Origin of the sequence: Niallia laureatilytica (genome assembly GCF_046613985.1) — a bacterium.
Classification (GTDB): Bacteria; Bacillota; Bacilli; order Bacillales; family Cytobacillaceae; genus Niallia.
On record NZ_JBKKHP010000001.1, the window covers coordinates 57,672 to 287,527 of the forward strand.

Consider the following 229,856-nt stretch of genomic DNA (forward strand, 5'->3'; position numbering starts at 1 on the left):
CCCACTGAAATTCACCATTTTCAACAGCATTTGTTGCTTCCTTCAGCAGCCTGTTATTTCCTCCGGCAAGATCCGCCATTTTTTGGGCAAAAGCACGGGAACTTAATTGTTCCAAATTAGAAGCATTGCCGTCAAACCATCCTAAATAACCGCTGTAAATCGCGCGAACGGATTGGGATATGCTGCCATACAGCTCACGCAGTTCTTCGTATGAAGCTAGAGATTCTGGCAAAGAAATTTCCTCCACTAATTCATCAACCGTTTTTCCTGCATTCATCCCGCGTACCGTGCTGTCATGAATATATTGAATTCCATCTCGGTAAATCGTTAATAATTCAGCGATTTTATCTTTGCCATATACAGGTTCAGTATGACCAAGCACTAAGTATTCGGCTTGCAGCGCGCGCATTTTATCGAGAGAGTATACCCATTGCAGTACTGGCCGTGGGCTTGTTCCTCTGATCGTATACAGATTCGGAAAAGCTGGATAGTAGTTATCCGCACCAAGCAATACCTTTTCCTCTGGTAGCCAAATAAAGATTTGGTCTTCTGTTTCACCAGGAGCGGAAACTAGCTGCATAACGGTGGATCCAAACTGCAATTTCACCGCATCTTCAAACACTGTGGTTGGCACCATTATTTTTTTTGTGCCGCTTAGTTTTAAAGCAGGTCCTAAACCACTGTATGGATAATGCTCCGGCTGAAGAAAAACGCCAAATTGTCTTGCCCCCCTTATTTCAAGTATACTATTTAACTGGTTATACTGTGTTTGAATAAAATCGAGCGTAAGCTTGTTGGCATAAATTTCTGTTTTATCATCTGCAAAAACGGAGGCTCCGTTAATATGATCAGGATGACCATGTGTATAAATAACAGCTATGGTTGGCAATGGCGATATTTTATCAAACTCTTTTTTTACTTCAGCCGCCGTTTCTATTCCTTCGGTTGTATCAACGATAATATTTCCTGCATCTGTTACTATTAAAGTCGAATTCGCCAGTCCATATCCAACTGCGCAATAAATATTTTCAGTAACCTTTTCCACTCTTTTCGTAAACCGTTTTGTATGTTCCTGCAAATACATTAATGCTAGTTCTTTCTCATCCTTGCTTACACTATATTTCATCTTATTTCCTCCTATTTTAAATGAATTCCCATATTTTGTTGACCTGGGATTATTTCTTTCTGAGCCGGCCTTGCAAACAATGCAAACAGGACTGCACTAATTATCAGCAGGATTGCCATCGCCTGTATATTTCCGTTAAATCCGGTAAGCGAATCACCAGATGTATCAATCACTTTGCCAAAAATTATTGGCGCAATAATACCTGAGGTTGTCGCTAATCCCATCATAATACCTGACATCAGCCCTTTTCTCTCAGGCATCAAGCTGTTTACAACTTGCGGACCGAGTGTGAAAATAAGCATAATCAGCCCGTTTTCTAAAATTAAAATAAGCGTCATAAGTGCTACAGACTCTGTTATGGTAAAAAAGAAAAATACTATCCCCGCTAACGCTGCACAAATGGATGTAAATAAAACACGGGACAGCCATATATTTTTGCTTCTTTTGAAGATAAAGTCAGAATAAGCGGAGAGTCCGACAGACAAAATTGCTCCTGTCGCACCAGCGGTCGCTTTCATATAGCCCATTACACTTGGTGAGATTCCCTTTACTTCGGTTATGTAAGTTGGACTAAAGACAAGACTGAAGGTAATAACACTATAACCAATAAAGGCAATCATTGTTGTAAATACAAAGGTGGTTGAAAAAATGGTCTTCCTTACATCAGTCCAGACTATTTTGGTTTTTGCAGAAGTTTGTTCTACAGTGTGAGGAGCCTGGAGTCGTCCTAGCCATAACCAGATAAAAACAAACAGCAGGCTCACACCACCTAAAAATAAAAACGTCATTTTCCAGCCTGTTTGAGTGATAAGCCAGATTAAAACCGGAACAGAGACAGCTTTTCCGACTGTATTTCCTAAATTTAGAATCGAAATAGCAAACCCTCTTGATTCTGGGGCAAACCATTTGCTAAGATGGCTGACAGCTGTTGCAAAAAACGGCCCTTCACCAGCACCTAGTAACACACGAGTCATAATTAAAAACGGTAATCCTGCGGCAAACACTGTGACGGACTGGGCTATAGTCCAAATGATTGCCATAATCAGCAGCATCTTTTCTGTCCCAAACCGATCAGACAGAGCCGCTCCGACAATACCAGCGACAGAAAACAGCCAAAAGAATGAACTGCCCACAATGCCCCACTGCTCATAATTGAGCTGCAAATCATTCATGATAGGAACGGCTGATAAGCCAATCACTGTTTTGTCTGCGAAATTAATGACAGCCAGTAAAAACACAGCCCCTAAAATCAACCAACGCATAACTCCTTCCTCCTTTGAAGCATAATCGACAGCAATTTATGGAATCTCCCTTCTACCAATTCCGAGTAAACCATTAAGAAAAGATTGAATAAATTATATAATGTAGTTTATGATTAATAAAATTAAACTTTTTGAAGGTAAGGTAAGGAAAACTTATAGAAGGTGGGAGTCTATGAAGATTGAACAGCTTGAATATGTACTCGAAGTTGCAAAATCAGGAGCAATTTCCAAAGCATCAGAAAACCTGCATGTCACACAATCAGCTGTGAGCCAATCAATCACTGCTCTTGAAAAAGAACTGGGTGTTGTTTTGTTTCACCGTGCCAGAACAGGAACATTGCCTACCATACAAGGCAAAAAAGTAATTCAAAAGGCAGTGGAAATTTTATTAAAAGTAGAGGAATTACGCGAAGAAATAAAAGAGGACTCAAAAGATGTTCAAGGGAAGCTAACATTTGCTTCCATCCCAATCTATATGCCCTATTTACTGGAGCCGCTCGCAGCCTTTAAAGCGGATTATCCAAATGTAGAGATTGAGATTATGGAGCAGGAAACACATGAAATAATCAACGATATTACCCGTTTTGAACTGGACATTGGACTGATAACACTACATGATGGTCTAAAGGATAAAATGGAAAATCTTGATTTTCAGCTTCTAAATAAAGGGGAAATGAAGGTATTCGCACATAAAGATTCGGCCATTTCTGTTAATGATAGCATTGAGCCACAAGCACTCATTAATGAAACGATTGTTATGTATGACGGAGATTATGTAAAATGGTTTGTTCAAAACTTTATTGCTGAATTTGGAAGCTTACAAATATTGTTTACATCGAATAATACGGATGTCATTAAAAAGGCCGTCATTCAAAACATGGCTATCACCTTCTCACCAGAGCTTTACAAGGAAGGAGATACTCTCCTTGTTAATCAAAACGCTATAAAAAAAATGAACATTCTGAATCACCAGCCTGTACATATCGCTTTTGGTTTTGTATATCCTAAGAAGAAGACTCCATCATTGCTTGCTAGAAAATTCATGAAATATATAGAATCAGCAATGTCTCCTAACTAAAAAAACACCACTCCAAAATGGAGTGATGCAGGATTCAATTATTTTGCAAACGTATGGTTACCAATTTTGATAGTCACTTGACGTGAGAAAATCCAATCACTTGTAGATGTTTTTGGGTTATAGAAAAACAGAGAGCCTTGTCCGTAGCCTCTTGAAGCAATTGCTTCTGTTACTGCCTTTTTCGACTCTGCATCTGCAGACTCATTTATTGCTCCATTTTGCACAGGTGTGAAGGCATAATAGCCATTGTCTTTTTGGTAGATTACATCTTTAATAGTATCAGGGAAATCTTTGTTATCCAATCTGTTTAAAATAACCGTTGCCACAGCGACTTTCCCTGCATATGGCTCACCTTTAGCTTCTGCAGATACAAGACGTGCCATTAGATCTTTATCAGCTGCTGAAATAGTAGAATTAGGAATAGTCAGCGATTGACCAGGAATAAGCATGTTGCTTGTAGCATCGTTTGCGCTTTTTATGCTGTTTGCTGAAACACCAAATTTATTTGCAAGAATCCAATAAGTTTCGCCACTTTGGACAACATGATTGGTGGCGGCTTTAGACTGCGTATTAAACCCAAATAAGGAAAGGGCTACTGTTGAAACAATAAGTAGTTTCTTTAAGTTTTTCATAGATTGTTAACCTCCTAGAATCATTCTTTAATACTCTAGTAGGTTAACAGATGTAATATATATATTCATGTGCCAAAATATTACACATAAAAAGAAAAATGCTCAATATCTTGCTGGATAAGTGGTCCGCTCTTTTAAAAAGGCAGGCATTACCAGAAATAATAGCTTCTCTTTCTCTTCTATGCTCTATTATTACACTATTATTTCGAAATTGTTGCATCGTTTATTCGTTATTTGCTTATATAAACAGATTTAAAATGCTCTACCGTTGGAAAAGGATCATAATAATGGTGAAGCAGCTTTTTCCAGTTCTCATACTCTGCTGATTGCCTAAACCCGATTGTGTGATCTTCAAGCGTCTGCCACCTGACCAACAGCAAGTATTTGCCCACATCTTCCATACAGCGCTGCAATTCATGCTCTATATAGCCTTTTTTGCTTGCAATAATGCTCGATGCTTCAGCAAATGCTTGTTCAAACTCCGACTCCATTCCTTCTTTCACGTTAAGCATGGCTGCTTCCAATATCATTCTTACTGCCCCCAAATTTATTTTAAGTAATTCTGTACTATTCTCTGTGCCTTTCAAGAATCCCTGCACTGATGAGGGGGAAAATATTAAAAGGAAGAGACCCTGTTTTGATATGGTTATAAAAAAAGCAGATTTAATAGAAAAAAACACTGAAGTAATATTCAGTGCTTTTAGTGATAATACTGGCTAGTCTGCTCAAGCCATGGATGTAAATGTCTTGGCAATTCTTCCTTCCTTGCTAGCAAGCGTTCAAGTGCTTGTTTACCAGACAGTTTGTTTTTTTCTATATAGAAGCCTGCAATGGCCAGTTCACAGTCAAATCTATAATCATGAACCGTATAATCGACAAACAGCAGATCGTTTGCTGGGAACGGAATTGATTTCCCTTCTGCTGCAAATAAATAGGCAAGCTGATAATTTTTTAATTCTCGATGAATCCGAGCGAGGTGATAAATGGCTTCACCTCTTGATGGTCTATACATCCATGCTTGCTGCAATCGAAATAAAGATAATGCCAGCAATTCTTCCCGCTTAAGATTTACAGAGGAGCGGTTCGCGAGTTGTTCATAAGCAAGACCAATTTTCAGCATGCTGTAATACACTTCCTCCTGCCAGCCGCCTTCTGCTATTCGCTTTTTATACCATTCAATTGCGTTGGAGTAATCCTGCAAATCATAATAAGTTTGTGCTAAATAGAACATATATCTTTGCCAAAGCGGCTTTTGGTTCTCGTCTTGTACAGCCTCTTCGAGCAATCTTTTGTCTCTTTCAAACTTATCTTGTTTGCTTCCGCCATCTTCCTTATCAAGAATGAAAATATTCTCAAGCTTTCCAACAGTTCCTGTGGCAGGAGATTCTTTCAGCTCCCAGTACTCATGTGTCACACCGACGCATTCCCATGAACGTTTTGCATGGATAAGCCGCGTGTTCCAATACTTTAAATCTTGATTCATCTGCATGATTAAATATTGGTCACTTTTTAAGTTATTTACATGAAATGCAAGGGAATTCTGCAGGATCATATCTGCATCCAATAATAAAAGATAATCAGAGTCTGGATAGGCAACTTGTGCCAGATTCACAGACAGTGTTCGGTTATATCCGAAGTTTTGAAATGGAGTATGATGAATCGTACATTCTTTGCCATTATCTTTTGCCCAGTTTTTGATAATTTTAACCGTGTCGTCTGTCGAACCTGTATCACAGATGGAGAGAGAATCAATAATCGCTTCAGCTGAATCTAGGCATCTTGTGATTATTTTAGACTCATTTTTAACAATCATACAAAGTGTAATGCTTTTCGTGAATGCTTCCAATCCCATTTCCTCCTTCAAAGTATCCGCTCCTTTGTCGCTTATATTAAAATATGAACGTTACCTTTTTTCGGAAGTGCTATTATCCTAGCTGTGCTCTAAAGTTGACGGTGAAATCGCTCTCATTTATAATTCAACTTAGGCTCATGGGACATTCTGTAATGTACGTGAACTAACCATAAAGGGGGAAAAATCATGAGAACAATGAAGCTTGGATCAAGCAATTTAGAGGTGCCAGTTGTCTCTGTCGGCTGTATGCGCATCAATTCGCTTGAAGCAAAAGAAGCGGAGCATTTTATTCAAACTGCATTAGAGCAAGGAGCTAATTTTTTTGATCATGCAGATATATATGGCGGCGGAAGCTGTGAGGAGATTTTCGCTGACGCTATACATATGAGTCCTACTGTTCGAGAAAATATTATTTTGCAATCCAAATGCGGAATTCGCAAGGGAATGTTTGATTTTTCCAAAGACCATATCCTCCAATCTGTTGATGGCATCTTACAACGATTAAACACAGAATATCTTGATATTCTTCTTTTACATCGTCCTGATACACTTGTTGAACCAGAAGAAGTAGCAGAAGCTTTTGATATCCTGGAAAGCTCAGGAAAAGTCCGTCATTTTGGTGTATCCAATCAAAATCCAATGCAAATTCAACTATTGCAAAAGTATGTAAAACAACCGATTGTTGCGAATCAACTTCAATTAAGCATCACAAATTCGACCATGATTTCGAGCGGTTTTAACGTCAATATGGAAAACGAATCGGCTATTAACAGAGACGGCGGAATTCTCGATTTTTGCCGTCTTCATGATATTACTATTCAGCCTTGGTCACCATTCCAATATGGATTTTTTGAAGGCGTATTTTTGGACAATGAAAAATTCCCAGAATTAAATCAAAAAATTAATGAAATTGCAAAAAAATACAATGTCAGCAATACTACTATTGCAATTGCATGGCTGTTACGTCATCCAGCGAAAATGCAGCCAGTGATTGGAACAATGAATCAATCAAGATTGCAGGACTGTATAAAAGCGAGCGATATCACTTTAACTCGTGAAGAATGGTATGAAATTTTCCGCGCAGCAGGAAACATACTTCCATAAATAAAAAATGCAGCTTCCAATGGGAAGCTGCATTTTTTAGGAACGTGGTGCAAACAAAATGATACCAGCACCTAGCAGACAGATACAGGCACCAATCCAATCATAAAAATCGGGTGTTTTTTTATCGACACCCCATCCCCAGAGCACAGACAGAATAATAAACACTCCGCCGTAAGCCGCATAAACCTTGCCGAAGGACGGAAATGTTTGAAAGGTGGCAATAACGCCGTAAAGTATAAGTGCTATCGCTCCAATCAAGCCGAAGGAAAGGGGCTTGCCTTCCCTTAACCATAGCCAAATGAGATAGCCGCCGCCAATTTCTGCCAAGCCTGCAATAATAAACATCAGCATGGAATAGAACATAAATGAATAACTCCTAATAAATAATGGTACTTACTCCTTGCCAAATCGTACCATAGCTGCTGCAAAACCTCTATAAAAAACCATAATTTTATGTAATAAGAGACAGATTAATTAACTATCTTATAAACACCATCTTTTTTATATTCCGTGCAAATAAAACAAAAACCACATCCCAGTCGGAATGCAGCAGCAGCGATACAAGTTATTCGGGATTAGAATTCTCCTCTTCGTTGGAGTCTGCGAGAATTTTTTTAATTTCTCCAATATCACCTTTAGCATTGATAATTTCAAAAATTTGATTCAATCCTTCGCTCGTTGTATCCTCGTTTTTACTCATATTCACCCTCCTTTTTACCGATATTGTTCGCTTGCAGCCACCAATTTATGTAATCATAATATTATTTTAATATATTACGTCAAAAAACCTTAAAAGAAACGTTAGTCCCCGTTCTTTTAAGGCAAAAACACAATAGTGATAACAATAGTTCAAGGCATTGTTCTTATGTTATCTATATTTATATCGTCTAAAATGAAGTTTTTTACACTAGGAAAAATTATCCTTATACAATTTTAGTTAGAACGAAAAAAGGCAAGCATATGACTCCAAGCAGTTTTCGCACTATCTATATTGAAACTTTTAGAAAACGGATCACAAAAACCGTGCTTTCCAGTCAACTTAACCTGCTTTACTTCTTTTTTTACTAAAATATCCATCAAGCTAGTAACATCAAACGACTGTTCTTCTTCCGGAAAAACTAGCAAAACAGGACATTTAGGCACAAGTTCTGTATAGTCTCTAATTCTCGATCCATAAAGGCACACCGCTCCATCAATGTCTGCAGTGCTCGAGGAGGCTAACCATGCGGCCGTCGCACCAACACTAAAGCCGACGATAAAAATCTGCTTATATTCCCTTCTATTTTCTGAAGCAAGTTTACATAAACTTGCTCTACTATTTAAAAAGCTGCAGTTAGTATGGAAATGGTGATATGCTTCCTTTTCCTCCGAATAAGAAAAAGCTAGCGGTTCTTTCAACAGATTAGGACATACGACATCAAATCCTGCTTGTGCTACCTGCTCACAAAACGATTTTATATGCTCATTTATTCCATAAATCTCATGTGCAACTATGATTAGATTAGGTTGATTTTGGATGATTTTTATCATTTAGTTCTCCTCGGATTATTCCACTAAACTTTTGAGTCTGCGTTTTTTATAGTCTGTAATACCAATAAGAATGATGGAAGCTAAAAGAATGACCGCTCCTAATATATTTAGTGAAGTTAAAGGAACAGGAAAGAATGGATAAGAAACGATTGCGAGAATAACTGGACTGGCAGCTCTCATGATGTTTGCAATGGAAAAACGGATTCGCTTCAATGCCTCATATAAAAACAAGGTTCCTAAAAACCCTGTCATCAGAGAAGCTGCAGCGGTAAGAGAAACACTTTGAGCAGACACTTGCCAGCTTACAGGAAAAATCAGCAGATAGAGTGCAAGAAGAAAAAATGTCCACAGGCTGTTTGTAAACAGAATCGAGTTAGAATTCCTGCCTTTCTCCATTCGCCATTTTATAAGGACATTGCATAAAGCAAAGAAGAACGTATACAGGAGAGCGCAAATGACTCCTGCAACTGACAGACTTCCGCTGTCTTTAGGTGTAATAAACAGGAAGGTTCCGGCAACAGCAAGGAGAACGAGCATCCATTCTGTTTTTGAGATTTTTTCTCTTAACAAAACAAATGAAAGTAAAACAGCAAATACTGTGTAAAATCGGCCCAGAAAACCGACTTGTACAGGTGAAAGCAAACTTAAGCTCACATACATAAATAAGACACCGAGCACATTGCAGACAGACAACAAGGTCATATCTTTTGAAACATAAAACTTAACTGGTTCTTTACGAAGCATTCCCCAAATAAAACTCGCAATTACAATTGTGCATGCATTAATAAATGCAGCAGCACTAGCTGAAATGGTTTGCAAGCCAAACTTTGCAATTAAAGGCCCAACCCCCATCATTAATATAGAAGCTATATTATAACCATATCCTTTCACACATTTTTTCCTCCTCTGCTAAAAATAGACGAGCTGTTTACGTACAAGTCCTTTAAAAAATAGTATTCAATTAAGAAAAAAACGTTCGAGAAAACGCTATCATTTATACCTATTCTAACGCCTTAAGTCTCAGGAGTGGCAGCGGAAAAATCCAGCTGTCATTTAGACAGCTGGATTTTATGTATCTGTGCTTATCTCATCCCATGTTTGATCCATGTAATGAACAAGCCAGTTTAAGGCATAATGCCTTTCATAAACAACTCCCTCATCAAAGACAGCAGGAATTTCGGTTCCGTTTAGCTGTGCATCACGGACTGCCCAATGAGCACGATAAATAAAATCAATCTCATCCAATATCATACTCTTTGGTTTAAGTTCGGCCTTATGAAGAAGCTCTGTCCGCGAGCTTTCCAGGATCATTTCCAACACCAGATCTACATCACATGTTTGATCAGGCATTCCTAATTCCGGAACGAGATCAATGGACCACATCAAAATCCAAATACATTCAAGCTTCCAAGAAAAATTAATTTTAGCTTGCTCTGGCAAGATCGCTGCCATCATAAACTGACGTTCTTCGTTTGTAAACAAAGCAGCAGCCTGAAATTCTTCCGTTGTTTCCTCCAAAAAATCATCAGGTGCTCCCAGTGCCTTAGCAGCGGCTATAGTCAAAGGAATTATGCGGTCTACAATCTCTTCTTTAGTACGAACTTCTGTATATTGCTCTGCCTCGACATAGGGCAGGTGCTTATTAACAGGCACAGATAATCTTTGCAATTGCTCTTCTGATTTTCTTTTGCGGAGCATATGGCTGGTCATCATCCACCAACTTTCTTTCATCAAAAAATTTATTCTATGTACATTACGTACCCAATAAATAATTCGACAGTAACATACCATTTCCTTTTTTTACTTGAATCAAATATAGATAACTGACTTATGAATAATTAGTGCTGATTAATGAAAATATATTCAAGTAGATAAAAGATTAAGACCTGATTTTTTATAGGTGATGGGAGTTTTCATATGCATCTTCTGCTATCCATTATTCTTATATCAATCTGCTTTTTCAGAAAAGATTGGAAGAAAATCCACCACTATCATCTTACCATCCTGTATGTTATCATCTGTGACTTATTATATAATCTACTTTGCGCAGACAAGCTCCTATGGAAATACAATCCTGATTTCTTTCATGATTATCCTGTTCTTGTTGACATCTTGCACAGTTTTATAAATCTGCCGTCCATAACGCTTTTATTCTTGGCTAATTACCCTAATAAAAGAGGATACTTCAGACAAATTAAATATATTTTACAATGGATTGCTGGTTCATTAGTAATTGAATCACTTTTTCTATATTTTAATCGTATTGAATTAATAAACGGCTATAAGGCGTGGATGGAAATACTTTTTTACACGGTTATGTATGTAATGCTTCGTCTCCATCATCTACGGCCGTTGGTAAGCTATCTTCTCTCAGCTGTTATTATTATCTTTTTGATATTGTTTTTTAAGATTCCTTTAACATCATAAAAACAGTCTTTATAGCTAATATTCTTCCAGAATTTATTATACATGCTTCCTTCAAAAACCGTACATGATATAGTCAAGGAGGTGAATCACAATGGCAAATCGCAGTAATGGTAATAGCAGCAACAATCTTCTTGTACCTGGTGCTGAGTCCGCACTAGAACAAATGAAGTATGAGATTGCACAAGAGTTTGGTGTTCAACTTGGCGCTGAAACAGTAGCTCGTGCCAATGGTTCTGTTGGTGGAGAAATTACAAAACGTCTTGTTGCAACAGCTCAATCACAATTGGCTGGTCAATCTGGCAACGTAATTCGCTAACAACTTCATATAATGGAATAAGGCTATCTTCTAATATGGAAGATAGCCTTTTTTATATTCAACTTTATTAAAGCTCCATTTTAGGAGGTTCTTCCATCCATCCTTTTTCCATCATCAGTTTGGCACCCTCCATCGTATACTCAAATGCATCCTTTGCAAAGATTGCAGACTTGGCAATAACGTCATTTCGCAGGATAAATGCAGAGCTGAAACCTTGCCCGCCAATGCTGAACCCGCCTAATAAATATGTACAATATAGCATCAGTCTTTCAGAAAACGGTGCTTCTGTTGAAGAAGTTAGTAGCCCGCCAGGTAATGTTGGAGAAGGGATATTGTTTTCCACTAATATTTTTTCTGTTCCTTGCAGAATTTCTTCTGATAACTGCTGACCTTTAGTAAAATATTGTTTTGCTTCTCTATCTGTAGAACATTGAGCAAATGCTTTCATCAGCTGCATACCAAACAGATTTGTTTCAACAGAATGATGCAGCAGTCCATACTCCACTGTGTTTAACTGTCTTTTTTGGCCGAGAAGATTCGTTCCTTTCATATAGGACGTATCACTGATGAAATCAACGGAATTTGGCATTTTAATTGTAGTTGGCAGCTGCAAAAACTCCTTGGCCAGCAAGTAATCAGTGAAATGCCGGTAATACATATGCGTTAATTCCGTCAACTCTCTGTAAAAGTTGATTATTTCATCTCGATAGGAAATGGTTGTATGAAGAACATACATCCCCATGCTAATCTCCTTTAATATCCGGCAAAACATTACATCAAAACCATTCGTGAAAAGAGCAGGTGCATGTTCATTGATATCTTCTTTAGTAAAGCCGCTTGGTAGAGCAGCACCGCCGTCTTTAATCATGATTTCCATTTCTTCTACTTTCTTTTCCAGCTTTTCGTATAACCCGGACATCAAGCTTTTCGCCTTATTGTCTTCAGCATGCTGGATAAGATGCTCTAAAATCCGTAAAATCATTGTTTTCTTATGGTAGGTTGTCCATAATGCTCCAAGTTCGACAGAGGTCAATAGATCATTTTTCATCTGTTTTATGCTCCTTCAAAACACTTGAGAAATTTAGTTCGGTAGCATTAGTATTTGCTGGGAAACCAATTCTATACCATAATATTCATATATAACCAGAAAATATTTAATCTAAAAGCAGCTTTTATTTCCATTCGCTTTAAAACCATTTCCAAACTTTTTAACAGCCCACACATGATGGGCATGATGCAGATATTTCTCACAATCTTCGATATCAAGCCATTTAGTAGTATAATCCTGTTCAAGTGGTTTTTTCTTTTGTGCAGTCAGAGCAGCATAATAAAAGTGCCCGTCATTATGGATAGGAGCACCACTTGGAGAAAGAAAATACATATCAGCACGTCCGATGTATTGAGCATTTGCTATTGTAAAGCCAGTTTCCTCCAGCAGCTCTCTTTCTAAACACTGCAGATTCGTTTCACCCTCTCTTGTTCCCCCACCAGGCAGGAAATAATGACCGCGAGGATTTATAACTGTAAGCAAGCTTCCATCTTTAATTATGACTGCATATACAGCTTTACGGTACCGATACTTTAATGTTGAGTTGCGAGCACCAAATATTACTCCCATTTAACATCACTCCTTATATCATTTAACTTTCTATATTGTGATGTCTGCCCATGACAATTGTGCTGTAAAAACGTCCATCAGCTAATCGTTTATCATTCTTTAATATTCCTTCTACTTCAAAGCCGTGCTTCGTATACATGCTGATCGCTTTCTGATTTGTCTCAAGTACAGACAATGATAGCTTTTTTAATGGGATGCTATCAGCCCACTCGATTGTGCTCTTCAATAAAAGTGTGCCAATTCCGCAACCCCAAAATTCCTTTAACACACAGATCCCAAAATCAGCACGATGGGTTGTTCTTTTAAGCGCGCCGCCCTCGCATCTTGAAAAACCGACAAGCCTACCAGCCGTCTCAGCAACCAAAAACAAGCTGTTATTCGCAATAGTATCCTCATTTATCACTTTCTTAAATGCTGCTTCATCCAAAAAGGCCTCTCCCTTTTCTCTATCCATATTTTCCGTTTCTCCGTCAATCTGCAGCCGCAAATTTGATAAGCTTGCTGCATCCTTTTCTTCTGCTGTTCTAATCGAAAAAGCTAGATTATTTCGTTCATATTGCTTTTCAGCTAGTTTCATTTGTACAAACACCCCTCTATAAAAATAGGAACATGAAAAAAAGGCTCCTGAAGTCTGAGCCTACGTTAATAATTTTTAGTTTTTAGTTGAGTTTACTACCCTGTTACCATTTATAATGAGATTGTATTCCAATTTTACCAATCCGAGAAACGCAGTACAATTATATTTTCTAAAAATTGTAAAGTTCAGCATAGAAAAAAGCTCCCGCATTCGGAAGCTTTACTCATTTTTTTCCTTTATTTGTTCACGAATCTGCTCCAATTCCTTCAATGATAGCTTATTGAGGGACTTTTTGATTTCTTCTTCCACGACTTTTCTGTTGCTTTCCTTATATTCATCCCACCACTCTTTTAAGCCTTTTGTATTATCAAGTAAATAAGACACATCGATTTCTTCTACTTCATCATCGGAGATGTAGGTCATCACTGCCGCTAGTAATCGATTAAGCTCCGCTATTTTATCCTTATGCTCCTCTTTATGCAGTGCTACTACTTTCGATTCTGTTTCAGCCGCTGCGTCTTCCTTGTCAGCTTCATGTTTCTTCGGCATCGTAAAGCCCCCTTGAATCATTTTGCCGTTAGTATAGCCAACTTTAAAAAATCTTATTGAACTATCCCTGGTCTTAAATGAATTCTATTTAATGATGAAGAAGAATACATTATAATAACTATATATGAAAACGCTTAACAAACTGATAGAGGTGATACATTTGGCTACTCATAAAATCATTATTGCCGGCTGCGGCAGCATGTCCCATACTTGGTTAGAATATGCTTTGCAGCGCGAGAATGCAGTAATAGCAGGACTTGTTGATTTACATGCAGAAACGGCGTTAACTTTAGCAGAAAAATTCGATTTAGAAGTACCAGTTTTTACGGATATTAATGAGGCAATCAAAAACACTGGAGCAAACCTTGTATTTGATGTTACCATTCCAGCAGCTCACCCCTTTATTGTTTCGGCTGCATTAAAGGCGGGCTGTCATGTATTTGGTGAAAAACCAATGGCAGAAACCGTTGAGGATGCGCAACGGTTAGTTGATTGTGCTATGGAGACTGGAAAGAGCTACAGTGTTATGCAAAACCGTCGTTATAACCGGCAAATCCGCGCCTTTGGCGAGCTCCTTGCTTCTGGTATGATTGGTGACATAGGTTCTTTGCATGCGAACTTTTTCCTTGGACCTCATTTTGGCGGTTTCCGAGAAATCATGGATAGCCCTCTCATTGTGGATATGGCTATCCATACATTCGATCAAGCACGCTTCCTTCTGCAGGCAGACCCTGTTTCTGTGTATTGTCATGAATACAATCCGAAGGGCTCTTGGTATAAAGGAAACGCATCTGCTGTCTGCATTTTTGAAATGAATGACGGCTCTGTATTCACTTATAATGGCTCTTGGTGTGCAGAGGGACTTAACACCTCCTGGGAATCTGACTGGCGGGCTACTGGTAGCAGCGGCAGTGCAGCATGGGACGGAACAACCAGTCTCTATGCAGAAATAAAAAACACCTCAAACGAAGACAGCTTCATTTATCCAGTAGAAAGAAAGAATTATGAAGGCAGCTGGACAGCTCGTGAAGGGCATTGGGGCTGTCTTGATGAAATGTTTGCTTCCATTGAGAACGGCAGAAATGCAGAAACAGATTGCCGAGATAACATAAAAAGCATGAAGATGGTCTTTGGTGCAGTGGAGAGTGCAAAAAAAGGGGTGAAAATACATTTTTAAAGCTGGCGGTTAACGCCAGCTTTTTTGGATTTAGCCGACAGCCTCTTCTTTTTCAAGTTCGATGTAGATTTCCTCTTCCCATAGAGCGGAAAGCTGTTTAATATGACTATCAGTAGAAAAATCCATCGGCATAAGGCCGTTCAGCGGCATTTTTGGTTTAGAAAGACCGAGAACCTCCAGCGTTTCCCCAATCAGCTTGCTGCAAGTATAATCTTTGCTTCTACTATGGATAGAGAAGATTCTTCCTTCGATTACTTCTTCAATCATCTTCCATTCAGATGGGTTCGGTATGCCGTGCACTTCCTTTATGTACGTATATAATTTGTCCATGTTAACAGCACTATGTTTTTTTAGAGAACGAACTGCATAAACCGGTGGTACATAAGGGACTAGATCCGCTCCGTATGTCTTCAGGCGATCAATCAGCTTAACTAGCTTAGGACCGGTTTTATGATCATGCTCAAGAACATCTTCTAAGTTTGTTAATGCAGTAGATTCAAAGAAATACACCTCTCCCTCAGGATCGGGCCTTACAACCATGCCTACATGGGACCACTTGCTATGCTCTAATTCTTCCACTAGCTTGCTGATAGGATATTTGCCATTAAACAAAATGATATCACCTGTTTGGAAGTCTTTTACAAGTTTACTATATAATTTACTTTTCATTTTTTTCCTCCACTGGTAGAGAGTTTAGAAAATCATGGTATAATTATACTACTAATTTACATTAGAGGAGTTATTTTATGAAAGTATTCTTTCAGAGTCGTCTTCTGTTCCTGCTGTTATTTATTGCTGTATGGACGGCATCTGCACACCTTGTATCAGCTGCTGAGATTAAGATAGGGAACAGCCTGAACGAACTAAATGCAACAAACAAGACTAGCATTTATATTGATTATTCCGATAAAATCGCTCCTAATAGTATAGTAGATAAACAGGATGAGTTCCGTCCATTTTCCGAAGCCAACCCTTCCGGTAACATCAGCTCAGCAAGCTACTGGATAAAGCTTCCTCTGACTAATATGTCTTCAAGTGAAAAGGAACTTCTTCTTGAAATTAAAAAACCACATCTCAGCTCTGTTACTTTGTACAGAGAAGTAGCAGGCAAGCTGATAGAAGAAGACACAATTGGCTACAGTCTACCTTTCAATGATCGGAAAATTAAGCATAAAAATTTGTTATTTCCTATCACTTTGGAGAAAGATGGTGAACAAGTTTATTTTCTGAAAATAAAGACAGACACTTTCTTTCAAGCACCGATTGTCTTATGGGACCCTATCTCTTTTTCAACTGATAATTATTTTACCCAAACCGCAAACGGCATTTATTTTGGAGTAATGATCGCAATGATCATTTATAATACTTTTCTATTCTTTTCATTAAAAGAAAAAACGTACTTATATTATATTTTCTTTGTCATTGGCTTTACGGTTATGCAGTTGATTTGGGATGGTTATGCATATCAATTCTTGTGGGGAGATTCCCCATGGTGGGCATTGAGGTCTAATTCCTTTTTTATCATATTCACGTCATTATTTGCCCTGCAATTCACCAAACATTTCCTGCAGGTGAAAACAGCTGCTCTTTGGCTGTATAAGCTGACCAATTGGATTCTTGCTGTTTTCTGTTTGTCACTGCTTGCTCCGCTAATGTTTGCTCCATCGCTATCAACGATGATTAGCACGGTTGTGGCGACGATTTTTGTCTTTTATATTATTGCTGTTGCAATAATCGTGAGGGCTCATTCAAGAGAAGCTAAATATTATTTTGCAGCATGGGGTCTGCTCGTTTTAGGGGTTGTCCTAAACCTGCTGGCTGCCTATAAAATCCTGCCGCTCAATCATTTTACACTTATTGCTCCAAAAATTGGCGCACTAGTAGAGGTGTTTATTCTTTCTCTTGGTCTTGCTGACAAAATCAAAAGAATCAGCCTTGAAAAAGAACAAGAAACAAAAAAATACTATATTCAGTCGATGCTCCACAACTCTTATAAAAATATGGAAGCGATGGAAGAAACACCAGCCCTTATTGAGAGCGGGCTGACCGTATTGCAAGATGTGACAAAATACGAAAATGCTTTATTTTTAGAACGGGAAGAAGAAGGCTGGAGTGTTTATGCACATAAGGGAAATGCCATAAAAACAGACAAATGGACTGTTTCAGAAGAGTTTATGGATAATCCTCAATTTATGACAAATATCCGTAATAACCCTTTTGGCATTCAAAATGATATTCACTCCTTAATCTCGATTCCGATAAAGGCTGCTAAAAAGGAAGGATTGTTTGTTGTATTTAACGAGCAAGAAGGAGAACTTCAGAAATTCGAAGCTAACATCATTACCGAATCGTTCGCCGATCATTTTCAGCATATTCTTACAAAGCTAGAAAACTATCAGAATTTGAAAGTTTCCGCCATGTTTGATCATCTGACTAATCTTTATAATCGGAAGTATTTCTTTGAGCAAATAACAGACCTTTATCAAATAACAGCAAGCCTGAATGACAGCTCTTCCCTGTTCTTAATTGATATTGATCATTTTAAAAATGTTAATGACACATATGGTCATATGACTGGCGATAAAGCAATTATTTTTGTAGCCAACATTATTCATAATATATGTCATAACAGTGGAATTATCGGCCGCTATGGCGGTGAAGAATTCATTGTTTTTCTGCCAAATACGTCCCATAACCAAGCTAAAACGATTGCAGATCAGCTTGTTCTTGCAATGCAAGACCAAGCAATGGAGCTTGAATTTGGCGGCAGTCTTCCGCTGACAATCAGTGTCGGTATCAGCTCCGGTGAAACAAGCAAAACAAGTCTGCACCAGCTAATCTTAAATGCAGATGCCGCATTGTATCAAGCAAAAGCACAAGGAAGAAATCAGGCAGTTGTATTTATGAAAGAAGCGAAAAAACCAGTTTAATCGTATCAAGAGACACCAGTCATTAAATCGGTGTCTTTTTTTTACAAAAATTACCTAAGTATTCGAACAATAATTACATTTTTTATGCGTCATGCTATGATAATGATATATTATTCTTGAAGGGCGGTAACATACTTGGAAAAAACGCAAATTACTGTGAAGCCATTTCAGCGAGAACATATAAGCATCATAAATAAAACAAATGAACCATTCTCCATCATCGGTCGGCTGATTCCCTCATTTAATAATGGTAAATGGACTTATGAAGAAGAGCTGTATGAACATACGTCATATACAAAATTTCCTGATGATAACCTTGAATGGGATGATTATATAAACAAAGAGAATAAAATAATCTTTCTTGCCTTTATAGGTGATGAATATATCGGGCAAATCCGTCTAATTAAAGATTGGAATAAGTTCTGCTATATTGAGAATATTGCAGTGTGCAAAGATTATCGAAAAAATGGGGTTGGTAAAACATTGTTTGCAACAGCAGAACAATGGGCAATACAAATGAGCTTACGGGGAATTTCTCTTGAGGCACAGGATGATAACCTGCTAGCCTGTAAATTTTACATAAAACAAGGAATGGAACTTGGCGGTATTGATACTTTAAAGCATGTCTTTCATCCAAATATTGATAAAACATTGTATTGGTATAAAGTCTTTCCCGAATATAAAGTTCCTGTAATTAATCGTTAAACTGACTTAAGATGCTCCCCTAACAGAGAGTAATTAGCTTTTGTTAGGGAGCTTCTTTTATTAAGGCTCCGAAATTCCATAGGCAAGTGCTAGGAAGAAGGTAACTACTCCTAACCCTAAAAACAGAACAGTGTTCGCTATTAAACTAAAAACCTTAAAAGATTTTTTACTTAATAAACCAAAAATAAACGATACAACAAATCCGACCAATATCAAAAGATATAAAAGGACTACTGTCCCTAACTCAAAAACTCGAGGCAGGATAAATATTACAAAGGCTGCTGCAACTAAGATAGCCGTTAATATAACGGATCTCATGCCCCAAACATCTTTCTCATTCATTTTTGTTCACCTCCATTCACATTAAAAAATTCCCGTTTGTTTATTATTGCATATATGTAATTATTTGTCATTTTTTTGCATTATAGGTTTATTTCATTATAGAATTTTTATAGTAATTTGCTTTATTCTCTGTACTCGCCTATAAAAAAAGAGCCTGTTTGCAAGGCTCTTGACACTCTTTAACTATTTCTGTAAACACCCCATGATATTTGTCTTGCCTGAGGTGCTGTATTCCCACAAGAAGGGCATCTTGGGCTGTTTCCTCTTGATAAGTCAGAGCAATTCCAGCAATACCAATGGCCGCATTTGCTGCAAGTGCCTCCGTTTGCCTTATCATGCCCTGTACAAAAATGACATGCCATTTATTCTCTCCCCTTATGTCGTTTTATCTAATTAATCTCTACACTACTAATATATAAAATTGGCATGTAGTTTGTTCACCTAAATTGGAATTTAAAATCAGTGTGTTTATTAGCTTTTTTATTTTTTTATAAAGACGAATACACGTCGGAAGTTAAAATTTAGGTGTTCAGGGTTAAGTTATTAAAACATACGGTGCCATCTTAGGCAGGATAGCTGTTTTGCTAAAGACACATGGCAGTATCGGTTTAAAAACTGAAGATGGCGCAATTGGTATGCAAGAAATTGTCCAAATCTTTTAGGACTGTCCATTACATAATCAAAACTTCACCATGCAATAAAAAGCACTTGATTCGGATAACGAATCAAGTGCTTTTTTATGCGGTATTTTCCCTTCTCTTCATCCCTTTTCTGGATGAATAAAATCGAAGTCCTGTAAGAATTGCCCCTATGAAGCACAGAATACTTGATCCGATAAACACGACATGCATGCCTGCTAGAAATATGTCAGGCCTGTCAGGAATCAATGCTGTCACTCGGTAGCCTGCATGCAAGCTCATCACAGAAAACAAAGTGCTTGTTGCGACAGAAATACCGACGACCATTCCTAAATTTCTCACGAGTGAATTTATACTGCCAGCAATTCCGAGCTGTTTTCGATCAACTGTAGACATGACTAATGAATTGTTAGGAGATTGAAATAAGCCTGTGCTTGCTCCAAGCAAAACAATTAGTATCGATAATGTGAGAATACTGCTGCCTTCATGAAGAAATGTTAACCCTATCTGGGCGATTATCATTAAAATCAACCCAGCAAAGGTTATTATTTGCCCGCCAATCTTATCAGAAAGAGCTCCGCTAAACGGTGCAACAACTGCCATTGCAATCGGAAACAGCATTAAAATATAGCCTGCATGCAATGGTGATAGTCCTAAAATATCTTGTGTATAAAATGGTGCAAGTATATTGAAGCAAAAATTAGCAACAAACACGAGAAATCCACAAACGATGCTGATCGTAAACAGAGAATTCTTAAATAGGGAAAAGGACAGCATGGGGTTTTCCGTCCTTCTTTCAACGAGAACAAACAGGATAAACAAAATAATCCCTATCAAAACAGATAAAATAATAAAAATATTAGCATAACCATATTGCTGACCTAACAGAAGACTTGAAAACAGAAATAATATCGCAAAGGCAAACAAGAGGCTTCCAGGAACATCGATCTTCACTTTTGTAGTCGTCACGTCCTTTGGCAGGAGCTTCCAGGCAATCATAATCGCAATAATGCCAATCGGCACATTAAGCCAAAAAATATATTCCCAGCCTAAACTAGATAATATAATGCCGCCAAGGCTTGGTCCTGCAATGCTTCCCAATGACACAAAGGTCCCTATTAAGCCTAACGCTTTGCCCCTTTCTCTTGGAGGAAACACTTCTGTGACTATCCCCTGATTATTCGCCATCGTCATCGCAGCGCCAATGGCCTGTACTACACGGGAAAAAATCAAAAATCCTAAAGAATGACTAAATCCACAAAGAAATGACCCGATAATGAAAATAATTGACCCGATTCGAAAGATTTTTATTTTGCCAAATATATCCCCCAGCTTTCCAAAGAACAATATCGCCGTACAAATCATCATTAAATAACTGCTGACAATCCATTGAGATTGCGCAAGGGGCAAGGAAAGCTCTTTTGAAACAGTTGGAAGAGCAATATTTACGATACTGCCATCCAATGTTGCCATAAAGGTAAACAAATTTAAAATAATTAATATCGTCCAGCGTTTTTCATGACCATTTGCTCCAGCTTGAACTGTTGCCAACATCATCACCTCTATTCATTAGTTGCGCACGCAACAATTTTATTGTAAACTAATCAAAAAGCTTAAGCAATTGACTTGATAAAATATAAGCGAGTTGACGAAATTGAAGGAAGCACCTTTAGGAAGATTAATATCTGTCATTCACAGACAAAACCAAAAATATTTGCTCAAAGCATTTAAACAATATCAAATCGGCAATGGCGGACAATATGCGTTCTTGAAATGGATCATTCAAAAACCTGGGATAAACCAAGACGAACTTACATCTAAGCTGAAATTCGATAAAGCGACAACCGCTCGTTCTGTCCACCAATTAGAAAAAGCTGGCTACATTATTAAGGAAACGGCCAGAAAAGACCGGCGTGCAAATGAACTTTACCCCACAAAAAAAGCTATTGATGTATATCCACATATACAATTTGTTTTAGACCAGCTAAATAAGGAATTAACTAAAAACTTAACAGATGAGGAAAGAAATCAGTTAATGTATTTATTAAAAAAAATAGATAACGGCCTGTAATGAACTGCTCCCAGCTTAAGTCTGGGGCTTTTTTATTTACCATGCCTTATTATCATGTCTGTTATACAAAACCCGTTAACGTTTGCCGGAAATTTCATCGGGTAGAATAATATGGATGAAACTCAGCAAGACTAGGACAAGACTATATTTTAATCAGAGGTGTATATCTTGGAACATTTTGAAGAGCTAAACAAAAGTTTTATTGATGGCGTATGGACAGAAGGAAAAACAGGCCGAACATTCGAGGATAAAAACCCATATGATCAATCGCTTATCACTTCGTTTAGTTTGGCAACTGCCGACCAGCTCCATGCTGCATTTACTTCAAGCGTTAAAGCGCAAAAAGACTGGGGCAATAGAACACCTGAAGAAAGACTTGCCGTCCTTAAAAAGGCAAGTGAATTTTTGCGTGATAACAGAGAAGAAATTGTCTCCATTATTTCAAAGGAGACAGGCGGAAGTTCGATTAAAGCAAATGTAGAATTTGACTTGAGTCTTAACTACTTAGAGGCTTCGTTTGATCTTGTAGACAAGATTCATCAAAAACGAGAGATGGCAGAAACAACCGAAGGGAAAAAAAACTATGTGTACAGGCTGCCATTAGGTGTTATTACCTCTATTTCGCCGTTTAACTTTCCGATGAATTTATCGATGCGAACAATCGCACCAGCTTTAGCCCTCGGAAATGCTGTTGTTCATAAGCCAGATGTGCAGACAGGCCTTGCCGGAGGCTCTATCATCGCTCGCGCTTTTGAGATTGCCGGACTGCCAAAAGGCGTACTGCAGGTCATCCAGTCAGACTTAGAAGAGCTGGGCGATGAGATGCTGACAAGTAAAGATTCTGGTTTAATCAGCTTTACGGGATCAACACCTGTCGGCAAACATATTGGTAAAATAGCAGGCAGTATGTTAAAACGAGTTGCTTTAGAGCTTGGCGGAAACAATCCATTTATCGTTTTAGCAGATGCAGATATCGATAGAGCTGTTGATGCAGCTATTTTCGGTAAATTCATTCATCAAGGACAAATATGCATGATTATAAATCGGTTAATCATTCATAAGGATCTTTATGAAGAGTTCGTGCAAAAGTATATAGACCGAGTTAAGCAGATTCCATATGGTGACCCACAAGACCCAAAAACCATCATTGGACCGCTCATCAATGAAAAGCAAGCAGATAAAGCGATGGCTATTATTGAAGAAGCTAAAAACGAAGGCTGCCAATTGGCTCTGGAAGGTGAAAGAATCGGTAATCTTTTAACACCATTTGTGTTTATTGATGTCGATAACAGAAGCAAATTGGCACAATCAGAATTATTTGCCCCGATTTCGACGATTATTAAGGCAGATTCAGATGAACACGCCATTGAACTAGCGAATGACACAGAATACGGACTAAGCTCAGCCATCTTTACAAATGATCTTGAACGTGGCAGAGAACTTGGCTTGGCAATTGAAAGCGGCATGACTCATATAAATGACCAAACCGTAAACGATAGTCCTACTGTGCCATTCGGCGGTACAAAAGCAAGCGGTATGGGACGCTTCGGAAATGAATGGATTGCGGAAGAATTTACGGTGACGAAATGGATCTCTGTGCAGACGAAATTCCGCAAGTATCCATTTTGAACATAAATAATGAATAGGAGGAATTTTCAATGACAGTTAAACTTGCTATTGTTTACTACAGCTCAACAGGTACAAATTATCAGCTTGCACAATGGGCTGCTGAAGGCGGCAAAGAAAGCGGTGCGGAAGTAACGATTTACCGTGTTGAAGAGCTTGCTCCCCAAAGTGTGATCGAAGGAAATCCAGCTTGGAAAGCACATATTGAAGAAACTAAGGATATTCCTGTTGTCACACCTGAGGTAATTGAAAAGTCTGATGCTATTATCTTCAGCACGCCAACACGCTTTGGCAATATGGCAGCACAAATGAAACAGTTTTTAGATACAACAGGAGGAATTTGGTTCCACGGCAAGACGGTAAATAAAGTGGTCAGCGGGATGACTTCAGCCCAAAATCCACATGGTGGACAGGAAGCTACCATTCTTAGTCTGTATACAACTATGTATCATTGGGGTGCAATTGTCGCCACACCAGGATACACAGACCAATCCTTGTATGCAGCAGGCGGCAATCCGTATGGAACAAGCGTTACTGTAGACCAGAACAACCAGATTGTCGGTGACAAAGAAGTGTTTAAAAAAGCGGCAAAAGTACAAGCACAGCGTGTCGTTCATATAGCTGAATTGATTAAGAACGGTAAGCAATAGCAAAACAGAGCATTCTTGACTTCAAGAATGCTCTGTTTCGTTATTTTCCGTATGCTTCAAACTCAAGGCTACTGCCATGAAATACATTCATATCAATAAATTTTTCTTCACCGTTATAGCCAGCCAGTTTTTCTTTATCTGTGTATTGCCAAAAAATCCAATGACGATGATCTGCCAGAGAGGGATTTGTAAAAACATCGCGAATCCAAATATCTGTATCTTTAAAACCATTTTTTATATAAAGATTATATGCTTTTTGAGTCGCATACAGAATGACTCGTTGGCCGTAATGCTCTTCAAGCAATTCAATCATCGTACGCAATTCTTGTTCCACATAACTGCGCTTTGGAGGATTTTTGTGATTATTTCCATAAAACTCCACATCAATCACTGGCGGCAATGCAGCATTTTTTTTTGGGACTGTGTTAATAAAATTTTCTGCCTGTGTTTTGCCACTGCTGTCATAGCTGAAAAAATGGTATGCCCCAACTCGCAGGCTTGTTTTATTTGCTTCTAGCCAATTGTCAGAGAATTTTTCATCCACGAAAGAGCTGCCTTCTGTCGCTTTTATAAACGCAAAATCGATTGCTTGCTCCTCTATTACAGGCCAGTTGATATCCCCTTGGTAAGCCGAAACATCAATTCCCTTTACTGAATAATTATTTGCCTGAAATTCATTTGGGATAAAAATTCCCTGCCGCCATAAAATGGCAAGCATAAGAATGAAGGCAATAATGATAAATAACAACACTAAAATCACTTTATGTTTACTTTTAAGTCCACTCATGTTCTAGAATACTGAAAAGCAATGAATCTCGCCAACCATCACGTATCAGCATATCCTCCCTTAGTCTTCCCTCCTCCGTCATGCCTGATTTCTTTAAAACCTTTGCTGATCCAATATTTCTTGGATCACATGTGGCGTAAATTCGGTGAAGGTTTTTTGTTGAAAAACCAATCTCAATTAGCTTTTTGGCGAGTTCTGTTCCATATCCTTTGCCCCAATAATCAGGATGAATAATATAGGAAATTTCACCAGTTTGATGATAAATATCTCTGATGTTTAATTCTCCGGCACCTATTACTTTGAGGCTATCCGGAAGAAAAACACTGTAAACAAATCTCGTACGCGAATGATGCTGTGCATCTATCAGTACTTGATCAACAAATGCAGCCGATTCTGCTTCTGTATTAGGACCCCAAGGCTGATATTTGCATACGATATGTTGTGATGCATATTCATGAACAGCTTGCCAGTCTTTTCGCTCCATTTCCCGCAAAAGAATTTTCTCTGCTGCCACTTTTTTTCCCTCCTTCACTTGGATGCTCGTTAAAGATGAAATTCTCCATACTGTTTCCATATTGTTTTGATTCGGCACTTATACATGAAACTCCTTTGGAGTTTACATCTATCTTTCTATATGCTAAGTTTTTATTTCAAGCTGCACCTAAAGGAGGATGCAACATCAAATTTGGCCAGAAAGTTATTTATAAAAGCAAAATTCATATTGTCTTCTTTGATTATGGAAACGGGCTCGCCGAAATTCAAAACCCCTACACGAAAGCTATAATTCTAGCAAAATACGAAGATTTAATTGTGAGATTGAAATAAATGCCATCCCATTAGGATGGTTTTTTACTTGTGTTTTAACGTTTATATGCATTGCTGCCTGGCAGTTTCTTAATCGTATTCCATGCCTGAATCGCTTCATCGCGGCTTTTCCCTCTGTTGTTAGGATCTGCAAAAAAATCACGTATAAACCGATTATATTCAAATGGAGGAGCAATTTCTCTCTTATAATTTGGATCCTTTTTCCGTTCCTCCTCCTCATGCCATGCGGCGACAGCATCTCGATATGTTTTCCCTGCATTATTGCGAAAATAGTTTTGCATAAAAGTAGAAAAATGAAATTTTTTCCCTATTGCAGATACGAAAAATGCTCTTACCTGTTGACTGCAGCGATGGTTTTCGGTTATTACAGTATTTAATGATAAACTTTCCCGTTGCGTTTTTGGCGATTTTGTTCTTGCAGGCTTCCTGATTTCTCCTGTTTGTAGAAACACCTCTATTCTTTCTGTCAACTCAAGCTTAGACCCAGCTGCACTCAACCCATTTGTCCGGCAAAACTGCTGCAATTCAGTTTTCAGCCAGTAATACTCTTGGAAAAGAAGCAACCGTAATTTCTGATGACAATTCCGGTCTCATTCCCCTCACCTCCATAGTTAATTATTTCCATTATAGAACATTAGTTCCTTTTTTACCATAAAAAAGAGAGCTGCCAATGCAACTCTCTCTAAAATTTTCCATATTAAAATGCGTAGCTGTATAACCCATAATATAACGGGCCAACAAATATAATAAAAAAAATGATGACAATAATAAACGGTACATCTTCCTCCGGCTCTTCGCCATAATGGTCGTTTAGAAAAACCCCATATAAGATTTCCCATGCCAGCCCTACAAAAAACACAATCTTCCAAATTAATGGTGTCCATATTTGTGTGTCTGTCACAAAGCCAAATAAGCCTATCCATGTTATGACAGAAAGGGCAAAGTCTATTTTTGACAAGGTTGTCTTATATTTTCCCTTTATTAAAAATCCAATTGCTGCTGTTCCCAGCAAGCCTATGTAAATAGTCCAAAATATAGTTGCAAACATGCTGTTCCTCTTTCTCCAAATTAACAAAAAACTAGTGCTTGAATATTGATAATATCATATTTACATAGCAGGAAAAAGAAAGGGCTATTAAAAAAAGTAAAAAAAGATATATTACTGAGCTAATATTTGGATTAGCCCAGTCATTTTGGTCGTCTTCTAGCTAACCCTTGCCAATCATGCCCTCTTGCTTCACTCCATTCTTTTACCCTTCCAGTTGCGACAATGGGGCAGCTGTGCAGGCTGGCAATAGATTTTGCTCCTTGCAGAACTAGAAGTGTCTTTAAGTGCTCTTTCCACTCTTCCAGTTCGTCTATCAATCCTACCACACCTTCATTATGAAGAATCTTTAAAAACGGGCCGGCGATTCCAGCTGCAGCTGCTCCTAAAGAGAAGCATTTGACTGCGTCAAGGGGGTTGCGTATTCCTCCTGAAGCAATTATAGTCAGCTTACCTAATACTGGCTGTGCTTCCAGCAAAGATACAGCAGCCGATTGGCCCCATTCCTTTAAATAAGCAAAATCACGTTTGCTTCTCCGCTCATTTTCAATATGGATAAAGTTTGTGCCACCCCTGCCCCCTATATCGACATACTGAATTCCCGCATCACTCAATTGCAACAATGTATCAGTGCACATGCCAAATCCTGTCTCCTTCACGATTACGGGCACATCCAATTTTGCCGCCATTTTTTCCAACCGCAGAAGTATATTAGTGAAATCCCGTTCTCCTTCTGGCATGACAAGCTCTTGCGGCACATTCACATGAACCTGCAGTGCATCTGCTTCAAGCATGTCTATTGCCTTAAGTGCGTAATCAATGGGAACATCTCCACCAACATTGGCAAACACAATTCCCTTTGGATTTTTCTTTCTCACAATTTTATAGGTATGTGCTAATGCTTCATTTCTGATGCCTGCATGCTGAGAACCAACTGCCATCGCAATCCCTGTTTCCATGCAAGCTTCAGCAAGAGCTCCATTAATCTCGCCTGACTTTTCACTGCCGCCTGTCATCGCATTAATAAAGATTGGATATGGGAGGGATAGTGGACCTATCTTGGTCTGCAGCTTTATATCTTCTATTCCAGTCTCCGGCAAGGAGCGGTGAATCAAGAATAAATCATCAAAATCAGCGTGTGGCAAGTAGTTCTGTTGTAAAGCAAGCTCAATATGTTCTTCTTTTCGTTTTTGTCGTATTGTTTTCTCATCCATAAAAAACAGCCTCAAATCTTTCCAACTTTATCCTTTACTCTCCCCCATTTGACTAACTCGTATTCTAGGCTGATTTTACTTTCATAAAGTTCTTTTTTGTGGTTTAGCTATCACTGTACAATAAGGTGAGAAACTTTAGATAATAATCCCCCTTTCTATATGATTTTTGCGTTATATTAGTAGTAAGGTGGTGGAAAGGATGTTATCTAGTACACATATACATATAAGACGATTTTCCTTAGAGGATGCAGAAAGTCTTTTAACGTATCAGAATGAGAATAAAGCTTTTTTTGAGAGATTTTCAATGGAGCGGGATCAGCACTATTATTCTCTTTTAAGACAGCAGCAATTAATTGCTGATTGGGAACAAAAATGGAAGGCAGACACTCACTATCAATTCGGCATATTTGAAAATGAAAATCAGAGACTCGTTGGAACAATCAGCTTGTTTCAAGTTGTAAGAGGCTCACTGCAAAGTGCATTTATCGGGTATTTTATCGATTACGCTCATAACGGCAAAGGTTATGGAACAGAAGCAGTTAAGCTTGTTGTAGAATATTCCTTTACAAGACTTAAGCTTCATAGAATCGAAGCAGGGGTAATGCCACATAATATCGGCTCAATCCGAGTATTAGAGAAGGCAGGATTTCATAAAGAAGGTATTGCCAGAAAAAATGTAAAAATTAATGGCAACTGGGAGGATCATCAAGTTCTCGCTATCATAAACCCTGCTGATTAGATAAGCAGACATGTATGAACATGTCTGCTTGAAAATTTTATGGAAACACAAGGGGCTGCTGTATCTTCACCATTTGTATTCCGTATTTTTTCTCTATTTCTACTGCATCAATGTCATCAGCATAATGCATACCGTATAAAGATGGAAGCGCAAGCTTGTCAGAATAATAAGCTATCACATCATCTATATAGGAATGGACCGGTGTTTGAATAAAGGAAATATCATGAAATAGTGCTTTCGTGTTTTCATCAAAATGTTTATCAAATAAAGCTTCCTCATGCTTGCCAATATCACTTGTATAAATGATATTAACATTATCATTCTTGTCAGACAGTTTAAAGCCCATTGAGAGCATATCTTTCGCATGTAAATTATCTGTTTTAATAAACTCTATTTCATAGTCATTGCCTAATTGAAAACCATCCTTTTCGTAATGCACGTGGAAATAATCGCTGAGCTGCAAACCGTCTGTAAATAATCCAGCTTTCAGCACATCCTCTATCCCTTCAGCTAGCTCTGCACGAATCCACAAGTTTGGCTTATAACTATACAGCCACATGCAGCGCTGCGCAAACTCCTCCAAGCCCCCGACATGATCTGCATGCAAATGGGTAATCATAATATCTGTTACATCCGTTTCTTTATAGCCAGCCGCAGGCAGACTGAAGCGCAACGTCGTACCGGCATCAACCAAAAGCTTTCTGTCGCCTAGTTCAAATATATAATTATTATGATAATGCTTTGTAAAAGCACCACCTGTTCCTAATGGATACACTTTAATCATGTAGGAGCCTCCTTAAATTGCTATTATGTACTAGTTTAGCTTATGTTTTTCTATATGCAAAGCGGCAAGGGTGAAAGATTCTTTATTTTAAAAAGCCATACAGAGACACTAATTCTTTACAATCTTACACAATTAGCTTTTGAACCCTCCTTATCTTGAACGTCTCCTAAAACTGTGTCCTTTCATTAACATAAAGCAACGGACTAATCTTGACTGCATCCACTTGAAAATGAAAAGACAAAAGCACACCCTTTCATGATAAACCGAATCCAAAAGTTTTTGTCAGCATACTAAAAAGCCCTTCTTGCATAACCAAGAAGGGCTTTTCTTTATTTGCTGTTGTCTTCTTCTAAATCCATGGCTACCCATGCTGACTCGTCTGCAAAGTAGCGGGACCAGCTCGCAATTCCTGCCAAATCATACTCTTCTACAAGCTTTGCACGCTTAGATAAAGACAATTCATCTTCCAGCCAAATTTTATAGGTGGATTTTGTTTTTGAATCATAGTATTCGCCGTAGTTTTGGCCGCTTTCTTCATCATACGTTGGATTTACTTTATACGTATCTAACCATTCCTGCACCTTTTCCATGGAGAGACTCTCAGATGAGATTTCCCCGTTTTCCTTCTCTTCCCATAAACGTGCATATAATGGCACACCTAACACTAGCTTTTTATTCGGCACTTCCTCAAGCAAAGTCTGCAGGTTGTTCTCCACCCATGGAAGACTTGCAACACTGCCGGCTGTTGGTGAGGTTGCCCAATGCTCGTCATATGCCATAACAACTAAATAGTCGACAATCTCAGATAGATGATCTCTTTCAAAGAAAGCAGAGTAATTTCCGCCGGCAATGAATGTGATATCCATCGAGACTGTTAAACCTGCATCATGGAAGTAAGGCGTTGCTTCTCTTACGAACTGCGTCACATATTTGCCGTCCTCTTCATTTACATTCTCAATATCAATATTGATGCCGTCAAGGTTGTACATTTCACTGTATACAAGGAGCTGCCTGATTACTTTTTGTCTCGTCTTGAAGTCTTTAAAGACATCATGAGTCTTTTGAGGGTCAAAATCATTGGAGAATAACCCCCATACTTGATAGCCTTGCTTATGCGCCCATTTTACGTAATCCGCTGAGCCGAGATTGCTGACATTTCCTTTGTTGCCAGACAGCTTAAACCATGTAGGTGACACAACATTAACACCATCCATTTTAGGAATTTTTGAAGTGTCTGGATTCTTAGAATAAACAGCTTCCCATGTAAGGTTGACTGGACCGTCTATTTTTTTCAGCGCAGGCGTTTTTTCCTCTACTTCAGCTTTAACTGTTATCGTATCCTCTGTATTAACAAGGTCTTTTTTAATATAACCTGCAACCCCATTGCTCTTACGCACAAAATAGTAGTCGCCCTCTTCCTTCTCAATCGTTACAGCTTCCTTTTGCTCCAGCTCACCAGTATAAGCAGAAAAAAGAGTCGGTTCTGTACGAAGCCTAGCAAAATCATCACGCACTTGTTCAGTGCTGAAAGTTGCCGCTGTTTTTTCCGTACCATCTTTCTCCAATAAAATGGCATTTGTGTCCTCACTAAGTTGGGTAAACTGGTACGGATAAAACTCGATTAACGGTTCAACTGCTACATAAACTTCCCCATTATCATCCTTTATTGGATGAAACTGCAGATCCACCGTTTCATCATTTACAAAATACGAAACAGATTCAGATGGAAACTGAACCACTTTATCTTTTGTTGTCGCTATTACCGAATTGCTTTCAGAATCATATGTGATGCTCTCATCTATATTTTCTTGCCAGAAGCTCAAAGGCAAGTAAGCAGTCCCATTGTCTATTAATGCATTGCCAGCCTGTTTTCCATCTAAAATAATCGGGTTTTCTCCATTAAAGTATTCAGCCGTTTTAGAGCTTGCAAATGGATAGAATATAAAGAAGATGCTCGTCACTACCAATAGAACAGCAAATGCTAGTCCCAGCAAGAATTTATACTTGTTAGGCCTTTTTGGTGCTTGAAAAGATATTTCTGCCATTACCTTCCTCCTGTGATGCATATCAAATGATGCCATATTTTTTCTATTTTAATAGAAAGATATTTTTATTCTAACATGAAAAAAGAGCAGACAAAAGGAAGAGCCTTTTCCATTTTTCTGTAAGTGTTATTCTGAAGGTTTGACAAGCAGGCTGCCAAACATTAAGTCAGCGTCTGTTTGAATCGGAAAGGATCTTTTTAACGAAAAGTCTTCTAAATCATAGATATTATCATTTCCTTCGATAATATATAGATAATCTTTATAGATTTCCCTTTATTCTTATATAAGCTAATTTTATATATTTGTTAACGTTTTCAAAATGACCAAATTAGTGTACTTTGTGAATATTTAATGAATATTACATCCAAAAAGGAGCCCTCTTTAGGACTCCTCTCCAACCACTATTTAGCTTCTGTATTTCCGGCATGATACCCTGTGCGCCCAGCAGGACGATTGAGCACTAATCGCGGTGCTGCTCCAAGCAGAATAACAACGACAATGGCACATAGTATGGATGCACCGATGAATGGAACTCCATTGTAAAAGAGTGAATAGGCAAAGGCTGACTGACCTTTTGGTGCGTATTGAGCCCAGATTGTTACGCCAGCAAGAAAGTGCCAAAAATAACGGACAAAGCTTCCAAAAAGGATGCCGGCAACCATTAATAGTGACGCGGCGCCTTTTTCACCATTTTTAAATTTATTTTGAATAGCTGGCATGAACAGCCCGGCAAGCCCGATGCAGGCAAAGGCAAGGAAGTACTCAAGAATAACTTGCCAAAAAGCCAGTGCTTGTAAATCTCCTGTGACGATTTGCAGCAGCCCCCATAAAAAGCCGGCTGCAACGCTTGCTTTAAAACCCCAGCGGAAAGCAATGATAAAGATTGGCACCATTGCGATGGAAATAGAGCCGCTTGCGCCAAGATGTATCGATGGCAGCAAATCCAGTACTAGTGCAAAGGCTGCGAAGATGGCGATTTCAATTAAAACAACTAACCCCATTTTTTTCATAAAAAAATCCCCCTTGTTATATATGCATACCAAAGGGGAGATGAAGTAAGATTAATGTGTTTTTTCCGCATAAAAAAGTTAAGAATAAACTTATCTACTTAGCTAATTGTCTTTTAGCCACGATCCCTACGCTAGTATTAACTAACAGGTTCTAAGGGTCTGATCATTTAAGATCACTCTCAGCATACATGCTCCCCCTGTGGTTTGCTTTTTATTCAATTGTATATATTTTAGCATACACTTATTTAAAAAGCAGTTTCTATTTTAAGGAGGATTTAAAAATATCCGTATGATTATCATTACTTCGTAATGCACAAACATATTCATTGCTTCGAGGCATATAGCAGTAATCCTTCTGCCATTCTTCTTTATACATGATTATCTTTTTAAAAGCATGGATAATAGAATAAACTTCCTTATTGGTCATTGTCGGGTGAAGCGAGATTCTTATCCACCCTGGTTTATTTGTGAAGATGCCCTTTTGAATCTCTGCACTTATTTGCTTAGATTGCGCTTTACTCATACCAAGCAAATAGTGACCGTATGGGCCGGCACATGAGCAGCCGCCTCTTACTTGAATGCCGAATCGGTCATTCAAAAGCTTTGCTCCAAGATCAAAATGCAGCCCTTCACAAATTACGGAAATAATACCATGGCGGTTTTTATTTTCACCGTCCAGTATCGTTATTCCTGGTATTTTACTTAATTCTGTCATTGTCAAAGCGACAAGCTCCTGTTCACGCTGCTGCATTTTCTGGACATTCATTTCTTCCTTTAACTGAATAGCGAGAGCAGTCCTAATTGCTTGAAGAAAGCCTGGTGTTCCGCCGTCTTCCCGCTCTTCCAAATCCTTTTTATAAAGAATGTCTCCCCATCCGTTCGTAAAGTCAACTGTTCCTCCACCTGGATGATCAGGAATTTTTGCATGAATGAGCTTTTTATTCATTATAAGAACGCCGCTTGTACCTGGTCCACCTAAGAACTTATGAGGCGAAAAGCAGATGACATCTAGGAATGCTTCCTTATCCTCGGGATGCATATTCATGGTTTCATATGGGGCGGATGCAGAAAAATCAACAAGACAAATCCCGCCATATTGATGCATTAGTTTTGCTAGCTGATGATAATCAGTTTTTCTGCCCGTTACATTGGAGCAAGCAGTAAACGCTCCTATTTTCATATGCCTTTGCTTATGCAATAGAAGCAGCTCCTCTAAGTGACTGTAATCCACATCGCCATTGGCATCTGGCCGGATTGTGATTACTTCTGCTGCAGTTTCAAGCCACGACAGATAATTGGAGTGATGCTCCATATGTGTTACAAAAACAATTGGTCTTTCCTTAATAGTCAGCGTTCGTTTGTCCATATGTTTAATGCCGATTAATCTTTGAAATTTATTGATAACACCTGTCATGCCAAAACCATCAAAGATTAGAATGTCATCATCATTTGCATGCACGTGATTTTTAATGATGCTTTTTGCCTCATGGTAGGCATTTGTTATATAGGTGCCAGTTATGTTGGACTCTGTATGTGTATTTGCTACATAAGGACCAATTATGTCAACAAGGTTATCTTCAATTTTCCGATACAATCTTCCGCTCGCTGTCCAATCAGCATATAATAATTTTTGGGTACCATAAACAGTAGGGTAGGCAAAATCATCTCCGATAATATGTTTCTTGAATGAGCTAAAGTGTGATTCTAGCTCCGTCCCAATCACATATGTCGATTCTCCAATTTTTGCTCTTATCAACCTAAATCCTCCCTCTCTCTCACTTACTAACCTATGTTAAAATAAAGAAAGAAGTTAATCTAAATCCAGAAAAATTTTTAAAAAAAGAAAGGGGCTGAAAGCTTATGGCTATATTACCCGATTTTGCTCATGCTTTCCTAGAGGATTTGCACGAAGCCGGACGCTCTAAATTGACGCTAAAACAATACGAATCAGACTTGAAGAAGTTTTTTTCTTGGCTTGAAGCAGAACAGAAAAAAACGGATATGGATACGTTAAAAGCATTAAGAAAAGACGATATTCAAAAATACTTCGTCTACCTGCATAATAAAAAACTTTCCCATGCGACGATTCGCCGGTTAGCGACAGTGCTGAGCCGTTTCCTGAAATATTATCAATGTATTGCAGCCCATGATATTCATAAATTATCACACACAGCACCGCTCCGTTCCTTAACAAACAATGATTTTATTGAGAGTAAGGAGTTCACTAAACTGATCTATACTATGAAACTTCGATACTCGGAAGCAACAGGAAAAAAAGCAGCACGAAATTTTTTAGTGGAGCGTAATGCTGCCATTGCATCCCTTATCAGAGCATTCGGGTTAACACCGACAGAAGTGTATGCCATAACGATGGAGCAAATGAATCTTTCGCAAGGAGAGCTTTCGATACCTTTTGGAACAACGATGAAAAAGTTTGCTGTTGAAAATCAGATTATGGAAGATATCAGGACATATTTTTATTCTATTCCGAAGCTGTTTCGCCCGAAATATCACTCTAAGGATCCGCTTTTCGTTGCTTTTAATAATGTGTCTCTATCCTTTCAATATGATTATGACAGACAGAAGCCAAAAGCTTTATCCGTTCGTGCCATCCAGGAAATGATAAAGGATGAAGTCAAGCGGGCAGGCTTGCGAAAAATATCAGCAGTGACCTTACGGAATACAGCCATTTTAGAGGAAATTCAGCAAGGCAAATCTGATGAATATATTATGGAACGCTTCTCTCTTACAAGTGAAGCAGCATTGAGAAGATATAAACAATACTTGCTTGCGATGGATGAAGAAGTCTCCTCCAAGTAAATAAGAGCAGATGGATAATTCCATCTGCTCTTTTTAATCAGGCAAAGTGGTCAACTTCTTTTTTATTAAAAATACCTTTTCTAAAAACAGTCTAATCCGCGGGTATTTATCCTTCTTCTCCCACTTGCTTATCATCGTTAATACACTTGTTTTCGTAGACGCATAAGAGCCTATTGCAGAATAACCATAAAACCATCCCATAAACAGACCTGCTGTTAAACTATGTCTATGGCTAAAAAAGACAGAAATTATTAGTCCTAAAATAAGAGCGGTTGTTGGTCTGAATTTTTTAGGAATAGGAAAAAGCCACTTTATAAGCTGTGTAAGTACCATCACAATCGGCACTGCCGCCACGGCATCCCAGAAATTCGTCTGTATTGTCGGAAAGTCCATCATAGCCCCCCTTAAGATAGAAAAGCTCCATGCTCTTATTTTGCTGTTGTTATAAGGAAATATGCGGGTTTAGTAAATATAAAAAAAGCCTCAAGTTCAAAAACTTAAGACTGTAATAACCATTACGAAGAACCGCCAACTGTTATCGTAACCTCAATTTGTTCATTTTCAACTGCTTCATTTGATAGCAGCTTTAATAAATTATTAGCAGCGATACAACCCCATTCATAGCTGGAATAGCTGATGGTGCTTAATCTTGGCACCATATATTGTGCTAATTCAATATTATCAAAACCTACAAGGAACACATCTTTGCCTATTTTATATTCCTTATCCTGAAGATAATTATAAATCCCAACAGCCATTTCATCATTTAAGCAAAATATTGCAATCGGCTCCCTGCAGTCTGCAAAAATTTGTCTTGCTGCCTCTTCGCCAGAATCTTTTAGGAAATTACCTTGTATTTCAATCAGCTCCACATTTGGGAACGAAAGTAATTCCTCCCTGACACCTTCCAGCCGTTTATTGGAATCATAAGAACCAGCAGGACCTGTAACTGCATACAGCTTGTTCACCATATGATGAAGAAGCTTCCTTACAGCTATTCTTGCACCAGCTTTATTATCCAAAAGCACTCCTTTAATATTTTCATGATTAAGCTCCCTGTCGAGCACTACGATTTTATAGCTTTTGTCAGCATAATTAAGCAGCTCTTCGTCAGTAAATGCCTGATCTAAAATAATACCGCCATCTATAACCTTTTCGAGTAAAAGGCGATGAGATTGAACACCAGAGCACGCAATTAATTCATACCCCTTCTCATTTAAAGCCTCACGCATCCCCCGAAGCAGCGGACCATAGAAATATCCTCCATAATCCGCCAAGAAGACACCGATTATCTTTGTTTGCTTTACCTTTAGCATTCTTGCCGCAGCATTAGGAACATATCCTAACCGATCAGCAATTGCCAATATCCGGCTTCGTGTCTCTTCCGTTACTTTTGGGCTCCCATTAAGCGCATACGAAACGGTTGAAATCGATACACCTGCCTCTTTTGCGATATCCTTAATTCCTGCCAATACGAATCCCTCCAATCTTGTAAAAGTTGCTATGTAAAATAAATCAATAATACTATTTTATCAAAATTACTAGGATAGTTCTTGTTGTGTGCAAGTTATTTTTTATGTAAGGAAGGGAGCCAGGAAATCGTCTGGATTTCCTGGCTCCGCTTATAAACGTTTTATTTTCCAAATAATCCACTGCAAAAACTTAGATGCCCATTAAATTAACTTTCTTTTGTTATCAACGCAAATCTCCCAGACAATACATCCTCACTGCTGCTGCCCACATACAATTCAAACAAGCCTGCATCACTAGTAAAGCTCATATCAGAATGGTAGTAGCGCAGCTGTTCTTCTGTAATTTGAAATTGGATGTCCTTTGTTTCCTTTGAGTTTAAGGTTACTCTTTGGAAGTCTTTTAGTTCTTTGACGGGACGGACTACTTCGCCTGACAAATCACGAATATAGAGCTGAACAATTTCTTCTCCGGAGTAATCTCCGGTATTTGTAATGGTTAGTGTGACTTGAACGGGTTTATCTGCGCTCATCTTATCGGAGGACAATCGCAGATTAGTGTATGTGAAGTTTGTATAGCTTAAGCCAAAGCCAAATGGGAGCAGCGGCTTATTTGGAATATCTAAATATTTGGATACATAATGATCACGGCTTACTCCGTCATAGGGACGGCCTGTATTATAAGCATTATAGTAAACTGGAATTTGCCCTGCTGAATAGGGAAAAGACATAGCCAGTTTTCCTGAAGGGTTCACTTTTCCATATAGAATATTAGCTATTGCAGCGGCTCCTTCTGTACCAGGATACCATGCTTCGAGCACAGCATCAGCTTCATCTAGGACACCGTGTAAATCAAGGGGACGGCCGTTGAACAGGATGACAGCTATTGGTTTATTTAATGTTTTCATCTGTTTAATTAGCTGCAGCTGCGCCTCCGGTAAAGTGATATCACCACGGCTGCAGGCTTCACCGCTCATGGAAGCATTTTCGCCGACTGCAAGAATTAGTATATCCGCGGCCGTCGCTGCTTCTATTGCCTCAGCAACTTGTTCTTCTGTTATAGTTTCAACATTACAACCTTGTGCGACGGACAGATTTTCTGTCATTGTTTTTAGTGCTTCATGGAGGTTTACTGTCTTTTCGATTTCTCCTTTCCAAGACCATGCTCCTAAGATGTCCGATGATTGTGCGAAGGGACCAATGAGGGCGATTTTCTGCTGTTTGTCCAAGGGCAACACGTTCTCATTTTTTATAAGAACACATGATTTCTCTGCCAGTTTACGGGCAACTTCTCGATTGCTCTTAGAAAGGATCACTTCTTGTTCCTTTGCAGCATCTGCAGCTCTGTAAGGATTTTGGAATAACCCGAGCTTATCTTTCAGCTTTAGAATGCGCATCACTGCCTCGTCTAATAATGCCTCTTCCACTTTCCCTGTTTCTATCAGACTTTGCAAGCTGCTGATATAGCAAGGGGTCATCATTTCAATATCAACACCAGCAGTGATTGCCATACGGGCTGCTTCTGCTTCGTCATCAGCGACTCCATGGGGAATTAACTCTTTGACTGCGCCCCAATCTGATATCAACACACCATTAAAACCCCATTCCTCGCGAAGAATTTCTCGCATGAGCCACTTGTTGCCGCTAGCTGGAATCCCATCAACGGTGTTAAAGGATGTCATGACCATTTCACAGCCTTCATCTAGTGCTGCTTTATAGGCAGGCAGATAGGATTCTCGCATTTGGCGTTCAGACATGTTGACAGTGTTATAGTCACGGCCTCCTTCTGAGGCACCATAGGCAGCAAAATGCTTCACACATGCAGCCACTTTGCTGTAATCTTCCGCCAGATTACTGCCTTGAAAGCCTCTCACAAATGCTTTAGCAAAAGCACTGTTTAAAAAAGAGTCTTCCCCTGTCGATTCAAGCACTCGGCCCCATCTCGGATCACGGACGAGGTCAACCATTGGTGCAAAGGTGACATGTACACCAGCAACTGCTGCTTCACTAGCCGCGACCGCTGCACTTTTTTCTGCCAGCTCCATATCCCAAGAACAGCCAATCGCTAAAGGAATCGGAAAGATTGTTTTATAGCCATGAACGATGTCTGACATGAATAGGAGTGGAATTCCATGACGATTGTTTTTTAAATGCTCCTCTTGTATTTTCCGCACCGTTTCTGCTCCAGAAACACCTAAAACAGAACCGCTGTTTTTAACAACAAAGCCGCTGATGTTCATCTCTTCAAATGGACCAGTTATTTCACCTGCCAAGCCGTAATAAAAATTTCCGGCGAGCTGGATTAATTGTGCGACCTTTTCTTCTAATGTCATGTTATGAATTATTGACTTCAGATTGAGCTCAACCATCTTTCTGCCTCCCCTTATCCCTTTATCGAAACGTTTCACTAACGATTACAATTTGAATTATAAGCGTTTTCATTTCTGAGGTCAACTTAAAAACCAAGGGGAGGACTTAATACTATAAACTTGCTACTATTGTTTGTAAATTTTGCAAACCGATTTCGACACTCGCTAATGGTGGCTGAGTAAATGCTTCTTGTTCAACGATCAGCCACTCTGTACCATTCTCGTAAGCTTTTTCAACAATACCCTTTATATTTAAACTGCCATTGCCGACTTCTGTACTTTCCCGTTTACTAGCATCCAAGTCCTTCACATGGATTAGCGGAGTTCTATCCTTCCATTTGTCCAAATAGTCAATAGCATTAATCCCTGCGTATTCTAGCCAGTATGTGTCAAGCTCTGCATTTAAATAGCCGGCTGGCACTGCCTTAAACAGCCTATCAAGAATAAATTCATCATCATTGCGGGCAAATTCATGGTTATGATTATGATATAAAAGGGATAATCCTGCAGCTGCAATCTTAACACCTGTTTTCTGCATCTTTTCTGCAAAATCATTCCACTCCTCGATCGTAGGAAAGTTTGCCCAAGGACACACAATATATTTATTTCCAAGCTCTTGCTCAAATTCTATTACCTTGTCTGTGTTTTGCAAAATATCCTCCATGCTGATATGAGAACCGGCAATTTTCAACCCTAGCTCCTTTAATTTTGCTTTTATTTCTTGTGCACTTTTCCCGTAATAACCTGCAAATTCCACACCGTCATAGCCCATGCTTGCTACCTTTTCCAACGTCCCGAAAAAGTCTTGCTCAGCCTCCTCTTTTACACTCCATAACTGCAATGCGATTGGCATTTTCATAGAATCTCTCCTTTTCATGGTTTGTATAAAATACTTAAGTACTTCTTTATATATTCGAACGTACTTTTCCTCCTCTTCTGTCTAAATAATCGATTATTTTTAAAGTGAGTTGCAAAAGTTTAAAAAACATTCATTATTTGTTCATAATTTGACAGTATGATAGGTTATAAGGCTCATTTTTGTAAGGAATAATGAATAAGGGAGAATACATCTTGCTGAAGGAAAGGGATTGCAAAGAGGAAAATCTTAATAAGTTGCTTATTAAAATCAATCATCTTCGCTGTGAGTTGTTGCTAATTGCGTCACAGGAAGGTTTAGAGAGTCTTGCTGTTTTGAATATCAGCCAAGAACTTGATGTGTATATCGTCAAATACCAGCAAGTTCTCAGCAGCATAAAAATAAACAAGTAACAGCCTCCTTTCCAAAATGAAAAGGAGGCTAAGGTAGTTTACTGTTCTGTTGCACCGTTTTCTTCCCAATATATTTCGGAGAAGACGTCGGCAAAAGCTTCGATTGTCCTATTCAGTTCTTCTTGGTTATTGTCGACACCGCCTACTTCAAGAAGGATAGCTTTATCTGAGTAGTTTTGATTGTATATACCATTGCCTGAATCCTGACTTTTTCCAAATACGCCTCTGCTGATACCAGGATACTTAGCAGCAAGTTCTTCATGCATTTTTTTGGCAAAAGCCTGGTTTTTTTCATAGCCTTCATAACCTTCACCGACAACAAAAACTATCTTTGCATATGACTTGCCATTAATAGTAGCAGTTGTTTTATCTTTCCGCAATGAATCTCTGTGTATATCAATTAAATACGTAAGATCTTTGTTTTCTGCCATGGCTGTTTCTACAATTTCACTTGAAGCATTATAAGAAGCAGTATACTTCCACTTCCGGTCTAACAGTCTTTGATTCATATTTGTTTTATCATGCTGAACCCCTATCCCTTCGTTTTGCAGAAGGCTAGTTAATTTAGTACCAAGACTGACTACATTAACCCGTTCATCCGCACTGATTGCATCATCTGGGTCTTTAGCATTCTTCAACAGCGGCAAATAAGATTCTAAATTATGTGTTTGATAGATAAGAACCCGTTTTTCTGAGGAAGTTTGATTTGAATTGTTGTCTTCTGATTTTGGGGTATCTTCGGTAATTTTTTCTTCGTCTGCTTCCTTCGGATTTTTTAGTATTTCATCAGAAGGTGTTGATTCATACGGCAATTGGGCGATGGTTGTCCCTTCTTCAGCAACAATGATTTTTGTATGATAAAAGCTTAGCTGGGGCAGCTCTCGTCCTAATAGTGTTCTTGTATCATCAAGGCTGATATTTGTGGCAACCTGAAAGAATAGGTTTGATAAGGAAATAGCGCTTCCTTCCTTTGGAAAATAGTGATTTTCAAAGTTAAAGAGCTGGGAGTATAAATTGGTGGCATCGACCTTGTCGAGGGCCTCTCTTATATAATCAGAGGAGAATTTTTGTGAAACTAGTGAAGTCGTTGCACCAGAAATTAAGATAAAAACAAGGATGACTCCTAAAACAGTAGTGTAAATGTATTGGAAATAGTATTTTAATTTTGATATATGCATAGGTCGTCTCCTTTCTCTCTAAATTTATATTCAATTGTAAGAGATTTAGAAGAACGAATTTATTTAACTTTTAGTTGCTTTGGTTTATTTTTTTATTTATAAATTGAGTGCGTAAAATTTATTATAAATTTGTTAAAAAAGCGTATGTAGTAGCTCCCTTACATACGCGAAAATCTTATTTAAAGGAAAACAGCAGCTCTGTTTCACAGATTAATTCACCGCGAACGGTTGCGATTCCTTTTGCTTTGGCAATCGTTTTTTTGACCTTTGTGACGAAAACCTCCATACAAAGCTCGTCACCTGGAAAGACTGGTCTTCTTATTTTACAGTCATTTATTTTTGCTAATAACGCCCATTTGCCTTCATGTTTTTTTTCACTGTGAATGGCTACTGCTGTTACTTGAGCAATTGCTTCAATGATTAACACTCCCGGCAAAATAGGGCTTTTTGGGTTTTGACCTGTAGCAAATGTGTCTTCTTTACTGATTTGCTTAACACCTACAGCCATTTTGCCAGCCTTCAATTCCAAGATTTCATCTACGAGGGGCAGCGGATAGCGGTTTAAAATATCTTTTACAATGGCTAAATCAATCATTGCTTTTTCCCTCTTGCATCCAGCTGCAGCTGCAGACTTGCCATAACATCAGTCATTTCTTGCGTCAGCTCCGCAACATCTTTTCTCGAGCCGTCTTCCTTTTGCAGTAAAATCGGATCGCCGAACATTACTCTAATTTTATTTCCTTTTAGCAATCCCTTAAGATCTGTCGGACCGCTGTAAGCTGCTGGCACAATCGGCACTTTAGCAAGATTGGCGATTGTTGCTGCTCCTCTTTTCAGCGGAACATCCTCGGACGTTCTTGTCCCGCTTGGAAAGATGCCGACGATTTTCTTCTCTTTCAACAGTTTAACAGGCGTCTTAATACTGCTAGGCCCAGGATTTTCCCGGTCTACTGGAAAGGCGTTAATGCTGTTAAGAAACTTGGCAGCATTAGGCTTTGTGAACAGCTCTTTTTTTGCCATGAAGTGAATCTGTTTCGGCAATAGTGATGTTCCAAGTGCCACAACATCGATCCAGCCAATATGAGAGCAGGCAACAACATAACCTGTATCCTTTGGCAGTTTATCCTTGTTTATCGCCTCACTGCGCCCAAATATTTTTAAAACAATATTGGCAAAATTACTTGTGAATGTATACATGTTAAATCTCCTTTATGTAAAAATACAACGAATTATTTATGATTAGTATAACATCTGCTCTTAGTACTAGATACTATATTTTTCTATACCTTTAATTATATACTATCCAACTGAAAAAGAGTAGTCTCATCTACACACAAAAGGAGCTCATTCCTAAGCTCCTTAAGTGATTATTCTAAGTCATCCTTGTTAATAAAATTATCCTTGATTACTGTATCCTCTATATTGCCTTTAGTGACTGCTACTGGATCGAGGAGGATTGCTGGAACGTCGATTTTGCCGTTGTTCACTGTTGCTGTTGTTTCGATTTCCTCCTGATTCCCCGCCTTCATCGCGATATTTGCAGCATTTTCTGCAATTGCTTGAATCGGTTTATAAACTGTCATTGTTTGTGTTCCTGCAAGGATGCGTTTAATTCCGTCAACCTCTGCATCTTGGCCGGATACTGGAATCTTTAAGCCGCTTGCCTTTAAGGCATTAATAACACCGCCGGCAGTGCCGTCATTTGCTGCGATAACTGCCTGAATGTCATTTTTATTAGCTTTTAAAGCTTGCTTCATGCTGCTCTCGGCTGTTTCTGGCTTCCATTCAGCTGTATATTGATCATATACAAGCTTAATTTGTCCTTTATCTATATACGGCTTCAGCACTTCCATAGCTCCTTCTCTGAAGAGGATGGCGTTATTGTCTGTCTCAGCACCGCCGATATAAGCAAAATTCCCTTTATTTTGTTTTTTCAAAATTTCTTGTGCCTGCAGCTGGCCGACTTTTTTATTATCATACGAAATATAATAATCAACATCAGCATTTTTAATTAATCGGTCATAAGATATTACTTTAACATCTGCCTTATGAGCTATTTCCACTATCTCGGCAGATACTTCGGCATTATGAGGTACAACGACTAAAACATCAACACCTTCTGCAATCAACAATTCAGCCTGTTTAATCTGCACACTGTCAACCCCGTTGGCAGCAAGTGTTTTCACCTCACCGCCAAGCTCCTTAACAGTCGTTTCAAAAGCATCTTTATCTTTATACCAGCGTTCTTCTGCGAGAGTATCGAGAGAGAAGCCGACATAAACTTTACTATCATCTTGTGAAAGCTTTATTTTAGCTGTTTCCTTAACTGTATCTTGAGAGCAGGCGGACAGAAGGGAAATGCTTAGTACCATTGCTCCTGCTGCTAGTTGTTTATGCAGTTTACGCATGTCCCTTTTCCTCCTTCTCTAGTTCAAATTTTTGAATCATATTGTTCATATCATCTACCATTTGCGTAATTTCTTTAAAGTTTGCCGTAATGCTTGTCATCATATCATTTTGCTGCATCATCGAAGCAGAAACTTCTTCAAAGGACGCAGCTGATTCTTCCGACACAGCTGCAATCTGCTCAACAGATGTACTTATGCCTGTGCTCGTTTTGCTGAATTCTTTAATGATTTCAGAAATGTTCATCGTTTTATCTGTCAGATTAGCAATGCCTGCCAGGATTTCATTAAAGGAGCTTTCCGTTAATTTAATTTGTTCTGCTCCTTTGTTTACTTCCTCATACCCTTTTTCAAGCTGAGTCAGAGATTCAATACTGTTTTCCCGAATGGCTGTTACTAATCCTGTAATATCATTAATAGAATCAGAAGTTTGCACAGCCAACTTACGCACTTCCTCTGCCACTACAGAAAAACCTTTGCCAGCTTCCCCTGCTCTTGCTGCTTCAATCGAGGCATTTAAGGACAGCAAGTTTGTTTGCTCTGCAATTGATTTAATAAATGTGACAAGTTCAGTAATATTAGCTGTATTGCTTTCAAGCTCTTTCATTTTCTTAACGCTGCTTGTTACAACTGTATTAATCGTATGCATCTGTTCTAAGGACAAATGCATCAGTCTGCTTCCCTCTTTGCTTGACGTTGTAACAGCCGCGGATGTTTTTACTAATTCATTTGCATTTTCATCTGCTTCGGCAATTTGATGATTGAAATCTTGCATATTTGCGGCAATCGTTGAGGCTGCATCTGCCTGGACATTGACCCCTTCTACTAGCTCCATTACTGTCGTTGTCATCATATCAATTGTTTCGCTTACCTCAACAGCTGCTTCTGATACTTCCATACTTCTTGAATCAAGATTTGTCGACATCCCAGAAATACCATGTATTGTCTCTTTTAAACTTGAGCCCATTTTATTAATAGATTTGGATAATTGACCAATTTCATCACTGGAATCTTCCGCAAGTGGTGCAATAGCGAGCTTTCCATTTGCGATGGAATCGCTTACCTCAATGACATGTTTTAACTGACTTTGTACTCTTCTTGAGATGATGATTAAAATAGCACTGGAAACTACAATTGTCACAACAGTCAATACGCCGACAAGCAAGCTAGTTCTGCTTACAAGGGCTTTTAACGCAGTTATTGACTGATTATTTTCTGCAGAGACAAGCTTGTTCAACTGCTCCCCTTCATCTGTTACCTTTACTTTTAACTCTGTGATTTCTTTTTCCAATTCTTTATATGCTGTTGTATTAAAGTCCTTCACGTTCGGAACAACAGAGTTGAAAAATATTTCATCAATTTTTTGATTATTTTCAATCAGCTGTAAATATATTTTTTTCGCTTCTTCGCCTTCTATACTACTCTCGACTTTAAGTGCAGTCGCTGTAAACTTTTTACTTAATTCTAAGTATTCATCAAGTTTTTGATCGTTTGCATCAAGAAAATAAAGCGGTATTTGCGTATTTTTCTCTTGAAATAACGCCACTAACTCCATTGTGTTAATACTTAGCTCGTTTTTGCTGCTTACTTCATCGTTGTTTTTGGACATCTTATTTAAGGATACAAAGGTTATTGATATAGAAGTGATAAATAATACAAGTGTCAACAAAAACACAATTCCATATTTATAGCCTATTCTAAGATTTTTGAATTTAAATTTTTCTGTCAAAAAGAGTCCCTCCTATCTCTACCGGTAATATCGACAGCCGCAAACAAATGTTGAACAGGTTATGAAAAAAATTTTTCCTCCCAAAAAACACGATAAAAAAACAGCAATAAAAAAAGGATTCTGTCTGCAGAATCCTTCGCACTACTAAGTTTTCGTTATCCTAATCTCTCAGTTTAGTATGTTTTTAGAGTAAACGAACAAATCACAACATTTGTTTATTAAGCCATTGAACTGTCTTCTCTATCAGTTGTTCATAATGACTGGCACAAGAAAAAGTATGCTCTCCGTTTTCTATGATAAAAGCTTCTGCTGTGCCATTTGCACGTTGTTCGTAATTCCGTTTATATTCTTGGAGGTAATCATGGGGAATATCTGAATCACCATTGCCATGCAAAAGCAGGACATCACCATTAAAGCTGGTGCATTCTTGCAAAGGCTGATACTTTTTCATCGACTGAAAGAAATAGCCTGAAAGTGGATAGCCGTAAAAATCGATTGTCTCGGTTTCTGTTAAAGCGGAAACCTCATCCGCTCCGACTATTTTCGCTAAATCTTCATACGGGTTTCCAACGGCTGCCCACTGGATTAGCTTGCTTACTCTGTCATCTCTGTTCGCTTGAAGCAGTGTTACAGCGCCTCCTAAACTGTGACCAAGAAGAATAATTTCGTCTGTTTCCTCTTGTCGGCATGCATAGTCTATCACTGTTTTCGTTTGAGCAATCAGGTCACTCAAACCAAATTTGCCGTACTCGCCTGTGCTTTCACCGCAGCCTGCATAATCAAATCGATACACAGTATAACCGTTATTTACAAGCTCTGCTGCTGATTTCACAAAGAGACGATCCACTCCAATTCGGCTGCCAATTAAGCCATGGCAAATCAGGATAACATGATTATTTTTATTAGCTCTGTTTCTTGGATAGTCGATGGAAAGGGCAAGTTCTTCTTGCTTCCACATTAGCCTTTGATGAATTGTCATTCGTTTACCTCCCATAATCCCCTTAAATAAACTTTTCTTACAGGTTTACTTGGTTTTAATATACGCTTTTTTCTTATCTTTATATTATAGAGGGAAAACTGTTTTTTTGTCAAAAAGAATTAAATAAACTGACATGTAATTTATACTATGAAATAATAGATAGAGAGTCTTTTCATTTAGGAGGAATTATGCAATATTATACCGATTATCATCATCACTCCAATCATTCCTTTGATTCCAAAGCCGATATGGAGGAAATTTGCCAAAGCGCGATCCATAATGGCGTTCATGAAATCTGTTTTACAGAACATTTTTCTGTCAACCCGAACGCGCCTACCTTTGGGCACATGGAGTGGGAAAAGTATTTAAACGATATTAATAAATGCAAGGAACTGTTTAAAGGAAAACTCACGATAAAGCTCGGGATTGAATTATGTGAACCTCATCAAATGATGGACAGCTATCATCGTGTGCTGTCACCAATACCTTTTGATTTCATATTAGGATCTGTCCATAATTTAGGTGGCACAACCCTTAGAAAGTTTATGAATGCACATCCTGAAAAGGATATATACGAAGACTATTTCCTTGAACTAAAGGAAATGGTTAAAAATGCGGATATTGATGTTATCGCCCATTTTGACTTAATGAAACGCTATGCTTTTTCTACAAGAGGTTTATATGACTTTACTAAGCATAAAGACTTAATCGCTGACATTTTGACAATCGCCATCAACAGGGAAATCGGTCTTGAAATTAATACATCCGGCTTAAGAACAAGCCTTGAGCTCTCTATGCCACATGATGACATCTTAAAGCTGTATAAAGAATTAGGCGGACAGCTTCTGACAATCGGTTCTGATTCCCATCATGCCGCAACAGCAGGCGCAGGTTTTAAAGAAGGAATCGAGCTTGCAAAGGCATGTGGATTTACCCACTTCTACACATATTCTTTGCGTAAGCCGACCGCTGTTAAAATTGGCTGATTGAAAGCTTTCCTTACGAGGTGATTTTGCACCTCGTTTTTGTAAATATAATCAGATTATTGGTAATGACTCCATCTTATAAAAAGCCACTTTTTCTGGTGATTTTCAACAAAAAAAGAGGTGCCCTATGCACCTCTTTTCGACATTATAGATAAGAAACTATCAATTCACTGCTTCCTTCCAGTTCAAAGCTGCCAAAATCGCTAGGCAGTAGGAAGTGATCGCCTTTTTTAAACGGATAAACAGCAGAATCTTTTTTAATGCTGCCTTCCCCTTCAATGACACTGCATAGAAGAAATGGTTTTGTCTGATTGTTTATGCTCGAACCTTGTAGTTCCCATTTCTCAACAGAAAAGTAAGGGCACTCAATAAAGGTGGTTGCTGTTAAGTCACCATTTGTTTTTACCTTCACATCATACTCGTCCGCTTTATGAGGAACTGTTGTAACAGCAACTGACTGTTCAACATGCAGCTCTCTAGTATTGCCGTTTGCATCCTTCCTGTCATAATCATAAACACGGTAGGTTGTATCGGAATTTTGCTGTGTTTCCAGTATAATTATGCCTTCGCCAATTGCGTGAATAGTCCCACTTGGCACGAAGAAGAAATCACCTTTTTTAACTGGCACTTTATTCAGCAGCTCAGTCCATTTATTTTCAGTAATCATGCTGGCTAATTCTTCTTTTGTTTGAGCATGGTGGCCAAAAATAATTTCAGCACCTTCCTTGCAGTCTACAATATACCAGCATTCTGTTTTTCCTAGCTCTCCATTTTCATGAACTTTTGCATATTCATCATTCGGGTGCACTTGGACAGATAAATCTTGATTGGCATCCAAAATTTTTGTCAATAAAGGAAAACGGTCTCCTTCGGCATTTCCAAATAGCTCACGGTTGTTTTCCCATAATTCACCTAGAGTCTTACCAGCAAACTGGCCGTTTTTAACAACGCTCTGTCCATTTGGATGAGCAGAAAAAGCCCAGCATTCACCTGTAGTTTCTGTCGGTATATCGTAGCCGAAGCTGCGAAGCTCCGTTCCTCCCCAAATACGGTCCATAAAGATCGGATTAAAAAATAGCGGTTCAAAATTCATATAGTTTTAGTGCTCCTTTAAATGTTTGTTTTCCAAATTTATTCTACCATATAATGGGGCAATTTCTATCTATTTTCAAAATAAGAAAACAAAAATGGCAGGATTAACATCCTACCATGCTTCCGAGCTTTTTTTCTGCTTTGCTTTCTTTTTTAGTTGAGCTTAACGAGCTAGCTTCACTCTCCTTCATTCGGCGCAGGAGCTTCTCCTTTTGCTCAACTGTTGAATTTTTACAATTGATTGCCGTGCGAACTGCGAGCTTCTGCACATATTTCTCCCATTCTGCTTGAGCCATGCTTGTTTTATCAAGACTGGAAGTTACCGCCTTCTGCACGACAAGCTCCGCTAATTGCTGCTGCTTAATAATACAGAAGACAGAGCGGAAAAGCTTCTGGGCAAGGACTGCAATATATGCTTCGTTTATGTAATTGTCAGTCATTTGCACCTCCGCCTTTCCTGTCATTCACTTATTTTTCCAGACTATTTTTAATACTTTCTGGTAAGTTTTCTTCCGTAATGTAATTTACTTCTAATCCATATTGATCTCTTGTCTTTACATATACGGCATATTTTTCTTTCCCATAAGAATAGGTTGAAATAATCTCTTTTTGTAAGCTTTCTGTATTTACTTCTACTTTATTTGAAAGCTTATCTAGTTCTTCTTCAATATTTTCAGGAACATAATCATAATCACGGTTAATATCAATCCCTAAATCACGAGCTTTAAACACAACAACTTTTTCAACAAATTCCGGTTTGATGGTCAGTTCATTATGATATCCATGCTTTTTTAACCATGCAATCGTTTGTTTATCTTTTAAGGTTATAAAACTATCATAATAATTGTAATTATTTTCATCATTCTCTTTTAGGATAGAAATACTTGCAGAAGAAATATATCTGGTTTTCATATCCTCATATGACTCTTTCTGCTTGTCAGCAGTTAACGCAGACAAAAAGCCTTTAAGTTCTTCGGGATTAGTTATGGTAATAGCTCCGCCTTCATAAGAAAATTCGAGCGTTACCTCTGTAATATTCGTTTGTGACTCAAAATCATACACTTGCTGCTTATATTCCTTTGATTCATAAATCGGCTTAAGCCATTTACTATAATCATCTTGATTAATTGTGTATGTTCTTGTCACTTTCTTATTATTGTTGAGCTTATATTCTATTGTCAGCGGTATTACACTTTCCCCATATATTTCTACTGTGTTTTGTGTTTTAATCAATTCACGTTGCATCTCTATAACTTTTTCCATGTTTTCTGAAGAAGACAGTTTCTTCATTGCCTCATCTGTATACGTCATACTGTCATTTATAGCTACGCTTTTAATGTCATTCACTTCTGGAATGTATTGTTCATATTTGTTAATTAAGAATGGTGAAACTCCTGCCACAATTACTACTGCAATAAAGAAATAAGCATATCCTTTTAGGCGGTTGAATACTCGCCATGATTTTTGGATAAACATTTCACCAATCAAATAGCCAATTAATGAGCCGATTAAAAGACCAAACAGATGAAAACCGATGCCGTTATTCATCACTTGAAAATACAAACCAGCCAAAAGCATAAAGCAAATCGTGACTGTGTACTTAAACAATCCTCTCAAGTTACGGAATGTCAAGGTCTGATATACAGTTTCAGCATTGCGTCTTTTGTAAAGAAGCATTGCAGCCACATAAAAAATGACTGATACGACGATATAAGCTATACAAACCTTTAAGTCTGAATAATTGCTGTAGATGATGGCTGGTGCCAGTATCGGTGACAAATATATTAATTTGTCAGAGATATATTTTTCGAGAGGAAAACCATACACATAGGTGCTGAAGTTATAAAAAAGCATAAAGATAACTCCTGCTGGAAATAGCAGAAAAAGAGCTGTAAACAATCCTTGAGTAATGGATAAACCTGTAAGCATGCCGACAAAGATACAAGCAAAATATATTACCGATGTATAAACAGTAAAAATGCCAATCCAGCTCCAAATACTTTTAATAGAAATAAATATTCCTAGATCAAAAATTGAATAAGCTGCCATTAGAATTAAACCATTTAAAACTACTGGTAAAACTAACACAATAAAGCCGTTCCAAGTGAAAAAATGAAACAGGAACTTTCTGCTGACAGGCAAGCTGTGCATTAAATCGCTAAATGCTTTATTTTGTATATAACGAAACAGAAAAATGCCAAGCAAGATAGGAGTCAACAATAAGACACCCATTTGAATCTCTGGAATGACATCGAAAATCTGTTCAAATACTATGTTATTTCCCCATTCTCTATATTCCTTTTTGTCTAAGAGAACTAGATGCATTGGTATCGCAAAAAACAAGACTAAAAAAGAAAGAATACCAATCCAGCCGACATTGCGGAAGATTAATAGATATAATTGCTTATAATATAAAGGTTTCTTTGATGGCATAATCTAATTCCTCCATTTGATAAATAAAAATCTCTTCTAATGTAAGAGGCAAGATATCCAGCAATAAGGGCGATAATAGCTCAATCTGTTTGACAATTGCTTCTCTATCTCCTTTAACGATAAGCATGCTGACACTTCCACGCTGTTCAAAATGAACAATGTCTAAAGAATCTTTCAATAATTCTTTTGCACCTTGTTCGGAAAAAGCGACTTGGATTTTGTGGAAATCAAGCTTTATATCATCAATATCATTTTCAATCAAACATTTTCCTTTATGAATAATGCTGATATGGTCACATAAATCTTCCACTTCTGAGAGATTATGAGAAGAAATGATAACCGTCATTTCATTTTCTGCGACTTGGTTTACGATTAGTTTCTTTACTTTCGAACGTATAACAGGATCCAAGCCGTCAAAAGGCTCATCTAATATTAAAATTTCCGGCTGTGTGGAGAAAGCAAGCCAAAAAGCGATCTGTCTTTGTACACCTTTGGAAAAATGATGGATTTTTTTATTTTTGTCTATAGCTAGCTGATCTCCCATTTTATTGAATAATTCATCATTCCAATTGGAGAACTGTTCCTTGTAAAAAGAAGCCATTTGTTTTGTTGTATAATGCGGTAAAAAAGAAGGATAGTCTGCAATAAAGAACATCTTCTGTTTCAGGGAAGTATTTTCAAATACCATCTCTCCATCTACTGTTACCGTTCCTTCTTCCTGCTTATAAATTCCCGCTATCATTTTTAAGATTGTTGTTTTTCCTGCCCCGTTGGAGCCAAGCAGTCCATAAATGCTACCTTTTCGTATATTCAAACTCATATGGTCGAGAATGATATCCTTATCAATGCGCTTTACGACTTGTTTTAATTCAATCATCGGCATTATTCCCTCCCCCTTAATTAATCAATTTCCTGATATGCATAAGCAAATCCTCAGGCTGAATGCCTAAGTACAATGCTTCTTTCACCGCTTTTTCCAACCTCTCTAGCGCCTCTTTTATTTTGCTGTCATCTTGAACGAACTCAGAAGCCTTCACAAAGCTGCCCTTTCCTTTAACGGAATAGATGTAGCCTCTTACTTCGAGCTCACGATAAGCCTTTTGGATGGTATTTGGATTAATCGTCAGCTGTGTCGCCATCGTTCGAACAGATGGAAGCTGTTCATCAGCCTTCAGCACTCCTGTTACAATCAGCTCGATCAACTTTTCCACCAGTTGTTCATAGATAGGTGTCCTGCTTCTTATATCCAGTTCAAACATATTCAGCCCCCCATCTGTACTAAGTGTACTATTATGCGTAATACAGTTATTATATTATATAAAAAGCTCTAAAAAAAGAACTAAAATGAATTTTTTTCCTTTATTTCCATTTTTATTTCTTGTCAGTTTGCCATTTCACAGAGCAAATATACCTCTTATTAGCAAGAATACCATGTAATATATTGCTGAGATTTTCCATACAGGAATGGTGCGTTTCACTTTTGACATACATCTTTGTTCATTTTTTGTTTTAACAGCAGATTATTTAAATTAAATTAATATTTTTATTGCTTGTCCCTAGTTTCTGCAAAGATCAATATTCCAATTTAGAAAAGCAGTATTTTTTTCTTCATAAAAAAACAGGATAAATAACTATCCTGCTGCGGTATTTTAAGCTATTTAGTTGCCGTCTTTAAATTTCTTTAATGCCGTTCTTGTTTCATCCATATATCTTTTAAATCGATATGGTTTGCTTAGCGCACGTTTTGGAAATTCTCCAAGAAATTTATTTAAATCATCTCTGTATTCTTGGGTTAGTCTAGTAGGTTTTGTAACAATTCGTTTATATATTTCTTTATATAGCTCTCTTTTCGGATTCAAATGCATATCAAGTTTACGGTGGCAATTTGTACACTCTGTACTAGAGATTTTATGGTTTAAATATTGAACACTGTGCAGAGTTTCATCTTGACAATGTGAACAATATAGGAAGACATCTAATTTTGTGATTTCCATCGTAATCTCTCCTTATCCTTAATGAGGAAAATTGATTCCGTATTATGATGCATCGTAAATACCACTAATTAACATTATTATATTCGATTTTTTCTGGATTAGGTACAAGATATACAGAAAAATTTACTCACGTTATGTTTTTAATAATAGCATTTGCAGTTAATTCATCGGTAATCAATACATCAATAAACTTGCCCTGTAATGCCCCTAATATACTTGCAACTTTATGTTCCCCTTCCACAACTGCAATTACTTTTTTGATTCCTTTAAACTCTTCCAACGTAATGCCGATTACTTTTGTATTTAACGAATCATTGATAGGCTTCCCGTTTTGATCGAAAAAGCGGAAGCCGATATCGCCGATTGCACCTACGTCTCGAAGTTGGGCAAGGTCATTTTCTTGTAAATATCCTAGTCTCAATAATGTTGAATCATCAAAAGGATTGCCGATTCCGATGAGAGCAACATCTACATTCCTGCCTATTTCTAAAACTGTTTGAATATCCTCCATCCCCATCAGCCGCTGTTTTAGTTCTTCTGTTTCGACAATGGCGGGTGCATACAAATAGGCACATGTACTTTGGAGTTTTTTCGCTAATTCGTTTGCCAGTTGGTTTGCATGGATTTGTACTTGTTTAACTCCCATCCCTCCTTCTAATGGAACAACGGTAATATCTTCTTTTCGCTCAAAAGGATACTCCTGTACGAGATTAGCTAACGTTTCTCCCCAAGAGATTCCAATACTTTTAACGTCTTTCATATTGTTAGAAATATAGCTGGCCCCCGCTTGACCTACTTCCCGTTTTGCTCTTTCTGCCGATAGCCCATTATTAGGAACAACCACAGCATCTGCTAGGTCAAAATATTGCTCCAGCTTTCTTTCTAATTCTACAGTGTGCACACTTTCATCCTTTATATATATCTTAACGATTCCTTCATCCTTTGCCCTTTGCAATAACTTTGAAATAACTGGTCTTGAAACACCTAGTTTTTGGGCAATTTGTGCTTGTGTCCAGCCGTCATTATAGTACATGCTGGAAACCTTCACTAATTGTCGTTTTTCTTGCCATTCCACGCTTCATCATCTCCTCTTTCTACAGCCAATCCATAATTACAAATGTTATGTATAAGAACATATTACAGCATATTTTTAGGAAAATCATTACGTCTTATCATAAAAAAACCGAGAATTATGATTCTCGGGGAAACTGTTTATAAGACACTTTTATATGTTCTTCCGCCATCTAACAGCAAGATTTGGCCATGCACATATTTGCCTTCCTCACTGCTTAAATATTTTACCGCCTGACAAACATCAATTGGTGTACCAAGCCGTCCAATTGGAATGGCTTTTTTCAGCTCAGCCTTTGATTGTTCTGTCGGATATAAAATATCGAGCATATCTGATTCAATTACCCTTGGTGCGACAACATTTATATTTATATGGTTATTTCCCAATTCTTGAACAAGGGATCTCATTAACCCAAATGCCCCGCCCTTTGAGGCCGTATATTGGATTCCGCCGCCAGTGCCAGTAATAGCAGATCCTGACCCAATAATAACGATGCTTCCGCCGCTCTCGATCAACGGATATATGAATTTAATGCTGTAAAAAAGACCGTGCAGGTTTACAGCCAATGTTTTTTGCCAAACAGCCCAATCCATTTCAAGTAAGCTGATTGATTTTGTAATACCTGCTGAGTAAACAAGTGTGTGAATGGTGCCAAACCTCTTTTTTATTTGTTCTGCAAGGAGTTCGATACTTTCCCAAGAACTAGCGTCTGCTTCCAATGGAATAAGAGTACTTTGGCCGTTTTCTAGAACTAACTGTTCCAAGGATTGTTTATTAATATCTGCAACAGCAACCTGATGTTTATCTGCTGCATAATGTAACGCAATTTCCTTGCCGATGCCACTTGCTCCGCCTATAATAAGAATATTTTTTTTCATATACAGCACCTCAAATCATAAACTATTCTTCATCCAAATAAGCTGAACATGCTAGTAACGTCTTATTTGCTACTGCTTCGATCATGTGTCTTCTACTCTTTAAAGGGAGTGACTGATTATGTAGCTTAACAGGAACACAAACTTCCTTCACCTTTATGCCCTTTTCTTTAAACTCTCTTGCCAAGCCCTTTGTAAATGAGTTTAATGCACTTTTGGATGCCGCATAATGAGGACCAATATCTCCTGTAAATGCCGCTTGTGAAGTTATATTAATAATGGTTCCGCTGCCATGCTCTATCATGGCTGGGAGAATTTCCTGACAGCATAGAAAAGGTGTATCCAGATTTCTTTGAAAAGCAGCTAACCATGTCTGTGGTGTCAGCTGATCAATTGTAAAGCTATCCTTCTTTTCTGCCAGATTGATGAGAATATCTATTTTTTTATCTTCTGCGATGATTTTATTGACTACCGTTCGAACCTCTTCACGTGAGTCCAATTTACTTATAATAGTGGTTGTATTCACATAATGCTGATTGGAACCTGCTGTATTTTCGCTAAATTGATGACTCCAAACCTTAGCGCCATTCTTTACAAGCTTTTCGCAAATAACGGTACCAAGACTATCATCCGCTCCTGTTACAAGTACTATTTTTTCATTTAACCTTAAATCAACCATTGCTCCCCCTCTTTCTATGGTGTTATTAGCACTTTCAAAACACTTGCAGTAGGATTATGTGCCGTTGCGATTGCTTTATCTAACTCTGCTAACGGAAAGCGGTGGGTAATCATCCTTTCTACATCAAACACTTTATTTTTCAACATATACACAGCTTTTTCATAATTATATGGATTGGAAGAGTAGGAGCCGATTACTTTAATTTCATCCTTAAAAAATTTTGCTGCAGGTATGGCTACCTCTGTGTCTTTAAATGGTGCAAAAACTAATACGGTCCCGCCTCTTGCAACACATTCCAATGCTTCAGGTAAAAGAGAGGAAATGCTGGCGGAAATGATGATGATATCTGCTCCCCTTCCATTTGTCAGCTCTAATACTTTTTCAGCTACATTTTCCTTTTGACTGTTAATAGCCTCATCAGCACCGAACTCTAGTGCTTTATCCAAACGAAAAGGATTAATATCACTGACAATAATGTTGGAAGCATATAAGGCTCTGGCAATTTGTACTTGCAGGAGGCCAATTTGGCCAGCGCCCATAATAAAAATCGTATCTCCTGGGTGTGTATCTATTAATTCAAAGCCATGAAGACAGCAGGCGATTGGTTCGACAAGCGCTCCTTGTTCATAGCTCATTCCGTTTGGAAGTAGCCCCATCGTATGTTTTACATGCAATGCTGGCACACGGATATATTCAGAAAATCCGCCTGGATCTAGATTGGTTTGTTTAAATTGCGCACATAAGCTGAACGAACCTCTCTTGCAATAATGGCAGGTAAAGCATGGAACATGGTGAGCGACAAATACTCTATCACCCACTTTGTAATCCTTTACTTTAGCACCTGTTTTCACTATTTCCCCTGAAACTTCATGGCCAAGAACAGTTTCAGGCGGCACTTTTTCGTCGATTACTTTATGAATATCTGTTCCGCATAGTCCGCAATACTCCATGCGAATTAACACTTCCTCGTCACCGATAGTAGGAATATGCCGGTCTTCATAGTTTATTTGTTCCTTGTTATAGTAAGCAGCAACTTTCATCGGCAGTGCTCTGTCATTTTGACTGTACGGTTTCACCTTCATGCTTTTCACGTCCTTCTGCTTGTGCTTTTATTATGGTTAATAATTCTTGATACCCATCGAGCTTATTAGAAATCCAATAGCGGCCTCCTAACAGACGGAAATTGCCAATTCTGATAAAGGATTTTCCTACATATCCATAATCTTTAACGGTAAATTCTGTGACCTCTTGCCATTTATACTCATGCTTTCGCCAAAACCCAATAAATGCGATTGCCTCAGAAGAGACAGTAATTTGCGAAGGGTTATTTAAACCAATAACAGAGGAAACAAATAATAGAGGCATCACGATTAAAACAAGCAAATAAATACCCTCTGAACCATTATTTATTAGGCTGTTTATAGCCCAAATAAACATGCCAATCATTAAGATCACAGGAAAAATAATAGAAAACCAAAATACTGTTGTACTGTAGCGATAGTGCTTCATCATCTCTCCTCCATTTTAAAAAAGCAAAAGAACACAACATCGTTTTTTTGCTTTTTTATCGCTTATTCTAAATGGCTAATAATCTTTTCCATATCTGCATCAATTCCAACCCCTGTCAAAAAAGAGATTGTTTGTATAACTGGTGTTCCGCCTGTATTACTTACTGGTGTTGTTGTGACAATTAAATCTGCACCTGCCGCTTTAGACGGCACCTCCGATACTTTACATTGCTCCACAATAACATTCAATCCTTTGTTTTTTAATATTTCTTCTATTTTTTTCGCTACGACTGTGGATGTGGCAACTGCTGTACCACAGGAAACCAAGATTTTTTTTGCCATTGTAATTCCTCCTATAATAAATAATTAAGCTTTAAAAGCAGTTTCATCTTCCTCTAGTTGAACAGGCTTTAATGTCTTCGCATCTAATCCCATTTCTTTCGCATATTGTTTTTTAATGTCATTTCTGACCCAATACCAGAGCGAGGCGTACAAAATCGCAGCTATAATCGCACCGATAAAGTATGGATTGCTTGGGTCAAGCAATCGGACGATAATCCATGGAATGACGTGTGATCCTAAATCTATACCAGAAATTTGTGTAGCTCCCTCTGGGAAATCAAAGCCGACTGCTCTTCCCATCGTTGTTGCTAAATCTGCAAGATTAGTAGCAATAAAGAAGACGATCATCAAGGTGACGATACTGTTAATAATGCCGCGGATAATATTGCCGCGTGCTGCTGCGACTGCCCAAACGACTGTAAAGGGAAGTACTGCAAAATCCGCAAAAGGCAGCATACCGTTATATGGTAAAATTACAGCTAATAATAAGGTAATAGGAACCATGATTAGTGCAACCGCCATATTTGATGCTGTTCCGATAACAATCGCTGTATCAAGCCCAATATAAACATTCTTACCAGGGAACTTTTTATTGATTAAGTCGCGGGCTCCTTCTGAAATAGGGATTAGTCCTTCCATTAATAGAGCTACCATTCTTGGCATCAAAATTAATACTGCAGACATCTGAATCCCTAATGTTAGAATTCCTTTAGCATCGTATCCGCCCAGAAAACCAATCAGCAATCCAAGCACTAATCCCATTACGAGGGGCTCTCCAAAAATCCCAAATCTTTTCTTTAATGTTTCAGGATCTGCCTCGATTTTATTAATTCCTGGTATTTTATCCACAATCCGGTTGCTAGCATATGTGATGGGAGCAAAGTTAACTGTTTCCGAGTGAGCCATTGAGACTCCTTTTAACCCAAAGTGGTGTTCGACAGCCGGGGCAGTCCAGTCCGCCAATTTGAGGGTTATCGCAGAAACAATTAAGCCAACAGCAATTGCTAAAATCATGTTATCGTAGGCATAATAAGTGACCGAGGCAGCGAAGATTAAATGCCAGAAGTTCCAAATATCAACATTTAGTGTTTTTGTTAAATTCGTTGACAGCATGATTACATTTAAAACCAGTACTAATGGAATCATTAATGGTGCTACAGGCGTTCCAAAGGAAATAGCAGCACCGATTGGCCATCCCACATCAAGAATATCTAAATTTAATCCTAATTTCTCTACCATCGCTTGGGCAGCTGGTCCGATTGCCCCCGATAAAAGCCCGATAACAAGATTTACACCTATGAAACCAATCCCAATGGTTATACCTGCTGTAAATGACTTTTTAAAGCCTTGCTTTAACAGTAAGCCAAATACTGTCATAATGATCGGCAGCATAATAGATGGACCTAAATCTAATACAAAATCTACAGCTTGCTTAATCATAAAAAGACCCCCTCACAATAGATAGCGCTTACATTTCTGGTGAAAAAAAAAGTGCTAAACACTTATCTGATTTATTTCCCTGTCTAATACAGAAAGCAGCTCTTTAGCAGATGCTGCATTTTTCAACTGGGACATGGCAGCTTCATTTTGAAAGACACCCATTAACCGTTCGAGCATCACAAGCTGTTTAGTAGGTTCAGATATTGCTAACATCAAGACAATCTCCACATTCACTGGTGTATCTGTACTGCCCATTACGATAAATTCTACTGGGTGCTCTAATACTGCCACAGCAATCATCGGGGTGACTACATGTTCTGGATCAGTATGGGGAATTGCCACGCCCATCGAAGCTAGAGGCAAGCCTGTTGGAAAAATGCTTTCCCTTTCTAAAATAGAAGCTAAAAAAGTATCTTTAACATAATTGTATTTCTTTAGCTTTTCATAAAGCCTCGTCATTACCTCCTCCCTATTTGCAGCTTTAACATGCAATTGAATTACCTTTTCATCTAATTGAATTAACTTTTCCATTGTTGTCTCCCTCCTTTCGTTTGTAGTGATTTTTACTTTTGTTCAATAGCGTTACATTTGTAATCATCATAAAATACAGAACCTGTTCAGTCAAGACATTTTAAGAAAATTCTTATTATTTAATTTCGTCTATTCCTCTTATTATTTTAACTGCACAAAAAAGCCTATTATTACTAGGCTTTTTTGTTGCGAATATGATTAGATAGCCGAATGTATTTCTTTATTCGCTTTTGATTTGTAGACTGCATTCAGCGCTGCTTCATAGAAGGTTTCTGAAATTGTCGGATGCGGATGAATCATGGAAGCTGCCTCTTCTATTGTTCCTTCTAGGTACATAAAAGCTGAGGCGTTTGCGATCAATTCTGTTACATTTCCACCTGCCATAACGACACCGATAATCTCGCCAAACCTTGCTTCATAAATGATTTTAGTAAATCCTTCTGGCTGACCGGCACTTATTGCTTTCCCGCTCCCGCCAAAATTAAATGTCTCTATTTTCACGTCCATTCCTTGCGCTTTTGCGGCTGCTTCTGACAAACCGACAGATGCAATCTCTGGAAGAGTGTAAATGCAGCGCGGCATTACTTTATAGTCAATAAGGTCTTTTCTTCCTGAAGCATTATTTACAGCAACTATTCCTTCTGCACTTGCAGCATGTGCTAGCTGCCATCCGCCAATGACGTCTCCGATAGCATACACATTTGTCATGCTTGTTTCCATTTGGCTGTTAACTTGAAGAAAAGGTCCGTTCGTTTCTAATGGAAGCCCTGTAACTGCTGATAGATTCGGCCGGCGCCCAGTACATACGATTAATATATCTGTGTGAAGCTTTTGCTCATTCCCCTTTTCATCCTCACAGACTACTAGTTTCGTCCCTTCAGTTTCCTCTACTCTCTGCACTTTAGCATTTGTATGGATGGTAATCCCTTTTTTCTTGAGACTACTAGTTAAGAACTTGGAAGCTTCGATATCCTCTGTCGGGATAATCTTGTCAGAAGCTTCGATAATGCTTACTTCTGCTTGTAAGGCAGCAAAGATAGTTGCAAATTCTACTCCAATTACGCCACCGCCGATAATGACGACCGATTTAGGTATCTCTTCCAAATCGAAAACTGTATCACTAGTTTCATAGGAAACAGTTTCTAATCCTGAAATCGGCGGCACCGCAGGGACAGAGCCAGTTGCAATAATGATTTTATTGCCCTTAATAGTCTCTTCCTTACTAGCGGATTGAATCATTACTTTTCCATCAGGCAGTACTGTTCCATAGCCGTTATAAGCATCCACCTTTCCTTTTTTTAAAAGGAAAGCAATGCCGTTGCGAAGGCGTTTAACGACGTCATCTTTTCGGTTCTTCATTTTACTTAAAGATAACTGAAGCGGTCCTGAGTCAATTCCCCACTCTTTCCCTTTTTCGATTTGTTCAATAATTTCAGCATGCTTTAAATATGTTTTGGAGGGAATACAGCCTCGATTCAAGCATGTTCCACCGAGAAAGTCTGCCTCAATAAGGGCTGTCTTTTGTCCAAGTTCTGCTGCATGCAGAGCCGCTGTATATCCACCCGGTCCTCCGCCGATAACAACAATATCATAGGTTTTCACCATTATACCTCCTATGCTAATAACTCATATGGGTTTTCCAATATTTGCTTTAATTCTGTTAAAAACGCTGCGGCCGGGGCTCCATCGATTGCTCGATGATCAAAGGAGAGACTTAATGTCATCATTGGCCGAATTTCCAGACTGTTATTTATAGCTACAGGTTTATCCTGAATGCGGCCGACTCCTAATATGGCACTTTCAGGCTGATTAATGATCGGCGTAAAAGCATCAACTGCATACATTCCAAGGTTGGAGATCGTAAAGGTAGAGCCTTTTAGTTGTTCTGGGAGCAGCTTATTTTCACGCGCTCTCTGTCCGATATCTTTTGCCTCCATTGTAACTGCAGTGAGTCCTTTTGAAGAAACGTCTTTTATGACTGGAACCATTAAACCGTCAGGAACCGCTACTGCCAAACCGATGTTAATTTCTCTGTACTGAACAATTTCGTCTCCTACTACAGATGCATTCACATGAGGATGACGACTTAATGCGGTCCCTGCCGCTTTTATGATAATATCTGTAAACGATAAACGAAGGCCTGTTTGTTTTTCGACAACTGGTAAGAGGGATGTTCGCAGTTCTTTTACTTTGGTCATGTCTGCTTCTGTGGTTAATGTAACATGTGGTGCGGTATAAGCGCTTTGTGCCATCCTTTCGGCAATAACTTTTCGAATCCCAGACATTTTCTTCCGTATTTCCATTGATTCTAGCACTGGTTCTGATTCCATTGATTTTGCTGGCAGCGCTGATAATACGTCTGCTTTCACAATCTTGCCCTTTGCTCCGCTTCCAGCAACAGTATTTAAGTCCACTTGTGCTGCTGCAGCTATTTTTTTCGCAAGTGGTGTTGCCTTTGTATTATCTTCTAGTTGCAGCAACACATCTTTTTTATGAATGCGGCCGTTTGGTCCGCTTCCGTTAATGAAAACTAAATCTAGTTTGTTTGTGCGGGCCATTTGCCGAGCAGCTGGGGTTGCCCGAGGTTTTTCTTCCGTTTGTATGTGATTATGGGAGAGTTCTTGTTGAATAGAAACTGATTCTGCTTGTTCTCTCACCTCTGTTTCACCGCCAGCAATGCCTGGCGAATTGGCAGGCACTGCTTCACCCTTTGCACCGATATAGCCAACAATATGGTTAACTGGTACCTCCGTGTCAACATCGACATATTTTTTTAACAACACACCATCATCATAGGCTTCTACTTCAATGTTAATTTTATCTGTCATTATTTCAAACAGCGGTTCACCGATTTCGACAGTCTCTCCTTCTTCTTTAAACCACTGCAGAAGTGTCCCGACTGCCATCGTGCTGCTTAACTTAGGCATAAATATTTCTTTTGCCATATTGGCTTTCCCTCCTTACCTGTTCTTACCTGTTCTTTACTGTTTCTTTCACTGCCTCAACAATATCGGGAACTTGGGGAATGGCGGCTTTTTCTAATTTCGGGTTGTATGGAATCGGGACTTCCTTTCCTCCTAACCGTTTAATTGGGGCATCTAAATAGTCAAATGCTTCGCTCTCTGCAATAACACTGACAATTTCTCCACCAAAACCGCCTCGCTTTACTGCTTCATGAACTACAATTAATCGTCCAGTCTTTTTGACAGATTGTATAATCGTGTCTGTATCTAGTGGAACAAGCGTACGTGGATCAATGACTTCCACACTAATGCCGTCTTTTTCCAGTTCTGCCGCTGCCTCGAGTGCTTTATGAACCATGATAGCGGTTGCAACAATTGTCACATCTGTGCCGCTCCGTTTAATATCTGCCTTACCTAACTCGATTTTGTATGATTCTTCTGGCACGTCTCCTGTTGTTTTATACAAAAGCTTATGCTCGTAAAAAATAACGGGGTTATCATCATCCATTGCCGCTTTTAGCAATCCTTTAACATCATAAGCTGTCGCAGGCTGGACTACCTTTAAGCCGGGGATGTGGGCCATCCATGCTTCTAAGCTTTGTGAATGTTGAGCAGCTGCTCCTGTTCCTGAACCAGCAGGTGTGCGCAGCACCATTGGCACCTTGCCTTTACCTCCAAACATATAGCGTGTTTTCGCCGCTTGATTCACCATTTGGTCCATAGCTATTGTAATAAAATCAGAGAATTGAAGCTCCAATATTGGACGCATTCCTGTTAAAGCTGCACCAATGGCAGCACCTGCAATCGCTGCCTCTGAGATTGGCGTATTACGAACGCGCTCCGGTCCAAACTCCTCAATCATACCCCGAGTAACGCCAAAGGCTCCTCCGTATACACCGATGTCTTCACCGAGGATAAACACATCCTCGTTCTCTCGCATTTCTAAACTCATTGCTTCCCTGACTGCCTCTAAATAGGTTATTTGTCTAGTAGCCATTTTTTAGCTCCTCTCTTTTAGGCATATACATCTTCTAGTAATCTATCAAGGGATGGTTCTGGACTGTTTTCAGCGAATGTTACAGCCTTTTCAATCTCTTCATAGGCTTCTTCCTGAAGCTGTTTAGCTGTTTCTTCTGTTAAGACACCACTATTGATTAACGTGTCTTTAAAGCGTTTAATTCCGTCCTTTTCGCGCCATTCCTTCTCTTCTTCCCGAGTCCGGTATTTTTTTGCATCGCTTTTAGAGTGGCCTTTCCAGCGGTATGTTTTCATTTCAATTAAGGATGGTCCTTTAGAATTGCGTGCATGCTCAACCGCTTCGTGAACGGAATTCATTATCTCAATCATGTCAAGACCGTCCACTACTTTGCCAGGTATGCCGTAACTGCCGGCTCTGTCGGCAATATTTTCAATCCTTGTCATATCTTTGACTGGGCCGGACATCCCATACTGATTATTTTCGCAAATAAAAACTACCGGCAAATCCCAAATCGCTGCTAAGTTCAGCGATTCATGGAAGCTGCCTTCATTTGATGCACCATCTCCAAAGAAGCAAAGCACCACATAATTCTCATTTTTTATTTTGGAGGTAAGAGCTGCTCCGACTGCTAACGGAAGCCCGCCGCCGACAATCCCATTGGCGCCCAGATTGCCTTTTTCTAAATCTGCAATATGCATCGATCCGCCTTTTCCTTTACAGTAGCCTGTTTCTCTGCCAAAGAGCTCTGCCATCATCTTGTTCACATCGCCTTCTTTCGAAATACAGTGGCCGTGCCCGCGATGGGTGCTGATAATCTTATCTTTTCTGCTAATCACTGCAATGGATCCAGCAGCAGATGGCTCTTGGCCAACACATAAATGTGTTGTTCCATGGATCATTCCTTTCGCAAAAAACTGGTCAACTTTTTCATCGAAATACCGAATTAGCCAGAGTTCTTTATACAGCTCTTTTAATTTCTGTTCTGTAATCATTTCAGGAAGCTTTAATGTTTTAATCTTCATTACTGTTCCTCCCTTTACATTTGTTCAATACTGTTACATTTGTAAAAATCATATAATGTATTCCTCTTCTAGTCAAGGGAAAAGCGTGTATTTTCTGATATTTTTTACTAATCAAAAATCAATTTAAAAGAGGATAAAAAAAGGGAAAAAGAGCTCAAGTTTATATACTTGATTCTCCCTTTCCCGCTTGTTTATTTTACTGAAATTACTGTTCCTTCATTAATAGAATTTGGGAAGGAATATGGTGCAGCAAACACAGCTCCAGGCAACACTTCATCTACTGGTTCTTGAAAATAGATAGATATATGCCCTAATTCCTTGAAATTCTTATTTGCATGATCTCCTAACGCTGTAATAGTAAAAGTCTCGTCTCCAAATGCAATCGTGCCGCCATGCTTTAATGGCTCACTATCCAACAGCTCAAATTCATGAATAACTGCCATTTCTCGAAGTTCCTTCGGTGCCTGTGGCCCGAATAATATTAAGATTTTATCTTCTTTAAATGCGGAAACTAATACACCTATTTCTTTTACGACTGATGTTGTCATCCTTAATCCTCCTATTGGTTCATTACTTATAGTGTCACAAGCGGCCGTTGTTCTAAATTAGATGGAAAAAGCTGATCTTGTAATGCTCTTAATTTCCAAACCGTTGTATTTGTATCTAACTCTATATCATCAAAAGTCAGGAACGTTCCTGTTTTTATATCCCGTTTTGCTATTACTTTTCCACTAATTAAACCAATTGGAATATGACCATTTTTCTTCATATCAGAATGCGTTTCCAGAACACCGCGAACACTGTATCCACCAATGCCGTCTAATGTTTCTCCAGCTTTTATATCTCTTTTAGCGACCGTTACTGTTTCAGATATAGGCGCCCCGAGTGGGTGAATGGAAGAGTCATGCTCTAATACTGCTTTTGCAATAGTGATCGGCGTTTCTAAACTAGCCAAATGATAAGGGCGGTAAAATACATAATGAGGGCCATTGCCAACTTTTAAGTAGCGCAGCTCTTCATCAACTGGTTCAAGCTCACTTTTGACAATGACAAAAACCCCTGGTGCTAATCCGTTTACATACTCTACAACCCCAAAGCTGTTTAATACCCCGCCATTTTCCTTTAAGTCCAATTTATCAGCAACATCCTGCACTGTTGCTGATACACCGTGCATGCCGACCTTATCTGGAATTAACCCAATCGCATTACTTAACAGGTTCATTTCTGCCATTGTTTTTGTCCCATCTTGAAAGGCCGCTAGCATATGGGCACTCATGTTTTTACTTTTTGCTTCAGCAGCTGCTGTATCAGGGTTTGATAACGGGTTAAATGGATTGTTTTTCCCTTTGCCGGCAACAAGCACTTCCAATCCCATCGTTTTGGCAAATTCATATAATTCTAGTGTAGCAGCAGGCTCATCACCGGCTGAGCCTGTATAAATTAGTCCGGCATTGCTGAACATTTGATACATGATGGAGCCAATTGTTATATCCACTTCTACATTGAGCAGAACGATATGTTTTTTAGACCTTAACGCTTCTAATGAAACATTTGCGCCTACTTCTGGAACACCAGTGGCATCTACGATTACTTCCACATTGTTTGACTGAATGACTTTGCGATAATCGTTTGTAACTACGATAGAATCCTTGCGGGCAGATTGAGAGGAATAGAAGTCAGCAGCTCTTTGTGCTGCCTGAACATTTACATCACATATACCTGTTACGATCATACCGGGAATTTTGGAGATTTGCGCAATCATTCCAAAACCCATCTGGCCTGCACCGATAACTCCGACTTTAATGGGTGCATTTTCACGTTCTCTTTGTAAAAGCTTTGTGTAAATTGACATTAATAATTCCTCCCTCGTATTTGTAATGCGCTTACAATTTAATATTTTAGAAATACAAATGTTATATAGTCTAACAATATAGTGAACTTTATTACATTTGTTCCAACCCTTATCATTTGTTCCGCATTTTTAGTTTAAGGTGTTAAATAATACCTGTCAATGGTAATTTTCGAATAAATCAGAGTTCATATGCACGACTTCAACTCTTGCTAGCCTTCTACAAGGGCAGTTCCAGTTGCTTCATCTGTAATCAGCACATGAATTAAACTACCCTCCAAGGCAGCTTTTATGGCTTGAACCTTTTCCAGACCGGAAGCTACACCAATAACGAGCGGTATTGCTTTTAATTTTTCCAGTTCCATTGCTATCACTCTGTCATTCCAAGCATTTTGAACAGGCTTGCCAAACTTATTAATAAAGTTATAACAAATATCGCCGACAATTTCTGAGTCATTCGTGATTTGCAGATGATCAGAGCCCATGTACGATTTTACCATCGTCGAATCCTCTGGCCGGCCGCCTATACCTACAATGGCAATATGTGATTGTTCTGCTAAATGAAAAATAGACCGGATAGAAGGCTGGCGTATTAATACTTCTCTCGCTTCCTTTGTGTCTAGCATTACTGGAACATGCAGTAACTCATACTTCGATTGAAGGGCATTGCCGACCTTTGAGACAATACTGTTCGAATGAATGTCTACTCGCTCGTTCCCCATCCCTCCGACTAATGGAACAACGGTTGCTGTTGGATAGTGCTGCACAGAACTGATAGCCTTTGCCACTTCATTTAATGTCGTGCCAGAGGACATGCCAATAATCTGGCCATCTCTGATAACACGATGTAAATACTCACTGGCCGCTTCGCCTAATTGCTTTTTTGACGTCTCCTTGCCAACACTCTCTATGCATACTACTTCCCTTAATGCATAAAGACGCTCTATTTTCCGTTCAATATTTCTAAATTGATGAATATGGTCATCATGAATGATAATTTCGACAATACCATCTTCCCTCGCTTTCGTTAACAGCTTAGAAACGAGGGACCTGCTGATTCCAATTCTGTCGGCAATTTCCGATTGGGTGGCACCTTCCTCATAATACATTTGGGCAATTTTAACGAGCATCCTTCTATCCTGTTTAAACACATCGACCCTATCCTTCCACGTATTTAATACATGCCAAAACTAGCAAAATAAGCAATGACTACAGCAACAACACCTGTGATCAAACGACTGTAAAGAATCGCAGGTACTCCGTAGCGAACTGTTTCTGGCTTAGCTTCGCCAAGAGACAAACCAACAGGAATAAAATCACAGCCAACTTGCCCATTAATGGCAAATAGGGCAGGAAGAGCATATTGGGGCGGAATATTGCCTAACGCTATTTGCGAACCGATTAATACGCCAATAACTTGGGCGATTACGGCGCCAGGTCCTAACACTGGAGATAAGAAGGGCAATGTACAGACAACCGCTATGACAAGCAGCCCCCAAAGGGAACCAGCAAGAGGAGTAAGTGCCTGTGCAATCCAATCGCCCACACCTGTATAATTAATAATTCCCATGAGCATACTTACAAACGCCATAAAAGGCAGAATATTCTTTAGCAAAATATCCATTGTGTCCCGGCCAGCTTGATAAAATGTGCCTGTGACATTACCAATTCCTTTTGAGAAACGCAGCAAGATATTTTCTTTTTGTTTTGCTGCAATGTTTTGTTTTAATTGTTTATAGTTCTCCTGGAATTTGTCTTTATCTTTAGTATCAAATTTAGGACGCTCTGCTGCTTCTTCGGCACTTGCAGATTGATTATAGCTTTCTGAAATCGCCACATCTTTCGTTGTTACACCTGATACAAAAATATCATCGGTAATATATTTGGACAGCGGACCTGATGGAGAGGAAGGAAGAACATCGACTGTCAAAATTCGTTTCATTGGGTAAACGCCAATCCGTGCAGTTCCGCCACAGTCAATAACAACACAGGCCATTTCTTCTTCTGGATAGGAGCCTTTAAAGCCATCTACTGCCTCAGCACCAGTTAACTCTGCTATTTTTGCGGCAACTGGATGAATCCCTCCGCCTGTAATCGAAACAATTTTGTTCTTTTTAGAATCTGGTTCCACATACAGACCAACACCCCAGCCGCCTGAGCCTTTGGATACGAAAACACCGCGATAAGCTGTCATTTACAATCTCCCCCTTTTCTACGCTATATCAGCGCCATCCTTTTTCGCTAAATATTTTGTGATTATTTCAGTTACGATTCCACGAATCAAAATAATAACGACACCAACGATAAAGTAACGGACAGCTAAGTCTGCTATCGGCAGCCCTAATTCTTGGATGCCGTTAGCAATTCCTAAATAGACAAAGAGCTCTCCTGCATTTGCATAAGGAAATAAACCTGTGACTGGATGAACGAATGATACGGCTGAATCGTAGAAGGCGGGCTTTTGCTTTTCTGGTAAAAAACGGCCAAAAGTATATGCCATTGGGTTTGTTAACATAAGAAGTGATAGAATTGGCATGAGTGTATAGCGAAGGATTGTGTATTTAGCAGCAAACTGAATGATTCGTGTAACTCTTTCTTCTCCAACAAATTTCATCATTGCATACGTGAATGTTAATAGAACGACGAGAGTAGGAACAATGCCTGTTACCAGCCCCATAAAGGTTTCCCCGCCTGCCTGAAACATCCCAATAAAATGCTCTCCTAACCATTTGATCCATTCCATTGTTTGACCCCCTTATTTATACTCCTAATGACACCTTTTTCTTAGCGATTGTTAATAATGCATTTTCACTTGCCTGTAACAATGCCTTTCTTGAGGAAGGAAGTTTATTTTTGCCCTTATTAGGAATCTCATCATGGATGTAGCTGACAATTTCCCCAACATGCTTGCCTTTATAGATTTCCATCGCCTTAAATTTAGTTAAGACTGACATCCCTTTTAACAAGTGACATTCATGAATGATATAGTTACTATCAACAATTAAGACAGCAATTGCTCCGTGCTTAAGCTTTCCGCGTGTCATTCCTGAGAACATAAAAAAACCATCCTGACCTTTGTAACCGCTGACAATTTTATCGATATTCTTTTTGTATTGCTTAATCTGAAACAGCGATAAAAGATATTGCACAATAAGTATCAAACAAAGTATAAAAGCTAACTGCATATAAGCCCCCTTCTCCTCCCCTTATTTGCTTGTTATTGAGCCTCCTCACCCTAAATAATAGCGCTTTCATTTTTAAGTTAAAAAAACTGTAACATCTGTCACAGATAAACACTTTAAGGTTCTTCATGTCACATTTGTTACAGCACTTAACATTTGTTATACCCTTAGGATAATAAAAAGTTCACACATTTGTCAATAATCAAAAAAATATTTTTTAATTTTTCTGCAAATGGTTAAAAGCTCTTTGTTTCCATAAAAAATCCTGAGCAAATTAATTTGCTCAGGCATTCAAGATTTATCCAGCTTTCGATACATTGCTCATTAACTTAGCCTGTTTTGCCGCTTTTCCATGTAGGAAATAATAAACGACAAGTGCTAATAAGATATAGAAAGTACTGTAGAAATATAGCGAACCGAAGCCAATCATGTCTCCGACAAAACCTACTATAAAGGACCCGATTCCGATGCCGCTGTCGAATAATGACAGGAAAGTTGCTGTTGCTAAGCCGCGCTTTTCTGGAGCAGCTTTTTGAATGGCGATTGTTTGGAAGCTTGGAAAGAGCGTTCCATAACCTAAGCCAATTAACGCTGCTGCAAACAAGAAGAAAAAGGCTGTGTTTACATTGCTCAATGTCAGCATTCCTATAGCAAATAGCAGAATGCATGGATAAACAATCACATTTGCACCATAACGGTCAAACCAGCGTCCTGCAAATGGTCTGCCGATCAGCATGATTATAGCATATACGACAAAGAAGTAGCCTGACACACTCTGCAAGCCTTTGCCGTCTGCATATACAGACACAAAGGACAAAATAGATGAATAAACGATTCCAAACAGTGCAGCAACAATGCTGATCGGAATAGCAGACGGTTCGAGAATGCCGCCGAATTTAGATGGAGTCTTTTCTGCCGGTGCTTCGCTTGCGGGAACTGTATTTTTCGGCAGTTTAATAAATAAACCTGTTAGGATTGCAAAAACCGCAAATATTACAGCCAGCAAAAATAGTGTATCTGCTCCCCATGAATTAATGGCCATCAAACCAAGGAACGGCCCTGCAACCATCGCAAGGTTCATCGACATTGAATAATAGCCCATTCCTTCGCCTCTTCTGGAGTTGGGAATAATATCTGCAACAATCGTTCCTGTTGCAGTAGTTGCCATCCCGAATCCGATGCCATGAAAGGCACGGACAATCAGTAGGCTTCCGACAGATTCAGGCAAGAAATAGAATAGCGCCACAAGAAAGAAGATCGCCAATGACAGTACAAGCAGTGTCTTCTTCCCGTATTTTTGCATCAGCTTGCCTGCGAACGGTCTGATGACAATGGCTGTCAGCAAGAACATTGTCGTGATCAGACCTGCGCTTGATTGTTTCCCATGCAGTTCATTGATGGCATAAACGGGCAGAGACACCATTAAAAAATAAAATGTTAAAAATAAAAAAAAGTTGCTAACCCAAATATTAATAAAACTTTTCGTCCAAAGTGTTTCCTTACTCAAATTCCTTCCCCCTAGTTGATAAATCCTGATTCCAATCTGAAATCAATGTCAGTAATTGCTGTTGAGATGCGGGAGTTAATGGCTGAATCAGCTCCTCGTTCATTTGCAGGACTGCTTTTTCCCATTCTGGGTACTTCTCCAACGCTTTTTCGGTAAGCTCAATCCTTTTTGTGCGTTTGTCGATTCCCTTTACTTGTCTCACATAATCATTTGCTACTAATTTTTGCACCGTTCTTGTAATCGGCGGTGCCTCAATTGCTAAATAATCGGAAATTTCCTTCTGTGTCATAGAACCCTTTGTTTTAAGCAAAAAGAGAACAGTCCACTGTGAACTGTAAATATCGAACGGCTGAAGTGCATCATTCAATGATTTTGTCATTTGTCTGGCAAGCTGGTTTATCGAGTGAAATAATTCATGAACATCATTCATAGCAGCAGGTGCTCCTAACTTATAAGGTTAAATTAAAATTAGTTACCTAAGTAACTATATCAAGAAGAAAACAATTCATCAATAGGTTAAATGCATTTTTTTAGCTAATTTCTGTACAAATCTTTCATTTTTCTTATATAATGTTCGGAAACTGCTGTGAATTTTTTCATTATAAGGAGCAAGAGTAATGGAATGTAGACGAAAGATTTTCAGAGGAATGTGCTTCTGTTTATTTGCTGTATATATAGTAATTTTATTTTATTTATTGTTTTTTTCAGGGTACAGACAAGCAGTCAAAGGAACTGTTGCTTATAATTTCATTCCATTTAGAAGTATTCTTGCAGACATAGGCGGATTGTCTTCCTTTAATCTGGGGTTATGGACGAATAATTTATTCGGAAACATCCTCGCTTTTATGCCGTTCGGGTTCTTTATTCCCCTTCTTTTTGCTAATGTCCGCAAGCTTTCCTCGGTTATAGGCTGCGCTTTTGCCTTGTCTGTTTCTGTCGAACTGCTTCAGCTTGTAACAAGGATAGGTGCTTGTGATGTGGATGATGTTATCCTTAATACACTTGGGGGATTTTGCGGATATTGGCTGTGGAAAGTAATGAAACGTGCTTTTTAATCAGCAAATGAGGATGCTACAAAACAAAATATAACCTATCTAAACAGGAATATTTGAAAAAATAAAGCTTGGGATTATAAATAGTAGATAACTTTATCATTCGTTCAGTTCATTGCGCCTTCCGCGGGGAGGAAGCTAAAGCCTCCTCGTCTTCGCCTGCGGTGTCTCATCCACCTCTATTTCCCACAGGAGTCGAGTGCCCTCCGCCCCACAAAAAAACCAAACTATTTATTAGTTTGGTTTTTTTGTATACTTACATACTTTTGTACCAGCCTCTTTTTATATTACTTTATAAAATCTCCTTATACATGGCGATTACTTCTTCTTTTGTAGGCTGAAATGGATTCCCTGGGGCACAAGCATCCACAAGCGCAAACTGAGCAAGCTTTTCTAAGTCTGCTTCAAATACGCCTAATTCTGACAGAGTTGCAGGAATACCCACACTAACGCTTAATTGTTCAATTGCATTTATCACTTCCTCTGCACATTGCAAAGCTGATTTGCCTTCTGTTTGAATTCCAATAGCCTTAGCAATTGCCGGAAACTTACTTGGGTCTCGTTTAGCATTTTCCCTCTCAACGATTGGCAGAAGCATCGCATTACACACACCATGAGGCAAATCGTAAACGCCGCCTAACTGGTGGGCCATTGCATGGACAAAACCAAGTCCTGCATTATTAAATGCTACACCAGCAAGGAACATGGCGAATACCATCTGCTCTCTTGCTTTGAGATCCTCCCCATTTTTGACTGCTTTTGGCAAATATTCAAAGATAATTTCAACTGCAGCCAAAGCTTGAGCATCTGTAATCCTGTATGCTCCTTTTGACACAATCGCTTCAATCGCATGTGTTAAAGCATCCATCCCTGTAGCAGCTGTCAATGCTTCAGGTTTTGCCGTCATCAGCTCAGGATCATTAATGGAAATTGCTGCAAGACTGTTTTTATCAACCATCACCATCTTCACTTGCCGTTCTTCATCTGTAATAACATAGTTAATCGTATACTCGCTTGAAGTGCCGGCAGTTGTGTTAACTGCTGCAATCGGGACAGATTTATGCGCTGTTTTTCCTACACCTTCGTATGTTCTTAAATCTCCGCCGTTAGCTGCCATAAGGCCAATAGCCTTTGCTGCATCCTGCGGTGAACCTCCACCGACAGAAACGATACAATCACATTGATTTTCTTGAAATACTTGCAAGCCATTCATTACATTAGCAATTGTCGGATTAGGCTTTACTTCGTCGTAAATAATATAATCGATAGCATTGTTTTTCAGTATATTTATCACTTTTTCTGCAATACCATTGTTTACTAATACTTTATCAGTTACAAGCAGTGCTTTCGTAAACTTCAGCTGATGTAAATATTCGCCTGCTTCATTTAGGCAGCCTCTTCCGATTAAGTTCGTACTTGGTATATATAAAACATGTGAAGACATGATGTTTATCCTCCTTTATATGTTCAATATTTCACAAATAAAACGAAAAAGATTCGGTAATCTATTAAGCAATAATAATGCCAGGACGGGGGGTAACATGAAATGCTTTTGCTAAGTCAGCTAATTCTCTGTCTGTTATGGTTTGTTTTATGCGCGCTGGGTCTCCGATTGCTGTGTAAATTTGCGCTGCTTTTTCAGCAGTTTCAATTAGACCGAATGTCTCATCAATTGTTGTACCTGCACCGAATATACCATGATGGGGCCATATGACGAGGCGATGCTCCTTCATCTTTTGTGCTGTTTGCAGTCCGATTTCTGCCGTACCAGGAATCATCCATGGCACAATGCCAATTCCGTCCGGAAATACAACGATGCATTCTGTGCACATTTGCCAGAGGGTTTTCGTAAACATTGCTTCATCCAGTTCATGAGTAAAAGTCATGGCAATAATATTTGTCGCATGATTATGCATGATAACACGATGTTCGCTGTCCACCTTTAGTCTTTCTGTGTGACTTTTGAAATGGGCAGGAAGCTCACTTGTCGGAAGTGTTCCATCCTCCAATCCCCACAACAGATCAATGCTTTGCCCGCTCTCTCCTACCTTAATAATTCCAAACGTGTTGCAAGGGTCTTCCTTCGCATTTTTAAAGTATTTGCCTGAGCCAGTTACGATAAAAAATTTGCCTTCGAGTTCTTCTACAGACGTCGGAATCGGTATTGTGCGTACCACCTTACTCGCATCTAAGTATTCTTTCACCTCTTCTTCCTTCAGCAAATAACTGATATTGCCGCCATTTCGTTCATCCCATCCAAGCCTCCACATATTAAAAGCAGCATTATACATTTCCTTCAGGAAGGGGGCGTCTTCTAGGTTTTTCTTCTGAACCTTTGTTGGCATTCTCATGCACTCCTTTGTTTTCTCTTAATCTGCTATTTTTGCTTTTTTCGTATGTTCTCTTTTTACATCTTTATCAAAAAGGATAACAAATATAAGTCAACATAAACAAAAACAAACAAAAGAAAAAATAATGCATTTATGAACATTTTATGTCTGTTTTCCCTTATAAAAAAAGAAACCCATGATTGGGTTTCAAATCTTTACAATAGAATAAGGAATTGTTTTTTCCTGCAGCTCCTTCTGATAGTCAGCAGGGATGTTCACATCGGAAATGACATGATGAACATTTTTCAAATCACAAATATGAGCGAAGGTTTTTACTCCGAATTTAGAAGAATCGGCAAGCAAGATAACTTGGGAAGAAATATCGATCATCTTCTTCTTTAATATAGCCTGCCACTCATTGGAGTCACTTAAGCCTGACAAATGCACACCCTTGCATGATAGAAACAGCTTGTTGACATAATAGCTGTCTAAAGATCGTTCTGACAGGGGTCCAACATAGGACAGCGAGTTGGCAAGGAGCATTCCGCCTGTGGAAATAACTTTAATTTGTTCCTTTTTGCTAAGCTCTAGGGCTACCTTAATAGAATTCGTGATAACCGTCAAAGGCATATCAGGCAATTCCTGAGCCATATACCATGCTGTTGTGCTTCCGTCCAATAAGATTTGCTCACTTGGCTCAATCAGCTTCACAGCTTCGGCAGCAATCGCCTTTTTTTCAGCAGAATTGGTAATTTCCCGCACAATAAACGGAATATCGGTTGCTTCTTTTTCAATGCTGACAGCTCCGCCGTGGCTTCTGCTTAACAGCTGCTCTTGTTCTAACTTTTCTAAGTCTCTTCTGATTGTTTCTTCTGTAACAGAAAAGATTTCACTCAGCTCTGATACGCGAATGCTTAATCTTTCGTTTACTAATTCAACAATTTTTCTGCGCCTTTCTGCAACAAGCAACTAATATCTCCCTTTCTTTACAGTCCCTAATTTTTGTTTATTTGGTTTTACGTTTGATTTTGTATTTTTACTATACCATAATTAGCTACTATTTTATATAATACAAGCTACAAAAAAAGGGGCATCAGTATCATAACCTTTGCCCCCATTCGTATTAGCTAAACTTTATACCGTTTTATGAACAGATTTATGCTCAAGCACATCACCGTAACGCTCTTTTTCAATTTGCTGCAATGTTTTTCCTCTTGTGTCAGGTGCAAGAATTATACCGATAATCATATGAATCGCAAGGAAGGCAATCATTACTATACCTGCAACAGTAAACCCTAACGTATCCATCAATAGCGGCAGGATAAACGACCAGACTGCAATACCAGTTCGTACGATAAAATACATAAGTCCTTGTGCACTCGCACGATATTTTGTCGGGAAAAGCTCACTTGTCCATAGAGCATAAAACGCTTGTGCACCAATTCCAGCTGCAGCTCCCCACAGAATAACAAAGGCAATCAGTGTCGGCCATGTCATTGGCATGAATGTCAGGATAATCCAAGCAACAAGTCCCATGCCTGCTCCAATTCCAAACAATGTTTTCCGGCTGACCTTATCTCCAAGCTTCATAAACAGGAAGTATGTTGTCAGCACGGTGAACAGCCACAAAAATGCTTGCAGCATATTAGCCTGCCCTGTGCTTAACCCGCCGACATTTTCATAAATATACGGCATGAAATACCCCATTGCGCCTGCTGTTAAATTCCAGAATAAATAAATTCCGATTAACAAAACCAATGCCTGACGATTAGCTTTTAGTGTAAATAATTCCTTCAATACATTCGTTTTTGCTTTGCCTTGTAATGCTTCTGCTTTTTCTTTCGCTTGTTGTTCTTCCCAAATTTTCGATTCATCCAAGCCTCGTCTTATATACCATGTCACAAACGCGATAACCAGCAAGTGTAGAAAAATAATTCTTGAACCAGCAAGCCCTAGTGGAGCCAAAATAACTGCAAACACAAAGGTTAACGTTGGACCAATTGACCATGCCAACTGGGCGGTTCCGACATGGGCTGCCCGTTTATGCTGCGGAGATTCTTCTGCGATATACGTCCATGAAACAGGAACACCGGCACCAACTGCCAACCCTGTAATAATCGTTCCGATTAGCAGCATCGGGAAATTGACAGAGGCTGCAATCAATGCAACACCAATCATATAGACGAGCAAATCATAGCTAAAAATAAATTTCCGTCCAAATTTATCTGTTAATGGCCCACCAATCAATGCACCTATCGCCGCACCGAAAGCGTTTGCACTCAATGCACTTAACAACCCTACACCCATGCTGTCAATATTCAAGTATGCTTGCCACATTGTTAAACTGCTTGCAGCGGCGATAATAGAGCCTGCTTCAATATAGTTTGCCATTGCTACAGCAATCGTTGCTTTCCAGCCTGTTACGTTTTTTGCCGCAAATTTTTTGTCTTTCGCCATGTTCTCTCTCTCCTTTAGTCATCATGCACACCTTTAAATCGTTAATCCATATGGAAAACTTCTGCTAATGAAATAGTAACAGGACTGTTATCAGCATTGGTTTCCATTAAAGGCTCCATGAATTCCCACCATTTCTGGTTGATGGCAGTGCTTGCCATCTTGCTCCATTTTTCCTCATCTTTTATTTCAACATAGCCAAACAGCTTGCTTGACTCTTTATCAAGAAATATCGTGTAGTTTTTTGCACCATGATCATGAAGTGCTGCTACCATTTCCGGCCATATTTCATTATGGCGTTTTTCATATTCAGCATGCTTATCTGGATAAACATTCATAATAAAGCCTTTGCGTATCATACTCTCCATCCCCTTTTTTGTAAAGGTTTTCATTTTTGTTGTTTTTTTCTCCTCCCTAATATTAGGGAGGAGTTAACAAACTAGCGCTGAGCTAAAACATCCTGTTCATATGCTTTCACATTTTCCAGCCATGTTTCTCTTACAGGCACATTCATTGTTTCACAATAATAATCCCAAACCGCTCCGAAAGGATATGTCTTAAATTCTTCCATTAATGCTAATCTTTCTGTGAAATTGCCACTTTCTTGCAGCTGTTTTAATTTCTCATTCGGCATCAATAGGGCATTAAGCAATGCCTTAATCATATTTCTTGTGCCGATTGTCCATGCTGCCACACGATTGATGCTTGCGTCAAAGAAATCCAAGCCGATAAGCACCTTGTCAATGGCATTATTGCGGACAATCTCAAGACCAATTTCTTTTAGTTCATCATCAAGTATAACGACATGGTCACTATCCCATCTGACAGGTCTTGATACATGAAGTGCTAATTTATCGGAAAACAGCAGCATCGATGAAATCTTATTGGATACTGTTTCAGTCGGGTGATAATGGCCTGTATCCATCAAGCAGAGCTTATTATTTTTTAAGGCATAGCCCATATAAAACTCATGAGAGCCGACAACATATGATTCAGATCCGATGCCAAAGACTTTGCTTTCTACTGCATCTAAATTGTAGCGTTCATCCGTTTTTTCAGCATAGATTTTATCTAATGATTCCTTTAAGCGGATACGAGGTGTGAGTCTGTCACTTGGAATGTCTTTATATCCGTCTGGTATCCAAATATTTGTTAATGCAGGCGTTCCTAATTCCTTGCCAAAGTACTCTGCAATTTGTCTGCTTTTAATACAGTGTCTGATCCAAAACTCACGGATGTCTTCGTCTGGATGAGAAAGTGTCAGTCCGTCTTCTGCTTTTTTATGAGAAAATAAAGTCGGGTTAAAATCAAGGCCTAATCCTTGCTCTTTAGCCCAAGCTACCCAATTTTCGAAATGCTTCGGTTCAATTTCATCCCTTTCGACCGCTTCTCCGTTTGTTTCTGCATAAATGGCATGCAAGTTTACGCGATGTTTGCCGGGAATGAGCGATAAAGCTACTTCTAAATCACTGCGCAGCTGTTCAGGTGTAGTTGCTTTGCCAGGATAATTGCCTGTTACATCAATCCCGCCTGACAATTCACTTGGATTGGCCTCAAATCCGCCAATATCATCACCTTGCCAACAATGTATGGAAATAGGAATCTCTTGTAACTTTTTCAAGGCTGCCTCTACATCCACGCCCCATTGTTCGTATTGTTTTTTTGCTGCTTCAAAGTTTTCTTTTACTGACATCATTGCGCCTCCTCATATTGTTTGTGCTGCTTCATATCCTTTTACATCAAAAGAATGCTTTATTAACTTCCTCGCTTCATGTATATCCTTTATTTCTCCTAAAGCAATTAATTGCGAAACGATATTGCCGATTGCTGTTGCCTCAACAGGCCCTGCAAACACTTGCTTTTTTGTGGCATCAGCTATGAGCTGGTTTAGCAGTTCGTTTTGACAGCCCCCGCCGATAATATTAATCTTTGTAAATTTCTTCTCGAAGATTTCTTCAATTTCACCAATTGCTGCAACATAGCACTCTACTAGAGAGTCATATACACATTTGGCGATCTCACCTGGTGTTGAAGGAATAGCTTGATTTGTTTCTGCACAGTATTTTTGTATTTCTTCTATCATATTTTCTGGATTTAAAAAACGGTCATCGTTAACATTGACAATCGATGTGAAGTGGCTTGCCGCTTTTGCAAGCTCCACAAATTCAGCAAATGAATATTGATTATCATAATTTCTGCGCACTTCTTGAATCATCCATAATCCCATGATGTTCTTCAAAAACCGGAAGCGGTAGTCAATGCCTCCTTCATTTGTGAAGTTGTAATCCAATGCCTTCGTCACACATATCGGGAACCTGTTTTCTACTCCAATTAAAGACCATGTGCCTGAACTGATATAAATAGTCTCCTCATGTTCCGGCACTGCAATTACGGCAGAAGCAGTGTCATGTGTCGCAGGCAGCACAACCTTTAAGCTGAACCCGAATTCCTCTGCCAACTCTTCTTTTATTTCTCCTAATACGGTGCCTGGTGTTTTGATTTCCTGAAAGATTTCTGGTTTGATAGAAATCGCTTCAAGCAATTGTTTATCCCACTTTTTCGTAAAGGCATTAACGAGCTGTGTGGACGTGGCATTAGTATATTCATTAACCGCTTTACCTGTCAGCAAGTAATGGAAGTAATCTGGAATCATTAAAAATGTAGCTGCTTTATCCAAACTTTCTTGATCTGTTTTCTGAAGGGCGCGGAGCTGATACATCGTATTGAATTTTTGAAACTGAATGCCGGTTTCCAAGTAAATCCTTTCCTTGATGAGATGCTCGAAAACCTCCTCCATCATGCCGTCAGTCCGGTCATCCCTGTAAGACACTGCCTCTGTCAGCAGCTCACCGTTATCATCGAGCAGTACAAAGTCGACTGCCCATGTATCAATGCCGATACTTTCCGGCTTTACATTTAAATCACTGCATTTTTTTATTCCTTGTTTTATTTCGACAAAGAGCTGCTCTAAATCCCAGCAATAGTATTGTCCTTTTTTGACAATGCTGTTCGAAAAGCGGTGCACTTCTTCCAAAAACAGTCTCCCCTGTTTTAAAGAACCGAGCATCAGTCGTCCGCTTGAGGCTCCAATATCAACGGCCAAGACAGATTTGTTCATATAATACCTCTCCTTGTTCCCCTTTTGAAAACGTTTCCTAATTAGTATTTTACTGAATGAAAACGCATAATAAAATAACGTTATTTTTCTTATTTGTTGTCCTTAAATTCCTAAATAGTAAAATTAACCACAAAAAAACCGGCAAGTTTCGCTACCTTGCCAGTGCTTTTCTCAGTTCTTTTGGTGTTTTCTTATATTTTTCTTTAAAGATTCGGTAAAAATAACTGATATTATCATAGCCTACTTCTTCCACTACCGTACGGACAGGAAAATCGGTCGTTTCCAGTAGTTCTTTCGCTTTCGTTAAGCGCTTTTCCTGTATTAAATCTTTAAATGTAAAGCCAGTCGCTTTTTTAATATTTTTACTTAAGCTTGAGCTAGATTGCATTAAGTGATTGGCAAGCTCCTGAAGAGTGCCGCTTTTATAGTGCTCTTCAATATATTTTAATGATTCAACAATAAGGAAATGCTGAGAAGAGGATGAAAGGTTTTTCGTGATTTTATCCGTATTTTTCACAAGCTCAATTAAAAGCAGACCCATATACAGCTTCATTTTTGATTCTGCTAGCAGGGAGTTTGCGTTCTCCTCCTTAATGAGATTTTCAACCAGTACTTGAATTTCCGCCACATCTGCTACAGCATAATATAAATATTGTCCATTTTGCGTGTGATTAAATAAGCTGTTAATTAAAAACTCGGTAATGATATTCTCACCGTTTAAGTATTGAAAGATAAATTGAAAAAACAATGGCTGAATAATGAAATTAAGGACAAGATCATCTTCCCCGCATGCCTCAATCTCATGCTCGATATGCTGATTAAGAAAAAGCAGCTCCCCTTTTTTCAAAATAATGGCGTTATTATCTACCTTTTGCCGCAGTTCTCCCTTCACAACATAATTAATTTCAATATAGTTATGTTTGTGCTTTGGAAAATCAATAAATCTAGTATGTTTCCTAACGGTTATCATTTTGTTTTTATCCAGAAATTTTTCACTTTCAATAATGAAATGATTTTGACTTGTATAAAGGTCTTTCCTGACCTTTTTCTCTTGAGATAATATCTCGGCCTCTTCTTCTGTCAGTTCCATTAATTGCTTTAAAAGAAGTGCATCCATATAAATTCCCCCTGACTTCTCTGTTAGAAGCTTCATTACTATATTACTAACAATCTCAAAGTTTAGGCAATCAAAAAATGAAACCGTTTTACTAAAAAAAAAAAAAAACAGGACTGATATAAAACCAGTCCTGTTTTAGCTGCGACTATTTTTGAAATGTTTTTAGTTTCACACTTCCAAGCAGCCCAGTTGGCTGCAAGATTCTGTATTGAGAAAGATAGTCTTTTTGGGCAGTTCCAAGTGTATTCGTCACTTCCACTGTTAACAAATTCCGGCCTTTTTGAACAAAGGGAGAAATATCATAAACGTATGGCTTACTTACCTTTACTCCTGCAGAAGAGCCATTTATAAACACTTCGGCAATTTCATAAGCTTCGCCTAAATCAAGCTGATAATCAGTTGAACAATCATTTATGAATAACTCTTTTTGGTATCGAACACTACCAGAAAATGCTGGATACAAAGAAGGTTTAGCGATGTTTGTTAATTCCTCCAACACAAAGCTTTTATGGAAGCTCGGATACTCAGCTGCTGTTGCTAATGCAACCTCCCACGGGCCAGTTATTTCACATTCTCCCGTTTGCTTGCTGGCAGGAACTTGTTGAGCGTCGAGCTGACAATCGGACACAATCCATATTGCTGCTTCCTGCGGTGCCAAGAATAATGGAATTTCATTTTGAATTGTCTCCACCCAACGAAGGCAATTGTTTTCCCATGGATCATATTTATATAGATAACCTGATTCCTTGAGTGTCACTTTATTGATAATCTCACTATCTGGTGATTCATTAAAAAACATATACACGGTGTTTTCTAAATGACGGTATTGGTAATATCGCAGGTCAGCTGCTGCCTTTTCTAACATAATTTCATAGGCCCCTTCTGCTCTCATCATGCTTGCAAGCTTTTCTAAAGGCACTATCTTGACTTGTTCTGATTCTTCTAGCCATTTTATTTCTTCACTTACTAAATCATCCTCACTTGCTCCAACAGGGAGAGCATTAATAAATATCAGCATTGCTCCGGCACGAATCAGCTGTGCTGCTTTTTCAAAGAATGCTTTCGGCAGCCGTTCTGCATATGGAATGACTAGGTTATGAAACTCCTCCTGATGTAAGAGGATTTTATTATTTTTCACCTCAGCATTCATAAGCAAGTCTAGTGATACTATATCAAAATCGATTTGATTCTGTGTTAATACCTTTGCTGGTTTTTGGAAAAGCATTGCATTCCCTGACCACTCTGCTTCTGCATGATAAAGAATTAGTGATGTGGCGACATGCTGACCGTCACTTAACAGCTCTGACACCCGATTTGTATAATTCATTAATAAATGCAAATAGCGATGCTGCGGATTGATGCCATGTGCATAAAAATGGGGCGGACAGTCTGCATCTGGAAATGGTGCCATGTCAAAAGAATGGGGCACAAAGTGATTGATTCCTCTAACAAGCATATGGTCTGTCATCCATTTCATCAGATTTAATCCTTCAGACCAGCCGTAGGCTCCGTATATTTCACACATTGTTCTGCCTTTTTTCTGGGAATCCAAATGACCAAGCGATGCCCCAAGTTTACCTAAGCCATAATGAAAGAATTCTCCGTCCCATCCTGTTGAAGTGAATGTTTTGAAATAGCCTTCATCCATTCCAGGAAGGAGCTGATGTAAGACTACATCAATGCCTGACATACTTTGGCCGCCAAGTGCGCGGAAGAAATGTCCGGCACCATAGCCTAATCTTCCATGTGCATTATTATCCTCTATTAAATGACCAACATATTCTACCCCATGCTCAGTACACCAGTGAGCTAGTTTATTTGTAAAATTTTCTGCATACATTTTTGAAACGAGATTCATATAAGCATGCCTTATTTGATGCTGTTTTTTTGTACCATCTGTAAGGAGCAGAGGCAATAGTTCCTTGGCTGATTTTCCGAATGTCTCCTCCAACAAAGCAACGATGTTTGCATGCCACGGCAGCACCATTTCCGTTTTTCCGATAATAGCATCCGGGCCTTTTATATTGCCGAATCTAGGTTCATCTGTAAAAAAACCAGCAATCGTTGTCCCGAAATACGATGAGAATTTGTCAAAATGAGGCTGATAAACTGTATCTATTAATACTTGGGTGGCATTTGGATCAATTGGATTTAAATAACCTTCTGTTGATCTTTCTCCACCGCTGAAAGTTTCTACTAAAATAAAAATTCGCCAATTGCCTTCTGGAACATCCCAATAAACAACACCATTTTCTAAATGCTTCGTAATATCAACAAGTGTATCGGTATCGACTGTATTGTAATCTATGATTTTTGCAGCTATTATGCCAATAATCTGGTCAGCTGTGTCCTTTTGTCCGTTTATTTCCGCAGTTCCGTCTGTTCCTACAGACAGAATTGAATTTCGGTCCCCACTTGCATGTCTAACGATAATGCCAGCATCTCTTTGCGGGCCATGAAAATCAAGCTGTGTTATTTTTAAAAATTTCTTTCTTAATTCTGGATGATGCTTTATTATTGCCCCGTTTGCATAGCCTGTTGGAAAATGTGCATCATCAAACAACCATACCTTCATGTTCTTTTCCTTAGCCACTTCTAATACGATCTGTAAATCTTTCCACCATCTTTCACCGACAAAATCAGGATGGGGCCGGGGCTCGACGCAAACCGCTCTTATCCCGCTTTTATAAATTTCGTGCATATATTCCTCAATTACTTCCTCAGACTCTCCATGCATCCATAGAAAAGGAAATATATAATTATTTTCTTGCTGCGTTAATAATTTAGTTAATTTTTCCATTATATCTCCCTGCCCTTATCTTTATTAACCATTAATTTAGCTGTTTGCTTTCCAGTCAGAATATAAGTAATAGCTAATGTTACGAAAAATGCTACAAGCGCTGAAATTATATAAGCTGTAAAGCTAGAATCAATCCCTTTTGGATTGATGAACAGTGGTGCAGCGAAAAGTGCATTGCCGCCAAATCCATACATTTTTGCATTCATAAAGGCTGTTATGCCCCCGGCAATTCCTCCACCTATAAAGGCAGCGACAAATGGCTTTTTGTAGGGAATCGCAATACTGTAAATAATCGGCTCCGTTACTCCAAAGAGCCCTGTCATGCCTGTCGAAAATCCTAGTGAGCGATTCGCTTTATCTTTTTGCTTTAAAGCAAAACCAATGGCTGCTCCTGCCAAGGCAAATACGGTTACATTTAAAATGGCATTGATCGGGTCTTCTCCCATTGTTGTAATATTGTTCATTAGAATCGGGATAAACGCATAATGCAGACCAAAGATAACGACCAATTGCCAAAATGCTCCAAGGATTATTCCTGTTATTACTGGGCTTATCCCATAAACTGCTTGTGTACCAGATGCAAGAATATCACTTAAATAAGTCATCAGCGGTCCAATTAATAAAAAGGTTGTAGGTACTGTAATGATGAGAACAAGGAGCGGAGTCAGGAAGAACTTCACCGCATCCGGCACTTTATCTTTTATTCTTTTTTCTATAAATGCTGCCAAGGCAACTGCTGCAATAATCGGAAACACCGAATTTCCATAACTCGCCAGCACAACCGGTATTTGCAGGAACGTAATATGAGCTCCTTCATTGTAAAGAGCAGTAATATTAGGGTAAACGAGCCCTGCTCCAATCGTTGCTGCCACAAATGGATTGGAGTTCAGTTTCATCGCAGCAGAAACGCCAAGAATAATCGGCATAAAATAGAAGAATCCATCTGAAAAAGCGTACAATATTTGATAGGTGCCACTTTCAGTTGATAGCAGCTGAAAGGAAGTAAAACCTGCAAGTAAGCCCTTTATGATACCGGCGGCTGTCATGACACCCATTACTGGGAAGAGAATGCCAGATATGAGTTTAAAAAAGCGATTAAATGCCCCTTCTTTGACTTGACTAGAACGTTCGGTATTTTGTGCAGACTGCTCATGCTCTATCGATAGCAGTTTTATAACCTGATCATATGCTTTCGACACTCCTGTTCCAACAATTATCTGATATTGTCCGCCAGATACAGCTGTTCCTAATACACCTTGTATTTTTTTTATGGCTTCTGTGTTTGCTTTGCTTTCATCCTTCAGCACGAATCGCAGCCTTGTCATACAATGTGTAATGCTTGAAACATTTTCCTTGCCTCCAATTTCAGAAACAACACTTTCTGCCAACTTTGTATAATCCATTTACGCCACTCCTCTATCGGTATATGACCAACTAATTTACCTGCCTTTGCATTACGTTAATTCAGTAATATCGTTATTGGAACCGCTAACAATTTTTATTGTAATGTAAATATATTTATATTAAAATTGCTGAATATAACTACTTACTTTACCAAACTTAACTTTTTAGAAAGAGGTGGAGCATGCAAAAAACTGAATTAATGGAGCTCTTGTTTACTATGTCTGACAGAGAGCTCTATTATAAAACCAATCCAGATTACTATAATTCCTTGTTTGATAGCTGTGACAGCATAGAGCTTAATAACCAAAAAGTATATGTCTTCAAGTTCAACGATCAAAAAAAGGAGAATGCCTATTCTCCGCCTAACCCAACTCTTGAAATTGTTAAGCATTCCAGGTATTCTACTATTCCTTTCCATATTCATGACTATATAGAAATGAACTATGTATATGCAGGGAGCTGCACGGCAATCGTCCAGGATAAAGTTATCCCGTTACAGTGCGGAGATGTTTGTATCATGGATACAAACGTGCCTCATACAATCTGTGATGCAGAGGAAAAGGATATTATCATCAATATTCTCATGGATAAAAGCTACTTTACTGCTTCCATGCTCGGACAGCTGTCAAGCAATAGCATTATTTCCGACTTTATATTAGAGGCTATATCACATGATCGCCTGCATAACCGCTTTCTTTTATTTCACTGTCAGAACAGTGATAAGCTAGGCTCACACGTCGAGAATCTGTTATGTGAATTCTACGAACCTAGCTTTTGCTCAAAAGATATTATCAACGCTTATATGGTATTAATCTTTGCAGAAATGCTTCGGCATTTTCAAACAGACAATAACAGCAAATCGGCTAATGGGAAACAGAATCCGATATTGGATATCCTTCTATACATGGAGGAAAATTTTCAAAGCTGTACCTTACAAGAGGTAGCACAGCATTTCAGCTTCCATCCCAACTATTTAAGCAGGCTTATTAAAAAAAGTACTGGGAAAAGCTTCAAACAGCTACTTCAGGAACAAAAGCTTAACAAAGCTTCCTATTTGCTAAATCACACATCCATGACAATTGCCGAAATTTTAAATGAAATAGGATATCAAAATCATGGCTTCTTTAATAGAATCTTTAAAGAGAGATATAATGTGACACCTAAAGAGTATCAAAGGAATATTCACCTTGGACAAAAAAGCACGCCCATTTCTTAAATGTGGGCGTGCTTTTTGATTCCATTATTCTGTCACAATGCATTGTTCACAAGAAACTTCTCACAGTCTTCCACATTTAGCGGCAAGCTGAACAAGTAACCTTGCAATTCATCACATTGGACTTCTTCTAGAAATGCTCTTTGATGTTCGTCTTCTACACCTTCCGCAATAACTTTTACGTTTAATGCCTTTGACATCATTACAATCATTCGGACAATCGCTGTATCTTTCTCGCTTTTTTCCAACGAGGTGATGAAAGACCGGTCAATTTTTAATCTGTCAATCTGAAATTTGCTTAAATAATGCAAAGAGGAATAGCCTGTTCCAAAATCATCAATGGCAATATTAAAGCCCATTTCCTTTAGACAAGCAAGCTTGGACATATTTTGTTCAATTGGTCCCATCGCAATACTCTCCGTTATTTCTAGCTCAATGTTTTTTGGATTTGCACCAGTTTCGTTCATAATCGTCTTTACTAGGTTAACGAAATTCTCTTGCTGAAACTGCAGAGATGAAATATTGACAGCAATTCGTAAATCAGGGAATCCCTTTTTACACCATAGCACAGACTGCCTGCAAGCCTGCCATAAAACACTTTCTCCGATTGGCAAAATGAGGCCTGTTTCCTCAGCTATGGGAATAAACTCACCTGGCGGAACAAGACCGATTCCTGGTCGCTCCCAGCGCACCAATGCTTCCACGCCAACAATTTGACGAGTGTGTAAGGATATTTGCGGCTGGTAATGCAAGATGAATTCATTTCGTTCAAGCCCTTTTCTTATCGAGCGCTCTAATTCCATTATAGACTTCATACTCATGGAGCCATTATATACTTTAAAATGATCTTTACCATTTTCTTTCACATTGTACATGGCCGTATCTGCCTTCATCAATAAAGCATCTAGGTCGCTGCCGTGATCAGGATACATAGCAATGCCAATACTTGGTGTAATATTCAATTCAACATTATTTATAAAATAGGACTCTCGCAAGCTCTTAAGTATTAATTGCGCAAGTTCTTCGATTTTACAGATCTCTGCATTTTCAATCAGGAGCGCATACTCATCACCGCCAATTCTGCAGACAACCCCATTTGGGGAAACGTTGGCTGACAATCTTTCCCCCACTTCCTTCAAAAGCAAGTCACCATAGGAATGGCCAAGACTGTCATTTATATGCTTGAATCGGTCTAAATCCAGAAGGATAAAGGCAAGCTTTTTACTTGAGCAGTTATTCTCTAAAGCCTGTGCAAGCCGCTTTTCCATATACCTGCGATTTGGCAGTCCTGTAACAACATCATGAAAGGCAAGGTATTCCATCGAATTGATAATTTCGACGAGCTTGTCTGTCCTTTCTTTTACCTTCTGCTCTAAACCTTCATTTAATTTGTTTAAATCATCGACTAATCTGTCGTTTTCAAGCAATGTAAAGATTTGCCTTATTATCAGCAGGATAATACTGATGGATAATCCAAGAAAAACCGGATGTGTGCCATACAGCAAATACGTAAAATAGAAGGTCAATATCAATACACCAAAATAGGGGATAATATGCTTTATGTAAATATTTTTATTTTCCTGTGTGTTATTGCGCGATAATGCAAAAGCAGGCGCTGGTTGATGATAGATACCTGAGAGCCCAATTAAAAGGGCAGATAATATCCACATTGGTTCATTAATACTGCCGACAGAATAAGCATCGATCACTTTAAGATAAGTAAAAATCGTGTCTGCGACTATTTGTGTAAGTAAACCAGCAACAAGCAGAAAGGTAGTTTTCTTAGCCAAAACTCTTTTCGATGTATTAAAAAGACTAATTACCCCTACTAGGACAATAAGATCTAATATGGGATAAATCAATTCTGTTAACGAAAAGCTAATATTAGCAGATTGACTGAATAAAGGTCTAATTAAAAACAACCAGCTAAAGGTTACTGCTGCCGACATCGCAATTAAGATATCCAGCAAAAATCTAATGGTTAAAAGCGAACTTTTAATCTGGTTAATCAGGACAAGCAAGGACAAAAAATATAAAATGTTCTGTACGATAAAAAATTTCTCTGCTAATTTACCATAGCCGCTATTATTATTTAAAATAAATTGGTTATAGCTCCAAAGCATTGTGCCGACAAGATAGAACAGCACCCCTAATGCAAGCAAAAGCCAAAAGCTTTTAGCTGAAGTTTTATCTTTTAAAAATGTGGATAGGATCCAATAGATAGATGCACTGCAGGCAATCAACTGGAAGCTTACACCGCCCCAGTCCAGCAGCTGTTGATTGCTGCTGAAGATGATATTCCAAAGGACGTTTGCCACAATAAAAAAAACGATAAAGGAATAGGCAAACCGTTTTGTACTTAGACTAGACATCTATATCTCCATTCTTATTTAAATATCGTTTTTCTTTTTATATCTTTTGGCTGAATCAGCCAAGAAAATTTATCTTTATGTTCATATATCTCTTGTGGATATAGGATAGCAGGAATGACATAATCTCCTTTATAGTATATTTTTTCGCCGGCAGTTTCCAGTGGTATTTTGTAAACAGTTTTTAATGCTCGAAAAAAAACTCTTTCCAACAGAACGACACAATGGGTGATTTGGCGGGATTGTGCGTAATCCACATACAAAGTTAACAGCCTTTCTAAATTTTTGCCGCGATGGTTCTTTAAAATTGCTACCTTATCAATCTCCATAATTTGCTCTAGTTTCAACGATTTAATTTTCTCCAGCTCGTGAAAGGGGAAAACACTGTTAATATTATTAGTCGGATGGAGAGAATATGGCTTAAATTCAATAGTTCCTACTTTTTGTTCATTTGGATCAATTATTAAAAAACGGTCTGCATCCATCTCAGACATTTCAAAGCCATATCCCTTTTCAACCCAGCACTCCATCCAGATTTGATTAAACTCATTAAGCAATGCAAACGAATCAACTTTCATATACACATTACTTCCCTCCCATAAATTACAAGCTTTATGCCTTTCTAGTATGTATGCAAGGTTATTATACTTATTTTTTCTTAAGCTAGTAACGAAAAAAGTGAAAAAAATCTAATAAAATGAAAACGTTTTCCAGTAGGTTCCACAACTGTCAAAAAAGCGGATAATTTTATTGCTGATTTAGACATTTCTTACTTTATTTGGATACGTAAAATTTATTTACAAGAGAATAAAAAAGCTAAGCGGGTATCCGCTTAGCAATTAGACTTTAAGTATCCATTCAAAATATATGGCGAGATAAAATGCTACTCCAAAGATAATCATGAAAATAATGGTGCCAATATATTGTTTTGATCCTTTTATGTATTTCCATTCCATGAATGCTTCGTATCCGAATATGACAAGCAAATATGCCGGCCAGATAAAGGAGCTATCGACATCCAATATAAACGGCGAGGTACAAACGATTAATATGGCGATGATTACCCTTCCGAATATGTCTGCCTTCTTTCCCTCTGTTTTAGATACCTTCTTTTTTTGAACACCCAGCAATTTAAATAGGAGTTTTTCAATTAAGTATACACCTGCCCATACTATGGCAAATAAGATGATATATTTCATGCTGCTTATTATTTCCTCTCTATTTTCTATTGTTTAGCTTAGTCAGCTACAGGTGAATCTTGCTTCTCCCAGTCTGTCGGTCCTTTTAGACGGCACAAATTTTTGCCAATACTCACCGGTTTCTTTATTGAATAAAAGAATATTATTATCGTTTACTGGAATTACCTCATAGTTTCCTTCTGATTTTAAAGAGCTGGCAATGCCCCAGCAGCCTGCTGCTACGCAAAGTCCTAGAAAAATTATGGAATAGGCCAAAAGATTTTTATGCACATAACAACTCCTTCCTTATTTATCCATTATAACCTTTACAGTTATTAACAGATAGACTTTTTTCTGAGCATGTTTATGAAAAATAAAAAAAGCTGCCAAGCGGCAGCTTATAAAATCATCCTTTTCATATACAGAAGCACTTATTTAATAGGAAGGAATTGCTGCATTCTTTTAGATTACTTAACCGCCGTAATAACCATCTGCTGCCCTCTTTTTGCCTTTACAGTTAAAGTAGCCTTTTGCCCTTGCTTTTCATAAAGGCTGTTGAGGATTCCATCTGTTTCCGGCTTTGCAGCATAAGTAACGCCGTCATTTGTAATAAAACGCACGGTTCCGTCTGGACTAATTCCGCCAATTGTCGCCTCCACCTTCAGGAGACTGTCAGAAGATGTAATCGCAGGTATGTTAATAACTTGGCCGACTCGAAGTTTAGTTGGATCAACATTCGGATTTGCTTCTTGTAATAGGGAAACAGAGATTCCATAACTTTTGCTGATTTTATAAAAAGTGTCACCCTTTTTAATAGTATATGTTTTTATATCCTTTGCAGTTTCCGTATTTTTGACAGCTTCACTCGCTGATGTCTTATTTGCTAAGTAAGCACTGCTTACATAGGCTTTTTTCCCTTTGTAATCGATTGAGGACCAGCCATTTTTGTCTGCTTTCACTGTAACTTTCGCTCCTTCTTTCAATGAGCCAAGTACAGCATCTTTTGTAGACGGGCCGCTCCTCACCCTTAAAGAGTCTGCTGTCACGTATTTAGTCACTGTCTTGATTGTTGTTTCCGATGTCTTAACAGCCGAATCTGCTAAATAAGCAGCGCTTACATAGGCAAGACGGCCATCAATAAGAATGCCGGCCCAGCCGTTTTTAATAAATGAAACTTTGACCGTATTCCCCTGTTTCAGCTTGCCGATAATGCTGCTGTCTGTTGTTGCCTTTGCACGAATATTAAGCACGGTTGCTGTTACTTTTTTGTCTTGCACCTTTGGCAACAAAATTTTATCCCCTTGGGACACAGTGCCATTCACATTTGTAATCGCTTCTGCCGTTACGCCATGAGTAGCTGCAATCTCTGTAATTGTTTCATTCTTTTTCACTTCATATGTATATTCCTGGATGCATGCAGAAGCAGTACTTGCGCCTAATGAAAAGAGAACCGTAAAAATCCCTGTAACTACAAGCCGTTTTGCCGGACTTGCTTGCACCATTTTCCTAACCTTTGCCACATGCTCCATAAAGCTTTCTTTAATGCTTTCCAGAACGGATTTGATATTCCAAGCGTCTCTTATATCTAAGCTTGGAAGATTTCTCTCTAATTCACGCTTTTCCATTCTAGTAGTATAGACAGGTTTGTCTGTATGTCTGTTTCTCCTTAAGACTTTAAGCTCGCCGTCAGCTCCTACTAAACTTGTCATGAATAAAACGACCCCCAATAACTCTTTGTAATATAATATTAAGACATCTAGGAAAAAGAATATATGCGATAAATGGAGGATTCCAACCTATAACTATTTGCCCAAAGATTACCAACCCGTTGTCAATTTACCCGAGGTTTTGCCGAAAAAAACATTATTCTCCCAATCTCCTTCCATAATTAGTGAAAAAACAGTTAAAATGTAATACTTTTGTCATATTATTATCCTTGATTTTTAATCTTTAATATTTTTTGTCTATGACAAGGTTATTTTCTATATTCGCATAAAATCCCTCTGCTTTTTCCTTATAAAATAGAAAACAGGAGGACAAATTTTGTCCTCCTTCTCTTATTTATCTTGTAAATGCTGCTGGAACTCCACCGTCGACTGTAATCATGCAGCCTGTTGTTTTCTCTGCTTTTGATGATGCAAAATAGCTGATAGCTTCTGCAATATCTTTCGGATAAATGTTAACGAGTAAAGTGGTGCGTTTACGGTAATGCTCATCAAGCTGATCTGGTTCAATTCCGTAGGCTGCCGCTCTTTCTTCACGCCAGCTAGATCCCCAAATAGCAGAACCTTGCAAGACTGCATCAGGCAGTACTGAATTGACGCGGATGCCATATTCTCCTCCTTCGGCAGCGATGCAGCGGGCAAGATGTGTTTCCATTGCCTTGACTGCACTGTATGCAGCTGCGTTTTTGCCTGCATAAACGGAGTTTTTCGAACCGATGAATACCATGCTTCCGCCTAGAGCCTGTTCCTTCATTTGTTTAAATGCTTCTCTTGCAACAAGGAAATACCCTGTGCCAAGCACATTCATATTTAAATTCCACTCTTTTAACGATGTTTCATCAAACGGGCTAGAAGTTGCCAAGCCTGCATTATTAACGATAATATCAACACCGCCAAAAGCAAGAGCTGTCCGCTTGTAGGCAGCTTGTACTGCTTCCTCACTTGTAACATCCATTTTCACTGCAATAGCACGCTCTTCTCCATATGTCTCATTGATTTCTGCGGCTACCTTTTCTGCACCTTCTAAGTTCAAGTCTGCCAGAACAACATGCGCGCCTTGTGATGCGAGCAGCCTGCATGTTTCACTGCCGATTCCGCCAGCTCCGCCTGTGACGAATGCCACTTTACGTGAAAATTCTGCTTCCTTAGGTGCTAGTGATAATTTATACAGCTCTAATGGCCAATATTCCACATTGAAGGATTCATTTTCATTCAAGGACACAAAGTTTCCTAGTGCTGTTGCACCTTTCATAACAGAAATTGCTCTGTGATACAAGGCACCGCTTACTTTAGACATAGCAACGTTTTTGCCTGTGTTAACCATGCCGATTCCTGGTATTAAAATAACGCGGGGTGCTGTTTCAAATATTTGATCTCCTTCATTCTTATTTCTATCAAAATAAGCTGTATAGGATTCTTTAAATGCTGCTATTCCCTCTTTCACTGCTTCCTTCAATGCAGCGATATCCTTTGTTGCTGGGTCCCATTCTACATATAATGGCACCATTTTTGTATGAACTAAATGATCTGGACAAGCTGCTCCGACTTGTGACAATGTTTTTGCATCATGGCTGTTCACAAACTCAAGGACGTCTTCTCCTCTGTCATAAGTTAACAGCATCTTCTTTTCTTCACTAACAGCTCCGCGGATAACTGGCATAACAGCAGCCAAAATCTCTTCAGCATCTTCCACGCTCAGTGAATCATATTTAGCGCCGCCGAATGTTTGTGCTTCGTTTATTTTACTATTAATATAGGATTCTGCTTCATTAATGATAGAAATTGTTTTTTCATAGCTTTCCGAAGCTGTATCTCCCCACACAACTAAACCATGCTTTTCCATTAGTACTAGCTCAGCATTGGGATTGTTTTTTACCCCTTCTGCTATCATTTTAGATAAAGTGAAGCCAGGGCGAATGTATGGAACCCAAACAAAGCGGTTGCCGTAAATTTCTTCAGCAATTTGCTTGCCGTTATCTGCACAGCAAAGGCTAATGATTGCATCAGGGTGCGTATGGTCTACATGCTTGAATGGCAAAAATGCATGCAATAATGTTTCAATAGATGCACGAGGATGTTTGCTGTCGATCATGCAGTGTGACAAATATTCAACCATCTCTTCATCTGGCATTTCTTCTTTTTCAATAAGCGGGGTGATGTCGTCTAGTTTCAAACCTGTAAAATTATGCGCTTTCATTGTTGCTAAGTCAGAGCCGCTTCCTTTTACCCACATCACTTCAACTTCACGGCCTCTGAAATCTGTTACGGTTGTTTTCATGGAAGTATTTCCGCCGCCCCAGTTGCAGACAGCCCGGTCTGTCCCGATTAAATTGGAGCGATAAACTAACTCATCAAGTCCACTAGCTAATTGTGCTGCCTTTTCTTCTTGCCATAAGCTTTTTACCATTTTTGTTCTCCTCCGCTTTATCTTTATTTATGTTTGTTTTATCTGTTTTTATTATAACTCACTTTTGTTTATTTTGTATATACTTTTGTTTTATTTTTATTTATTTTTGTTTATTTGTCTTTTACAAGTATATAGGTAGCTTTTATCGGTCCATGGACGCCAACAATAAGATTAAGCTCAATGTCAGCACTGTTGCTTGGTCCTGTGATAAAGTCAATGCAGCTTGCAATATCCTCGCCATCCGCTACAAGCTTGGCAATCGCTGTTGCTGCCTGTGTCATTCGCGGCACAACCGTGCTTTTTGGCACGATTGCGATAAAGGTTTTGGGCAGAAGGCTGACAGATCTGCCTTTATTACGGTTGGAAAATAACAGTACTGTGCCTGATTCAGCCAATGTCATGTCGCTGATTGTAATACCAACATCCGCTGTTTCAGCAGCGTTTATATTTTCTTGCTTTTTGGTGTTATCCCAAATATAAGTGCTAATTCCGTTTACTTTCCATTCATTCTGTTTGATTTCATTAAGGCCGTACTCATTAAAGCGGGGGTCATCATATGTAATTACTGAACGCAATTGATTAGTTTTTAAGATCTTTTCCATTGTTTCAGCAACCTCATCAGCAGATGCCTCTATATAGTCTGTATGGATGACTTCGCATTGCTTTTTCAGCACTTCAGCCAAGTCATCCTGATTGGCGTTTTGCAGGACATTCAGCTGGGGCTTATAGTTCCAGTCAGGTTTTTTAATAGCTTGCCCTCTCGGCCGGTTCAGCTTTTGGGCGATATGGTCCAAAAATGATTCCTTATTTGTGACATTACCCTCCATTATGCTGATCCTCCTGTTTTCTTTTTTGTTTATACCAATCTCGGAATCTTTGTTTGCTTGGTGCCGGCAAGTCGCGGGTATCTGTCCAAAGCTTAACTGGACCAGGCCCGCTTTTAATGCTGTTATCCTTAGTGAATGGTTTGAGAGCAACTGGAGCTGATTTTGTGCCAGCCTGGTAAATGCTCGGATGTTTAACAGCAAACTCATAGCCTTTCATCGCCAGCTTTTCTGCCAACGGGGCCTTCCCTTCATCCTCCACTATTTTGCGGCGATGCTTAATCAGCAATTCATGAAGGGGTATTTTCACTGGACAAGCATCTGTACAAGCAGCACAAAGGGACGAGGCGTAAGGCAGTTCTTTATATTCTTCATAGCCTCCAAGCAATGGTGTCAAAACAGCTCCAATTGGACCGGGATAAATGGAACCATACGAATGGCCGCCAATATGACGATAAACAGGGCAGACATTAATACATGCAGCACATCTAATACAATGGAGCGCACTTTGGAATTCTGTTCCAAGAATATTGGATCTGCCATTATCAACGATAACTAAGTGAAATTCCTCTGGTCCGTCTACATCGCCTTCTTCCTTCGGCCCAGTTAGACCTGTGATATAGCTTGTTAGTTTTTGGCCGACAGAGCTGCGGCACAGTAAGGAAACAAGGATATCAAGCTCCTCCCATGTCGGGACAATTCTTTCCATTCCCATGACAGTGATTTGTGTTTTTGGAAGTGCAGTCACTAGTCCTGCATTCCCTTCATTAGTGACGAGACAGACTGTGCCAGCATCAGCAACAGCGAAATTACAGCCTGTTATCCCTAAATCTGCTGTCAAAAATTCCTGGCGCAGCTGTTCTCTCGCAAACAATGCCAATTCTTCTGGTATTTCTGTTTTTTGGTAGCCTTTCTTTTCCTTAAACGTATCTCTGATTTGTTCTTTATTTTTATGCAGTGCTGGCACGACAATATGGGATGGCGGATCATGGTCATCCAGCTGGAGGATATATTCTCCCAAATCGGTTTCTATCACTTCACATCCGGCAGCCTCTAGTGTTTCGTTTAAATTGATTTCTTCTGTTACCATCGATTTAGACTTCACGATTTTTTTTGCTTGTTTTTTTTCAACAACGCTTTTAATATAATCGTTTGCTTCTTCCTTTGTTTTAGCAAAAAACACATGGCCGCCTCTTTTAGCTGTATTTTCACTGAGTTTTTCTAAATAGTAGTCCAGATTCTCCAGCGTATGTGTGCGGATTTCCTCTCCAAGCTTGCGCCATTCCTCCCAGTCTCCAAGCTCCTCCACTGCTGCAAGCCGCTTGCCTTGCATTCTCTCTTGTGCGGAAGTAACAGCAGAGCGCATAAAGCTGTCTTCCAAACCATCCTTTACTCTTCCGAAAAATGGCTGATCTCCTATTTTCATCGGCATATTATTTCACCTCACTATTTAGAACTTCTGCTATATGCATCACTTTTATTTGTTTACCTTGTCTGTTGATATAACCGCCAATATTCATTAAACAGCCGCAATCAGCACCAATCAGCACATCTGCATTGGCTGCTTCAACCGATTCAACTTTTTCCTGCACCATTTGTTCGGAAATTGGCCCCATCTTAACAGAGAACGTGCCGCCAAAGCCGCAGCAATTTTCACTGTTTGGAAGAGGATTAACTGTTAAGCCGTCAACCTGTGAAAGCAGCTTGCTTGGTGCATCCTTTACTCCGAGCAGCCTCGTCATATGGCATGATTTATGATAAGTAGCACACGCCGGCAGGCTTGCCTTGACATCCTCAACTTTTAAAACCTCTACAATGAATTGTGTCAGCTCATAGGATTTGGCTGCGAGTTTATCTGCTCTTTCCTTCCATTCTTTTTCGTCTTTTAATAAGTGCGGGTATTCATGAAGCATGGCCACACAGGAGCCAGATGGAGCGACAACATACTCTGAAGCTTCAAATACCTTAATCATATGCTTGGCGACTTCCTTTGTTTCTTTGTGATAACCGCTGTTAAAGGAAACTTGGCCGCAGCATGTCTGCTGCTCAGGAAAATCGACTTCACAACCAAGCTTCTCCAATAATTCCACCGTGCTTTTTCCGACATTGGAATAAAACATGTCTGCTAAACAAGTTATAAATATTGAGACTTTCATCATATCTCCAAACCCTTTCTTGTAAGCCTTTTCTTTTTATTATGTTTCTATTATACTACCAACATCTTGTTTTTTCATCTGTTTTTATTTGTTTTTTTGTATTTTTACAAAATAATATGTTTGTATTGTTGTTTTTAGTTTGTTTTATTTGGATTTCGAACACTATCTCTATATGCACTCGTTAATTATTATGATAGCTGCAGAAAAATCAGCCATAAAAAAACCTGCAAACAGTTTGTTTCCAAACTTGTTTGCAGGTTTGCATATTTCTTATAGTGTTTTTTCCCAATCCGCTACTTCTTTGCGGACAATTGGTGCAACTTCCTTGCCAAGCAGCTCAATTGCTTTCATAACGTCTTCATGTGGCATACTGCCGACAGGTACATGAAGCATAAATCTAGTTACACCGACATGTTTGCGAAGATGGATGATTTTATCTGCAACTGTGCGAGGATCGCCGACATATAGTGCGCCCTCAAAGCTTCTAGCCGCATCAAAGCTTGCCCTGCTGTATGGCCCCCAGCCTCTTTCCTTACCAAGGACATTCATTGCCTGAGCTGTAGACGGGAAGAATTTATCAGCTGCTGTTTCCGTTGTTTCCGCTACGAACCCATGCGAATGGGATGCAACTGGAAGCCGAGCTGGATCATGACCAGCCTGTGCTGCTGCTCGCTTATACAGCTGCACTAATGGTGCAAATTGCACTGGGCTCCCACCAATTATTGCTAAACATAACGGCAGACCCAAAATACCGGCCCTTACAGCGGATTCCGCATTACCGCCGCTTCCTATCCAAATCGGCAGCGGATCTTGAACAGGTCTTGGATATACGCCTCTATTATTAATAGCAGGTCGATACTTGCCGCTCCATGTTACCATTTCAGACGATTGAAGCTTTAACAGTAAATCAAGCTTCTCGTCAAAAAGCTCATCATAATCCTGCAAATCGTTGCCAAACAGCGGGAATGATTCAATGAACGAACCTCTTCCAGCCATTATTTCTGCTCTTCCGTTTGAAATTCCGTCAAGTGTGGCAAAATCCTGATATACTCTCACAGGATCTGCCGAAGACAACACAGTTACCGCACTTGTCAGCCTAATATTATTTGTTTGTGCTGCTGCAGCTGCAAGAATAACAGCTGGTGATGATGCCGCATAGTCTTTTCTGTGATGCTCTCCTACACCAAAAATATCTAATCCTACCTTGTCAGCAAGAACGATTTCTTCCACAACTTCTCTGATCCGCTCTGCATGCGAGATTGTTTTGCCAGTGTTCGTATCTGGTGTTGTTTCTACGAACGTACTTATTCCAATTTCCATGTAATTGCCCCCAAAAATTTCACTTGTTTTTCCTACAAATTCTTTTCTTTCTTATTAAATCAATATACATATGCTTATTCAACTATTTTGACCTATTCATGTGGAGATAAACGTATACAAAATATCTGCTGTATTGGTGAACAATAAACAGAAGCGCATTTTGCAGATTTAGACTATTTTATTTAGTACAGCTATTGATAAGATACATATATAAAACTTTATATGAGGAATGATTTATTCGTGAAAAATATTGATCATCTTTACTTTGATTATGCTAATGAAAGACATTTAACAGAAGCCGAGAATGAAATCCTTCTGTTTTTAATCCGAAAAAAATTAGAGAACGAAACACTGAGCATCCGCGCTGCAGCACTTGAATTATTTGTGTCGACTACAACGATTATCAGGCTTTGTAAAAAACTGGGGTTTAGCGGCTATAGCGAATTTATTTATCATTTGAATTTAAAGGCAGCAAAGCTTGTAGACATTGATGCTGAATACATAGAAGACATTCATCAGCCTTTAACAGAAGCAGTAAATACATTTAAACAGCATTTTGAACAAACGTTTGATTCATTAAATGAAAAGAGCATTGAGCGATTTTTATCTGTCATCAACGAAAATAACATGATTTATTTCTATGGAGCAGGCTTTTCAACATTATTCGCCAATTACTTAGCAAAAAAACTGGAGCTGTTCGGTTATTATGTATCGAATTCATCGACTAGTGACAGCAGGGCGATATTTCTCAACAATATTGAAAAATACAGGCTGCTTATTATCTTTTCCCGCTCTGGAAACACGGCGAAAGTCGTCGAGAAGGTGGAGATTGCTAAAGAAAGAGGATTAACAACGATTCTATTTACTGGGAACAGCAAAAGTGCTACTGCTAATATTGCCGATATCGTTTTTACTGTTCTTGATCCGACGATAGAATCACAGCAGGAATTTGAAGTTACTTCCTATGAGTCGAATATGTTCATGCTCATTGACCTGCTTTTAGCACTTGCTGTTAAAAAAGGCATTATCACTGAATATTAAAATACTTAAGAATGTAACATGTTACATGATTGAAAGACAAAGTACAGATGGCTTGAATACCCTTTCAAAGGATACGGCATGCCGCTATACTTTAATTATAAGTTGATAACGCTTTCGCACATAAGGAGGATCATATATGAAAAGAATGGTGAATGGTCTCCAAGCCTTTGGAAAATCATTATTTGCACCAATATTGTTACTGCCGATTATCGGACTTTTTATCGCTTTTGGCAATGTGTTTGGAAATGGAAATCTTGCACAATACATTCCATTTTTAGAGATACCTATTATTCAAAATACAGGCAAGTTTATTTCTGCTTCTGCTGTTTCTATCCTGCAGAACTTGGCATTAATATTTGCTGTCGGTATTCCGATCGGGCTGGCAAAAAAAGATAAAGGCTATGCTGCCTTAACAGGACTAGTTACTTTCGTCATCTTTATTAATGCCATGCATCAAGTCTTAAATCTCACGGGACGGCTTGTGCCGCTAGAATCCATGCAATCAGCTGGACAAGCAATGGTGCTGAATGTGCAAGTGCTTGAAATGGGTGTTTTCTCCGGCATTATGCTTGGGGCCCTTGTCGGAATATTGCATAACAAATATTGTGACATCGAATTTAAAGGTGTATTTGCTATCTACTCCGGCCACCGCTTTGTTGCAATTCTCGCCATTCCTAGTGCGATGATACTAGGTGCGCTGGCTGCAGAGTTTTGGCCATTCGCACAAAGTGCAATCACAACACTTGCTAGCGGCATCAAAAATCTTGGTGTTTTCGGTCTCCTTGTATATGGTTTTCTGGAAAGAATTCTTATCCCGACAGGACTGCATCACCTTGTTTATACACCGTTTCTTTATACAGAGCTTGGCGGTATTGCCCATATCGGCTCAGAGATCATCTATGGTGCGCGAAACATTTATTTTGCCGAAATGGCTGATCCCACTATTGAAGTATTAAGCAGTACAGTTAACTGGGATGCTCGTGGTCTTAGTAAAATGTTTGGCCTAATGGGTGCAGCCCTTGCGATGTATATGACTGCAGATAAAAAGAAAAAGAAAATGGCAAAAGCGATTCTCTTCCCTGCAGCATTCACATCCTTCTTATTAGGTGTGACAGAGCCGCTTGAATTCGCATTCCTGTTCACAGCACCTATCCTGTTCGTTGTTCATGCAGTATTAACAGGTACAGGCATGATGCTGCTTAGCTTATTCGGTGTCCATGCAATTGGTGCAAACGGATTCATTGACTTCCTGCTGTACAATCTTCCGTTAGGAACTACGAAGTCAAACTGGCCAATGTTCATCTTAACAGGCTTACTGATGGCTGCTTTATATTTCATCATCTTCCGCTTCCTAATCCTGAAATTAAATTTAAAAACACCTGGACGTGAAGAAGAAGAATCTGCTTCAGAAAACATAAAACAAGCAGAAACATTGCAAACACCTGGACAAAACAGCTCCCCTACTGCACTAGGTGCTACTATTATTGGAGCGCTTGGAGGCAGTGAAAATATAGAAAATGTAGATAATTGCTATACGAGGCTGCGCTTGATTTTAAAAGACCCAGATGCAGTCAATGAACAAGTTCTAAAGGAAACAGGCTCAAAAGGAATTATTAAATCTGGCAACAATGTGCAAGTTGTATATGGATTGAATGTGAAGAGTGTACGTGACCAAGTAGACCAACAATTAGGAGGATTATAACATGAAAAAATATATCTTAGCAGTTGCAGGCGGAGGAAGCACTTATACACCAGGCATTATTAGAAGTTTAATGGACAGACTGGAAGATTTGCCTCTATCAGAAATACGCTTCTATGACATTGATGGCCAAAGACAAGCAAAAGTGGTGGTTGCTGCAAAGGCTGTTATTGCAGAGTATACGGACTCTATCGTTGTTACAGAAACGACAGATCCGAAAACAGCATTCGAAAATGCAGACTTTGTTTTTGCTCAAATGAGGGTCGGAAAATATGCGATGCGTGAGCTCGATGAAAAAATCCCACTTTCTCACAATGTAGTCGGTCAAGAAACATGCGGACCTGGAGGTTTAGCATACGGTTTAAGAACCATTTCTCCAATGATTGAGCTTATTGATTATGTAGAGCAGTACGCGAAAGAAACAGCATGGATTGTTAACTATTCGAATCCTGCTTCCATTGTGGCAGAAGGTGTTCGCAAGCTTCGCCCGAAAGCAAGAGTCCTAAATATTTGTGACATGCCAGTTGCTACAATGCGCAATATAGCAGCAATCCTTGGTGTGGAACGGGAAGAGCTTGTTGTCGACTACTTCGGCTTAAACCATTTCGGCTGGTTCACTTCTATTAAAGTGGACGGTGTGGAGCGACTGAATGAAGTGAGAGAGCATGTTTATAAACATGGATTATTAACGGAGGATGTTTCTAAAATTGACTACCGTCATGCAGATTCATCTTGGATTAAAACATTTAAGAATATTAAATTGATAATGGATCATTTCCCTGAATATTTGCCAAACCCATACTTGCAATACTATTTGTTCCCGGATCATATTGTAGAAACATCCAACAAAGACTACACAAGGGCTAATGAAGTAATGGACGGCAGAGAAAAAACATTATTTGAAACAGTTGATAAATTTCAGGAAACTGGCATTTTAGAGGATTCCTTTGCAGTTGGTGTACATGGGACATTCATTGTGGATGTGACCGTATCAATCGCTCAAGATCTTGGTAAACGCTATTTAGTTATGACAGAAAATAATGGCACCATTCCAAACCTGCCACAAGATGCAATGATAGAAGTACCTGCATTCATTACAGCAGACGGACCTAAGCCGGAATTTGTCGGGGACATACCATACTTCTATAAAGCGATGATTGAACAGCAGCTCGCTTCTGAGAAGATTCTTGTAGAAGCAATAATCGAAGGGTCATACGAAAAAGCCCTTCAAGCGTTTACGCTAAATAAAACACTTCCGTCTGCCCAAACAGCTAAAGCAGTACTGGACGATTTAATTGAGGCAAATAAAGACTTTTGGCCAACATTAAAAAAAGAATATAAAGAAGGCTTACTAGTGTAAAATCTTCTTTCCATAAACTCCACTAGAGACCTAGTGGAGTTTATTAGTTTATTCACTTATGGAGCCTCTTCTTTCAAGTCCACATTGATCAATCTTTCTGTTCTTGTGTCAAACGTCAAATTAACCATGACTCCTACTTTCTTATCTTGCTGCTTTACAATTAACTTGAACTTTTCAATTGAAGTGCTTTTTTGCGTATCTTTTCCGATATGTTTATAGTCAATAATCTCACTGTTCGGATACTTTTCCTTTGTCTTTGTCATCGCTATCTGGCCCCATTTCACATAAGATGGGAGCTCTTTTTCTGCTGGGGCTGCCTGCGTATGAAATGAAAATAAACAACTGAGTAATGTTATACCAATAATGCTTTTGATCATTTTTTGCATGGGTATTCTCCTTTCTGCTTTTGTTTATTAGTAGTATGAAACAATCCAGCAAGCTTTATGTATGTTCATCTAATTAAATAGGTTAACTAAAAAATAAAATAGGTTGACATATATACAATCTCCCTTTATAGTAAATTTTAGTCAATATACATAATTTATAAAGGATGATTCTTATGAAAAAATGGAGAGCGATTGATATTACAATGGTAGCTTTGTTTGTGGCATTGATGGCAATTGGTGCAAATGTAACGAGCTTCCTAGTAATCGGAGGCGTACCTATCACCTTGCAAACATTCTTTGCGATTATGGCCGGTTTATTATTAGGCAAAAGACTCGGAGCTGTCGCCATGCTATGCTATATGCTGATTGGTCTTGCCGGATTTCCGATATTTTCCGGGCTTTCAGGCGGCTTAAGAATCCTTATTAGTCCAACATTCGGCTTCATTCTCAGCTATATCTTACTTGCCTTTACAGTTGGCTGGATTCGCGAAAAAAACAGCTCATTAGCTGGATTCATTATTAGCAGCTTTGTCGGGTTAATCCTTAACTATCTTTTCGGCACGAACTGGATGTATTTTTCCTATAAATGGTGGGCGCAAGCGCCTGACAGCTTCTCCTATGCTGTTGCATGGAGCTGGATGCTCATACCGCTAATAAAAGATATTATCTTTACCGCAGTGGCAGGAATCATTGCTTACCGGTTAAACAACGCTTATTTCAAAAGAAGCAGCTTAAAAATCCATTAAATAGAAAAGCCGTGCCTTTCAGTTTACTAAAGGCACGGCTTTTCTTCTTTACAAACATATGTTTCTCTTTCGACAGAAACTCTGCAAAAGCGACTTAACATGAGAATTCTGTCATTTCTTGCGCTTTCCCAAGAAATAATTATTTCTCTAACAAGCTATCTAACATTAAATTCAAACGGAATGTCATAGCTGTCCAAGTTTTTAAACAACAGATGAACGGTCACTTCCCATTTCCCAGGTTTATTGAGCTGAAGATTATTAGATGTGTATTTCCCGTCTTCTGCCTTTTCAAGAGCGAAGGAAGTTTCCTGGTCTCCCTGCTTTAATTCGATTGTAATCTGTTCAGGATCCTCTAACGGATCTCTGTCATTATCAAATAGAGTTACTTCATACTGATTTTGTATTCCTGTTTTCTTTGGGGAGACAGTCAGACTCAAGTTCTCATTATAATCAATTTCTGCTTCTCCATAAAAAGGTTGATCAATCGGCAGTGTCGGTGTTTGCAATTGTGTAAAGACGCTTGTGATAACAAGCAGGAGCACACCAAGGACCATTTCTATTATGATTGTCTTTTTATAAAATTTCTGGCGGGAAAGCAAGGTTCTGCTGACAAGATGATAAGCCCCGAATCCGATCATTAATACAAAAATGCCAATTTTCACTAGCAAGGTGATCCCGTATGTCGTGCTTACTAGTGAATGAAAATCTGGGATGAGCAAGGAGCCGTTAACAGCCCCTGAAATAGCAAGAACTGCTACTGTGAACAAGGCCCACAGAGAATAGGACTGAAGTGTATTCCAGTACACATCATGCTGCTGCCCTTCTTTTGCAAAAATCCCTTCCTTCAAGAGAAAGATGGTGACGATAATCCCACCAAGCCAAATCGAAGCTGCTGTAAGATGGAAAAAGTCCATCAGAATCGCGACAGTTTCATATGGAGAACTCGATGGGTGTCCAATAAAAGCTTTGCAGACAACAATTCCTATAAAACTGATTAACGGCAAAATCCATAGCCTTCTTTTTAATAACTCGCCTTTTTTAAACACATAGATTACAGCAAGCAGCAGCACTATGTACAGAAGCATTTGAATAGCCCAAATAGTTCCTTCTTTTGTGCTTTTCAGTGTCTCAATCAGCAAGGACGGACTCCATGCCCGGAAGAAGGATACACCTGCATTTACTTGTGTCTGAATGATAATAAAGGACAGTAAGCTAATTCCAATCAGAGTCAAACCAGCTGCAGCAACTCGTTTTGATCTGATTCTGACCTTTTGTTCAAGTGCATCAGGTCTGAACCAAACAAGATAAAATAGAACAAGTCCCATAAAGACAGACAATCCAGTGTATAAAAATACTTTATTAATCGAAACACTCACCATACTGCTTGTATCTGCTGTATATTGCTGTTTTGGAAGCTCAACACCTTCAGGCAGCTCACCGATACTGAATGGAACGAGCCCGGAGATGGAATGTCCATCTGCCGATACGACACGCCATTCCATTGTATAGACATCATCTTTTAAATTTTCCTGTAAATCTACAGACAAGGTTTTATTGTTTACTTCCACATTTCCTTTATCGACTTTTTCACCAGCTGAATTCGTAACATTAAACACAGCAAAACCCGACTGTATTTTTTCATTGTATTCAATAGAAGCTTTCTTCGGTGCCTCGTCCAAGCTTTCATTTTCACTTGGATTTGAATTGACGATATAGGCATGTGCAGAAGCATTTGACACATTTATCATAAACAGAAGCATAAATGCTAGAAATACTCCAGAAAAATATTTAATTCTCATATTAGTCCCTACACTCCCTTTTAAATTGAAACGGCCTAACTTGTGCAGTTTTGCACTTAACCCCTATTATTATATAGTTTGCTAAACGTTGCGACAAACAAAAAGCAGCTAAATTTTTAAACAGCCTGTGTCAAACGGTAGTCTAAAATGACATATCATGCGGTTTCCAAGGAAATAAAATAAACTTGCCTTGTTTAAATAAAATAAAAGGGGCAATAATGTAGATAATCTACTGAAGGAGGCAAGTTAATGGAAGTGACAATGAGTCTTGATGAAGTAATCACTGCAATTCAAGGTTTGCGTTCTAACGGAGAGCAATTGAACAAAAAGAAAATAAAAACAAGCCATCCAGATTTAATGAGGCATGCCCTTCATTATTTTCCTGATTGGAATGCTGCAGTAGAAAAAGCGATCTAATGTGCTGTTCCATCCTTTTTGTTTCATGTTCTTGTAGAGAAGCATAATATAACTTCCAAGAATTAACTTACATAATATTACAGTCTGTCGTCTTATTAGGCAGACTTCTTTTTAGTTTACATCCCATAACTAATGGATTGCATTGTATGTAGATTATTGGGAATCATGTATTTATAAAACAACTGCAGCTGTATACTGTTTTGGAACAATCAAGGAGAGGGTTAAAAATGAAAGATTTTATTGGGTTGCTAAGGAACGGAAATAAATCGGCACTTTACGCAACAGTCATTAATACAGTGATTGCTGCTATTAAGGGGACAGCTTTCGGGCTGACAGGAAACGTTGCTATGTTTGCAGAAACCATGCATTCACTCGGAGATGCAGCAAACCAATTTTTTGTGTTTATCGGTTCCGCCTTAAGCAAAAAAGCACCGACCAAACGCTTTCCAGGAGGTTTCGGCAGATTGGTCAACCTCGTGTTGTTATTTGCCGTCCTGATTGTAGGCATCATGAGCTATGAAACCATTCGTGAAGGAATTGATCATCTTTTCCATCCAACAGAATCAACGGGTTTTTATCTCAACATTTCCGTACTTGCTCTAGCTGTTGTACTTGAGTTCTTTGTGTTAATGAAAGCTATGAAAGAAATAGTCGCCGAAGAAGGACTCTCTTCTAGAGGTTTAAGGCTATTTAAAGACAGCTTTCTATATTTAAAAAAAGCAAAACCAGCAACAAAACTCGTGTTTTTAGAAGATTTAGTAGCAACAGGCGGCGGTCTACTTGCGATGGCTGCTGTTATTATCGCACAAATCACTCCATTCTATCAGGCAGAAGGGCTTGCCTCTATCATTATCGGGATTTTCATGTTTTTTGTAGTTGGCCGAGTATTTCTTGATAACGCAGCTGGGGCAATTGGCGAAAGTGATGCTGAAATGGAAGGCAGAATCGGCATTATTGCAATGGCTGATCCAGATGTGCGTGACATTCAAGGTGTTTCTGTTTATAAAGAAGGCGAGAATTTCCATGTGGAGCTAAGCATTGAGCTCGATAGCAAATTAACCGTTGAACAAGCTGATTTAATCCGACACCGGATTGAAGATCAGATTATTAAAGAAAAAGGGGTATCAGACGTCATTATTGAGTACGATAAAGATGATGGCATTCTAAAATGGAAAGAACCTGACAATGAACAAAAAACTACATAAAAAAGAGGAAGGAACTCCTTCCTCTTTTACTTATCCTCTTTTACGGCCTCTTCAAATGGAGCGTAAAAAATCCCTTTCGGAGCTAATATATCCGTTTCTGTTTCCTCTTCTTGACCATTCACAGTATAAGTTCCTGCTGGAAAATAGTCATAAAAGCCAGATTCAATATGAAGCTGCACATAATATTCATCAAGCTCTTTCATTAATGCAATAAACTGGTCATTATCGAGCACCTCACCGAACTCATCAAGCTCGAAGTTCTCTTTAATCGCATCGAGGAGTTCTTCGTGGGAGTCCACTGTCACAAATAGATCAACGTCACAGCATTCCATACACAGCAAGACCTCTTCCCCTTCAATTTCTTTAAAAGAGTCACTAACTATATCTTTTAATATTTGATTAATTTTATCAGCATTTTTTAGAACCATTGTCGTTTTCAAAAAAAAACCTCCATGTATAGCACATGTAAGAAAGATAAATCATATCCGGGTATATAGTCAAGCAATAACCTAAAGACAGCAAATGCTACATGACAATTTCCTTCAATAGTCGGAAGGATTCTAGTCTTTCTTGATGATCAAACACGGCCGTATTGACGATAATTTCGTTTGCTTGTGTTTCATTTAGAAATGCCTTAAGCTTTTGGGCAACCGTTTCTTGAGTCCCTATAATAGAGGATTTTAATTGCTGCTGAACGACATTTCTTTCATAAGGACTCCAAACTTCATCCATGTTATCAACTGGCGGCTTCAGCTGTGTCGGTCTGCCTCTAATTAAGCTTAAAAATTGCTGCTGAGAGGAGGTAGATAAATATTTTGCTCTCTCTTCCGTTTCTGAAATGATCACATTCGCTCCAACCATGACATAAGGTTTTTCTAAGTCTTTCGATGGTCTGAAATGTTGGTGGTATATTTGTAGTGCAGGAATGGTATAATCTGGTGAAAAATGGCTTGCAAAAGCAAAAGGCAAACCTAGTTCCCCTGCCAATTTTGCACTGAATCCGCTTGAGCCGAGGAGCCAAATCGGAATATTCAATCCCTCACCAGGAATCGCCCGTACAGGCAGGCCTGTCTGTTCGTAAGGCTTTAAATAGTTCCTTAAATCCTCTAACATTTCCGGAAAATCACTGCCATCACCTTTCCCGCCTCGACGTAATGCATTTGCTGTTAGCTGGTCACTCCCTGGTGCACGTCCAAGCCCTAAATCAATTCTGTTTGGATATAATGATTCTAATGTCCCAAACTGCTCGGCAATTACTAGTGGTGCATGGTTTGGCAGCATGATGCCTCCGCTTCCAACGCGAATTTTGCTGGTGCCTCCAGCAAGATATCCGATCAAGACAGATGTGGCACTGCTGGCAATACCTGGCATACTGTGATGCTCGGCAACCCAATATCTGTTATATCCCCAATTTTCTGCATGCTGAGCCAAGTCTAAAGAGTTTCGAAAGGCATCGGCTGCTGTATTGCCTTCTGTTATCGGCGATAAATCAAGGACAGAAAATTTAGCATCTTTTAATGTTTTCATCATCGTTTCTGACCTCCTTTTACGTTCTATTTCACTATAGTATGTTTGCCTACCGAGAAGCAATTTTCCTGCTTACAGTATCTTACTTTAAGGTTTTAACATACTCCAATGTTTCTTGATGGTAAGGCTCCATTAAATATTCAATTGGCTGATACGGTGAAACAACGGGTACCTTTTTGCCGTTTATGATGCGAATAATCGGCTTCGCCTGTGATTTCGATGCTGCAATTTTCCAAACGCTGTCCCGTTTTTCCAATGATAAATCAATAATGCCTAAATGATTTCCCCAAAAACCAGCTTGCACCGCTGGCTTTTTATTAATCGTTCCAGCTTGGTGATTAATACCCTCTATATTTTTTTCGCCCTTTTTCGGAAACAGACTGTGAGAATGCCCGTACAACAAAACATCAATTCCTTCTACCTTGCTGACATCCACTACATTATTGCCTCGTTTATCCTTTAAGGCATCATCTGATTGAAGACCTGCATGAACAAGGGCAATGATAATATCAGCTCCCGCTTTTTTCATTATTGGTACAATCTCTGCAGCTGTTTCGCTCATATTCTTAATGATGAGATTATCTTCGAAGTATTCCTTGTCCCATTCGGCTGCAATGGGCGTAAGTAAGCCTATGACACCAACATTGATTGTTTCGACTGTTCCAGCCTCTGTCTTGATGGGATATGGCATGATTGTATAAGGATTAAAAAAATGCAGGTCATCCTCTGCCATTTGATTATGATCGTCAATATAAATATTCGCATTCACTACTGGGAAATCAGCTCCTGAAACAGTCTTTAATAAAAAATCCAGTCCATAGTTAAACTCATGGTTTCCCACTGTTGCTGCGTCATACTGTAATAAATTCATTGTTTTGTAAGCAGGGTGAATGTCTGTAACAGGAAGAAATGGACTTTTGGCGATAAAGTCTGCTAAAGCATTTCCTTTTATCATATCTCCTACATCAAATAACAAGGTATTTTCGTTTTGTGACCTGATTTTTTGAATAAGAGAAGCTGTTCTGCTTAAACCATACTCAATTGTCCTGTTATTATTTTTATAATCATAATCTAGAATATTTGCATGGATGTCGGTTGTTTGTAGTATTTTCAATTTAGCTTTAATTGGATTATGTAGTTCCTCTGCCTCTGAATGGTGAAATGGCAATAGCATGAACACCAGAGTCAAAAGAATAAATCGTCTTCTCACAGGCTGACCACCTCGGATGCTCCCATTTTAAGGGTATTTCCCTTATTCTTCTCCAAAACGCCCAAAACTACCCATACACTTTTAAGAGCAGGTTTGAAGCTTGCTGAAATATGTCTACTATTAAGAGGTTTTGATAGCTTTTGTCTTCTTGCAGGAAATTAGCACTGCACTATGTAATTGGTAAGCATAGCCATTTATAAATTTATCTTTTTTTCTATTCAACCTACCTTAAGGAGTGTATAATATGAACATTTATTCTATTCATGAAGCATCTCAAAAGCTGACGACAAGTCCGAAAACTTTAAAGCAATGGGAAAATAAATTTAAAGAGCTGCTAGTTATTCCTCGTACAAAAAACGGAGCACGTTTTTATACAGACAAAGAGCTTTCCCTACTGCTGGAAGTAAAGAATCTTTATGCTGAAAAGCGAAATACGACAGAAGTTAAAAAAACACTAAGTATGATTCTTCAGCCTAAGGAAGCAAAGCAAGAACAAGACGTGGCGACTAAAGAAATGACACCACCTGTCTTAGAAGAAGCTGCTGCTAATGAGATTCAAATCATTCATAATGATGATTTAATAACGAAAATAGACAGAAATACAGAGGATGATAATCAGCTTCAAGTATTGCTCTCGTCTTTAGAAACATATAAACAGGATTTTCTTCATGAAGTGAAGCAAGAAATACGCAACGGCATTAAACAAGAGGTGCTTGAAACAATCTCAACAGAAATACAAGCAGGCAAAACAGAAACGATTGAAAAACTGTCAAGTGCACTTGCTGACCACAAGGATGCTGCCAAAGAAAGGATGGAGCATATCGCAGAAATCGTACATACAAGCACACAAAAAACAACGGACGACTATGAATCCATTAAAACTAATATTAGAAAGCTGTCGCAAATTTCAAAAGCAGAAAGAAAAACCTATTCAAAGCAATGGACAGCAGCAACTACCTCTACTAAAGAAATTAAAGCAATGATGGATCATCTGTCTAAATCAAACAGTGAAATCAACAAAACGGTAGAGCAGCTTCATAAAAATGATCGGATGCTGATGGAGGCTATCCAAGTAGAGCGTGAGCAAATGTCTAAGGATATTAAAGACAGAGAAAAAAGCTTTCAGGAGCTTGTCCAGTCATTCAGACAAACGGCTGTAGCCGAACCTCCTAAAAAAACATGGTGGAAAATTTGGCATAAATAATGTTCTCTGTAACTTTTAGATCAGGAGCCCTCCTGGTCTTTTTCTATTTCTTGCCTTTATGTTAGAATGTTCTCATATGAGCATTTTCTAAAATTGACAACTGGAGGACATAATGGCAAATTTCCAAGCATTATTTCTAGATATTGATGGCACTATTCTGCAGCCTGATGACACGATGCAAGAGTCAACTAAAACCGCAGTCAAACTGATGAAGGAAAAAGGACTTGAAATATTCTTGGCAACAGGCAGACCGCTACATGAAATAGCAGATATAGGAGAAATATTAAAAATTAATTCTTTCATCGGCTATAATGGCGCTTTAGCTATTTACGACGGGCAAGACATTGTGAAAAGCCCAATGGATCCAAATTTAGTGGACTTATACATAAAAATCGCTGCTGAAAAAAACAATGAGCTTGTGCTTTACACAAGCAGCCATAATCTCCTCTCTAATCCAGACAGTGAAGTAACAAAGCAATTCTGCAAGAAATTCCATTTAAGAAGCAATAAGCAGTACACGGAAGATGAAAAAGCAAATATATTAGGCATTACGGTCATGAACTTGAACGAAGAGGATATTCATCTGTATGAAGGTTTCCCTGAGATTCATTTATCCCAAGTGAATATCGAAGGTTTTCGCCACTCCTATGATGTAATCAGTGACAAAGTAAATAAAGGAATGGCCATTAGTACCGTATTAAAAAGGCTGAATATCGATGCGAAGAACGCGATTGCTTTTGGTGATGGCATGAACGATAAAGAAATGCTGTCAGTTGTTGGCGAAGGCTTTGCCATGGGTAATGCTCATGAAAAGCTGTTTGCTTATGCAAAACATACCACTACCTCTGTAAGTGATTCTGGTATTTATAATGGCTTAAAAACGCTTGGTCTCAAAGAAGAATAAGCAAAAAAGAGCGATACCCGAAATACAAGGTATCGCTCTTTTTTAGTCAACTTGCTCTGTTTCCGTTTCATTTTCAGCCATTACATTCGTTACCTTTTTATCGTAATAGCTTTCATTCATTTTATAGGAAAGTTCAAATGCAGGAGATGCTGCATTTTCTGTTTTAATCCAATAGAATCCTTCATTATGCGCAATTGAATCAAGTTCAAGCATAACGGTAAGTTCAACTGTAATTAAATTTTTTGTTTTCGTGATGGCTACTGATGGATTCGACGTTCTAGAAGGCTTATTCATCATTTTTTTGGCAAATAACACGGAAAAATACAATTCATTTCCGCTCTTGCTCTTCTTGTTCATTTTCAGCAAAAAGGAATCTCCCAAATCTACTAGCTTTTCCTTATCCATATCCGAAACGGACATGTTTAGTTTTATGTATTTGTTCTCTACTGGTGCAATATTAATTTTCGTAGCAGCCATTTGTATCCTCCTCTTTACAATCAACTGACACATTGCCATTTTACACATACTTTTTATTATATTACACTTAGGCAACATTTATGACAAAAAATTATCGTCACGTCATATTTTTATACTATAGTATAGCTGACAGTATTAATTCAAGTGGAAGATATCAAAAATATTGATTATAAAGGACATCTCCCAATGAAGATGTCCCTTTTTTAATTCATTGCACTTATTTTTTTACAAACATTTGAACCCATTCATGACCAGTTTCTTCAAAACCTACACCTATATGACTGAAATCTTTGCTGAGAATATTAGCACGGTGTCCCTCACTGTTCATCCATGCGTTAACGACTTCTTCTGGTGTTCTTTGTCCTTGGGCAATGTTTTCACCAGCTGACTTATACTTGATGCCAAAATCTCTCATCATGTCGAATGGTGATCCATATGTCGGACTTGTATGAGAAAAATAGCCTTTTTCATTCATATCTTGTGCTTTTACATTGGCTACATCATTTAATTCCGGATACGCTGTTAGCGCAGATAGTCCAGCTTTTTGTCTTTCTTTATTTGTTAAGCTAATAACAGCGTCCACGTATTCACTAGAGCCTTTATTTTCACCGGCAATTTCAGCTGCCTTTTTAGCTGACGGTTGTGCTGGTGCAGGCTGGGCAGGCGCTGGCTGTGATTGTTGGATGTTATTTGTAGTCGGATTTTGAGTCTTTTGATTCGCAGTTGCATTATTTGTATTAGCATTTGTGTTTCCATTTGCATTTCCATTCGGCACGGCACCGCGATTCACTATTCTGAACTCATATTTCGCATCCTGAATCTTAATCGGTTGTGTATGTGGATAACGGTTGCTGTTTGTGTCCGTTTTCAGGTTCGAAATCTGGCCTGTTTCGTTAATATTGTTGGTAGTATCCATATCATCAGGGTCTGGACTACAAGCTGCAAGCATACCTACAGCCATACTCATTGTTAAAACTGTTTTTAAAGTATTTTTTAGCATTGGAATTCTCCTTTCTTTTTATTTTTAGTTTCTCAATTTACAGGAGAAATACAGATGGTATTTTTGTGTAAATAATTTCAGTTCTGCAAACAGGAAATATTTAATATTTAGTGTATAATGGCGTTAGTAGCTTTTGTGGCTAGTATAAAATATTGCTAAGAGGTGTATCATGAAACAAATCAGTACAACAGAGGAATTCAACGAGATTATCAATAATGGCGAAACAAATATTGTTAAATTTTTCACGACTTGGTGCCCTGACTGCACAAGAATGGATATGTTCATTGGGGAGATCATCGAGGAAAATGCAGACAAAAAATGGTTCAGCCTCAATAAAGACGAACTGCCTGAACTAGCAGAAAAGTATGATGTTATGGGTATTCCAAGTCTGCTTGTCTTCAAAGACGGTGAAAAAATCGGCCATTTGCACAGCGCTAACGCAAAAACACCAGAGCAAGTGGAAGAGTTTTTAGCTCCATTTAAAAAATAAGTTAAATTAAGAAACAGCAAAGTGCAAACGAGTTTGCTACTAAATAACAGCATAATTGGAGACACACATTCAAACAGTGATTGGTGTCTCCTTTTTGTTGTCTTTTAAACTTTAGCCAATTATAAAAGAAAAGAATTGTTTTTTTTATCTAAAATATAGTTAATAATGATGGAACTGTTTTTCAACGAGGCAACACCGTTTACTTAATAGGATCAAACAGAAAAAAGTGAGGTGAGCTTTTTGTGTTTACGTTACCAAGAGTATGGGGATAAGAACGCTTCATTGATGGTATTTTTGCACGGAGGTGGAGTAAGTAGCTGGATGTGGGATAAACAAACTCCGTATTTCAGTCATTATCATTGCCTGACAATTGACTTGCCAGAACATGGGGAGAACGATTGTGAGTTGAATTTTTCCATTCAAACAAGTGCAGAAAAAATAAATGACTTGATAGAAAAAATCGCGAATGGTAAAAAAATAATCGTGATTGGATTTTCCCTAGGTGCACAGGTAACGATACAAATGTTAAGTATGAAACCTAATTTAATTCATTATGCGGTCATAAACAGTGCATTAGTAAGACCTAATTCTTTTGTTAAAAGGATGATTAAACCTACGATAAAATTAACCTTTCCTTTAGTTAGAAATCAATCTTTTGCAAAGCTTCAAGCGAAAGCACTTTACATTGATAAAGAGTACTTTGCAACCTATTATAAGGAAATTTCTCAAATGAAATCAGATGCTCTTGTTAGAATATTAGAAGAAAATATGTCATTTGAAATCCCTGAAAATTTCAAAAAAGCAAAGAGCAAAATATTAGTTTCTGTTGGTGAAAGAGAAAAGGCAGTAATGAAAAAATCAGCAACAGATATAGTATTAAATAATTCAAATTGTACTGGGATCATTATCCGAGACGTCGGTCACGGAGTATCCCTGTTATATCCTACTTTCTTTAATCAAATGATTGAAAAATGGATACAGGAGGATGCTTTGCCGCAAGACGTAATACCAATAAAGTAACAGCTTTGATATACACAAAAAAACGCTCAGAAAAATCTGAGCGTTTTTATTATATCAGCCTGTATTACGCAAGCCAGCAGCAATTCCATTGATTGTAAGCAGCACTTGATTCAGCAGCTCTGGATCTGGTGTTTCTTGATCACGCAGCTGTTTAATTAGCTCTACTTGGAAGAAATTCAGTGGGTCTACATACGGGTTTCTTCTATAGACAGATTCCTGAATCGTTGGTGTATGATCCAACAGCTCTTCCTCTCCAGAAATTTCAAGCAAAATGGCTTTTGTCTTATTATATTCTTCTTTAATGTTTTCATAAATTCTTGTGCCAATTGACTCATCTTCAACAAGTGATGAATATTCTCTTGCTGTTGTTAAGTCTGCTTTCATTAATGCCATTTGCAAATTATCGATTGTGGAACGGAAGAATGGCCATTTTTGGTACATTTCTTTTAAGATACCGATGTTGCTTGTGTTACTATCTGCGAATTCATGAAGACCAGTTCCCGCTGCATACCATGCCGGCAATAGCTGGCGGCTTTGCGTCCAAGCAAATACCCATGGAATGGCGCGTAAATCTTCAAATGTTTGCTTGCTTTTTCGACTCATCGGTCTTGACCCTATTTTCAAGTTGCCAATCTCATTCAAAGGTGTTGCTTCTTTAAAATATGTCATAAAATCATCATCAAAGAACACTAATGACTGATATTTTTTCAACGAGATCGCAGAAATGTCTTCCATCGCTGTTTCCCATTTGTCTTTTTCCGTTTGGTCTAGCTCATTATTAGAGATATGCGCAAAAGCTTTCAGCAAGGTCGAAATAGCTTGCTCGAGACTGCGGAAGGCAATGTCTTCCAACAAGTAGCGAGAAGATAATACTTCCCCTTGTTCTGTAATTTTCACACCATCTCCAAGTGTCTCAGCCGGCTGGGACAAGATACTCTTGTTCAGCGGACCGCCACCCCTGCCGAGAGAACCACCGCGACCATGGAAGAACTTAAGGCCGATTTTATATCTGCTTGCCATTTCATGAATTTCTCTTTGGGCTTTATACAGCTTCCAGTTGGCAGTCAATGTTCCGCCGTCTTTACTTCCGTCAGAATAACCAAGCATAATTTCCTGCTGGTTCTCATGCTGGATTAAATGATTTTTGTAAACAGGCAGTTCAAACAGTGTTTGCATAATATCAGGACCTGCCACTAAATCATCGATTGTTTCAAGAAGCGGTGCCACATTTAAATGGCTTTCCACTGTACCATCTGCATGAAGACGGTAGATTCCTGCTTCTTTTGCAAGAACGAGCACTTCAAGCAAATCGCTGGCAGATTGAGTCATACTGATAAGATAGACTGTGATTGACCGCTTGCCGAATTTTTTGTGAGCATTGCGAATCATCTGGAAAGTTTTAATCATTTCCTGTGTTTGTGCAGAATAATCCTCATTTAATAACAAAATCGGTCTCGGGTCCTTCAAAACAGACTCAAGGATATTCATTTTGCTCTCTTCATCAAGGCTGCTGTAATCCTCGGCAATTCCTACTTTTTTCAGAATTTCCGAAATAGCTGCTTCATGCTCACCACTGTGATTGCGAATATCTAATGTCGCAAGGTGGAAGCCGAATAAACGCACTTGGCGAATTAATTTCTGTAAGTCTTTTTGTTCATGATCCTTCGGCTGGTGGATCACAAAGCTGTCCTGAATTAAGATTAAATCTTTCAGCAGTTCTTCAGAGTCAGTGTAGCCTTTCTCTGATTTCCCAGTAGCTTTCAGTCGCTCAATAATGACTGCAAACTTTCTGCGATATACTTCTGTTTCAACAGCCCATTTAGTGTCTTCATCTAAGTACAGCTGTTCCTCTTCCACGATTGATTGAATCAGCTTCGAGCTTACTTTGATTCTGTTCGTAGAATGGCTGAATCTTTTCATTAACTCAATGACTGCATCTGTATATTTTTTAAGAACAAGCTTATTTTGCTTATGAAGTGTTTGCCATGTCACTTCTGGAGTTACGTTTGGATTTCCATCTCGGTCTCCGCCGATCCATGAACCGAATGTCAGGAAGTTCGGCACATTCCAGTTGTACGTAGGATAATTCTCATGAAGAGCATCCTGTACTTCTTGATGAATCTCTGGCAATACATCAAACAATGTCTGATCGAAATAATATAAACCATTTCGAACCTCATCCATTACTGTCGGTCTCGTTAAACGGAGCTCATCTGTTTGCCACATAATCGTAATTTCCTCAAACAGCTCCTGATCAATTTGCTTACGCTCTTTTCTTGTAAGCATTGGATTATCAAGCTGTTTCAGAAGGTTTGCGATTCTCTTCTGAATTTCAAGAATAGACCGCTTTGTCGACTCCGTCGGATGCGCTGTAATAATCAGCTCCAATGATAAAGTATCAAGGACATTTTGAATAGCATCCTCAGTAAGGTTTTTACTCTTAAATGCCTGAATGGCACTTTCAATTGATGCAGGCTGAACAAGATTATTTTCCTGCAGCTGATATTCTCTTCTTCTTCTGATACGGTGATTAAGCTCTGCCACGTTCACTAAGTGGAAGTATTTAGAGAATGCACGGATAACCTGCCTTCTCATTGGTCTTTCTAAGTTTTCCATTTCTTTTTTCAGTTCTTGATATGTACCATCATTATAATTGTTGCGCAGTTCCTTCGCTAATTTACGGATTGTTTCGACTTTTTGCAAAAGTTCTTGCCCGCCATGATGCACAAGCACTTCACCAAGTATGATTCCTAGTCGCTTAACATCCCTGCGTAAGGATGAACTGCTTTCGTTAACTTTTAGTCTTGTTGTCATTAGATTACCATCCCTTAATCTAAATAATATTTATCGATTCGATATCTTAATCCTATCACTATTCTTTCAAAAATTCATTAAGAATTCGCAAGTATTAATAGATAGAAAAGATTAGTTTAATAAAATTAATCTAATTTTTGTATAGATCACACGGAAAGTGGGAATAATTTCTTAGTTAACCGTTTTCAAACTTCACCATTTTTTGTATTATACCTTTCATTACATTATTTGCACATCAATTTGTCTTATACCAATAATTCTTGTTCGGGGAGTGTTTTTCCTTCTTTAAAGGAATCTTTTTCATTAGTAAATAAGTTTCTTACAGATGCAATGCTAATAATTACTATCTTGGTCTTATTTTTAGTAAAATTAACTTATGCTCAGCCAATATAATTAGAACAGGAAGTGTTAAATTGAGTAATCTTAAAGTTTGGTTTGATAAAGGAATGTCTTCTCATCAGTACATATCCAGCATGCAGGTGAATAAAGAGAATCTTTTAAAGGTTTATAATGAATTCTCTGTACCAGCACAAGATATGAAAAATCTGCAGGGTCTGCAATCAAAAGGAATGAAGGCTATAATTCTTAGTGCAGATTGGTGCGGGGATGCCATGGTCAATGTGCCTATCTTTTTGCGCTTAGCTAATGAAGCGTTAATCGAGACAAGATTTTTAATCAGAGATGATAATCTGGAATTAATGGATCAATTTTTGACAAATGGAACTGCACGCTCGATTCCAATTATCATCTTCCTCGATGAAAATGATGAGTTAATCGGCAGATGGGGACCTAGAGCAGAAATTATTCAAAAAGAAGTGGATGTCCTGAAAAAAGACGTGCCTGCTAAAGACTCTCCAGACTATGACGCTGCTTTTAAAGCATTCATAAAGGAAATGGTTCAGCAATTTATCAACAATCGTGAGTGGTGGACAATCATTAAAGATGACCTGATTCAAAGCCTATCATCCTTAGATAAGAAATAAAAAAACGGGGTTCCCCCCCGTTTTTTTAATGACTATGCATTTCTTTGTTAGGATTGTAAATAACAAAACCTGGCTCTGGCATATGGAAATATTGAATCCAGATACCGTCTAAGAACTCACTGTCTCGTGTATCTAAAAGGACCGCAACTTCTTTATCTGATTCTACCACTTCATCATTTTCTGTCTGCTTGTCCAGCTTAAGATCATAATGAGCATGGTTTCCATGATGTTCTGTTATGTATACACGCAGCATTTCACCTTCATCCGCTTTGCTCAGCATTTGTTTCATGACTTTCGCTGCATGTCTGTTTACTTTAACTTTCATTGTATTGCCTCCATCTTTCGAATGTATTGTACGCCTCTATTGTAGTCCTCTAAACAGCTGTTTGCAAACAATCGGTACTGACATATAAAAAAACAGCCTGGCATACTGCCAGACCATTTTCTGTCTATTATGATAATGCACCGATTTCGGTCATTTCCTTTATCTTAGCCAAGTCTTTAGCATATAGCTCAAAACTTTCTTTATCCATTTTATCCAATGATTCATTTACCTTAAACTGAAGATAGTTGCGTTTTAATTCCATATCGATAATGGAAACGATTTTTTCTTCGTTAATGAAATCCTCCAGCTCCTGGACAAACATATATACAGTATAATCATTGATCATTACAAGCATCAGCCAACCTAGAGAATCAACATATTTCTTCTCATCTGTAACAGTAATAATATCCCCTTTATGTAAATCAATAAAAAATGTATGGTCAGGTCTAGGACAAGTACATTCTACCATATATTGAAACGGCTTAGTTACCAAGAATTGATTTTGCATATAATTACACCTTCCTAGCTCTTTTTTATTATCTGTTTTTTTGGTTATTCTCATTGTAAATGAAAATGATTATCAGTGTCAATTTATTTAAACAAAAAAATTCTCCTTTTAAAAAGGCGACAAAAAATTAGCAGTGAAGATATAAAAAACCTGAGTCTGATTTATAATCAAACTCAGGAGGTAGTCAAGATAATGGATAGATAACTAAGCTAATCAATCTTTTCGCTGTTTTAATACTACAGGAAGTCTATTTGGGTAAAATTGATTATTAATTTCCCTTAAAATAGAAAGATCACATTTAGGTTTGCGGTTATACGTAAGTATCCCATTTATTTCTTGTTCCACATCTGTTAACTGTGTATAACAGTAACCCCATAACCCTTTCGATTGGTAGATAGCCTCCATAATGCGCCGATAATCCCGGATATATTCTTCTACCGTTTCAACCGAAGTATAGCCCCAGCCTTTTTGATCATCCACTTTAAAGCCTATTCCTCCAAACTCTGTCAGCATAATTGGTTCGCCTTGATGAGAATATCCATTTGCATAAACTTGCCACTTACCGTGTGCATATGATAATAGATTTTCAACAGAAGAGAGTGCTTCTTTAAAATAACGATACTTATCCTTTTCATCATGATTTCCATGATTATAATTGTGAATAGCACATATATCTGTAGTAGTAGCTTCCCAGCCATCATTAGAGATGACAAGCCTCGTACCATCAATAGCATGCAGCATATGATACATTGTTTTGGAGAATTGTTGCTGCTTTTTGTCAGCGTGAATATTAGGAACTCCCCAACTTTCATTTAACGGAACCCAGGTGACAATGGACGGGTGATTATAATCTCGTTCTACAATTTCCACCCATTCCTTCATAAGCCTCGTAGCCGCTTTTTCTGTATACACAGGAGCAGAAGCACACTCACCCCATACTAAGAACCCTAAAGTATCCGCATAATATAAGAACAAGGGATCTTCTGTTTTTTGGTGCTTACGACAACCATTAAATCCTATCTCTTTCGCTAATTCAATATCTCTTTTAAAATCACTTGCTGAAGGTGCTGTCAATAATCCTTCTGGCCAATAACCTTGGTCCAGGACTAACTTTTGATAGTATGGCTTATTATTTAAAAACACCATCCCATTTTCACTATGTACTTTTCTATATCCGAAATAAGATTTTATAGTATCAAGTACGTGACCAGCATCATTAACCAATTCTAGTTTTACATCAAAAAGGTTTGGATTTTCAGGTGTCCACGCAAAACCTGCATCATGGAAATTGGATCGAAATATTTTATTCTGCATGATATCAATTGCTCTTTTCACATTATGACTGTTTAACTTAATCTGATCCTCTGCAATCATGATATCTTTATAACTAATAGTGTAGTTTAAGAATCTATTTTCTTCTATTAAGTTCGTAAAATCACTGATAAGAAGATCTATCGATACCATGCCATGATCAAAATCAGAGGTGAACTTTACACTTTCAATATGTTCTTTATCAAGCTGCTCTATCCAGACTGTTTGCCAAATACCAGTAGAATTGGTGTACCAAATCCCCCTCGATTCCTTTTCCCAAAACTGTTTCCCACGAGGAATGGTTTCATCATCAAATGGATCATGCACAAAAACCGTGATTGTTTGTTTTCCCTTAACTAGCTTATCTGATATGTTAAAATGAAAGGACGTATGTCCCCCTTCGTGCTCTCCAACAAATTGCCCGTTCACATAAACTTTACAATAGTAATCCACTGCACCAAAGTGTAATAACGTTTCCTTATCATGTGGATGATCTAGTTCTATTTCTTTTTTATACCATATATATTCGTGAATTGTGCGGTCATTTATGCCGCTTAACTCCGATTGATAAACAAAAGGAACGTTTATTTCTCTAGTTAGTTTCTCCTGATTAGCATACTTTTCTTTCCAGCCTTCGTTCTTATCATCAAACTCGAATTGCCATTTGCCGTTTAAATTTATCCATTCAGATCGTACAAATTGAGGTCTTGGATACTCTGCTCTACTCATATTGCCTCCTACGGTTTCAGTCTTCTTGTATTTACTTCGCTTACTCTGCTGACAGATACTTTTGGCTTTCGATCAATAGTAAGCAGCCCATTTAGTTCCTGTTGTACATCTGTGAGCTGTGTATAACAATAGCCAACCACATAGTCTAAATCCTGAATAGCATAATGAATTTCTTCAAATCGTTTGAAAAACGCTTCCTCATCCTTCACTTGATTTCCATAACCCCAGCCTTCTTCTGTTTGGAAAGCAATCCCGCCAAATTCAGAAATAATGATCGGCTGACCTTTATAGGCATAATTTTCAGCAAACGGATAGAAATCTTTGTTGAATTGCATCTTATTTGATAAAACATGTTCTTTATTTTCATAGCGTTTCGTAAATGCTTTGCCGAATTCTTCATAATCATGAAGCGTAATAATATCAGAAATGGTATGCTCCCAGCCGTCGTTCGTTATCACAGGGCGCATTTGATCATAAGTTTTCGTCATATAATAAATACTTTCGGTAAATGCTTGTTGTTTCCTATTTACATGAATATCGTGAACTCCCCAAGATTCATTGAAAGGAACCCATGTAATAACACTAGGATGATTGTAGTTTTGCTTCACAATTTCCATCCATTCTTGTGAGAAGTTCTTAACTGCTACATCATTAAATGCATACACAGAGCCCACTTCTACCCATACTAGCAACCCATATTTATCTGCTAAATATAAAAAGCGAGAATCCTCTACCTTTTGATGTTTTCTAACTCCGTTATATCCAAGCTCTAACACTTTTTGTATGTCTTCCTCTAAAGCTTCTGTACTCGGCGGCGTCATATCAGAATCCTGCCAGTAGCCTTGATCTAGAATAAGGCGTTGATATAATTCTCTATTATTAAGCAGTATCTTATTTCCTTCTATTGATATCTTTCTCATGCCAAAATAAGAATGCACTGTATCAAGTAATTCGTTGCCTTTATATAAATGAAGCTGAAGATCATACAAATGAGGGTTCTCTGGACTCCAAGGTTTCATGGTCCAAGGATCTTTTCTTTCCAGCACACTTCCCCGCAGTGAAGCAGAACCATCTATTATATTTGCAGTAAAAGAATTAATAAACCTTCCATCAAAAAGAATCTTTGCTTCTACAGTATATCCATCTGATTCAATCGGAAGATTTTTTGTATCTATTTCAATCTGAATTTCTTGTTCATCAAATAAAGGAGTGATTTTTGCATGCTCTATATAAATAGGAGAAACATATTCAAGCCAAACTGATTTCCATATCCCTGTTGTTTGTACATACCAGCATCCAAAGTTCTCCTCTCGCCACCTCTGCTTTCCTCTTGGCTGAGAACAGTCCTTTGAATCATACACTTTAACACTCAATTTATTTTCACCGATATGAACTTTCCCCTGTAAATTTACTGAAAATGCATGATAACCGCCTTGATGCTGTGCAGCAAGCTTACCATTTACATATATAAACGCCTCATAGTCTACTCCTTCAAAATGAAGAATAGGGTGTTTCTCTAAATCCTTTATATTAAATGTTCTTTCATACCAAACTATTTCATGATGTTCTGTTTGATGAATGCCACTTGCCTTTGTTTCATAAGTGAAAGGCACTTCAATCACCGTTCCCTTAGGAAACTTTTCATACCACTTATTTTTTTCGCCTTCTTTCTTATCGTCAAAGGCGAAATCCCATTTGCCATCTAAGGAAAACCATTCCTCTCTTCTAAACTGAGGATTAGGATGTAATTCATTCATTAGTTTATACCTCCAATATGTTGATTACTTTTCATCATTAACTTCTTGATAGACTTGTTTTTAGCCAACAGTATCATCCCAGCAGACATGTATAAGACAACACTGATGATATCCATAATGATGTAGCTCATAGCTCCACATACTAAAAACCACACTGCCACTTTTACATGAACTTGATCATCTTTAATATATTTTTTTGCACAGACCAAGTTAAACATGCCGACTCCGATAAGAATGGATCCAAATATTGCGATAAATATATAGATACTTCCAACAACTGATTCCAATGCTTTCATATAAGCAAAGCTCGTGTTTTCAATTAGATTTGCACCTTCTACTTTTTTCAAAGTTCCATACACTAAGATCGTAAATAAACCATCAATTATCTGCCAAATCCCAGCTATTCTCACTAAGTTTCTTTCCAATCTTCTGTTCATTAACCTTTCACTCCAGCAGATAGAGACATAGAATCTAAGAAATACTTTTGAGCAAATAAGTAAAGAATGAAGGTTGGAACAATCGCAACAATCGCTCCTGCCATTAATAAAGTAGGCTGCGCCTGATACATCCCTTGAAGCAATTGAAGCCCTGGTGTAATCGGCATTTTTTCCACATCATTAAACACGATTGATGGCCATAAAAAATCATTCCAAGAACCAGTAAAAGAGAATAAGGAAACGACTAACAGCACTGGTTTAATTAAAGGGAGAATTACCCTTGATAATATTTGAAAATCATTCGCACCATCCATTCTTGCTGCTTCATCAAACTCTGTTGGTATATTATTCATAAATTGTCTCACTAGGAAAATATTAAAAACGCCAGCAGCTCCAGGAACGATCATGGCGATTGGAGAATTAACCCACCCTAATAGATCAATAATTTTATAAAGGGGAATTAAATTTACTACTGCCGGAAACATCATCGTTGCCATTAAAAACGCAAACAATCCATGCTTTCCTCTAAAATTTAATCTACTAAAAGCAAAGGCAGAAAGTGTAACAACAAGTAATACTAATAAAGTGTGAGAAATGGAGATAAATAAGGAATTCGTAAACCAGCGCACTAACGGCGTACTTGCATTATCTACTAAAAGAGAGGTGTAATTGGATAGCACCCATTCGATTGGTAGAAATTTAAACCCAACAGATTGTAGTTCAATTTCCGATTTAAAAGAAGTTACGATTCCCCATACTAAAGGTATAACCCAAATAACTGACATCGCGAGCAAAAAGACAAATGCAATGATTTTTGGAAATGGATTAACTCTCTTTCCACTCATTTCAAACCCTCCTTCACTTTAATTCTTCCTTTCTCTTAAGAAAAAGAACTGCAAGGATGCAACAACCATTATGCACACGCCTAGAATAACTGCCATTGCTGATGAAATTCCTGCGATAGATTGGCCTGAACCAAATGCATTTTGCTGAATATCCATTAAGAGAACCCTTGTCGAGTCAGTAGGCCCTCCACCTGTAAGCATTAGCGGCTGTCCATATACATTAAAGTGTGCAATAGTAGTAATTACTACGGTATAAAGAATTTGTCCTCTTATACTAGGAAGTGTGATTTTAATGAATTTCTGAAATGGTGATGCTCCATCAATATCTGCAGCTTCATATAAATCTTTAGCAATGCCATTTAATGCTGCTTGATAAATAATCATATTGCCACCGATAGACCACCAAACAGTTAAAATTACTAATGCAATCCATGCATAGGGTTGTGTTCCTGTCCATACCGTTTCTAAATTCAGGATATTATTTATTGGGCCATATGTGACGTTGAACATTAAAGTCCAAATAATCACGACCGCAGAAATCGCGAATAAAGATGGTAAATAAAAAAGTGATTGAAAGAACTTCCATAAAGCAGGTTTAGTATTTAAAGCTGCTGCAAGGCATAATGGCACAAGGATACAAAACGGTACAACAAAAAGCACGAATAAAAACGTATTCTTCAAGCCTGTATGTAGCTGTTCATAAAAGATAGAATCAGATTGCAGTAATATTTCCTTATAATTATCAAGGCCAATAAACGTAGGGGAACTTATTAAATCCCATTCTGTAAAAGATATATAGATACCAAAGAAAACAGGAATCAAGAAAAAGACAGCAAATATTAGCAAATGAGGTGTTAAGAAAATCCATGGTGTAACAGACACTTTTTTGGACCTCTTATTTTTGACTTGCTTCACTTGTTTTGTAGCAGGAACAGTTTCCATCGCTCCACTCCCCCTTTTTTTCTATGTTTGAATAGAAAAAACATACTAAACTCGCAAAATATCAATGGTTAAAGCTTACCTTCTGCTGTATACAAAAGGTAAGCTTCTACCTTCTATTTTCTCCAAATCATTTATTCGATTTATCTTTTTCAACCTTCGCAGATACTTCTTTTTGCATTTGCGTAAGCGCTTTATCAACATCCAGCTTTCCAAAAACTACATCGCCTGCTTGAGCATCAAGCGCTTCTGAAACATAGCCATTGTACTTATAATCAAAAATTTTCAAAGTTGCTTGTTGCTCTGGTGTAGATAAGAAAAATGCTTGCGGCATCTGTTTATACTCTTCCTCTTCTAACAGTGATAACGTGGCAGGATTTTGCCCGGACTTCGCCCATTCCATTGAATTGTCTCTAACCCAATTTAAGAACTCCATGACACCTTTTGCTTTTTCATCACTGCGTGATTCATCTTTAAACATGACAAATTGATGGGAGGAAGACCAGTTAACTGTTTTTGACAAGTCATCAGATACCTGCGGTGCATTAGTTAGTCCCCAATTTATCTTGCTTTGCTTCACTTGGTTTTGCATCCAAATTCCTTCAGGCAAAAAGACTACTTTTCCTGTTAAAAACATTTGCGTAGGATCTTCACCATCCTTTGTTGTATATCCTGTCTTCACTAATTCCTTCCACAAGTTAAACGTATCTTGAGCTGCTTGATTATCTAACGTCGGTTGTATGCCATCCTCTGTTAGAACCCCACCGTTTTGTGCATACAGGGATAAAAAGTTCGGCTTTAACCAAGAGACACCGATAGATGCAATCTTATCTTTTTTTGAAACTTCGCCTACTTGCTCTATTTCAGCAAATGTCACAATATTGTCGTCTAACGCTGTCGGCAAATACTTATTCACTAGGTCTTTATTGTAATAAAGTCCAAACGTATGTATATCTAGCGGTATACTATATCGTTCAGATTCGATTTCTCCAATATTCCAAGCTTCTTGCACATAATTTTCTGCTTTAATCTCTGGGTAATCTGTTAATAAATCATTATAAGAGGTTAACATATCATTGTCTTTAAACTGCTTAATACGCTCTGCATGAACAATTGTTAAATCAGGTATATTCTTTTCGGAGTTCACAATAGTTGGAATTTTTGTATACATATCTGTTTCTTTAAGAGAGATATTCTTAATCTTATACTCTGGATTTGTCTTGTTGTATTCATCTACCATTGCTTGCATGTTTTTCCCATCAGGCCCTGTAAACGGATTCCAAAAGGTGATTTCATTTTTAGCGCTACTACTTGCACCTGAACTACTACAACCTGCCATAAGTCCAATTGCTAAACCTAACACACCTAAAAGCTTCCACCGTTTTTTTGAAGTACCCATCCGATTTCCTCCCCATTTGATTAATTTATATATTTAACCAAATAGTTAAATACATAAATACATTCGTCTTACATTTTTAATTTAACAACAAAAGAAAGCGTTGTCAACGTTATTTTATCAGGTTTTATAGAGTTTTCTATTGAGGTTAAACATATGTAATGTTACAATAAAAGTACAAGCAACTATTTAATCTTTTGGTTAAGGAGATGAGCATTTATGCAAATTCAGGTTTCTAAAGATTACTTCCATGTTTATCAAGCTCTTGCTAGTGAAACGCGCATCGTGATTATCGAACTATTAGCGGTTAACCAAGCTAATATTTCAGATTTAGCTAAACAATTAAATATAAGTCCAGCTATCGTTACACGCCATGTGCAGAAGCTAGAAGAAGCTGGGATTGTAAAATCAATTAGAACTGCTGGTAAGTCAGGGTTACAAAAAATAGTGGAGCTCGCAGTAGATAATATTGACATACATTTTCCTAAGAAAATATTTAAAGAATATTCCCTGCATTTAACCGATTTAAAGATTGGCCATTATACGGATTTCCAAGCAAAACCAACATGTGGAATTGCATCAGAAACGGAAATAATCGGCAAGCCAGATGACCCTAAATATTTTATGGATACAAAAAGGGTTGATACACAGCTCCTATGGTTGTCAGAAGGATTTGTAGAATATAAAATCCCAAATCTCCTAGGTCCTAACCAAATACCAGAAATGGTAGAAATCAGCATGGAATTAGCTTCCGAATTCCCTTTATCTAACAATGTTTGGCCAAGTGATATTACTTTTTATTTAAACGGTGTAAAACTTGGTACTTATACAGTCCCAGGAAACTTTTCAGATGTGCGAGGTCGATATACCCCAAGTTGGTGGAATGATAAATTCAGTCAGTATGGCCTGCTGAAAACAATTCGCATCAATAAAATCGATACAGGTATTGATGGAGAGGCTTTATCTAGTGTAACTATCGATGACATCCAATTAGATCAATCACCATTTTTAACACTTAAAGTTGCAGTCGAACAAGATTCAGAAAAAGTAGGAGGGCTCACTCTTTTCGGGGAGCACTTCGGAAACCATAAGCAAAATATTCGAGTGGGAATCTATTATTTAGAAAAAGAAGTACAAACTTTAAAAATCCCTTAAGCGTAAATGTGTAGACTGTTTTAATAAGAGGTCTAATCCTTAGTAAGGAGAAAGAATGATTTTTAGAGGCGTGTCACAGTGATGTTACACTTCTAAAACTGCCTTGAAACAAAAAAAAGCACCTTTAGGTAGACTTTTTCAAGAGCCTGCTAAAGGTGCTTTTTCCCTTTATTACATAGTACTTGTTTCCAATATCGGTTCCTTTTTTGATACTTTTACAGTAGTCTTATTATTGCGTTTTGCTATTTGTTCCTTAAAGAAGCTCATCATAGTAGACACAATTAGCACAGATAATATACTGTATAAGCCTCTCACAACCCCAATACTGTACATGCCAATAAGAATAACTACCGTGTCAAAAATAAAGTTTGTTTTTCCCATATTCCAGTTAAACTGCTTCTGCAGTGTAATGGAGAGAATTTGTGCTCCTCCTAGGGATGAGCCATTCATAAATAGAACAACAACACCTGCTCCAATAATGATTCCTCCGACAACTGAACCGATGAGCGGATGAAAAGTTAGAGGCGGGAAATACGCAGAAATCAGGGATGATAATACAGTGACTGTTGTTACTGCCAAAATCGTTGAAAATGTAAATTGTTTGCCCATTTTTTTATAGGACAACACATAAAACGGAATATTTATGACCGTGAACAAAACCGCAAACGAAATGGGCATTAAATAAGAGGCACTTAAGCTTAAGCCTGCCGTTCCGCCCGTCACAAGGGAAGAGCTTTTGAGCACATACAAGCCTAATGATGTAAAGAAACAGCCGGCAATCATGATTAATATTTTTTTCAAACAAAACACTCCTAATATGATAAAATATTGAGTTGGGTATGAGAGAGGATGGCGAAATCGCCAAAATTCACAGGTAAATTTGGTGGTTATGTTACATATTTAATGATAGAATAAGAAGGAGCATTTTTACATATCAAAAAGCATATATTAAACAAAATTAACCTTAAAAATGAAGCGAATAATCTATATATAATTTCAATTTGCAAAGGAGTTAAAAATGGATAAGGTAGACGTGCAATTATTAAAATTATTGCAGGAGGATGGAAGAATAACGGTAAGCGATCTTTCTAAACAGCTTTCTTTAAGCCGGCCAAGCGTATCAGAACGCCTCCTCCGCCTGCAAGAAAGAGGAATTATTCTTGAATTCACAGCAAGAGTCTCTCCTGCAAAGCTTGGCAGGGAAACACTTCTGTTCATTCAAATAAGTGAACTGAAGGAAGATCCCCATAAGTTTGAGGAGTTTATTAAGACAGAAGCGGATATATTGGAATGTCACCGTGTGACTGGACCGATTAGTTATACAATAAAGGCTGCTGTATCCGGAATTGATGGCATGCGGATATTGGTCGACCGGTTAATACCCTTTGGCACCATCAATACTTCGGTTGTACTGGCATCACCTGTTCCATACAGACATCTGCTGCCAAAGGAAGACAAGGAATAAAAAAAGAAGCTCATGTTAGGCAAATGCCTTCATGAGCTTCTTTTTTAGCCAATCTCTTTAAGAAGAGGAATCAGCTCCAGCAAATCTTGAATTTCATATGTTGGATGAACCGTTTCTGGCGTTTTCTCTTCTCTGTTAATCCAAACCGACTTCATTCCAACCCTTGATGCGCCAAGAATATCTGTATTAAGATTATCCCCGACCATAATGCAGTCACTGACATCTAGACCAAGCAAGGAAACGGCATGCTCAAAAATAGCAGGATCTGGTTTACCTTTACCGAAATCACCTGAAATAACAATTTCGTCAAAATATGGTGCAATTTCAGGCGTCATTGTTAATTTCGCGTTTTGCAGCCCTGGCGAACCATTTGTTAAAAGCAGCAGCTTGTACTTTCCTTTAAGCTCATCGAGCACTGCAAATGTTTCTTCGTATACGAAAGGAGATTCTTTGCGAAAAGCAGGAAATTGTTCTGCTAAATATGCTCCGAATTCCTTATCATCAATTCCCATCGCCAAAAGTCCATTCGTCCAAGCGTCTTTACGATACATCGGAACAATAGCCTTCATTTTTTGGAATGATTCATGCTGATCCGCAAACTCTCCCCATAGTCCTTCAAACGGATTGATGCCAATCATCTGTGTAAACGCATATGTTTCATATGCTTGATATAAGCTTTGCGCTTCTTTTCGGACTGCTTCTTCTAGGCTGGAAGCTGCAATTTGGTATTTGTCTTCAGCAAGCTTGCATGTTTTTTCAAATGCTTCTTTAACACTGCGTTTATCCCAAAGGAGTGTATCATCTAAATCAAACAATATTGCTTTCACTTTTTCCAATCCCCATTCCATATGTACTAATAATCAATGCTAAATATTAGATTACTAGGTAAAGACATTTAAGTAAACAGTGATTTGATAAAGAAATTTTGCTTTTGTTAGTCAATAACTATTTTGAAAAACTATTTAAGCTTTTTAATAAACACAACTTTTAAATAATTGCTTTCCTTTAAATGACGAATATTCGCAAAGTCCTCCGGTAAGCCACATTCCTCTAGAATCGTATAACGATCTTTTTGTTTTCCGAAAGCTTCGTGGATAAATTGTTTAAACTTCTTCATATCAAAGGTGCTGCAGTTTGTCGAAGCAACGATAACACCTGATTGTTTCGTAATACTGATTGCCTCTTTCAAAAGATTAGCATAATCCTTCGCTGCACTGAAAGTATGCTTTTTGCTTCGCGCAAAGCTTGGCGGGTCAAGGATGACCATATCAAATGCGAGCTGCTTCTTTACGGCATACTTGAAATAGTGAAAAACATCTTCTACTACAATCTTCTGGTCTGTTAGACTGATATCATTGTATTCAAAGTTCAGTGAGGTTTTGGCTCTGCTTCTATTTGCTAAGTCAACACTTGTTGTGGATTTGCTTCCACCAATGGCTGCTGCCACAGAAAACGCACCTGTATAGGAGAACGTGTTCAGCACATCCTTGCCTTGTGCATACTTGTCGCGAATTGTTTTCCGAACTTCACGCTGGTCAAGAAAAATCCCCGTCATTGCCCCTTCATTTAGGTCTACAGCAAAGTTCATGCCGCTTTCTTTCACCATAATCGGGAACTCTCCTGGTTCTCCGAATGTAAAATCATCGCCTTCAACATATGTACCGTTCGTATCAAACCGTTTCTTCTCATAAATGCCTTTAAACTCAACATGCGTATCGAGTGCTTTAATAATCCACTCCTTATATTCGTAAATCCCTTTGCTGTACCATTGAATCAGCAAGTATTGATCATATTTGTCGACAGTAAAACCGCCGATGCCGTCTCCTTCCCCATTAAACAGGCGAAAAGCAGTCGTTTCATTATCATGATATAATGCTGCTCTTCGATTATTTGCTGCTTTAATTTTCCCTTCAAAAAAAGAATAATCAATCGCTTCCTGAGGATTAGTTGTGAGGATCCAGCCGATCCCTTTATTTTGAATGGCATAATAGCCTCTGCCAATAAATTTTCCTGCATTATTTTTCACATCGATAACTTGGCCCTCATGTAATCCTTTTATTCCACGAAGAGAATCTTTGTACAAGAGCGGGCTGCCATTGCGAATGCTTTTTTCAAATGCTTCTTCTATTGTTACTTGCTTTACTGTCATGATTTTCACCTTTTATCTTCCTGCAAAATAGTCAATCCTTATTATAGCGTATCGTTTGGGAAAAAACGAATCAGGCAATAAGAAAAGCTGCCTGTTGTTCACAGGCAGCTTGTTAGTCAAATTTATTTAGGCAGGATAATCTCATCAATAATCCCATACTCTTTCGCTTCAAGTGCAGACATGAAATAGTCCCGCTCTGTGTCATGAGCTATTTTTTGGACATCTTGCCCTGTTCTGTCTGCCATGATCGTATTTATTTGCTCGCGCAGTTTCAGAATCCTTTTCGCTGTAATTTCAATTTCTGTCGCTTGCCCGCGCGCACCACCCAAAGGCTGATGAATCATAATTTCACTGTTCGGCAATGCATATCTTTTCCCTTTCGTACCTGCAAGCAGCAGCAATGCACCAAACGAAGCAGCCATACCTGTGCAGATGGTGCGCACATCTGGCTTAATATATTGCATCGTATCGAATATAGCAAAGCCTGCTGTAGTGGAACCGCCTGGTGAGTTAATATAGAGGGAAATGTCTTTATCAGGGTCTTCTGCAGCTAAAAACAAGAGCTGTGCGACAATATTATTGGCAACATGGTCATTAATTTCATCTCCGAGCATGATGATGCGGTCCTTCAAAAGTCTTGAATATATGTCATAGGAGCGTTCTCCCCCGCTTGACTGTTCAATCACATATGGAATAGCGTTCATTTTTTTGCCCCTTTCTTCATTTGCTATGCTGCCATTTGCAGAATCGGCCCAGCATTATGCCGTTTTGAACTCGAATGATGAAGCTTTTGAGCTGTCAAAATTTCTTTAATCAAAATATCGGGATTTTGCCGTTTTAGCGCTTCATAATAAAGGCTGCTCGCATCTTTAACGTCATTACCTTCTCCGCTATGCTGCTTGTGCATTTGGTTTCTGGCTCGAAACAAGATCGACTTTATTGCCGTTTCTGTCATTTGCAATACTTCTGCTGCTTCTTTAATACGATAGCCAAAGCCTTCAATCAGCAAAAAAACCGCTGCTTGCTTATTAGTAAGCTTTTCAGCTACATGCTCAGCAAGCATCATCTTTTCAGCAGCAGATTCATTCTGCACTGCTTCCGTTTTCATGGCGTGGTTTTGCTCCAGCTTTCTTTTCCGAAGTGTATCAATCCAGTGATTTTGAACAATTTTCTTTAATAATGCTGGCGTTATATCACGATCACTGTATGATTCAATTGCCTTTATGAAGGCATCATGAATAATATCTTCCTTTTCCCATTTATTCATCGAAAGGTATTGGCAATACTTATTTAAGCTGTCGTAATGCTTTTGCAGATTGCTGTTTTGCCATTTCTTTAAGTGTTGCTTGCTCAAACTTAATCCCCCCTTTTTTCAGGTGTCATACTTTGAACGGTTAAGCAGGCAAAAAAGATACGGGGCAAAAAAATTCTTTTTTGCAAAGCTTATTTCTTCTATATATTATACCGATGTATAACGATTCTTGCTAAAACAGGGTATTTTTAACAGCATGATATATTGTATGATAATAAGAAAACAATCGCTATTATGGAAAGTGAGCAATGGACATGCACCTTAATGACTATCTCCAGGAAAGATTTCATACTCTCGCATTAGTACCTAGTATTTATCATCAATGGGATATTGGCATTCACTTTACCCTTGGAGAAAATATCTATCCATTAAAAGAAAATGGTGACATGAATCTGGAAGGGTTTCAGGTTATCTATCAGCGGATCTTTGATATTTTTAATGACTTATTCGAGCAGGACGATGATTTATTTCTTGTCACAAATATCTATAAACGAACAAAAGAAAAAGCTACAAATAAATTGAAGCTATATCAACCATACGTTAAAGACAAGGATGCTTTATACCGCATCCATGTAAAAACATTTCCATATCCATTTGAACTAGAGGAAGCTGAACAATTTGAGATGCAACAGTTTTCACTATACTGTAAACAGAGCGACTTACATTTAGCTGGATTGCTAAAGGGAGCTTGTAATGAGGATTTTCCGCTGCAGCCTAGATTTGGAGGATACGACACTGGTTATCCAGATGTTTTCTTTGTGAATATCACAAAAGATATTATATTCTTTATCTATGATGATCGTGGCTGTGAAGTAATAGCACTGGATGCCGAACGGCTTCGTCCGCTGTATGAAAAGTATGATGATTGGATTGAAGATGCTGATAGAAGTAAGATGGAGCAAACATTTACATAAAAAAATTCTCCTTTCCTTTATAGGAAAGCAGAATTTTCAAATCGATTTTGTTGTTCCGTAGCGAAATCCTAAAATCGATACTGGATAGAACAGAATCGTGAAAACAATACAAACGTCTGTAAATTCATTTGTCAGCAGCGGGGCAAAAACAGCTGGCGGAATGATGCGCAAGACGACCATCATCATCAGGAATAGATTAGGCATAAGCGCTATGTAAAAGGTTCGTTTAAACAGTTTTTTTCCACCAAGACCAAACTCTTTCCCAACTTCAAACCTTAGTATTAGCCAATAAAATAAATACAAAAATATTATTAAAAACGGAATGCTTGTCAGGAAAAACCACAGCTGTTTCACGGTTGGGCTTGGAATAGAATGATAAAAAACGGTTAAAATTAAGCCTGCTGCAAAAAAGATAAAGTTGCCGAAAAAGAAAATCCACTTTGTTCTGGAAGCAGTTATCGTTCTCTCCTCACTAAACAATGCTGCCATATCTTTTGGCTTGCCGATTCTTGCGATAACTTGCTCCATCGCTTCTGCTTCACTGATTCCAAGACTTGAAATCTCTGCTATTAAGTCTGTTAAATGCTGTTCATATTCAAGCAGGATGTCCTCCACTCGTTCATAATTTTCTAAGCATGCACGGAGGATATCCAAATACTCCTGTTTGGAAGAAATCATACCCCTCTTCTCCCAATTACCTTATCAATTGTCTGCACAAAGCTTTTCCATTCCTTCGTTTTTTGCTCGAGTATTTCTAGGCCTGTCTCTGTTATGCGATAATATTTCCGGGCAGGTCCCTTTTCAGAGTCCTTCCAGAAAGATTCCACATATGCCTGCTTTTCCAGCTTATGAAGCGCTGGATATAATGTACCTTCTTTCACCTGTAAGGAATAATCACTGCGGCTTTCCATTTCCTTCACAAGCTCATAGCCGTACATTTCTTTTTCCGCTAATAACTGCAGCAGAATCAACGACGTACTTCCCTTCACCAGCTCCCGGTTGAACATTTATTTCACCTACCTAGAATAATAATGTACTGTATATTCTATATCTTTCCATAAAAACTTGCAATGAATTTTATGTAAAAAACCCGTAAATTAGCGGTTTTCAAAAGAAATTATTATATAACCAAAACTGGAATATTTTTTCACTTTCTTGGCATTATAAATATGTTACTTCCTTAACTTCGGGAGGGTTCAAGACAAATGGGAAAAACACATAAAAAAGAAGGAAAATTACATTTAATTATCCGGTATATCATGCTAATGATCGGTGCGAGCCTCGCTGCGGCAGCGATTGAATTATTTCTTATCCCAAATACAATTATCGATGGGGGTATTATCGGCATCTCCCTAATCATTAATTATATGACCAATTTCAGCTTCGGAATCTTGGTGCTAATTATCAATATTCCATTCTTGTTCGCCGGCTATAAATATATTGGCAAGAACTTTTGCATCTCCTCGTTGTTCGCTATTATCATGCTAGCTGTAGTCGAATCAGCGTTGCATCATGTTCAGCCATTTACAACAGAGCCCCTTCTTGCCACGGTTTTTGGGGGACTGCTGCTCGGCACAGGAGTTGGACTCGTGATTCGCAATTCCGGCGCCTTAGACGGCACAGAAATACTCGGCATTCTTTTATCCAAAAAGATGCCCTTTTCTGTCGGCGAGTTCGTCATGTTCCTAAACGTGTTTGTGTTCACATGGGCCGGCTTCGTGCTTGAATGGGAACAAGCCATGTTTTCCATCCTTACCTACTATATCGCCAGCAAAGCAATTGATGCCGTTATTCAAGGATTTGACGACACAAAAGCAGCAATGGTCATCACAAACGAATACGAAGAAATAGCCGCAGCATTGTCAGACCGCCTTGGCAGAGGTGTGACAAAACTAAAAGGCAAAGGCGGCTATCTCGATCAAGAAAAAGAAGTGCTCTATGTCGTGTTCACCCGCCTTGAAATTGCCAAATTTAAAAGCATCGTTTTGGAAATTGATTCAAATGCCTTTATTACGATTATGGATACACAGGAGGCGCATGGAGGGAAATTTAAGAACGCGATACATTAAGACAGCCTTGTTGGTGGATTAGGCTGTCTAAAAAAACAAAACCTTGATGGAATAAATATCCAATCAAGGTTTTGTTCATCTATAAAACTACTAAACAATAAACAACACAATCGGCAGTGTGACAATACTAGCTAATGTACTAAACAGCGTTGCTGTTGACACAAAATCCGGTTCTGTTCCATATTGGAGAGCATACATCGTTGTATTGGCGGCTGACGGCATTGCAGCTAATACAATCATCACTTGTTTAAGCATATCATCAACTGGGAGTACTAATGTCATGCCCCATGCAATCAATGGTGATACGATAAGCCTTAAGGTTAAGGCAAAGGATAATGGCTTGACTTGGATTTTTTTGACGGATATTTTTGCTAGTGTCATCCCTAAAACGAGCATGACTGTTGGGATAGCTGCATCTCCTACCATCTTAATGGCATCAAGCATGGTTGCAGATAGTGGGATATTTAGAAAATGAAAAATCACACCGAGCAGTGCGCCATACATAATCGGCACTTTCAGGACTTTCTTCCATGTATCATTTGCGCCTTCATTGTCTGCTGATCCTTTTGCTGCATAATAAACGCCGATTGTTGCCATAATCAGCTGCTGAATTACCATCAGGATAACGGCGTAATGAAGGGCTGGCTCTCCAAATGCGAACAAGACAAGTGGAGTGCCATAGTTTCCATTATTCATGAAGGCAGATGACAGTATCATCCCGCATGTTTTTTTAACGTCATACCCTCTTAGCTTTGCGACAATATAAATGATGCCAATGATGCCGAATACGAGTGCTAATGCGTAAATGGCCATCATGAGATAGTCTAAATTAAAGGTTGTTTCGTAAAAAACACTAAATGATAATAACGGTGTCATTAAGTAGACCGTCATTGTTGTAATCGACTTTGTATTTATATGAAGAATTTTTTCACCGACAAAGCCGACAGCAAAAATAAAAAATATTGGCAACAGGACTGTTACAAACTGCATTGGTATTCGCTTCCTATCTTATGAAATAAACGTATTAGTTTCTGATTTGGCCGTTTCCATATATATAGTATTTCGACGAGGTCAAAGCTTTTAGTCCCATTGGTCCTCTTGCATGGAGCTTTTGTGTGCTAATGCCGATTTCTGCACCATATCCAAATTCAAATCCGTCTGTAAAGCGAGTGCTTGCATTATGATAAACAGCAGCTGCATCTACACTGGATAAGAAAACTTCTGCATTTTCACTGCTTTCAGTAAGAATTGCCTCCGAGTGCCTCGTGCCATACTTATTGATATGTGTGATCGCTTCTGTTACATCATCAACAATTTTCACACTGATTTTCAAGGCGGAATATTCCGTATACCAATCCTCTTCCGTTGCTAAAATGGCATCAGCCCAGTCATTTGTAACCGTACTGTCTCCGTAGATTTCCACACCATGGTCTGCTAATGTTTGCAGCAATTCTTGGCCGTATTGCTTATACCAGTTTTGGTGAATTAAGATTGTTTCCAAAGCATTGCAGACAGATGGACGCTGTGTTTTGCCGTTAAGACTGATGGAAAGTGCCATTTGTTTATCAGCGCTATCGTCGATAAATAAATGACAGTTTCCAGCGCCTGTCTCAATGACAGGTACAGATGCCTCTTTAACTACTGTATCAATCAGGTTTTTCCCGCCTCTTGGAATAAGAACATCCAAGTATTCTGTTAAATGGAACAGTTCTTTTGCTGTTTCTCTGCTAGTATCTTCAATAAGCAGGACTGCATTTTCAGGAAGAGCTGACTTCTTTAACGCATCATGAATAGAACGCACTAAAGCAATATTGGAGCTCGCTGCAGAAGAACTGCCTCTAAGCAGGATGGCATTGCCTGTTTTTATCGACAGTGTTGCTGCATCTACGGTCACATTGGGTCTTGCTTCATAAATCATGCCCATCACACCGATTGGCACTGTTTTTTTGTGGATCAGCAAGCCATTTTCTTTTTGGATTTCTTCCAGTGTTGCCCCAATTGGATCTTCAAGTTCAATGAGCTGTCTTATCGCCAGCGCCATGTCTTCTATCCTTTTTCCATTAAGCATAATTCTGTCCAAAACAGATGCTGACAATCCTGCCTTTTCTCCGTTGATTAAGTCTGTTTTGTTTTGCTCAATAATATAGGCTTGATCTGCCAAAAGCTGATCTGCAATAAGCTCAAGCGCCTCATTTTTATCCTTAGTCGTAAATTTCCACAGCTCCCTGCTTGCTTGCTGTGCTAACTGCCCTTTTGTTTGTACTTCTCCCATTCGTACGACCCCCTTTAGATTTTCACCCAGCTATTGCGGTGGATAACTTCTTGCAGCTGTCCCTCTTGTTTAGGTAGATTTCCTGCCAGTATTTCATGGAGTTCTTGTGAGCCGTAAAGAACTTCCCCTTTACCGATCAATCCTGATGTGCCAATCACTTCGACAACATCACCTTTTTCGAATAATCCTTCAATTTCATAAATGCCTGCCGGAAGCAAGCTGCTTCCCTTTTGCAGCAAAGCTAGTTCTGCCCCTTCATCCACATATACTTTTCCTTCTACTTTGGAATGGAGGGCAATCCATTGTCTATTGCTGGTAATGGCACTTAATCCTTCCGAACCAATATAGGTCCCATCTCCGTTGCCTTCAAGGATGGTTAAAAGCTTATCTTCTCCGCTCCCGCTGCCGATGAACACTTGTACGCCTAGACTAAGAGCTGTCTCTGCAGCAATCAGCTTCGATTTCATCCCGCCAGTTCCTACTTTTGAGCCGCTGCCTTTCGCTCCTTCTAGAAATTCTGGTGTTACTTTTTCAATATAATCAAGACGTTTAGCATTTGGATTGTCTTTCGGATTGCTGTCGTAGAGCCCATTAATATCTGTCAAAATTATCAGCTGTTCTGCGTGGATTAACCCGCTTACAAGTGCTGAGAGCATATCATTGTCACCGAATGTAAGCTCTTCAACTGACACTGTATCATTTTCATTGATAATCGGCAGGATACCTCTTTCCAAAAGCTCTGACAAGGTGGAGTAAGCATTGCGGTAACGCTCCTTCTTGCTGAAATCATTTCTTGTCAGCAATATTTGAGCAGGTACGATACCGTATTCTTTTAAGCTCTCTGTGTAGTGCTGAATCAGCAGACCTTGACCGACTGCAGCAGCAGCTTGTTTTCCTTTTAGCGTCACTGGACGCGACGGGTATCCTAGCTGCTTGAATCCAGCTGCAACTGCACCAGAGGAAACAAGTATTACTTCCTTGCCTACTTTTTTTAACGCTGCAATACTTGCGATATGATCCTTTAGTTTAAGCTGATCAATTTCTCCCTTTGAGTTCGTGAGCGAACTGCTGCCGATTTTCACCACTATTCTTTTTCTGTCCAAAACGATTACCTCCAACATCCCGTATCATTTATCTGTTTGACTGTAATAAAAAAAAGCCCTTTTCATCCTATAAAAAGGACGAAAAGGGCTTTTCCGTGGTACCACCTTAATTGGACAAAAGACAATGCTCTTATCCCACTTTGTCTGATAACGCCAGATAACACGCCTAGTTTTCTAGGACTCGAAAGGCAGGTTCTGCGGCATGTCGTCATGGAGCCTTTCAGCTTATAAGCTCCACTCTCTTTTACGAATGGTTATCGCATACTATTCCTTTCTCTTCGTTCGCTTCTTCTTTTTTATTTATTATAGCAGTTATTTTTTTTGTTTCAACATAATTTCTGCAGTTTATTTTTCTAATACTGGCTCTTGCTCAGCCTGTAATGCCCATTTGCGAATAGCATACGCCACGCCATTTTCGTCATTTGTTTTTGTTGTAGCATTAGCCGTTTCTTTCACGATATCTTGTGCATTGCCCATCGCCACACCAATGCCTGCCTCTTTAATCATGCTGATGTCGTTCAAGCTGTCTCCGACTGCCATCACTTCAGCCATTGTAATGTCAAGTCGTTCACAAACCGTTTTTAGCCCTTTGGCCTTGTTGATGCCTAAAGCGTTCACTTCAATATTAACAAGCGATGAATTGCTTATTTCAAAAATATTTCTTGCCTGCAGTTCTTTCAACACTTCATTTCTAATGGCATCATCGTCAATATGGTAGCCGAACTTCAGCCATTCGATTGCGTCAATATCCTCAGGCATTTCGTTATTCCAAAGCTTGCCGCAGCTGATGGCCCAAGTTTTCGCACCATGTTTTTGCGCAAGCTCCCAAAGCCAGCGCATTTGCTCTGCTTCAACTAAATTCCGTTCAATTAAATTGCCTTGCCAATCCCATATTTCACTGCCGTTTACTGTAACTAAATATGTTTTAAGAAACAGACTTTCCGCATGATCTTTGCATGTTGCGATTGATCTGCCTGTGCTTAAGACAACATGAATGCCGGCATCTTGTGCCTCTTTGATTGCTTTGCGGTTTTCCTCAGGTATTTCGCCGTTGCTGTTCAATAATGTGCCGTCCATATCAAGGGCGATCAGCTTTATTGCTTTGTTTTGTTCATTGGTCATTTTTGTTGGTCCTCCAAATCTAGTTTCTTAGAAGTGATAGCCAAAATCATGACTGTCATTCATTACGATCATTGTTGTTACCATTCCATACAATAGTATACATATACCTGCCTAATAAGTAAAAAAATTTCAATAATTAACAAAACTTTAATAATCAATTGAAATGATGCGCTTCTTTAGCTAATTTTAGTTTTTTAATATTGCGGGAAAATATACTATGCAATACCATGCCAATAATCACAATTCCAATTCCAAGCAGGGAAACTGGACTCGGCAAACCTGCAGAAAGAAACACCATTTCTCCAATTAATGCAAATAGCACTTCAAATGACTGTGTTGCTTCAACAGCACCAAGCTTCTGCATATTATCCTTTGCTAAATCTGTAGCTGCAAAAAAGAGAATCGTCGCAACAACACCTGAAAATAAAGCTACAATTCCGGATTGGTATACTTGCATAACAGACGGTAAACCTGCAGTCATCCATCCATAAACAGACAGAATAAGCCAAAACGGCAGGCTAGCAATCGTCATGCCAAGCACTCGCTGAAAAACATCAAAGCGGCCACCTGCAACCTCCATCATTTTCCGATTGCCAAGGGGGTATGCAAAGGATGCAATGAGTATTGGTATGAGACAAAGCAGTGCTTGGGACAGGGATAAGCTCCTTGCAAACTCAACCTGCATAAATACGATTCCAACAATTATTAAAAGGGAAAAGCCTAAGCTTTTAATGGGGATTTTTCTTCTTGCATGGACAATAGTTCCGTCACTTGCGGCTATTTGCTCCATAAACAACGGTGCAAGCAGTGTTCCTGAAATAATCGTCAGCTGCCATGTTCCTGCAATTAACCAGCCTGGCCCATAGGCGGATGCAAAACAAATAAACGAATAGAAAATCCCAAATCCGACAGAACTCCACAATATCCATTTGAGAGCATTATTACGAAGCTCCAGCAAAATCGGCTTTAAATTCCCTCTAATTAATACAATAATCACTAAAAAGGGAACCATAAAAAAGTAGCGCAGGGATGCACTCCATACCCAGCTTCCCCCATTCATCTCCATCGCTTTATTCAAAACAAACGTAAAAGCAAAAAAGAAGGCAGACGCAATTCCTAACATTATCGGTCGCATAAAACAGGCACCTCCATAAAAAATTACCTATAACCAATATATCGCATATTAAATACTAACTTCAATTGCTATTTTTGCAAAAAAAAGAAGATGCCTTCTAAAAAGGCATCTAAAAAGTTAACGCTGGTATTGAACACGATGAAGATTAGCGAAAATACCGCCTTTTTCAATCAGTTCATCATGTCCTCCTTCCTCTTCAATCCCGTTTTCGGTAACAACAACAATGCGGTCTGCATTGCGGATTGTTGCGAGTCTGTGGGCAATCACTAATGTTGTACGGTTTTTCGCAAGTTCATTTAATGATGCTTGAATAATTTGCTCTGTTTCTGTATCAAGGGCAGAGGTGGCTTCATCGAGAATAAGTATTGGCGGATTTTTCAAGAACATTCTCGCAATCGCCAGCCTTTGCTTTTGTCCTCCCGACAGCTTCAAGCCCCGCTCTCCTATTTGTGTGTCATAGCCGTCTGGAAGCTTGCGGATTAAATCTTCCAAGTGAGCTCTTTTTACTGCTTCATGTATTTCTTCGTCTGTTGCATCCAGTTTTCCGTATGCGATATTTTCTTTTAATGTACCTGTGAACAGGAACACATCCTGCTGAACGATCCCAATTTGAGAACGCAAGGAATGCTTTGTCATATCACGGATATCCATGCCGTCAATTTTAATGGCTCCGCCGTTCACGTCATAAAACCTTGGCACTAATGAACAAATTGTCGTTTTCCCTGCACCGGACGGACCAACAAATGCAACTGTTTCGCCCGCTTTAATGTTCAGACTGATTTGGTCTAAAACAGTTCTGTTATCATAGCCGAATGTCACATTATTAAATTGAATGTCCCCACGCAATGCAGGCACTTCCACTGCATCTTTGCGGTCTTGAATTTCAGGCTCTGAATCAAGCAGATCCAAGAAACGTCTAAATCCAGCCATACCTTTCGGATACAGCTCCAGCAATGCACTGATTTTATCTATTGGCTTTTGCAAAATGTTAACATACAGAATAAATGCAACTAGCTCACCGTTTGTCAGCTGGCCATTAAATGTCAGCCATGCTCCATAAACCAATACTACTAACGTGAAAAAGCGCATTAGCATGTAAACAGAAGATGAAGTTAAAGACATTACTTTGTATGCAACGATTTTCGCTTTTCTGAAACGTTTATTATTAACAGAAAAACGCTCCATTTCATAGTCTTCGTTCGTGAAGGATTGGACAACACGCACACCGGATACACTGTCTTCAACGCGGGCATTAACATCGGCAATATCGCCGTACATATGCCTCCATGCTTTATTCATGCTCTTATTGCAGTATGTGATCAGCCAGACGAGCACAGGCACGATGAAAATGACGATTAACGCAAGCTTCACATTAATGGTCAGCATAATCCAGAAGGCGCCGACAAATGTCATGATTGCTATAAACAAATCTTCAGGACCATGGTGGGCAAGCTCGCCGATATCAAACAAGTCATTTGTAATTCGGCTCATAACATGACCTGTTTTTGTATTGTCAAAGAATTTAAAGCTTTGCTTTTGGACATGATTGAACAGCTGTGCACGCATATCTGTTTCAATATTAATTCCAAGCTTATGTCCCCAGTAGTTAACAATATATTGCAAATAAGTGCTTATTAAATATAATGCCAGCAAGCCGCAGCTTACAGAGACGATGGTACTCCAATTTCCCTCAGGAAGGAGCTTATCGATAAACCAAGTAACAGCCATTGGGAAGGCAAGTTCCAAAATTGCCACAATGACAGCGCTCGAGAAATCAAGAATGAATAATTTCTTATGCGGTAAATAATAAGTGAAAAAACGCTTTATCATCATATGCTCCTTTTATATAATTTTAACAGTTCTATTTGAGAATCATTATTGATTATAGATGTTTACTCCTATTTATTCAAGGAAAATATTTTCATTATCGAAATAGTCACAATTTATTTTCAAAAAGCTGGAATCGGTATAAAAATAGTAAATTTTCAGTATTTTTTGAATTGTTAAAGGATTTATCATTTATTTAAGCGAACTAAGTATATACTAAAAAAATGAAGATGCGAAACGAAGACTTCAAATCTGGCAGAAGGAGAGTGTGAGAGGATTGGATTATCATTTATTGACATTTGTCACAGTTGCTGAAAAGAAGAACTTTACTCGAGCTGCCGAAGAGCTCCATATTACACAATCTGCTGTAACGCTTTCCATAAAAGCTTTGGAAAAGAAGTATGAAGTGAAATTCTTCGATCGTACGAACAAATACGTTCGGCTTACTCGTGCTGGTGAAATATTGTATTATCATGCCAAGCGTATCCTAAAAGAGTATGAACAGGCGGAAGGTCTTATTGATGACATAACGAAGGTTGTGAGCGGTCCTCTCTTAATTGGGTCTAGTTATACATTCGGTGAGTATTTACTGCCCAGATATATTTCTGATTTTATGAAAGTACACCAATTAATTGAACCGAAAGTCTCCATCAGCAATTCTAGCAGCATCATGAAGCAAGTTCTTGATGGCAGTCTTGATATTGGCATAATTGATGGGGAAGTCAAAAGTCACCCTCACCTGCATATCACTCCCTTTGAACAGGATGAACTGGTAATTATCGTAGGCACTGATCATCCTTTAGCAAGCTTTCGCACGATCGATCTGGAAAGCCTGTACGGTGAAACATGGATCTTACGGGAAGAAGGTTCCGGAACGAGAGAGGTTATTGACAAACTGTTTGAAAAGCATGCCTTTTCTCCCCTTATTTTAAGATCGTTTGGCAGCACGCAAATTATTAAAGAGTCTGTTGAAGCAGGGATTGGCATTTCGATTGTTTCTAAGTTTTCGATTCAAAAAGAACTTCATATGAAAACAATCCATTCCATCCGGCTTAAAAATGAACAGATTAACCGAAACTTCTCCTATGTCATCCCAAAAACAGATATCCACACTCGCTCTGTTGAATTGTTTACCCAATTCTTAAAATCCAAAAATGGGTTCTCACTTGAAGCAATTTCTTATAAATAACAAGGGAAAAGAAGGCTTCTGCAGTAGAAGCCTTCTTTTTTAGCTTATTCTGGCAAATCATACTCCATTCTTTTTGCTGTTATGGCTTTTTCATCTGCTCCTACTAATCTTTCCACAAGATGGAATGCCATCGTTATCCCTGCAGAAATGCCGCCTGAAGAGACAATTCTGCCTTCATCAACAAATTTAACGCCTCTAACCACTTCCACTTTGGGGAAGGTTTCTGCGAAATTATCGTAGGAAGCCCAATGTGTCGTCGCCTTTTTCCCATCCAAAAGCCCTGCTTTTGCAAGCAGCAAGGCACCTGTACAAACAGAAGCCACAAGCTCTGCTGTTTTATTTTGCTGTTTTATCCATTCCATCAATTTCTCATTATGTATTTCTGTCAGCCTTGCTCCCGGTCCGCCAGGGATGATGATTATATCAAATGCTGGGGCATTTTCGAAGGAATAGCTAGGCAACACTTGCAATCCGTTCCTCGCAGCAATCAGCTCTCCTGTTTCTGAAACTGTTTCTACCTTAAATGGTTTCCTATCATCACGATCCTTAAAGGAGGCTACTGACAGCACTTCAAAAGGTCCTGCAAAATCAAGCACTTCCACATCATCAAATAACAGTATTCCTACACTTCTTGTTTTCATCCCTGCAACTCCTTTTCTCTCAACTACTCGAAAGATAGAAAATCATATGCTGTTCATCAAAGTATTGTCCATCCACCTTTAATGCGTTCTTTTCCAATCCAAAAACAGTGAAGCCGAATGATTCGTATAAGGCAATTGCACCTGCATTTGTGGAAACGACAGCCAGCAGCAATTGCTCAATATCATACCTTTTTGCTAGAGTAATTACCTCTGTCAAAAGCCGTTTGCCAATCCCCTTGTTCCGAAAATCATCTTCTATAAAAAATGACAGCACACTTGCCTTATGCTTAATTTTTTTATAGGTTTCCTTTTGAAGGGTGATGCTGCCAACAAGGCGTTCATCCATAAATGCACCTATAGTAACCCTTGTTGGGTCCTTTAAGAGAGCTGTAATCCTCTTAATGGGATAGAGGCGTTTTTGTTCTTCTTCCACGGTTAATAAAAAGGCATCTGGATGCTGCTTTAATGTTGTTAACCGCAAATTCCAGTAATCTTTTGCGTCCTTTGGTTTAAGCACCCTTACCTGCAAAACGAATCCCCCCTTTCTTATGTTGTCATATGATTTTTGTTCAGGAAAAAATTTTTGCTAGGTTTCTAACTTAATAATTCCATATTTCTTATATGCTTTCCTTCTATACGATGAATTTTCTGATAAATTTATGGTACGATAGTAAAAAATTAATTTCAGAGGAGTTTTGCTTCATGTTTATTGTTCAGTCAACCTTTCCAGTCCCAGATGAAAAGGCGCTTGAAGTCATTGAAATCTATAAAAACCGTTCCCGATTAGTAGACAAAAACCATGGATTTATCCGCTTCCTTCTGCTCCAAAATGAAAAAAACAAAGGAGAAATTACCGTACATATGGAATGGGAAACGAAGGAGGATTACTTAAAATGGGTCAGGAGCACAGAGTTTAAGGATATTCACGAGCTTGAGAAAAAATACCCAGATAAGGAATTAGCCTCGGTTATTCCTACTGTTAAACAATTTGCAGTCGTTGCTGAATAAACTTCTACATTAGAACACAAAAAACCGGCTGACATAATGGCAGCCGGTTTTTTTAACTAGTTAAGACTAGATTCTTCCTGCGATATACGCTTAATACGATTCCAATTAATAGAGAATTTAAAACGGTTGGTGTTAATCCATAGCTAATAAAGGGCAGTGACATGTAAATAACCGGGACTAATCCTAATATCATGCCAATATTATAGATAAATTGTACAGATAGCAAGGAACATACACCCAAAATTAACAGTTTGCCAAATTTATCTTTTATTTGGGTAGACAGAACAATCATTCTCCACACCAACAGCAATATTATCACAAATACAAGACTAGCAACGATCCAGCCATAATAATAGGTGATATTGGCTAAAACCAAGTCTGTGGACATTTCAACTTGATTAAACTGTGCACTTGAATTTCCAAACCAGCCACCTGATGAACGGATATCTTTTAGCAATAAGTATATATAGCCTTCATTCTCTGCGTAGTTCTCAGGGTGTAAAAATGACAGTATTCGTCTTTTTAGGTCAGCACCAGCGCTAACAAAAAATATAATGACAAAGGTAAGCAGTAGACCTAAAGAAACACCAATGGATGGATATAATGTTTTGTTATTAACTGAACTAGCAACTATTAAAGTAAGCACCAACAAGGAATATAGAAAGATATCTGTTAAGTTAGCCAGTCCTACGAATAATAAAAATGACAGCAAATAAATACTTATTACAACCATTCTCTTCGGTTTATCTTTAGATAGATAGATTGCCCAAAACACTAAGAATACAGGCAAAAGACTTGCACCGCTTATTGTAAAAGACAGGAAGCGGATAACGAAAAGTCCGTTAACCGTCGTACTTGGGAAAAAGTTTAAAGCGAGCAGTAACACGAAACCTGTAATAAGAATCAGCCACCCAAAATTCTTTATCTTGCGGTAATCAAACAGCATTACCGAAAGCGCAATGAAAATTCCTAATATAATAAACATTATTTGATTGCTAACTATTGAAAAATCAGCTTGTATATGTAGTAACGGTAGGATTCCTATTAGAATAATAGTGGTAAATAAACAAAATAGTTTCCAATCAAATAAAGGTCGATAAAGCTTATTAAAGTATGAACCAAGTTCAATCGGGCTGCCCATCTGCTTGATAGCTTGTTGTTCCGCTTCTTTTTCAGTTGCCCCCTTTCCTATTAATTCTGATTGGGACATTTTCAAATGATAACTCAGCTCTTTGCGGACAGCTTCTTTCGCATCTTTTGATTTTATATATTGCATTACTTCTAATAAAAAAGATTCCTTAAGATTAGTCATCTTATTACCACTCCAATATTTCTTTTAAGCAGTAAGCTTTACTACTTTCTTTTTCGAGGTTTTTTAGCAGCTTTAAGCCTTTTGTGTTAAGTTGATAATATTTAACATCAGGTTCATTCCAATAAGTACGCAAGTAGCCTTTATGCTCAAATTTATGTAAAAACATATAGAGATAGCCCTCTTCTGTTTCAAACTTTCCCATTCCTCTTGCACGGAGAAGTCTGCTTAATGCAAAACCAGTTCGTTTTTCTTTTAATAATTGAAATATTGCTAAAATGACCTCTTCTTCTGAATTGGTTGAAAGCTGATTTACTTTTCGTCTAATACTTCCTTTATGCTGTTCTGTAAACTGAATATCTCGTAACACTGTTTTTTTCATCGCATTTCTTAAATTCTTTAATCGATTATCCATTTTCATCCCTCCAAGCTTATCTTTAACAGTTCTTTAGCTCGTTTTAACCTTGTCTTAATCGTATTTTGATTCACATCTATGAGGCCAGAGATTTCTTTAATCGATAATTCCTCAAAATAATATAAATAAATTACTTCCCTATATTTGTCCGGCAAATGAAACACTGCTTTAACTAACTCTTGATCTTCATCTTTCTGGATAACTTGGTTTTCCACCTCTTTCTCAGCGCTTGGAATATGCCGTACTTCTTCTTCTGAAAAAACAATATGCTTATGATGCCAACTCCTTAAATAATCTTTACAATGATTAATAGCAATTCTCCAAATCCATGATTTTAAGGAGGATCTTTTTTGATATTGCTCTAACTTTTGATAACATTTCACAAATATTTCTTGCGTTAAATCTTCTGCAATCTCCCTCCTGCCTACATATGAATAGGCAAGATGCAATAATGACTGGCCATATTCATCCATAATTTGATTCAATAGCTTTTCTCTATTTTGGATACTCAAATCTCCATTGATACTTTCTTCCAATGCACACTGCTCCCTTCCACCCATTAGACGATTCTCACTTAAAGGAAGTTTTTGTTTAGTATAAAAAAATGCGATACTCTAAAAAAACTATGTTACCAATGGTTTGGTCGATTTAATTCATGGTATATGATATATAATGCACATCACTTGCAAAACGTAATGATTTCGATTATCATGAGTATGTAGTAAAAAATATGAGGTGATAATATGAAAGCAAATATACATCCAAATTATGAAAAAGTCGTATTTATGGATACGAACAGCGGCTTCAAATTTCTAACAGGTTCGACGAAAAAATCCAATGAGACTATTAAATGGGAGGATGGCAATACTTATCCTCTTATTAAAGTAGAGACTAGTTCAGATTCACATCCATTTTACACAGGTAAGCAGAAATTTGCAGATAAAGGCGGAAGAGTGGATCGCTTCCTGAAAAAGTACAATATGAAAGAAAACAATTAATGGAAATTGTTAATGGCTCTTTGGTAAATCGTAATAGTTACGATAATTCTTTACTACTGATTAGTATCTGCTTAAATAGCAAAGGTTGCCTATAATGAGAAATGAAAAGTGGATGGAGATACTTGAAAGGAATTTCGTCAACACACTGCCACCGTTTAAGAAAGCAGTTTACCAATATATTGTAGATAAGGAAGAGTCTTTAGCACAGAAAGCTGATTCAAAAACACAGTTTCTATCACTTCTTAAAGAGCAGTTGCCGCATCAAGAGGCAGCCGCTCACTTTAAGATGACATTAACGGAAGTAATCAGCTTAATGCACGAAACGGAAGATGAGATTAGTGAGGTTTTAGAAAGAAAAGCAAAAAAATATCAGTGGATTGACTGTACAGATGAAGTGAACGGCAATGGATTCAAGAAAACGGGCAATAGCCAATATTTTCTTTGTCTCTCTTAGAGCCCTCACTTATATTAGTAAGCTGAAACCAGAAATTTATATTTCTGGTTTTTTTATTCGTTGCTCCATACTAAATCTAGCAAATCATCCACTTCCTTCATTTTATTTACGTTTGGATTTTTTATAAGTTGACCATTTACCATTACCATCGTTATATTTGATAAAGTTTTGATATTTTCTAATGGATTATGGTCCATTACAATTAAATCTGCTCGTTTTCCCATTTCAATCGTTCCAGTTAGATGATCTATGCCGAGAATTTCTGCATTTGTTTTTGTTGCCTTTTCAATTACCTGCAGTGAATCCAGCGACGTTTTTCGCATAAGATGGTCCAGCTCGCGCCACATATCATAGTGTGTCACAAATGGCATTGCTGCATCTGTACCAATCCCCATTTTTATCCCATGTTCTACCGCCTGCCTTACACTTGCTAGCATCGAATCGTAAACAAGCCGAGAGTTTTCTTGCACTGTTTCGCTCACTTTCGTCAGACTCAAATCCAATTTTGCGCTAGGATAACCAGCCTGCAAAGTAGGAATTAACGCTGTGTAACCCTTTAAGGCTCTAGGATTACATTTATACAGACTGATAATTTCCTCATCCATCTCCGCTCCATGTTCTATCGTATCAACCCCTCCCTTTAGTGCAACTCTTACTCCTTCCGTACTTTCCACATGTGCGGCAACACGTATGCCGATTTTATGAGCTTCCTCACATATGGCGGCAACTTCGTCCTCTGTCATTTGTAACCGGCCAGCTTCCCCGACCATTTTTGCATCTGTAACACCGCCGGTGACACAGATTTTAATTAAATCCACCCCATGTTTAACATTTATTCTCACATTTCTTCTCGCCTCCCACGGAGAATCGCCGACTAAGGCTAAATAAGGTGCGCCGTGACCGCCTGTTACACTTAGGAAGTAGCCTGCTGTAAGTAGGTTCGGACCTACGAACTTGTGCGCATGAATCTCCTCCCTCAGCTCCACATCTTTATAAAAGAATTCACCTACGCTGCGCATCGTCGTTACACCAGAATGCAAGGCGGTTATGGCATTTTTTTTCATCCGTTTTTTTAAGATTCTTCTTCCTATCGATGTATCCAAAAGATGGTGAAACGCAAAATTTAAAAGCTTTTCACTTACTGACAATGTAAAAGGCTTTCCGTCTGCAAACAGATGTACATGGGCGTTGATGAGGCCAGGCATTACATAGTTCCCTGTTAAGTCTATGCTCTCATAATGACTTGGAACAACGAGATTGCTTGTCTTTTCGATTTGATGAATTCTCCCTTGTTCGTTTACTAATATGGTCATATTTGTATCTGCAAATTTTTTCCCATCACCATAGATTATATGGCAATTATGTAAGGCATATCCTGTCTTCATGAGTGCTTCCTCCCATTTTTCAAAAATGAATAGTTTATTCATTTTTAGTTTTTAAAATAGTGATTCACCTTAAACTAAGTGAATCACTTTAGTGTACAGTATTATTCATTTAAGCTTTTGAGTCCATGCAGCCTGTATATGCTAAGCACCTCAAATATCTGCTGTCTGCTTTCTATGCTCATCTCTCTCTTTAATAAGTCTAAAATCATGTTGACGAAACTATTAGCGAGAATATTCAATAAAATAAAATTATCCTCACTGTTTATTTCATATCTTTTGTACGTACTCTTAACGTACGGCATTTTAGTTTCCATCATTAAATCAATCAGCTCGTTTTTGGCATTGCTGTATTCCGTTCCTTGATTTTTTTCAAAAATAATCACAATCTGCTGATGATATTGGGTTAATAGATTAATCTGCTTTTGAAAAATATCTGTCCTTTTCTCCGTCCTCGCCTCAGCAAACAATGTCTGGTTATCAAAATGAATGCTTTCAACTAACACCTTTTGCAAATAATCGACTAAGGATGGTGGAACGACCGAATAAAACAAATCGTTTTTATTTTTGAAATACGTATAAATATTTCCGACTGAAATTTGAATTTCTTCAGCGATATTGCTCATTTTTGCATTCAAAAATCCTTTGTTAAAAAACACTTTCAAGGCGGCAGCTTCGATTTGTTTTTTTACTTCCTCTTTTTTTGACTGGATAATAACCACCTCTTAATAATGAATGGTGTATTCACTATTAATTTAGTTTAATTCTTGGTTGCTGTCAAATAATTGTAACTGGGTGTAGAAAATCAAAAAGAGATCTTTTCCTCAAACTCACTTTTCATAACGATTATGGGTTGTGATAATCCAAATCTCATTAAAGAATCTAAAAATGAAGCAAGAGAATCAAGTGAATCGGTCCTTACTTTTAGTAAATAGTTGGCTTCCCCACTGACACGATATAAATCTACTACTTCAGGCGCCACTTCACAGTATGTTATAAAATCAGCGCACTTGCTCGTTTTAAACATGATGAACGTTAAGATATTTTTATTAATTTTAGAAGGTTCAAACTTTGCTTTATAACCAGCTATTACCCCTTGCTCTTCAAGCTTATTAATTCTTTCTTTGACAGCTGGCTGCGTCATGGATATAACTCTGCCGATTTCAGAGACAGGTATCCTTGCGTTTTCAAATAATAAATTCATAATTTTATAATCTGTTTCATCCAGTTTTACTGTATTTTTCATGGTTAGTTCCCCTTCTTTATTTTATAAAGTAATTACGGCAATATGTCTTTAAAATCACAAGCCAAATGAGTTTTCTTTTTATAATTATATATTTAGTTTTCTGATAATTCCAATAAAATATAAGTATGCTTTAAATAATAATTCACATTAATGGGGCGTGATTATATATGAAGAATTTACAAGACAAAATAGCTTTAGTAACAGGTGCCAGCCGTGGAATTGGCCGTGCAATCGCCAAAAGGTTAGCAGATGACGGGGCCATCGTTGCTGTTCATTATGGAAGCAATCAAAAGGCTGCTGATGCTACGGTTAAGGAAATTATCGCTGCAGGCGGTGATGCTTTCTCCATTCCAGCTGATTTACAGTCTTTGCACGGAGTAAAAAAACTGCTGCAGCAATTAGATGAAAAGCTGTTAGAAAAAACTAGCTCCGTCTCATTTGATATATTAGTAAATAATGCAGGTATTGGAACGCAAGGAACCATTGAAAATACAACAGAAGAAATCTTCGATGAAATCATAGATATTAATATTAAAGCACCTTTTTTCCTCATACAGAATGCCATACCAAGACTAAGAGAAAAGGGACGCATCATTAACATTTCATCTGCAGAAGTACGGATTGGTTTAACAGGGTCGATTGCCTATGGTTTGAGTAAAGGAGCGCTTAACACGATGACACTTCCATTAGCAAAACACCTTGGTGAACGTGATATAACAGTTAATACTATTATGCCTGGGTATACAAAGACAGATATCAATTCCAAGCTGCTGGATAATCCGGAGATTAAAAAGTTCGCCACTGAATCCTCCGTATTCCACCGCTTAGGTAAAGTGGAAGATATTGCAGACGTTGTTTCATTTCTTGCTTCCTCTGATAGCCGTTGGATAACTGGCCAAATTATAGATGCTTCTGGAGGATTTAGTCTATAATTCCCCCCTACCTCTAGTTAACTGTTTGTTATATCGGTATATCTATTCCGATTAACTAGTAAAACTTCGACTTTATTTATCGGAATTTTCCTCCTATAATCTATAGAGACACAACTAAATAGATAGATAGGATGAACATAATGATTTTACTGGGAGCAATAGTTAATGGAGTAGGTATCATGATTGGTGCACTACTTGGCAGTGTCCTTCGCCGTATACCTAACAATATGAAGGACGCTGTTATGAATATAATGGGTTTGTCTATTGTCGTATTAGGAATTCAAATGGCACTTAAAACGGCGAATTTTACGATTGTGATTTTGAGCCTTTCGTTAGGTGCAATTATTGGTGAATTATTAGCGATAGAAGATAAAATAAGCAAGCTTGGACAATGGATAGAAGCAAAGGTTGGTTCTGACAAGCAGGGAAGCATCTCACAAGGCTTTGTTACAGGTACGTTAATATTTGCAATTGGAGCAATGGGGATTATTGGAGCTCTCGACAGCGGGATTCGCGGCAATCATGATGTTTTATTTACAAAATCGATTATTGATTCATTTATCGCACTTATATTGACTTCCACTTTAGGAATCGGCGTTCTTTTTTCAGCTGTTCCTGTTATTATTTATGAAGGGCTAATTGCTGTTTTTGCAACCCAGATTGATCGTGTGATTCCGCAGCAATTAATGGATCAATTTATTTTGGAAATGTCAGCTACCGGCGGGGTTATGATTATGACGATTGGCTTAAATTTAATAGGGCTGACCAAATTTAAAGTGGCAAATCTTCTGCCTGGAATTCTCGTAGTTTTATTGCTTGTTTCCATTATGTATGGTTATAATATTTATTTTTAATCGCTTTTGAAATCAAACAGGCAGAAAGTATTTTCTGCCTGTTTTTCATATGGATGAATTTTGCTTCTTAAACAGAAACCCTCTTGCTGGCTGCTATTAAGCTTCTAATTCCTTCTAAATCATTTTTCTCAAATAACTCAATAATTTTGCTGCCGACAATAACGCCGTCACAATATTGCGTCATGTCTTTCACATGCTGTGGGGTGGAGATGCCAAAGCCTGCCAACACTGGAATAGGGCTGACTTCTTTCACTTTAAGCAGATGCTCTCCTAGCTGTTCTTGAAAGACTGTTCTTGCCCCAGTGATTCCTGTTACGGTGACTGCATATAAAAAGCCATTGCCTTTTTTGGCTATCTGTGCAATTCTATCTAATGAACTTGTTAATGTTACAAGTCGGATGATTTCGATGTGATGCTTGTCAGCAGCAGCTTGCACTAGGCCTTCTTCTTCAATTGGCATATCTGGCACGATTATGCCGTTAACGCCTGACTCTTCGCATGATTGAAAGAAATCCTCAATGCCATAGGCAATGATTGGATTTAAATACGTCATAAAAACAATCGGGATGGTTGTCGTTTCCCGGAAGGAAGTTAATGTTTGAAACACTTTCTTCAATGTTGTTCCTGCTTGAAGTGCCCGAATTCCGGCAGCTTGAATGATCGGTCCGTCTGCAACAGGGTCGGAAAACGGAATCCCAAGCTCGATTGCTGTTGCTCCGCTGCTTTCAAGAAATTTAATTTTTTCCTCTAATGTGTCTAGGCCGCCATCGCCTGCCATAATATATGGAACAAAGGCTTTGTCGCCATTCTTTTCAACTTGTGCAAAACGCTCTGCAATTGTCACCATCTTATTGATTCACTCCCATTCTGTCCATTACTGTATTAACATCTTTATCGCCTCTGCCAGATAAGCAAACGACTATCGCTTCCTCTTCGTTCATTTTAGGTGCATGCTTCAAGCAATAAGCAATTGCATGAGAGCTTTCTAATGCAGGAATAATTCCTTCTAGTCTGCACAGCAGCTGCAATGCTTCAAACGCTTCATCATCTGTGACCGATTCATAATTCACTCTGCCGATATCATTTAAATAGCTGTGTTCTGGTCCAACGCCAGGATAATCAAGTCCTGCCGAAATGCTGTGCGCTTCTTGAATTTGTCCATCCTCGTCCTGCAATAAATACATATAAGAACCGTGAAGCACTCCGGGTTTGCCTTTCGTTAAGGATGCAGCGTGTTTATCTGTATCTAGTCCGTGTCCTGATGCTTCTACACCATAAAGAGCAACATCTTCATCCTCAATAAATGGATAGAACATGCCCATCGCATTGCTGCCGCCGCCGATACATGCAATCACTGCTTCTGGGAGTCTTCCTTCCTTTTCCAAAAACTGTGCCTTCGTCTCTGTTCCGATGACGCTTTGGAAATCACGGACCATCATTGGAAATGGATGTGGTCCCATAACAGATCCAAGTATATAGTGGGTGTCCATTACATTAGTAACCCAATATCTTAGTGCCTCATTACATGCATCCTTCAATGTCGCACTTCCAGAGGTAACACTTTCGACCTTTGCTCCAAGAAGCTCCATCCGGAATACATTCAGTTTCTGTCTTCTAATATCCTCTTCGCCCATAAATATCGTACATTCTAAACCGAGCAGCGCACAGGCAGTAGCTGTTGCAACACCATGCTGGCCTGCTCCAGTTTCGGCAACGACCTTTGTTTTACCCATGCGTTTTGCCAAAAGCGCCTGGCCGATAGCATTATTGATTTTATGTGCTCCTGTGTGGTTCAAATCTTCTCTTTTTAAGTAAATTTTCGCTCCGTTTAAATGCTTTGTAAGTCTTTCAGCATAATAAAGGGGTGTTTCTCTGCCAACATAATCCTTCAGCAAATAATTTAATTCCTCTTGGAATGCCGGGTCTTTTTTTGCCTCGATATAAGCATTTTCCAATTCAACAACTGCTGTCATTAATGTTTCTGGAACATATCTTCCTCCATAAATACCGAAATGTCCTGTGCTGTCTGGATATGAATAGTTAACTGTCATGATTGTCGCTCCTCCTATTTGTTTACTGCTTGAAGTGCTTCCTGTAAAAATCCTTCAATCTTCTGCAAATCCTTTTTCCCATCTGTTTCTACACCGCTTGATACATCGAGCATAAAGGGATCGACCATTGTCTTTGCCTGGTTTACATTGTCTTTATGTAAGCCTCCTGCAAGAATGACTTTTTTGCCTTTAAAGTCATAGTTTTTGACGATATTCCAATCAAACGCTTTGCCATTTCCGCCAAAGTACCTCTCCCGCTCACTATCCAACAGGATATAATCAGACTGAAAATCCGCAATTATTTCCAAATCGCTTTCTTCCTTTATGCTGAACGCCTTTATTACTGGCAATTCAAAGGAAGATGCATATTCACTCGATTCATCTCCATGAAGCTGAATGACATTAATGCCTGAAATCCGGACAATTTCATCGATTCTTTCTCTTGTTTCATTGACGAACACCCCAACTTTCCAGATGTCATCAGGAAGCTTATCGATAATCGTTCTGGCTGTTTCCTGCTCGATTTTCCGTTTGCTGTCTGCAAAGACAAATCCGATAGCTTTCGCTCCATTTTGAACGGCGCAAAGTGCTTCTTCTTCTGCTCTTATCCCGCATATTTTGACATTCATACATGGTCACTTCCTTATATTTGGACTTTCATGCTTGCTAATGTTTCTTTTAGATTAGCAGCTTTCATAAAGGTTTCCCCGACTAGTATTGCATTTGCACCTGCAGCAACAACTCTGTCAATATCCTCCTGTGAGGCAATTCCGCTTTCGCTCACTAAGTATCTGCCAGATTCCTTAATAGTTGGCGCTAAACGTTCCGTAACTTCTAAGGAGACGTGGAATGTTTTTAAGTCTCTGTTATTAACACCGATCAGCTGACAGTCCGTTTGAAGGGCACGCTCAAGCTCCTCTTCATTATGAACCTCCATCAGCACCTCCAAGCCGCTTGCAACTGCATACTTGTAAAGGCGGTTCAGCTTCTCATCATCAAGGGCTGCTGCAATTAACAACACAAGACTTGCGCCCTTTGCTTTAGCAAAATCTATTTGAATTTCATCAATGATAAAGTCTTTGCATAAGACAGGGATAGGAACTGCAGAGCTGACACGCTCCAAGTCCTCATAGCTGCCTTTGAAGAACGGACCGTCTGTTAAAACAGACATACAATCAGCACCGTATTGCGCATATTTTAAGCCTTGCTCTTTTGGATCAACACCAATATTGATATCTCCTTTTGAAGGGGAAGCTCTTTTAAACTCAGCAATAATCGCAAGCTGATCCGTGTTTGCCAGTCTTTCCATAAATGATTTTCTCGCCATTGTAGGATTTTTTTGTATTACAGCTTTTTGCTGCTTAAGCTCCTCAACAACTGCTAGCTTTTTGGCGATGATTTTATCTAGAATGGTTTCCATTTTATATCCCTGCTTTCTCATATAATGAACTGTTCGTTACTAACTGTTCGAGTTTTGAAAGAGCTGCCCCACTGTCAATACTGTGTCTGGCAAGCTCAATTCCCTCTTCGATGCTCATTGCCTTTCCTGCAGCGAAAATACCTATTCCTGCGTTTAACAAAACAGTGTCTTTATATGCACCTTTTTCCCCGTTGAGCACTTTAAGCAAGATCTCTGCATTTTCCTTTGCGTCTCCGCCGCGGATTGCTTCATTGTTGTACACAGGCAGATTCACTTCCTCCGGTCGCAGAATTACCTTTCGAATCTTTCCTTCTTCTAAAATAACGAGTTCATTGTCTCCTTGCAGGGATGCTTCATCCATTCCGCCGGCCCCGTTAAGGACAACGGCTCTTTTCCGTCCTAATCTTTTCAAGCTTTCAGCAAAAACCTCTGTGTAATCTCTTCTGTATATGCCAAGCACCTGTGTTTCCAGCTCAATAGGATTCGTTAAAGGACCAATTAAGTTGAAAATTGTCGGAATGCCCAACTCTCTTCTCACTTTCATGATTCTGCCCATTTTCGGCTGTACATGCTGTGCAAATAAGAAGGTAATGCCGATATTTTTTAGCTGCTGTTCATTCTGCTCTGGTGTGACATTTAAATGGATGCCTAAATGCTCCAAAACATCTGCACTGCCAGTCTTGCTTGAAACACTTCTATTGCCATGCTTTGCAACTGGAATGCCTGCTCCTGCTAACACGAAAGCAGATGTGCTGCTGATGTTAAAGCTATGAGAGCCATCGCCACCTGTTCCGCAATTATCGATACAGCCACCTACATTTTCGAATTTTAATGTCTGTTCTCTGACTGCTCTAACTAAACCAACGATTTCGTTAACCGTTTCGCCTTTTAGCTTTAATGCCGTTATAAATGCTGCCAATTGACTGTCTGTAACGCTATCTGTAAAAAAGGTTCTCGAGACGTCAAGCATTTCCGCTTCTGTCAGTGATTCATGATTCATTAATCTTTGTAAATAACTCTTCATCTCAATACTCCCTTTCTTGTTTCTGTAATAAAGTTGGCAAGAAGCTGCTTGCCTGTGTCTGTTCCAACTGATTCTGGATGAAACTGAAATCCGTATACTGGGTAGTGCTTATGTTTAATTGCCATTATTTCTTGATCGTCATGAGATACTGCTAACACTTCAAAGTTTCTTGGCAATGTGTCTTTTTGTATAACAAGTGAATGATAACGCATCACTTCAATCGGGCTAATTAATCCGGCAAACAGCGGGTCATTATTTACATCTGCCAAATAAGAGGTTTTCCCATGCATAATATTTTCTGCTCTTACGACCTTAGCCCCAAAAGCTGAGCCAATCCCTTGATGACCGAGGCAAATTCCTAAAATCGGAAACTGTTGATGTAATTTCTGTATTACTTCAATCATAATGCCGGCATTTTCAGGGCGGCCTGGACCTGGAGAGAGTACAATACTAGCAGGGTTCAGCTTCTGTATATCCTCCACTGTCAGCTCATCATTGCGAACAACCTTCACTTCTTCGCCTAATTCTCCTAGATATTGATACAGGTTATACGTAAATGAATCATAATTATCGATTAATAAAATCATGATAGTCCCTCCAAAAACACCTTTAATTTATGGATTGTCTCTTCGTACTCTTTTTCAGGGACGGAGTCATATACGATGCCAGCACCTGCTTGTATATAGGCTTTATCATCCTTAATAATCATCGTCCTTATAGCCAGTGCAAAATCCATGTTGCCATTTTGGGAGAAATAGCCGACTGCCCCAGAATAAATTCCTCTTTTGACCCCTTCAAGCTCATTGATAATTTGCATTGCTCTAATCTTCGGGGCACCAGAAACTGTCCCTGCAGGCAAGCATGATATGAGTGCATCTACGCTTGACTGGTTATCCTTGATTTGGCCGCTCACCTCTGAAACGATATGCATCACATGCTTGTATTTTTCAACCTTCATATATTTCTCTACTTTAATGCTTCCGAAATGACTGACCTTGCCGACATCATTTCTTGCTAAGTCTACAAGCATTTTATGTTCAGCCAATTCCTTCTCGTCTTGCAGTAAATCTGCTTCAAGCTCTATATCCTCCTCCGGTGTAGCTCCTCTAGGTCTTGTTCCGGCGATTGGATTTGTAATAACTGTTCCATCGCTCGCCTTTATCAAACTTTCAGGTGAGCTGCCGACGATAGCATAATCAACAAAATCGAGATAGTACATATAAGGTGATTGATTTTTCACTCGCAGCTTTCTGTAATAAGAAAAGCTCGAACCTTTAATATCTGCTGACATCCGCTGAGAAGGTACGACTTGAAAGATGTCTCCTTCTGCAATATATTGCTTCGCCTTGTTTACTTTTTCTACAAATTCCTCTTTAGTGACAGTTGCTTTAAAAGCAGACAGCTGAACATCTTCTGTACTTTCTGTATACTGGGACTGAATTTTCTGCTTTCTTGTTTCGAGCCTGTTCTTCAACTGCTCTTCTGTCGTTTCGTCTGTTAAAGGAGATGCAACCAAATAAACTGTTTGTTCTAAATGGTCAAAAATTACGAAATCTTCAAAAAACATTAAATGCACGTCTGGCAGCTTTAGCTCATCCTTCGCCTCCGGACCAATATTTTCGTACTGCCTAATATTGTCGTAGCCGACATAGCCGACCGCTCCAGCATTTATCGGCAGTCCATATGGCAATTGAAGGTCTTGAACTGGAAGGAGTTTTTTGACAAGATCCAAGGCTTTTTCATCCACTGTTTCTACGCTGTCTTTTCGTTTCACTGTTGTAACTGGCCCATTGCCAATAAGTTCAAAAACAGGATCGCTGCCTATAATCGAAAACCGGCCTGATGCTTCATGCTTTAAGGAACTTTCTAACAGGAACTTTTTTTCTCCAGTTAATTTTTGATAAATACTGATTGGTGTGAGCGTATCGCCTTCCAATTTTTCGATAATCACCATTTGGCTGCCTGTCGTTTTCATTTCTTTACCTCCGTCTATGTGTCCTCTAAAAAATCCGATAAAAAAGTCCCCTATTATTACAGACATAAAAGCTGCAATAATAGAGGACGATTAGTTAAACCGCGGTACCACCTCAGTTAGAGTGAAAAACACTCTCTCTTTTCGAATACAAATAATATTCTATCCTGTTAACGGTGGAAACCGGCAAGCCCTACTAATTTGTTCAAACCCGCACTCTTAAGTCCATTCAGCTAACTGTTTGGATCGGTTTTCACCAAACCACCGACTCTCTTTACCAGACATATTAGCTTACTACTCTTAATCATTGATTTTAGTATGAAATTATTTTTTTGAACGCAAAAAGGGTCTCTCTCCTGTAAAAAAAGGACGAGAGACCCGTGGTGCCACCTTCATTAGCTTTGTTAAAAAGCTCACTCTAAGAAATCATGCACTCAAAGATTCTTTGGCGCATATTTCGGTCTCTTGTAACGATGAGACATTTCGCTAAAGCCTACCTCTTGAATATCAAGTTTCGGTTTAGAAGCTCAGAAGTCCATTCACTATTGTGTAACACTGATTCTCACCAACCATCAGCTCTCTTAAGTTCCAGTCAATAGTTACTACTCTTCGTCATCACTTAAATTTATGTTAAACCAATCATAAAATACGCCGATCTTTATGTCAAGGAATTTTACATAATTTTTATTTCTGCAGTGCTTTTTGGAAACGGTTCGTCCAGTCAGCGGCAAGATCTTCAAGCTGCAGCATCCGCTCTACTTCTTTTTTATTATTCCGGTCAAGGAGCATTACTTTCGTTGCATCCCATACAGAAATTTCCTCTTGTTTACGTTCAAGCAATATTAGAGGCGAAGACGATGAAACGGTTCCTTCTTTTAGAACCTTCAGAAAATAGCCTGTGTAGCATGTTTCTACTATCTGACCTAAAAATGTCGGAATGTCATTAAACTTGGATATCGTACTGCACGGAATTCTCCCTTGCGTGACTTGGATAACAGCATCGCCAACTGAAAAAACATCACCAATATATGTATTCTTTTCAAGCAGGCCTGTGCCGCAAATATTTTCCCCGAAAACTGGCGGTTTTAATACAGTGTTAAACTTTTTTTCCCAATTTTGATAATGCTCATATGAATAAAAGCATACAGCCCTGTCTCTGCCACCGTGAAATTCTTCGTTAGCAACACCATCGCCGTCAAAGCCGTCGAATGATAAAAAACATTCTTCTAAAACCGTTTTACCAATGGCAGTTGAGACATCTCTGCCGTTCCAATCATAATTCTTTGGCTTGCCCACACTTAAACAGATTATTTCTCCCTTCATCTTATCCTCCCAAGTGTTTTTTAATTATTATAACGCTAATCCTTTTATGCGAACAGAGCTTTACATAACTTGCATTCACAGTATTTCCTAAAAATCTCAAGTGTAAATAAAATCGTACAAGTACATATTATTAGTAGTCAGCACTATTTAAATCAAGGAGAATTTAAATGGATCACATAAATGAGGAAAAAGGCTTTTTCAGTTTTAGTGATGAACATAAAAAAAAGGATAAAGCAAACAAAGATACAGCTAATAAGGGTAAAGATGTAAAAGTTACAAAAATGTCTGTTTTGTCTATTTCTTCCATACCATTAGTAATGACGCTTGGAAATAGTATGCTGATACCAGTATTGCCAAATATCGAGAGTCAACTTGGCATCTCGTCTTTTCAGGTGAGCATGATTATTACTGTTTATAGTATTTTGGCGATATTGCTCATTCCTGTAGCCGGTTATTTATCCGACCATATCGGCAGAAAGAAAGTCATTATTCCAAGCCTAATCATTGCCGGAATTGGAGGAGCGATTTGCGGCTTTGCAGCATGGAAAATAGAGAACTCTTATTGGATTATTCTTGCAGGCAGGGCATTGCAAGGCATAGGAGCCGCAGGAGCATTCCCGATTGTATTGCCTCTTGTTGGTGACATGTTTAAAAAAGAAGAGGAAATAAGCAGCACATTAGGTGTGATTGAAACAGCCAATACTCTAGGTAAAGTGCTGAGCCCTGTGCTTGGTGCAATCATAGCCGGAATTGTCTGGTTTATGCCATTTTGGGCCATACCTGTATTTTGTCTCATTTCCATCCTTCTCATCATGATTTTTGTTAAAGTGCCTGGAGGTCCAAGTGAACCGCCGCCTTTCAGGGTGTTTATCCAACATACGAGAAAAGTAATGAAAAAAGACAAAAAATGGCTTTATGCTATTTTTTTAATTGGTGTTATCATCATGTTCGTCCTTTTTGCGGAACAGTTTTACCTATCAGACATACTTGAAAAAAAATATCATATAAAAAACATAAAAAAAGGGATGTACTTGGCGATTCCACTTGGAGCACTTTGTCTGACTTCATTCATTACAGGAAAGAAAATTAAAAAAGACCAAAATTTGATGAAGTGGATTACTTTCACAGGCATCGTGTTCATTATTATTGGGACAGTTGCCCTCAGCTTTAATGATAATTTATGGTATATCATCTCCGTACTAACTATTTCAGGAATTGGAATTGGCGCAAGTCTTCCCCCATTAGATGCCCTCATTACAGAAGGGATTGAAAAGGAAGAACGCGGCACCATCACAAGCCTGTACAGCTCGATGCGCTTTATTGGTGTCGCAGCAGGGCCTCCGATTATGGCATTGTTAAGCAAGGAAATGGAAAGTCTTCAATTTTATATTTTAGCAGGCGTTGCCTTAATCGCTGCACTTGCTGTGTTATTCCGAATAAAAGCAAAAGGAAATGCCCATTAAATCGGCACTTCTTTTGCTTTTAATATCGTTTTGCTACAAAAAAGGAACCTGCTAAAACTGCAGGTTCCTCCCTAAATTAATTATTATTTTTTCTCTGCGACTGGCTTCTTCAAAATACCTAGAAGGATTGCTCCTACAACAGCACCGATAATTACTGCCAACAAGTATAGCAGCCAGCTGCCATCCACAAGACCGAATACGAAAATACCGCCGTGTGGTGCTCGTAAACCGATGTTGAACAGCATTGATAATCCACCTGTGATTGCTGCACCGATTGCAACAGATGGGATTACACGCAGCGGATCAGCTGCTGCAAATGGAATTGCACCTTCTGTGATAAAGGAAAGACCCATAATGTAGTTCGTTGTACCAGCATCTTTTTCTTGCTTTGTAAACTTATTTTTGAAAATAGTTGATGCTAATGCAATTGCAAGCGGCGGAACCATTCCACCAGCCATTATTGCTGCCATCGGCTCATAAACACCGTTAGCAATTAGACCTGTTCCGAATACATATGCAGACTTATTGATAGGACCACCCATGTCAATAGCCATCATTGCACCAAGGATAATACCAAGCAGTACAGCGTTAGCTGTGCCTAGTCCTGATAACCAGTTTGTAATAGCCGTGTTTAGATCGCCAACTGGACCGATTACAACATAATGCATGATTAAACCTGTAATTAAAATACCAAGCAGTGGGAATAATAGAATTGTTTTAATACCTTCAAGAGATCTTGGCAATACTTCCAGTGCCTTCTTAATTCCGATAACTACATAACCTGCAAGGAAACCTGCGATCAAGCCGCCTAAGAAGCCTGCACCGCCATTTGCTGCCATAAGACCGGCAACCATACCTGGAGCGAAACCTGGACGGTCTGCGATGCTCATTGCGATAAAGCCTGCAAGAACTGGAACTAGCAAGGAGAATGCATTGTCTCCGCCGATTAGCTTCAAGACTGCTGCAAAAGCATTATAGCTTGGGTCGGTTTCAACTGATGAGTTATAGCCAAACATAAAGCTGATAGCGATTAAGATACCGCCGCCGACTACGAACGGAAGCATGTTAGAAACACCGTTCATTAAGTGTTTATAAATGCCCGCGCCGCCTTTTTTACTGCTTTCTTCTGCATCACTCGCAGCAGAACCGCCTTGATATACAGGAGCTTCTTGTTTTAATGCTTTATTGATAAGCTCTGCCGGTCGTCTGATACCGTCAGCAACTGGTGTTTCGATGACGTGCTTGCCTTTGAAGCGCTCCATTTGCACTTTAGTGTCTGCTGCAACAATTACAGCTGTAGCGTTTTCAATTTCTTCTGCAGTCAGGACATTTTTCGCACCGCCTGAGCCGTTTGTTTCAACCTTAATATCTACACCTAGCTCTGCTGCTTTTGATTTCAAAGAATCAGCTGCCATATACGTATGTGCAATTCCTGTTGGACATGCTGTAACAGCAACGATAAAGTTCTTTTTATCAGCAATGTTTTGCTCCTCTTGTTCCTCTTCCTCATCATAGCTGTCGATGATGTCCACTACATCTTGTTCTGTTGCAGCAGCAAGCAGCTTAGCTCTGACTTCTTCCTTCAATAGAATGGTAGAAAGTCTTGATAATGCTTCGAGATGGGTATTATTTGCACCATCTGGAGCGGCAATCATAAAGAATAAATGTGCCGGCTGACCATCTAAAGATTCATAATCCAGTCCACTTACAGAACGGCCAAATGCAATCGCTGGATTTTTAACAGCACTCGTTTTCGCATGAGGAATCGCGATTCCTTCACCGATACCTGTTGTGCTTTGCTCTTCTCTTTTTAAGATTGCTGCTTTATATTCTTCTTTATTTGCTAACTTTCCTGCTGTGTCTAATTTTGCCACCAATTGATCGATAGCTTCTATTTTTTGTGTTCCTTCTATATTTAAAAGGATAGTATCACGCGTCAGCAATTCTGTTATTCTCATCTGTAACGCTCCTTTTCGCTGATAATGTTAATTGAGCTTACAGCTTATGCATCCATCTGGATACACAAGCTGTAATCATTACTTCAGTATTACTTGCTCAAGCAAGCTTTCGACTTTCTCTTTCGTGCATAAACCGATAGAGAAGGCTGTAGCGCTGCCCGAAGCAATACTGTATCGGAATGATTCTTTTAAATCTTGTGTCTCATTGTATTTAGCAAGGAAACCGGCAACCATGCTGTCTCCTGCTCCGACTGAGCTTTTGACTTCGCCTTTTGGCACAGTGCTAATAATTGTTTCGTGCTGGTTAATCAATACTGCACCATCTCCGGCAAGGGAAACAATAACATTTTGTGCGCCAAGCTCTAGCAGTTTCTTCCCATATGGGATAACATCCTCTGCTGTTGTAATGGTTGTATTAAATAAATCTCCAAGCTCATGATGGTTCGGCTTGATTAAGAATGGATTATACGGAAGCACCTTCTTCAAAAGGTCTCCTTCTGCATCCACTACAAAAGATACATCGTTCTCAGAGCAGATTTTCACGAGCTCTTCATATGTGTTTGCTGGAAGTGTAGACGGTATGCTGCCTGCTAGCACTAACATATCTTCCGATGTCAGCTTGCTGATTTTTTCTTTCAGTTCTGCTAATTTCTCTTCAGAAATTGCCGGGCCTGCTGCATTCAATTCTGTTTCATCTGCAGCCTTCACCTTCACATTAATTCTCGTATCTTCTTCTACTTCCACAAAGTCAGTGTCAATCGCTTCTTGTTTAAGCTGATCTTTTATATAGCTGCCAGTGAATCCGCCGACAAAACCAAGTGCTTTGCTTTGTACACCCATCCTTTGCAGTACTTTGGAAACATTGATGCCTTTTCCTCCTGCAAACTTGCTCGTGCGCTCTGTTCTGTTCAATTCTCCTAAATTCACTTCGCTAAGTTCAATGATATAGTCAACAGATGGGTTCAATGTCAACGTATAAATCATGCTGTCACAACCTTTATACTAGTTTTTTTGCTGTACATCTCTAAAATCTCGCCATCATTACCGTTTGTAATGATAGATGCTTCATGGATGTCGGCAATCTTTGAAAAATACACTTCAGAAAATTTTGTGTCATCTGCTAGGAAAAACGCTTCTCTTGAAAGCTCAATCGCCTTGCTCTTAACCATTGCTTCCTCTTGATCAGGAGTAGTATATCCAAATTCAGGATGAATACCGTTTGTTCCCATGAAGCATTTATCAAAGCGGTACTGGTTTAAGCTTAATAGTGCACCTCTGCCTACAAGTGCGTTTGTTCTTTCCTTTACATATCCTCCGATTAGATAGGTTTGGATTCCTGAGGAAAGAAGTTCCTTCATATGCATCAGACCATTTGTCACCACGACTATTTTCTTTGTTTGCAAAAAAGGAATCATCTCCGTAACAGTGGAACCAGCATCCAAATAGATACTTTCGCCTTCTTCGACAAGATTTGCAGCATATGCTGCAATCATTTTCTTTTCTTGAAGGTTTTTGGCTGATTTTTCATCCATGCTCGGTTCGTTCATTTTTCCTTGCAGTCGTGCTGCGCCACCATGAACTCTTTTTAAAAATCCTTCTTGCTCTAATTGTGTCAAGTCTCTTCTGATTGTGCTTTCAGAAGTTTCCGTCGCGTCTACTAAATCCTGTATTTTAACAATGTTTTGTTGTTTTAATAATTGCAAAATCAGTGAATGTCTTTCTGGTGTTAACAACTGCCCACATCCTTTCTTTTAATGAACTGGGTTTGTTGTCGATAGACTAATAATACTGTAACCGATTTCAGATTTCAAGCATTTTCTTTCAAAAACATTCAAAAAAAATCATATCTTGATAGTTTTTGAACGTTTTATTATTTTTTATAATATTTGCAGATTTCCGATTATACGCTCGAACGGTGTCGAAACTTGTAATCTCATTGCAACATTCTACAGTTTCTCCTATAATTAATAACAAGATTCACCAAATTTCTTAAAGAGGAAAACTATATGAAAAAACTTTCTTATTATTATCTGGAGTTCATTAAAATCTTAGCGACAATCGTTATCCTGTTTGCATTATTTGGAACGATAAATGATGTCATCATTCAACTGATTAGTGGAACGTCTTTTCCTGACACATCCATGTTCCAAGGAAAAAGCTATTTACTGCTACTTTTCATAGCACAGTTTATTGGTTTTGCGATTATTACAGTTGTCCTATATGTAAATATCATTTCATTTGTTGGATTTAACCAACAAAAGGGACGTAGAAAATTTCCGAAAACTTGGGTACAAAAACTGATTATCATTGCACTCCTTTTAATTTTCGCTTTTTATATTGTGCTTCTGTTCCATTAAGAAGTAAATATTTGCGCTAAATTGCTGAATATGATACTATCAAATCAAGATATAGGTAATTCTATTAAAAAATTATCTATATATAGTGATATCCTTCTTAATTATCCAATCTTTCCGCTTCCGATGAAGCGGTCTTTTTTTGTAAAAAAAGGACCGAGTCTTCTTTTACAAAGATTCGGTCCTTTTTCTTTCCTTATATTCTGCTTTCGTTATCGCGTAATAAAGACTCGTAACAGTCATCTCTTCAAAAGCCTTCAGTTGTTCCATTTTTTTATACCTGTAAGTAAAACCGCATTTTTCCTGAACGCGCCCAGACCTGTCATTGAAATCAAACCGGCCGCACCAAATCACATCTGCATCCAACTGATTAAAGCCATGCTCAAGGATTAATTGAACCGCCTCCGGCATAATTCCTAATCCCCAATAATCAGGGTGGAGCGCAAACCCAATTTCCAGCTCTTTCAATCCGGAGCTCTTCTCTCCTTTATATGAATGCAAACCAATACTGCCAATCACCTTGTTTATGTCAGGCAACAAAATCGCATAAACTTCTGCTTTCATTAAAAACAACCGAATAATCTGCTTGCTTTCTTCTTCTGTTCTATGGGGCTTCCAGCCAGCGTTTGGGCCAACTTCTTCTCTTTGCGCATATTCGAAAAGATCGCTTGCATCCGCCAGACTCCAGCTCCGCAACAGCAGTCTGCTGCTTTTTAGCATGTGTTCCCACTCTTTTCTTGTATGTTGTTTAAAAATTTATCTTCTAGCTAGCATTTCATAAATATCCTGCAATGTAACACAGCCTAAGTCCTGCGCTTTTTTTAAATAGCGCGTCCAAAGCTGCGCAGTCAATCTCGCATCCCCAAGAGCATGATGCCGGTTATTTGCCGGGATGCCATTTAAAGAGCACCAATCCTCCAGACTGACAATTGTTTTATTTGGTTCAACAATTTTAAACAAAAAAGCAGTATCAACAACACGGTGTTTAAATGGTGTCTTGAATTGCTTCCAGCACGCAGACTGCATAAAGTTCTTTTCATGTGACGAATGATGAGCGACAAGTGTATCATTTTCAGCAAACGCAAAAAACTTTACGAGCGCCTCTGATAACAAGGGCGCTTCTTTTGTGTCCTCATTTCGTATTCCTGTTAGTAACGAAATTTCTTCAGGAATAGGACCATTCGTATTTACCAATGTGTAAAATTCTTCCTCTGTCACTGTACAGCCCTTTACTTTAACAGCACCAATCGAAATAATCTGGTCGCCCTTATCTGGGAAAAAACCGGTTGTTTCTATATCAAAAACTACTGTCTCAATGTCCTTCAACGCCAACTGGGAAGCAATTTCGATTTTCAATTCCTTTTGAAGCTGTCTCATAAATGCATGCTGCTGGGAATTTAATACCCCTGTTCCTTGATTAAACACATTAGAATTCATCTTGCCATATAAGTCTCTCATATATTGAAAAAAAGATTCCACACCCACATTTTCACCCTTTTTCAATTAGCCTTTTCACTTGCTGATATAGCTTGATTCCTTTTCTCAGCAAATGCTTTACCTCTGTTCTTTCTTCCTTTGTCAATCGGTTAATATTTAAGAAATGGACATCACTGTAGTCCTTATCATCCTGAAATGAAGCTGTGCGATAGGTGAGAATCCGCCGAAAATAGCGCTCATATTCTACCATTAACGGTTCATAGACACCGATCTTCTTCAAATCTGCCATCCTGCCTAATGTAGAGGTAGCGATAACTCCCTCTTTTATCGCAAGCAGCCTAATTGAATTAACATAAGGCAAATACAGCGTATTCTTCATATGCAGTGAGCCGCGATGCACTCCTGTCCGCTCCACAAAAAACTGGCCAAAAATGCCGACTCCTTTTTTAATTCTCATCACATTATTTAAAAATCTGACAAGCAAGGCAGGATGCTGTTCCCTGTACGCATGGATAACGGATCTTAGCTCGTTTACAAACTCTTTGTTGCCGATAAGTTCTCTGCTGTCATAAAAAATCTGCAAATAACGAATTGATTCCCAATTCTCCATTTCCATCCATTTGTTCAGCTGTTCTTGCCATTCTGCAAAGGATTTACACCAAATAGGATTGCTGCTCATAACATTGCCTTCACAATAAGGATAGCCGACCGTGTTTAGTGCATCACTCACCATCTTACCGAGAGCTAAAAAGTATTCTTGCACAAAAGGAGCATCCTTTTGAAAAATCATCCCATGATCTTGATCACTAATGACACCTTGCTCCTTCCTGCCTGCACTTCCTGTTACAAACCAGGCAAAATCACAAGGCGGTTTTCCATGCTCTTTTATAAACTCCTCATAAACAGCACCAAATGTTTCTGTTAAGATTAAATCATGCTGGTTGTTAAGGGTTTCATTCGTTAAACGTTGAAGTTTCTTAAAACCTTCCTTCTCTCTCTTTAACTCTAATAATCTTCCATTATATGAGCACATCCACGCACTTCCTTGCACATATATAGTTAATAATATTTTAGCATATTTTTTAAAAAATGAAGCTTATAAGAAAGGAGAAGCCTCACTTTTAAAAGTGAGGCTTGCTTTATGTCATTTATTAGACGCTTTTTGACTCATCCTTTGGCAAGAACACTTCTGGATAACCGTATGTTCCATGCTCACTGATGTCTAGACCCATAATCTCCTCTTCTTCTGTTACGCGCAGTCCACTGATTTTTTTAATTACAAACAAGATAGCAAAGCTGACAACGAATGCGAATAATGCACATGTTACAACACCTAACGCCTGAACACCTAACTGATGGAAGCCGCCGCCGTAGAATAAACCTGGCTGCCCAACAGTAGCTAACTCTTTCGTTGCGAACAACCCAGTTGACAATGTTCCCCACACCCCTGCAGTACCATGAACAGATAGTGCAAAAATCGGATCATCAATTCTTCTGTTCTCAAAGAATCGAACACTGTAGAAAACAAGAATTCCAGCAATTAAACCAATTACAACCGCGCCCCAAGTATCAACGAACGCACATGATGCAGTGATTGCAACAAGCCCAGCTAATGCTCCATTAAGCGTTGTTGTAATATCTGATTTTCCTAGGACAATCCAAGAGATTAACAATGCAGAAACCGCTCCGGCAGCTGCAGCTAAGTTTGTATTCAAAGCAACAAACCCGAAGAATCCATCTGCAACAGAAACTGTGCTTCCAGCGTTAAACCCGAACCAGCCGACCCAGAGAATAAGTACACTCAATGCCGTATACACTTGGTTATGACCGAAAATCGGATTAGCAGAACCATCAGCATTGTATTTACCGATACGAGGCTTTAAGAGAATAGTAGCAGCAAATGCAGCCATCGCACCTGTTAAATGCACAACCGTTGATCCAGCGAAATCCTGCTTCCCGTGTTCAGCAAGCCAGCCGCCGCCCCAAATCCAGTGCGCAATGACCGGATATACAATGGCAGAGAATAGAACGGAGAAAATCAAGTAAACTGATAATTTAGCACGTTCTGCAAAACCGCCAAGTGCAATTGTTAAGGAGATTCCGGCAAATGCAAGCTGGAATACGAAGAATACTGAAGTCTGCAGCGCAGCATCCGGAATTTGTTCACCAGAGTAGAAGAACTCTGACATTCCAACAAAAAAGTTTGCATTTCCTCCAAAAATAAAGCCATAACCGACAGCCCAGAAAACTAATGAAGAAATTCCGAATGTGAAGATTGTTTTGCCGGCAATATGACCAGCATTTTTCATTCTTGTGGAACCCGCTTCCAATAATATAAATCCGCCAATCATAAAAATAACTAAAATTGCACCAACCATCGTCCACAAGCTGTTCATCAAAAATTCTAAATTATCCATTAAGTCATTTTCCCCCTTTTTGTAATTTAGTTTACATGAAGTGTCATATAATCTAACGCTTGATAAACCTTATTTTACCGATATAAAAAATTCTGTCAATATTTTTTATAAATTTAATTTTCTAAAAACTTAAATTATTTTAACTAAGCTTCTCTTTCCCTATCTCTAATACGCTTTCCAGATATTTATGTATAAAACTTACTGCATAGATGAAGATTCAACAAACTGTTAACAGATGGTATTCCATGCTATCCCAATCACCAACTTACGTAACAAAAGTTGACATAAACAAAAAAAGCCAGCCTTTTCAGGCCAGCTTTAAAAATTATTAGCAAATCAATGTTGCACCAACAATGATTAATAGTATAAACAATACAACGATCAACGCAAAGCCGCCACCATAACCGCCGCAGCCTCCGCCGTAACCATATCCGCCATATCCGTAACCGTACATAGAACATCTCCCTTTCTGATTTCGTATTTGCAGCTTTTTTCGTGTTTCCTTTGCTGCTTGCTACAAAATCATCTTATGCGGTAAATGTCTATTTGGCTGGGTGTTTGCCTTAATTTTCGCTAAAAACCTTGTTTTTTTCAGAGTGATTCGATACTGCTGCCAATACACGCTCTGTTTGGAGCTGTGGATTGTTTGATGCGCTGATTTCGGAAATAAGTGCAACACCGTCGCCGCCTGCTTCCATTACTGGTGTGGCATTAGCCGCGGTTATCCCGCCAATTCCAACAATGGGTATGTCGGTATTTTGTCTCCTTACATCCTTAATTAATATTGTACCACGCACTTCTTTTGCATCTTTTTTTGTATTCGTTGGGTAAATGGGGCCAATCCCTATATAATCAGCACCTGCTAATATTGCTGCCTCTACTTCCGCGAGACTGTGTGCAGACACACCAAGAATTTTATCACCGATTTTTTCTCTGACAGAATGTGCCGTTTCATCATCCTGACCAATATGCACACCGTCTGCATTTAGTTCTACTGCTAAATCTACATCATCGTTAACAATGAATGGAACTTTATAAGATTTACAAAGCTGCTGAAGCTTTTTGGCAAGCTCCTTTTTAGCAGAACCAACGAGGGCATTCTCTCCTTTTTCACGGAACTGGAACATAGTGATGCCCCCTTTCAGCGCTTGTGTAAGCACTTCTTCCGGAGGCAGCTTGCTGTTATTACTGCCCATAATAAAATAAAGCTTCATCAGCTGCTTCATTTCCTGCACTGTGTATTTCTCCATGACCTTTCTCCCTTTCCCTACTGTAATGATGATGCACGCATCTTTGCATAAGCCCAATGATTAGTTGGGCCATGCCCTTGGCCTATGTTCAAATCATGCTTTATTGCTAAATAAACAAATTCCTTGGCCGTCTCAAATGATTGGCGAACAGACAGCCCGTTTGCCAGAGATGCTGCCATTGCTGCTGCAAAGGTGCAGCCTGTTCCGTGCGTGTTCTTCGTATTCAGTCTTTTTGAGTCAAGAGTAAAAAAGACACTGCCATCATAAAGCAAATCAACAAGGTTATCCCCATCACCGTGACCGCCCTTTATTACAACATGCTTAGCACCCATGCTATGCAGCAAAACAGCAGCTTCCTTCCTTTCGTCCATACTGCGAATCGACAAGCCTGTCAGAACTTCGGCCTCAGGGATATTCGGTGTAATGACTGTTGCTAATGGGATAAGATGCTCCTTCAAGGCGGTAACTGCAGCATTTTGCAGCAAGCTCGCTCCCCCCTTTGCAATCATAACAGGATCTACTACAATGTTCTTCCATTCATATTGCCTGATTTTTGCTGCAACAAGCTCGATAATACCACTGTCAAAGAGCATACCCGTCTTAATAGCATCTGTGCCGATATCTGTGGCGACTGCGTCAATCTGTTTTTCAATTGATTCCAAAGACATAGGATAAACAGCAGCTACTCCTAAAGTGTTTTGTGCTGTTACTGCTGTAATGGCTGACATGCCGTACACACCGAGCTCCTGAAATGTCTTTAAATCTGCCTGAATACCTGCACCGCCTCCAGAATCTGAGCCGGCAATTGTCAAGGCTATTCTTTGCTTCATATCACTCACCTGCTTGCATTGTTATTTTTTTATAGTTCCTAACATCCTCTTCAGCAATGCTGTATAACGCATCTAAAAACGCTGTCTGAAAGCTGCCCGGGCCAATTTCCGGCTTATTATCTACAACTTTTTCAGCGGCAATCCCATAAACAGCCAGACCGCTAGCTGCTGCAAGGAGCACGTCTTGTTCCACAGCGATAAACGCAGCCAGAACAGACGATAGCAGGCAGCCTGCGCCAGTCACTTTTGTCATGATAGGATGACCATTGCCAACATAATAAATTTCCTGCCCGTTTGTCACAACATCCTTCTCTCCTGTAATACATACAGGTGCACCGATTTTTTGCGAGGCTTTAACAGCGATTTCTGCATGATCATCTAAGGAAGAAACAGAATCCACTCCTCTTATTTCTGCTGCCATTCCGGCAACATTTGCAACCTCGGCAGCATTCCCCCTCAATAACGTTATATTAACCTCTTGCAAAATACGCTGAATGGAAGTGGTGCGAAAAGCCGTTGCACCAGCTCCAACTGGATCTAGAATTACTGGTGTATTAGCAGCGTTCGCTGCTTTTCCGGCAATAATCATGCTTGTTACATTGTCAGCATTTAATGTACCGATATTTAACACGAGAGCATCTGCTACTGATGCCATATCTGCAACCTCTTCTTTCGCATAAGCCATCACAGGAGAAGCGCCAATTGCCAGCAATCCATTTGCAGTGAAATTGGTGACAACTACATTCGTGATATTATGGATAAGCGGCGTTTTCTCTCTTAATCTGGTAAGAAGCTCTTCTGCTGTTGGGTTGTGTTTTACTGATGTCATTTTTCCTTCCCTGCCTTCTAGTATTATTTCCAAACAAAAAAGCTCATGTTTAAAGTAACTCGAAAAATGTCGTTAGACCTTCGGGAGTTTACAAAAACATAAGCTTAAAAACGAAAAAACACTTTGCCTAAACAAAGTGTCTATTATTATGTACACTCCCTGCGCTGGCATTATCCAACAGGTTCATACGGTCGATGACAGTTAGTCATCCTCTCAGCCTGATTCCACAAGCTCCCGATAAATATTTTATTACTATTATCTTATAAGAACAGTGAAAATTTTGCAAGATTATCAAACTAGAAGAGATATAAATACTCATCCTTTGGCGCCTCAGCAGCTTTGATGCTGTCCACTTTAATGGTCGGCATGGCACCGCCGTCGATTTCTTGTTTTACAACCGTTCCTTTTATTTCATACCAGCCATTTGTTTCTGCGGATTTAAGATTGCCATTAAGCATATAGCCATACACTGACAAATCGACAATACAATGTGTCATGACATATCTTGCAATCACTGCCTCATTTTCTGCAAATCCATCTTCTCTGTAAATAAAACCTTTCATCACAATCTGCGTTCCTTCCACATCATCCAGCTGATTATTTAGCACATCCATTACTTGGAAATAATTCTCATCATCGACCTCAATATACTTCTTGTCATTTAGAACAGCTGCAAGCTCTATTGCTGAATCCGTTCCTTCTGCAAGCTTCGTTGTATTTCCTTCATGAGCTGTAAGCTTGGCCAAGGCATCATCATGCAAGGAATAGTCGCTTAACGAAAAAAACAGTACAAGAGGACTTAAGAAAAAGAGATACGATAAAGTGAGCTTCCACGGCGGAACATTTTCATCACATACATCACAGTCACAATCTGCTCCTTTTAAGTTACTGTTTAACAGGCGAAAAAAGCCGAGCAAAAACAATAGGACCATCGATATAAGCAAAAAGGGAAGCATCTTAGGTGCAACAAAGGCAGTAAGCATATTTTTCACATACAGCTTAAATATAATGAGACTAAACCCGATCATAATAATTCCTTGCATTTCATTTGAAAGCTGCCACATCGGACTCCAACGTAATCTCATTTTTCATTCCTCCTTTATGACAGTTTTTGGACAATGCATCTCACATAAAATGACCTGCGATTATGGACAATGCAAAAACAATAACGGAAACGACTAAAATAAAGACTGCCACAAATTTAAATTTAAAGGATGCAAGCATAACAAGCGTGTTTTTAAAATCAAGGATTGGTCCAAATACAAGGAAGCCAAGAATCGCCTCTGGTTGGAATGTCTTCGTAAAGGAGACCGCCACAAACGCATCTGCTTCCGAGCATAATGACAGAATATAAGCTAAAGCCATCATAACAGCTGTTCCTTTAAAAACATTTTCCCCAGCCAGTCCATATAAAGTCTCTTGCAAGTATACTTGGGCTATGGCAGCAAACAACGCACCAATAATAAAATATTTAGCGACCGCAAAAAACTCAAAGCATGTGTGATGAAGAATTCCCTTCCATCTAGAATCTCCTTTATTCACATTTACAGGTACATTGCCGACTAAATCTTCCTTATGCATTTTTAAAACATTCTTTTTGGAGAAATAGGCATGCATGATAAAACCGACAATAACAGCGGCAACAATACAAACAATAAACCTGCCATAGACAATCGGCATATTTAAACGGAAAGCATAAAAGGTGCTTCCAAATACGATAAAGTTTAAAATCGGCGCACACATCAGTAAAACGACACCTACATGGACCGGGACGCCTTTTTGAATAAGTCTCCGGACTACAGGAATGATGGCACATTCACAAACAGGAGTAATACATGCTGCAAGTACACCTACAAAAATTGCAGCAATTGGATTTTTAGGAATAATTTTGGCTATCATCGCTTCTGTAACATAAATATTGATAACCGAGGAAGCAATAGCACCAAGCAGGAGAAAAGGCAGGGCTTCTAGGAAAATCGCCAGAAAAACGATAAATATAGACTGAACATCATCCGTTAGCAATTGTTGGACAACTGGTAGAGTTGAGACATCTCCGAAGAAAAATAAATACATCAGGAACAGGAATAAGGCAAAGACAATAAAATCTTTTATACTAGTAGGAATGGACATATCTATCTCCTTTAAAAAATTGATATACCTGCTTGTCTATCTTTCTATCATCTACTCTATGCTTATCCTTCTTCTATTATGTCTTTCCTTCCAAAAAGAAATGTCTGCAAGGAACCCTTGCAGACATTTCTTTATATATGAATTTCTTCTTTTTGCAAATCATTGCCTATCAGCACAATTTCTCCTGCAGCTGCAGGCCGCCTTTTGCCAAGATTTTCCCATTCCATTAAACCTGAAGCATATTGGAAATGATACCATTGATTATCTTCCTTGTTTTGCACAATTCCTTTTGCTCTGTAAAGACGCTCTTTATTCTGCTCTAACAGTTCCGCAATTTCTTTTTTGGATGCCTGCTGTTTATACGTCAGTTTGACTGCCTTTATATGATGATGATGGTGATGTCCTCCCAAATCCTCTGCAGGAAGCGGAATGGCTGTATCGCTTCCATCTAAATAGAGAGTAACGCCATCTCCGTATGCTGTATGGATAATTGGTGCATGCTTATTGTATTTCCTGATAATTTTTTCTGCTTTTTCAACTGCTGTTTTTTCATTAACCTGATCCATTTTATTTAAAACTATTAAACTTCCTCTTTCAATCTGTTCCTTCTGCAGCTGTCTTACTTCCTTGGAACTCGAGAAGATGCTTGTATACTCTGCGACATGCATGCTGTCTACAACACAGATGCTTTCCTTTAACTTGAAATCGGCAGCAAACCGCTCCTCTTTAAAGGTGTCGATTATCTCTGACGGATTGGCCACGCCAGTCCCCTCAAGGAGAACGACCTCGATTTGCTGATCACGTGCCATTACGGCAACCTCATCTAAAGTCGTGCGCAAATCATCCTTAACAGAGCAGCATACACAGCCATTTAGCAGTTCAAACAGCGACTCACTTTCAAACAAATGCTTTTCTAAATTGGCATTTCCTAATTCATTAAGGATGATTGCATATTTTTTATTTATATTCTTGAAATGCTGCATACACTTTAAAAGAGTGCTCGTCTTCCCGCTGCCTAAAAAGCCATTAATTAAATAGACATCTGTTTTCATAAATTCCTCCTATAAGCACAAATCTTTTTCAAAATGTATGCAGCAGCAATCATTTTTAGTACTGGAGTTTTTTTACACAAAAAAAGCCCGACAATGGGCTTTCCTCTAGTAATTTTGTATACTAAAGCCTTTACATTTCTTTTAAGCTTTCAATATCTACTTCTGTTCTTTCTTCTATGCCGCCCACTAAGTGTACAATGGCCGTCTGATCTTCCTCTTTAATCTCATCAATCCAGATGGATACTCCGTTATATTGGACTTCGATTTCTGCAGGAGAAGATAAGATCTGTTTCGCTCTATTGATGTCCACTTTTTCCACCTACTTTCTTCATCAGAGATTGCCTGCTTAGCTAATTTTATGAACAAATGGTCCATTTGGTTCCAAAAATGGTCATATGCTCCTTTAACATTATGTGATTATTCGTTTTTTTCTATTCAATAAATTTCAATCACTAATTTCTTTATAAACGGTGCCATCGGTATCTGTAATCAGAATTTCAGATTCTATTTTATCTATGCCAATCACAATAAAAGGATTCTTTTCAAGCGAATTATTATAATTGGTGCGAATTTTTATTTCTGTTCGTCCATTACTGTTTTCCACATCCAATAATTCTATCGTGTTTCCTCTCATTTGCTCACCAAGTGTTAAAAATATCCCTTTGCTTCCTTCAAGGATATTAAACATCTTATAACCTCTTATAGATGGATTTCCCTCGATATTATGCAAATGTGTAAGCAGACCTTGACTCTCCACATTCCCTTTGTCGACAACCCAGTAGTTCACTTTATCAAAATAAGTGTACGCCGAAAATACGACTGCGTATAACAGTACAATTAAACAAAGAGTTTTTTTCCAAAAGGAACTCTTTCCTACAATAAAAAAAATAATCGCCATGGAAATGACCCCTATGCTCACTATTCCAAACGGCATTCCTTCAAATCCACCTATAAGAAGGATAGAAACAAGTAACAAGATAATCCCCCCACATAAAACGGACAAACTTCTTTTGACGTTAGGGATACCTTTTCCATACACATATGTAACCAAATAAATGATAATGCCAATAATAAAACCGATTAGTAATAAAGTTGATAACACATTTTCCCCTCCTAGTATAATAACGAACAGATATTTACATATTACACTTCCACTACGCTAAAATCCATAATTTGGACAAAATGTAATAATTAAGTTTACGCTACTGCGGAGAAAATATTTAGCATAACTTGGAATAAAACATATACTTTTTTCCTAGTTTTTATGATAAAATCTTTTTGGAAAAGAGAGAAAAACTAGGGGGAAGAATATTGAAGAAACTTTTCAAAAAGATTTCATTTCTTATTGTATTAGCATTAGCAGCAAATCTTTTATTCCAGACTGACTTTACAAAAACAGCAAGTGCTGCCTCATCTTACACTTATTACATAAAGTCAACTGCAAATCTATACAGCAGTACAAAAAGCAACGCAAAAAAGCTGAAGTCTATCCCAGTTAACACGAAGCTGACTACAACCAGCGCGAAAAAAGACAAAATGTATAAAGTAAAATTCGACGGTAAAACAGGTTATGTGTATGCATCCAAGCTTTCAACAAAACTTACAAGTGTGACGTTTTACACAAAAGATAACGCCAATTTATATGACAATACATCTAAAAAACAGAAAAAGCTAATATCCATTCCTGTAAACGCTAAACTTGTCACACAATCGGTGATTGGCAGTAAAATGTATAAGGTAACGTATGAAGGAAAAACTGGTTATATTTATTCTTCTAAGCTTGCAGCAAAAAAAGTTAGCAAGGTGCCTTTCGGTAAAACTGTACGTGTTGGCAATTTTACAGTGAAGATAGACAAGCCGATTAACGAATATGGGGAGAGCTATCTATTCGATGGAAATAACAGTTATATCGCATTGCCTGTAACTATTACTAATTATGGAGCAAGGGATTATATTGGCTGGCTTTCTGAAGGTTATGTCAACAACAAATACTATGATGTATTTGATAATTGGTACTTTGCAGTGGATTATGAAGATGAAGAACTAGAAGGTTCCGAGATGCTTTCAAAAGGAAAAAGCTTAAGTGGTTATATCACTTTAAAAATGGCTAAAGGTAAAAATTTAGAGTTTATATATGCAGACAATTATTACGAAAATTTTATTACCTTCTATGGTAAAAACTAATTTTATCCCCCCTTCCTTTATGAGGAGGGTCTTTTTGGATACATTTACCTTTTCACAATATGTTTCACTTTCCTCCATACAGTGTAAATACAAACTAAGAACGAAATACACTAAAAGGAGGAATAGTCATGACAGCATTACAGAAAACAGCATTAGTTCTAACTATTATCGGAGCAATTAACTGGGGATTAATAGGATTCTTCCAATGGGATCTTGTAGCAGCTATTTTCGGCGGACAAGATGCAGCATTATCAAGAATTGTTTATGGACTTGTCGGAATCGCTGGTCTGATTAATATCGGTATGCTTTTCATGTCACCAAAGGAAAAGACATCTGATCAACATGTAAGAACAAACCACTAAAAAATGAGGCTGGCGCTGCCAGCCTTTTTTGTTTATTCCATCTCTTTAGCAATCCATGTTAATTTGTCTGCAGATACAGCCACCTCTTTAAAATCGCTGCCCATTTCATTGATGAGCTGTATGAAAGAAGCAAGTTTTTCATCTATCCTGTTGTTTTGCCCTTTTGTTTCACACATTGCTTCTAAAATATGCTGGAAGTGCTCAGCTGTTTCCTGCATACTTTTATTCCCTTTTGAGATTTCTTCCATGATTTTATCTAAAGAGCTTGTCAGTTTTTCTGTTTGTCCATTTGTATTTTGAATCAAGGTGGCCACATTGGCGACAGATTTCTTCGTATCATCAGAAAGTTTTCTCACTTCTCCAGCAACGACAGAAAAACCTAATCCATGTTCTCCGGCCTTTGCTGCTTCAATAGCTGCATTTAAAGACAAGAGATTGGTTTGTTCCGCAATTCCTTTCACAATATTAATAATTTCAGCCATTTGATTGGTGATAGACAGCAAGACATGCACATCTCCTGTAATTTCATTGACTTTATGGTGAATATTTTCCATTGTGGCTGCTTGCATGTTAATTTGCTGTTTGCCTTGTAATGCTCGCTCCTCTGCCAAATTGGATAAGTCTGCACCTTTTTTTGCGAATATAATCATGTCGTTAGACTGACCAACAAGGTCCTGAAACGATTGATTTGTTTCCTCAGAGATAGCAGCAAGATTTTCTGAAGCCTCTGCTACACTTTGGCGAATAAGCAGCTTTTCCTGTTCCCCTTCCGCTTTAATTCGGTCTGATTCTGCATCATAAGCCTCAAGAACTAATTGCTGTTCCAAGTTTAAAATTTTTGACACAGCCCTAATTAACGGCATATGCTCCTCTTTATTTGGGAAATTATCTTCAATCAACCCAAGCAAGGACAGCAGCAAATCTTGAAATGCACACATATACCATTTCGTCTGCAGTCCAATTTTGACATGAACATGAGCAATTCGTATCCGTTTCTCCAAAAACTCACGATTGATTTCACCGGCAAACATTTCACCTATATGTGTTCGCAGTGTTTTTTTTAAGCGCTCTATAGAGCTGTTATCTTGAATGATTCCAAGCAAAGACGGCTCATTTTCTAAATTTTTATAAAATCTGTCTACAATTCCCCCGATATTATTCAGCACATAGATATGCATCCTTTTAAGCTGGATTAAATCCTCTGCTGTTAAACCTATCATCTGAACTTGTTTGTATACCTCACTGTTTCTAGCAACCTTTAACTCCACATCCCCTAATGTGAATTGTTCAGCTGTTTCTCTTTTCGCTCTTTTTTTCGTTAAAAACAAAGACCCCACCCCTACTTTTTTCCTATATTACACTTAGAATACCATATGATTTCCAGAAGATAAATATCCGGTTATTAACAACTAATAGGTACAAATGTTCATTTTGTTCCTGTTTAAAATTCAAATCTACAAAAATAAACCAGCTTCAAAAAAAGGAAGCTGGTTATATTTTCATACTAAAGCGGATTCTGAATAAAACTGGTATTGACCTCTGCCGTTTTTCTTTGCTTCATATAGTGCTGTATCGGCCATATTCAACAGTGTTTCAATCGTTGACCCGTCATTAGGGTAAAGAGCAACACCCATGGAGGACGATGTTTTTAATACATGGTTCTCATCAATTGCCCAAGGCTCTTTTAAGCTTTCACATAATCTGGAAATGATTTTTTCTGCCTCTTCTTTACTATTCAGCCCTTCAATAGTAATAACAAATTCATCCCCGCCTACTCTAGCAATACTGTCTGTTAACCGCAAATTTTTCTCTATTCTTCTGACATACAGAGCAAGCAGCTTGTCTCCAATTTCATGACCGTATGTGTCATTAATTTGCTTAAAGAAATCAAGGTCAAGAAAGGCAAGGGCAAGCATTTTATTCGTTTGCTCGGACTCTGAAATAAGCCTTGGCAAGTTTTTCATTAAAGAGCGCCTGTTCGGAATTTTGGTGAGGTAGTCCTGATAAGCCATTTCCTCGAGCCTGTGTTCATACTCTTTTCGTTCCGAAATTTCTCTGGAAGCTAAAATGATATAATCAAGTTCCCCGTCGTCTCCTCTTACACAAGAGCCATTTGCTTCAAACCATCTGTATTGACTGGCGGCATCTATTAGTCTAAATTCAAATTTATAATCAACATGTCTCTTTTCCACTACACGATCAAGCCGTTCTTGCATTTGTTTTGCATCAAGTTTGTGGAGAAATGTAAATAAGCTTTCTCCCTTTAAAGGACAGCTGTCAAAGCCGAGAATTCTCTTAAAGGAAGGAGAAACATACTGAATGGAGCCTGCACTATCAACAAGCAAAATAATATCCTTCATCTTTTCCGTAATAACCCGAAATTTCCGTTCACTTGCATGCAGTAATTGCTCTGATTTCTTCCGGTCTGTAATATTGCGAGATACGATAATTAGGTGACTGCGCTGTCCTTCACCATCAAAAACAGGGGTTTTAATGACTTCCCACGTATTTTCCACACCATTTTGATCAACTAATGATTTTTCCATTTTAAGAGAGCTGCCTTTCTCCCAAGCCAATTCATCTGTTGCGTGATTACGAATAAATTTATCTCTCATGTCTGGTATAAGCTCGGCAAGCTCTACATCTGTTTTGCCTTGATAACAGACACCAGCTAGCCGGTATGATTCAATGACCTTCTTATTTGTGAGAATCCATTTGCCGGCACCGTCCTTTACGACAATAAATTCCTCTATTAAATCAATTAACAATCGAAGCTGGGGCTCTTGCAGTTTTAAAAAAGACAGATGCTGTGTGAAGTCCATAAAAATTTCCCCTTCTGTATCTCTACCAAATAGTTCTTTAGTACTAAACATTATATATTTGTCTATTATATGAGCGGAAAAACTGGATAGCAATCTTTATTTCCTTTGTAAATTAATCCAATTTAATACTGCTAGTGTATCCTGTTTCTTCTTATATTTATTATCGTCTAACTGCCTGCTTCTTGAAGCTCATTTACTGTTACGAATATATATCCATCCTTTGATAATGCATCAAGTATCCCTTCTGTTGTATTCCATTCCTCTCCAGTCTTGTCATACATCGTATGAAGAAGAATAATCGATCCTGATGTGATATTTTCCTTCACATATTGTATCTTGTCTTTTGCTGACTGATAAAACTTGTCAGGCTCTAAATTCCAGGTGATCGTTTCCCTGTTATTTTTTTCAAGAAATATAGGTAACCCAATTAGTTTTTTTCCGTATGGAGGGCGAAAATCAATTTCCCCTTCAAAGCCTGTATCTCGAATTAAGCTATCTGTGCTTTCTATTTCTTCCTTTATATAGGAAGGCAACTTAAAAACCATCCTCTTGTGAGAGTATGTATGATTTCCAATTTGATGGCCTGCATCTGCAATCGCTTCTCCTAATTCCATGTTCTGTTCTAGTTCACTTCCTATTAAAAAAAAAGTCGCCTTCGCATCATATTCCTCTAATAGCGGCAGAAGTGCTTCGACATTGTTTGTCGGTCCGTCATCAAATGTCAATGCCACTAGCTTTTCCTCCGTATCGATGTGATTTACGATACTCCCAACCAATTGAACAGTGCGTGAATTCATCAGTTTGTAGGCTCCATACACAACTAACAGAACTATTAGTACTAGAATTAAAACAAACGCAAGCTGATTTTTCCGCAATTCAATCACTCCTAATCGCCTAAATGACAAGCAATACTATACATTACCTATTCTTGACCAGCTCTGATAAATCCTCCAACCGAAAGGTCAAATTTATACACGAAATGTACAGACCTAAGTGGACATATTTCCCTTTTGTTCCCAGTTGAATAGAGTATTAGTACCGATTGTGAGGTGATAATGATTAACATTCTATATAATAAAGACTCCTTGCCGATAAACAGCTTAACTAAATGTCAAGAGAAGGCATTAGAAGCTTTTGAAGCGAAGATGACGGATGTGGATAAACCCTTCCCTTGCATACCTGCGGTTATTGGATTTAGAAAAAATCAATTGCGATACGGATTTATCGGCGATCCACGGGTAGAGAGCAGCAGTGTGGAGCTCGGAGAACTGCTGCTCTCTTATACAGAACAGTCCAGGTCATTCGGAAATTATACCTCTCTGATCATTTTCTTCGAAACACCTGATGAGTTAAAAACCGATTGCGGTGTAGAACAATATGAGGAGCTTTTTTGGCAGCAATTAAGCACGCTTGCTGCACTCGATAAAATGGAATGGCCAGAACATATTCCTAAAGACCCGCATCATTCGTTATGGGAGTTTTGCTTTCATGGCGAGCAGTACTTCATGTATTGCGCCACACCTGCCCACAAAAATCGGCAAAGCAGATATTTTCCAACTATGATGTTTGCGATTACGCCAAGGTGGGTCTTGAAGGAATTCACTAAAAAACCAACTTTCGCTGAGCGAGTGAAAACAAAAATTCGGCAAAGACTTAAAAACTATGATAAAATCGGCATCCACCCTTCCTTAAACACATATGGAGAGACGGATAATCTAGAATGGAAGCAATACTTTCTCCGCGATGATGAAACAGCCCCCATGAAATGTCCCTACCATCGAATTTTAAAAGTATTACGGATAGAAGAAAAAGATAAGTAAAATTTATAACAGGTCTCTTCCTCTATGGAAAGTGACCTATTTCTGGTTAGCTGGATAGATTATTCCTACCTAAAGCCCTGTCCATTTTGCACTGAACTCTCTAACTAATTTTCAAAGCGAAATTATTGAACATTCATTTTCTTTTGTATACTCTGATATATATATAGATAGTCTCTACATAGAAGGTATAAATACGAAAGGTGAAGTTGTCTTACTCTTTAAAACTTAACGTTAACCACTGCGGTGCAAACTTTGTATTTCAATCTACTGACTAGACAGATAATTCGGAAAGGAGATTTTCATCCATGCAAACTATACAAAGGAACCAAGCATCGCTTATTTTATGGATTGTGGTGTTTTTTTGGTTCGCTCAATATGTATATATCCCTTATCAAACTACCTATCTACTGCTAGCCCATATTTCGAGTAATGTAGTAGGTGCTATTATCGGTGCATATGGAATTTCACAACTTGCCCTACGATTGCCAGTAGGTATTCTTGCTGATCTTAGCAGTAATCATAAGCTTTTTATTATTTTGGGAACATTTTTTGCTGGTACTGCTTCCTTTTTTCGAATTTTGTTACCAGATGAAACGGGCTTTTTAATTGCAAATATATTATCAGGGACAGCAAGTGCAACTTGGATTTCCTTTATGGTATTGTATATGAGCTTTTTTAATAAAGAAGCTCAGACTCGCGCAACGAGCAAGATCATTATGGCTAATAACACTGGGATATTACTAGCATTTGTCACTAGCACCTTCTTGTATGATACTGTCGGCATGATGGTGATTTGCGCCTTTAGCTTAGGAGCTGGCCTATTCGCATGTCTGCTTGCCTTTTTCCTTCGTACAACAAAACCGACCAATCAACCTAAAGTTTCTGTAATGGAGTTATTACAGGTATTAAAAGATAAGAACCTTTTACTTTATTCCTGTTTAGCATTAGTACAGCAAGGTGTGCAAATGGCTACAACCATGTCCTTTACAAATCAAGTTATCCAGGAATTGGGCGCCAAAAATATGGAAATTGGTTTTTCCTCTATCATCTATATGATTTCTGCTGTTTTTTTTGCTAAGCTTGCTTCAACGAAATTCCTTGAGCTGCTCACAAAAAAACAGTGGATCTATTCCAGTTTTTTATTACTTGGCATTTACTGTTTGTTAGTGCCGCAATCTAGTTCCGTTTTAATGGTTTGTTTTTTACAATTAATCCCTGGCATGGGTACGGGTATCTTATTTTCGCTGTTAACTTCTGAGGCGCTCCAATCTATTCCTCAGCAAAAACGCTCAACTGCAATGGGCTTCTTCCAGGCTGTCTATGCCGTTGGGATGACAACTTTCCCAATTATCAGCGGCAGTGTTTATGAGCATGTCTCTATGAAAGCAGCGTTTATATTTCTAGCTGGTACTTGTTTTATTGCCTTTATCATCTCCTTGGTTTTCTCTCGTAAGAAAGCTAGAAAATCACATAAGAGAAATGTGTCTTAGAAGGATAAAAGCTGTTGTTATTATGTATGAATACGTTAAGGTTTAGATAGCATAATCAAATAAGAAAGATTGAAAAAAGGAGGAAAAGGATGAATTTATATGATTATTTAGCAAGCATATTTGGCGAGAAATGGGATAAAAACCGACTAGTGGATTATGTTGGTCAAGGACAGCATGAAGAAGTTAAAGATGTCTTAGACAAAGTTAAAACCTTAGAAGAATGGGGTCAATTTGCAGCACATGTTGCCACTGACAGAGGAATAAATATCACTGAAATGGAGTCTTATGATGTTGCTATTATTTTTATAGAGGAATTGCTGCAAGAAGATTAACTAAGTATAATCTATGAAAAATCTCTGCATAACTACTTAAACAGCAATGAATAGGCAGGAAAGAAGCGGTTCATCTTTTTTTGAACCGTTTCTTTGTTCGTATCCAAGATATGTCTTTTCCAACATAAAAATCTTGAATAATCAATGTAACTTGATCATCTGCTAACTAACTGTTTTGTTGCAATAGTTCATATATCTTCCGAGCGGTGTTGACATTTCTAACAGTAACCTGTTTATATAACTTTGAACCAACGATCTTTACCATTCCGCTTTTACTTATATTTTTCTTTTCTGCGGACCATAAAATGGCACCGGGAACATATACCACTCTGTCAATATCTGGTTTGATGACTAGGTTTTTTAGTACAGATTCATCATCGATTTCATCCCATAAAAACAATACATCACTTTTCATGTCTTTGTCATTTCTCCAAGTGTCTGGAATAGAATGAATGATTGCTTTGAAGTCATCAAAGCTGCATATTAATACATTAATTTTCAATCCGAAATCAGAGTGAATCGCTTCCTCCAAAATGCGTGATAAATCCGTTTTTGAAGTACTTATCGATGAAAAAATGATATTTCCTGTATTGATATATGTGACCACATCATTCATCCCTGCTTGTTCAAAAGTCTGTTTAAGCTGCTTCATGTCCATTTTATTTTTCCCACCAACATTTATCCCGCGAAGAAGAGCGATATATATCATAGTCATCTTCCTTTCGAATATTTACTTATTAACTCATTATATCTAAATGACTATACCGGTTAAACTTCTCTTTTGATGTAAAAGCGAAAGTTTCTTTTGTAGAAGAAAGCCGAAATGCTCCTTTTCTATATAATAAAAAATGTCTAATCCCATATGCATCCTAGGTTTAGACATTTTCACAAATATGTTGAATCCGCTTTCAAACAATGGCGCTCTTTAACATTCACAATTTAAATATAATTCTATCGCTTCTTTTCTTCTCTATTCCAACTTACGCCTTATCAGTTTACAGGGAACATAAGAATAGCACCGACACATAGTGCAAAGATACGAATTAGATACATAGGTACTGTAAATAACCAGAACTGTGGAAGCTTATATTTACCCATTCCTAAGATCATCGCAGGCATACCATCGACTGGCATATATCCGCCGTTCCATCCAGATACTACAACTGCAATTGCGGCCGCAGCAGGATTAAGTCCCAAACTAATGCTCGTTGCAATAGCGATAGGTGCAAAGATGTATACAGCACCCATATTTGAACCAGTAAAAGTAGCACAAGTACTAGTTAGAAGTGCGAAAATAAAGATAAGAAGGAATGGATGAATATCTGTACCCAATGAATTCGCCACAAAGTCACCAATCATTGCTGTAAATCCAGAGTTAGCCAAAGCGTCAGCAACGCCGATAACGCCAGCCATCATAAGAATTACAGGTGCACCCATATTATCGCGGACTTCCTTGAAGTCAAGCACGTTAATTATTAGTAAAAATGCTCCTGCAAGGCCAGGAATTACATAGGCGGCATTGCCCAACACGTTCATAAGCATCATACCAATTACACTTAGGATAAATGCTGCGATGGTACTGTATTCTTTCCATGAAGGCATCGTGACAAGTTCTGTCGTAACCGCGACTTCACTATATCCAGAATCTTCTGTAATCGGATGATCTGGTAAAAGACGATAAGCAATCAAACTCCATGCTAAGAAACCAATAGCCAAAATAAAATTCACTACAGCAAATTTTGACATAGAAATCCCGCCAGTATAACCTGCTGTTTCCAGTACGCTTACCGTAACACCATATAAGAGAGCTACATTGAAAGGGAGTAAAGGATGGTTAGTAGCAAATCCTAAAGGCATCATCAGTTTGGACGTAGGCATTTTTTTATTATAAGGGATTGTAGCTATCAACGATAGAATTAGTACATAGTAACCAGTAGAACCGGTACCTGCTAAACTAGCCCCAAGCATAACTACTACTAGTAAAAAAGCATAGCTTTTATAACCGCCCTTATTCACTAATTTGAGCATAGAAGATTGAACCTTACTAATCAAGCTAGTCTTCATTAGTCCTGCCATAACAACCATAAAACCAGCAACCATGATAACGCTTGGATTTACGAAGCCGGCGAAAGCCTCCTGAACAGTAGACAAACCGGTGACTACTAGCAGAAGGGAGGCCAGGATTGGTGGTGCGCCGAAGGCAAATTTATCTGACATGATCATGACAATCATCAGAATCAAAATACCAAGGGCAAGAATCATTTCCATTGTCATTTTTTGTTTCTCCTCTCTTAAATAATGACAGTATGCTTATATTTCAAACTATCAAGGTCTCTAAGTCTGCCTTAAACAGCTGCTTATTTCTGCACACCAAATTCTGCTCGGTAATGCGAACATATTTCTCAAGGTTAAGATAGCTAGGCAGATGAAATGCACCATCAGATGTTTGCATCAAGTAATGCCATTCATACTGGCGGTTATTCTCTGTCTTATCAGCATAAAGAGCTTAAACGTCAACCTCAAATAGTCTGATTAGAGCAGTCTTGACCAAGTACCTTTTCCTATATTGGAAAAACAATAGCATGTAGAAACCTGCTAAGATGTTTAACAATCTTAGTCGGCGTTAAAGTCTTAAGCTCCTGTCAGGGAGTTACAGCGGTATTGATACTAACCTATTATGTTTACGCTTACAAACAAACGGAAAAAACATTCTCCTTTTATATCAGTCCCCTACTCTGTTCACTCATTAGGTAAGGGACTAATTTAAGCCTGTATAGAAAGGAAACTACCAATCTAACTTATTTCTCCCGATGTAGGATTGTAAACTCCTTCATTTTCCCGTTTTTCACCATAGATATCTTGAATTGAAAAACTGTTATATTTGACACATATTCTATTTTTATAAGCGTAGACTAAATGTAAAATCCCTTTTACATCTTGATAAATCGTAGGATATTCAAATTGTGAATTATTCGTTTTATTCTCTGCTCCGATGAAACCTTCTGCGTGTTCAATAATTCGACCGATAGGCCAAGTATTTCCGCCATCTTCAGACACAGACACGACTACTGGGTTTCTTAATCCAGGCCATGCTACTTTGCCTTTTTCAGGGTTTTGAGCTGAGTTTGCATTATAGGCAATTGCGATGGCATTGTTATCAAGTTTGATTGCACTTATACTTGAATTATTATTTGGTAAGATGGTTGGCTCAGGCACTGTCCAAGAATCTCCATAATCTGTTGATTCACTTCTATAAATATAATCAGCAAATCTACTTCTCATAAATGCCACTAAATGGCCATCTGATAATTCTATAACATTAGCATGTACTCGTCCGTTACTGTCAGGCATGCGTACTTCTTTCCATGTTAATCCTTCATCATCTGAAACTTGAAATACTGTAGGATCGTTTGTAAGTCCTAATTCTGAATCCTCACAAACCCATGTGCTGAATATCCATCTACCATTACTTAATACTTGAATAGCTTGTCGAGCAAATGTCCCTTGCTGGCTGAACAATACTTCTGGTTTTGTCCAATTTTCACCATTGTCGTATGTTTTCTGATATTTAATAATGGATGTAAACTGCATATTATCTTTATCTGGTTGGCGACCTTCCTGAGATGTATAGATTAACCATACTGATGAATCAGGTGCTTGGAAGAATGATGGGTTTTGCTCACTGCGAGTATCATCTTGCGAAATAATTTTCGGTTCCTTCCACTCTAGCGTATCATGATTAAATTTCGATAATACTATGGAAATATCAGGACTGCCTTCAAACGAACCTGCAAACCATGCACATAATAAATCTCCATTGTCTATCTTAATAATAGTTGGTGCATGTGCTGTTGAAAAAGGCCCTGATGGAATGAGAGAAAAATCAATATTTGTATAAGCATCATGATATAATTTACCATTTGGAATGGACTCATTTATTACTAATTTATTATTACCCATACTAATCACCTTATCTTTTTAATTAAATTTCTATTTTAATATCCGCTCTTCTAGGATAAACAGTATTTGCTATGCAGGTACCCTTTAAAAGTTCTCTACCAGACTATTATCCACCATAAGTAAGGGGTTACATATTTACATGCACTGTTCTATTGAATTTTGTATCGATACCATATGGGGAACTTAAAATTTCCTAGTTGCTAAAAATTAAAATAAAGCCATTTACTTCAGGAAATTACACTTTAAGTCCCCTTGTACTAATTAATAGGTATCAAATTCTTATTTGCAAACTTCTTTTGGCGACAATTCAGCGGCAGATTGGATGGCTGCGAGCATACTTCTTTCATCAGCTATATTTTTTCCGGCAATATCAAATGCAGTACCATGATCTACAGAGGTACGAATAACTCCGCCATTTAAACCAACCGTTATATTAACACCCTCTTCTAATCCTAATACTTTTATTGGCACATGGCCTTGATCATGATAACAGGCGACGACCAAATCAAAATCACCACGAACTGCACGGAAAAACACGGTATCAGCAGGGTGGGGACCGCCTACATTTATTCCCTCAGCACTTGCTTGCTCAATTCCCGGAACTAGTTTTTCTTCCTCTTCCCCTTCACCAAACAAGCCATTTTCACCTGCATGTGGATTGATACCGCAAACCGCAATTCTTGGATTTGTATAACCTGCACGTGTTAATGTTTCATGAGCAAGCTTTACTACTTTATACGTTCGTTCTGGTGTAATCGACTGAACTGCTTTAATCAGACCAACATGTGTGGTCAAATGAATCACTTTCAATTTAGGTGAAGATAACATCATCGAATAATCCACCGTTTCCGTTAATTCTGCAAGAATTTCGGTATGTCCTGGATATAGATGTCCTCCCTTGTGAAGCGCTTCTTTATTTAATGGTGCGGTACAGATTGATTGTATCTCTTTATTCTTTGCCAATTCAACAGCTGTCTTTAAATATTGAAAGGCTGCATCTCCTGCTTGTGGCGACAATTCTCCAAAAGGCAAGTCAGCAGGTAGTAAATCCAGATCCATACAGTCAATTGTACCGAATTCAAATTTGCTATCAGTGACAGATGCAACTGCTGCTACAGTTAATGGTGCTTGAGTAATACGAATGGCTCTTTCAATCATTTTCGCGTCCCCAATCACAACTGGTCTGCATATTTCGTACACAGCTGGATGGCCTAATGCTTTCACGATAATCTCAGATCCCACTCCTGCGGCGTCGCCCATGGTAATCCCTATAATCGGCTTCATCATAATCCCTCCCATGAAGTTTATAAAGTGCTTTTAACATGACTTCCTTTGAGCCAAAGTTCCCAGCCTTTGTAACTATAAAAAATTCTTTATCAGTGGATACCCGGCCAAGCGGGATACCAGATTCTACTTCATCCAGTAATATAAATTCTTTTGCATTTAATTGTAGGAAAACTTGCTGAGCAGTATCTCCACCAGTTAAAAATAAATATTTTAAGTCATGAATAGAGATGATTTCTGCTGCTAATTCACCTAATCTCATGGAAATAATATTGCTAATTTTAACAGCATCATATCCCAGTTGCTCGCCAATGTTACGGGTTTCATTCACATTATTCGAAGAGTATAAAACTACATTTTTCCCTTGAAATAAAGCCTCTTTAGCCTCAGTCAGAATTCGCATTAATTCCATTGCCTTTAATTCTTCGTCCTGTAAGACTATAGCCGAATTCATTTCCAGTCCAACCGTTTCCGAATTGTTCAAAAGATGCTGCAGCTGGATTCTGCCTGTTTCACTAACACTGCCAACAACTAAGAGAACAGGTTCAGTATGGATAGGCAGAGGAAGCGTTTTTTCGACTTGTTTCATCCCGTAAATCTCCGGTAAATAATTCATTAGACCAGCAGAACCAACCCAAACGACGGAGAAATTAGTCTGGTGAATCAATTCGACAAGTTTTTCCAAATCAGACTCTTGCGCAGAATCAACTGTAATATAAGAGATCTGATTGTTCTTACAGGAAACCAATTTTTCCATGATAGTGTCATGCCCTTGATGAATCTCTTGAAAGGTAATATGCTCTACCTTCCGCTTTGATTGATTTTCTATCAATCTTTTAATCTCTGAATCCCGGACAGGTGTTTTTGGATCCTTTGCCACCTCGGTATTCTCCAATTTAACAGAATTTAGATAATGAATCCCATTGATGACTTTACGCCCATTCACTGGAAAGGCAGGAGCAATGATCACGAAATCCGGGGAAAAAGAATCAAAGATGGCATTGATTTCCTCCCCAATATTCCCTCTCATGGTCGAATCAATCTTTTTATAGATTACGTCTACTGGATCTGATTTTATCGTGTCACATACCTTTTTCACGCTTTCATAAGCCTCATGCCCGGTAACAGAGCGGCTGTCTGTATTGTAAATAACTGCGTCATAGTCACTCATTTTTTCAGAATGTTCCTGCACCATTACGGACACCTTTAAACCGAAACGAATAAGCTGCCCTCCACAATCACTTGCTCCCGTTAAATCATCCGAAATAACTGATATTCTCATAATCTAGCATTATAGCAGCTGGCGATAAATCGCTTCAATATCTGCTACACTTAATTTTTTTGGATTATTATTTAACAAACGGGTGACTTGTGAAGCTGATACAGAAATTTCCGGCAATTCTTCCTCTTTAACACCATAGCTTTTAAGATCTTGAGGGATTTCTAACACATTGGTCCACTCAACGATTTTTTCGACAACTTTTTCTGCCACTTGGCTATTGGAAAGACCTTCAGTACTGATTCCCATAGGTTCAGCAACTAAAGCCAATCGGTCCGTTATTGCATCCATATTGTATTTCATGACATGTGGAAGGAGCATAGAATTTGCCACACCATGAGGAATTTTATATTTTCCGCCTAAAGGATAGGCCAAAGCATGTACGGCTGCTGTTCCTGCACTTGTTAAAGCCATCCCGCCATACATAGACCCTACCAGCATTTTTTCTCTTGCATCTATTGATTCTCCATTTTGATAAGCTTCCACAATGCTGGAAGAGATTAAACGGATTGACTCTAATGCAAACATATCACTGATTGGATTTGCCTTTGTTGAAATAAAGGATTCTAAAGAATGAGTAAAAGCATCCATTCCTGTTGCAGCCGTGATTGGCTTAGGTAATTTTAAAGTGAGCACAGGATCAAGGATAACTAGTGTCGGAAGTAAATACTTACTTACAATACCAACCTTTAATTCTTGGTCAGGTAGGGTAACGATTGCATTTGGTGTAACTTCAGCACCAGTTCCGGAAGTGGTTGGAATTAAAATTGTCGGAACTCCTGGATTCGCCACAAGGTCAGTCCCCAATAGCTGCTCAACGGATGCATCATTTGTTTTTAACACAGAGAGAATTTTTGTTGTATCAAGAACACTTCCCCCGCCAATACCAATTAATACATCATAATTATTACTTGCCGTTGCTTCAAAAACTTGTTCAATATTTTCTAATGTTGGTTCAGGTAAAATATTTGTATTAGTATCAACAGATATTCCTTTCTCTTTTAACGGATTGGCTATTTGTTCAACAAAACCTAAATCCACCATCGGCGGCTGTGTAATAATCAGTGCTGATTTCACCTCTACTCCTAGTAGGTTTAATTTTTCTCCAAGCAACTGAAGTGAGTTTGGACCTGCGACAATATTTTGCGCAGTTTGAAATTGATAAATCGTTTGCATTTCCATCCACCTTTCTAATTTCATTATGATTGTGTTTTACTATTGTTATTTAACAATCGATTCTTTTCGTTGTTTATACCAATCCACCATTTCAGTGACTATTTCTAGCGCATCTCCTGATACTTCAGATACAGGCATTTTTGGTGGACCTACTGGAACACTGTAAAGTTCTACCGCTTTCTTTAATACAGAAGGCAAGGTACCATGTTTAAAGGTGTCACGAAGAGGCTGTAGCTTTTCTTGATTTTCCTTCGCCGCTTCTATATTTCCTTCTAACCATTTGTCGTAAATTGCAACTACTACATCCGGAACCATATTGGCTGTCGCAGCAACTGCTCCTTTTCCACCAGCTTGTAAGGTTTGGAGAATTAAAGAATCTGTACCAGCAAAAACCGAAAAATCTTCATCCTTTGTTGCATTAATGTAATTCTCAATGTTGGCAAAGTTGCCGCTGCTATCTTTGATTCCGACAATATTCGGTACTTTAGCTAGTCGTGAAACAGTTTCTGGCTCAAGATTAACCCCTGTTCTAGCCGGGATATTGTACAGTAGAATCGGCAAGGAAGTACTCTTTGCTACCTTTTCAAAGTGAACAGCCATTTCCGCTTGTGATGGCGATATAAAGAATGGAGTAATCACGGACAAAGCATCAGCGCCCAACTGCTCCATTTTTTGTGATAAATCAATCGTTTCCTCTGTACTATTACCGCCTGTACCAACGATTACAGGTACTCTTCCATTTGCTTCCTCCATGACAATTTTGGCAAATGTTAATTTTTCTTCCTTATTCAGCAGGTGAAATTCCCCGTTTGTCCCAAGAATGAAAAGCCCATGTACACCTGAATCAAGCAAATGGTTTGTTAATTGTCTTGTAACAGAATCGTTGACTTTTTGTTCTATCGTTAATGGAGTCAACATAGCTGGAATAATCCCTTTTAGCTCCATATCCTTCCACCTTCCAATTCAATTGTTTATTTTTTAAACAGTTATAAGAACGCTTACATGTTGAATTATAGATTATATTGTTTATTTTCACAATATTTATCTTAAATAAAATAATAAAAACATCAAAACTGTTTAATTTTGAAACAGTTTTGATGTTTTTATTTACAATTCCTTCAATTTTCGCCATAAAGTTGTTCGGTTAATGCCCAGCCTCTCAGCTGTTTTAGTTTGGTTCATACCTTCTTCCTGCCAAACCTGCCTGATAATTCTCTGTTCTATTTCCTCTAACGTACCTATTAGGTTTAGCTGAGCCATTTCCGTTTCTTTTAACTTTGTATTTAAAATATGACTTATATCTTCTTTTTCAATAAAAGGTCCATTTGCTAACAGCACCGTTTCATTTATCACTTGTTTCAATTGAGTTATGTTTCCTGGCCAGCTATAATTCTCTAATTCCTCAATAGCTTCATTCCGAATCCCTGCAATTTGTTTGCCGTATTTTGTATTCGTTTCATTAATAAAAATACGAGCGAGATGATCAATATCTTCTTTTCGCTTTGATAACGGCGGAAGAGTTAATGTCAGTCGGGCCAGCAAAAAATATAAATCACTTGAGAACGCACCAGTTTCAATCATGGTCAAAATACTCTCTCTTGATGATGCAATAATAGGCGACTTCAGGTTATGCTTTATAAGAAAAGACAATAGATCCTTTTGAATCGATAAAGAAATGGTATCGATATTTTTGAGAAAAATAGTTCCATTCTCATTGGAGGCAAGCAGACCTTCATCCTCCAACAACCATTTCCATTGTTCTTCATTTACAAGAGAACAATTTATTGTCAGCAGGGGTAAAGTATGTTTGGACCGATGGAAATGGATATAATGAGCTAATTTCCCCTTCCCTGTCCCTTTTTCACCGCTGATCCAGATCGATTCCTTTTTATCACTAAATTTTTCAGCTGATTGAATAATCTTTTTCATCTGGTTATTTTTTATAAAAGAAGATTTAATCGGGCTGGAATTCATCACTGAAGAAATAATGGTTATACCATCAGAAAGCTTTTTTTGAGTAGATGTCACTCTTTGTAACCGGAACAAAACTAGCGGAAGTTCAAATCCTTCCAATTCGGTCCCCTTTACCTTCCAAAAGACATTATCACTTTCAATTAGAGAGGAATATTCACCTTTTGAAATAACTTCTGTCACTGCCTCCTCGATTTCGACAGAAGCTTTAAAGGTTTTTTTTAATTGTTCAGTGAAACATGTATTAGAGTAGACACTATTAAACTTTGCATCAAACACAACAAAGCCATCTTCTTCTTGAAGAATTTGTTCGGCAATCGATAATTTTCTTCTTAGTATGGAAAAATAATGGTGTATTTTTTTTGCATTTTGAAAAGCCTTTAAGATGCTTTCTTTTCCAGACGTAATTAATACTCCATTTAATCCAAGATTTTCTGCTTCCTTCACAGTAATGGCATCACCAATAATGACTTCATATCCTTTTTTCAGCAACTGCTTTAACGTTGGCTGTACTTCCTCCTCCTTAGAAATAACAAACGGGGAAATATCCATTTCAAGTAGTTGGCAAACTGTTGCTGCTCCTTCCGATATCGGCGGAAAGCCAACAATTGCAGCCTTACCAGGATAGTCTTTTACAAGGGTTAACACTCGGAGCATGTCATATCCGGAAACTTCAATTTCAATAACAGGAATGGATACTTTCTTTTGGATGAGTTCTGCTGTCCCCCCGCGGCTGATAATAATATCAAACCCTTGTTCAGCTGCGCGGCTGGCAAGCTTAACTCCTTTCTCTAAATCTCCAACCTCTACATGTATCTCAAAATCTTGATTACGTCCTAATTCTATGATTAATTCTTTTAACCCCTCATAGGGGGCAATCGCCAAAACCTTCATTTAACATCACCTTCTGTTGCATTATTAAACAATCTTTATCTTTACTATACCAAAAATCAAGTTGAATTGTTTATTTATTAAATAATTTCTTAGAAATTTGCGTTGATTACTAGAAATTTTGCTCATAAACAAAATAGGCACTTTCTTGAGATATATTTTCTCCAAAGAAAGTGCCTATTGTTAGTATCTAGTTATATTCAAGTTAACAAAGAATTTAAATCTAAGTTTACTTTATCGTGTTTGTATTTAAAAAAAACTTATACCTTTTCTTTTAGATTTCTACTATAAGTTTTCTTACCAACAGTAAAAACAAAGATACAAAACATCACAACTACAATCACTGTAAGCATGAGATAAATATCACTATAAACAGCTGCCTGATTTGCCAAGTTAAACATATTTAAGCTAAGAAAGCTGGTGCCTCTAGTAATAGACGTTCCCATTAAAGTCGTTGCAATGGAGCTTGCGATAAAGTTTGTCAGCATAAACAGTCCCATACCTACTCCAGTTTCCGCTTTTGGCAATACATGTGACACCATATTTGCAAGGGTCATTTGGAAGAATGACTGCGCAATATAGCCAAACACGAGAATTACCATAATGAAATAGGGAGATTTTCCGACAAGCCATATTAAATTAATAAAACAAACAAAATAGGCGGTTACTGCTATATATCCTAAAAAGGCTGCGCCCCTTTTATCGGCAAGCGATCCCCCTCTTTTGGATAACAGTGCTGTTAATGCGGCACCTGGAAACATTATAAGACCACTTGTAAAAGCATTAATATGATAAACATCTGAAAGAAATAGCGGCGTTAAGTACGGTAAAGCAAATCCAATACCAGAGCTTAGTGCAAATAAGACAAGAATTATTGTGTACTTTTTATTTTTAAATAATTCTCCTCTTATAAAAGGGTCCTTTGCTTTCCTAATTCTCCACATTAATAAAATAACGAATAGGATAACAAATAAGAAGTAAAACATTTGGTTTGACGAAATTCCTAGTAAAAGTAAAGTAACCATTCCCCCCAGAAGGATAGCTCCTACCCAATCTAATTTAATATCACTTCCTGATTGATTATCAAGCGTACTCCTAAATAAAGGGATAAAGACGATTGGCAGAATACATAAAGCAAACAGATAATGCCAATGGAAACCAGTTGTTAAAACCCCTGAAATAATCGGGCCAATCGCAACCCCAAAAGATAAACCAGCTGATGTCATCCCTAACGCTCTGCCGCGTGTTTCTGGTGAAAAATAACGAGCTGGAATAATCATCGCAGACGCAGGAAACACAGATGCACCCATAGCTTGCATAACTCTTGAAATAATAATCAAGGGAAAGCTACTAGAGAGAAATCCTAATAAAGATCCTAGCGAAAAAAGTAATATCCCTATTGTTATCAAGTTCTTTAACTTATATTTATCAGCTAGTTTTCCGTAAGATACAGAGCCAAGGGCATAAACAATCATATAGCTTGTGACAATCCAACTTGATTGTGAGGAAGTCAGGAAAAGCTCCTTTGTTATTGCTGGCAAGGCAACATTAAACATAGTGGCACTCATGGATGAAAACACGAGCGAACATGCTAAAATAATCAGCAATTTCTTCTTTGCTTCTTCTGAAATTAATTGATAGGTATCCATTATCCACTCCTACTTTTCGATTCCTATCCTATTGCTCTTTTTTTAAGAAAACAACAGGATAGGAATGATGATTAATTATTTATACACAGGATTAAATTTTCTTGCTAAGTCTATATTTGAGGACATCTCAAAGATTGGGTAATCGTGTAAACGCATCTCTTCTTCGTAGTGAGATATCGCATTTTTCCATTCTTTATTCTGTTTTTCCATTTCTGCTATTTGCTCTGCTAGTATACTGGCATCTCTTAAAGCTAGGTTACAACCAGCTCCAAAGCTTGGCGGCATAGCGTGAATAGCATCACCGAGTAAAGTGACGCGGCTTGTTGGCCAAGGGTCTATCGGATTAATAGACCTAACAGATAAGAGGGAAACTGTCTCTGGTTGTATTCGTTCAACTAAGCCTTTTAAAACGGGATGCCAATTCTTCGTAAAATTCAGCATGATTTCATGATAAACCTTAGAATTAGACTGTCGAAGCTCTTCGTCCGTTAAGCTCAAGTGCCTTGCTGAAACATTTAAAGTTATCATTATGTAATCATCTACAGGTTCAAAGATTGAATGAGGTGCCAGTTCTTTGGCAGCCTCTATTACTGGTCGTCTGGCTTCATATGGACCAATTGCCATAAATATTCCCTTATCATCCATTACACTTGTAAAACCATCAAATAAAACCTCTGGCAGAATCTCCCTTAGCTCACTAGTTAAAGGTGACTTCGAGTAAAATGCTCTTGCACCAGTATCCACCGGTGAAACTCCAGGCAGCAATTGAGTTCGGACAGCTGAATTTATGCCATCAGCAGCAACAAGGATGTCTCCCCGCACCACTGTCCCATCTTCTAAATAGGCCCGCACTTCCTCTTCATCTTGATCAAACCCTACTATTCTCTTGTTAAAATAAACATCTTCTTCCAGACCACTAAGTAATATTTGACATAAAGTTTTTCTATTTACAGCAGTGTGCGGAAAATCTTTATCATTGGGAGCGCCAATATGAGGGCGAACTCCTACTTCATTTAACTGCTCATCAATCAAGACAGCCATTTCACGACGAGGATTTTTTCTAGATGTTTGTATATATAGTTGGTATAGATTTTCTGGCAAGCATTTTTTTAATGCTTCACCACCATCCATATTCATATGCAAGCGGTAACCAGATTTTGCTACATCATCTTCTCGTTCAAATACTGAAAATCGTATTCCAGCCTTCTTTAGCGCTTGGGCTAAACATAATCCCCCGATACCCCCACCAGCAATTAAAACATGTAATTTACTCAATCCATTTCCCTCCTTGTTTAAACACCTATCCAACACACTGTATGTTATAATTCAATGTGTATATTAATTTTACAAACTACTTCATCCAAATAAAACCATTAAAATGGGTAAAAATGTATTTTAAGCAACATATTTTTGCATACCGTTTTATAAATAGGGAAAATAATTCGAAAGTAGGAGTACGAATGGAAAAGGTAGATAGAAGAATTACAAAAACGAAGAAAGCTATTATTTGTGCATATCTTACCCTATTGCAAACAAAGGGAGCTGACTCTATTTCTGTAAGTGATATCACAAAAAAGGCGGATATTAATCGCGCCACATTTTATGCTCATTATAAAGATAAATTCGATTTACTAGAACAAAGTATAAAAGAGGTACTGGATGATCTAGAAAAGGCAATTGAAATACATAATGAAGCTAAAGAATCATTTAGTCTCAAAACATTAGAAGAGATATTCAAAGGAATCTTAACAAATATTTATAAACATAAAGATTTTTATACTGTTATGCTTGGAAAAAATGGTCCATTGATTTTTTCCGAAAAACTCCAAGAAATATTCTATGAAAAAACAGTAAAAGGTTTAACAACCGTTCATCCCGAGGGAGACATTGACTTATTAGTACCTCAACAAATCTATCTTAGTTATGTTACTTCTGCACAATTTGGTGTGACTAAGTATTGGATAAAAAATGATTATATGGAGACTCCTGTTTTTATGGCCCAACAACTTCTGTTGTTATATAAACTCGGCGGCGCTAGGATAGCAGAATATTCGGAGTAAATGGTAATATCATTGGCTGGGCAGAACATGCAATACTAAAAGCTTGATTACAAGACAGCAAACGTCTAATCAAAAATAGCGAAGGATTAGACGTTTATTACTAAAAAAACGCAAAAAAAGACCACTTCCTCTATGGAAAGTGATCTCTTCTTGATGATCCGAGAGGGATTCGAACCCCCGACCCCATCCCTGTCAAGGATGTATTCTCCCGCTGAACTATCGGATCTTAATATGTATGAATCTACTAATTTATCAGCTCTACTTGCTTGATGTATTTATAATAATGGAAGTTTGTCCGAACGTCAAGATAAACTTTATTTTATTGTAAAGTTTCCGTAAAAATTAGAAAAGGCAGCGATCCGCTGCCTTTTCTCCTTCTTTTACTTAGCTGCTTTTTTACGGAATTGATAAATGACAATCAATAGAATAAACCATACTGGTGTCACAAATAATGCGATTCTAGTATCCTCTGCAAAACCTAGGACAACTAAAATAAATGCCAAAAATGCTAGAATAACATAGTTAGCTGCTGGGTAAAGGGGCATTTTAAATGGGTTCCCTTTCGCCAATTCCGGCTTTCTTTTTCGATACAACATATGGCAAATGACGATGATTGCCCATATGAATAGGAAGCAAACAGTTGAAATACTCGTAATCAATGTAAATACATCTTCAGGCATAACATAGTTTAAGACAACAGCCACTAATATAACGACTAATGAAAAGTATAGTGCATTTGCTGGCACACGTCTTTTTGTCAGCTTAGTCATTGGTGCAGGTGCGTTTTCATTTTTTGCTAATGAGAATACCATTCTGCTTGTACTAAAGATGGCACTGTTACATGCTGAAGCTGCAGATGTAAGGACAACAAAGTTGACTACTCCGGCTGCTGCTGCAATTCCAACTGTCAAGAACACTTGAACAAACGGGCTTTCTGCTGGATTAATGGCATTCCAAGGATAAATCCCCATGATAACAAGCAATGCCCCAACATAGAATATCAAGATCCTGATTGGAATACTGTTGATTGCTTTCGGTAGAACTTCTTCTGGCTTTTCCGTTTCTCCAGCAGTCAATCCGACAAGCTCAATTCCAACAAAGGCAAATACAACCATTTGGAAGGATAGAATAAATCCATTCATACCGTTCGGGAACATGCCGCCATGACTCCATAAGTTAGAGAAACCTGATGGGCCGGCATCTGTTGTGATTCCTTTAAAGATCATAAATAAACCGACAACAATTAATGCGAGTATGGCAATTACCTTAACTAGCGCAAACCAAAACTCCATTTCTCCGAAAAGCTTAACTGTTGCTAAGTTCATACATAGAAGAATTACAAGCAATATTAAACCTGGCACCCATTGCGGTACAGTGGGAAACCAGTATTGTGTGTACAATCCGACTGCTGTTAAGTCTGCCATCGCGATTGTAATCCAGCAAAACCAATAGGTCCAGCCCGTTATAAATGCAGCCATGCTGCCAAGATAATCTTGTACAAAATCAACAAACGAATGATACTCCAAATTAGAAAGAAGCAATTCTCCTAAAGCTCTCATAATTAAAAAACAGATGATGCCTGTAATGATGTAGGCAAATAAAATAGATGGTCCTGCTAGGTGGATAGACTTCCCTGAACCAAGAAATAATCCTGTTCCGATTGCACCACCGATGGCAATCAGCTGAACATGTCTGTTCTTTAATCCTCTCGCTAATTTTTGTTCCTCCATGATTATTCTTCACACTCTCTTTCTCTGATGTTAGCAAACAACCACTTCTATATTACATGATTGTTTATACAAAACCATGTCCTATATATTCTATATGAACAGGAAAAAAACATTCTTTTTTGAAAATTTTTTTATGTATTATGCATAAAAGAAAAAGTATAGCATATAAATTTTAGGTTGCCTATTTCTTTTTCGGTAATTTTTTGCATGAAAAAGCATTGCCATATCGTGACAATGCTTTTTCATTTTGTTGGCAGCCTGGTAAAAAGAACTCAACCCTTTTGACTGCTCTTTTTATAGAGTAAAAGACTAATAACGAGTACATTTCCTGCTGCAATGGCCAAACTATAAATAAACAGGATAATCCCCTTGCCGATTAAATCTGGTACAATTTGATGCCAAATTGCCCCGCAAATGGTTAAAATAATGGTGCTTGCCAAGATTGATGCGGTGATTGCAGCTATAATCCCCTTCTTTTTAAGCATATTCTTGCCAATTCTCCAGGAGAAAAAAAATGCTGCAAAGATGAGCCCGTAAAATAGAAAATGTGAAATCAAATAACTGTCCAATGTATCACCTTCTTATCTCCTTTAATGTATCTTATTAGAGTTTAAAGCTTGCTATTCCTAAAAAAATCCAATAACCTGCTAATTACTTTCTAATATCATCACTGTGAGTAATTTGCTACAATAATCTTAAATATTAGCTCTTAGGATGTGTAGGAATGAATTGGAAGTTTCTATTGAAATGGATATATGACCGCCCGTTAGAGAAAGGTGCTTTTCTTGGCGATACTTATAAAATTGATAAATGTGTTGGTATGGGTGGATATGGAATCATTTACAAATGCACAAATATAAAAACTGGCCAACAATATGTAGCAAAACAATTGCGTCCAAGTAAAGCTTTGAAGTTAAAGGAGCGGCAGCGCTTCCTCTCTGAGATAGATTTACTAGCTAGTCTTTACCATAAGCAAATTCCCCGTTTGGTTGATACCATTCACTCAGACAAGGAAGCTTTTTATATAATGGAGTATGTAGAAGGCTTAAATATAGAAGATTTGCTTTTTTATCAAAAGCAGGCCTTTTCCGAATTAGAAGCATTGAAGCTTATTGACAAGCTGTTAACAGCTGTTGATTATTTGCATAAGGAACATATATTTCATGATGATATCCGTCCACCTAATATTCTATTAAAAGGAGATAATCTGTATTTAATAGACTTTGGGCTTGCAAAAAAAGTCAGCGATTCAAAAGCAGCGCTTGAGCGAAAACAGGATGACTTTTACGATATTGGAGAATGCCTTCTTTTTTTACTGTACTCTACCTATACGGGTAAGCGGAAAAGAAAGGGAAGCTGGCTTGATGAGCTTGTCCTAAATGATGCCACTGTAGAGCTTTTAAAAAAGCTGCTTGGCATAGATGAGGGCTATCCGGATGTACCAAGTATACGGGAGGATCTTGACCGGACAATAAAGAAACTCTTGCTCCTTTAATAGAGCAAGAGTTTTTAGTTAGCTGCTGCTATAGCTTTTACGCTTGTAACGGTGGCTGCCGCCGTATCTGTCGTATTTTCTTCTGCCAGAACTGCTGCTGCTGCGATTGTATCTGCGGCGACTGCTGCTGTATCTTCTGTGTCTGTGACGATCACTGTGGCTTCCCGAAAATTCTTGGATTTTACGAATAAACTTTTTAAACAAAAGCTCACCCCTTTCTACACTTTAGTAACACCATCATATTGTATTTACATCATAAATACATGATATTAACAATATCTTTACATTACCTTAACTTTTAATTATTATTTCACTTTGATATCACCAATTTTTACAAGTTCTGCTTCAATTTCCTTAAAAGAATCAAACGGGATAAAGTTTATTCCTCTTTCTGTAAGCAGGTCCTTCAGCACATCCCTTGCGAAAGTAATATCAGCAAATGCAGCCGGATGGGAATCTGGCTCACTGTCTCCAGCAAAGTAAACTTTGTCATATTGTCTTTTAAGCTTTTGAATAACAATGGACTTGTCAATTCCGTACCGTTCGGAATACTTCCAATCCTCTTTATTAATATTCAAGTGTATATTTCTATCCTTAAACACACCTTCATTAGAAAGAATAATCACCTGCTCTAATCTATACTTCTCCACAATATGCTTTATGTAATAATCTGTTCCCGCACTCAATATATAAAAGTCCCCTCCGCTTTGCTGGACGGCTTTCACAAATGCTGGCACATGCTCATCAATCGGGATACCGTGAACATCGCGAATGATTTGGTCCTCATCCTGGTGAATAGCGGAAAAAACAGTGCTTAAGAAATCAATATCCTTGATAGCCCCGTTTTTCCATTCCTTATAAAGTTCCTTACCCTCAGGAAAATACTGATCAATAACAATCCAATAAAAATCCTTTTTTGATATAGTTCCATCGAAATCAGATACAAAAGCCCATTTTTTTGTCATATTATATCCTACCCCTCTTATATCAGTGTGTTTGTCTCGATATATCCCAAAACCAATATGTATTGGAATGTAATTTATTGAACTCCATGACTATCATTCTCCCATTTGTTTCAGCTCTTCTAAGTAAAAAACTGTTGCGGCTTTTTTCGGCACCTGACTGTTTCCTTTTTAAATCCGGCAACTTTGCATATGCTTCTCTTCCTTAATCATAAAATTTCATATGCTGTTTATGCTCTTTATAATAATTTAATCTCTCCTGTAATGTACCTGTATGAAATTCAAACTTATGACCATCTGGATCAATAAAATAGATGGAGTTTTTATCTTTTTCATCCCGCGGTCGACCAGACAGAATTGTTACATTTAACTCTGTTAGCTTTTTATACATCGTGTCCAATTCATCTTCTTCGATAGAAAAAGCGATATGGGTATAAGATGCTTCGATTTCTGTTCGGGGAATATCTTTTTCTACATTTAAAGCAATCCACATACCATTCAAGTCAAAATAGGCTGTCGTTCTGCCTTTGACGAGCAGTTTTGCATCAAACACATCTTGGTAAAAAGCAATTGACTTCTCTAAATCAGAGACAGAAAACAATAGATGATTAAGACTTTTTATAGCCATTTGTTAAATATATACCTCTTTCTTATGCCAATTATTTTGTCCAAGTCATTTTATTACGTGTTCTGCAGGTAAAACCCACTTAACATGTATTCTTTATCACTGTATCGAATACCTTTTTTTACGAATTCTATACAAAACAAAAAAGACATTTTTCAAAGCACAGATTGAAAAATGTCTTTTTTTTTGTTATCTTGCTAACCAGCCGCCATCAACTGCTAAAATATGGCCGTTCATATAGTCGGAAGCTTTGCTTGCCAAGAAAACGATAACGCCCATCAAATCTGCTGGATCTGCCCAGCGATTAGCAGGTATGCGCGATAAGATTTCCGCATTTCGCTTTTCATCAGCCCGAATTGGTGCTGTATTGGCTGTTTTGATATAGCCTGGAGCGATAGCATTAATCTGGATATTATATTCAGCCAGTTCATTAGCAAATGCTTTTGTAATACCAGCGACTCCATGCTTGCTTGCTGTGTAAGGCGGAACGAACTTTCCTCCTTGGAATGACAGCATGGACGCAACATTGATAATTTTTCCGCCGCCTTGCTCCTTCATGATTTTTGCTGCAGCCTGACTCAAGAAGTAGACAGCGTTCAAGTTAATGTCCATAACTGCATCCCAATCTTCTTCAGAATACTCAAGCAGCGGGGCACGTCTTATTGTTCCTGCATTATTGACTAAGATATCAATTTTACCAAACGCTTCTTGACATGCTTCAATGGATGCCTTTGCTTGTGCTCTGTCAGTCAAGTCAGCTTTATGAAAAACTGCCTTTCTGCCTTCCTTCTCAAGCAGTTCCTTTGTTTCGTCCCAGTCATCGTTATGGGTAACAATGAATACATCAGCTCCTGCTTTTGCAAGAGCAACTGCATAGCCCTGTCCTAAACCTGTATTTCCGCCTGTTACAATAGCCACTTTTCCGTCCAGCTTAAAATAATCTAAAGAAAATTGATCAAATTGCGTCGTCATTATCATTTCCTCCTATTTTTCGCATCGTTTTGGTTTTATCAGCGCAAATCTTCCATTTTTACATGGTCCATATCCGTATACGTGATGTTTTCCCCGCACATTCCCCAAATAAATGTATAATTGTTTGTTGCTGTTCCAGTATGGATGGACCAGCTTGGCGAAATAGCTGCTTGCTCATTACTCATAACCAAATGTCTAGTTTCTGAAGGCTGCCCCATAAAATGGAACACACGAGTTTGCGGCTCCATATCGAAATACAGGTATACTTCCATTCTTCTTTCATGTGTATGGCATGGCATCGTGTTCCAGACACTTCCAGGTGACAACATCGTCAAGCCCATTTGCAGCTGGCAGCTTTCGCAAACATTAGGATGCACATATTGATAGATTCGACGTTCGTTAAGTGTTCCAGGCTCTCCCGCTTGCAGAGGCTCAATTTTATTAATATCAATTTTAACAGTTGGATATTGATGATGAGCAGGTGTTGAATTGATATAAAATTTTGCTGGATTTTCCGGATCATCTGAACGGAAAATTACTTCTCTAGTTCCTTTTCCGACATACAGACCATCTCTTTTTTGCATGTCATATACTTCTCCATCTAACGTGACAGAACCATTACCGCCAATATTTATGATACCAAGCTCACGGCGCTCTAAGAAATATTCGACTCCTAGTTCTTTATCGAGGGTTATAGTCAATTCTGATTGCGCTGGAGTTACCCCGCCAAAAATCATGCGGTCATTATGAGTATACGTTAGGCAAACTTGACCTGGTGTGAAGATAGTTTCAACGAGAAAATGGTTTCTCAAATCTTCCGTCGTATATTTTTTCATGTCCTCAGGGTGGATAGCATAACGAGTATCTAATTCTGTCATTTTCAATCGCTCCTTAAAATGTTTTTATGAATCAATACAAAAAAATGATATTAGCGGGAAATTCTTCCTGAGCCTGATTCTATGAATCTCTGAACTTCCTCTTTCGTAAATTGGCTGCAGTCGCCATGAACTGTGTGTTTTAAGGCAGATGCCGCAGCTGCGAATGTTACTGTCTTTTCATAATCCATTTTCTCTAGCAGTCCGTTTATAATCCCTGCTGCAAATGCATCCCCGCCACCAACCCTGTCCACTATCGGCTGAATATCATGGACTTTCGACTGATATAGCGTCCCATTTGCATAAAGATTTCCTTGCAGTTCATTACTAGAGGCTGAAATATTGTTTCGGAAAGTGGACACCATTACCTCCAAATTCGGAAAAATTTCATTGATTTTCCGGTAATAATACACAAGTCTTTCCTCTTTTGACAGAGTATGATCAGCTTCCTTGATGCCGAGAAGAAAAACTGCGTCTAATTCTCCGCATGAACAAATATCCACATAAGGCAAGATTGGCAGAATGGCTGTTGCGGCCTCTTCTTGACTCCATAGTGTTGCTCTGTAATTAAAATCGAAGCTGGTTTTAATTCCTTTCCTTTTGGCCGTTTTTAAAGCTTCCAAAGTTAATTCTCTTAAATCTTGTGACAGCGCCAATGTTATGCCAGAAACATGGAATAATGATGCACCGTCAAGGATTTCCTCGAAGTTTAACTCACTAGCAGAAAGATTGGCAAAACTAGAATGCTTCCTGTCATAAGTTACCCGCGGACTTCGTTCGCCAATGCCTGCTTCCAAATAATATGTGCCTAACCGTTCACCGCCTTGCAGCAAATATGCTGTTGACACACCATTTGCCAAAAGATGCCGCTGAACTCCTCGTCCTAATGCATTATCTGGAACTTTGCTGACGAAATATGTATCATGCCCGTAGCCTGAGAGAGCAATAGCGACATTCGCTTCCCCGCCTCCATAATGCATCTGAAGTGTATCTGCAGAAGTTAAAAGTTCACCTGGACTTGTGGAAAGCCGCAGCATGATTTCTCCTAACGTGACAACCTTCGTCATTGTGCTTTTCCTCTTGCTTCTTTAACCTTTTCGACATACTGCCTTGCATAGGCGGTAACTTGCTCGAAATTGCCCTCTTTAGCTGGTGCTACCAAGTTGCCGCCTACACCAACAGCAGCACAGCCGTTTTCAATCCACTCATGAATATTTTCCAAGCTTACACCGCCTGTCGGCATAATATTCACATGCGGAAGGGGAGCTTTTACTGCCTTTACATAATCCGGTCCAAAAGCGCTGCCTGGAAACAGCTTGATGATGTCAGCACCATATTCAAGGGCCTGCTTCATTTCTGTTACTGTCATGCAGCCTGGCATATAAGGGATTTGATACAAGTTGCATAGTTTAGCAGTTTCCTTGTCAAAGCAAGGACTGACTATAAATTGCGCGCCAGCCATTATCGCTAATCTTGCCGTATGGCCATCCAAAACTGTTCCTGCACCAATCACTACGTCCTGGTTATTTCGGTAGCTTTCCACAAGCTCTCTAATCGCTTTTTCCGCATCCTTGACAGTAAATGTCACTTCTATTCCAGTAATTCCGCCGTCCACACATGCAATGGATGTCTGCACCGCTTCTTCAGGGGTATCAGCTCGGATAACAGCGACAACCCCACAATCTGTCAAAACACTTAAAGTATTCGCTTTATTCATCTTGCACCTCCGTCAATAATCTTGTATAATTTCTTATAAGGAAATCCGATTTATTATTTGGAAACACAAGTTCATTATAGCTGTATTTGAAAACGAATTCAAGAAAAAAGAAAACTTTGCCTGTTGAAATCTATTTATCCAATTGAGGGAGGAAAAGGAAAATGATGAATTTAGGTATTAGGGCTCATGATTTGAGCAGCCATTCATTAGAAGGGCTTGCAAAGGAAGCTTCAGCAAAAGGATTTTCTGCTGTGCAATTAGCATTAGCAAAATCATTTCCAGATTTACATATACAAAGAGGCAGCCTCTCATCTGGTCTTGGATCTCATATTAGCCGTGCTTTCTCACAATCTGGCATCCAAATTGCTGTTCTCGGATGCTATATTAATATGATTCATCCACTCCATGAAATTAGACACCAGGAATTAACAAGATTTAAAGAGCATCTCCGTTATGCAAGAGACTTTGGCTGCAGCATCGTCGGCACGGAAACAGGTAATGTTAACGAAGTGATAGAATACACAGAGGAAAACTTCACAGAAGAAGCGTTCCAAAAGGTTGCTGTCAGCGTTAAGGAACTTGTTGCTGAAGCCGAAAAATTTGGCGTAATTGTCGGCATAGAAGGTGGTATCAACCATCCCATTCATACCCCAAACTGCATGAGAAGATTGCTTGATATTATTTATTCCAATAATTTGCAGGTTATTTATGATCCAGTCAACTTCATCACTTTGGATAACTACAAAACCCAAGAAAAATTGTTCCAGGAATCAATAGAGCTATTCGGAGACCAAATTGCCATTGTCCACCTTAAGGATTTTATGATAGAAGACGGAAAAATAACCACCGTTCCTGTTGGAAAAGGGATGCTGGATTACGAAAAGCTGTTTTCGGTACTGAAGAAAAACAAGCCATATATGTATTATTTAATGGAGTCTACAGCTGATCCTCATATCGAGGAAAGTGCGAAATTCATCCGAAACGTGTACAATAGTATCAACTAATGCTTGGATAAGGGAAAAAACAGTCTTGTCTTTTTCCCTTCCAGCTTTGAAAAAGGAAGGAATACAATGGAAAAACAACTTTATGGAACGGTTTTGCTGAAAGCAGACAAAATTTTGTCCTACTTAGCCGGCTGCCAAGAAGCACAAGCTTTATACACAATTGCAAAAGAAACAGAACTGACTAACTCGACTGCCTTAAAAATACTCGAAACACTTAATTATATTGGCTATGTATATAAAGACAGCGAAACGAAGAAATTCTCTCTTGGCCCAACTATTATAAAGTATGCAAACAAGGCAATTGAGCAGCTGGACATAAAAGAAATTGCCCAGCACCATTTAGAAGTCTTGCAGGAGGAGACGACTGAAACAGTCCATCTAGGCATACAGGATAAAGCCAATATCGTATATATTGCTAAAATTGAAAGTAAAAATCCAATCTGCCTCTATTCCAAAGTAGGTAAAAGCATTCCAATGTATTGTTCTGCAATGGGCAAAGCAGTGCTTGCCGATAAAGGCGATGATGTGGTGGACTCATATCTCGAAGACAACGAGCTTGTCAAAATGACAGAAAACACGATTACTACGAAGGAAGGCTTTCACAACGAAATTGCTAAAATAAGGGATATTGGCTATGCCTTTGATAACTGCGAACATGAAGAGGAAGTATTTTGTGTCGGTGCATCTGTCACAATTGACGGAAAAAACTATGGAGCAATCAGTGTGAGCACACCTAAATACAGGGTTACCGAGCAATTTGAACAGCAAGTTATTGAAGCTGTGCAAAAATGCCAAGCAAATATCATTAAGGATATAAAAGCCTCCTTATAAAAGGAAGTTATATTAAAATAAAGGCTCTTGCTGCCCTAAACAGCAAGAGCCTTTATTTATGGTCTTCTTTCTACTCTATCCCTTAGGCTGAAAAAATTAACGGCATTATTATAAGAAATATCCTGAACAATTTTACCGAGTAGCTTCCTATCATTAGGCGCTTCTCCTAGTTCTACCCAATTGCCGATAAGATTGCATAATATACGCCTGAAATAATCATGGCGTGGATAGGACATAAAAGAGCGGGAATCTGTCAGCATGCCGATAAAGGTACTTAACAGACCAAAATTAGATAAAGAGGAAAGCTGCTTTTCCATCCCATCTTTTTGATCATTAAACCACCAAGCAGTTCCAAACTGAATCTTCCCTTTTATGCCGCCCTCCTGAAAAGAGCCGGCCAATGTTGCCAGTACATCATTATGTACAGCATTCAAATTGTACAAAATGGTTTTCGGCAAAGCATCCTCTGACTCTAGTTCATTTAACAGCCTAGAAAGCTTCTCTCCATAATTCCAATCACCGATAAAATCAAAGCCGGAATCCGAGCCAAGTCTTCTTACCATTTTCGTATTAGGGTCCCTTGCCGCACCAATATGCAGCTGCATTGTCCATCCAAGCTCCGCATATTTTCTTCCTAATATAAGCATAAGCTCTGTTTCATATTGCTCCACTTCAAAATCTGACAGCTGTCCGCCATTCAGTCTTTTCGCAAATATAGCCTCCATTTCACTTTCCGTTGCTTTGGCAAACGGAATGGTTGTAAAGGCGTGATCTGAAATAAAGCAGCCATTTTCATTAAAATGCATAATCCGAGCCATGATTGCATCGACAAACTGGTGAAAGCTATTTATGGATAAGCAGGCGGACTTTTCCAAAGTTTGCACATATTCATGAAAGTCCTCTCTGCCAATTCTCAATAGTCTGTCAGGTCTGAATGTCGGGGTAACGTTTGTACTAAAAGCACTGTTTGATAATGCCTGATGATGCTCCAAAGTATCAGCAGGATCATCTGTCGTACAAATCCACTCCACATTAGATCCTGTAATAAGACTTTGTGCGGAGAATGCCTCACTGCTTATTTGTCTGTTGCAAGCATCATAAATTTCTTGCCAATTCTCTCCTGACAGCTGCTCTTCTATCTGAAAGTATTTTATCATTTCCATCGCAGACCAATGGAGCAGAGGATTGCCGATTGTATAGGGAAGTGTTTCTGCCCACGCCTTAAATTTTTCACTGTCTGAACGGCTTCCTGTGATTAACTCTTCATTAATCCCAAATGTGCGCATCGCCCGCCATTTATAATGGTCGCCGCCAAGCCATATTTCCGTTATATTCTTGAAGCGTTTGTTCTCTGCGATTGCTTTCGGGTCTAAATGGCAATGATAATCAATGATAGGCAGATCCTTCGCATAGTCATGGTACAGCACTTTAGCACACTTGTTATTAAGCAAAAAAGTCTCCTCATCCATAAATCGCTTCATAATATCCCCCTATTTCCGTTTTTGATTAAGCCATTCCATCTCAGCACTTGCTAAAATAAATGGTCCGACTCCTTTATGGTCATTTGTAACAATCGGTTCACTGATATAATAAGCGAAAGACCCATCCCTCTTATCAGCACCGCCAAGCCCGCCGACATAACAGATTTTATTAACATTAATATAGCCTTCTTTTGTTTCTGTAATAAATTCGTCGAGAATGCCTTCATAAACTTTTTCTGCAACTGCAAACCATTCGTCACCGAGATAGCCTTGGCGCACACCTTTGGCGATAGAATAGAGAAACATGCAGCTGCAAGAGGATTCTAAATAATTACCTTTTCTAGTGCCTTGATCCATAATCTGATACCAAAGCGAAGTTTCTTTATCTTGCACCTTCATAACAGCTGCAAGAACTTCCTCAAGCATTTCTATTAATCTCTGCTTTTGCGGATGGCTGCTTGGCAAAAAGTCCAGAACATCCACAAGCGCCATCGCAAACCAGCCGATTGAACGGCCCCAGTAATGCTTTGACAGTCCTGTTTGTTTATCTGCCCATGGCTGTGCTCTCATTTCATCATAGGCATGATGCAGTAATCCTGATTTTTCATCCTTCGTGTTCTTTTCACACAGCAGAAATTGATTGATGACATCCTCCCAATCTTCTTCTTTCCCGAAGAAATGGACATGTTTACCGTAAAATACAGATCCCATATATAAACCGTCAAGCCACACTTGGTAAGGATATATTTGTTTATGCCAGAAAGATCCTTCCTTCGTACGGGGATGGCGGCGCAGCTGTTCTCTTAACAGGTCAGCGGCCTTTTTGTATCTTTCATCCCTTGTTTCTTTATACAAATCTAGAAGAATTTTTCCGTTATTAACATGATCAATATTGAATTCCTTTAAGCTGTATTTTGGAATATTGCCGACCCCGTCGACAAACAAATCAAGATTTCGTTGAATATAGTCTAAATATTCTCTGTCACCCGTCTGCTTCCATAGCAGGTACATTCCTTCCAGAACGACGCCGTCTTCGTATTCCCACTTCATCTTCGGGTTAATTTCCGGCTTTCTTTTCATCACGCTTTTCGCAGCTTTTGCTCCCCAGCAGTTATAAGTTTTCTTCTTTTCAAACGTTTTCTCCACCTTTACTCACCTCTTGTTCATTTTATGTTCACGTTAACATTTATATTTATAGTGTAAGAGTTTTCAAGAATTTTTTCAACAATAAACTTTTCTGCCTGTCGTTATTTCTAAACCGTTTTCCTGCTTTGATAGCCGAGCGAATTGTTTCCAAAGCACTGTTCATACTTAAAGCCTGTTAAATATTCCACTATTTCCTTCGTTTCCTTGTCTACTTCCTGTTTGGAACCGCCATTGTTGATTCTTTCTATTTCTTTTATAATCATCGCATGTGTTTTGCTGTCCAGTTTCATCTTGTATGTGACTAAAATAGCGATTATGGCAAGCGTGATGACTCCAACGGCAAACACCCATACAATGGCATTGACAGCAGATTCAGGCTGTGCCGCATTGCCGGAAACAAAGCCGAATTTCTCCAAAATCCATCCTAACAAAAAGACGATAACAGCGCGAACAAGCTTTCCTGCAAATGTCATTGTGCCCGCATATATTCCTTCCCTTCGTCTTCCAGTCACGAGCTCATCAACGTCAGCTAAGAATGTGTATACTGTCCATGGAATATAGTAAACACCGCCAGTACCAAATCCGAAAATAGCTGTAATAACAATGATCAAAATGACAAGATTAGAAGATCCAGTTAAAAAAAGCGCCGTATAGCCTATTACACTAAGAACAACAATCGTTAACGCCATTCTATACGGCTTGGCAAAGCCCATCTTCAAACATATCCCGATAAAGATTGCTGTTGAAATCAATTGCAGAATAGAGTTCATGCTGTTTAGATTGGATACAACCTCCGAGCTTTGTCCTAATCCAAAAATAATAAAATAAGTAAACGCAGAAGCGAACAGCCACTCTGCACCAAAACCAAACAAATACATTCCTAAATGATGCCTGAAGGTTCTGATTTTGAAAGTAGACAGCATATCAACCACAAGCTTTTTCAAAGATTCAAAGAGATTGCCGGCGCTGTCCTCATTCTTAATACTCTCAAGCGGTCTCTCCCACGAGAATAGATATAGCGCAAGCATGGCTAGCATCATAATGACTCCATACACGATGCCTGTGTAAAAAAATGGCTTCGCCACATCTTGTCCATATTCTGCGATAAAACGTCCTGGTATGAATGCTGCTAAAAAGCCCGCGATTTTACCGAAGATAGCCTTATAGCCTGTCAGCTTTGTCCGCATAGAGAAGCTGTCTGTCATCTCTGTAGCAATCGTTTCATAAGGAACCATGATTCCTGTATAGATCAATTCAAACAGTATATATGCAGATAAATAATACCAGTATCCGAACCCTTCCATCCAAATCATTGGATACACTAGCATAAGGGGGATTCCGAGTAAAATAAAGAATCGCCGTCTGCCAAATTTGCGGCCGAGCTTTGTCTTATGGAAATTATCTGTTATAAATCCCATGATTGGATTGCTGATCGCATCCACTATACTTGCGATTGAAAAGATGGAGGCTGCCTGAACTGCAGACAAACCGCAAAAAGTAGTTAAAAAATACATCAGCCACGCTCCGCTGATAGCGAGTGCTCCACTTCCCAATAAGTTACCGCTTCCATAAGCAAGCTGATGTGTCAGACCTATCTTTCTAGCCATATTGCCTTCTCTCCCTACATGTATTAATAATTCTTGTTCAAAAAATGTTAACGTTAACATTTTTTATTATAGTAGATTGTTCACCGTTGAGCAATCGATGTCATCTTATTGTCACAAAATATTTTGGAAGGTGTGAAAATTTCCACACCTTCCATCCTATAACGTTACACCATCTTTAAAAATAGCAATTTCTCTAAAGTTATTTTTCTCGTGATTTACCTGCATCCCGCTGGCAACATCAATAATATAGTTAATAAACTCCTCAAGGACGGCCTCTTCCTCTACATCCTCAAGCAGGCTGCCCGCATTAAAATCAATCCAGTGTGATTTTTCTTGATAAAGAGGTGTATTTGTCGACACTTTAATCGTTGGTACAAAGCTGCCAAATGGCGTTCCTCTCCCTGTTGTAAATAAAACAAGCTGGCAGCCAGATGCACCTAACGCAGATGTTGCCACAAGATCATTCCCTGGAGCACTTAGCAGATTTAGACCGTGTTTAGCGAGCTTCTCTCCATATTTCAGCACATCTACGACTTTCGCTGACCCTGCCTTTTGGGTGCATCCAAGTGATTTGTCTTCAAGTGTTGTAATTCCGCCTGCTTTGTTCCCTGGAGAAGGATTTTCGTAAACAGGCTGGTTGTAACGCATGAAATACTGCTTAAAATCATTGATCAAAGCTACTGTTTTTTCAAACACCTCTTTTGTATCAGCCCGCTCCATTAAAATCTTCTCTGCACCAAACATTTCTGGCACTTCCGTTAACACAGTTGTTCCGCCTTGCGCTATTAAAAAATCAGAAAAGCGTCCAAGCAAAGGATTTGCGGTAATACCAGAAAAGCCATCTGAACCGCCGCATTTCAGCCCAACTTTTAATTCGGATAAAGGAACATCCTCCCGCACGTCGCTTTTTGCATTTGTATAAATCTCTTTTAACAGCAAGACGCCAGCATCTATTTCATTGGACACAGATTGGGAGGACAAAAATTTCACTCTGCTCTCATCGAACTCTCCAAGGGAGTCTTTAAAATCTTCAATAATATTATTCTCACAGCCTAGTCCTAGCACTAATACACCGCCAGCATTCGGATGGGTTGCTGCATTTCCGAGAATTGTCTTAGTATACTCATGGTCATCTCCAAGCTGAGAACAGCCATAATTATGCTTGATTACTTGAATGTTTTCAAAAGGGGAAATATCGCCGACTTCACGGGTGAATTCCTTTACAATTAAGTCAGCTATCCCGTTAACACAGCCGACTGTGGGCACAATAAATAGTTCATTGCGAATACCGACAGTGCCATTTTTTCTCCTGTATCCTTTAAATGTTTTATTTACCTTTGTATACGGGTTATCTCTGATTTGCCGAGAATAGCTATATTCCTCGATGCCAGACAGATTTGTTTTGGTGTTATGTGTGTGCACCCAACTGCCTGCCAGCAAATCTGTTGTTGCATGGCCAATTGGAAAGCCGTATTTGATAATATCACTGTTAGCAGCAACTTTTTCAATAGTGATTTTGTGCCCATATCCAATATCCTCTGTTAATGTCAGTTCCTTGCCGTCTACAACCAGCTTAGTGCCTGCTTTTAAGTTTTTTAGGGCAACTATACAATTGTCCCTTTCGTTGATTTTAATAAAATCCCGCATGTCTACTCCTCCATTTATTTAAGTATTTAGACTACTTTCCAGACAGCTATTTACAGTGATTTTTTATTTTCCATGCATGCTTGAAGGGCATTTCTTATTCCGGAAGTTTCCATCATCATAAGATAGTCTGTAACAGTGTCAGCTAGGCTTTCGATTGCACTTAAGTCCTGCCCCCACAACGCTTTCTCTCCTAAAACGGAGGTGACAAAGCTGTAAAGAGAGGTGCGGGTTTCGTCCACTGTACTCCATTGTTTATCAAAAAATGAGATAATTTCCTTATCGTCACGAAGGATAATTATATCTTGACCCCGTTTGCCTTTGTAAAAGGAGAGGAGAGCGCAGAACGAAAAAACTAACTTCTGTGGAAGCTCGCCCTTTCGTTCTGCATACTCCAATAATGTCGGCAAATCTCTTGTTCTAAACTTTGAAATAGAATTTAAGGAAATATCCATAACATAGTGGGTAATATATGGGTTTAAGAAGCGGTCGATAATGTCGTTCGCATACATGATTAGCTCCTCTTCAGGAAGGTCAATTGTCGGGATAATTTCTTCGAAGATCAGGCTCCTGACAAACCCGCCGATCTGCTCATCAAGCATCGCTTCGCCCACCGTTTCTTGTCCGCATAAATAAGAAACCGGTGTTAGCGCTGTATGTGCTCCATTTAAAATCCGCACCTTTCTCGTTCGGTATGGTGTCATATCATTTACGATGAATCCATTAAGTCCTGCCTCCTCTAAAGGTAATTCTTTCTTCAGCCAATCAGGTCCCTCAATAACCCATAAATGATATTGCTCTCCTACTACGATAAGGCTATCCTCATACCCTAATTCTTCGGTAATTTCCTTAATGGAATCCTTCGGATAGCCTGGAACAATCCTGTCTACTAAACTCGAGCAAAAAATTGTAGGTTCTGTTAACCATTCAACAAAATCACTTTCCAATTTCCATAATTCCGCATATTGAAGGACGATTTTTTTTAATTCTTCTCCATTCCTGTCAATTAATTCACATGGAATAATGACAACTCCCTTATCCTTGCTTCCTTTAAAATGCATGTAACGATGATACAATAATGCTGTCAGCTTCCCTGGAAAGCTGCTTGGAGGTGTATCTGTATACTTGTCTTCAGGATTATAAGCTATGCCTGCTTCTGTCGTATTGGAAATGATAAAGCGCAGCTCTGGATTTTCTGCGAGTTTTAAAAATTCATCGTATTGCTGATACGGATCAATCCCTCTTGAAACTGCTTCAATTACTGTATGCTCTCTGACGGCCTCGCCATCTTTAATGCCTTGAAGAAATAAAGTATAAAGTCCGTCTTGGTCGTTCAGCTTGTAGACTGTTCCGTTTGCACGAGGCTGCACAACTGCTACACTGCTTTTAAAATCTGCTTTTTTATTCATCTTATCTACTTGCCAATCTACAAAGCCCCGCAGAAAATTACCTTCGCCAAATTGAATGATTTTCTCAGGGTATCTCCCAGACTTTTTCGTCCAACAATCTTTTATGCTGTTATTCAACTAAAACGCCTCCTTTTTATGCACACGTTAACATTTTGAGTGAAGCCAAATAAAACGTATACAAAATTAATATACATTCGATTTCCATTTCTATCAACCTTTTACTAATAAAATATGAGCATAATCATCCGATTATGCTCACGTGAACATTTTGATTTATATTATATATTGAGTACAGAATCTCGGACAATCAGTTCTGTTTTAACGAAAACACTTTCACCAGTCTCATTTGGATCATTAATAAGTTCAAGCAGTTTTTTCGCTCCTTTTCTGCTGATCTGCTCAATCGGTCTCTGAACAGTTGTCAGCTTTGGTGTTACATATTGGGAGAATGGGCTGTTGTCAAAGCCTACAATCGAAATATCGTCAGGCACATGCAACCCCTTTGCAAATACTGCATTAATCGCTCCGATAGCCATATCATCATTGGAACAAAAAACAGCGCTTGGTGGATTGTTTAATCCTAAAAGTTTTTCCATTGCTTGATAGCCGCTTTCCATATCATAGCTGCCTTTAACCATATACCGTTTGTTTATGGCCAAGCCGCTTTGCAGCAATGCTTGCATATAGCCATTTTTTCTTTTTACTGCTGTTTTAAAGCTTTCTTTCCCTTCAATAATCCCAATCCGTTCATGCCCCTGCTGTACTAAGTAACTAGTTGCCTCCATTGCACCAGATTCATCATTGGATAGAATATTCGTAATGAAAGGATCATCAATTTCCCGATTTAGAACAACTATCGGTATATTTTGGTTTTGCACATGCTGGATGAATGCATCATCGTCATCGCTTTGGCTCATCAAGACAATACCGTCAAACCTTTGGCTGTTGATTGCCGCTAAATCTTTAAAGTCATCTATTCCTCTGACAAACAAATTATAATTCTCATCTATCTCCCCATTTACTCCTTTTATTACATTGGCAAGAAAGCTTGCCGAAGTCCCATTTGATATGCTCGTAAAGAACAAGCCGATCGTATAGGATTTCTTCAGGACAAGACTTTTGGCACTATAATTAGGCACATACTGAAGCTGTTCTGCCAGCTCCAAGATTTTTTTTCTTGTATCTGGTTTTATTAGAGGGCTTCCATTTAGCGCTCTAGAAACAGTCGTATGTGACACGTTTGCTAATTTAGCAATATCCTTTATCGTTACACCCAATGGTATCACTCACTTTTTCATGGTTTCTCTATTAGTTTACTTGAATATTTCAGCAATGGTCAAGACAAGCAAAAAACAAAATAATGCTTCCGTACGATGACTTTTTACTATATTAATGGGTTAACTTGCTAAAATAGGCTTTTTATCCCTTATCACAAGTCTGCCAACATGATAGCATTATTTTTGTAAGCGTTTCATAAACATAAGAGAGGAGCTGCTAAAACATGAACAAGTACATAAAATCTGCATTATTGTTTACTTTAGGCTTCATCTTAGTTTTCTCTTACAGCACTGGTGCAAGTGCTGCACAAAAAGGGAAGAATAATACTTCTTATCGCACAGTTATCGAAGTGAAGGATTGGGGTCCAGCAGTAACAAAGCTAATTGTAGATATTGGAAAAACTATTCCCCAAAACAGCGTAGATAAAGACACTTTTAAAGTACATGTCACAAGGAGTGACAGCAGGCTTGCCAATCCCCTGTTAGAGGAAGGTTATAATAATGTTACAAATGCCTTTGTTTCCGACAAAAATGGAAACGCTGCCAAAAACGGCAAATATGTAGTTATTGAACTCGAGCACGGCCCAACTGTGACAATAGGTGCGGCGATGAACTATGACTTTGCAACAGGCTTAAACGAATGGGTTGATTTTAGTTATGAAATTCAACAAGCAAAGGATATTAAAACTAAAGGTAAGTCGATTTCCGGCCTTCTTGTCACTTCATACAAGGGGACAGAAAATGGCCTGGTAGGTGAATTTTCTTTAGGAAAACATTCAGCTGATGGCACTACATTGACATATGCTGATTTCGCCCCTGCAAAGGATAAACAGAAAAACCCGTTAATTATCTGGCTGCATGGCGGCGGTGAAGGCGGGACGGATGCCACCATCCCTATTTCTGGAAACAAAGCAGTGAATTTTGCTTCTGACGACATGCAATCCATTTTTGGTGGTGCATACGTATTGGCACCTCAAGCTCCAACTTATTGGATGGATGGGCTGACAGGCAGAGCAGATGGCACTTCCAAATATTCAGAAGCATTGATGTCTCTCATTGAAGAATATGTTAACAAGAATCGTGACATTGACAAAAATCGTATTTATATCGGCGGAGCTTCAAATGGTGGCTATATGACACTGCTTATGACTCGTGATCACCCTGGCTATTTCGCAGCAGCCTTTCCTGTGTGCGAAGGTTTAAATGATAAATATGTAACAGATGAAGATATTACAGCTCTAAAAGAAACACCAACCTGGTTTGTAACAGCCAAAAATGATACAACGTTGCTTCCAGAATTAAACACATTGCCAACATACGAAAGGCTTATTGCCGCAAATGCACAAGATGTCCATTTAAGCTTATATAACGACGTCCATGACACATCCGGATTATACCGCAATGCAGATGGAAGTGCTTATCAATATGATGGTCACTGGTCTTGGATTTATGTTTTTAACAACGACCCTGTAACGGCTATTAACGGTAAAAACATGACGATTATGGAATGGCTTTCTTCCAAAACATTGCAATAAATAAAAGAAAGCGGCTGTTGCCCAGCCGCTTTCGATACCAATTTAAGTATTTAAGAAATCACTTTATATTTTTTATTTATCTTAAATGCTAAAATCCGCAAAAATTCAGATACAGTCATTCCTTCTACATGCCTTGAATACCATGAAAGCTTTACACCCATATCTTCTCCATCATGTCTCACACCGATCGGTTTATAGCCCTTCTTCCCTGATGTGTCTGTATAATCGAACTCTATGATTAGCTCTTTTCCCTCTGGTGTCTCTAATTTCACTTTATATCTCGGATGATTATACTCTGGCTTATACTTTACACCTTTGATTTTTGCTTTTGTATTCATATAGTCTCCTTTATGAAAAATTATTTTTCCATTCCCTTTAGATTCAGGAATGAATGGCCAACCTTCATAAAAATAAACTCTGTAATGAAATGGAATGGCTGGTCTAAACTGCATAATCGTCTCTTAAGCAACAGCAAAAATTTTTAAGAGAATAATAGCGGTGTTACAGAGCCAAAGAAATAAAAGAAAAGGATAAAGACCATAACACCCTTTAAGCCGTACTATTTATATATATGACTCTCCCTTACTTATATGCCTGCTTTTTCCAATCATAACGTTTTACTGTTTCCTCTTATCATCTTCTGTTAAAATGGTATAATCATTATTAGTCTATTTTTTTGGAGGAAACAATGATTAATGCAATTGGTATAGTAGACTTTAACTATAAGCCGACACAAACTTCTAACTATAAACTGCATGTGTCGAAAAAGATTAACGGAGTAAAAAATAAGTTTTCTGATAAATACGAGGTGCTTTCCGTTTCTGAACCCTTTGATTTAGATGGAGATATTCACGTTCGTGTGTCCTGTTCTTTTGAAATATATTTGTCTGAAATAGCTTATTGCCGAACGATAGATGATTATGTCAGCCATATATTTCCTACATTAAAGCAGCGTCTATCTTCTAAATTAATTTCGACAAAAGTGCATACTCTTACAAAAATTCATACTCCTGATGAAAAAAATTATTATTAAAAAACCCTTTTTCAGTTCCTGAAAAAGGGTTTTTTTATTCGGATATAGAAATAAAAGGCAAAAGAAAGGAGTGTTTGCTTGAAACATATATTAACTTTAAAGCAAGAAAATTTTCATGGTTCTTTCAGCAAGGACTACCGCCCTGTACTGACAGTTGAATCAGGAGACAGTATTCAATTACAAACTTTAGATATTGAGTGGGGCTTTTCTGAATCAGAAACTGCTGAATACAAAACATTCATTTCCAGTCAGCAGGAAAAAAAGCCCGGCCATCCAATGATTGGACCAATTGCTGTTAAAAATGCGCAGCCAGGTATGGTGTTGGAAATTAAAATAAATGAGATTGTCCCAGGCTGGTACGGCAGAAATTGGAGCGGCGGTATTAAAAATTGGCAGAATCTCACACTTGGGATTGCAGACGAAGAAAGGATTCAGCTTGACTGGAAGCTTGACTCACAGCAAATGACAGGCAGCACAAATATAAATGGAAAAACATTTACAGTTGCTCTTAAACCATTTATGGGAGTAATGGGAGTGGCGCCAATGGAAGAAGGCGTGCACGCAACACCTCCTCCCCGTTATTGTGGCGGAAATATCGATTGTAAGGAATTGGTGAAAGGCAGCAGCCTGTTTTTGCCTGTTGCTGTTGAGCATGCCCTTTTCTCTATAGGCGACGGACATGCGCTGCAAGGGGACGGAGAAATTTCTGGTACTGCAATTGAGTGTCCGATGGAACTTGTTGACATTACGCTTATTGTTAGGAATGATATGAAGCTGAAAGCACCCATTGCAAAAACACCCTCAGGCTGGATAACACTAGGATTTAATGAAGACTTAAATATCGCAGCAGCAGATGCCTTAAATGAAATGATTTCTTTCATGCAAAATACATACCAAATCAACAGAACAGAAGCTGCTGCCTTAGCAAGTGCCGCTGTTGATCTGCGGATTACGCAAGTTGTCAATGGCGTAAAGGGAGTGCATGCCGTATTGCCTTTCGGCGCAATAAGATCATGACTGGAAAAACATGCTGGAACATACGTATGTAAATCTAATTCAAAACCAAACTATTTATACCTTTATTGATTAATAGTTTGGTTTTTTGTATTTTCGGTTTTAATACATTATTTATTAACTTAGGGGATTGAAGTGAAGGACACTGATTTACATAGGTTATATTTGTTTTGTCTCTTCTTTTCCATATTTTGAAACTTTTTAAAAATCAGCGCGTATTACTTGTATAAATAGTTAATATACAAGTAATACAAATATAACGAAATCACAGGAGGCAGGTTAAAGAAATGAAACTAAAAAAGAAAAAGGAAAAAAAGGATCGTGCTGACGCGGCAGAATTAGCAATGGAATTAGCTGAACCCCTTTATCTTCTCGTGCGGTTTCTGTTTCGGGCTATCGGCAAGTGGCTGAATTGAATTAATATTATTATTCCGCTGCAAAGTATAAATGATGATGTAAGGAACATCTGTCATTATACTTCGCACCACAAACAGTACAAGAGCTCATTTCCTTGTACGAAGCAATGGAATGCTCTGTATTGCACACACCACAAAGAATAGCCTTCTCCGCAAATTTATATTTCGGCCAAACTTGAATTTTGTGATCTGCTGCCTCTTCATGACATTTATAACAAGGATAGTATGTATTACAGCAATAGAATTTAATGGCGATAACATCAATAGCACTGTGATAGTGCTTGCATCTCGTCTCATTATCTATCGTAAATCCGTGAACTTGCATAGTCTTTCCTCCTAAAGCAGAACTGATTATATTATACAATGATTTTTTAGAATACTTCCATTCCAATCTCTTTAAGAAATACCCATTAGTAATTGACACCCTTTTCTTTCTGTTATACATTATATATAACAGATAGATGGAAAGGAGAGGAAAAGTTATGTCTACGATTCTTACAGGAGTCTTGCTACAAATTGTGCTAACTGTCATTATTCCCATCATCCTCTTAATTGTGCTGCGTGTTAAAAACATGTTTACCTGGAAAGCTTTCGGAGCCGGAGTACTCATCTTTATTTTGTTTTCACAAATACTAGAAAAGCTTTTGCATGTAGCTGTCCTTGCCCCATCAGGAATTGCATTGAAATGGACAGACAATCCTTATATTTTCGCAGTATATGGGGCATTTGCGGCGGGAATATTTGAGGAAGTCGGCAGATATTTTGCGTTTCAAGTAATGTTAAAAAACAACCGGTCTTACAGAGACGGACTTTCCTATGGGCTCGGGCATGGCGGAACAGAATCGGTTTTAATCGGAGCTTTTTCTGCTGTAAATACGTTAGTCATTTATTTTCTTATCCAATCTGGAAGTCTTGAGCAAACGCTTGGTGCTTCTCTCCCTGAGGGACAGCTGAATCTCATCAAGGAACAGCTTGCCAACGCAAGCATATGGCTGTTTGCTGCAGGCGGAATGGAAAGAATATGTGCCATCGCCCTTCATATTGCCTTGTCTATCCTCGTTTTACTTTCAATAAGGGAAAAACAATGGAAGTATTTAATGTATGCGATTCTGTTTCATGCTGCTGCTAACTTCCTGCCAGGCTTATACCAAGCGGGAGTCATCAAAAGCCTGCTGGCTGTAGAAGCAATTCTTTTCAGCATTGCAGTAATCTCTGTCATTTTCACTTACCGAATAAAAAACAGATTTCATTAACTAAAAAAAAGAAAATTCTCTTTAGTACGCAGAGAATTTTCCTTTTTTTATGTCAGCTGCGGCCTAATACTACTCATTTCCTTTTCCGCATTCCTTAAGCTTACTAGCCATAGATCAGCAAGTGCCATGCCGTCCATTAGTTCTATATTCAGCCCCTTAGCATAAGTGATTGCCTTAGGCGTAAAGGTGCCAGCTGTTATCACATAACCGCCTGCTGCACGTTTTTTTATGATGTTTGAATGAATCAAGGCAATTTGTTCAACCCCGACTTCATGCTGATTGCTATTAATTTGTCCTAAGTACAGCCCATCTTTTGTTTGGTGCTCCAAGTTTACACCCGTTTCATCTGTATCATTCAGCACCCAAGCTGTGCCACCTCTTGTTCTTTCCAGCAGGTTTGCAGCAAATAACTCTAAGGTTACTTCCTCTTTCACCCAGACCGGACTGCTTGTAATTTGCTTATCAGCTGGAAGAAAACGCAGAAACAAACCCATTGCTAACGTTTTTCTTATTTCCTGACTTGTATGGAGATGCTGTAGTATCAGACTGTCCTTATAATTCTCCTGCTTTTTTGTCCAGAAAAAATGAATGAAAGCAAGGACAATCAGTATACCTGCAATTACTTCGAAAAATAGCAAAACTGTTCCCTCCTTATTCATAAGGATAGACAGAGAGAATATAATTATACAAAAAATCACAAAAGGTTGTAAAAAGCTGCTGCCTGAAGCTTTTATGAATCCAATGGAATGCTCACCGTAAAGGTTGTTCCTACTCCTTTTGCGGAATAAAATCGAATATGTCCGTTATGCTGTTCAATAATGTTATAGCAAACCATTAAACCGAGACCAGTTCCCTTTTCCTTTGTTGTATAAAATGGCTCCCCTAGCCTGTCTTGAATATCTTCAGGAATGCCCACACCATTATCGATTATCTCAAACAAAGCATGTCCATCCGCTTCCTTGGCATAGACCATAATTTTACCGCCATGAGGCACTGCTTCAATCGCATTTTTTATGATATTCATAAATACTTGCTTCACTTGATCTCCATTACATCTGCAAAATAACGGCTTGTCCATTATTTCAAAATGAAGCATCACATTCTCCATATTTGCCTGTGATTGCATAAAGGTACAGATATCATATAAAAGCTTGGACAAATCCATCACTTTAATTTCTGTCGACACTGGCTTTCCTAGCAATAATAATTCACTGGAAATTGTCTCAATCCGATTAATTTCAGCATCTAAGATTGGATACACATCTTTAATGTTTAAGGACCCTTGTTCTGCCAGCTTCATAAACCCTTTAATAGCTGTAAGCGGATTTCTGATTTCATGGGCAATGCTTGCAGCAAGCTGACCTGCAATTTCCAGCTTCTCATTCCTTATCATCAGCTCATGATTTTCTTTACGTTCCTTTATGTTTCTCGCAATATGAATAATCGTTTCCTTATCCTCAAAAACGAAGGGAAACGACAATACTTCTACATCGACTTTTTTGCCAGTCATTGCTATTAATTTAACTTCACATGTAGAAAATCGATCCTTATTAAGAACATTTGCAGCCTTTTGCTTAATCTCTTCATGATAGGCTGGGTCAATGATATCCCATACTACTTTATGTTGAAGATTCTCCGTGTTTGCTTTCATTAACTTTAAAGCCGATTTGTTTGTATATGCTATATTGCCACGTGAAGTGATAAAAACGGCGTCAGGCATTTCTTCTATAATTCTTGCATAATGTGATTGTGCAATTCTCAAGGAAGATATAGCAGTCTCATAAATCATTTCCTTCCGAATGGAAGGATGCAGATTCTCTTTGTCATAAAAGCTTGATACTACAAACTCATTATCAGACATAATGTATTGATTAAATTTCATGATCTCCATTTGTACCGTTGCTGGCAGCTTCATCCCATCAAATGCACAGATGCCAAAGCTGTTGACTTTTTTGATAAACTGTTGGGCACAACCTTCATATTTCGTTAGCTTTTCGAGCAAGTTAACCTGTCCGTCAAGCCAAATCACCTTTCCCCAATGCCTAATTGGTTTTCCAGTTTTTAAAAGGGGACCTATCGTTTCTGAGAATTTCCGAAACATTCTGTCAGGATTAAGCGGCCTACTCGGTTCATAGAAGTCCTCATTATCTACAAAAAGTATAGATTCCAATTGTGATTTAGTAACACCTTGGATTTGGAGTTTAGCAACAACGATGGAGCGGACTTTGTTGCTGTCTATAAAAAGAATCCCTTGATTTAATTCAATTCCGGCAGTTAAAAAAGACAGCGCATTATCTATGTATTTTTCAAACTCTGCAGATACATATAAAATATGGGTACCATTTCTGATTTTTGTATTTTTGCTAAGAGCTGTTTCAGGAGGAATATTATGTCTAAAGCTGTTAATTGCCATCCAAGTCCCCACTTTCTTATGTAGCGTGTTTATAAACGTAAAAATGAATTTTTGATATCGCTTACTTTTCCTTTTCTATCATACATATTTTTTGGTAATTTTCCTAGTACATTCTGCTTGCAGTGAAGAATTTCACCAAAAGGAAAAAGGCGCCTTTTAAGCGCCTTTTTTGTTATTCTTCCTCTATTAAATGCTTAAGCACAGACAGTTTATTGTGCCAGAACTGTTCGTAATAAGAAATCCATTCTTGAACCTCCGCAAGGGGTTCCGGCTGAAGAGAGTAAATTTTTTCTCTGCCTGCCTTTTTTGCTGTGACAAGTCTTGCATCTGCCAGCACTTGCAAATGCTTGACAATTGCTGTCCTGCTTACTGGAAACTGGCTAGAGATTTCAGAGATTGGCATATCCTTTTCAGACAATAGCTTCAGCACATGTCTTCTCGTTGGGTCGGCAATTGCTTGAAAAACATCTTGTTTTACAGCAGAAGCTGTCATTTACGCTTCTGCTTCCTTTTTCAGCTTTTGAACAATGCCGCCCCAGCCTTGGTTCATTCTATCGCGGATTATAGCTGACTTTTCATTTGCCTTGCCAATTAATTCGTCATTAGCCTTCCATCCACCATGCACAATAGTAAATTCTGTTTTTCCATTTACCTCTTGCAGGGAGAATGTGACAAACCATCCTTCCGTATCCCAATCAAATGCAAGCTTATGAGGAGGATTTAATTCTGTCACCTTACAAGGTGACGGTCCGAATGGAGATTGCAGATGAAATTCATGGCCAAGCTTTGCCTCAAAATTATTTGGCATAAACCATGCAGCAATTCCATCTGAAGTGGAAACAAAGTTCCAGACTTTCTGTATGTCCGCATCAATAGTAATAGTTTGGACAATATCCTGCACCTTGTCCTGATTTTGACTAATTGTCATAAAGGCATGCTCCTTTAAGTTTAATTTAAATAACACCTTTTGGTTACACTTTTATCTTATAACACCTTTTGGTTATATGTCAACCTGCCTTCCCCTATTATGACTATTGTTTATTTTTTCTTATTCGTTCATTCCATAATCTCTTTCCACTTTGCAAATACGGACAAAGTAATCTTCATACCAGCTTGATTTACCTAGCTTTTGGGCTGTTTGATGCGCAGAATTCTCCTTCCAGTGTTTAATCGCTTCAAGAGATTCCCAGTAGGACACGGTTATCCCTAAGTTTGCATCCCTTGCACTTTCTATTCCAATAAAGCCAGGCTGTTGTCCAGCAAGTTCTTCCATTCTCTCAGCCATTTTCCCATAGCCATTTTCTCCATCTGTTCTTTTTGATGTAAAAATAACTGCATAATACTCTTTCCGTTCCAAAACATTCTCCCCTATCTGCTTAATCTCTGTTTTTTTATTTCGCGTCTATAAAGATAAACTCCTTTTTTAGCTTATAATAAAAAACACTGGCAAAAGCTTCATTTCGCCAGTGTTCGTCCTTTGCGCTGCAGATAAAATTCCAGTGTTCCCATTTCCTCATTTGCAAGTATTTCCATTTCTTCGAGATCTTTTGTTGTAACATATGGGTCTGATGCATTCCATTTTATAAATTTAATAAAATAATAGTTTTTAATTGGGTATAGTATTACTTTGGAATGAGCAAATTTATCATATTTAAATTCCATGCTGCCTTTTTTTCTGTAAGCGTAGGAAATCACATTCATGTTCCCACCTGCTTTCTCATTAATATCCATTTATTTCACTATTCCCTGTCCTTATGAAGAAAAACCACATGCAGAAACAGAAATTTATCCTATTTTACTTATCTCTATGCTATAATTACAAAAAATTCATACAGAAGTACTATTAAGGAGATATAATCTTATGGAAAAAAAAGGATGTTTTGACATTAAGGTGAATCACTTCTCCAAAACGATTGATATGTTAATAGAAGGTACCTTTGATCCCTCTAAAGTTTTCGAGTTTGTCACTGATTACAAAAATAAAATGATAGGAGTGCCTGTCAAAGAGTACAGATTAATCATCGATTGTAAAAACATGGATGTTCTAACCCAAGAGATGATTCCATACATGGAAAACTCATTTCGTTTATATAAAGAATTCGGCGTAGAAAGAATGATTATTATCATTCAAAAAAGTCCTGTGCTGAGAATGCAGCTGAAACGTATCGCAACGAGAACAGGATTATTATTTCCTGTGATTGTTGAAATATAGTTTACGAGGGGAAATAGAGTCTATTTTATTTATAGCAAGTATAGTTAGAAAAGCAATACTTCACAAACAAATGTAGAAAAATAGACATATTTCCCATTCTCCTCCTAACAACTTACCCACTCCCACATTTTCTACAAT

Annotated in this window: 232 protein-coding genes, 1 tRNA gene, 3 pseudogenes, 2 riboswitches and 3 other annotated features (1 of these 241 only partly in view); of the genes and pseudogenes, 54 read left to right on the forward strand and 182 right to left on the reverse strand. The window is 38.5% G+C overall.

Translation table 11 applies throughout. From position 1 onward, the window contains the following. Both ACLIJJ_RS00285 and ACLIJJ_RS00290 read right to left on the reverse strand, forming a co-directional pair. On the reverse strand, positions 1-1,126 hold the 5' portion of the coding sequence (locus ACLIJJ_RS00285) for an alkyl sulfatase dimerization domain-containing protein (RefSeq protein WP_411410411.1). Its footprint begins 518 nt before the window's first position; the window shows 1,126 of its 1,644 coding nt (coding positions 1-1,126); its start codon is at positions 1,124-1,126; its stop codon lies beyond the left edge, outside the window. A gap of 11 nt (positions 1,127-1,137) precedes the next feature. Continuing rightward, positions 1,138-2,388 (reverse strand): MFS transporter, encoded by a 1,251-nt coding sequence (locus ACLIJJ_RS00290; RefSeq protein ID WP_411410412.1) that lies wholly within the window; start codon positions 2,386-2,388, stop codon positions 1,138-1,140. Between the two features lie 172 nt (positions 2,389-2,560). On the opposite strand from ACLIJJ_RS00290, the gene ACLIJJ_RS00295 reads away from it, so the two are divergent. Then, the gene (locus ACLIJJ_RS00295) at positions 2,561-3,466 is read left to right on the forward strand and encodes a LysR family transcriptional regulator (protein WP_341076907.1); all 906 of its coding nucleotides are present in this window, start codon (positions 2,561-2,563) and stop codon (positions 3,464-3,466) included. Between the two features lie 38 nt (positions 3,467-3,504). Here the strand turns inward: ACLIJJ_RS00295 and ACLIJJ_RS00300 are convergent, their stop codons facing one another. The 3 genes from ACLIJJ_RS00300 to ACLIJJ_RS00310 form a co-directional block, all read right to left on the reverse strand. Beyond that, complete coding sequence (locus ACLIJJ_RS00300; RefSeq protein WP_233313807.1) at positions 3,505-4,098, reverse strand: cell wall hydrolase; 594 nt, start codon at positions 4,096-4,098, stop codon at positions 3,505-3,507. Between the two features lie 230 nt (positions 4,099-4,328). Further along, positions 4,329-4,628 (reverse strand): antibiotic biosynthesis monooxygenase family protein, encoded by a 300-nt coding sequence (locus ACLIJJ_RS00305; protein WP_233313806.1) that lies wholly within the window; start codon positions 4,626-4,628, stop codon positions 4,329-4,331. Positions 4,629-4,798: 170 nt separating this feature from the next. After that, positions 4,799-5,950, reverse strand: a complete 1,152-nt coding sequence (locus ACLIJJ_RS00310; protein WP_341079488.1) for a tetratricopeptide repeat-containing glycosyltransferase — start codon at positions 5,948-5,950, stop codon at positions 4,799-4,801. A 186-nt stretch (positions 5,951-6,136) separates the two neighbouring features. Here ACLIJJ_RS00310 and ACLIJJ_RS00315 point away from each other — a divergent pair, with 186 nt between their 5' ends. Beyond that, positions 6,137-7,054, forward strand: a complete 918-nt coding sequence (locus ACLIJJ_RS00315) for an aldo/keto reductase (protein WP_233313805.1) — start codon at positions 6,137-6,139, stop codon at positions 7,052-7,054. Between the two features lie 36 nt (positions 7,055-7,090). Here the strand turns inward: ACLIJJ_RS00315 and ACLIJJ_RS00320 are convergent, their stop codons facing one another. The 5 genes from ACLIJJ_RS00320 to ACLIJJ_RS00340 form a co-directional block, all read right to left on the reverse strand. Beyond that, positions 7,091-7,417, reverse strand: coding sequence for a YnfA family protein (locus ACLIJJ_RS00320; RefSeq protein ID WP_251646024.1), 327 nt, complete (start codon positions 7,415-7,417; stop codon positions 7,091-7,093). 202 nt (positions 7,418-7,619) lie between these two features. Then, positions 7,620-7,754 (reverse strand): hypothetical protein, encoded by a 135-nt coding sequence (locus ACLIJJ_RS00325; protein ID WP_267913278.1) that lies wholly within the window; start codon positions 7,752-7,754, stop codon positions 7,620-7,622. A gap of 233 nt (positions 7,755-7,987) precedes the next feature. After that, positions 7,988-8,584 (reverse strand): dienelactone hydrolase family protein, encoded by a 597-nt coding sequence (locus ACLIJJ_RS00330; RefSeq protein WP_411410413.1) that lies wholly within the window; start codon positions 8,582-8,584, stop codon positions 7,988-7,990. A 15-nt stretch (positions 8,585-8,599) separates the two neighbouring features. Then, the gene (locus tag ACLIJJ_RS00335; RefSeq protein ID WP_233313802.1) at positions 8,600-9,475 is read right to left on the reverse strand and encodes a DMT family transporter; all 876 of its coding nucleotides are present in this window, start codon (positions 9,473-9,475) and stop codon (positions 8,600-8,602) included. Positions 9,476-9,652: 177 nt separating this feature from the next. After that, complete coding sequence (locus ACLIJJ_RS00340; RefSeq protein WP_411410617.1) at positions 9,653-10,315, reverse strand: DUF4272 domain-containing protein; 663 nt, start codon at positions 10,313-10,315, stop codon at positions 9,653-9,655. 186 nt (positions 10,316-10,501) lie between these two features. Here ACLIJJ_RS00340 and ACLIJJ_RS00345 point away from each other — a divergent pair, with 186 nt between their 5' ends. Next, on the forward strand, positions 10,502-11,011 hold the full coding sequence (locus ACLIJJ_RS00345) for a CBO0543 family protein (RefSeq protein WP_233313800.1): 510 nt from the start codon (positions 10,502-10,504) through the stop codon (positions 11,009-11,011). A gap of 91 nt (positions 11,012-11,102) precedes the next feature. Further along, positions 11,103-11,327: an alpha/beta-type small acid-soluble spore protein gene (locus ACLIJJ_RS00350; protein WP_233313799.1), complete on the forward strand. Its 225-nt coding sequence runs from the start codon at positions 11,103-11,105 to the stop codon at positions 11,325-11,327. A gap of 67 nt (positions 11,328-11,394) precedes the next feature. Here the strand turns inward: ACLIJJ_RS00350 and ACLIJJ_RS00355 are convergent, their stop codons facing one another. From ACLIJJ_RS00355 to ACLIJJ_RS00370, 4 genes are all read right to left on the reverse strand, one after another. Continuing rightward, positions 11,395-12,375, reverse strand: a complete 981-nt coding sequence (locus tag ACLIJJ_RS00355; RefSeq protein WP_233313798.1) for a DUF3231 family protein — start codon at positions 12,373-12,375, stop codon at positions 11,395-11,397. A gap of 111 nt (positions 12,376-12,486) precedes the next feature. Continuing rightward, the gene (locus ACLIJJ_RS00360; RefSeq protein ID WP_233313797.1) at positions 12,487-12,945 is read right to left on the reverse strand and encodes an NUDIX domain-containing protein; all 459 of its coding nucleotides are present in this window, start codon (positions 12,943-12,945) and stop codon (positions 12,487-12,489) included. Positions 12,946-12,967: 22 nt separating this feature from the next. Continuing rightward, positions 12,968-13,522: a GNAT family N-acetyltransferase gene (locus tag ACLIJJ_RS00365; protein WP_411410414.1), complete on the reverse strand. Its 555-nt coding sequence runs from the start codon at positions 13,520-13,522 to the stop codon at positions 12,968-12,970. 219 nt (positions 13,523-13,741) lie between these two features. Then, entirely contained in the window at positions 13,742-14,071 is a 330-nt protein-coding gene (locus tag ACLIJJ_RS00370) for a hypothetical protein (protein ID WP_233313795.1), read from the reverse strand. A gap of 124 nt (positions 14,072-14,195) precedes the next feature. Between ACLIJJ_RS00370 and ACLIJJ_RS00375 the strand changes: the two genes are divergently transcribed. After that, positions 14,196-15,248, forward strand: coding sequence for a Gfo/Idh/MocA family protein (locus ACLIJJ_RS00375; RefSeq protein ID WP_237941450.1), 1,053 nt, complete (start codon positions 14,196-14,198; stop codon positions 15,246-15,248). 30 nt (positions 15,249-15,278) lie between these two features. Here the strand turns inward: ACLIJJ_RS00375 and ACLIJJ_RS00380 are convergent, their stop codons facing one another. Next, positions 15,279-15,917: a C40 family peptidase gene (locus tag ACLIJJ_RS00380; RefSeq protein WP_237941451.1), complete on the reverse strand. Its 639-nt coding sequence runs from the start codon at positions 15,915-15,917 to the stop codon at positions 15,279-15,281. A gap of 77 nt (positions 15,918-15,994) precedes the next feature. Here ACLIJJ_RS00380 and ACLIJJ_RS00385 point away from each other — a divergent pair, with 77 nt between their 5' ends. Continuing rightward, on the forward strand, positions 15,995-18,178 hold the full coding sequence (locus tag ACLIJJ_RS00385; RefSeq protein WP_411410415.1) for a diguanylate cyclase: 2,184 nt from the start codon (positions 15,995-15,997) through the stop codon (positions 18,176-18,178). Between the two features lie 135 nt (positions 18,179-18,313). Next, positions 18,314-18,883, forward strand: a complete 570-nt coding sequence (locus ACLIJJ_RS00390) for a GNAT family N-acetyltransferase (protein WP_411410416.1) — start codon at positions 18,314-18,316, stop codon at positions 18,881-18,883. 60 nt (positions 18,884-18,943) lie between these two features. Here the strand turns inward: ACLIJJ_RS00390 and ACLIJJ_RS00395 are convergent, their stop codons facing one another. The 3 genes from ACLIJJ_RS00395 to ACLIJJ_RS00405 form a co-directional block, all read right to left on the reverse strand. Beyond that, positions 18,944-19,225, reverse strand: a complete 282-nt coding sequence (locus ACLIJJ_RS00395; protein WP_233313790.1) for a hypothetical protein — start codon at positions 19,223-19,225, stop codon at positions 18,944-18,946. Between the two features lie 139 nt (positions 19,226-19,364). Continuing rightward, a complete protein-coding gene (locus ACLIJJ_RS00400) occupies positions 19,365-19,562 on the reverse strand; it encodes a hypothetical protein (RefSeq protein ID WP_341076945.1) in 198 nt (65 codons plus the stop codon). A 400-nt stretch (positions 19,563-19,962) separates the two neighbouring features. Continuing rightward, on the reverse strand, positions 19,963-21,420 hold the full coding sequence (locus tag ACLIJJ_RS00405) for an MFS transporter (RefSeq protein WP_341079491.1): 1,458 nt from the start codon (positions 21,418-21,420) through the stop codon (positions 19,963-19,965). A gap of 88 nt (positions 21,421-21,508) precedes the next feature. Between ACLIJJ_RS00405 and ACLIJJ_RS00410 the strand changes: the two genes are divergently transcribed. From ACLIJJ_RS00410 to wrbA, 3 genes are all read left to right on the forward strand, one after another. Continuing rightward, a complete protein-coding gene (locus tag ACLIJJ_RS00410) occupies positions 21,509-21,934 on the forward strand; it encodes a MarR family winged helix-turn-helix transcriptional regulator (RefSeq protein ID WP_411410417.1) in 426 nt (141 codons plus the stop codon). 168 nt (positions 21,935-22,102) lie between these two features. Next, complete coding sequence (locus ACLIJJ_RS00415) at positions 22,103-23,563, forward strand: aldehyde dehydrogenase family protein (RefSeq protein WP_341076949.1); 1,461 nt, start codon at positions 22,103-22,105, stop codon at positions 23,561-23,563. 29 nt (positions 23,564-23,592) lie between these two features. Beyond that, entirely contained in the window at positions 23,593-24,210 is a 618-nt protein-coding gene (gene wrbA, locus ACLIJJ_RS00420) for an NAD(P)H:quinone oxidoreductase (protein WP_233313785.1), read from the forward strand. A gap of 40 nt (positions 24,211-24,250) precedes the next feature. Here wrbA and ACLIJJ_RS00425 read toward each other — a convergent pair whose 3' ends face one another. The 5 genes and pseudogenes from ACLIJJ_RS00425 to fni all read right to left on the reverse strand — a co-directional run bounded on the left by ACLIJJ_RS00425 (position 24,251) and on the right by fni (position 28,081). After that, positions 24,251-24,928: a glycoside hydrolase family 25 protein gene (locus ACLIJJ_RS00425; RefSeq protein ID WP_411410618.1), complete on the reverse strand. Its 678-nt coding sequence runs from the start codon at positions 24,926-24,928 to the stop codon at positions 24,251-24,253. A 55-nt stretch (positions 24,929-24,983) separates the two neighbouring features. Beyond that, on the reverse strand, positions 24,984-25,589 hold the full coding sequence (locus ACLIJJ_RS00430; RefSeq protein ID WP_341076954.1) for a GNAT family N-acetyltransferase: 606 nt from the start codon (positions 25,587-25,589) through the stop codon (positions 24,984-24,986). A gap of 268 nt (positions 25,590-25,857) precedes the next feature. Beyond that, positions 25,858-26,416 (reverse strand): annotated as a pseudogene (locus ACLIJJ_RS00435) (DUF6434 domain-containing protein). Between the two features lie 103 nt (positions 26,417-26,519). Continuing rightward, positions 26,520-26,870, reverse strand: a complete 351-nt coding sequence (locus ACLIJJ_RS00440; protein WP_233313783.1) for a hypothetical protein — start codon at positions 26,868-26,870, stop codon at positions 26,520-26,522. A 140-nt stretch (positions 26,871-27,010) separates the two neighbouring features. Continuing rightward, complete coding sequence (gene fni, locus ACLIJJ_RS00445) at positions 27,011-28,081, reverse strand: type 2 isopentenyl-diphosphate Delta-isomerase (RefSeq protein WP_341076962.1); 1,071 nt, start codon at positions 28,079-28,081, stop codon at positions 27,011-27,013. A gap of 199 nt (positions 28,082-28,280) precedes the next feature. Here fni and ACLIJJ_RS00450 point away from each other — a divergent pair, with 199 nt between their 5' ends. Continuing rightward, positions 28,281-28,820, forward strand: a complete 540-nt coding sequence (locus ACLIJJ_RS00450; protein ID WP_237941460.1) for a GNAT family N-acetyltransferase — start codon at positions 28,281-28,283, stop codon at positions 28,818-28,820. 37 nt (positions 28,821-28,857) lie between these two features. Here the strand turns inward: ACLIJJ_RS00450 and ACLIJJ_RS00455 are convergent, their stop codons facing one another. The 4 genes from ACLIJJ_RS00455 to ACLIJJ_RS00470 form a co-directional block, all read right to left on the reverse strand. Continuing rightward, positions 28,858-29,604 carry an MBL fold metallo-hydrolase gene (locus ACLIJJ_RS00455; protein WP_411410418.1) on the reverse strand — a complete coding sequence of 249 codons (747 nt, stop codon included), beginning with the start codon at positions 29,602-29,604 and terminating at the stop codon, positions 28,858-28,860. 329 nt (positions 29,605-29,933) lie between these two features. Further along, positions 29,934-31,649: a glycosyl hydrolase family 18 protein gene (locus tag ACLIJJ_RS00460; protein WP_411410419.1), complete on the reverse strand. Its 1,716-nt coding sequence runs from the start codon at positions 31,647-31,649 to the stop codon at positions 29,934-29,936. A 401-nt stretch (positions 31,650-32,050) separates the two neighbouring features. Continuing rightward, positions 32,051-32,659: an energy-coupled thiamine transporter ThiT gene (gene thiT / locus ACLIJJ_RS00465; protein ID WP_411410420.1), complete on the reverse strand. Its 609-nt coding sequence runs from the start codon at positions 32,657-32,659 to the stop codon at positions 32,051-32,053. Positions 32,660-32,764: 105 nt separating this feature from the next. Continuing rightward, positions 32,765-32,867, reverse strand: a riboswitch (TPP riboswitch). A 51-nt stretch (positions 32,868-32,918) separates the two neighbouring features. Next, positions 32,919-34,415: an aminotransferase class V-fold PLP-dependent enzyme gene (locus ACLIJJ_RS00470; protein WP_233313777.1), complete on the reverse strand. Its 1,497-nt coding sequence runs from the start codon at positions 34,413-34,415 to the stop codon at positions 32,919-32,921. 104 nt (positions 34,416-34,519) lie between these two features. Here ACLIJJ_RS00470 and ACLIJJ_RS00475 point away from each other — a divergent pair, with 104 nt between their 5' ends. Then, a complete protein-coding gene (locus ACLIJJ_RS00475; protein ID WP_411410421.1) occupies positions 34,520-35,479 on the forward strand; it encodes a tyrosine-type recombinase/integrase in 960 nt (319 codons plus the stop codon). 135 nt (positions 35,480-35,614) lie between these two features. Here the strand turns inward: ACLIJJ_RS00475 and ACLIJJ_RS00480 are convergent. The 4 genes and pseudogenes from ACLIJJ_RS00480 to ACLIJJ_RS00495 form a co-directional block, all read right to left on the reverse strand. Then, positions 35,615-35,872, reverse strand: a pseudogene (locus ACLIJJ_RS00480) (hypothetical protein); the annotation flags it as partial. 122 nt (positions 35,873-35,994) lie between these two features. Next, positions 35,995-36,951: a LacI family DNA-binding transcriptional regulator gene (locus ACLIJJ_RS00485; RefSeq protein WP_411410422.1), complete on the reverse strand. Its 957-nt coding sequence runs from the start codon at positions 36,949-36,951 to the stop codon at positions 35,995-35,997. A gap of 206 nt (positions 36,952-37,157) precedes the next feature. Next, positions 37,158-39,317 carry a beta-glucosidase BglX gene (gene bglX / locus ACLIJJ_RS00490; RefSeq protein ID WP_411410423.1) on the reverse strand — a complete coding sequence of 720 codons (2,160 nt, stop codon included), beginning with the start codon at positions 39,315-39,317 and terminating at the stop codon, positions 37,158-37,160. Between the two features lie 112 nt (positions 39,318-39,429). Then, positions 39,430-40,176 carry a sugar phosphate isomerase/epimerase family protein gene (locus ACLIJJ_RS00495; protein WP_237941466.1) on the reverse strand — a complete coding sequence of 249 codons (747 nt, stop codon included), beginning with the start codon at positions 40,174-40,176 and terminating at the stop codon, positions 39,430-39,432. Between the two features lie 212 nt (positions 40,177-40,388). On the opposite strand from ACLIJJ_RS00495, the gene ACLIJJ_RS00500 reads away from it, so the two are divergent. After that, positions 40,389-40,586: a Spo0E family sporulation regulatory protein-aspartic acid phosphatase gene (locus ACLIJJ_RS00500; RefSeq protein WP_411410424.1), complete on the forward strand. Its 198-nt coding sequence runs from the start codon at positions 40,389-40,391 to the stop codon at positions 40,584-40,586. Positions 40,587-40,624: 38 nt separating this feature from the next. Here the strand turns inward: ACLIJJ_RS00500 and spoIIP are convergent, their stop codons facing one another. The 6 genes from spoIIP to ACLIJJ_RS00530 form a co-directional block, all read right to left on the reverse strand. Next, a complete protein-coding gene (gene spoIIP / locus ACLIJJ_RS00505; RefSeq protein ID WP_233313771.1) occupies positions 40,625-41,764 on the reverse strand; it encodes a stage II sporulation protein P in 1,140 nt (379 codons plus the stop codon). Between the two features lie 175 nt (positions 41,765-41,939). Next, on the reverse strand, positions 41,940-42,359 hold the full coding sequence (gene fabZ / locus ACLIJJ_RS00510; protein WP_233313770.1) for a 3-hydroxyacyl-ACP dehydratase FabZ: 420 nt from the start codon (positions 42,357-42,359) through the stop codon (positions 41,940-41,942). Next, a complete protein-coding gene (locus tag ACLIJJ_RS00515) occupies positions 42,356-42,961 on the reverse strand; it encodes a lysophospholipid acyltransferase family protein (RefSeq protein ID WP_233313769.1) in 606 nt (201 codons plus the stop codon). Before ACLIJJ_RS00515 ends, fabZ begins: the two co-directional genes overlap by 4 nt. A gap of 170 nt (positions 42,962-43,131) precedes the next feature. Further along, positions 43,132-44,172: a sugar ABC transporter substrate-binding protein gene (locus ACLIJJ_RS00520; RefSeq protein ID WP_233313768.1), complete on the reverse strand. Its 1,041-nt coding sequence runs from the start codon at positions 44,170-44,172 to the stop codon at positions 43,132-43,134. Further along, complete coding sequence (locus tag ACLIJJ_RS00525) at positions 44,165-45,898, reverse strand: methyl-accepting chemotaxis protein (RefSeq protein WP_411410425.1); 1,734 nt, start codon at positions 45,896-45,898, stop codon at positions 44,165-44,167. The genes ACLIJJ_RS00520 and ACLIJJ_RS00525 overlap by 8 nt, the downstream gene beginning before the upstream one ends. Before the next feature lie 202 nt (positions 45,899-46,100). Continuing rightward, positions 46,101-46,877, reverse strand: coding sequence for an alpha/beta hydrolase family protein (locus ACLIJJ_RS00530; RefSeq protein WP_237941470.1), 777 nt, complete (start codon positions 46,875-46,877; stop codon positions 46,101-46,103). A gap of 188 nt (positions 46,878-47,065) precedes the next feature. Here ACLIJJ_RS00530 and ACLIJJ_RS00535 point away from each other — a divergent pair, with 188 nt between their 5' ends. Continuing rightward, the gene (locus tag ACLIJJ_RS00535; RefSeq protein ID WP_233313765.1) at positions 47,066-47,863 is read left to right on the forward strand and encodes a histidinol-phosphatase HisJ family protein; all 798 of its coding nucleotides are present in this window, start codon (positions 47,066-47,068) and stop codon (positions 47,861-47,863) included. Between the two features lie 145 nt (positions 47,864-48,008). Here ACLIJJ_RS00535 and manA read toward each other — a convergent pair whose 3' ends face one another. From manA to ACLIJJ_RS00665, 26 genes are all read right to left on the reverse strand, one after another. Then, positions 48,009-48,956 (reverse strand): mannose-6-phosphate isomerase, class I, encoded by a 948-nt coding sequence (manA, locus tag ACLIJJ_RS00540; protein ID WP_341076992.1) that lies wholly within the window; start codon positions 48,954-48,956, stop codon positions 48,009-48,011. A gap of 103 nt (positions 48,957-49,059) precedes the next feature. Then, positions 49,060-49,395 carry a hypothetical protein gene (locus ACLIJJ_RS00545; RefSeq protein ID WP_233313763.1) on the reverse strand — a complete coding sequence of 112 codons (336 nt, stop codon included), beginning with the start codon at positions 49,393-49,395 and terminating at the stop codon, positions 49,060-49,062. Between the two features lie 28 nt (positions 49,396-49,423). Next, positions 49,424-51,388, reverse strand: coding sequence for a DUF6449 domain-containing protein (locus ACLIJJ_RS00550; RefSeq protein WP_411410426.1), 1,965 nt, complete (start codon positions 51,386-51,388; stop codon positions 49,424-49,426). After that, positions 51,360-52,265, reverse strand: coding sequence for an ABC transporter ATP-binding protein (locus ACLIJJ_RS00555; RefSeq protein WP_233314749.1), 906 nt, complete (start codon positions 52,263-52,265; stop codon positions 51,360-51,362). Before ACLIJJ_RS00555 ends, ACLIJJ_RS00550 begins: the two co-directional genes overlap by 29 nt. Positions 52,266-52,284: 19 nt before the next feature. Then, complete coding sequence (locus ACLIJJ_RS00560) at positions 52,285-52,647, reverse strand: GntR family transcriptional regulator (protein WP_341076995.1); 363 nt, start codon at positions 52,645-52,647, stop codon at positions 52,285-52,287. Positions 52,648-53,046: 399 nt separating this feature from the next. Continuing rightward, the gene (locus ACLIJJ_RS00565; protein ID WP_411410427.1) at positions 53,047-53,382 is read right to left on the reverse strand and encodes a bh protein; all 336 of its coding nucleotides are present in this window, start codon (positions 53,380-53,382) and stop codon (positions 53,047-53,049) included. Positions 53,383-53,509: 127 nt separating this feature from the next. After that, positions 53,510-54,415: a sugar-binding transcriptional regulator gene (locus ACLIJJ_RS00570; protein ID WP_341079497.1), complete on the reverse strand. Its 906-nt coding sequence runs from the start codon at positions 54,413-54,415 to the stop codon at positions 53,510-53,512. A gap of 179 nt (positions 54,416-54,594) precedes the next feature. Further along, a complete protein-coding gene (locus tag ACLIJJ_RS00575; protein ID WP_237941473.1) occupies positions 54,595-55,332 on the reverse strand; it encodes an SDR family NAD(P)-dependent oxidoreductase in 738 nt (245 codons plus the stop codon). 22 nt (positions 55,333-55,354) lie between these two features. Further along, on the reverse strand, positions 55,355-56,008 hold the full coding sequence (locus ACLIJJ_RS00580; RefSeq protein WP_411410428.1) for an SDR family NAD(P)-dependent oxidoreductase: 654 nt from the start codon (positions 56,006-56,008) through the stop codon (positions 55,355-55,357). Between the two features lie 14 nt (positions 56,009-56,022). Beyond that, positions 56,023-57,090: an alcohol dehydrogenase catalytic domain-containing protein gene (locus tag ACLIJJ_RS00585; protein ID WP_411410429.1), complete on the reverse strand. Its 1,068-nt coding sequence runs from the start codon at positions 57,088-57,090 to the stop codon at positions 56,023-56,025. Next, positions 57,062-57,520: a hypothetical protein gene (locus tag ACLIJJ_RS00590; protein ID WP_251645974.1), complete on the reverse strand. Its 459-nt coding sequence runs from the start codon at positions 57,518-57,520 to the stop codon at positions 57,062-57,064. The genes ACLIJJ_RS00585 and ACLIJJ_RS00590 overlap by 29 nt, the downstream gene beginning before the upstream one ends. A 59-nt stretch (positions 57,521-57,579) precedes the next feature. Further along, positions 57,580-57,858: a PTS sugar transporter subunit IIB gene (locus ACLIJJ_RS00595; RefSeq protein WP_233313754.1), complete on the reverse strand. Its 279-nt coding sequence runs from the start codon at positions 57,856-57,858 to the stop codon at positions 57,580-57,582. A gap of 24 nt (positions 57,859-57,882) precedes the next feature. After that, positions 57,883-59,298 carry a PTS galactitol transporter subunit IIC gene (locus ACLIJJ_RS00600; RefSeq protein ID WP_233313753.1) on the reverse strand — a complete coding sequence of 472 codons (1,416 nt, stop codon included), beginning with the start codon at positions 59,296-59,298 and terminating at the stop codon, positions 57,883-57,885. A 54-nt stretch (positions 59,299-59,352) separates the two neighbouring features. After that, positions 59,353-59,829: a PTS sugar transporter subunit IIA gene (locus ACLIJJ_RS00605; protein ID WP_237941476.1), complete on the reverse strand. Its 477-nt coding sequence runs from the start codon at positions 59,827-59,829 to the stop codon at positions 59,353-59,355. A 198-nt stretch (positions 59,830-60,027) separates the two neighbouring features. Further along, a complete protein-coding gene (gene lpdA, locus ACLIJJ_RS00610; protein ID WP_411410430.1) occupies positions 60,028-61,434 on the reverse strand; it encodes a dihydrolipoyl dehydrogenase in 1,407 nt (468 codons plus the stop codon). An 8-nt stretch (positions 61,435-61,442) separates the two neighbouring features. Further along, a complete protein-coding gene (locus ACLIJJ_RS00615; protein WP_411410431.1) occupies positions 61,443-62,774 on the reverse strand; it encodes a dihydrolipoamide acetyltransferase family protein in 1,332 nt (443 codons plus the stop codon). A 25-nt stretch (positions 62,775-62,799) separates the two neighbouring features. After that, entirely contained in the window at positions 62,800-63,789 is a 990-nt protein-coding gene (locus ACLIJJ_RS00620; RefSeq protein WP_233313749.1) for an alpha-ketoacid dehydrogenase subunit beta, read from the reverse strand. Positions 63,790-63,806: 17 nt separating this feature from the next. Next, on the reverse strand, positions 63,807-64,793 hold the full coding sequence (locus ACLIJJ_RS00625; RefSeq protein ID WP_233313748.1) for a thiamine pyrophosphate-dependent dehydrogenase E1 component subunit alpha: 987 nt from the start codon (positions 64,791-64,793) through the stop codon (positions 63,807-63,809). Between the two features lie 191 nt (positions 64,794-64,984). After that, entirely contained in the window at positions 64,985-65,341 is a 357-nt protein-coding gene (locus tag ACLIJJ_RS00630; protein WP_233313747.1) for a PTS glucitol/sorbitol transporter subunit IIA, read from the reverse strand. Positions 65,342-65,367: 26 nt separating this feature from the next. Then, a complete protein-coding gene (locus ACLIJJ_RS00635) occupies positions 65,368-66,645 on the reverse strand; it encodes an NAD(P)H-dependent oxidoreductase (RefSeq protein ID WP_411410432.1) in 1,278 nt (425 codons plus the stop codon). 209 nt (positions 66,646-66,854) lie between these two features. Beyond that, positions 66,855-67,772, reverse strand: coding sequence for a sugar-binding transcriptional regulator (locus ACLIJJ_RS00640; protein WP_411410433.1), 918 nt, complete (start codon positions 67,770-67,772; stop codon positions 66,855-66,857). 44 nt (positions 67,773-67,816) lie between these two features. After that, a complete protein-coding gene (gene srlE / locus ACLIJJ_RS00645) occupies positions 67,817-68,836 on the reverse strand; it encodes a PTS glucitol/sorbitol transporter subunit IIB (protein ID WP_233313744.1) in 1,020 nt (339 codons plus the stop codon). An 18-nt stretch (positions 68,837-68,854) separates the two neighbouring features. After that, positions 68,855-69,385: a PTS glucitol/sorbitol transporter subunit IIC gene (gene srlA, locus ACLIJJ_RS00650; protein ID WP_233313743.1), complete on the reverse strand. Its 531-nt coding sequence runs from the start codon at positions 69,383-69,385 to the stop codon at positions 68,855-68,857. A 16-nt stretch (positions 69,386-69,401) separates the two neighbouring features. After that, positions 69,402-69,827, reverse strand: coding sequence for a transcriptional regulator GutM (locus ACLIJJ_RS00655; protein ID WP_233313742.1), 426 nt, complete (start codon positions 69,825-69,827; stop codon positions 69,402-69,404). A gap of 295 nt (positions 69,828-70,122) precedes the next feature. Then, positions 70,123-71,331, reverse strand: a complete 1,209-nt coding sequence (locus tag ACLIJJ_RS00660) for an MFS transporter (RefSeq protein ID WP_233313741.1) — start codon at positions 71,329-71,331, stop codon at positions 70,123-70,125. After that, positions 71,324-71,761: a MarR family winged helix-turn-helix transcriptional regulator gene (locus ACLIJJ_RS00665; RefSeq protein WP_233313740.1), complete on the reverse strand. Its 438-nt coding sequence runs from the start codon at positions 71,759-71,761 to the stop codon at positions 71,324-71,326. Before ACLIJJ_RS00665 ends, ACLIJJ_RS00660 begins: the two co-directional genes overlap by 8 nt. Before the next feature lie 187 nt (positions 71,762-71,948). On the opposite strand from ACLIJJ_RS00665, the gene ACLIJJ_RS00670 reads away from it, so the two are divergent. Beyond that, positions 71,949-72,386 carry a VanZ family protein gene (locus tag ACLIJJ_RS00670; protein WP_233313739.1) on the forward strand — a complete coding sequence of 146 codons (438 nt, stop codon included), beginning with the start codon at positions 71,949-71,951 and terminating at the stop codon, positions 72,384-72,386. 289 nt (positions 72,387-72,675) lie between these two features. Here ACLIJJ_RS00670 and ACLIJJ_RS00675 read toward each other — a convergent pair whose 3' ends face one another. The 10 genes from ACLIJJ_RS00675 to ACLIJJ_RS00720 all read right to left on the reverse strand — a co-directional run bounded on the left by ACLIJJ_RS00675 (position 72,676) and on the right by ACLIJJ_RS00720 (position 85,605). Further along, positions 72,676-73,827, reverse strand: a complete 1,152-nt coding sequence (locus tag ACLIJJ_RS00675; protein WP_341077028.1) for an iron-containing alcohol dehydrogenase — start codon at positions 73,825-73,827, stop codon at positions 72,676-72,678. Positions 73,828-73,891: 64 nt separating this feature from the next. Continuing rightward, positions 73,892-74,728: a rhamnulose-1-phosphate aldolase gene (gene rhaD, locus ACLIJJ_RS00680; RefSeq protein ID WP_233313737.1), complete on the reverse strand. Its 837-nt coding sequence runs from the start codon at positions 74,726-74,728 to the stop codon at positions 73,892-73,894. A 192-nt stretch (positions 74,729-74,920) separates the two neighbouring features. After that, on the reverse strand, positions 74,921-75,682 hold the full coding sequence (locus tag ACLIJJ_RS00685; protein ID WP_237941486.1) for a DeoR/GlpR family DNA-binding transcription regulator: 762 nt from the start codon (positions 75,680-75,682) through the stop codon (positions 74,921-74,923). A gap of 165 nt (positions 75,683-75,847) precedes the next feature. After that, positions 75,848-77,170, reverse strand: coding sequence for an MFS transporter (locus tag ACLIJJ_RS00690; protein ID WP_233313735.1), 1,323 nt, complete (start codon positions 77,168-77,170; stop codon positions 75,848-75,850). Positions 77,171-77,211: 41 nt separating this feature from the next. Then, the gene (rhaM, locus tag ACLIJJ_RS00695; protein WP_233313734.1) at positions 77,212-77,526 is read right to left on the reverse strand and encodes an L-rhamnose mutarotase; all 315 of its coding nucleotides are present in this window, start codon (positions 77,524-77,526) and stop codon (positions 77,212-77,214) included. 80 nt (positions 77,527-77,606) lie between these two features. Further along, positions 77,607-78,860 (reverse strand): L-rhamnose isomerase, encoded by a 1,254-nt coding sequence (rhaA, locus tag ACLIJJ_RS00700; RefSeq protein WP_233314748.1) that lies wholly within the window; start codon positions 78,858-78,860, stop codon positions 77,607-77,609. Positions 78,861-78,872: 12 nt separating this feature from the next. Next, complete coding sequence (gene rhaB, locus ACLIJJ_RS00705; protein ID WP_411410434.1) at positions 78,873-80,285, reverse strand: rhamnulokinase; 1,413 nt, start codon at positions 80,283-80,285, stop codon at positions 78,873-78,875. 151 nt (positions 80,286-80,436) lie between these two features. Then, positions 80,437-81,402 (reverse strand): AraC family transcriptional regulator, encoded by a 966-nt coding sequence (locus tag ACLIJJ_RS00710; protein ID WP_233313732.1) that lies wholly within the window; start codon positions 81,400-81,402, stop codon positions 80,437-80,439. 145 nt (positions 81,403-81,547) lie between these two features. Continuing rightward, the gene (locus ACLIJJ_RS00715; RefSeq protein ID WP_411410435.1) at positions 81,548-84,202 is read right to left on the reverse strand and encodes a glycosylhydrolase-like jelly roll fold domain-containing protein; all 2,655 of its coding nucleotides are present in this window, start codon (positions 84,200-84,202) and stop codon (positions 81,548-81,550) included. Then, positions 84,202-85,605: a PTS transporter subunit EIIC gene (locus ACLIJJ_RS00720; protein WP_233313730.1), complete on the reverse strand. Its 1,404-nt coding sequence runs from the start codon at positions 85,603-85,605 to the stop codon at positions 84,202-84,204. Before ACLIJJ_RS00720 ends, ACLIJJ_RS00715 begins: the two co-directional genes overlap by 1 nt. 182 nt (positions 85,606-85,787) lie before the next feature. Between ACLIJJ_RS00720 and ACLIJJ_RS00725 the strand changes: the two genes are divergently transcribed. Further along, the gene (locus ACLIJJ_RS00725; RefSeq protein ID WP_411410436.1) at positions 85,788-86,822 is read left to right on the forward strand and encodes an AraC family transcriptional regulator; all 1,035 of its coding nucleotides are present in this window, start codon (positions 85,788-85,790) and stop codon (positions 86,820-86,822) included. A gap of 32 nt (positions 86,823-86,854) precedes the next feature. On the opposite strand, the gene ACLIJJ_RS00730 is transcribed toward ACLIJJ_RS00725, so the two are convergent. The 10 genes from ACLIJJ_RS00730 to ACLIJJ_RS00775 form a co-directional block, all read right to left on the reverse strand. Then, on the reverse strand, positions 86,855-89,191 hold the full coding sequence (locus ACLIJJ_RS00730; protein WP_411410437.1) for a putative bifunctional diguanylate cyclase/phosphodiesterase: 2,337 nt from the start codon (positions 89,189-89,191) through the stop codon (positions 86,855-86,857). Between the two features lie 14 nt (positions 89,192-89,205). Further along, positions 89,206-89,772: a hypothetical protein gene (locus ACLIJJ_RS00735; RefSeq protein WP_233313727.1), complete on the reverse strand. Its 567-nt coding sequence runs from the start codon at positions 89,770-89,772 to the stop codon at positions 89,206-89,208. A gap of 255 nt (positions 89,773-90,027) precedes the next feature. Beyond that, positions 90,028-90,387, reverse strand: a complete 360-nt coding sequence (locus ACLIJJ_RS00740) for a DUF4181 domain-containing protein (protein ID WP_411410438.1) — start codon at positions 90,385-90,387, stop codon at positions 90,028-90,030. 42 nt (positions 90,388-90,429) lie between these two features. Continuing rightward, positions 90,430-90,642, reverse strand: a complete 213-nt coding sequence (locus tag ACLIJJ_RS00745) for a hypothetical protein (RefSeq protein ID WP_411410439.1) — start codon at positions 90,640-90,642, stop codon at positions 90,430-90,432. 191 nt (positions 90,643-90,833) lie between these two features. Beyond that, the gene (locus ACLIJJ_RS00750; RefSeq protein ID WP_411410440.1) at positions 90,834-92,075 is read right to left on the reverse strand and encodes an SH3 domain-containing protein; all 1,242 of its coding nucleotides are present in this window, start codon (positions 92,073-92,075) and stop codon (positions 90,834-90,836) included. 352 nt (positions 92,076-92,427) lie between these two features. Then, on the reverse strand, positions 92,428-94,518 hold the full coding sequence (locus tag ACLIJJ_RS00755; RefSeq protein ID WP_325169554.1) for a bifunctional aldolase/short-chain dehydrogenase: 2,091 nt from the start codon (positions 94,516-94,518) through the stop codon (positions 92,428-92,430). Positions 94,519-94,607: 89 nt separating this feature from the next. Further along, on the reverse strand, positions 94,608-95,327 hold the full coding sequence (locus ACLIJJ_RS00760; RefSeq protein WP_233314747.1) for a LutC/YkgG family protein: 720 nt from the start codon (positions 95,325-95,327) through the stop codon (positions 94,608-94,610). Beyond that, the gene (locus ACLIJJ_RS00765; protein ID WP_233313723.1) at positions 95,314-96,753 is read right to left on the reverse strand and encodes a LutB/LldF family L-lactate oxidation iron-sulfur protein; all 1,440 of its coding nucleotides are present in this window, start codon (positions 96,751-96,753) and stop codon (positions 95,314-95,316) included. Before ACLIJJ_RS00765 ends, ACLIJJ_RS00760 begins: the two co-directional genes overlap by 14 nt. A gap of 1 nt (position 96,754) precedes the next feature. Further along, complete coding sequence (locus ACLIJJ_RS00770; protein WP_233314746.1) at positions 96,755-97,477, reverse strand: (Fe-S)-binding protein; 723 nt, start codon at positions 97,475-97,477, stop codon at positions 96,755-96,757. A gap of 270 nt (positions 97,478-97,747) precedes the next feature. Next, on the reverse strand, positions 97,748-98,797 hold the full coding sequence (locus tag ACLIJJ_RS00775; protein WP_285109662.1) for an LLM class flavin-dependent oxidoreductase: 1,050 nt from the start codon (positions 98,795-98,797) through the stop codon (positions 97,748-97,750). A gap of 240 nt (positions 98,798-99,037) precedes the next feature. Between ACLIJJ_RS00775 and ACLIJJ_RS00780 the strand changes: the two genes are divergently transcribed. The 3 genes from ACLIJJ_RS00780 to ACLIJJ_RS00790 all read left to right on the forward strand — a co-directional run bounded on the left by ACLIJJ_RS00780 (position 99,038) and on the right by ACLIJJ_RS00790 (position 102,897). Then, entirely contained in the window at positions 99,038-99,838 is an 801-nt protein-coding gene (locus tag ACLIJJ_RS00780; protein WP_233313721.1) for a MurR/RpiR family transcriptional regulator, read from the forward strand. A gap of 136 nt (positions 99,839-99,974) precedes the next feature. Beyond that, complete coding sequence (locus ACLIJJ_RS00785) at positions 99,975-101,540, forward strand: PTS transporter subunit EIIC (RefSeq protein ID WP_233313720.1); 1,566 nt, start codon at positions 99,975-99,977, stop codon at positions 101,538-101,540. Between the two features lies 1 nt (position 101,541). Beyond that, positions 101,542-102,897: a 6-phospho-alpha-glucosidase gene (locus ACLIJJ_RS00790; protein ID WP_233313719.1), complete on the forward strand. Its 1,356-nt coding sequence runs from the start codon at positions 101,542-101,544 to the stop codon at positions 102,895-102,897. Positions 102,898-102,953: 56 nt separating this feature from the next. Here the strand turns inward: ACLIJJ_RS00790 and ACLIJJ_RS00795 are convergent, their stop codons facing one another. After that, positions 102,954-103,283, reverse strand: coding sequence for a DUF3889 domain-containing protein (locus ACLIJJ_RS00795; protein WP_233313718.1), 330 nt, complete (start codon positions 103,281-103,283; stop codon positions 102,954-102,956). A 173-nt stretch (positions 103,284-103,456) separates the two neighbouring features. Here ACLIJJ_RS00795 and ACLIJJ_RS00800 point away from each other — a divergent pair, with 173 nt between their 5' ends. Then, positions 103,457-104,029, forward strand: coding sequence for a biotin transporter BioY (locus tag ACLIJJ_RS00800; protein WP_251648075.1), 573 nt, complete (start codon positions 103,457-103,459; stop codon positions 104,027-104,029). Positions 104,030-104,184: 155 nt separating this feature from the next. Here the strand turns inward: ACLIJJ_RS00800 and ACLIJJ_RS00805 are convergent, their stop codons facing one another. Next, on the reverse strand, positions 104,185-105,828 hold the full coding sequence (locus ACLIJJ_RS00805) for a copper resistance protein CopC (RefSeq protein WP_251648076.1): 1,644 nt from the start codon (positions 105,826-105,828) through the stop codon (positions 104,185-104,187). 249 nt (positions 105,829-106,077) lie between these two features. Here ACLIJJ_RS00805 and ACLIJJ_RS00810 point away from each other — a divergent pair, with 249 nt between their 5' ends. Continuing rightward, the gene (locus ACLIJJ_RS00810) at positions 106,078-106,245 is read left to right on the forward strand and encodes a hypothetical protein (protein ID WP_233313715.1); all 168 of its coding nucleotides are present in this window, start codon (positions 106,078-106,080) and stop codon (positions 106,243-106,245) included. 227 nt (positions 106,246-106,472) lie between these two features. Then, on the forward strand, positions 106,473-107,450 hold the full coding sequence (locus tag ACLIJJ_RS00815) for a cation diffusion facilitator family transporter (protein ID WP_233313714.1): 978 nt from the start codon (positions 106,473-106,475) through the stop codon (positions 107,448-107,450). A gap of 26 nt (positions 107,451-107,476) precedes the next feature. Here the strand turns inward: ACLIJJ_RS00815 and ACLIJJ_RS00820 are convergent, their stop codons facing one another. From ACLIJJ_RS00820 to ACLIJJ_RS00830, 3 genes are all read right to left on the reverse strand, one after another. Then, positions 107,477-107,890 (reverse strand): hypothetical protein, encoded by a 414-nt coding sequence (locus tag ACLIJJ_RS00820; protein ID WP_233313713.1) that lies wholly within the window; start codon positions 107,888-107,890, stop codon positions 107,477-107,479. Positions 107,891-107,975: 85 nt separating this feature from the next. Further along, positions 107,976-108,980 carry an LLM class flavin-dependent oxidoreductase gene (locus tag ACLIJJ_RS00825; RefSeq protein ID WP_411410441.1) on the reverse strand — a complete coding sequence of 335 codons (1,005 nt, stop codon included), beginning with the start codon at positions 108,978-108,980 and terminating at the stop codon, positions 107,976-107,978. 79 nt (positions 108,981-109,059) lie between these two features. Continuing rightward, positions 109,060-110,187: a metallophosphoesterase gene (locus ACLIJJ_RS00830; RefSeq protein WP_411410442.1), complete on the reverse strand. Its 1,128-nt coding sequence runs from the start codon at positions 110,185-110,187 to the stop codon at positions 109,060-109,062. Positions 110,188-110,431: 244 nt separating this feature from the next. Between ACLIJJ_RS00830 and ACLIJJ_RS00835 the strand changes: the two genes are divergently transcribed. Together ACLIJJ_RS00835 and ACLIJJ_RS00840 are read left to right on the forward strand one after the other, a co-directional pair. Beyond that, a complete protein-coding gene (locus ACLIJJ_RS00835) occupies positions 110,432-111,391 on the forward strand; it encodes a MerR family transcriptional regulator (protein ID WP_411410443.1) in 960 nt (319 codons plus the stop codon). Between the two features lie 112 nt (positions 111,392-111,503). Next, on the forward strand, positions 111,504-112,295 hold the full coding sequence (locus ACLIJJ_RS00840) for an HAD family hydrolase (RefSeq protein ID WP_411410444.1): 792 nt from the start codon (positions 111,504-111,506) through the stop codon (positions 112,293-112,295). 42 nt (positions 112,296-112,337) lie between these two features. On the opposite strand, the gene ACLIJJ_RS00845 is transcribed toward ACLIJJ_RS00840, so the two are convergent. Both ACLIJJ_RS00845 and ACLIJJ_RS00850 read right to left on the reverse strand, forming a co-directional pair. Next, a complete protein-coding gene (locus tag ACLIJJ_RS00845; protein WP_233313708.1) occupies positions 112,338-112,772 on the reverse strand; it encodes a hypothetical protein in 435 nt (144 codons plus the stop codon). Positions 112,773-112,989: 217 nt separating this feature from the next. Then, entirely contained in the window at positions 112,990-113,772 is a 783-nt protein-coding gene (locus tag ACLIJJ_RS00850) for a CAP domain-containing protein (protein WP_233313707.1), read from the reverse strand. A 169-nt stretch (positions 113,773-113,941) separates the two neighbouring features. Between ACLIJJ_RS00850 and ACLIJJ_RS00855 the strand changes: the two genes are divergently transcribed. Both ACLIJJ_RS00855 and ACLIJJ_RS00860 read left to right on the forward strand, forming a co-directional pair. Beyond that, a complete protein-coding gene (locus ACLIJJ_RS00855; protein WP_233313706.1) occupies positions 113,942-114,262 on the forward strand; it encodes a thioredoxin family protein in 321 nt (106 codons plus the stop codon). 240 nt (positions 114,263-114,502) lie between these two features. Beyond that, positions 114,503-115,282, forward strand: coding sequence for an alpha/beta fold hydrolase (locus tag ACLIJJ_RS00860; protein ID WP_233313705.1), 780 nt, complete (start codon positions 114,503-114,505; stop codon positions 115,280-115,282). A 54-nt stretch (positions 115,283-115,336) separates the two neighbouring features. On the opposite strand, the gene ppc is transcribed toward ACLIJJ_RS00860, so the two are convergent. Beyond that, positions 115,337-118,096 (reverse strand): phosphoenolpyruvate carboxylase, encoded by a 2,760-nt coding sequence (gene ppc / locus ACLIJJ_RS00865; RefSeq protein ID WP_251648078.1) that lies wholly within the window; start codon positions 118,094-118,096, stop codon positions 115,337-115,339. Between the two features lie 413 nt (positions 118,097-118,509). Between ppc and ACLIJJ_RS00870 the strand changes: the two genes are divergently transcribed. Next, positions 118,510-119,079 (forward strand): thioredoxin family protein, encoded by a 570-nt coding sequence (locus tag ACLIJJ_RS00870; RefSeq protein WP_237941504.1) that lies wholly within the window; start codon positions 118,510-118,512, stop codon positions 119,077-119,079. Between the two features lie 25 nt (positions 119,080-119,104). Here the strand turns inward: ACLIJJ_RS00870 and ACLIJJ_RS00875 are convergent, their stop codons facing one another. From ACLIJJ_RS00875 to ACLIJJ_RS00910, 8 genes are all read right to left on the reverse strand, one after another. Further along, complete coding sequence (locus ACLIJJ_RS00875) at positions 119,105-119,404, reverse strand: iron-sulfur cluster assembly accessory protein (RefSeq protein ID WP_233313702.1); 300 nt, start codon at positions 119,402-119,404, stop codon at positions 119,105-119,107. A 127-nt stretch (positions 119,405-119,531) separates the two neighbouring features. After that, positions 119,532-119,912: a hypothetical protein gene (locus tag ACLIJJ_RS00880; RefSeq protein ID WP_233313701.1), complete on the reverse strand. Its 381-nt coding sequence runs from the start codon at positions 119,910-119,912 to the stop codon at positions 119,532-119,534. A 213-nt stretch (positions 119,913-120,125) separates the two neighbouring features. After that, positions 120,126-121,952 (reverse strand): glycoside hydrolase family 2 protein, encoded by a 1,827-nt coding sequence (locus tag ACLIJJ_RS00885; RefSeq protein WP_411410445.1) that lies wholly within the window; start codon positions 121,950-121,952, stop codon positions 120,126-120,128. Positions 121,953-121,960: 8 nt separating this feature from the next. Then, on the reverse strand, positions 121,961-123,709 hold the full coding sequence (locus tag ACLIJJ_RS00890; RefSeq protein ID WP_411410446.1) for a glycoside hydrolase family 2 protein: 1,749 nt from the start codon (positions 123,707-123,709) through the stop codon (positions 121,961-121,963). Then, a complete protein-coding gene (locus tag ACLIJJ_RS00895) occupies positions 123,709-124,146 on the reverse strand; it encodes a hypothetical protein (protein ID WP_233313698.1) in 438 nt (145 codons plus the stop codon). The genes ACLIJJ_RS00890 and ACLIJJ_RS00895 overlap by 1 nt, the downstream gene beginning before the upstream one ends. After that, on the reverse strand, positions 124,146-124,991 hold the full coding sequence (locus ACLIJJ_RS00900; RefSeq protein WP_233313697.1) for a carbohydrate ABC transporter permease: 846 nt from the start codon (positions 124,989-124,991) through the stop codon (positions 124,146-124,148). The genes ACLIJJ_RS00895 and ACLIJJ_RS00900 overlap by 1 nt, the downstream gene beginning before the upstream one ends. A gap of 18 nt (positions 124,992-125,009) precedes the next feature. Then, the gene (locus ACLIJJ_RS00905) at positions 125,010-125,933 is read right to left on the reverse strand and encodes a carbohydrate ABC transporter permease (protein ID WP_233313696.1); all 924 of its coding nucleotides are present in this window, start codon (positions 125,931-125,933) and stop codon (positions 125,010-125,012) included. A 127-nt stretch (positions 125,934-126,060) separates the two neighbouring features. Further along, on the reverse strand, positions 126,061-127,329 hold the full coding sequence (locus ACLIJJ_RS00910) for an extracellular solute-binding protein (RefSeq protein WP_233313695.1): 1,269 nt from the start codon (positions 127,327-127,329) through the stop codon (positions 126,061-126,063). A gap of 216 nt (positions 127,330-127,545) precedes the next feature. Between ACLIJJ_RS00910 and ACLIJJ_RS00915 the strand changes: the two genes are divergently transcribed. Continuing rightward, the gene (locus ACLIJJ_RS00915; protein ID WP_411410447.1) at positions 127,546-128,481 is read left to right on the forward strand and encodes an ArsR/SmtB family transcription factor; all 936 of its coding nucleotides are present in this window, start codon (positions 127,546-127,548) and stop codon (positions 128,479-128,481) included. Between the two features lie 171 nt (positions 128,482-128,652). Here ACLIJJ_RS00915 and ACLIJJ_RS00920 read toward each other — a convergent pair whose 3' ends face one another. Beyond that, complete coding sequence (locus ACLIJJ_RS00920; protein WP_233313693.1) at positions 128,653-129,282, reverse strand: YitT family protein; 630 nt, start codon at positions 129,280-129,282, stop codon at positions 128,653-128,655. A 217-nt stretch (positions 129,283-129,499) separates the two neighbouring features. Here ACLIJJ_RS00920 and ACLIJJ_RS00925 point away from each other — a divergent pair, with 217 nt between their 5' ends. Beyond that, complete coding sequence (locus ACLIJJ_RS00925; RefSeq protein ID WP_251645667.1) at positions 129,500-129,946, forward strand: Lrp/AsnC family transcriptional regulator; 447 nt, start codon at positions 129,500-129,502, stop codon at positions 129,944-129,946. Positions 129,947-129,990: 44 nt separating this feature from the next. Here the strand turns inward: ACLIJJ_RS00925 and ACLIJJ_RS00930 are convergent, their stop codons facing one another. The 4 genes from ACLIJJ_RS00930 to ACLIJJ_RS00945 form a co-directional block, all read right to left on the reverse strand. Beyond that, positions 129,991-130,773 (reverse strand): HAD family hydrolase, encoded by a 783-nt coding sequence (locus tag ACLIJJ_RS00930; RefSeq protein WP_411410448.1) that lies wholly within the window; start codon positions 130,771-130,773, stop codon positions 129,991-129,993. A gap of 131 nt (positions 130,774-130,904) precedes the next feature. Next, positions 130,905-132,098, reverse strand: a complete 1,194-nt coding sequence (locus ACLIJJ_RS00935) for a class I SAM-dependent rRNA methyltransferase (RefSeq protein ID WP_411410619.1) — start codon at positions 132,096-132,098, stop codon at positions 130,905-130,907. Positions 132,099-132,217: 119 nt separating this feature from the next. Further along, on the reverse strand, positions 132,218-132,826 hold the full coding sequence (gene clpP / locus ACLIJJ_RS00940; RefSeq protein ID WP_282581435.1) for an ATP-dependent Clp endopeptidase proteolytic subunit ClpP: 609 nt from the start codon (positions 132,824-132,826) through the stop codon (positions 132,218-132,220). Then, positions 132,823-133,449, reverse strand: a complete 627-nt coding sequence (locus tag ACLIJJ_RS00945) for a sigma-70 family RNA polymerase sigma factor (protein WP_233313688.1) — start codon at positions 133,447-133,449, stop codon at positions 132,823-132,825. Before ACLIJJ_RS00945 ends, clpP begins: the two co-directional genes overlap by 4 nt. Positions 133,450-133,661: 212 nt before the next feature. Here ACLIJJ_RS00945 and ACLIJJ_RS00950 point away from each other — a divergent pair, with 212 nt between their 5' ends. Further along, the gene (locus tag ACLIJJ_RS00950; protein WP_411410620.1) at positions 133,662-134,321 is read left to right on the forward strand and encodes a DUF3885 domain-containing protein; all 660 of its coding nucleotides are present in this window, start codon (positions 133,662-133,664) and stop codon (positions 134,319-134,321) included. A gap of 36 nt (positions 134,322-134,357) precedes the next feature. Here ACLIJJ_RS00950 and ACLIJJ_RS00955 read toward each other — a convergent pair whose 3' ends face one another. Together ACLIJJ_RS00955 and ACLIJJ_RS00960 are read right to left on the reverse strand one after the other, a co-directional pair. After that, entirely contained in the window at positions 134,358-134,999 is a 642-nt protein-coding gene (locus ACLIJJ_RS00955) for an HAAS signaling domain-containing protein (RefSeq protein ID WP_411410449.1), read from the reverse strand. After that, entirely contained in the window at positions 134,996-135,328 is a 333-nt protein-coding gene (locus ACLIJJ_RS00960) for a PadR family transcriptional regulator (RefSeq protein ID WP_233313685.1), read from the reverse strand. Before ACLIJJ_RS00960 ends, ACLIJJ_RS00955 begins: the two co-directional genes overlap by 4 nt. Before the next feature lie 198 nt (positions 135,329-135,526). On the opposite strand from ACLIJJ_RS00960, the gene ACLIJJ_RS00965 reads away from it, so the two are divergent. After that, complete coding sequence (locus ACLIJJ_RS00965) at positions 135,527-136,390, forward strand: YitT family protein (RefSeq protein ID WP_251645654.1); 864 nt, start codon at positions 135,527-135,529, stop codon at positions 136,388-136,390. 90 nt (positions 136,391-136,480) lie between these two features. On the opposite strand, the gene ACLIJJ_RS00970 is transcribed toward ACLIJJ_RS00965, so the two are convergent. The 6 genes from ACLIJJ_RS00970 to ACLIJJ_RS00995 form a co-directional block, all read right to left on the reverse strand. Continuing rightward, the gene (locus ACLIJJ_RS00970) at positions 136,481-137,380 is read right to left on the reverse strand and encodes an AEC family transporter (protein WP_233313683.1); all 900 of its coding nucleotides are present in this window, start codon (positions 137,378-137,380) and stop codon (positions 136,481-136,483) included. Positions 137,381-137,414: 34 nt separating this feature from the next. After that, entirely contained in the window at positions 137,415-138,662 is a 1,248-nt protein-coding gene (locus tag ACLIJJ_RS00975; RefSeq protein ID WP_411410450.1) for a glutamate-5-semialdehyde dehydrogenase, read from the reverse strand. Between the two features lie 14 nt (positions 138,663-138,676). Beyond that, positions 138,677-139,765, reverse strand: a complete 1,089-nt coding sequence (proB, locus tag ACLIJJ_RS00980) for a glutamate 5-kinase (RefSeq protein ID WP_237941516.1) — start codon at positions 139,763-139,765, stop codon at positions 138,677-138,679. Positions 139,766-139,836: 71 nt separating this feature from the next. Continuing rightward, positions 139,837-140,053, reverse strand: a binding site (T-box leader). A 57-nt stretch (positions 140,054-140,110) separates the two neighbouring features. Further along, a complete protein-coding gene (locus tag ACLIJJ_RS00985; RefSeq protein ID WP_411410451.1) occupies positions 140,111-140,887 on the reverse strand; it encodes a Cof-type HAD-IIB family hydrolase in 777 nt (258 codons plus the stop codon). A 154-nt stretch (positions 140,888-141,041) separates the two neighbouring features. Next, positions 141,042-142,022, reverse strand: coding sequence for a DMT family transporter (locus tag ACLIJJ_RS00990; protein ID WP_233313680.1), 981 nt, complete (start codon positions 142,020-142,022; stop codon positions 141,042-141,044). 117 nt (positions 142,023-142,139) lie between these two features. Then, positions 142,140-143,852, reverse strand: a complete 1,713-nt coding sequence (locus ACLIJJ_RS00995) for an ABC transporter ATP-binding protein (RefSeq protein WP_233314744.1) — start codon at positions 143,850-143,852, stop codon at positions 142,140-142,142. Positions 143,853-144,126: 274 nt separating this feature from the next. Between ACLIJJ_RS00995 and ACLIJJ_RS01000 the strand changes: the two genes are divergently transcribed. Next, positions 144,127-145,038, forward strand: a complete 912-nt coding sequence (locus ACLIJJ_RS01000) for a LysR family transcriptional regulator (protein ID WP_233313679.1) — start codon at positions 144,127-144,129, stop codon at positions 145,036-145,038. 44 nt (positions 145,039-145,082) lie between these two features. Here ACLIJJ_RS01000 and ACLIJJ_RS01005 read toward each other — a convergent pair whose 3' ends face one another. Both ACLIJJ_RS01005 and ACLIJJ_RS01010 read right to left on the reverse strand, forming a co-directional pair. After that, the gene (locus ACLIJJ_RS01005) at positions 145,083-145,679 is read right to left on the reverse strand and encodes a DJ-1/PfpI family protein (RefSeq protein WP_237941517.1); all 597 of its coding nucleotides are present in this window, start codon (positions 145,677-145,679) and stop codon (positions 145,083-145,085) included. A gap of 19 nt (positions 145,680-145,698) precedes the next feature. Continuing rightward, positions 145,699-146,208, reverse strand: a complete 510-nt coding sequence (locus ACLIJJ_RS01010) for a GNAT family N-acetyltransferase (protein ID WP_233313677.1) — start codon at positions 146,206-146,208, stop codon at positions 145,699-145,701. 173 nt (positions 146,209-146,381) lie between these two features. Here ACLIJJ_RS01010 and ACLIJJ_RS01015 point away from each other — a divergent pair, with 173 nt between their 5' ends. Then, positions 146,382-146,687 (forward strand): antibiotic biosynthesis monooxygenase family protein, encoded by a 306-nt coding sequence (locus tag ACLIJJ_RS01015; RefSeq protein WP_233313676.1) that lies wholly within the window; start codon positions 146,382-146,384, stop codon positions 146,685-146,687. A gap of 52 nt (positions 146,688-146,739) precedes the next feature. On the opposite strand, the gene ACLIJJ_RS01020 is transcribed toward ACLIJJ_RS01015, so the two are convergent. From ACLIJJ_RS01020 to ACLIJJ_RS01030, 3 genes are read right to left on the reverse strand one after another with little or no spacing between them, the layout of a single operon-like run. After that, positions 146,740-147,999: an FtsW/RodA/SpoVE family cell cycle protein gene (locus ACLIJJ_RS01020; RefSeq protein WP_411410452.1), complete on the reverse strand. Its 1,260-nt coding sequence runs from the start codon at positions 147,997-147,999 to the stop codon at positions 146,740-146,742. Between the two features lie 4 nt (positions 148,000-148,003). After that, positions 148,004-148,411 (reverse strand): PadR family transcriptional regulator, encoded by a 408-nt coding sequence (locus tag ACLIJJ_RS01025; protein ID WP_411410453.1) that lies wholly within the window; start codon positions 148,409-148,411, stop codon positions 148,004-148,006. A gap of 2 nt (positions 148,412-148,413) precedes the next feature. After that, the gene (locus tag ACLIJJ_RS01030) at positions 148,414-148,971 is read right to left on the reverse strand and encodes a sigma-70 family RNA polymerase sigma factor (protein WP_411410454.1); all 558 of its coding nucleotides are present in this window, start codon (positions 148,969-148,971) and stop codon (positions 148,414-148,416) included. Positions 148,972-149,154: 183 nt separating this feature from the next. Between ACLIJJ_RS01030 and ACLIJJ_RS01035 the strand changes: the two genes are divergently transcribed. Together ACLIJJ_RS01035 and ACLIJJ_RS01040 are read left to right on the forward strand one after the other, a co-directional pair. After that, on the forward strand, positions 149,155-149,409 hold the full coding sequence (locus ACLIJJ_RS01035; RefSeq protein ID WP_233313675.1) for a type B 50S ribosomal protein L31: 255 nt from the start codon (positions 149,155-149,157) through the stop codon (positions 149,407-149,409). A gap of 94 nt (positions 149,410-149,503) precedes the next feature. After that, a complete protein-coding gene (locus ACLIJJ_RS01040) occupies positions 149,504-149,863 on the forward strand; it encodes a hypothetical protein (RefSeq protein WP_341077112.1) in 360 nt (119 codons plus the stop codon). A 53-nt stretch (positions 149,864-149,916) separates the two neighbouring features. Here ACLIJJ_RS01040 and ACLIJJ_RS01045 read toward each other — a convergent pair whose 3' ends face one another. From ACLIJJ_RS01045 to ACLIJJ_RS01055, 3 genes are all read right to left on the reverse strand, one after another. Beyond that, positions 149,917-151,248 carry a metal-dependent hydrolase family protein gene (locus ACLIJJ_RS01045; protein ID WP_237941522.1) on the reverse strand — a complete coding sequence of 444 codons (1,332 nt, stop codon included), beginning with the start codon at positions 151,246-151,248 and terminating at the stop codon, positions 149,917-149,919. A 101-nt stretch (positions 151,249-151,349) separates the two neighbouring features. Beyond that, positions 151,350-151,967 carry a TetR/AcrR family transcriptional regulator gene (locus ACLIJJ_RS01050; protein ID WP_411410455.1) on the reverse strand — a complete coding sequence of 206 codons (618 nt, stop codon included), beginning with the start codon at positions 151,965-151,967 and terminating at the stop codon, positions 151,350-151,352. A gap of 83 nt (positions 151,968-152,050) precedes the next feature. Continuing rightward, positions 152,051-152,491, reverse strand: coding sequence for an Lrp/AsnC family transcriptional regulator (locus ACLIJJ_RS01055; protein WP_237941524.1), 441 nt, complete (start codon positions 152,489-152,491; stop codon positions 152,051-152,053). A gap of 167 nt (positions 152,492-152,658) precedes the next feature. On the opposite strand from ACLIJJ_RS01055, the gene ACLIJJ_RS01060 reads away from it, so the two are divergent. Both ACLIJJ_RS01060 and ACLIJJ_RS01065 read left to right on the forward strand, forming a co-directional pair. Beyond that, the gene (locus ACLIJJ_RS01060; protein WP_233313670.1) at positions 152,659-153,423 is read left to right on the forward strand and encodes an SDR family oxidoreductase; all 765 of its coding nucleotides are present in this window, start codon (positions 152,659-152,661) and stop codon (positions 153,421-153,423) included. Positions 153,424-153,563: 140 nt separating this feature from the next. Beyond that, complete coding sequence (locus ACLIJJ_RS01065; protein ID WP_233313669.1) at positions 153,564-154,277, forward strand: DUF554 domain-containing protein; 714 nt, start codon at positions 153,564-153,566, stop codon at positions 154,275-154,277. Positions 154,278-154,344: 67 nt separating this feature from the next. Here ACLIJJ_RS01065 and trpA read toward each other — a convergent pair whose 3' ends face one another. The 8 genes from trpA to ACLIJJ_RS01105 form a co-directional block, all read right to left on the reverse strand. After that, on the reverse strand, positions 154,345-155,124 hold the full coding sequence (trpA, locus tag ACLIJJ_RS01070; protein ID WP_233313668.1) for a tryptophan synthase subunit alpha: 780 nt from the start codon (positions 155,122-155,124) through the stop codon (positions 154,345-154,347). 1 nt (position 155,125) lies between these two features. Beyond that, a complete protein-coding gene (gene trpB / locus ACLIJJ_RS01075; protein ID WP_233313667.1) occupies positions 155,126-156,328 on the reverse strand; it encodes a tryptophan synthase subunit beta in 1,203 nt (400 codons plus the stop codon). Between the two features lie 14 nt (positions 156,329-156,342). Then, entirely contained in the window at positions 156,343-156,957 is a 615-nt protein-coding gene (locus ACLIJJ_RS01080) for a phosphoribosylanthranilate isomerase (RefSeq protein ID WP_233313666.1), read from the reverse strand. A gap of 14 nt (positions 156,958-156,971) precedes the next feature. Further along, the gene (gene trpC / locus ACLIJJ_RS01085) at positions 156,972-157,748 is read right to left on the reverse strand and encodes an indole-3-glycerol phosphate synthase TrpC (protein WP_233313665.1); all 777 of its coding nucleotides are present in this window, start codon (positions 157,746-157,748) and stop codon (positions 156,972-156,974) included. A gap of 1 nt (position 157,749) precedes the next feature. Further along, complete coding sequence (trpD, locus tag ACLIJJ_RS01090) at positions 157,750-158,772, reverse strand: anthranilate phosphoribosyltransferase (protein ID WP_411410456.1); 1,023 nt, start codon at positions 158,770-158,772, stop codon at positions 157,750-157,752. Further along, a complete protein-coding gene (locus tag ACLIJJ_RS01095) occupies positions 158,769-159,359 on the reverse strand; it encodes an anthranilate synthase component II (RefSeq protein ID WP_237941527.1) in 591 nt (196 codons plus the stop codon). Before ACLIJJ_RS01095 ends, trpD begins: the two co-directional genes overlap by 4 nt. After that, a complete protein-coding gene (gene trpE, locus ACLIJJ_RS01100) occupies positions 159,356-160,747 on the reverse strand; it encodes an anthranilate synthase component I (RefSeq protein WP_411410457.1) in 1,392 nt (463 codons plus the stop codon). Before trpE ends, ACLIJJ_RS01095 begins: the two co-directional genes overlap by 4 nt. Positions 160,748-160,826: 79 nt before the next feature. Then, positions 160,827-161,061 (reverse strand) — a binding site (T-box leader). Between the two features lie 45 nt (positions 161,062-161,106). Then, positions 161,107-161,369 (reverse strand) — a binding site (T-box leader). Positions 161,370-161,428: 59 nt separating this feature from the next. Continuing rightward, complete coding sequence (locus tag ACLIJJ_RS01105; protein ID WP_411410458.1) at positions 161,429-162,067, reverse strand: MOSC domain-containing protein; 639 nt, start codon at positions 162,065-162,067, stop codon at positions 161,429-161,431. A 167-nt stretch (positions 162,068-162,234) separates the two neighbouring features. Between ACLIJJ_RS01105 and ACLIJJ_RS01110 the strand changes: the two genes are divergently transcribed. Further along, positions 162,235-163,530 carry an MFS transporter gene (locus ACLIJJ_RS01110; RefSeq protein ID WP_267913275.1) on the forward strand — a complete coding sequence of 432 codons (1,296 nt, stop codon included), beginning with the start codon at positions 162,235-162,237 and terminating at the stop codon, positions 163,528-163,530. A gap of 83 nt (positions 163,531-163,613) precedes the next feature. On the opposite strand, the gene ACLIJJ_RS01115 is transcribed toward ACLIJJ_RS01110, so the two are convergent. The 3 genes from ACLIJJ_RS01115 to ACLIJJ_RS01125 form a co-directional block, all read right to left on the reverse strand. Beyond that, a complete protein-coding gene (locus tag ACLIJJ_RS01115) occupies positions 163,614-165,488 on the reverse strand; it encodes a PTS fructose transporter subunit IIABC (protein ID WP_233313660.1) in 1,875 nt (624 codons plus the stop codon). A 78-nt stretch (positions 165,489-165,566) separates the two neighbouring features. Beyond that, positions 165,567-166,472, reverse strand: a complete 906-nt coding sequence (gene pfkB / locus ACLIJJ_RS01120; protein WP_233313659.1) for a 1-phosphofructokinase — start codon at positions 166,470-166,472, stop codon at positions 165,567-165,569. After that, positions 166,469-167,221, reverse strand: coding sequence for a DeoR/GlpR family DNA-binding transcription regulator (locus tag ACLIJJ_RS01125; RefSeq protein WP_233313658.1), 753 nt, complete (start codon positions 167,219-167,221; stop codon positions 166,469-166,471). The genes pfkB and ACLIJJ_RS01125 overlap by 4 nt, the downstream gene beginning before the upstream one ends. 273 nt (positions 167,222-167,494) lie before the next feature. Here ACLIJJ_RS01125 and ACLIJJ_RS01130 point away from each other — a divergent pair, with 273 nt between their 5' ends. Continuing rightward, positions 167,495-167,845 (forward strand): hypothetical protein, encoded by a 351-nt coding sequence (locus tag ACLIJJ_RS01130; RefSeq protein ID WP_233313657.1) that lies wholly within the window; start codon positions 167,495-167,497, stop codon positions 167,843-167,845. Between the two features lie 165 nt (positions 167,846-168,010). On the opposite strand, the gene ACLIJJ_RS01135 is transcribed toward ACLIJJ_RS01130, so the two are convergent. The 13 genes and pseudogenes from ACLIJJ_RS01135 to ACLIJJ_RS01195 form a co-directional block, all read right to left on the reverse strand. After that, positions 168,011-168,562 (reverse strand): GNAT family N-acetyltransferase, encoded by a 552-nt coding sequence (locus ACLIJJ_RS01135; protein WP_233313656.1) that lies wholly within the window; start codon positions 168,560-168,562, stop codon positions 168,011-168,013. A gap of 36 nt (positions 168,563-168,598) precedes the next feature. Next, complete coding sequence (locus ACLIJJ_RS01140) at positions 168,599-169,327, reverse strand: exonuclease domain-containing protein (RefSeq protein ID WP_411410621.1); 729 nt, start codon at positions 169,325-169,327, stop codon at positions 168,599-168,601. A gap of 4 nt (positions 169,328-169,331) precedes the next feature. Continuing rightward, entirely contained in the window at positions 169,332-170,312 is a 981-nt protein-coding gene (locus ACLIJJ_RS01145) for a DUF294 nucleotidyltransferase-like domain-containing protein (protein ID WP_411410459.1), read from the reverse strand. Positions 170,313-170,430: 118 nt separating this feature from the next. Next, the gene (locus tag ACLIJJ_RS01150) at positions 170,431-171,696 is read right to left on the reverse strand and encodes an ammonium transporter (RefSeq protein WP_233313653.1); all 1,266 of its coding nucleotides are present in this window, start codon (positions 171,694-171,696) and stop codon (positions 170,431-170,433) included. Between the two features lie 328 nt (positions 171,697-172,024). Then, positions 172,025-172,105: pseudogene (locus tag ACLIJJ_RS01155) on the reverse strand (YjcZ family sporulation protein); the annotation flags it as partial. Between the two features lie 154 nt (positions 172,106-172,259). Next, the gene (gene thiE / locus ACLIJJ_RS01160) at positions 172,260-172,946 is read right to left on the reverse strand and encodes a thiamine phosphate synthase (RefSeq protein WP_237941533.1); all 687 of its coding nucleotides are present in this window, start codon (positions 172,944-172,946) and stop codon (positions 172,260-172,262) included. A gap of 17 nt (positions 172,947-172,963) precedes the next feature. Beyond that, positions 172,964-173,776, reverse strand: coding sequence for a bifunctional hydroxymethylpyrimidine kinase/phosphomethylpyrimidine kinase (thiD, locus tag ACLIJJ_RS01165; RefSeq protein ID WP_251645625.1), 813 nt, complete (start codon positions 173,774-173,776; stop codon positions 172,964-172,966). Between the two features lies 1 nt (position 173,777). Continuing rightward, on the reverse strand, positions 173,778-174,605 hold the full coding sequence (gene thiM / locus ACLIJJ_RS01170) for a hydroxyethylthiazole kinase (RefSeq protein WP_411410460.1): 828 nt from the start codon (positions 174,603-174,605) through the stop codon (positions 173,778-173,780). A gap of 138 nt (positions 174,606-174,743) precedes the next feature. Beyond that, positions 174,744-174,853: riboswitch (TPP riboswitch) on the reverse strand. Positions 174,854-174,901: 48 nt separating this feature from the next. After that, a complete protein-coding gene (locus ACLIJJ_RS01175; RefSeq protein ID WP_233313648.1) occupies positions 174,902-175,690 on the reverse strand; it encodes a TIGR03943 family putative permease subunit in 789 nt (262 codons plus the stop codon). A gap of 40 nt (positions 175,691-175,730) precedes the next feature. Beyond that, entirely contained in the window at positions 175,731-176,735 is a 1,005-nt protein-coding gene (locus ACLIJJ_RS01180; protein WP_411410461.1) for a permease, read from the reverse strand. Between the two features lie 131 nt (positions 176,736-176,866). Continuing rightward, entirely contained in the window at positions 176,867-177,787 is a 921-nt protein-coding gene (locus ACLIJJ_RS01185; protein WP_233313646.1) for a CobW family GTP-binding protein, read from the reverse strand. Between the two features lie 130 nt (positions 177,788-177,917). Further along, entirely contained in the window at positions 177,918-178,097 is a 180-nt protein-coding gene (locus ACLIJJ_RS01190; RefSeq protein WP_233313645.1) for an H-type small acid-soluble spore protein, read from the reverse strand. 135 nt (positions 178,098-178,232) lie between these two features. Continuing rightward, positions 178,233-178,889 carry a hypothetical protein gene (locus ACLIJJ_RS01195; protein WP_251645617.1) on the reverse strand — a complete coding sequence of 219 codons (657 nt, stop codon included), beginning with the start codon at positions 178,887-178,889 and terminating at the stop codon, positions 178,233-178,235. Positions 178,890-179,098: 209 nt separating this feature from the next. Here ACLIJJ_RS01195 and ACLIJJ_RS01200 point away from each other — a divergent pair, with 209 nt between their 5' ends. Further along, positions 179,099-179,971 carry an SH3 domain-containing protein gene (locus tag ACLIJJ_RS01200; protein ID WP_411410462.1) on the forward strand — a complete coding sequence of 291 codons (873 nt, stop codon included), beginning with the start codon at positions 179,099-179,101 and terminating at the stop codon, positions 179,969-179,971. A gap of 128 nt (positions 179,972-180,099) precedes the next feature. Further along, a complete protein-coding gene (locus ACLIJJ_RS01205) occupies positions 180,100-180,333 on the forward strand; it encodes a DUF378 domain-containing protein (protein ID WP_233313642.1) in 234 nt (77 codons plus the stop codon). Positions 180,334-180,365: 32 nt separating this feature from the next. Here the strand turns inward: ACLIJJ_RS01205 and ACLIJJ_RS01210 are convergent, their stop codons facing one another. The 3 genes from ACLIJJ_RS01210 to ACLIJJ_RS01220 form a co-directional block, all read right to left on the reverse strand. Next, entirely contained in the window at positions 180,366-181,661 is a 1,296-nt protein-coding gene (locus ACLIJJ_RS01210) for a globin-coupled sensor protein (RefSeq protein ID WP_237941541.1), read from the reverse strand. 171 nt (positions 181,662-181,832) lie between these two features. Continuing rightward, positions 181,833-183,155: a diguanylate cyclase domain-containing protein gene (locus tag ACLIJJ_RS01215; protein WP_411410463.1), complete on the reverse strand. Its 1,323-nt coding sequence runs from the start codon at positions 183,153-183,155 to the stop codon at positions 181,833-181,835. A gap of 167 nt (positions 183,156-183,322) precedes the next feature. After that, positions 183,323-184,000 (reverse strand): polysaccharide deacetylase family protein, encoded by a 678-nt coding sequence (locus ACLIJJ_RS01220; RefSeq protein ID WP_411410622.1) that lies wholly within the window; start codon positions 183,998-184,000, stop codon positions 183,323-183,325. Between the two features lie 213 nt (positions 184,001-184,213). Between ACLIJJ_RS01220 and ACLIJJ_RS01225 the strand changes: the two genes are divergently transcribed. From ACLIJJ_RS01225 to ACLIJJ_RS01235, 3 genes are all read left to right on the forward strand, one after another. Beyond that, positions 184,214-184,975 (forward strand): YqcI/YcgG family protein, encoded by a 762-nt coding sequence (locus tag ACLIJJ_RS01225; protein ID WP_233314742.1) that lies wholly within the window; start codon positions 184,214-184,216, stop codon positions 184,973-184,975. A 305-nt stretch (positions 184,976-185,280) separates the two neighbouring features. After that, entirely contained in the window at positions 185,281-186,465 is a 1,185-nt protein-coding gene (locus ACLIJJ_RS01230; RefSeq protein ID WP_233313638.1) for an MFS transporter, read from the forward strand. An 89-nt stretch (positions 186,466-186,554) separates the two neighbouring features. Then, positions 186,555-186,797, forward strand: coding sequence for a hypothetical protein (locus tag ACLIJJ_RS01235; protein WP_285109647.1), 243 nt, complete (start codon positions 186,555-186,557; stop codon positions 186,795-186,797). Between the two features lie 166 nt (positions 186,798-186,963). On the opposite strand, the gene ACLIJJ_RS01240 is transcribed toward ACLIJJ_RS01235, so the two are convergent. The 11 genes from ACLIJJ_RS01240 to ACLIJJ_RS01290 form a co-directional block, all read right to left on the reverse strand. Continuing rightward, positions 186,964-187,506: a DUF1697 domain-containing protein gene (locus ACLIJJ_RS01240; RefSeq protein WP_237941546.1), complete on the reverse strand. Its 543-nt coding sequence runs from the start codon at positions 187,504-187,506 to the stop codon at positions 186,964-186,966. A 281-nt stretch (positions 187,507-187,787) separates the two neighbouring features. Next, entirely contained in the window at positions 187,788-189,071 is a 1,284-nt protein-coding gene (locus tag ACLIJJ_RS01245; protein WP_411410464.1) for an SLC13 family permease, read from the reverse strand. Between the two features lie 43 nt (positions 189,072-189,114). Further along, the gene (locus ACLIJJ_RS01250; RefSeq protein ID WP_411410465.1) at positions 189,115-189,252 is read right to left on the reverse strand and encodes a hypothetical protein; all 138 of its coding nucleotides are present in this window, start codon (positions 189,250-189,252) and stop codon (positions 189,115-189,117) included. Positions 189,253-189,590: 338 nt separating this feature from the next. Next, positions 189,591-190,757, reverse strand: a complete 1,167-nt coding sequence (locus tag ACLIJJ_RS01255; RefSeq protein ID WP_411410466.1) for a sialidase family protein — start codon at positions 190,755-190,757, stop codon at positions 189,591-189,593. 279 nt (positions 190,758-191,036) lie between these two features. Further along, entirely contained in the window at positions 191,037-192,041 is a 1,005-nt protein-coding gene (gene pdxA, locus ACLIJJ_RS01260; RefSeq protein ID WP_411410623.1) for a 4-hydroxythreonine-4-phosphate dehydrogenase PdxA, read from the reverse strand. Then, entirely contained in the window at positions 191,989-193,323 is a 1,335-nt protein-coding gene (locus ACLIJJ_RS01265; protein WP_411410467.1) for a four-carbon acid sugar kinase family protein, read from the reverse strand. The genes pdxA and ACLIJJ_RS01265 overlap by 53 nt, the downstream gene beginning before the upstream one ends. Positions 193,324-193,332: 9 nt before the next feature. Further along, positions 193,333-194,496 carry an iron-containing alcohol dehydrogenase gene (locus tag ACLIJJ_RS01270; protein WP_237941551.1) on the reverse strand — a complete coding sequence of 388 codons (1,164 nt, stop codon included), beginning with the start codon at positions 194,494-194,496 and terminating at the stop codon, positions 193,333-193,335. Positions 194,497-194,541: 45 nt separating this feature from the next. Further along, positions 194,542-195,441: a 4-hydroxy-tetrahydrodipicolinate synthase gene (gene dapA, locus ACLIJJ_RS01275; protein ID WP_411410468.1), complete on the reverse strand. Its 900-nt coding sequence runs from the start codon at positions 195,439-195,441 to the stop codon at positions 194,542-194,544. Positions 195,442-195,603: 162 nt separating this feature from the next. Next, positions 195,604-197,361: a sigma-54-dependent Fis family transcriptional regulator gene (locus ACLIJJ_RS01280; protein WP_341077184.1), complete on the reverse strand. Its 1,758-nt coding sequence runs from the start codon at positions 197,359-197,361 to the stop codon at positions 195,604-195,606. A 257-nt stretch (positions 197,362-197,618) separates the two neighbouring features. Further along, entirely contained in the window at positions 197,619-199,007 is a 1,389-nt protein-coding gene (locus ACLIJJ_RS01285) for an MFS transporter (protein ID WP_411410469.1), read from the reverse strand. A gap of 75 nt (positions 199,008-199,082) precedes the next feature. Then, the gene (locus ACLIJJ_RS01290) at positions 199,083-200,282 is read right to left on the reverse strand and encodes an FAD-dependent oxidoreductase (RefSeq protein ID WP_233313628.1); all 1,200 of its coding nucleotides are present in this window, start codon (positions 200,280-200,282) and stop codon (positions 199,083-199,085) included. Positions 200,283-200,467: 185 nt separating this feature from the next. Here ACLIJJ_RS01290 and ACLIJJ_RS01295 point away from each other — a divergent pair, with 185 nt between their 5' ends. Next, positions 200,468-201,067 carry a TetR/AcrR family transcriptional regulator gene (locus tag ACLIJJ_RS01295; protein ID WP_233313627.1) on the forward strand — a complete coding sequence of 200 codons (600 nt, stop codon included), beginning with the start codon at positions 200,468-200,470 and terminating at the stop codon, positions 201,065-201,067. 154 nt (positions 201,068-201,221) lie between these two features. Here ACLIJJ_RS01295 and ACLIJJ_RS01300 read toward each other — a convergent pair. The 3 genes from ACLIJJ_RS01300 to ACLIJJ_RS01310 all read right to left on the reverse strand — a co-directional run bounded on the left by ACLIJJ_RS01300 (position 201,222) and on the right by ACLIJJ_RS01310 (position 203,366). Continuing rightward, a tRNA-Val gene (locus ACLIJJ_RS01300) sits at positions 201,222-201,293 on the reverse strand. Positions 201,294-201,447: 154 nt separating this feature from the next. Then, entirely contained in the window at positions 201,448-202,797 is a 1,350-nt protein-coding gene (locus ACLIJJ_RS01305; protein ID WP_233313626.1) for an amino acid permease, read from the reverse strand. A gap of 272 nt (positions 202,798-203,069) precedes the next feature. Then, positions 203,070-203,366 (reverse strand): hypothetical protein, encoded by a 297-nt coding sequence (locus tag ACLIJJ_RS01310; RefSeq protein ID WP_233313625.1) that lies wholly within the window; start codon positions 203,364-203,366, stop codon positions 203,070-203,072. Between the two features lie 155 nt (positions 203,367-203,521). On the opposite strand from ACLIJJ_RS01310, the gene ACLIJJ_RS01315 reads away from it, so the two are divergent. Next, complete coding sequence (locus ACLIJJ_RS01315; protein ID WP_411410470.1) at positions 203,522-204,292, forward strand: serine/threonine protein kinase; 771 nt, start codon at positions 203,522-203,524, stop codon at positions 204,290-204,292. Positions 204,293-204,306: 14 nt separating this feature from the next. On the opposite strand, the gene ACLIJJ_RS01320 is transcribed toward ACLIJJ_RS01315, so the two are convergent. The 7 genes from ACLIJJ_RS01320 to ACLIJJ_RS01350 all read right to left on the reverse strand — a co-directional run bounded on the left by ACLIJJ_RS01320 (position 204,307) and on the right by ACLIJJ_RS01350 (position 209,443). Further along, the gene (locus ACLIJJ_RS01320) at positions 204,307-204,447 is read right to left on the reverse strand and encodes a hypothetical protein (protein ID WP_233313623.1); all 141 of its coding nucleotides are present in this window, start codon (positions 204,445-204,447) and stop codon (positions 204,307-204,309) included. Positions 204,448-204,597: 150 nt separating this feature from the next. Beyond that, entirely contained in the window at positions 204,598-205,257 is a 660-nt protein-coding gene (locus ACLIJJ_RS01325; protein WP_411410471.1) for an MtnX-like HAD-IB family phosphatase, read from the reverse strand. Between the two features lie 202 nt (positions 205,258-205,459). Then, positions 205,460-205,882: a FosM family fosfomycin resistance protein gene (fosM, locus tag ACLIJJ_RS01330; protein ID WP_233313621.1), complete on the reverse strand. Its 423-nt coding sequence runs from the start codon at positions 205,880-205,882 to the stop codon at positions 205,460-205,462. Positions 205,883-206,068: 186 nt separating this feature from the next. After that, positions 206,069-206,851 (reverse strand): 2-dehydro-3-deoxy-D-gluconate 5-dehydrogenase KduD, encoded by a 783-nt coding sequence (gene kduD / locus ACLIJJ_RS01335; protein ID WP_233313620.1) that lies wholly within the window; start codon positions 206,849-206,851, stop codon positions 206,069-206,071. Positions 206,852-206,889: 38 nt separating this feature from the next. Beyond that, positions 206,890-207,729, reverse strand: a complete 840-nt coding sequence (kduI, locus tag ACLIJJ_RS01340) for a 5-dehydro-4-deoxy-D-glucuronate isomerase (protein WP_233313619.1) — start codon at positions 207,727-207,729, stop codon at positions 206,890-206,892. A 50-nt stretch (positions 207,730-207,779) separates the two neighbouring features. Then, positions 207,780-208,793, reverse strand: coding sequence for a sugar kinase (locus ACLIJJ_RS01345; RefSeq protein WP_411410472.1), 1,014 nt, complete (start codon positions 208,791-208,793; stop codon positions 207,780-207,782). Continuing rightward, on the reverse strand, positions 208,790-209,443 hold the full coding sequence (locus ACLIJJ_RS01350; RefSeq protein ID WP_233313617.1) for a bifunctional 4-hydroxy-2-oxoglutarate aldolase/2-dehydro-3-deoxy-phosphogluconate aldolase: 654 nt from the start codon (positions 209,441-209,443) through the stop codon (positions 208,790-208,792). The genes ACLIJJ_RS01345 and ACLIJJ_RS01350 overlap by 4 nt, the downstream gene beginning before the upstream one ends. 161 nt (positions 209,444-209,604) lie before the next feature. On the opposite strand from ACLIJJ_RS01350, the gene ACLIJJ_RS01355 reads away from it, so the two are divergent. Further along, entirely contained in the window at positions 209,605-210,447 is an 843-nt protein-coding gene (locus ACLIJJ_RS01355; RefSeq protein ID WP_311315896.1) for a sugar phosphate isomerase/epimerase family protein, read from the forward strand. Positions 210,448-210,513: 66 nt separating this feature from the next. After that, positions 210,514-211,278, forward strand: coding sequence for an IclR family transcriptional regulator (locus ACLIJJ_RS01360; RefSeq protein WP_341077206.1), 765 nt, complete (start codon positions 210,514-210,516; stop codon positions 211,276-211,278). A 56-nt stretch (positions 211,279-211,334) separates the two neighbouring features. On the opposite strand, the gene uxaC is transcribed toward ACLIJJ_RS01360, so the two are convergent. The 6 genes from uxaC to ACLIJJ_RS01390 all read right to left on the reverse strand — a co-directional run bounded on the left by uxaC (position 211,335) and on the right by ACLIJJ_RS01390 (position 219,842). After that, positions 211,335-212,759, reverse strand: coding sequence for a glucuronate isomerase (gene uxaC, locus ACLIJJ_RS01365; protein ID WP_411410473.1), 1,425 nt, complete (start codon positions 212,757-212,759; stop codon positions 211,335-211,337). Positions 212,760-212,768: 9 nt separating this feature from the next. Beyond that, positions 212,769-213,905, reverse strand: a complete 1,137-nt coding sequence (locus ACLIJJ_RS01370; protein ID WP_411410474.1) for a glycoside hydrolase family 88/105 protein — start codon at positions 213,903-213,905, stop codon at positions 212,769-212,771. A 107-nt stretch (positions 213,906-214,012) separates the two neighbouring features. Next, positions 214,013-215,512, reverse strand: a complete 1,500-nt coding sequence (locus ACLIJJ_RS01375) for an MFS transporter (protein ID WP_233313614.1) — start codon at positions 215,510-215,512, stop codon at positions 214,013-214,015. Between the two features lie 156 nt (positions 215,513-215,668). Continuing rightward, the gene (locus tag ACLIJJ_RS01380; RefSeq protein WP_237941557.1) at positions 215,669-217,159 is read right to left on the reverse strand and encodes a UxaA family hydrolase; all 1,491 of its coding nucleotides are present in this window, start codon (positions 217,157-217,159) and stop codon (positions 215,669-215,671) included. Positions 217,160-217,209: 50 nt separating this feature from the next. After that, the gene (locus ACLIJJ_RS01385; RefSeq protein WP_233313612.1) at positions 217,210-218,682 is read right to left on the reverse strand and encodes a tagaturonate reductase; all 1,473 of its coding nucleotides are present in this window, start codon (positions 218,680-218,682) and stop codon (positions 217,210-217,212) included. 161 nt (positions 218,683-218,843) lie between these two features. Continuing rightward, on the reverse strand, positions 218,844-219,842 hold the full coding sequence (locus ACLIJJ_RS01390) for a LacI family DNA-binding transcriptional regulator (protein WP_233313611.1): 999 nt from the start codon (positions 219,840-219,842) through the stop codon (positions 218,844-218,846). Between the two features lie 224 nt (positions 219,843-220,066). Between ACLIJJ_RS01390 and ACLIJJ_RS01395 the strand changes: the two genes are divergently transcribed. Beyond that, positions 220,067-221,377: a prolyl oligopeptidase family serine peptidase gene (locus tag ACLIJJ_RS01395; RefSeq protein ID WP_233313610.1), complete on the forward strand. Its 1,311-nt coding sequence runs from the start codon at positions 220,067-220,069 to the stop codon at positions 221,375-221,377. A gap of 50 nt (positions 221,378-221,427) precedes the next feature. Here ACLIJJ_RS01395 and ACLIJJ_RS01400 read toward each other — a convergent pair whose 3' ends face one another. Then, on the reverse strand, positions 221,428-221,715 hold the full coding sequence (locus tag ACLIJJ_RS01400; protein ID WP_233313609.1) for a hypothetical protein: 288 nt from the start codon (positions 221,713-221,715) through the stop codon (positions 221,428-221,430). 350 nt (positions 221,716-222,065) lie between these two features. Here ACLIJJ_RS01400 and ACLIJJ_RS01405 point away from each other — a divergent pair, with 350 nt between their 5' ends. The 3 genes from ACLIJJ_RS01405 to ACLIJJ_RS01415 all read left to right on the forward strand — a co-directional run bounded on the left by ACLIJJ_RS01405 (position 222,066) and on the right by ACLIJJ_RS01415 (position 223,840). Beyond that, entirely contained in the window at positions 222,066-222,410 is a 345-nt protein-coding gene (locus tag ACLIJJ_RS01405) for a hypothetical protein (protein WP_233313608.1), read from the forward strand. A 78-nt stretch (positions 222,411-222,488) separates the two neighbouring features. Beyond that, positions 222,489-223,427, forward strand: a complete 939-nt coding sequence (locus tag ACLIJJ_RS01410) for an acetamidase/formamidase family protein (RefSeq protein ID WP_233313607.1) — start codon at positions 222,489-222,491, stop codon at positions 223,425-223,427. Between the two features lie 284 nt (positions 223,428-223,711). Further along, positions 223,712-223,840, forward strand: coding sequence for a hypothetical protein (locus ACLIJJ_RS01415; RefSeq protein WP_267913273.1), 129 nt, complete (start codon positions 223,712-223,714; stop codon positions 223,838-223,840). A gap of 10 nt (positions 223,841-223,850) precedes the next feature. Here ACLIJJ_RS01415 and ACLIJJ_RS01420 read toward each other — a convergent pair whose 3' ends face one another. Then, entirely contained in the window at positions 223,851-224,165 is a 315-nt protein-coding gene (locus ACLIJJ_RS01420) for a CHY zinc finger protein (RefSeq protein ID WP_233313606.1), read from the reverse strand. A 157-nt stretch (positions 224,166-224,322) separates the two neighbouring features. On the opposite strand from ACLIJJ_RS01420, the gene ACLIJJ_RS01425 reads away from it, so the two are divergent. After that, positions 224,323-225,093, forward strand: a complete 771-nt coding sequence (locus ACLIJJ_RS01425) for a YhfC family intramembrane metalloprotease (protein WP_251645552.1) — start codon at positions 224,323-224,325, stop codon at positions 225,091-225,093. 47 nt (positions 225,094-225,140) lie between these two features. Here ACLIJJ_RS01425 and ACLIJJ_RS01430 read toward each other — a convergent pair whose 3' ends face one another. From ACLIJJ_RS01430 to ACLIJJ_RS01455, 6 genes are all read right to left on the reverse strand, one after another. After that, a complete protein-coding gene (locus tag ACLIJJ_RS01430) occupies positions 225,141-225,731 on the reverse strand; it encodes a restriction endonuclease (protein ID WP_233313604.1) in 591 nt (196 codons plus the stop codon). 92 nt (positions 225,732-225,823) lie between these two features. Continuing rightward, the gene (locus ACLIJJ_RS01435) at positions 225,824-227,506 is read right to left on the reverse strand and encodes an ATP-binding protein (RefSeq protein ID WP_411410475.1); all 1,683 of its coding nucleotides are present in this window, start codon (positions 227,504-227,506) and stop codon (positions 225,824-225,826) included. 172 nt (positions 227,507-227,678) lie between these two features. Continuing rightward, the gene (locus tag ACLIJJ_RS01440; RefSeq protein ID WP_233313602.1) at positions 227,679-227,999 is read right to left on the reverse strand and encodes an ArsR/SmtB family transcription factor; all 321 of its coding nucleotides are present in this window, start codon (positions 227,997-227,999) and stop codon (positions 227,679-227,681) included. Beyond that, positions 228,000-228,434 (reverse strand): SRPBCC family protein, encoded by a 435-nt coding sequence (locus tag ACLIJJ_RS01445; RefSeq protein WP_237941562.1) that lies wholly within the window; start codon positions 228,432-228,434, stop codon positions 228,000-228,002. Positions 228,435-228,554: 120 nt separating this feature from the next. Then, complete coding sequence (locus tag ACLIJJ_RS01450; RefSeq protein ID WP_233313600.1) at positions 228,555-228,863, reverse strand: antibiotic biosynthesis monooxygenase family protein; 309 nt, start codon at positions 228,861-228,863, stop codon at positions 228,555-228,557. A gap of 98 nt (positions 228,864-228,961) precedes the next feature. After that, positions 228,962-229,207, reverse strand: a complete 246-nt coding sequence (locus tag ACLIJJ_RS01455; RefSeq protein ID WP_237942303.1) for a hypothetical protein — start codon at positions 229,205-229,207, stop codon at positions 228,962-228,964. Positions 229,208-229,367: 160 nt separating this feature from the next. Between ACLIJJ_RS01455 and ACLIJJ_RS01460 the strand changes: the two genes are divergently transcribed. Then, entirely contained in the window at positions 229,368-229,718 is a 351-nt protein-coding gene (locus ACLIJJ_RS01460; RefSeq protein ID WP_233313598.1) for a hypothetical protein, read from the forward strand. Positions 229,719-229,856 lie beyond the last annotated feature (138 nt).

What these genes read in the sequence shown, in the direction of transcription:
- ACLIJJ_RS00305 (WP_233313806.1), bottom strand. Translation starts at nt 4,628, where the DNA reads ATGATATTGGAAGCAGCCATGCTTAACGTGAAAGAAGGAATGGAGTCG.
- ACLIJJ_RS00440 (WP_233313783.1), bottom strand. Translation starts at nt 26,870, where the DNA reads ATGTTTGCAACTATATTTTGGACTATTTACATAGGCTTGCTGGGAACA.
- thiE (WP_237941533.1), bottom strand. Translation starts at nt 172,946, where the DNA reads ATGGAGAAATACACAGTGCAGGAAATGAAGCAGCTGATGAAGCTTTAT.
- trpD (WP_411410456.1), bottom strand. Translation starts at nt 158,772, where the DNA reads ATGAAGAGTTATTTACAAAGATTAATGAATCATGAATCACTGACAGAA.
- ACLIJJ_RS00565 (WP_411410427.1), bottom strand. Translation starts at nt 53,382, where the DNA reads ATGGAAATCACAAAATTAGATGTCTTCCTATATTGTTCACATTGTCAA.
- rhaB (WP_411410434.1), bottom strand. Translation starts at nt 80,285, where the DNA reads ATGAACAAATCTGTCTTGGCCGTTGATATTGGAGCCTCAAGCGGACGA.
- ACLIJJ_RS01285 (WP_411410469.1), bottom strand. Translation starts at nt 199,007, where the DNA reads ATGGATACCTATCAATTAATTTCAGAAGAAGCAAAGAAGAAATTGCTG.
- pfkB (WP_233313659.1), bottom strand. Translation starts at nt 166,472, where the DNA reads ATGATTTATACGTTGACATTGAACCCATCTGTTGACTATATCATTGAA.
- fabZ (WP_233313770.1), bottom strand. Translation starts at nt 42,359, where the DNA reads ATGATTGATTTAGCCATTGTAAAAGATATTTTAAACCGCTATCCGCTG.
- ACLIJJ_RS00365 (WP_411410414.1), bottom strand. Translation starts at nt 13,522, where the DNA reads ATGAAACTAGCTGAAAAGCAATATGAACGAAATAATCTAGCTTTTTCG.
- ACLIJJ_RS00895 (WP_233313698.1), bottom strand. Translation starts at nt 124,146, where the DNA reads ATGAACAGAAGATTGGAAAGAAACTTAGTGAGAATAGCTGGGATTTGG.
- srlE (WP_233313744.1), bottom strand. Translation starts at nt 68,836, where the DNA reads ATGACAGCTTATCGCGGTGTTTTCGTATCCAAAGGCTCAGGCGGCTGG.
- ACLIJJ_RS00810 (WP_233313715.1), top strand. Translation starts at nt 106,078, where the DNA reads ATGGAAGTGACAATGAGTCTTGATGAAGTAATCACTGCAATTCAAGGT.
- ACLIJJ_RS00805 (WP_251648076.1), bottom strand. Translation starts at nt 105,828, where the DNA reads ATGAGAATTAAATATTTTTCTGGAGTATTTCTAGCATTTATGCTTCTG.
- ACLIJJ_RS00590 (WP_251645974.1), bottom strand. Translation starts at nt 57,520, where the DNA reads ATGATGAAGCACTATCGCTACAGTACAACAGTATTTTGGTTTTCTATT.
- ACLIJJ_RS01245 (WP_411410464.1), bottom strand. Translation starts at nt 189,071, where the DNA reads ATGACAATGGAAATGATTCTTGCCCTTGGTATTTTGATTCTGATGATT.
- ACLIJJ_RS00615 (WP_411410431.1), bottom strand. Translation starts at nt 62,774, where the DNA reads ATGGCAAAAGAAATATTTATGCCTAAGTTAAGCAGCACGATGGCAGTC.
- ACLIJJ_RS01040 (WP_341077112.1), top strand. Translation starts at nt 149,504, where the DNA reads ATGAGAAATGAAAAGTGGATGGAGATACTTGAAAGGAATTTCGTCAAC.
- ACLIJJ_RS00300 (WP_233313807.1), bottom strand. Translation starts at nt 4,098, where the DNA reads ATGAAAAACTTAAAGAAACTACTTATTGTTTCAACAGTAGCCCTTTCC.
- ACLIJJ_RS00620 (WP_233313749.1), bottom strand. Translation starts at nt 63,789, where the DNA reads ATGGCTACTAGACAAATAACCTATTTAGAGGCAGTCAGGGAAGCAATG.
- ACLIJJ_RS01180 (WP_411410461.1), bottom strand. Translation starts at nt 176,735, where the DNA reads ATGTCCATTCCTACTAGTATAAAAGATTTTATTGTCTTTGCCTTATTC.
- ACLIJJ_RS00635 (WP_411410432.1), bottom strand. Translation starts at nt 66,645, where the DNA reads ATGTCAATTTACACAAAGCTTTTACAAAGAGAACGTGAAAATGCACCC.
- trpB (WP_233313667.1), bottom strand. Translation starts at nt 156,328, where the DNA reads ATGACAGTTAACTATTCATATCCAGACAGCACAGGACATTTCGGTATT.
- ACLIJJ_RS01080 (WP_233313666.1), bottom strand. Translation starts at nt 156,957, where the DNA reads ATGAATGTCAAAATATGCGGGATAAGAGCAGAAGAAGAAGCACTTTGC.
- thiM (WP_411410460.1), bottom strand. Translation starts at nt 174,605, where the DNA reads ATGACATCAGTAAAACACAACCCAACAGCAGAAGAGCTTCTTACCAGA.
- ACLIJJ_RS00330 (WP_411410413.1), bottom strand. Translation starts at nt 8,584, where the DNA reads ATGATAAAAATCATCCAAAATCAACCTAATCTAATCATAGTTGCACAT.
- trpE (WP_411410457.1), bottom strand. Translation starts at nt 160,747, where the DNA reads ATGAAAACGACAGGCAGCCAAATGGTGATTATCGAAAAATTGGAAGGC.
- ACLIJJ_RS00910 (WP_233313695.1), bottom strand. Translation starts at nt 127,329, where the DNA reads ATGGGTACTTCAAAAAAACGGTGGAAGCTTTTAGGTGTGTTAGGTTTA.
- ACLIJJ_RS01345 (WP_411410472.1), bottom strand. Translation starts at nt 208,793, where the DNA reads ATGACGAAGGTTGTCACGTTAGGAGAAATCATGCTGCGGCTTTCCACA.
- ACLIJJ_RS00885 (WP_411410445.1), bottom strand. Translation starts at nt 121,952, where the DNA reads ATGAGTAGAGCAGAGTATCCAAGACCTCAATTTGTACGATCTGAATGG.
- uxaC (WP_411410473.1), bottom strand. Translation starts at nt 212,759, where the DNA reads ATGAAGCGATTTATGGATGAGGAGACTTTTTTGCTTAATAACAAGTGT.
- rhaA (WP_233314748.1), bottom strand. Translation starts at nt 78,860, where the DNA reads ATGTCAGTAAAAGAAAACTTTGAAGCAGCAAAAAAACAATACGAACAA.
- srlA (WP_233313743.1), bottom strand. Translation starts at nt 69,385, where the DNA reads ATGGAATGGATCAAATGGTTAGGAGAGCATTTTATTGGGATGTTTCAG.
- ACLIJJ_RS00665 (WP_233313740.1), bottom strand. Translation starts at nt 71,761, where the DNA reads ATGAATGATGTTCATGAATTATTTCACTCGATAAACCAGCTTGCCAGA.
- ACLIJJ_RS00970 (WP_233313683.1), bottom strand. Translation starts at nt 137,380, where the DNA reads ATGCAGTTTGTAACAGTCCTGTTGCCAATATTTTTTATTTTTGCTGTC.
- ACLIJJ_RS00855 (WP_233313706.1), top strand. Translation starts at nt 113,942, where the DNA reads ATGAAACAAATCAGTACAACAGAGGAATTCAACGAGATTATCAATAAT.
- rhaM (WP_233313734.1), bottom strand. Translation starts at nt 77,526, where the DNA reads ATGATACGCAAAGGCTTTATTATGAATGTTTATCCAGATAAGCATGCT.
- ACLIJJ_RS00605 (WP_237941476.1), bottom strand. Translation starts at nt 59,829, where the DNA reads ATGGAAAAGTTAATTCAATTAGATGAAAAGGTAATTCAATTGCATGTT.
- ACLIJJ_RS00640 (WP_411410433.1), bottom strand. Translation starts at nt 67,772, where the DNA reads ATGCTCGTTAAAATTGCCCAAATGTATTATGAGGAAGGTGCCACCCAA.
- ACLIJJ_RS00845 (WP_233313708.1), bottom strand. Translation starts at nt 112,772, where the DNA reads ATGGCTGCTACGAAAATTAATATTGCACCAGTAGAGAACAAATACATA.
- ACLIJJ_RS01095 (WP_237941527.1), bottom strand. Translation starts at nt 159,359, where the DNA reads ATGATTTTATTAATCGATAATTATGATTCATTTACGTATAACCTGTAT.
- ACLIJJ_RS00360 (WP_233313797.1), bottom strand. Translation starts at nt 12,945, where the DNA reads ATGGGAGTAATATTTGGTGCTCGCAACTCAACATTAAAGTATCGGTAC.
- ACLIJJ_RS01045 (WP_237941522.1), bottom strand. Translation starts at nt 151,248, where the DNA reads ATGAAGACAGGATATGCCTTACATAATTGCCATATAATCTATGGTGAT.
- ACLIJJ_RS01400 (WP_233313609.1), bottom strand. Translation starts at nt 221,715, where the DNA reads ATGAATACAAAAGCAAAAATCAAAGGTGTAAAGTATAAGCCAGAGTAT.
- ACLIJJ_RS01035 (WP_233313675.1), top strand. Translation starts at nt 149,155, where the DNA reads ATGAAAGCAAATATACATCCAAATTATGAAAAAGTCGTATTTATGGAT.
- ACLIJJ_RS01315 (WP_411410470.1), top strand. Translation starts at nt 203,522, where the DNA reads ATGAATTGGAAGTTTCTATTGAAATGGATATATGACCGCCCGTTAGAG.
- kduD (WP_233313620.1), bottom strand. Translation starts at nt 206,851, where the DNA reads ATGACGACGCAATTTGATCAATTTTCTTTAGATTATTTTAAGCTGGAC.
- ACLIJJ_RS00890 (WP_411410446.1), bottom strand. Translation starts at nt 123,709, where the DNA reads ATGAATGAATTACATCCTAATCCTCAGTTTAGAAGAGAGGAATGGTTT.
- ACLIJJ_RS01065 (WP_233313669.1), top strand. Translation starts at nt 153,564, where the DNA reads ATGATTTTACTGGGAGCAATAGTTAATGGAGTAGGTATCATGATTGGT.
- ACLIJJ_RS00730 (WP_411410437.1), bottom strand. Translation starts at nt 89,191, where the DNA reads ATGTCTAGTCTAAGTACAAAACGGTTTGCCTATTCCTTTATCGTTTTT.
- ACLIJJ_RS00535 (WP_233313765.1), top strand. Translation starts at nt 47,066, where the DNA reads ATGCAATATTATACCGATTATCATCATCACTCCAATCATTCCTTTGAT.
- ACLIJJ_RS00575 (WP_237941473.1), bottom strand. Translation starts at nt 55,332, where the DNA reads ATGAAAAAAAATATTCTTATTATAGGCGGAGCAAGTGGCATCGGCAAG.
- dapA (WP_411410468.1), bottom strand. Translation starts at nt 195,441, where the DNA reads ATGGAGCTAAAAGGGATTATTCCAGCTATGTTGACTCCATTAACGATA.
- ACLIJJ_RS01280 (WP_341077184.1), bottom strand. Translation starts at nt 197,361, where the DNA reads ATGAAGGTTTTGGCGATTGCCCCCTATGAGGGGTTAAAAGAATTAATC.
- ACLIJJ_RS00425 (WP_411410618.1), bottom strand. Translation starts at nt 24,928, where the DNA reads ATGCTTGCCATTTTATGGCGGCAGGGAATTTTTATCCCAAATGAATTT.
- ACLIJJ_RS01420 (WP_233313606.1), bottom strand. Translation starts at nt 224,165, where the DNA reads ATGCAAGTTCACGGATTTACGATAGATAATGAGACGAGATGCAAGCAC.
- ACLIJJ_RS00585 (WP_411410429.1), bottom strand. Translation starts at nt 57,090, where the DNA reads ATGAAGGTGAAACCGTACAGTCAAAATGACAGAGCACTGCCGATGAAA.
- ACLIJJ_RS01105 (WP_411410458.1), bottom strand. Translation starts at nt 162,067, where the DNA reads ATGAAGGGAGAAATAATCTGTTTAAGTGTGGGCAAGCCAAAGAATTAT.
- ACLIJJ_RS01455 (WP_237942303.1), bottom strand. Translation starts at nt 229,207, where the DNA reads ATGAATGTGATTTCCTACGCTTACAGAAAAAAAGGCAGCATGGAATTT.
- ACLIJJ_RS00720 (WP_233313730.1), bottom strand. Translation starts at nt 85,605, where the DNA reads ATGGATTATACAAAGTTGGCAGAAAGTGTTGTTTCTGAAATTGGAGGC.
- ACLIJJ_RS00355 (WP_233313798.1), bottom strand. Translation starts at nt 12,375, where the DNA reads ATGAAAAATGATCTATTGACCTCTGTCGAACTTGGAGCATTATGGACA.
- ACLIJJ_RS00560 (WP_341076995.1), bottom strand. Translation starts at nt 52,647, where the DNA reads ATGTTTGAACTGGATATAAGAAGCAGGACACCTATCTATGAACAACTG.
- ACLIJJ_RS01355 (WP_311315896.1), top strand. Translation starts at nt 209,605, where the DNA reads ATGATGAATTTAGGTATTAGGGCTCATGATTTGAGCAGCCATTCATTA.
- ACLIJJ_RS00345 (WP_233313800.1), top strand. Translation starts at nt 10,502, where the DNA reads ATGCATCTTCTGCTATCCATTATTCTTATATCAATCTGCTTTTTCAGA.
- trpA (WP_233313668.1), bottom strand. Translation starts at nt 155,124, where the DNA reads ATGGTGACAATTGCAGAGCGTTTTGCACAAGTTGAAAAGAATGGCGAC.
- ACLIJJ_RS01175 (WP_233313648.1), bottom strand. Translation starts at nt 175,690, where the DNA reads ATGAGATTACGTTGGAGTCCGATGTGGCAGCTTTCAAATGAAATGCAA.
- ACLIJJ_RS00950 (WP_411410620.1), top strand. Translation starts at nt 133,662, where the DNA reads ATGCACCTTAATGACTATCTCCAGGAAAGATTTCATACTCTCGCATTA.
- thiD (WP_251645625.1), bottom strand. Translation starts at nt 173,776, where the DNA reads ATGAAGCAAAGAATAGCCTTGACAATTGCCGGCTCAGATTCTGGAGGC.
- ACLIJJ_RS01435 (WP_411410475.1), bottom strand. Translation starts at nt 227,506, where the DNA reads ATGGCAATTAACAGCTTTAGACATAATATTCCTCCTGAAACAGCTCTT.
- ACLIJJ_RS00625 (WP_233313748.1), bottom strand. Translation starts at nt 64,793, where the DNA reads ATGAAGATTAAAACATTAAAGCTTCCTGAAATGATTACAGAACAGAAA.
- ACLIJJ_RS00655 (WP_233313742.1), bottom strand. Translation starts at nt 69,827, where the DNA reads ATGCAGTTAGCTTTTATACTTTGTTTGATACTTATTGTGCAATATCTT.
- ACLIJJ_RS01255 (WP_411410466.1), bottom strand. Translation starts at nt 190,757, where the DNA reads ATGGGTAATAATAAATTAGTAATAAATGAGTCCATTCCAAATGGTAAA.
- ACLIJJ_RS00350 (WP_233313799.1), top strand. Translation starts at nt 11,103, where the DNA reads ATGGCAAATCGCAGTAATGGTAATAGCAGCAACAATCTTCTTGTACCT.
- ACLIJJ_RS01230 (WP_233313638.1), top strand. Translation starts at nt 185,281, where the DNA reads ATGCAAACTATACAAAGGAACCAAGCATCGCTTATTTTATGGATTGTG.
- ACLIJJ_RS00690 (WP_233313735.1), bottom strand. Translation starts at nt 77,170, where the DNA reads ATGGCGAAAGACAAAAAATTTGCGGCAAAAAACGTAACAGGCTGGAAA.
- ACLIJJ_RS01305 (WP_233313626.1), bottom strand. Translation starts at nt 202,797, where the DNA reads ATGGAGGAACAAAAATTAGCGAGAGGATTAAAGAACAGACATGTTCAG.
- ACLIJJ_RS00515 (WP_233313769.1), bottom strand. Translation starts at nt 42,961, where the DNA reads ATGTATACATTCACAAGTAATTTTGCCAATATTGTTTTAAAAATATTT.
- ACLIJJ_RS00310 (WP_341079488.1), bottom strand. Translation starts at nt 5,950, where the DNA reads ATGGGATTGGAAGCATTCACGAAAAGCATTACACTTTGTATGATTGTT.
- bglX (WP_411410423.1), bottom strand. Translation starts at nt 39,317, where the DNA reads ATGGTTGAGCTCAATCTGAAGTCAATAATTCATAACATGACATTAGAA.
- ACLIJJ_RS00380 (WP_237941451.1), bottom strand. Translation starts at nt 15,917, where the DNA reads ATGAAAAGTAAATTATATAGTAAACTTGTAAAAGACTTCCAAACAGGT.
- ACLIJJ_RS01440 (WP_233313602.1), bottom strand. Translation starts at nt 227,999, where the DNA reads ATGACAGCTTCTGCTGTAAAACAAGATGTTTTTCAAGCAATTGCCGAC.
- ACLIJJ_RS01235 (WP_285109647.1), top strand. Translation starts at nt 186,555, where the DNA reads ATGAATTTATATGATTATTTAGCAAGCATATTTGGCGAGAAATGGGAT.
- ppc (WP_251648078.1), bottom strand. Translation starts at nt 118,096, where the DNA reads ATGACAACAAGACTAAAAGTTAACGAAAGCAGTTCATCCTTACGCAGG.
- pdxA (WP_411410623.1), bottom strand. Translation starts at nt 192,041, where the DNA reads ATGAAGCCGATTATAGGGATTACCATGGGCGACGCCGCAGGAGTGGGA.
- ACLIJJ_RS00955 (WP_411410449.1), bottom strand. Translation starts at nt 134,999, where the DNA reads ATGATTTCTTCCAAACAGGAGTATTTGGATATCCTCCGTGCATGCTTA.
- ACLIJJ_RS00775 (WP_285109662.1), bottom strand. Translation starts at nt 98,797, where the DNA reads ATGGAAATTGGAATAAGTACGTTCGTAGAAACAACACCAGATACGAAC.
- ACLIJJ_RS01185 (WP_233313646.1), bottom strand. Translation starts at nt 177,787, where the DNA reads ATGAAAACAGATGTCTATTTAATTAATGGCTTTTTAGGCAGCGGGAAG.
- ACLIJJ_RS00960 (WP_233313685.1), bottom strand. Translation starts at nt 135,328, where the DNA reads ATGTTCAACCGGGAGCTGGTGAAGGGAAGTACGTCGTTGATTCTGCTG.
- ACLIJJ_RS00770 (WP_233314746.1), bottom strand. Translation starts at nt 97,477, where the DNA reads ATGAAAGTCTCAATATTTATAACTTGTTTAGCAGACATGTTTTATTCC.
- ACLIJJ_RS00530 (WP_237941470.1), bottom strand. Translation starts at nt 46,877, where the DNA reads ATGACAATTCATCAAAGGCTAATGTGGAAGCAAGAAGAACTTGCCCTT.
- ACLIJJ_RS01150 (WP_233313653.1), bottom strand. Translation starts at nt 171,696, where the DNA reads ATGGATAATTTAGAATTTTTGATGAACAGCTTGTGGACGATGGTTGGT.
- ACLIJJ_RS00875 (WP_233313702.1), bottom strand. Translation starts at nt 119,404, where the DNA reads ATGAAAGTTAAAGTAAACAGACATGCAGCGAAAGTCATGAAACAAATG.
- ACLIJJ_RS00295 (WP_341076907.1), top strand. Translation starts at nt 2,561, where the DNA reads ATGAAGATTGAACAGCTTGAATATGTACTCGAAGTTGCAAAATCAGGA.
- ACLIJJ_RS00715 (WP_411410435.1), bottom strand. Translation starts at nt 84,202, where the DNA reads ATGGAAAAATTAACTAAATTATTAACGCAGCAAGAAAATAATTATATA.
- ACLIJJ_RS00545 (WP_233313763.1), bottom strand. Translation starts at nt 49,395, where the DNA reads ATGACTGACAATTACATAAACGAAGCATATATTGCAGTCCTTGCCCAG.
- ACLIJJ_RS00550 (WP_411410426.1), bottom strand. Translation starts at nt 51,388, where the DNA reads ATGCCATCAAAGAAACCTTTATATTATAAGCAATTATATCTATTAATC.
- ACLIJJ_RS00670 (WP_233313739.1), top strand. Translation starts at nt 71,949, where the DNA reads ATGGAATGTAGACGAAAGATTTTCAGAGGAATGTGCTTCTGTTTATTT.
- ACLIJJ_RS01445 (WP_237941562.1), bottom strand. Translation starts at nt 228,434, where the DNA reads ATGACAATTAGTCAAAATCAGGACAAGGTGCAGGATATTGTCCAAACT.
- ACLIJJ_RS00965 (WP_251645654.1), top strand. Translation starts at nt 135,527, where the DNA reads ATGGGAAAAACACATAAAAAAGAAGGAAAATTACATTTAATTATCCGG.
- wrbA (WP_233313785.1), top strand. Translation starts at nt 23,593, where the DNA reads ATGACAGTTAAACTTGCTATTGTTTACTACAGCTCAACAGGTACAAAT.
- ACLIJJ_RS00790 (WP_233313719.1), top strand. Translation starts at nt 101,542, where the DNA reads ATGAAAAAATATATCTTAGCAGTTGCAGGCGGAGGAAGCACTTATACA.
- ACLIJJ_RS01025 (WP_411410453.1), bottom strand. Translation starts at nt 148,411, where the DNA reads ATGGATAATCGATTAAAGAATTTAAGAAATGCGATGAAAAAAACAGTG.
- ACLIJJ_RS01270 (WP_237941551.1), bottom strand. Translation starts at nt 194,496, where the DNA reads ATGCAAACGATTTATCAATTTCAAACTGCGCAAAATATTGTCGCAGGT.
- ACLIJJ_RS01405 (WP_233313608.1), top strand. Translation starts at nt 222,066, where the DNA reads ATGATTAATGCAATTGGTATAGTAGACTTTAACTATAAGCCGACACAA.
- ACLIJJ_RS01205 (WP_233313642.1), top strand. Translation starts at nt 180,100, where the DNA reads ATGACAGCATTACAGAAAACAGCATTAGTTCTAACTATTATCGGAGCA.
- thiT (WP_411410420.1), bottom strand. Translation starts at nt 32,659, where the DNA reads ATGAAAAAAATGGGGTTAGTTGTTTTAATTGAAATCGCCATCTTCGCA.
- lpdA (WP_411410430.1), bottom strand. Translation starts at nt 61,434, where the DNA reads ATGGTGAAAACCTATGATATTGTTGTTATCGGCGGAGGACCGGGTGGA.
- ACLIJJ_RS01265 (WP_411410467.1), bottom strand. Translation starts at nt 193,323, where the DNA reads ATGAGAATATCAGTTATTTCGGATGATTTAACGGGAGCAAGTGATTGT.
- ACLIJJ_RS00460 (WP_411410419.1), bottom strand. Translation starts at nt 31,649, where the DNA reads ATGGCAGAAATATCTTTTCAAGCACCAAAAAGGCCTAACAAGTATAAA.
- ACLIJJ_RS00325 (WP_267913278.1), bottom strand. Translation starts at nt 7,754, where the DNA reads ATGAGTAAAAACGAGGATACAACGAGCGAAGGATTGAATCAAATTTTT.
- ACLIJJ_RS00815 (WP_233313714.1), top strand. Translation starts at nt 106,473, where the DNA reads ATGAAAGATTTTATTGGGTTGCTAAGGAACGGAAATAAATCGGCACTT.
- ACLIJJ_RS00520 (WP_233313768.1), bottom strand. Translation starts at nt 44,172, where the DNA reads ATGCGTAAACTGCATAAACAACTAGCAGCAGGAGCAATGGTACTAAGC.
- ACLIJJ_RS01395 (WP_233313610.1), top strand. Translation starts at nt 220,067, where the DNA reads ATGAACAAGTACATAAAATCTGCATTATTGTTTACTTTAGGCTTCATC.
- ACLIJJ_RS00840 (WP_411410444.1), top strand. Translation starts at nt 111,504, where the DNA reads ATGGCAAATTTCCAAGCATTATTTCTAGATATTGATGGCACTATTCTG.
- ACLIJJ_RS00675 (WP_341077028.1), bottom strand. Translation starts at nt 73,827, where the DNA reads ATGTCTTCACATGTTTTATATATACCAAGTACGAACTTAATCGGAAGA.
- ACLIJJ_RS00370 (WP_233313795.1), bottom strand. Translation starts at nt 14,071, where the DNA reads ATGCCGAAGAAACATGAAGCTGACAAGGAAGACGCAGCGGCTGAAACA.
- ACLIJJ_RS00600 (WP_233313753.1), bottom strand. Translation starts at nt 59,298, where the DNA reads ATGATTAAGCAAGCTGTAGATTTTGTATTAGATTTAGGTCCATCTATT.
- ACLIJJ_RS01350 (WP_233313617.1), bottom strand. Translation starts at nt 209,443, where the DNA reads ATGAATAAAGCGAATACTTTAAGTGTTTTGACAGATTGTGGGGTTGTC.
- ACLIJJ_RS00750 (WP_411410440.1), bottom strand. Translation starts at nt 92,075, where the DNA reads ATGACAAGTTTAGTAGGAGCTGACGGCGAGCTTAAAGTCTTAAGGAGA.
- ACLIJJ_RS00320 (WP_251646024.1), bottom strand. Translation starts at nt 7,417, where the DNA reads ATGTTCTATTCCATGCTGATGTTTATTATTGCAGGCTTGGCAGAAATT.
- ACLIJJ_RS00825 (WP_411410441.1), bottom strand. Translation starts at nt 108,980, where the DNA reads ATGATGAAAACATTAAAAGATGCTAAATTTTCTGTCCTTGATTTATCG.
- ACLIJJ_RS00985 (WP_411410451.1), bottom strand. Translation starts at nt 140,887, where the DNA reads ATGACCAATGAACAAAACAAAGCAATAAAGCTGATCGCCCTTGATATG.
- ACLIJJ_RS00455 (WP_411410418.1), bottom strand. Translation starts at nt 29,604, where the DNA reads ATGATTAAAGTGTATCCATTAGGAACAGGTGGTGCTTTTACAAAGCAT.
- ACLIJJ_RS01215 (WP_411410463.1), bottom strand. Translation starts at nt 183,155, where the DNA reads ATGGACTTCACACAGCATCTGTCTTTTTTAAAACTGCAAGAGCCCCAG.
- ACLIJJ_RS00385 (WP_411410415.1), top strand. Translation starts at nt 15,995, where the DNA reads ATGAAAGTATTCTTTCAGAGTCGTCTTCTGTTCCTGCTGTTATTTATT.
- ACLIJJ_RS00785 (WP_233313720.1), top strand. Translation starts at nt 99,975, where the DNA reads ATGAAAAGAATGGTGAATGGTCTCCAAGCCTTTGGAAAATCATTATTT.
- ACLIJJ_RS00990 (WP_233313680.1), bottom strand. Translation starts at nt 142,022, where the DNA reads ATGCGACCGATAATGTTAGGAATTGCGTCTGCCTTCTTTTTTGCTTTT.
- ACLIJJ_RS00495 (WP_237941466.1), bottom strand. Translation starts at nt 40,176, where the DNA reads ATGAAAATGCCAATCGCATTGCAGTTATGGAGTGTAAAAGAGGAGGCT.
- ACLIJJ_RS00475 (WP_411410421.1), top strand. Translation starts at nt 34,520, where the DNA reads ATGGCTATATTACCCGATTTTGCTCATGCTTTCCTAGAGGATTTGCAC.
- ACLIJJ_RS01055 (WP_237941524.1), bottom strand. Translation starts at nt 152,491, where the DNA reads ATGAAAAATACAGTAAAACTGGATGAAACAGATTATAAAATTATGAAT.
- ACLIJJ_RS00835 (WP_411410443.1), top strand. Translation starts at nt 110,432, where the DNA reads ATGAACATTTATTCTATTCATGAAGCATCTCAAAAGCTGACGACAAGT.
- ACLIJJ_RS00555 (WP_233314749.1), bottom strand. Translation starts at nt 52,265, where the DNA reads ATGATTGAATTAAAACAAGTCGTAAAGCGCATTGATAAGGATATCATT.
- ACLIJJ_RS00925 (WP_251645667.1), top strand. Translation starts at nt 129,500, where the DNA reads ATGGATAAGGTAGACGTGCAATTATTAAAATTATTGCAGGAGGATGGA.
- ACLIJJ_RS00995 (WP_233314744.1), bottom strand. Translation starts at nt 143,852, where the DNA reads ATGATAAAGCGTTTTTTCACTTATTATTTACCGCATAAGAAATTATTC.
- ACLIJJ_RS01460 (WP_233313598.1), top strand. Translation starts at nt 229,368, where the DNA reads ATGGAAAAAAAAGGATGTTTTGACATTAAGGTGAATCACTTCTCCAAA.
- ACLIJJ_RS00340 (WP_411410617.1), bottom strand. Translation starts at nt 10,315, where the DNA reads ATGAAAGAAAGTTGGTGGATGATGACCAGCCATATGCTCCGCAAAAGA.
- ACLIJJ_RS01325 (WP_411410471.1), bottom strand. Translation starts at nt 205,257, where the DNA reads ATGACAAAAAAATGGGCTTTTGTATCTGATTTCGATGGAACTATATCA.
- ACLIJJ_RS01415 (WP_267913273.1), top strand. Translation starts at nt 223,712, where the DNA reads ATGAAACTAAAAAAGAAAAAGGAAAAAAAGGATCGTGCTGACGCGGCA.
- ACLIJJ_RS01380 (WP_237941557.1), bottom strand. Translation starts at nt 217,159, where the DNA reads ATGCGGGATTTTATTAAAATCAACGAAAGGGACAATTGTATAGTTGCC.
- ACLIJJ_RS01020 (WP_411410452.1), bottom strand. Translation starts at nt 147,999, where the DNA reads ATGACTAATCTTAAGGAATCTTTTTTATTAGAAGTAATGCAATATATA.
- ACLIJJ_RS00905 (WP_233313696.1), bottom strand. Translation starts at nt 125,933, where the DNA reads ATGGAAACTGTTCCTGCTACAAAACAAGTGAAGCAAGTCAAAAATAAG.
- ACLIJJ_RS00850 (WP_233313707.1), bottom strand. Translation starts at nt 113,772, where the DNA reads ATGCTAAAAAATACTTTAAAAACAGTTTTAACAATGAGTATGGCTGTA.
- ACLIJJ_RS01295 (WP_233313627.1), top strand. Translation starts at nt 200,468, where the DNA reads ATGGAAAAGGTAGATAGAAGAATTACAAAAACGAAGAAAGCTATTATT.
- ACLIJJ_RS01005 (WP_237941517.1), bottom strand. Translation starts at nt 145,679, where the DNA reads ATGAAAACAAGAAGTGTAGGAATACTGTTATTTGATGATGTGGAAGTG.
- ACLIJJ_RS00740 (WP_411410438.1), bottom strand. Translation starts at nt 90,387, where the DNA reads ATGAAATATATCATCTTATTTGCCATAGTATGGGCAGGTGTATACTTA.
- ACLIJJ_RS01375 (WP_233313614.1), bottom strand. Translation starts at nt 215,512, where the DNA reads ATGGCTAGAAAGATAGGTCTGACACATCAGCTTGCTTATGGAAGCGGT.
- ACLIJJ_RS00630 (WP_233313747.1), bottom strand. Translation starts at nt 65,341, where the DNA reads ATGACAACATCAGTCGTAAAAGAAATAGGTGTATTAGTTTCCGCATTT.
- ACLIJJ_RS01360 (WP_341077206.1), top strand. Translation starts at nt 210,514, where the DNA reads ATGGAAAAACAACTTTATGGAACGGTTTTGCTGAAAGCAGACAAAATT.
- ACLIJJ_RS00915 (WP_411410447.1), top strand. Translation starts at nt 127,546, where the DNA reads ATGCAAATTCAGGTTTCTAAAGATTACTTCCATGTTTATCAAGCTCTT.
- ACLIJJ_RS01135 (WP_233313656.1), bottom strand. Translation starts at nt 168,562, where the DNA reads ATGCTAAAAAGCAGCAGACTGCTGTTGCGGAGCTGGAGTCTGGCGGAT.
- ACLIJJ_RS00765 (WP_233313723.1), bottom strand. Translation starts at nt 96,753, where the DNA reads ATGCCGATGAAAATAGGAGATCAGCCATTTTTCGGAAGAGTAAAGGAT.
- ACLIJJ_RS00795 (WP_233313718.1), bottom strand. Translation starts at nt 103,283, where the DNA reads ATGCAAAAAATGATCAAAAGCATTATTGGTATAACATTACTCAGTTGT.
- ACLIJJ_RS00405 (WP_341079491.1), bottom strand. Translation starts at nt 21,420, where the DNA reads ATGATGTTGGCAACAGTTCAAGCTGGAGCAAATGGTCATGAAAAACGC.
- ACLIJJ_RS00710 (WP_233313732.1), bottom strand. Translation starts at nt 81,402, where the DNA reads ATGGATGCACTTCTTTTAAAGCAATTAATGGAACTGACAGAAGAAGAG.
- spoIIP (WP_233313771.1), bottom strand. Translation starts at nt 41,764, where the DNA reads ATGCATATATCAAAATTAAAATACTATTTCCAATACATTTACACTACT.
- ACLIJJ_RS00880 (WP_233313701.1), bottom strand. Translation starts at nt 119,912, where the DNA reads ATGCAAAATCAATTCTTGGTAACTAAGCCGTTTCAATATATGGTAGAA.
- ACLIJJ_RS00400 (WP_341076945.1), bottom strand. Translation starts at nt 19,562, where the DNA reads ATGATAAGGCAAACGGAGGCACTTGCAGCAAATGCGGCCATTGGTATT.
- fosM (WP_233313621.1), bottom strand. Translation starts at nt 205,882, where the DNA reads ATGGCTATAAAAAGTCTTAATCATCTATTGTTTTCTGTCTCTGATTTA.
- ACLIJJ_RS00395 (WP_233313790.1), bottom strand. Translation starts at nt 19,225, where the DNA reads ATGAATGAGAAAGATGTTTGGGGCATGAGATCCGTTATATTAACGGCT.
- fni (WP_341076962.1), bottom strand. Translation starts at nt 28,081, where the DNA reads ATGGATGAGAAAACAATACGACAAAAACGAAAAGAAGAACATATTGAG.
- ACLIJJ_RS01130 (WP_233313657.1), top strand. Translation starts at nt 167,495, where the DNA reads ATGAAAAAACTTTCTTATTATTATCTGGAGTTCATTAAAATCTTAGCG.
- ACLIJJ_RS00315 (WP_233313805.1), top strand. Translation starts at nt 6,137, where the DNA reads ATGAGAACAATGAAGCTTGGATCAAGCAATTTAGAGGTGCCAGTTGTC.
- ACLIJJ_RS00975 (WP_411410450.1), bottom strand. Translation starts at nt 138,662, where the DNA reads ATGGGAGAAGTACAAACAAAAGGGCAGTTAGCACAGCAAGCAAGCAGG.
- ACLIJJ_RS00725 (WP_411410436.1), top strand. Translation starts at nt 85,788, where the DNA reads ATGCAAAAAACTGAATTAATGGAGCTCTTGTTTACTATGTCTGACAGA.
- ACLIJJ_RS00595 (WP_233313754.1), bottom strand. Translation starts at nt 57,858, where the DNA reads ATGGCAAAAAAAATCTTGGTTTCCTGTGGTACAGCAGTTGCCACATCC.
- kduI (WP_233313619.1), bottom strand. Translation starts at nt 207,729, where the DNA reads ATGACAGAATTAGATACTCGTTATGCTATCCACCCTGAGGACATGAAA.
- manA (WP_341076992.1), bottom strand. Translation starts at nt 48,956, where the DNA reads ATGAATTTTGAACCGCTATTTTTTAATCCGATCTTTATGGACCGTATT.
- ACLIJJ_RS01425 (WP_251645552.1), top strand. Translation starts at nt 224,323, where the DNA reads ATGTCTACGATTCTTACAGGAGTCTTGCTACAAATTGTGCTAACTGTC.
- rhaD (WP_233313737.1), bottom strand. Translation starts at nt 74,728, where the DNA reads ATGCCAACAAAGGTTCAGAAGAAAAACCTAGAAGACGCCCCCTTCCTG.
- ACLIJJ_RS01145 (WP_411410459.1), bottom strand. Translation starts at nt 170,312, where the DNA reads ATGTGCTCATATAATGGAAGATTATTAGAGTTAAAGAGAGAGAAGGAA.
- ACLIJJ_RS00800 (WP_251648075.1), top strand. Translation starts at nt 103,457, where the DNA reads ATGAAAAAATGGAGAGCGATTGATATTACAATGGTAGCTTTGTTTGTG.
- ACLIJJ_RS00580 (WP_411410428.1), bottom strand. Translation starts at nt 56,008, where the DNA reads ATGGTTGATTTAAGGTTAAATGAAAAAATAGTACTTGTAACAGGAGCG.
- trpC (WP_233313665.1), bottom strand. Translation starts at nt 157,748, where the DNA reads ATGGAAACCATTCTAGATAAAATCATCGCCAAAAAGCTAGCAGTTGTT.
- ACLIJJ_RS00375 (WP_237941450.1), top strand. Translation starts at nt 14,196, where the DNA reads ATGAAAACGCTTAACAAACTGATAGAGGTGATACATTTGGCTACTCAT.
- ACLIJJ_RS01115 (WP_233313660.1), bottom strand. Translation starts at nt 165,488, where the DNA reads ATGAGAATAACAGAATTGCTGACGCGTGATACTATCCTTTTAAATATA.
- ACLIJJ_RS01240 (WP_237941546.1), bottom strand. Translation starts at nt 187,506, where the DNA reads ATGATATATATCGCTCTTCTTCGCGGGATAAATGTTGGTGGGAAAAAT.
- ACLIJJ_RS00290 (WP_411410412.1), bottom strand. Translation starts at nt 2,388, where the DNA reads ATGCGTTGGTTGATTTTAGGGGCTGTGTTTTTACTGGCTGTCATTAAT.
- ACLIJJ_RS01060 (WP_233313670.1), top strand. Translation starts at nt 152,659, where the DNA reads ATGAAGAATTTACAAGACAAAATAGCTTTAGTAACAGGTGCCAGCCGT.
- ACLIJJ_RS00570 (WP_341079497.1), bottom strand. Translation starts at nt 54,415, where the DNA reads ATGTACTATAATGACGGCTGGACACAAGCACAAATTGCCCAAAAACTA.
- ACLIJJ_RS00900 (WP_233313697.1), bottom strand. Translation starts at nt 124,991, where the DNA reads ATGAGTGGAAAGAGAGTTAATCCATTTCCAAAAATCATTGCATTTGTC.
- ACLIJJ_RS00450 (WP_237941460.1), top strand. Translation starts at nt 28,281, where the DNA reads ATGTTATCTAGTACACATATACATATAAGACGATTTTCCTTAGAGGAT.
- ACLIJJ_RS01015 (WP_233313676.1), top strand. Translation starts at nt 146,382, where the DNA reads ATGTTTATTGTTCAGTCAACCTTTCCAGTCCCAGATGAAAAGGCGCTT.
- ACLIJJ_RS01030 (WP_411410454.1), bottom strand. Translation starts at nt 148,971, where the DNA reads ATGGGTGGAAGGGAGCAGTGTGCATTGGAAGAAAGTATCAATGGAGAT.
- ACLIJJ_RS01110 (WP_267913275.1), top strand. Translation starts at nt 162,235, where the DNA reads ATGGATCACATAAATGAGGAAAAAGGCTTTTTCAGTTTTAGTGATGAA.